218 protein-coding genes, 5 pseudogenes and 3 riboswitches (2 of these 226 running past the window's edge) are annotated in these 230,686 nt (G+C 52.8%); of the genes and pseudogenes, 159 read left to right on the forward strand and 64 right to left on the reverse strand.

What is annotated here, in order from left to right:
* The 3 genes in view from V5G20_RS06245 to V5G20_RS06255 are tightly spaced (at most 39 nt apart) and all read left to right on the forward strand, a layout consistent with a single transcriptional unit that may run on beyond the window.
* Positions 1-2,192 carry the 3' portion of a hypothetical protein gene (locus V5G20_RS06245; protein WP_338463275.1) on the forward strand. It extends 52 nt beyond the left edge of the window, so the window shows 2,192 of its 2,244 coding nt (coding positions 53-2,244); its start codon lies beyond the left edge, outside the window; the stop codon is at positions 2,190-2,192.
* A 39-nt stretch (positions 2,193-2,231) separates the two neighbouring features.
* A complete protein-coding gene (locus V5G20_RS06250; RefSeq protein ID WP_031933663.1) occupies positions 2,232-2,720 on the forward strand; it encodes a hypothetical protein in 489 nt (162 codons plus the stop codon).
* Between the two features lies 1 nt (position 2,721).
* On the forward strand, positions 2,722-2,937 hold the full coding sequence (locus tag V5G20_RS06255; protein WP_031933662.1) for a hypothetical protein: 216 nt from the start codon (positions 2,722-2,724) through the stop codon (positions 2,935-2,937).
* 91 nt (positions 2,938-3,028) lie between these two features.
* Here V5G20_RS06255 and V5G20_RS06260 read toward each other — a convergent pair whose 3' ends face one another.
* Positions 3,029-4,249 carry an IS256 family transposase gene (locus V5G20_RS06260; protein WP_025845625.1) on the reverse strand — a complete coding sequence of 407 codons (1,221 nt, stop codon included), beginning with the start codon at positions 4,247-4,249 and terminating at the stop codon, positions 3,029-3,031.
* Positions 4,250-4,913: 664 nt separating this feature from the next.
* Between V5G20_RS06260 and V5G20_RS06265 the strand changes: the two genes are divergently transcribed.
* From V5G20_RS06265 to V5G20_RS06285, 5 genes are all read left to right on the forward strand, one after another.
* Complete coding sequence (locus V5G20_RS06265; RefSeq protein WP_031933660.1) at positions 4,914-5,210, forward strand: hypothetical protein; 297 nt, start codon at positions 4,914-4,916, stop codon at positions 5,208-5,210.
* 115 nt (positions 5,211-5,325) lie between these two features.
* Positions 5,326-5,637: a hypothetical protein gene (locus V5G20_RS06270; protein WP_338463276.1), complete on the forward strand. Its 312-nt coding sequence runs from the start codon at positions 5,326-5,328 to the stop codon at positions 5,635-5,637.
* A 105-nt stretch (positions 5,638-5,742) separates the two neighbouring features.
* Complete coding sequence (gene istA / locus V5G20_RS06275; RefSeq protein WP_338462884.1) at positions 5,743-6,960, forward strand: IS21 family transposase; 1,218 nt, start codon at positions 5,743-5,745, stop codon at positions 6,958-6,960.
* The gene (istB, locus tag V5G20_RS06280; protein ID WP_338462886.1) at positions 6,957-7,736 is read left to right on the forward strand and encodes an IS21-like element helper ATPase IstB; all 780 of its coding nucleotides are present in this window, start codon (positions 6,957-6,959) and stop codon (positions 7,734-7,736) included. The genes istA and istB overlap by 4 nt, the downstream gene beginning before the upstream one ends.
* 76 nt (positions 7,737-7,812) lie before the next feature.
* Positions 7,813-8,244, forward strand: a complete 432-nt coding sequence (locus V5G20_RS06285) for a hypothetical protein (RefSeq protein WP_338463277.1) — start codon at positions 7,813-7,815, stop codon at positions 8,242-8,244.
* A 291-nt stretch (positions 8,245-8,535) separates the two neighbouring features.
* Here V5G20_RS06285 and V5G20_RS06290 read toward each other — a convergent pair whose 3' ends face one another.
* Positions 8,536-9,750, reverse strand: a complete 1,215-nt coding sequence (locus V5G20_RS06290; RefSeq protein ID WP_338463180.1) for an IS256 family transposase — start codon at positions 9,748-9,750, stop codon at positions 8,536-8,538.
* 229 nt (positions 9,751-9,979) lie between these two features.
* Positions 9,980-12,031, reverse strand: a complete 2,052-nt coding sequence (locus tag V5G20_RS06295; RefSeq protein WP_003392420.1) for a methyl-accepting chemotaxis protein — start codon at positions 12,029-12,031, stop codon at positions 9,980-9,982.
* A gap of 396 nt (positions 12,032-12,427) precedes the next feature.
* On the opposite strand from V5G20_RS06295, the gene V5G20_RS06300 reads away from it, so the two are divergent.
* The 12 genes from V5G20_RS06300 to V5G20_RS06355 all read left to right on the forward strand — a co-directional run bounded on the left by V5G20_RS06300 (position 12,428) and on the right by V5G20_RS06355 (position 24,409).
* Complete coding sequence (locus V5G20_RS06300) at positions 12,428-12,862, forward strand: hypothetical protein (protein ID WP_003392418.1); 435 nt, start codon at positions 12,428-12,430, stop codon at positions 12,860-12,862.
* Positions 12,863-12,889: 27 nt separating this feature from the next.
* Positions 12,890-13,282, forward strand: coding sequence for a VOC family protein (locus V5G20_RS06305; protein ID WP_003392416.1), 393 nt, complete (start codon positions 12,890-12,892; stop codon positions 13,280-13,282).
* A gap of 229 nt (positions 13,283-13,511) precedes the next feature.
* Positions 13,512-13,853: a hypothetical protein gene (locus tag V5G20_RS06310; protein ID WP_003392414.1), complete on the forward strand. Its 342-nt coding sequence runs from the start codon at positions 13,512-13,514 to the stop codon at positions 13,851-13,853.
* A 60-nt stretch (positions 13,854-13,913) separates the two neighbouring features.
* Complete coding sequence (locus tag V5G20_RS06315; protein WP_024983053.1) at positions 13,914-14,921, forward strand: aldo/keto reductase; 1,008 nt, start codon at positions 13,914-13,916, stop codon at positions 14,919-14,921.
* A gap of 39 nt (positions 14,922-14,960) precedes the next feature.
* A complete protein-coding gene (locus V5G20_RS06320; RefSeq protein ID WP_003392409.1) occupies positions 14,961-15,701 on the forward strand; it encodes a metallophosphoesterase family protein in 741 nt (246 codons plus the stop codon).
* A gap of 272 nt (positions 15,702-15,973) precedes the next feature.
* A complete protein-coding gene (gene pckA / locus V5G20_RS06325) occupies positions 15,974-17,554 on the forward strand; it encodes a phosphoenolpyruvate carboxykinase (ATP) (RefSeq protein WP_003392406.1) in 1,581 nt (526 codons plus the stop codon).
* A gap of 698 nt (positions 17,555-18,252) precedes the next feature.
* Positions 18,253-19,041 (forward strand): Fe-S cluster assembly ATPase SufC, encoded by a 789-nt coding sequence (sufC, locus tag V5G20_RS06330; protein ID WP_003392404.1) that lies wholly within the window; start codon positions 18,253-18,255, stop codon positions 19,039-19,041.
* A 20-nt stretch (positions 19,042-19,061) separates the two neighbouring features.
* Positions 19,062-20,360, forward strand: a complete 1,299-nt coding sequence (sufD, locus tag V5G20_RS06335) for a Fe-S cluster assembly protein SufD (RefSeq protein ID WP_003392402.1) — start codon at positions 19,062-19,064, stop codon at positions 20,358-20,360.
* Complete coding sequence (locus V5G20_RS06340; RefSeq protein WP_338463278.1) at positions 20,361-21,587, forward strand: cysteine desulfurase; 1,227 nt, start codon at positions 20,361-20,363, stop codon at positions 21,585-21,587. It abuts the gene before it with no gap.
* Entirely contained in the window at positions 21,574-22,011 is a 438-nt protein-coding gene (gene sufU / locus V5G20_RS06345) for a Fe-S cluster assembly sulfur transfer protein SufU (RefSeq protein WP_003392398.1), read from the forward strand. The genes V5G20_RS06340 and sufU overlap by 14 nt, the downstream gene beginning before the upstream one ends.
* A gap of 20 nt (positions 22,012-22,031) precedes the next feature.
* Positions 22,032-23,429 (forward strand): Fe-S cluster assembly protein SufB, encoded by a 1,398-nt coding sequence (sufB, locus tag V5G20_RS06350; RefSeq protein WP_003392396.1) that lies wholly within the window; start codon positions 22,032-22,034, stop codon positions 23,427-23,429.
* Between the two features lie 323 nt (positions 23,430-23,752).
* Entirely contained in the window at positions 23,753-24,409 is a 657-nt protein-coding gene (locus tag V5G20_RS06355) for an SMI1/KNR4 family protein (RefSeq protein ID WP_003392394.1), read from the forward strand.
* A 101-nt stretch (positions 24,410-24,510) separates the two neighbouring features.
* On the opposite strand, the gene V5G20_RS06360 is transcribed toward V5G20_RS06355, so the two are convergent.
* A complete protein-coding gene (locus tag V5G20_RS06360) occupies positions 24,511-25,317 on the reverse strand; it encodes a putative protein N(5)-glutamine methyltransferase (protein ID WP_051567328.1) in 807 nt (268 codons plus the stop codon).
* 656 nt (positions 25,318-25,973) lie between these two features.
* Between V5G20_RS06360 and V5G20_RS06365 the strand changes: the two genes are divergently transcribed.
* The 4 genes from V5G20_RS06365 to V5G20_RS06380 all read left to right on the forward strand — a co-directional run bounded on the left by V5G20_RS06365 (position 25,974) and on the right by V5G20_RS06380 (position 29,384).
* Positions 25,974-26,510 (forward strand): suppressor of fused domain protein, encoded by a 537-nt coding sequence (locus tag V5G20_RS06365; RefSeq protein ID WP_031932738.1) that lies wholly within the window; start codon positions 25,974-25,976, stop codon positions 26,508-26,510.
* A gap of 15 nt (positions 26,511-26,525) precedes the next feature.
* Positions 26,526-26,981, forward strand: a complete 456-nt coding sequence (locus V5G20_RS06370; protein WP_003392387.1) for an NUDIX hydrolase — start codon at positions 26,526-26,528, stop codon at positions 26,979-26,981.
* Between the two features lie 271 nt (positions 26,982-27,252).
* Positions 27,253-27,789, forward strand: coding sequence for an NfeD family protein (locus tag V5G20_RS06375; protein ID WP_024983060.1), 537 nt, complete (start codon positions 27,253-27,255; stop codon positions 27,787-27,789).
* Positions 27,789-29,384 carry a flotillin family protein gene (locus V5G20_RS06380; protein ID WP_003392382.1) on the forward strand — a complete coding sequence of 532 codons (1,596 nt, stop codon included), beginning with the start codon at positions 27,789-27,791 and terminating at the stop codon, positions 29,382-29,384. Before V5G20_RS06375 ends, V5G20_RS06380 begins: the two co-directional genes overlap by 1 nt.
* Positions 29,385-29,526: 142 nt before the next feature.
* Here V5G20_RS06380 and V5G20_RS06385 read toward each other — a convergent pair whose 3' ends face one another.
* Positions 29,527-29,982 carry a Mov34/MPN/PAD-1 family protein gene (locus V5G20_RS06385; RefSeq protein WP_003392381.1) on the reverse strand — a complete coding sequence of 152 codons (456 nt, stop codon included), beginning with the start codon at positions 29,980-29,982 and terminating at the stop codon, positions 29,527-29,529.
* Between the two features lie 29 nt (positions 29,983-30,011).
* Here V5G20_RS06385 and V5G20_RS06390 point away from each other — a divergent pair, with 29 nt between their 5' ends.
* The 6 genes from V5G20_RS06390 to V5G20_RS06415 all read left to right on the forward strand — a co-directional run bounded on the left by V5G20_RS06390 (position 30,012) and on the right by V5G20_RS06415 (position 35,161).
* Positions 30,012-30,863, forward strand: a complete 852-nt coding sequence (locus tag V5G20_RS06390; protein ID WP_122958451.1) for a DUF72 domain-containing protein — start codon at positions 30,012-30,014, stop codon at positions 30,861-30,863.
* 54 nt (positions 30,864-30,917) lie between these two features.
* Entirely contained in the window at positions 30,918-31,742 is an 825-nt protein-coding gene (locus V5G20_RS06395; RefSeq protein ID WP_024983062.1) for a sulfite exporter TauE/SafE family protein, read from the forward strand.
* Positions 31,743-31,817: 75 nt separating this feature from the next.
* Entirely contained in the window at positions 31,818-33,257 is a 1,440-nt protein-coding gene (locus V5G20_RS06400) for a bifunctional metallophosphatase/5'-nucleotidase (RefSeq protein ID WP_003392378.1), read from the forward strand.
* Positions 33,258-33,312: 55 nt separating this feature from the next.
* Entirely contained in the window at positions 33,313-33,552 is a 240-nt protein-coding gene (locus V5G20_RS06405) for a DUF6154 family protein (protein WP_003392377.1), read from the forward strand.
* A 78-nt stretch (positions 33,553-33,630) separates the two neighbouring features.
* Positions 33,631-33,933, forward strand: coding sequence for a YunC family protein (locus tag V5G20_RS06410; RefSeq protein ID WP_003392376.1), 303 nt, complete (start codon positions 33,631-33,633; stop codon positions 33,931-33,933).
* A gap of 133 nt (positions 33,934-34,066) precedes the next feature.
* Positions 34,067-35,161, forward strand: coding sequence for an HD-GYP domain-containing protein (locus tag V5G20_RS06415; protein WP_031932735.1), 1,095 nt, complete (start codon positions 34,067-34,069; stop codon positions 35,159-35,161).
* Positions 35,162-35,182: 21 nt separating this feature from the next.
* On the opposite strand, the gene corA is transcribed toward V5G20_RS06415, so the two are convergent.
* Both corA and V5G20_RS06425 read right to left on the reverse strand, forming a co-directional pair.
* Positions 35,183-36,118 carry a magnesium/cobalt transporter CorA gene (gene corA / locus V5G20_RS06420; protein WP_024983064.1) on the reverse strand — a complete coding sequence of 312 codons (936 nt, stop codon included), beginning with the start codon at positions 36,116-36,118 and terminating at the stop codon, positions 35,183-35,185.
* Complete coding sequence (locus tag V5G20_RS06425; RefSeq protein WP_141334135.1) at positions 36,075-36,293, reverse strand: hypothetical protein; 219 nt, start codon at positions 36,291-36,293, stop codon at positions 36,075-36,077. The genes corA and V5G20_RS06425 overlap by 44 nt, the downstream gene beginning before the upstream one ends.
* 436 nt (positions 36,294-36,729) lie before the next feature.
* Between V5G20_RS06425 and V5G20_RS06430 the strand changes: the two genes are divergently transcribed.
* Positions 36,730-38,046, forward strand: coding sequence for a globin-coupled sensor protein (locus V5G20_RS06430; RefSeq protein WP_122958452.1), 1,317 nt, complete (start codon positions 36,730-36,732; stop codon positions 38,044-38,046).
* 27 nt (positions 38,047-38,073) lie between these two features.
* Here V5G20_RS06430 and V5G20_RS06435 read toward each other — a convergent pair whose 3' ends face one another.
* Positions 38,074-38,571 carry a Crp/Fnr family transcriptional regulator gene (locus V5G20_RS06435; RefSeq protein WP_003392371.1) on the reverse strand — a complete coding sequence of 166 codons (498 nt, stop codon included), beginning with the start codon at positions 38,569-38,571 and terminating at the stop codon, positions 38,074-38,076.
* 86 nt (positions 38,572-38,657) lie between these two features.
* Positions 38,658-39,188 carry a cysteine dioxygenase gene (locus V5G20_RS06440; protein ID WP_051925515.1) on the reverse strand — a complete coding sequence of 177 codons (531 nt, stop codon included), beginning with the start codon at positions 39,186-39,188 and terminating at the stop codon, positions 38,658-38,660.
* A 344-nt stretch (positions 39,189-39,532) separates the two neighbouring features.
* Here V5G20_RS06440 and V5G20_RS06445 point away from each other — a divergent pair, with 344 nt between their 5' ends.
* From V5G20_RS06445 to V5G20_RS06525, 17 genes and pseudogenes are all read left to right on the forward strand, one after another.
* Positions 39,533-40,702 (forward strand): MFS transporter, encoded by a 1,170-nt coding sequence (locus tag V5G20_RS06445; protein WP_338463279.1) that lies wholly within the window; start codon positions 39,533-39,535, stop codon positions 40,700-40,702.
* 191 nt (positions 40,703-40,893) lie between these two features.
* Entirely contained in the window at positions 40,894-41,568 is a 675-nt protein-coding gene (locus V5G20_RS06450) for a GntR family transcriptional regulator (protein WP_003392368.1), read from the forward strand.
* Positions 41,569-41,578: 10 nt separating this feature from the next.
* Positions 41,579-42,781, forward strand: coding sequence for a CaiB/BaiF CoA transferase family protein (locus V5G20_RS06455; protein WP_003392364.1), 1,203 nt, complete (start codon positions 41,579-41,581; stop codon positions 42,779-42,781).
* On the forward strand, positions 42,778-43,689 hold the full coding sequence (locus V5G20_RS06460) for a hydroxymethylglutaryl-CoA lyase (protein ID WP_024983068.1): 912 nt from the start codon (positions 42,778-42,780) through the stop codon (positions 43,687-43,689). The genes V5G20_RS06455 and V5G20_RS06460 overlap by 4 nt, the downstream gene beginning before the upstream one ends.
* Before the next feature lie 22 nt (positions 43,690-43,711).
* Positions 43,712-44,797, forward strand: a complete 1,086-nt coding sequence (locus V5G20_RS06465) for a DctP family TRAP transporter solute-binding subunit (RefSeq protein ID WP_024983069.1) — start codon at positions 43,712-43,714, stop codon at positions 44,795-44,797.
* A 34-nt stretch (positions 44,798-44,831) separates the two neighbouring features.
* On the forward strand, positions 44,832-45,338 hold the full coding sequence (locus V5G20_RS06470; RefSeq protein ID WP_003392359.1) for a TRAP transporter small permease: 507 nt from the start codon (positions 44,832-44,834) through the stop codon (positions 45,336-45,338).
* Positions 45,338-46,612, forward strand: a complete 1,275-nt coding sequence (locus V5G20_RS06475) for a TRAP transporter large permease (protein WP_003392358.1) — start codon at positions 45,338-45,340, stop codon at positions 46,610-46,612. The genes V5G20_RS06470 and V5G20_RS06475 overlap by 1 nt, the downstream gene beginning before the upstream one ends.
* A gap of 157 nt (positions 46,613-46,769) precedes the next feature.
* Positions 46,770-47,631: pseudogene (locus V5G20_RS06480) on the forward strand (pyridoxal-phosphate-dependent aminotransferase family protein).
* Between the two features lie 58 nt (positions 47,632-47,689).
* Positions 47,690-48,409 carry a sporulation protein YunB gene (gene yunB, locus V5G20_RS06485; protein ID WP_031932729.1) on the forward strand — a complete coding sequence of 240 codons (720 nt, stop codon included), beginning with the start codon at positions 47,690-47,692 and terminating at the stop codon, positions 48,407-48,409.
* 178 nt (positions 48,410-48,587) lie between these two features.
* Entirely contained in the window at positions 48,588-49,676 is a 1,089-nt protein-coding gene (locus tag V5G20_RS06490) for an NAD(P)/FAD-dependent oxidoreductase (protein ID WP_031932728.1), read from the forward strand.
* A gap of 85 nt (positions 49,677-49,761) precedes the next feature.
* A riboswitch (FMN riboswitch) is annotated at positions 49,762-49,912 on the forward strand.
* A gap of 185 nt (positions 49,913-50,097) precedes the next feature.
* A riboswitch (FMN riboswitch) is annotated at positions 50,098-50,248 on the forward strand.
* 104 nt (positions 50,249-50,352) lie between these two features.
* The gene (ribD, locus tag V5G20_RS06495; RefSeq protein ID WP_003392347.1) at positions 50,353-51,498 is read left to right on the forward strand and encodes a bifunctional diaminohydroxyphosphoribosylaminopyrimidine deaminase/5-amino-6-(5-phosphoribosylamino)uracil reductase RibD; all 1,146 of its coding nucleotides are present in this window, start codon (positions 50,353-50,355) and stop codon (positions 51,496-51,498) included.
* A 14-nt stretch (positions 51,499-51,512) separates the two neighbouring features.
* Positions 51,513-52,172 (forward strand): riboflavin synthase, encoded by a 660-nt coding sequence (locus V5G20_RS06500; protein ID WP_003392343.1) that lies wholly within the window; start codon positions 51,513-51,515, stop codon positions 52,170-52,172.
* A gap of 13 nt (positions 52,173-52,185) precedes the next feature.
* A complete protein-coding gene (locus V5G20_RS06505; protein ID WP_338463280.1) occupies positions 52,186-53,388 on the forward strand; it encodes a bifunctional 3,4-dihydroxy-2-butanone-4-phosphate synthase/GTP cyclohydrolase II in 1,203 nt (400 codons plus the stop codon).
* A gap of 6 nt (positions 53,389-53,394) precedes the next feature.
* Positions 53,395-53,859, forward strand: coding sequence for a 6,7-dimethyl-8-ribityllumazine synthase (gene ribE / locus V5G20_RS06510; RefSeq protein WP_003392339.1), 465 nt, complete (start codon positions 53,395-53,397; stop codon positions 53,857-53,859).
* A 135-nt stretch (positions 53,860-53,994) separates the two neighbouring features.
* Entirely contained in the window at positions 53,995-55,506 is a 1,512-nt protein-coding gene (locus tag V5G20_RS06515; RefSeq protein ID WP_171506378.1) for a spore germination protein, read from the forward strand.
* Between the two features lie 3 nt (positions 55,507-55,509).
* On the forward strand, positions 55,510-56,598 hold the full coding sequence (locus V5G20_RS06520) for a GerAB/ArcD/ProY family transporter (RefSeq protein WP_003392335.1): 1,089 nt from the start codon (positions 55,510-55,512) through the stop codon (positions 56,596-56,598).
* Positions 56,595-57,725: a Ger(x)C family spore germination protein gene (locus V5G20_RS06525; protein ID WP_003392332.1), complete on the forward strand. Its 1,131-nt coding sequence runs from the start codon at positions 56,595-56,597 to the stop codon at positions 57,723-57,725. The genes V5G20_RS06520 and V5G20_RS06525 overlap by 4 nt, the downstream gene beginning before the upstream one ends.
* Before the next feature lie 15 nt (positions 57,726-57,740).
* On the opposite strand, the gene V5G20_RS06530 is transcribed toward V5G20_RS06525, so the two are convergent.
* From V5G20_RS06530 to V5G20_RS06540, 3 genes are all read right to left on the reverse strand, one after another.
* Positions 57,741-59,270: an aldehyde dehydrogenase family protein gene (locus V5G20_RS06530; protein WP_003392330.1), complete on the reverse strand. Its 1,530-nt coding sequence runs from the start codon at positions 59,268-59,270 to the stop codon at positions 57,741-57,743.
* Positions 59,271-59,275: 5 nt separating this feature from the next.
* Positions 59,276-59,902, reverse strand: a complete 627-nt coding sequence (locus V5G20_RS06535; RefSeq protein ID WP_024983074.1) for a TetR/AcrR family transcriptional regulator — start codon at positions 59,900-59,902, stop codon at positions 59,276-59,278.
* A gap of 185 nt (positions 59,903-60,087) precedes the next feature.
* A complete protein-coding gene (locus V5G20_RS06540; RefSeq protein ID WP_003392327.1) occupies positions 60,088-61,122 on the reverse strand; it encodes a M23 family metallopeptidase in 1,035 nt (344 codons plus the stop codon).
* A gap of 151 nt (positions 61,123-61,273) precedes the next feature.
* Between V5G20_RS06540 and larC the strand changes: the two genes are divergently transcribed.
* Positions 61,274-62,407, forward strand: a complete 1,134-nt coding sequence (gene larC, locus V5G20_RS06545; protein ID WP_338463281.1) for a nickel insertion protein — start codon at positions 61,274-61,276, stop codon at positions 62,405-62,407.
* Between the two features lie 92 nt (positions 62,408-62,499).
* Positions 62,500-63,057, forward strand: a complete 558-nt coding sequence (locus V5G20_RS06550) for a DJ-1/PfpI family protein (protein ID WP_003392322.1) — start codon at positions 62,500-62,502, stop codon at positions 63,055-63,057.
* A 123-nt stretch (positions 63,058-63,180) separates the two neighbouring features.
* Here V5G20_RS06550 and V5G20_RS06555 read toward each other — a convergent pair whose 3' ends face one another.
* On the reverse strand, positions 63,181-64,110 hold the full coding sequence (locus V5G20_RS06555; protein ID WP_024983076.1) for a LarC family nickel insertion protein: 930 nt from the start codon (positions 64,108-64,110) through the stop codon (positions 63,181-63,183).
* A gap of 137 nt (positions 64,111-64,247) precedes the next feature.
* Here V5G20_RS06555 and V5G20_RS06560 point away from each other — a divergent pair, with 137 nt between their 5' ends.
* Complete coding sequence (locus V5G20_RS06560) at positions 64,248-65,381, forward strand: metallophosphoesterase family protein (protein ID WP_243013790.1); 1,134 nt, start codon at positions 64,248-64,250, stop codon at positions 65,379-65,381.
* Positions 65,378-67,597, forward strand: coding sequence for an ATP-binding protein (locus V5G20_RS06565; RefSeq protein WP_227277507.1), 2,220 nt, complete (start codon positions 65,378-65,380; stop codon positions 67,595-67,597). Before V5G20_RS06560 ends, V5G20_RS06565 begins: the two co-directional genes overlap by 4 nt.
* 73 nt (positions 67,598-67,670) lie before the next feature.
* Here the strand turns inward: V5G20_RS06565 and V5G20_RS06570 are convergent, their stop codons facing one another.
* Entirely contained in the window at positions 67,671-68,873 is a 1,203-nt protein-coding gene (locus V5G20_RS06570; RefSeq protein ID WP_003392315.1) for a TIGR00300 family protein, read from the reverse strand.
* A gap of 169 nt (positions 68,874-69,042) precedes the next feature.
* Between V5G20_RS06570 and lipA the strand changes: the two genes are divergently transcribed.
* Positions 69,043-69,930 carry a lipoyl synthase gene (gene lipA / locus V5G20_RS06575; protein WP_024983080.1) on the forward strand — a complete coding sequence of 296 codons (888 nt, stop codon included), beginning with the start codon at positions 69,043-69,045 and terminating at the stop codon, positions 69,928-69,930.
* A gap of 38 nt (positions 69,931-69,968) precedes the next feature.
* Here the strand turns inward: lipA and V5G20_RS06580 are convergent, their stop codons facing one another.
* On the reverse strand, positions 69,969-71,006 hold the full coding sequence (locus V5G20_RS06580) for a YhcN/YlaJ family sporulation lipoprotein (RefSeq protein WP_327985976.1): 1,038 nt from the start codon (positions 71,004-71,006) through the stop codon (positions 69,969-69,971).
* Positions 71,007-71,120: 114 nt separating this feature from the next.
* Here V5G20_RS06580 and V5G20_RS06585 point away from each other — a divergent pair, with 114 nt between their 5' ends.
* Positions 71,121-71,717, forward strand: a complete 597-nt coding sequence (locus tag V5G20_RS06585) for a YutD family protein (RefSeq protein ID WP_003392309.1) — start codon at positions 71,121-71,123, stop codon at positions 71,715-71,717.
* A 98-nt stretch (positions 71,718-71,815) separates the two neighbouring features.
* Here V5G20_RS06585 and V5G20_RS06590 read toward each other — a convergent pair whose 3' ends face one another.
* Entirely contained in the window at positions 71,816-72,127 is a 312-nt protein-coding gene (locus tag V5G20_RS06590; protein WP_122958458.1) for a hypothetical protein, read from the reverse strand.
* Between the two features lie 579 nt (positions 72,128-72,706).
* Between V5G20_RS06590 and V5G20_RS06595 the strand changes: the two are divergent.
* Positions 72,707-73,340 (forward strand): annotated as a pseudogene (locus V5G20_RS06595) (nitroreductase family protein).
* Between the two features lie 128 nt (positions 73,341-73,468).
* On the opposite strand, the gene V5G20_RS06600 reads toward V5G20_RS06595, so the two are convergent.
* The 3 genes from V5G20_RS06600 to glpX form a co-directional block, all read right to left on the reverse strand.
* Entirely contained in the window at positions 73,469-74,635 is a 1,167-nt protein-coding gene (locus V5G20_RS06600) for a dicarboxylate/amino acid:cation symporter (RefSeq protein WP_003389731.1), read from the reverse strand.
* Between the two features lie 216 nt (positions 74,636-74,851).
* A complete protein-coding gene (locus V5G20_RS06605) occupies positions 74,852-75,148 on the reverse strand; it encodes a DUF3055 domain-containing protein (RefSeq protein WP_003389730.1) in 297 nt (98 codons plus the stop codon).
* Between the two features lie 10 nt (positions 75,149-75,158).
* Entirely contained in the window at positions 75,159-76,133 is a 975-nt protein-coding gene (gene glpX, locus V5G20_RS06610; protein ID WP_003389729.1) for a class II fructose-bisphosphatase, read from the reverse strand.
* A gap of 333 nt (positions 76,134-76,466) precedes the next feature.
* Between glpX and hepT the strand changes: the two genes are divergently transcribed.
* From hepT to V5G20_RS06625, 3 genes are all read left to right on the forward strand, one after another.
* Positions 76,467-76,901 (forward strand): type VII toxin-antitoxin system HepT family RNase toxin, encoded by a 435-nt coding sequence (hepT, locus tag V5G20_RS06615; RefSeq protein WP_243013796.1) that lies wholly within the window; start codon positions 76,467-76,469, stop codon positions 76,899-76,901.
* Between the two features lie 89 nt (positions 76,902-76,990).
* Entirely contained in the window at positions 76,991-77,626 is a 636-nt protein-coding gene (locus V5G20_RS06620; RefSeq protein ID WP_003389726.1) for a helix-turn-helix transcriptional regulator, read from the forward strand.
* Between the two features lie 71 nt (positions 77,627-77,697).
* Complete coding sequence (locus tag V5G20_RS06625) at positions 77,698-78,477, forward strand: TIGR01457 family HAD-type hydrolase (RefSeq protein ID WP_171506374.1); 780 nt, start codon at positions 77,698-77,700, stop codon at positions 78,475-78,477.
* A gap of 21 nt (positions 78,478-78,498) precedes the next feature.
* On the opposite strand, the gene V5G20_RS06630 is transcribed toward V5G20_RS06625, so the two are convergent.
* Positions 78,499-79,014: a phosphatidylglycerophosphatase A family protein gene (locus V5G20_RS06630; RefSeq protein ID WP_003389724.1), complete on the reverse strand. Its 516-nt coding sequence runs from the start codon at positions 79,012-79,014 to the stop codon at positions 78,499-78,501.
* A gap of 123 nt (positions 79,015-79,137) precedes the next feature.
* Between V5G20_RS06630 and V5G20_RS06635 the strand changes: the two genes are divergently transcribed.
* From V5G20_RS06635 to V5G20_RS06645, 3 genes are read left to right on the forward strand one after another with little or no spacing between them, the layout of a single operon-like run.
* Positions 79,138-80,223, forward strand: a complete 1,086-nt coding sequence (locus V5G20_RS06635) for a hypothetical protein (RefSeq protein WP_003389723.1) — start codon at positions 79,138-79,140, stop codon at positions 80,221-80,223.
* Positions 80,180-81,139, forward strand: coding sequence for a 2-hydroxyacid dehydrogenase (locus V5G20_RS06640; protein ID WP_031932715.1), 960 nt, complete (start codon positions 80,180-80,182; stop codon positions 81,137-81,139). The genes V5G20_RS06635 and V5G20_RS06640 overlap by 44 nt, the downstream gene beginning before the upstream one ends.
* Positions 81,136-82,098 (forward strand): alpha/beta hydrolase, encoded by a 963-nt coding sequence (locus V5G20_RS06645; protein WP_031932714.1) that lies wholly within the window; start codon positions 81,136-81,138, stop codon positions 82,096-82,098. The genes V5G20_RS06640 and V5G20_RS06645 overlap by 4 nt, the downstream gene beginning before the upstream one ends.
* A 20-nt stretch (positions 82,099-82,118) precedes the next feature.
* Here V5G20_RS06645 and V5G20_RS06650 read toward each other — a convergent pair whose 3' ends face one another.
* On the reverse strand, positions 82,119-82,340 hold the full coding sequence (locus tag V5G20_RS06650; RefSeq protein ID WP_003389720.1) for a NifU family protein: 222 nt from the start codon (positions 82,338-82,340) through the stop codon (positions 82,119-82,121).
* 195 nt (positions 82,341-82,535) lie between these two features.
* On the opposite strand from V5G20_RS06650, the gene cysK reads away from it, so the two are divergent.
* The 8 genes from cysK to V5G20_RS06690 all read left to right on the forward strand — a co-directional run bounded on the left by cysK (position 82,536) and on the right by V5G20_RS06690 (position 89,855).
* On the forward strand, positions 82,536-83,459 hold the full coding sequence (cysK, locus tag V5G20_RS06655; RefSeq protein ID WP_003389719.1) for a cysteine synthase A: 924 nt from the start codon (positions 82,536-82,538) through the stop codon (positions 83,457-83,459).
* Position 83,460: 1 nt separating this feature from the next.
* Positions 83,461-84,597 carry a bifunctional cystathionine gamma-lyase/homocysteine desulfhydrase gene (locus tag V5G20_RS06660; RefSeq protein WP_024983091.1) on the forward strand — a complete coding sequence of 379 codons (1,137 nt, stop codon included), beginning with the start codon at positions 83,461-83,463 and terminating at the stop codon, positions 84,595-84,597.
* Positions 84,598-84,630: 33 nt separating this feature from the next.
* Entirely contained in the window at positions 84,631-84,969 is a 339-nt protein-coding gene (locus V5G20_RS06665; RefSeq protein WP_003389717.1) for a YuzD family protein, read from the forward strand.
* A 587-nt stretch (positions 84,970-85,556) separates the two neighbouring features.
* Complete coding sequence (gene ltrA, locus V5G20_RS06670; RefSeq protein ID WP_024985477.1) at positions 85,557-86,855, forward strand: group II intron reverse transcriptase/maturase; 1,299 nt, start codon at positions 85,557-85,559, stop codon at positions 86,853-86,855.
* 245 nt (positions 86,856-87,100) lie between these two features.
* Complete coding sequence (locus V5G20_RS06675) at positions 87,101-87,604, forward strand: hypothetical protein (protein WP_338463282.1); 504 nt, start codon at positions 87,101-87,103, stop codon at positions 87,602-87,604.
* Between the two features lie 105 nt (positions 87,605-87,709).
* Positions 87,710-88,609 carry a hypothetical protein gene (locus V5G20_RS06680; protein WP_338463283.1) on the forward strand — a complete coding sequence of 300 codons (900 nt, stop codon included), beginning with the start codon at positions 87,710-87,712 and terminating at the stop codon, positions 88,607-88,609.
* Positions 88,610-88,864: 255 nt separating this feature from the next.
* The gene (locus V5G20_RS06685; RefSeq protein WP_003389713.1) at positions 88,865-89,206 is read left to right on the forward strand and encodes a hypothetical protein; all 342 of its coding nucleotides are present in this window, start codon (positions 88,865-88,867) and stop codon (positions 89,204-89,206) included.
* A 178-nt stretch (positions 89,207-89,384) separates the two neighbouring features.
* Positions 89,385-89,855, forward strand: coding sequence for a DinB family protein (locus V5G20_RS06690; protein ID WP_003389712.1), 471 nt, complete (start codon positions 89,385-89,387; stop codon positions 89,853-89,855).
* Between the two features lie 216 nt (positions 89,856-90,071).
* On the opposite strand, the gene V5G20_RS06695 is transcribed toward V5G20_RS06690, so the two are convergent.
* Together V5G20_RS06695 and V5G20_RS06700 are read right to left on the reverse strand one after the other, a co-directional pair.
* Positions 90,072-90,407 carry a hypothetical protein gene (locus V5G20_RS06695; RefSeq protein ID WP_003389710.1) on the reverse strand — a complete coding sequence of 112 codons (336 nt, stop codon included), beginning with the start codon at positions 90,405-90,407 and terminating at the stop codon, positions 90,072-90,074.
* 97 nt (positions 90,408-90,504) lie between these two features.
* Entirely contained in the window at positions 90,505-91,071 is a 567-nt protein-coding gene (locus V5G20_RS06700) for a hypothetical protein (protein ID WP_035989960.1), read from the reverse strand.
* A 383-nt stretch (positions 91,072-91,454) separates the two neighbouring features.
* Between V5G20_RS06700 and V5G20_RS06705 the strand changes: the two genes are divergently transcribed.
* Together V5G20_RS06705 and V5G20_RS06710 are read left to right on the forward strand one after the other, a co-directional pair.
* Entirely contained in the window at positions 91,455-92,156 is a 702-nt protein-coding gene (locus V5G20_RS06705) for a YqeB family protein (protein ID WP_003389706.1), read from the forward strand.
* 15 nt (positions 92,157-92,171) lie between these two features.
* Entirely contained in the window at positions 92,172-92,792 is a 621-nt protein-coding gene (locus V5G20_RS06710; RefSeq protein ID WP_172921020.1) for a TetR/AcrR family transcriptional regulator, read from the forward strand.
* A gap of 20 nt (positions 92,793-92,812) precedes the next feature.
* On the opposite strand, the gene V5G20_RS06715 is transcribed toward V5G20_RS06710, so the two are convergent.
* On the reverse strand, positions 92,813-93,223 hold the full coding sequence (locus V5G20_RS06715; protein WP_003389704.1) for a hypothetical protein: 411 nt from the start codon (positions 93,221-93,223) through the stop codon (positions 92,813-92,815).
* Between the two features lie 250 nt (positions 93,224-93,473).
* Positions 93,474-94,541 (reverse strand): NAD(P)/FAD-dependent oxidoreductase, encoded by a 1,068-nt coding sequence (locus V5G20_RS06720; protein WP_003389703.1) that lies wholly within the window; start codon positions 94,539-94,541, stop codon positions 93,474-93,476.
* A gap of 187 nt (positions 94,542-94,728) precedes the next feature.
* Between V5G20_RS06720 and V5G20_RS06725 the strand changes: the two genes are divergently transcribed.
* Positions 94,729-94,989 (forward strand): DUF1450 domain-containing protein, encoded by a 261-nt coding sequence (locus tag V5G20_RS06725; protein ID WP_003389702.1) that lies wholly within the window; start codon positions 94,729-94,731, stop codon positions 94,987-94,989.
* Between the two features lie 127 nt (positions 94,990-95,116).
* On the opposite strand, the gene V5G20_RS06730 is transcribed toward V5G20_RS06725, so the two are convergent.
* Together V5G20_RS06730 and mqnE are read right to left on the reverse strand one after the other, a co-directional pair.
* Positions 95,117-96,352 carry an MFS transporter gene (locus V5G20_RS06730; protein ID WP_338463284.1) on the reverse strand — a complete coding sequence of 412 codons (1,236 nt, stop codon included), beginning with the start codon at positions 96,350-96,352 and terminating at the stop codon, positions 95,117-95,119.
* A gap of 191 nt (positions 96,353-96,543) precedes the next feature.
* Entirely contained in the window at positions 96,544-97,647 is a 1,104-nt protein-coding gene (mqnE, locus tag V5G20_RS06735; protein WP_003389698.1) for an aminofutalosine synthase MqnE, read from the reverse strand.
* A gap of 431 nt (positions 97,648-98,078) precedes the next feature.
* Between mqnE and V5G20_RS06740 the strand changes: the two genes are divergently transcribed.
* From V5G20_RS06740 to V5G20_RS27105, 3 genes are all read left to right on the forward strand, one after another.
* On the forward strand, positions 98,079-98,300 hold the full coding sequence (locus tag V5G20_RS06740; protein WP_003389697.1) for an aspartyl-phosphate phosphatase Spo0E family protein: 222 nt from the start codon (positions 98,079-98,081) through the stop codon (positions 98,298-98,300).
* Positions 98,301-98,439: 139 nt separating this feature from the next.
* Positions 98,440-98,799, forward strand: coding sequence for an iron-sulfur cluster insertion protein ErpA (gene erpA / locus V5G20_RS06745; RefSeq protein ID WP_031931953.1), 360 nt, complete (start codon positions 98,440-98,442; stop codon positions 98,797-98,799).
* 408 nt (positions 98,800-99,207) lie between these two features.
* Positions 99,208-99,384, forward strand: coding sequence for a GNAT family N-acetyltransferase (locus V5G20_RS27105; RefSeq protein ID WP_422387991.1), 177 nt, complete (start codon positions 99,208-99,210; stop codon positions 99,382-99,384).
* Between the two features lie 112 nt (positions 99,385-99,496).
* Here the strand turns inward: V5G20_RS27105 and V5G20_RS06750 are convergent, their stop codons facing one another.
* Positions 99,497-100,621, reverse strand: coding sequence for a hypothetical protein (locus V5G20_RS06750; RefSeq protein WP_338463285.1), 1,125 nt, complete (start codon positions 100,619-100,621; stop codon positions 99,497-99,499).
* Positions 100,597-101,148: a sigma-70 family RNA polymerase sigma factor gene (locus V5G20_RS06755; RefSeq protein ID WP_251237607.1), complete on the reverse strand. Its 552-nt coding sequence runs from the start codon at positions 101,146-101,148 to the stop codon at positions 100,597-100,599. Before V5G20_RS06755 ends, V5G20_RS06750 begins: the two co-directional genes overlap by 25 nt.
* Positions 101,149-101,267: 119 nt before the next feature.
* On the opposite strand from V5G20_RS06755, the gene V5G20_RS06760 reads away from it, so the two are divergent.
* The 8 genes from V5G20_RS06760 to V5G20_RS06795 all read left to right on the forward strand — a co-directional run bounded on the left by V5G20_RS06760 (position 101,268) and on the right by V5G20_RS06795 (position 108,554).
* On the forward strand, positions 101,268-101,636 hold the full coding sequence (locus V5G20_RS06760; RefSeq protein ID WP_227277499.1) for a YolD-like family protein: 369 nt from the start codon (positions 101,268-101,270) through the stop codon (positions 101,634-101,636).
* Between the two features lie 193 nt (positions 101,637-101,829).
* Complete coding sequence (locus tag V5G20_RS06765; RefSeq protein WP_172921023.1) at positions 101,830-102,726, forward strand: metallophosphoesterase; 897 nt, start codon at positions 101,830-101,832, stop codon at positions 102,724-102,726.
* A 132-nt stretch (positions 102,727-102,858) separates the two neighbouring features.
* Positions 102,859-103,239: a cupredoxin domain-containing protein gene (locus V5G20_RS06770; protein ID WP_003389687.1), complete on the forward strand. Its 381-nt coding sequence runs from the start codon at positions 102,859-102,861 to the stop codon at positions 103,237-103,239.
* A 336-nt stretch (positions 103,240-103,575) separates the two neighbouring features.
* The gene (locus tag V5G20_RS06775; RefSeq protein ID WP_024983106.1) at positions 103,576-104,298 is read left to right on the forward strand and encodes an amino acid ABC transporter ATP-binding protein; all 723 of its coding nucleotides are present in this window, start codon (positions 103,576-103,578) and stop codon (positions 104,296-104,298) included.
* Between the two features lie 41 nt (positions 104,299-104,339).
* A complete protein-coding gene (locus V5G20_RS06780; RefSeq protein ID WP_024983107.1) occupies positions 104,340-105,149 on the forward strand; it encodes an ABC transporter substrate-binding protein in 810 nt (269 codons plus the stop codon).
* Positions 105,150-105,214: 65 nt separating this feature from the next.
* Positions 105,215-105,904 carry an amino acid ABC transporter permease gene (locus V5G20_RS06785; RefSeq protein WP_003389683.1) on the forward strand — a complete coding sequence of 230 codons (690 nt, stop codon included), beginning with the start codon at positions 105,215-105,217 and terminating at the stop codon, positions 105,902-105,904.
* A 42-nt stretch (positions 105,905-105,946) separates the two neighbouring features.
* Entirely contained in the window at positions 105,947-106,681 is a 735-nt protein-coding gene (locus V5G20_RS06790) for an IclR family transcriptional regulator (RefSeq protein ID WP_003389681.1), read from the forward strand.
* A 220-nt stretch (positions 106,682-106,901) separates the two neighbouring features.
* Positions 106,902-108,554 (forward strand): M20/M25/M40 family metallo-hydrolase, encoded by a 1,653-nt coding sequence (locus V5G20_RS06795; RefSeq protein ID WP_003389680.1) that lies wholly within the window; start codon positions 106,902-106,904, stop codon positions 108,552-108,554.
* Between the two features lie 300 nt (positions 108,555-108,854).
* Here the strand turns inward: V5G20_RS06795 and V5G20_RS06800 are convergent, their stop codons facing one another.
* From V5G20_RS06800 to V5G20_RS06815, 4 genes and pseudogenes are all read right to left on the reverse strand, one after another.
* Complete coding sequence (locus tag V5G20_RS06800) at positions 108,855-110,447, reverse strand: YcdB/YcdC domain-containing protein (protein ID WP_338463286.1); 1,593 nt, start codon at positions 110,445-110,447, stop codon at positions 108,855-108,857.
* Positions 110,431-110,978, reverse strand: a pseudogene (locus V5G20_RS06805) (RNA polymerase sigma factor). Before V5G20_RS06805 ends, V5G20_RS06800 begins: the two are co-directional and overlap by 17 nt.
* A gap of 72 nt (positions 110,979-111,050) precedes the next feature.
* On the reverse strand, positions 111,051-112,568 hold the full coding sequence (locus tag V5G20_RS06810; RefSeq protein ID WP_338463287.1) for a PepSY domain-containing protein: 1,518 nt from the start codon (positions 112,566-112,568) through the stop codon (positions 111,051-111,053).
* Positions 112,569-112,657: 89 nt separating this feature from the next.
* On the reverse strand, positions 112,658-113,521 hold the full coding sequence (locus V5G20_RS06815; RefSeq protein WP_003389676.1) for a helix-turn-helix transcriptional regulator: 864 nt from the start codon (positions 113,519-113,521) through the stop codon (positions 112,658-112,660).
* Between the two features lie 129 nt (positions 113,522-113,650).
* Here V5G20_RS06815 and fabF point away from each other — a divergent pair, with 129 nt between their 5' ends.
* From fabF to V5G20_RS06840, 5 genes are all read left to right on the forward strand, one after another.
* Positions 113,651-114,889, forward strand: a complete 1,239-nt coding sequence (fabF, locus tag V5G20_RS06820) for a beta-ketoacyl-ACP synthase II (RefSeq protein ID WP_327925676.1) — start codon at positions 113,651-113,653, stop codon at positions 114,887-114,889.
* A gap of 73 nt (positions 114,890-114,962) precedes the next feature.
* On the forward strand, positions 114,963-115,385 hold the full coding sequence (locus V5G20_RS06825; RefSeq protein WP_003389674.1) for a hypothetical protein: 423 nt from the start codon (positions 114,963-114,965) through the stop codon (positions 115,383-115,385).
* 40 nt (positions 115,386-115,425) lie between these two features.
* Positions 115,426-115,953 carry a hypothetical protein gene (locus V5G20_RS06830; RefSeq protein ID WP_003389673.1) on the forward strand — a complete coding sequence of 176 codons (528 nt, stop codon included), beginning with the start codon at positions 115,426-115,428 and terminating at the stop codon, positions 115,951-115,953.
* 192 nt (positions 115,954-116,145) lie between these two features.
* Complete coding sequence (locus V5G20_RS06835) at positions 116,146-116,847, forward strand: response regulator transcription factor (protein WP_024983113.1); 702 nt, start codon at positions 116,146-116,148, stop codon at positions 116,845-116,847.
* Positions 116,844-118,196 (forward strand): sensor histidine kinase, encoded by a 1,353-nt coding sequence (locus tag V5G20_RS06840; RefSeq protein ID WP_171506648.1) that lies wholly within the window; start codon positions 116,844-116,846, stop codon positions 118,194-118,196. The genes V5G20_RS06835 and V5G20_RS06840 overlap by 4 nt, the downstream gene beginning before the upstream one ends.
* Positions 118,197-118,220: 24 nt before the next feature.
* Here the strand turns inward: V5G20_RS06840 and V5G20_RS06845 are convergent, their stop codons facing one another.
* Both V5G20_RS06845 and V5G20_RS06850 read right to left on the reverse strand, forming a co-directional pair.
* Positions 118,221-118,508: a hypothetical protein gene (locus tag V5G20_RS06845; RefSeq protein ID WP_003389669.1), complete on the reverse strand. Its 288-nt coding sequence runs from the start codon at positions 118,506-118,508 to the stop codon at positions 118,221-118,223.
* A gap of 159 nt (positions 118,509-118,667) precedes the next feature.
* Entirely contained in the window at positions 118,668-119,678 is a 1,011-nt protein-coding gene (locus V5G20_RS06850) for an NAD(P)/FAD-dependent oxidoreductase (protein WP_003389668.1), read from the reverse strand.
* Positions 119,679-120,010: 332 nt separating this feature from the next.
* Here V5G20_RS06850 and V5G20_RS06855 point away from each other — a divergent pair, with 332 nt between their 5' ends.
* The 5 genes from V5G20_RS06855 (at position 120,011) to V5G20_RS06875 (ending at position 122,936) form a co-directional block, all read left to right on the forward strand.
* Positions 120,011-121,201, forward strand: coding sequence for an NAD(P)/FAD-dependent oxidoreductase (locus V5G20_RS06855; RefSeq protein WP_003389667.1), 1,191 nt, complete (start codon positions 120,011-120,013; stop codon positions 121,199-121,201).
* Positions 121,202-121,213: 12 nt separating this feature from the next.
* Positions 121,214-121,465, forward strand: coding sequence for a hypothetical protein (locus V5G20_RS06860; protein WP_003389666.1), 252 nt, complete (start codon positions 121,214-121,216; stop codon positions 121,463-121,465).
* A 227-nt stretch (positions 121,466-121,692) separates the two neighbouring features.
* Positions 121,693-122,175 carry an NUDIX domain-containing protein gene (locus V5G20_RS06865; RefSeq protein ID WP_039070672.1) on the forward strand — a complete coding sequence of 161 codons (483 nt, stop codon included), beginning with the start codon at positions 121,693-121,695 and terminating at the stop codon, positions 122,173-122,175.
* A 179-nt stretch (positions 122,176-122,354) separates the two neighbouring features.
* On the forward strand, positions 122,355-122,498 hold the full coding sequence (locus tag V5G20_RS06870) for a YuiA family protein (protein ID WP_003389663.1): 144 nt from the start codon (positions 122,355-122,357) through the stop codon (positions 122,496-122,498).
* Between the two features lie 177 nt (positions 122,499-122,675).
* Positions 122,676-122,936, forward strand: coding sequence for a YuiB family protein (locus tag V5G20_RS06875; RefSeq protein WP_003389662.1), 261 nt, complete (start codon positions 122,676-122,678; stop codon positions 122,934-122,936).
* Positions 122,937-123,131: 195 nt separating this feature from the next.
* Here the strand turns inward: V5G20_RS06875 and V5G20_RS06880 are convergent, their stop codons facing one another.
* Complete coding sequence (locus tag V5G20_RS06880; protein ID WP_161785199.1) at positions 123,132-123,275, reverse strand: hypothetical protein; 144 nt, start codon at positions 123,273-123,275, stop codon at positions 123,132-123,134.
* 130 nt (positions 123,276-123,405) lie between these two features.
* Here V5G20_RS06880 and V5G20_RS06885 point away from each other — a divergent pair, with 130 nt between their 5' ends.
* The gene (locus tag V5G20_RS06885; RefSeq protein WP_003389661.1) at positions 123,406-124,023 is read left to right on the forward strand and encodes a 3D domain-containing protein; all 618 of its coding nucleotides are present in this window, start codon (positions 123,406-123,408) and stop codon (positions 124,021-124,023) included.
* A gap of 117 nt (positions 124,024-124,140) precedes the next feature.
* On the opposite strand, the gene V5G20_RS06890 is transcribed toward V5G20_RS06885, so the two are convergent.
* Together V5G20_RS06890 and V5G20_RS06895 are read right to left on the reverse strand one after the other, a co-directional pair.
* Positions 124,141-124,941, reverse strand: a complete 801-nt coding sequence (locus tag V5G20_RS06890; RefSeq protein WP_003389660.1) for a cobalamin-binding protein — start codon at positions 124,939-124,941, stop codon at positions 124,141-124,143.
* A 74-nt stretch (positions 124,942-125,015) separates the two neighbouring features.
* Positions 125,016-125,498 (reverse strand): divergent PAP2 family protein, encoded by a 483-nt coding sequence (locus V5G20_RS06895; RefSeq protein WP_003389659.1) that lies wholly within the window; start codon positions 125,496-125,498, stop codon positions 125,016-125,018.
* Between the two features lie 150 nt (positions 125,499-125,648).
* Here V5G20_RS06895 and V5G20_RS06900 point away from each other — a divergent pair, with 150 nt between their 5' ends.
* From V5G20_RS06900 to V5G20_RS06915, 4 genes are read left to right on the forward strand one after another with little or no spacing between them, the layout of a single operon-like run.
* Positions 125,649-126,020, forward strand: a complete 372-nt coding sequence (locus tag V5G20_RS06900) for a DUF309 domain-containing protein (RefSeq protein WP_338463289.1) — start codon at positions 125,649-125,651, stop codon at positions 126,018-126,020.
* 60 nt (positions 126,021-126,080) lie between these two features.
* The gene (locus V5G20_RS06905) at positions 126,081-127,583 is read left to right on the forward strand and encodes a leucyl aminopeptidase (protein WP_338463291.1); all 1,503 of its coding nucleotides are present in this window, start codon (positions 126,081-126,083) and stop codon (positions 127,581-127,583) included.
* Positions 127,584-127,638: 55 nt separating this feature from the next.
* On the forward strand, positions 127,639-128,073 hold the full coding sequence (locus V5G20_RS06910; RefSeq protein WP_338463292.1) for a CoA-binding protein: 435 nt from the start codon (positions 127,639-127,641) through the stop codon (positions 128,071-128,073).
* Positions 128,074-128,124: 51 nt separating this feature from the next.
* On the forward strand, positions 128,125-128,721 hold the full coding sequence (locus V5G20_RS06915; RefSeq protein ID WP_003389653.1) for a sulfite oxidase-like oxidoreductase: 597 nt from the start codon (positions 128,125-128,127) through the stop codon (positions 128,719-128,721).
* A 58-nt stretch (positions 128,722-128,779) separates the two neighbouring features.
* Here V5G20_RS06915 and V5G20_RS06920 read toward each other — a convergent pair.
* Positions 128,780-129,420: pseudogene (locus V5G20_RS06920) on the reverse strand (DUF2935 domain-containing protein).
* Positions 129,421-129,490: 70 nt separating this feature from the next.
* Here V5G20_RS06920 and V5G20_RS06925 point away from each other — a divergent pair.
* Together V5G20_RS06925 and V5G20_RS06930 are read left to right on the forward strand one after the other, a co-directional pair.
* Positions 129,491-129,754 (forward strand): annotated as a pseudogene (locus tag V5G20_RS06925) (helix-turn-helix domain-containing protein); the annotation flags it as partial.
* A gap of 78 nt (positions 129,755-129,832) precedes the next feature.
* Complete coding sequence (locus tag V5G20_RS06930) at positions 129,833-130,303, forward strand: DMT family transporter (protein WP_024983121.1); 471 nt, start codon at positions 129,833-129,835, stop codon at positions 130,301-130,303.
* Between the two features lie 139 nt (positions 130,304-130,442).
* On the opposite strand, the gene V5G20_RS06935 is transcribed toward V5G20_RS06930, so the two are convergent.
* Positions 130,443-130,685 (reverse strand): hypothetical protein, encoded by a 243-nt coding sequence (locus V5G20_RS06935; RefSeq protein ID WP_122958471.1) that lies wholly within the window; start codon positions 130,683-130,685, stop codon positions 130,443-130,445.
* A 157-nt stretch (positions 130,686-130,842) separates the two neighbouring features.
* Here V5G20_RS06935 and V5G20_RS06940 point away from each other — a divergent pair, with 157 nt between their 5' ends.
* A complete protein-coding gene (locus V5G20_RS06940; protein ID WP_122958525.1) occupies positions 130,843-132,426 on the forward strand; it encodes an alkaline phosphatase family protein in 1,584 nt (527 codons plus the stop codon).
* Positions 132,427-132,502: 76 nt separating this feature from the next.
* On the opposite strand, the gene V5G20_RS06945 is transcribed toward V5G20_RS06940, so the two are convergent.
* Together V5G20_RS06945 and V5G20_RS06950 are read right to left on the reverse strand one after the other, a co-directional pair.
* Positions 132,503-132,700, reverse strand: a complete 198-nt coding sequence (locus tag V5G20_RS06945) for a hypothetical protein (RefSeq protein ID WP_081607785.1) — start codon at positions 132,698-132,700, stop codon at positions 132,503-132,505.
* Between the two features lie 204 nt (positions 132,701-132,904).
* Positions 132,905-133,879: a globin-coupled sensor protein gene (locus V5G20_RS06950; protein WP_003389646.1), complete on the reverse strand. Its 975-nt coding sequence runs from the start codon at positions 133,877-133,879 to the stop codon at positions 132,905-132,907.
* A gap of 387 nt (positions 133,880-134,266) precedes the next feature.
* Here V5G20_RS06950 and katA point away from each other — a divergent pair, with 387 nt between their 5' ends.
* Entirely contained in the window at positions 134,267-135,730 is a 1,464-nt protein-coding gene (gene katA, locus V5G20_RS06955; RefSeq protein ID WP_024983459.1) for a catalase KatA, read from the forward strand.
* 231 nt (positions 135,731-135,961) lie between these two features.
* Here katA and V5G20_RS06960 read toward each other — a convergent pair whose 3' ends face one another.
* Together V5G20_RS06960 and V5G20_RS06965 are read right to left on the reverse strand one after the other, a co-directional pair.
* Positions 135,962-136,195 carry a sulfurtransferase TusA family protein gene (locus V5G20_RS06960; RefSeq protein ID WP_024983458.1) on the reverse strand — a complete coding sequence of 78 codons (234 nt, stop codon included), beginning with the start codon at positions 136,193-136,195 and terminating at the stop codon, positions 135,962-135,964.
* Positions 136,196-136,363: 168 nt separating this feature from the next.
* Complete coding sequence (locus tag V5G20_RS06965; protein ID WP_031931936.1) at positions 136,364-137,434, reverse strand: YeeE/YedE family protein; 1,071 nt, start codon at positions 137,432-137,434, stop codon at positions 136,364-136,366.
* Positions 137,435-137,645: 211 nt separating this feature from the next.
* On the opposite strand from V5G20_RS06965, the gene V5G20_RS06970 reads away from it, so the two are divergent.
* Positions 137,646-138,539: an AEC family transporter gene (locus V5G20_RS06970; protein WP_024983456.1), complete on the forward strand. Its 894-nt coding sequence runs from the start codon at positions 137,646-137,648 to the stop codon at positions 138,537-138,539.
* Positions 138,540-138,779: 240 nt separating this feature from the next.
* On the opposite strand, the gene V5G20_RS06975 is transcribed toward V5G20_RS06970, so the two are convergent.
* The 3 genes from V5G20_RS06975 to V5G20_RS06985 all read right to left on the reverse strand — a co-directional run bounded on the left by V5G20_RS06975 (position 138,780) and on the right by V5G20_RS06985 (position 140,117).
* Positions 138,780-138,980, reverse strand: a complete 201-nt coding sequence (locus V5G20_RS06975; protein WP_003389641.1) for a hypothetical protein — start codon at positions 138,978-138,980, stop codon at positions 138,780-138,782.
* Between the two features lie 59 nt (positions 138,981-139,039).
* Positions 139,040-139,402: a cupin domain-containing protein gene (locus V5G20_RS06980; RefSeq protein ID WP_171506684.1), complete on the reverse strand. Its 363-nt coding sequence runs from the start codon at positions 139,400-139,402 to the stop codon at positions 139,040-139,042.
* 175 nt (positions 139,403-139,577) lie between these two features.
* The gene (locus V5G20_RS06985; protein ID WP_003389637.1) at positions 139,578-140,117 is read right to left on the reverse strand and encodes a superoxide dismutase family protein; all 540 of its coding nucleotides are present in this window, start codon (positions 140,115-140,117) and stop codon (positions 139,578-139,580) included.
* A 393-nt stretch (positions 140,118-140,510) separates the two neighbouring features.
* Here V5G20_RS06985 and V5G20_RS06990 point away from each other — a divergent pair, with 393 nt between their 5' ends.
* A complete protein-coding gene (locus V5G20_RS06990) occupies positions 140,511-142,655 on the forward strand; it encodes a M28 family metallopeptidase (protein WP_338463293.1) in 2,145 nt (714 codons plus the stop codon).
* Between the two features lie 176 nt (positions 142,656-142,831).
* Here the strand turns inward: V5G20_RS06990 and V5G20_RS06995 are convergent, their stop codons facing one another.
* Positions 142,832-143,236: a hypothetical protein gene (locus V5G20_RS06995; RefSeq protein ID WP_003389633.1), complete on the reverse strand. Its 405-nt coding sequence runs from the start codon at positions 143,234-143,236 to the stop codon at positions 142,832-142,834.
* 167 nt (positions 143,237-143,403) lie between these two features.
* On the opposite strand from V5G20_RS06995, the gene V5G20_RS07000 reads away from it, so the two are divergent.
* Positions 143,404-143,622 (forward strand): hypothetical protein, encoded by a 219-nt coding sequence (locus V5G20_RS07000; RefSeq protein ID WP_003389632.1) that lies wholly within the window; start codon positions 143,404-143,406, stop codon positions 143,620-143,622.
* A gap of 337 nt (positions 143,623-143,959) precedes the next feature.
* Here V5G20_RS07000 and V5G20_RS07005 read toward each other — a convergent pair whose 3' ends face one another.
* Positions 143,960-145,042 (reverse strand): suppressor of fused domain protein, encoded by a 1,083-nt coding sequence (locus V5G20_RS07005; RefSeq protein WP_311068097.1) that lies wholly within the window; start codon positions 145,040-145,042, stop codon positions 143,960-143,962.
* Between the two features lie 151 nt (positions 145,043-145,193).
* On the opposite strand from V5G20_RS07005, the gene V5G20_RS07010 reads away from it, so the two are divergent.
* On the forward strand, positions 145,194-146,372 hold the full coding sequence (locus V5G20_RS07010; protein ID WP_122958476.1) for a DUF4272 domain-containing protein: 1,179 nt from the start codon (positions 145,194-145,196) through the stop codon (positions 146,370-146,372).
* A gap of 194 nt (positions 146,373-146,566) precedes the next feature.
* Entirely contained in the window at positions 146,567-146,959 is a 393-nt protein-coding gene (locus V5G20_RS07015) for a nuclear transport factor 2 family protein (protein WP_122958477.1), read from the forward strand.
* Positions 146,960-147,168: 209 nt separating this feature from the next.
* On the opposite strand, the gene V5G20_RS07020 is transcribed toward V5G20_RS07015, so the two are convergent.
* From V5G20_RS07020 to V5G20_RS07030, 3 genes are all read right to left on the reverse strand, one after another.
* The gene (locus V5G20_RS07020) at positions 147,169-147,783 is read right to left on the reverse strand and encodes a flavin reductase family protein (protein ID WP_122958478.1); all 615 of its coding nucleotides are present in this window, start codon (positions 147,781-147,783) and stop codon (positions 147,169-147,171) included.
* 77 nt (positions 147,784-147,860) lie between these two features.
* On the reverse strand, positions 147,861-148,244 hold the full coding sequence (locus V5G20_RS07025) for a hypothetical protein (protein WP_003389626.1): 384 nt from the start codon (positions 148,242-148,244) through the stop codon (positions 147,861-147,863).
* Between the two features lie 296 nt (positions 148,245-148,540).
* Entirely contained in the window at positions 148,541-149,332 is a 792-nt protein-coding gene (locus V5G20_RS07030; RefSeq protein WP_024983447.1) for a tyrosine-protein phosphatase, read from the reverse strand.
* 231 nt (positions 149,333-149,563) lie between these two features.
* Here V5G20_RS07030 and V5G20_RS07035 point away from each other — a divergent pair, with 231 nt between their 5' ends.
* Entirely contained in the window at positions 149,564-150,175 is a 612-nt protein-coding gene (locus tag V5G20_RS07035) for a TetR/AcrR family transcriptional regulator (protein ID WP_031931930.1), read from the forward strand.
* A gap of 52 nt (positions 150,176-150,227) precedes the next feature.
* The gene (locus tag V5G20_RS07040; protein WP_122958479.1) at positions 150,228-150,860 is read left to right on the forward strand and encodes a TetR/AcrR family transcriptional regulator; all 633 of its coding nucleotides are present in this window, start codon (positions 150,228-150,230) and stop codon (positions 150,858-150,860) included.
* A 219-nt stretch (positions 150,861-151,079) separates the two neighbouring features.
* Here V5G20_RS07040 and V5G20_RS07045 read toward each other — a convergent pair whose 3' ends face one another.
* Positions 151,080-152,045, reverse strand: a complete 966-nt coding sequence (locus V5G20_RS07045; protein ID WP_338463294.1) for a YafY family protein — start codon at positions 152,043-152,045, stop codon at positions 151,080-151,082.
* Between the two features lie 294 nt (positions 152,046-152,339).
* Here V5G20_RS07045 and V5G20_RS07050 point away from each other — a divergent pair, with 294 nt between their 5' ends.
* The 5 genes from V5G20_RS07050 (at position 152,340) to V5G20_RS07070 (ending at position 157,568) form a co-directional block, all read left to right on the forward strand.
* Positions 152,340-153,560 carry a cysteine desulfurase-like protein gene (locus V5G20_RS07050; RefSeq protein WP_024983443.1) on the forward strand — a complete coding sequence of 407 codons (1,221 nt, stop codon included), beginning with the start codon at positions 152,340-152,342 and terminating at the stop codon, positions 153,558-153,560.
* 606 nt (positions 153,561-154,166) lie between these two features.
* Positions 154,167-155,432: a group II intron reverse transcriptase/maturase gene (gene ltrA / locus V5G20_RS07055; protein ID WP_024985202.1), complete on the forward strand. Its 1,266-nt coding sequence runs from the start codon at positions 154,167-154,169 to the stop codon at positions 155,430-155,432.
* 224 nt (positions 155,433-155,656) lie between these two features.
* Positions 155,657-156,274, forward strand: coding sequence for a sporulation-specific diadenylate cyclase CdaS (gene cdaS, locus V5G20_RS07060; protein ID WP_081924263.1), 618 nt, complete (start codon positions 155,657-155,659; stop codon positions 156,272-156,274).
* A gap of 180 nt (positions 156,275-156,454) precedes the next feature.
* On the forward strand, positions 156,455-156,733 hold the full coding sequence (locus V5G20_RS07065) for a hypothetical protein (RefSeq protein WP_338463295.1): 279 nt from the start codon (positions 156,455-156,457) through the stop codon (positions 156,731-156,733).
* 700 nt (positions 156,734-157,433) lie between these two features.
* Complete coding sequence (locus V5G20_RS07070; protein ID WP_269320790.1) at positions 157,434-157,568, forward strand: hypothetical protein; 135 nt, start codon at positions 157,434-157,436, stop codon at positions 157,566-157,568.
* Positions 157,569-157,639: 71 nt separating this feature from the next.
* Here the strand turns inward: V5G20_RS07070 and V5G20_RS07075 are convergent, their stop codons facing one another.
* On the reverse strand, positions 157,640-160,246 hold the full coding sequence (locus V5G20_RS07075) for a LuxR C-terminal-related transcriptional regulator (protein WP_338463296.1): 2,607 nt from the start codon (positions 160,244-160,246) through the stop codon (positions 157,640-157,642).
* A 262-nt stretch (positions 160,247-160,508) separates the two neighbouring features.
* Between V5G20_RS07075 and V5G20_RS07080 the strand changes: the two genes are divergently transcribed.
* The 10 genes from V5G20_RS07080 to V5G20_RS07125 all read left to right on the forward strand — a co-directional run bounded on the left by V5G20_RS07080 (position 160,509) and on the right by V5G20_RS07125 (position 173,900).
* Positions 160,509-160,976: a tripartite tricarboxylate transporter TctB family protein gene (locus V5G20_RS07080; protein ID WP_024983438.1), complete on the forward strand. Its 468-nt coding sequence runs from the start codon at positions 160,509-160,511 to the stop codon at positions 160,974-160,976.
* Between the two features lie 13 nt (positions 160,977-160,989).
* Positions 160,990-162,507 (forward strand): tripartite tricarboxylate transporter permease, encoded by a 1,518-nt coding sequence (locus tag V5G20_RS07085; RefSeq protein ID WP_024983437.1) that lies wholly within the window; start codon positions 160,990-160,992, stop codon positions 162,505-162,507.
* 26 nt (positions 162,508-162,533) lie between these two features.
* Positions 162,534-163,592 carry a tripartite tricarboxylate transporter substrate binding protein gene (locus V5G20_RS07090; protein WP_003389614.1) on the forward strand — a complete coding sequence of 353 codons (1,059 nt, stop codon included), beginning with the start codon at positions 162,534-162,536 and terminating at the stop codon, positions 163,590-163,592.
* A gap of 396 nt (positions 163,593-163,988) precedes the next feature.
* Positions 163,989-165,077, forward strand: coding sequence for a hypothetical protein (locus V5G20_RS07095; protein WP_039070654.1), 1,089 nt, complete (start codon positions 163,989-163,991; stop codon positions 165,075-165,077).
* Between the two features lie 183 nt (positions 165,078-165,260).
* A complete protein-coding gene (locus V5G20_RS07100; protein ID WP_024983435.1) occupies positions 165,261-166,652 on the forward strand; it encodes an efflux RND transporter periplasmic adaptor subunit in 1,392 nt (463 codons plus the stop codon).
* Positions 166,653-166,661: 9 nt separating this feature from the next.
* Positions 166,662-169,793 carry an efflux RND transporter permease subunit gene (locus V5G20_RS07105; RefSeq protein WP_338463297.1) on the forward strand — a complete coding sequence of 1,044 codons (3,132 nt, stop codon included), beginning with the start codon at positions 166,662-166,664 and terminating at the stop codon, positions 169,791-169,793.
* Between the two features lie 80 nt (positions 169,794-169,873).
* Positions 169,874-170,560, forward strand: coding sequence for a response regulator transcription factor (locus tag V5G20_RS07110; RefSeq protein ID WP_003389609.1), 687 nt, complete (start codon positions 169,874-169,876; stop codon positions 170,558-170,560).
* Complete coding sequence (locus V5G20_RS07115) at positions 170,553-171,815, forward strand: sensor histidine kinase (RefSeq protein ID WP_003389608.1); 1,263 nt, start codon at positions 170,553-170,555, stop codon at positions 171,813-171,815. The genes V5G20_RS07110 and V5G20_RS07115 overlap by 8 nt, the downstream gene beginning before the upstream one ends.
* 230 nt (positions 171,816-172,045) lie before the next feature.
* On the forward strand, positions 172,046-172,471 hold the full coding sequence (locus V5G20_RS07120; protein ID WP_031931922.1) for a MarR family winged helix-turn-helix transcriptional regulator: 426 nt from the start codon (positions 172,046-172,048) through the stop codon (positions 172,469-172,471).
* A gap of 139 nt (positions 172,472-172,610) precedes the next feature.
* Entirely contained in the window at positions 172,611-173,900 is a 1,290-nt protein-coding gene (locus V5G20_RS07125) for an MFS transporter (protein ID WP_003389606.1), read from the forward strand.
* Between the two features lie 195 nt (positions 173,901-174,095).
* Here V5G20_RS07125 and aspA read toward each other — a convergent pair whose 3' ends face one another.
* Positions 174,096-175,523, reverse strand: a complete 1,428-nt coding sequence (gene aspA / locus V5G20_RS07130) for an aspartate ammonia-lyase (protein WP_003389605.1) — start codon at positions 175,521-175,523, stop codon at positions 174,096-174,098.
* Positions 175,524-175,709: 186 nt separating this feature from the next.
* Between aspA and V5G20_RS07135 the strand changes: the two genes are divergently transcribed.
* The 6 genes from V5G20_RS07135 (at position 175,710) to V5G20_RS07160 (ending at position 183,124) form a co-directional block, all read left to right on the forward strand.
* Positions 175,710-177,230 (forward strand): sigma-54 interaction domain-containing protein, encoded by a 1,521-nt coding sequence (locus V5G20_RS07135; RefSeq protein ID WP_039070660.1) that lies wholly within the window; start codon positions 175,710-175,712, stop codon positions 177,228-177,230.
* 247 nt (positions 177,231-177,477) lie between these two features.
* The gene (locus tag V5G20_RS07140) at positions 177,478-178,587 is read left to right on the forward strand and encodes an alanine dehydrogenase (protein WP_172920572.1); all 1,110 of its coding nucleotides are present in this window, start codon (positions 177,478-177,480) and stop codon (positions 178,585-178,587) included.
* A 39-nt stretch (positions 178,588-178,626) separates the two neighbouring features.
* The gene (locus tag V5G20_RS07145) at positions 178,627-180,042 is read left to right on the forward strand and encodes a Na+/H+ antiporter NhaC family protein (RefSeq protein WP_003389601.1); all 1,416 of its coding nucleotides are present in this window, start codon (positions 178,627-178,629) and stop codon (positions 180,040-180,042) included.
* Between the two features lie 216 nt (positions 180,043-180,258).
* Positions 180,259-181,589 (forward strand): IS1182 family transposase gene (locus tag V5G20_RS07150; RefSeq protein ID WP_122958896.1). Its coding sequence is split into 2 segments (ribosomal slippage): positions 180,259-180,799 and positions 180,799-181,589, totalling 1,332 coding nucleotides; the frame shifts between segments, so codons are not numbered across the junction.
* A 335-nt stretch (positions 181,590-181,924) separates the two neighbouring features.
* A complete protein-coding gene (locus tag V5G20_RS07155) occupies positions 181,925-182,362 on the forward strand; it encodes a MarR family transcriptional regulator (protein ID WP_338463298.1) in 438 nt (145 codons plus the stop codon).
* A gap of 6 nt (positions 182,363-182,368) precedes the next feature.
* A complete protein-coding gene (locus V5G20_RS07160) occupies positions 182,369-183,124 on the forward strand; it encodes an SDR family NAD(P)-dependent oxidoreductase (RefSeq protein WP_003389599.1) in 756 nt (251 codons plus the stop codon).
* A 142-nt stretch (positions 183,125-183,266) separates the two neighbouring features.
* On the opposite strand, the gene V5G20_RS07165 is transcribed toward V5G20_RS07160, so the two are convergent.
* Complete coding sequence (locus V5G20_RS07165) at positions 183,267-184,277, reverse strand: LCP family protein (RefSeq protein WP_311068450.1); 1,011 nt, start codon at positions 184,275-184,277, stop codon at positions 183,267-183,269.
* A gap of 257 nt (positions 184,278-184,534) precedes the next feature.
* Here V5G20_RS07165 and V5G20_RS07170 point away from each other — a divergent pair, with 257 nt between their 5' ends.
* The 16 genes from V5G20_RS07170 to V5G20_RS07245 all read left to right on the forward strand — a co-directional run bounded on the left by V5G20_RS07170 (position 184,535) and on the right by V5G20_RS07245 (position 203,597).
* On the forward strand, positions 184,535-186,109 hold the full coding sequence (locus V5G20_RS07170; RefSeq protein ID WP_338463299.1) for a long-chain fatty acid--CoA ligase: 1,575 nt from the start codon (positions 184,535-184,537) through the stop codon (positions 186,107-186,109).
* Positions 186,110-186,360: 251 nt separating this feature from the next.
* On the forward strand, positions 186,361-187,440 hold the full coding sequence (locus V5G20_RS07175) for a CapA family protein (RefSeq protein WP_122958491.1): 1,080 nt from the start codon (positions 186,361-186,363) through the stop codon (positions 187,438-187,440).
* 70 nt (positions 187,441-187,510) lie between these two features.
* Positions 187,511-189,076: a sensor domain-containing diguanylate cyclase gene (locus V5G20_RS07180; RefSeq protein WP_338463300.1), complete on the forward strand. Its 1,566-nt coding sequence runs from the start codon at positions 187,511-187,513 to the stop codon at positions 189,074-189,076.
* 175 nt (positions 189,077-189,251) lie between these two features.
* Complete coding sequence (locus V5G20_RS07185) at positions 189,252-191,096, forward strand: M14 family metallopeptidase (protein WP_003389593.1); 1,845 nt, start codon at positions 189,252-189,254, stop codon at positions 191,094-191,096.
* Between the two features lie 285 nt (positions 191,097-191,381).
* Positions 191,382-192,386 carry a hypothetical protein gene (locus V5G20_RS07190; protein ID WP_338463301.1) on the forward strand — a complete coding sequence of 335 codons (1,005 nt, stop codon included), beginning with the start codon at positions 191,382-191,384 and terminating at the stop codon, positions 192,384-192,386.
* 168 nt (positions 192,387-192,554) lie between these two features.
* Positions 192,555-193,559, forward strand: a complete 1,005-nt coding sequence (locus V5G20_RS07195) for a D-cysteine desulfhydrase (RefSeq protein ID WP_172920580.1) — start codon at positions 192,555-192,557, stop codon at positions 193,557-193,559.
* Between the two features lie 338 nt (positions 193,560-193,897).
* The gene (locus V5G20_RS07200) at positions 193,898-195,133 is read left to right on the forward strand and encodes a branched-chain amino acid ABC transporter substrate-binding protein (protein WP_422387992.1); all 1,236 of its coding nucleotides are present in this window, start codon (positions 193,898-193,900) and stop codon (positions 195,131-195,133) included.
* Between the two features lie 144 nt (positions 195,134-195,277).
* The gene (locus tag V5G20_RS07205) at positions 195,278-195,538 is read left to right on the forward strand and encodes a metal-sensitive transcriptional regulator (protein WP_003389588.1); all 261 of its coding nucleotides are present in this window, start codon (positions 195,278-195,280) and stop codon (positions 195,536-195,538) included.
* Between the two features lie 136 nt (positions 195,539-195,674).
* A complete protein-coding gene (locus V5G20_RS07210) occupies positions 195,675-196,154 on the forward strand; it encodes a DsrE/DsrF/DrsH-like family protein (protein ID WP_003389587.1) in 480 nt (159 codons plus the stop codon).
* Between the two features lie 326 nt (positions 196,155-196,480).
* The gene (locus V5G20_RS07215; protein ID WP_227277485.1) at positions 196,481-197,605 is read left to right on the forward strand and encodes an MBL fold metallo-hydrolase; all 1,125 of its coding nucleotides are present in this window, start codon (positions 196,481-196,483) and stop codon (positions 197,603-197,605) included.
* A 49-nt stretch (positions 197,606-197,654) separates the two neighbouring features.
* Positions 197,655-197,885, forward strand: a complete 231-nt coding sequence (locus V5G20_RS07220) for a sulfurtransferase TusA family protein (RefSeq protein WP_003389585.1) — start codon at positions 197,655-197,657, stop codon at positions 197,883-197,885.
* Positions 197,886-198,174: 289 nt separating this feature from the next.
* Positions 198,175-199,029: a MurR/RpiR family transcriptional regulator gene (locus V5G20_RS07225; protein WP_031931911.1), complete on the forward strand. Its 855-nt coding sequence runs from the start codon at positions 198,175-198,177 to the stop codon at positions 199,027-199,029.
* Between the two features lie 199 nt (positions 199,030-199,228).
* Positions 199,229-200,584, forward strand: coding sequence for an ABC transporter substrate-binding protein (locus V5G20_RS07230; protein ID WP_003389583.1), 1,356 nt, complete (start codon positions 199,229-199,231; stop codon positions 200,582-200,584).
* 26 nt (positions 200,585-200,610) lie between these two features.
* Positions 200,611-201,576: a carbohydrate ABC transporter permease gene (locus V5G20_RS07235; protein ID WP_003389582.1), complete on the forward strand. Its 966-nt coding sequence runs from the start codon at positions 200,611-200,613 to the stop codon at positions 201,574-201,576.
* A gap of 19 nt (positions 201,577-201,595) precedes the next feature.
* Entirely contained in the window at positions 201,596-202,414 is an 819-nt protein-coding gene (locus V5G20_RS07240) for a carbohydrate ABC transporter permease (protein ID WP_003389580.1), read from the forward strand.
* A 31-nt stretch (positions 202,415-202,445) separates the two neighbouring features.
* Positions 202,446-203,597, forward strand: a complete 1,152-nt coding sequence (locus tag V5G20_RS07245) for a GNAT family N-acetyltransferase (protein WP_338463302.1) — start codon at positions 202,446-202,448, stop codon at positions 203,595-203,597.
* Between the two features lie 107 nt (positions 203,598-203,704).
* On the opposite strand, the gene V5G20_RS07250 is transcribed toward V5G20_RS07245, so the two are convergent.
* The 8 genes from V5G20_RS07250 to V5G20_RS07285 all read right to left on the reverse strand — a co-directional run bounded on the left by V5G20_RS07250 (position 203,705) and on the right by V5G20_RS07285 (position 212,467).
* Positions 203,705-204,439, reverse strand: a complete 735-nt coding sequence (locus V5G20_RS07250) for an ABC transporter permease (protein ID WP_122958494.1) — start codon at positions 204,437-204,439, stop codon at positions 203,705-203,707.
* A gap of 3 nt (positions 204,440-204,442) precedes the next feature.
* Entirely contained in the window at positions 204,443-205,156 is a 714-nt protein-coding gene (locus V5G20_RS07255; RefSeq protein ID WP_003389576.1) for an ABC transporter permease, read from the reverse strand.
* Positions 205,153-206,076: an ABC transporter ATP-binding protein gene (locus tag V5G20_RS07260; protein ID WP_024983416.1), complete on the reverse strand. Its 924-nt coding sequence runs from the start codon at positions 206,074-206,076 to the stop codon at positions 205,153-205,155. The genes V5G20_RS07255 and V5G20_RS07260 overlap by 4 nt, the downstream gene beginning before the upstream one ends.
* Positions 206,077-206,140: 64 nt before the next feature.
* Positions 206,141-207,505, reverse strand: coding sequence for a HAMP domain-containing sensor histidine kinase (locus V5G20_RS07265; RefSeq protein WP_003389574.1), 1,365 nt, complete (start codon positions 207,503-207,505; stop codon positions 206,141-206,143).
* Complete coding sequence (locus V5G20_RS07270) at positions 207,502-208,179, reverse strand: response regulator transcription factor (RefSeq protein ID WP_003389573.1); 678 nt, start codon at positions 208,177-208,179, stop codon at positions 207,502-207,504. Before V5G20_RS07270 ends, V5G20_RS07265 begins: the two co-directional genes overlap by 4 nt.
* A gap of 533 nt (positions 208,180-208,712) precedes the next feature.
* On the reverse strand, positions 208,713-209,837 hold the full coding sequence (locus V5G20_RS07275; RefSeq protein WP_338463303.1) for a M20 family metallopeptidase: 1,125 nt from the start codon (positions 209,835-209,837) through the stop codon (positions 208,713-208,715).
* 24 nt (positions 209,838-209,861) lie between these two features.
* Positions 209,862-211,169 (reverse strand): hypothetical protein, encoded by a 1,308-nt coding sequence (locus V5G20_RS07280; protein ID WP_311315121.1) that lies wholly within the window; start codon positions 211,167-211,169, stop codon positions 209,862-209,864.
* Positions 211,166-212,467: an amidohydrolase gene (locus V5G20_RS07285; protein WP_172920565.1), complete on the reverse strand. Its 1,302-nt coding sequence runs from the start codon at positions 212,465-212,467 to the stop codon at positions 211,166-211,168. Before V5G20_RS07285 ends, V5G20_RS07280 begins: the two co-directional genes overlap by 4 nt.
* A gap of 218 nt (positions 212,468-212,685) precedes the next feature.
* On the opposite strand from V5G20_RS07285, the gene V5G20_RS07290 reads away from it, so the two are divergent.
* The 13 genes from V5G20_RS07290 to V5G20_RS07350 all read left to right on the forward strand — a co-directional run.
* Complete coding sequence (locus V5G20_RS07290) at positions 212,686-214,035, forward strand: M20 family metallopeptidase (RefSeq protein ID WP_003389568.1); 1,350 nt, start codon at positions 212,686-212,688, stop codon at positions 214,033-214,035.
* Positions 214,036-214,241: 206 nt separating this feature from the next.
* Positions 214,242-215,444: an amidohydrolase gene (locus V5G20_RS07295; RefSeq protein WP_327985913.1), complete on the forward strand. Its 1,203-nt coding sequence runs from the start codon at positions 214,242-214,244 to the stop codon at positions 215,442-215,444.
* A 41-nt stretch (positions 215,445-215,485) separates the two neighbouring features.
* A complete protein-coding gene (locus tag V5G20_RS07300; RefSeq protein ID WP_251237583.1) occupies positions 215,486-217,063 on the forward strand; it encodes an ABC transporter substrate-binding protein in 1,578 nt (525 codons plus the stop codon).
* 110 nt (positions 217,064-217,173) lie between these two features.
* Positions 217,174-218,091, forward strand: coding sequence for an ABC transporter permease (locus V5G20_RS07305; protein ID WP_003389564.1), 918 nt, complete (start codon positions 217,174-217,176; stop codon positions 218,089-218,091).
* A gap of 15 nt (positions 218,092-218,106) precedes the next feature.
* On the forward strand, positions 218,107-219,036 hold the full coding sequence (locus tag V5G20_RS07310; RefSeq protein ID WP_003389563.1) for an ABC transporter permease: 930 nt from the start codon (positions 218,107-218,109) through the stop codon (positions 219,034-219,036).
* 16 nt (positions 219,037-219,052) lie between these two features.
* Positions 219,053-220,015 (forward strand): ABC transporter ATP-binding protein, encoded by a 963-nt coding sequence (locus V5G20_RS07315; protein ID WP_243013867.1) that lies wholly within the window; start codon positions 219,053-219,055, stop codon positions 220,013-220,015.
* 15 nt (positions 220,016-220,030) lie between these two features.
* Complete coding sequence (locus tag V5G20_RS07320) at positions 220,031-221,035, forward strand: ABC transporter ATP-binding protein (protein WP_024983408.1); 1,005 nt, start codon at positions 220,031-220,033, stop codon at positions 221,033-221,035.
* A gap of 127 nt (positions 221,036-221,162) precedes the next feature.
* Positions 221,163-221,307: riboswitch (cyclic di-AMP (ydaO/yuaA leader) on the forward strand.
* A 154-nt stretch (positions 221,308-221,461) separates the two neighbouring features.
* Positions 221,462-222,604 carry an ABC transporter ATP-binding protein gene (locus V5G20_RS07325; protein WP_039070521.1) on the forward strand — a complete coding sequence of 381 codons (1,143 nt, stop codon included), beginning with the start codon at positions 221,462-221,464 and terminating at the stop codon, positions 222,602-222,604.
* Positions 222,601-223,251, forward strand: coding sequence for an ABC transporter permease (locus V5G20_RS07330; protein ID WP_003389558.1), 651 nt, complete (start codon positions 222,601-222,603; stop codon positions 223,249-223,251). The genes V5G20_RS07325 and V5G20_RS07330 overlap by 4 nt, the downstream gene beginning before the upstream one ends.
* A gap of 97 nt (positions 223,252-223,348) precedes the next feature.
* Positions 223,349-224,260, forward strand: a complete 912-nt coding sequence (locus tag V5G20_RS07335; RefSeq protein WP_197029772.1) for a glycine betaine ABC transporter substrate-binding protein — start codon at positions 223,349-223,351, stop codon at positions 224,258-224,260.
* Between the two features lie 1,305 nt (positions 224,261-225,565).
* The gene (asnB, locus tag V5G20_RS07340) at positions 225,566-227,494 is read left to right on the forward strand and encodes an asparagine synthase (glutamine-hydrolyzing) (RefSeq protein WP_338463304.1); all 1,929 of its coding nucleotides are present in this window, start codon (positions 225,566-225,568) and stop codon (positions 227,492-227,494) included.
* Between the two features lie 106 nt (positions 227,495-227,600).
* The gene (locus V5G20_RS07345; RefSeq protein WP_003389554.1) at positions 227,601-228,731 is read left to right on the forward strand and encodes an MFS transporter; all 1,131 of its coding nucleotides are present in this window, start codon (positions 227,601-227,603) and stop codon (positions 228,729-228,731) included.
* Positions 228,732-228,785: 54 nt separating this feature from the next.
* A protein-coding gene (locus V5G20_RS07350) for a penicillin acylase family protein (RefSeq protein WP_338463305.1) crosses the window boundary here: on the forward strand, positions 228,786-230,686 show its 5' portion. 478 nt of this gene lie beyond the right edge of the window; 1,901 of the gene's 2,379 nt are visible here — the first part of the coding sequence; its start codon is at positions 228,786-228,788; its stop codon lies beyond the right edge, outside the window.

Below are 230,686 nucleotides of genomic sequence, written 5' to 3' on the forward strand. Positions count from 1 at the left end.
CGCTGGCCACGTATGCGGCAGACAAGCCAAAGCCAAACATGCTGCGTGCAGATGAGCGAAATGATGCGATTTCGGGCGGAACCAGAAGAGCTGGGGCACCTCCCGACGAACTGATGAGATTCAGGATCATGTACGCGACATATGCGGAAAGTATGTGGGACGGGCGGATACCGGGCCATTTGCACGGGGATGGGGACGACTTGGGCAGAGGCGGAAACAACCTAGGCAAGGGTGGAGACGACCTGGGCAAGGGTGGAGACGATCTAGGCCGAGGCGGAGACGACCTAGGCAAAGGCGGAGACGACCTAGGTGGAGACGGAGACAACCTGGGGAAAGGGGGAGACCCAGAGCACGGTACTCCGACCCATGAAAACACCCGCACTCCTTTTGACCCCACAGCCAGCGATCATGACCCAAAAAGCGGCGACTCCGATGGGAAAGGCAATGAGTTGAAAGCAAAAGAGGGTAAGCCAGGCTTTTGGGACTGGCTGATCGGCGGAGCCTCCGAAGCGCTCGACAAAGGCTTGGAGCTTTGGGAGTCCACCGTGGACAGCGTAAAGGAAACAGTGAGGGACGCCATTGACACCGTTGTAGATACTGTGAAGGACGTCGTAACTACCGTCGTAGACGCGGTCGTCGATGCAGGAAAATGGGTCGAGGACCACTGGGAGGTCGTGTTGGTCACGACAGCAGGTGTCGCCCTCACCGTGGGCGGCGTGTTCTTTCCACCGCTGCTGCCGTTTGGCGTCTCGATCCTGGTCGGCGAAGGGATATCCGGTGTGATCGGGTACGCCTTTGGCATGCGCGGCGATGAACTGCTGCGGGAAATGGCGCTGGGCGGCGTACTGTCGGCAGCGGGCTTTGGGGCCGGCGCTTTAATTGGAAAGGCGGCTACGGCAGTCGCTCGCCTCAAACCGGTGGCAAATGCCCTTGGCAAAGCATCCGCTTTGACGAGCCGGGCTACCAGCGCTGTCCGGACCGCCGTTGGCAAAGGAGCGCAAGCGGCAGGGGCGGCAGCCAGATGGGTGCGGCAAACCTCGGTTGGCCGTGCCGCAGCCCGCTTGGGAACACAAGCAGCAAATGCGGTACGGTCGGCAACGAGCGCGGCAGGCAAGGCGGGGAATGCTCTTCGCAGCGCTCTGGCAAGCACAGCGAAGCAAGCAGGCGGCGCTCTGAGAGCTGTTGCAGCACGCATCGGGCAAACGCGCCTGGCCCAGAGCGCAGCGTCTGTAGCGAAGAATGTAAGAAGTGCCGCCAGCAGCGCAGGAAATGCTGTGAAAAACAGCAGTGTGTACCGGGCAGTGGCCAGCCTCGGACGAAATACGGGGAAAGGCATCGGGAAGCTGGCAAGCAACGTGGGAAGCGGCTTGCGTACCGTGGCGAAGACGACGGGCAGCAAAATGCAGTCCATCGTCCAGACCGTGAAAAAGACGGCACCTGTCCGGGCTGTCGCAGGGTTCACTCGAAAAGCGGGCACGCAAATCAGCCAGAGCTTCCGGCAAATCGGCAGTGCGATCTCCCGCAGTTTGGCAACGACGGTCCTGCGGAGCAAAACGGCGGGGGCTGGCGAAGGCTTTGCGGTCAGTGTGATGGATGACCGGGCGCGTGGGGAAAAGGTGGATTACCGCAAGGCGGTAATTGCTGCGGCCATCGGGGCGCTGCTGGTGACCGGCGGGTCGATTGGACTAAACAAAGCGTATTCTACCGGGCAGGAAACGGCGCAGGCTGTGGTGAAGAGCAGTACTGAGCAGAGTGGATCAAAATTCTTGTTACCGATGGATTTACAGTATTTTTCTTCTAAGGGGACGGGTGAAACTGTTTCTTACTACAGAGTTCAAGGTGGCGAAATGCCAAATGCAAGCCAAGTTAGAATACAGGTTGATGAAAATGGAAAAATGGTAATCCCAAACAAAGAAGCGAATTTGAATGTTAGTGCAGGAACTAGGGAACATGCCGAGTATTTCTTGCAAAAAAGGGGTAACGGTGCAGAAATTGTTGAAGTTGAAGTACCGAAATGGTTTGATGATTTTGTTAAAGAAAATGCAATTCCACAGTACAAATATAATTCAAATCCTCTTAATCAAGGGGGGACAGCACCAAAAGTGGTCGACCCGAGTACGCCGGGAACATCATATGAATTCCCTGCCCCTTGGATTCAGTGGCTTGAAGAGTATGGTAAAATAAAAAAATAGGATTATCGAGAGGTACTTGAATACTGAGGAGGAGGAACAGTGCACAACAAGCCAAAGTATGCTGAGACTATAATAGTTTTAGTCAAATATAAGAAATCTTTCAGATGGTTTGTAGCAGATAAGGAGATATGGTTTTTGGATTTGAAAAAATTAATTTCTTCATATCTTGAGAAAGGATTTGAAATTCCTAATCCTGATGACTTCTCAGACAGATTTAATATCGCAGTAGTAAACGAGGACACGGCGGAAGACTTCCTCCAAAAGCTTAGTGACTTTGAGGTTGGAACAGAAGAATTAAGGAAAATGTTAGAGCAGGGAACGTATAGTTATATTTCAGAAATGTTACCTTCCCTATACGTGGATTTTGATGATAAGGAATTGACTTCCTACTATCCTGAACCTGCATCTTATGAACTATATGTACCGAATGGGTGGCTTGGGAAGTATGAGCAATTTATTGAGGTCATTCCTGAAGACTATCGTTACTGGATAGTCGATGGTAACAATCTATTTTTACAAGGAGGGTAAAATGAAAAGCGAAGACACCTTTACGATAATGAAGGACATGTTCGGTAAAAAGGGAAGTGAAGAACAGGTAGAAGGGCTTACACTAATAATTGATGGCAAGTTGAAAGATGTTTTTGATACAATAATAGCCAAGTCAGATGATTATAAAAATTACACTGATGTACTTAGTAGTGTGATTGTGCACGGAGTAAATGAGATAATTGAAAAACTAAAATAATCTATGTGTTATTGGCGGGGCGACCCAGTGCCGAATGAGGGAATTTGAGGGTCTGTCCAGTATTTTGTGTAAACCCTTTTGGAATAAAAAACTAGCGTAAGTATTGGCCGATCCGATCCGGGAAGAAAACGGAGAGCTGGAGGAGCATTTGCCCCCAGTTCTGCACTCGTCCAGTCCACTTCCTGGTGACGTCCATGGTAGCCAAATAGAGCATTTTGAGCAGGGCTTCATCGGTGGGGAAAATGCTCTTGCCCTTCGTCACCTTTCGGAGTTGCCGATGGTAACTCTCAATCATATTGGTCGTATAGATCAATTTACGAATCTCTGGTGGATACTTGAAAAAAGTAGCTAGCTCGTCCCAGTTGGTACGCCAAGAGCGAACGATGAGGGGATATTTGTTACCCCATGTTTCCTCAAAACGATCCAATTCCAGTAAGGCAGCCTCTTCTGTTGCCGCTTTGTAGATTGGCTTTAAATCCGCCGTCACTTTCTTAAGATCCTTGTAAGAAACATAACGGGTCGAGTTGCGGATTTGATGAATGATGCACTTTTGGATCTCCGTATTCGGATAGCAGGCAGAGATGGCCTGAGAGAAGCCCGTTAGGTTATCCACGCAGGTGATGAGAATGTCCTGAACCCCACGGTTCCGTAAGTCGTTCAGTACGCTCAGCCAGAACTTTGAGGATTCATTCTCTCCAATCCACATGCCTAATACGTCCTTGTTGCCGTCCAAATCAATGCCAATGACCATATAAGCCGCTTTGTTCACAATAGCACCGTCTTGCTTGACTTTGTAGTGAATGGCGTCCATAAATACAACCGCATAGATGCTTTGTAGCGGTCGGTTCTGCCATTCTTTGATGAGTGGCACGATCTTATTCGTCACATTGGAGATCATGGTAGGAGAAACGTCAATTCCATACAGATGGTTCAGATGGTCCTGAATATCCCGTGTGCTGACACCTTTGGCATACATGGCGATAATTTGGTCCTCAATGCCGGTAACGGTAGACTGATGCTTTTTCACGATAACGGGCTCAAATTCGCCATTACGGTCACGTGGCACCGCGATCTCCACCTCGCCGTATTCGCTTGTCACCGTCTTCTTTGTCTTCCCGTTACGGCTGTTTGTTGTTTTCTTTCGCTTCACATCGTGCTTTTCATAGCCGAGTTCCGTGTCAAGCTCCGCCTCTAGCATCGACTGCAGCGTTTCTGCAAACAGTTCCTTCAGTGCCGACTGCACATCGTCCATCGTCTTGAGGTTGTTTTCCTTCACAAACGCCTTCACTTGTTCCTTACTAAATCTCGCCATAGGTGTCATCCTCTCAAACCAACCTTTCTCTTATTGTAATAGGTTTTGAGAGTTTACACAGAATATTTTACAGTCCCGAATTTGAAAATAGTCTCCCGCCCGTATATGCATCATACACCGCCAATTTAGCGGGTGGGAGATAACGAAGCCAAGCCAATTCGACACTATATGGTTACTGGTTGAATTAAACTTGGTTGATTAGTGTGACAGGATGCGGTTGCGTACTGTAAATTCATTCGGGCTCTACCGTTACGGGTGAGCCTGTTACCTAACGAGCGGATTTACTCCGATGTGACAAATTCAAGATTCAAAAAGCACCCCATGCTTCTGTATGTCTGGTGTGATTCCTACCTATAGAGTGTCTAACCTAATAGGGGAAGACAACTTGAAAGGAGAAATCAATCATGATGCATCCCGTAAAAGAATGCATTCAGAAGCTAGGGCTAACCCATCGGGCGTTTGTTGTTTTGCATGATAATCCTTGGGAAAGATTTCGTAGTTGCTTGTATGGCTACACCGATTCCATCCCCCGCGCCATCCTGAATGTCATGATACAGCATGGCTACGATGAACAGGACGTACAGCGTCAATATCTCTTATGACGGAAATGGAGAGTCGAACAAGAGATACACGCCCCCGCCGCCGCAGAAGGGAGGGCTAACGCATGAAAAGACTGCCGTTAGATACAGTCCTAACCCTAATGCGGCGGGAGAACGTGCTCGGTTATGGCTCTGATATGGACGAACTTGCCTGCATTTTTGCCAAGCATGTTACAGACACTCTCTCGCAGGAGCAAGCCGAACTAAGCCTAGCTCACTACCTCGCCAAATCAACACATAAGGATGTCATTCATCGGAATCAAGTATTAGCGAAAGTTACTCGATTCCTTAATCAGTATGGATGGAATCTATCCGACTATCATAAAGACTACTATCGTAAATATTTTCCGTTGTTTGGCTAATCCATTCCCCGCCGTTGTGCGGGGTTTTTCCTTTTCTACAGGTCTTAACTGTCGTTTATGAAGCTCGTATAAGGAAAGTAGGAACAATATCATTTACAGAAAAGGGATGGTTAGAATGGGTGCATTTAATTGGCTAAATGATGCAATTGATCGATTTAATTATGTCGGTAATGATGGAGCTGTGGAAGGGATTCTCATACCCGAGGGGGAGGAAGGTAATTATGTCCGTTGCTGGGAAGCCAATCTCGGCCATTATCTCCGAACCCCTAACGTATTGCGGCGATGCTTTTTTCTCTCTCCGAATGAATTGTCTGTTCTATGGGAACTAGTGTGGCGGCTTGACGAAAATGGTTATGGAAGCGTTTCGCAAAAAACGATTGAACTCTATACAGGACTATCAAACAAGACTGTTGGGAAAATGATGTGAACGGCACTGTTAAAATCCTCAATAACGGCACTTGAAAATTCCCCACTTTCGGCAGAAAATCTCTCCCTGGAGGAGAGAAATATGCTAAAGAATGGGGAGTTTTACTTGATTAAAGACATGAAACAAAGAGGAATGAGTACCACGCAAATTGCGAACGAATTAGGGAGGGATCGAAAAACAATCCGTAAGTGGTTGAAGAGGGATGAACCTTCGAAATACCAGCGAACCGTCAAAAAAGCAAGCATCCTCGATCCATTTAAACCCTATATCAAAGCGAGAATGGAAGAAGGCTGCTTAAATGCTGTTGTCTTGTTTGATGAAATTAGAGCCCAGGGATACTCAGGACAAATTAGACTCCTTCGTTCCTTCATGGAACCATTGCGCCCCGTCGTTACCTCCAAGGCAACGATCCGTTATGAAACCACACCTGGTAAGCAAGCGCAAGTAGACTGGGGACATTTCAAAGTTGAATGGAATGGTGGATATAAACGACTATACGCCTTTGTCATGGTTTTGGGATACTCGAGAATGTTGTATGTGGAATTTACGGAGAACGAACGGCTGGATACCCTCATCGGCTGTCACTTACGTGCCATGCAATACTTTGGCGGCAGACCGGATACATGCTTGTACGACAATATGAAAACCGTCATTGCAGGTTACGACGACCAAGGCCATGTATTGTGGAATGAACGTTTTTCTCAGTTTGCAAGTCATCACGGCTTTACCCTCCGGCGTTGTGCCCCCTACCGTGCACGAACAAAAGGGAAAGTAGAAAATGGTGTTGGCTATGTGCGAAAGAATTTTTGGCCTCGCGTACAGTCGTTTACCAGCCTGAGTGACTTGAATCAACAAGTACGCCATTGGTTGGATACGGTAGCCAATGTACGGATTCACGGCACCACACATGAAAAGCCGGTAGATCGATGGAAACATGAACAGTTGAAGCCGCTTAACCCGGTTCCGTTCGAAGAAGTAGAACGGCATACTCGAAGAGTATCCAACGATTTGCTCGTTTCTTACGGAGGAAGCAGGTATTCTGTACCCTATACCTATATTGGTCATACGGTACAGGTACAAGATCTCCAGAATGGTCTTATCCGGATCTATCAGGGCAACACGATTATCGCTGAACATCAAAAAGCAGTTCGTTCCAAACAAGTCGTAACCAATAAAAAACACTTCGAGGGGATTCAAACCCAAAGTCGCGTGAAGGCTCCCCAACCTATGCCGCGTCTGGTTTCAAATCCAAGCCCCGAAGTGGTGGAACGTGATTTATCAGTCTACGAGCAGTTTGCTGACGAGGAGGTGATCGTACAATGATGCTCCAGTCCCGTTTAGAAGAAGCCTTTTCGCAAATGGGATGGGTACGAATCCCGGAAATTATTCACCACCACGCAGAAGAAGCTGCTGCTCAGAATATATCGTATTTGGAGTTCTTGGACAAGCTTTTGCAAGAGGAAATCAAGGCCAAGAGGGAGCGATTTATTCGAATGAAGACACGATTGGCTCATTTACCCTACCATAAAACATTAGAGCAATTCGATTTCAGTTTCCAGCCTTCCGTAGATGAAAGACGGATTCGTGATTTGGCAACCCTCCGGTTTGTGCACCAACAGGAGAATCTCATTTTGCTGGGTCCGCCAGGAGTCGGAAAGACCCACTTGTCTGTTGCATTGGCTTTGGAAGCCATTAAGCAAGGTTTGACAGTTTACTTTACAACTGCTCACGATTTGGTACAGACCCTTCAGATTGCCCATCAAAACAATAGTATCAAACAAAAAATGCGGGCTTTTATTAAGCCAAATGTACTGATCATTGATGAAATCGGCTATCGCAAGATGGATGAAACGGCAGCTCATTTTTTCTTTCAAATAGTTTCGGAGCGTTATGAATCTGGTTCGATTATTCTTACCTCGAACAAGTCTTATGGTTCGTGGGGAGAGATATTTGGAGATACGGTACTTGCCACCGCCATCCTTGATCGATTATTGCATCACTCCCACACCATCAACATTAAAGGAGAAAGTTATCGCATAAAGGAGAAGAAAAAAGCTGGTTTCTTTCGACCAGAGACAATTGTAGATAAAACCGAATGAACGGAATTTTCCCGCCGCCAGCCCCCTCGGGGGCATTATTCAAACAAACCTATTGCCTAATATGGGGAAAATTCAAGTGCAGATAATGGGGAATTTTCATTTGCAGTTGACAATGATGAATCAACTGATGAAAAAGGGATTCATACAGAAAAAACGAACAACAGCTACTGATATCATTCGCACATGCAATTTATCGAAGAACCCATATATTCTCGTTAGTGAGGGGGTGCATTATTGGATATCTTTTGTCATAGGAATTTTCTTACCTGACCAAAAAGGAAAAAAACTTGAGAGCCAATTCGATAGTAACGTGTCGGCTTCCTTAGATTTGGTTAGAAAAGTAGTAAAGCAGTTTGTTGGTCAGCCTCGTCAGTATCAGCCTTTTATTGAAAGACTTCAAGCAAATGGGGACTTCAAGGATTTGTATGTGGAAACAATGAGGGACTTACAAGATTATCTAACGGATGCTTATAACGCCAAGGCGTTTCAAATTAACGGCTTAGAATAAAATTTGAACCATACACTTTCAAAACGAAGTTTCTTCGGTAGGTATGGTACAAACATCAAAAGCTATGGAAAGGAGTACATTGGTCTGCCGAAAGTACTTCGGATAATTACTTAAAGAGGGTCTGTCAAGATTTTTGTGTAAACTCAATCAACCGATATATGAACAGGTTTCATCCCCCTAATTGGGACATCTTTTTCGGAGCCAATAGAGTCAAGGGCGTGAGGCGAAGTGAACCCTTGACGCGTTGGTGGAGAAAAAGATAATCCCTTCGGGGATGAAGCCTTTCATTTGTTAACGGATGTACGGCTGTACCCGATCTTCAAAGAAAACGGATAGCTGTAAGAGAATCTGGCCCCAGTTCTGAACTCGTCCCGTCCACTTTCGTAGAACATCCATGGTTACGAGATATAACATCTTCAAAAGGGCATCATCTGTGGGAAACATGGCTTTTCCTTTTGTCACCTTTCGAAGCTGTCGATGATAACTCTCGATCACGTTAGTTGTATAAATCAGCTTTCGAATCTCTGGAGGATATTTAAAGAAAGTGGCAATCTCGTCCCAGTTATTCCGCCAGGAACGAACCATCAAGGGATATTTACTGCCCCAGGTTTGTTCAAACTGCTCAAGCTCTTCCAACGCGGCTTGCTCCGTTGGAGCTTTATAGATGGGTTTTAGCTCGGACGTGATCTTTTTGAGATCCTTATAGGAAACATATTTGATGGAATTTCGGATTTGATGGATGACACACTTCTGAATCTCCGTTTTCGGATAACATGCAGAGATGGCTTCTGTAAAGCCACGAAGATTATCGACGCTTGTAATGAGAATATCCTGGACTCCACGATTTTTCAGTTCGTTGAGGACATGCAGCCAGAATTTTGCCGATTCATTCTCCCCAATCCAGATCCCAAGCACATCTTTATGACCGTCAAGGTCAATACCAATGACCATATAGGCGGCTTTATTGACGATAGCTCCGTCCTGTTTTACCTTAAAGTGAATGGCGTCAAGGAAAACACCAGCATAAACCGCTTGCAAGGGGCGATTTTGCCACTCTTTGATCATCGGTACAATCTTATTCGTTACATTTGATATGAGCGTTGGTGAGACTTCGATGCCATAGAGCTGCTGCAGATGGTCTTGGATATCGCGTGTGGATACGCCTTTGGCATAGAGAGCAAGAATTTGATCTTCGATCCCTGTAACATTGGATTGATGTTTCTTTACAATGTTTGGTTCAAAATCACCCTCTCGATCCCGAGGGACTTGGATGTCGACATCCCCGTACTCAGAACGGACGGTTTTCTTGCTATACCCATTGCGGCTGTTGGTTGTCCGCTTGTTTTTCATGTCATGCTTGGCGTATCCAAGAGAAGACTCGATTTCAGCTTCCAGCATTTCTTGGATTGTGTCTGCGAATAGATCCTTTAACGCTGACTGTACGTCGTCCACTGACTTCATGTTTTTCTCTTTGATCCACTGCTTGATCTGCTCTTTTGACATCATAAAAATCTCCCAACCTTTCTACTCCTAATTGTAGTTTAGAGGTTGAGAGTTTACACAAAATATTTTACAGACTCTGGCAGATCGAGTAAGGGGATATAGTGAATATAGACCGAGGCATCAGAACGAAGATAAAACACCTCAACAAACCAAAAAGGTCATGAGAGCTTTTACGCCCTCATGACCTTCTTTACTGCCAGCCATCAGCCATCCTATCCTCTACTCACCAAGCCTACAACTTAAACGAACGAATCGAATCGTACAGCTCCGTCGCCATCCGGGCGAGCATTGCGGAAGCTGCAGAGATTTCCTGCATCGAAGCGTTTTGCTCCTCGGCAGCGGCGGCTACCGTCTGGGTATTGCCGGCGGATTGCTCCGAGATCCGGGCGATTTCCTGAATAGCCTCGATCATCGTCTCCATCTGCTTGCTGATCTCCGCCATATACGATGAGACTTCATCGGTCTGGCCAAACAGCACGCGGGTCGACTGTGAAATCTGTTCAAAGGCTTGTCCCGTGGTCTGCACATACGTCATTCCTTCCTGCAAGACGTGAGATCCGTTTTGCATGGCGGCGATGACAGCGGTCGTGTCGCTTTGAATGTCTGTCACGATACGGTGTACCTGGTCGGCGGATGCCGCCGTCTGTTCTGCGAGCTTGCGGACCTCATCGGCAACAACGGCAAAGCCGCGTCCCTGTTCTCCGGCCCGGGCTGCTTCGATCGCGGCGTTGAGCGCGAGCAGGTTGGTCTGGGCGGCGATATCCGTGATCAAGGCGATCATCTGCCCGATCTCCTGCGAACGCTGTCCGAGAATGTTGACCACGTCGGAAGTGTGGGTCATCTGGCCCTCGATCAGATGCATTTGCTCAACGGCTTTGCTGGCCATCTGATTGCCTTCGGCTGCCTGATCCCGCACCGTGGAGGTAGATTCGGTGACGGTTTTTACCGCTTCCTCAATTTGCGAAATGTGGGAAGCGATCTGTGTGACGATTTCTGTGCCCCGTGAAGTCGCTTCCGCTTGTTTATCTGCCCCGTAGGCGATGTCCTGCACGGCTTCGGCGATCTGCTCGGTGGCCTGGCTGGTCTGCTGGGCGCTGGCGGTCAGCTGCTCGGATGTGGCCGCGACTTGCTCGGAGTGAAAGCTGACGCGCTGCAGCGTCTCGCGCAACGTAGCGGTCATCTCGTTGAATCTGTTTGCCATTTGCCCCAGTTCGTCGGCTGTGTCCAATTGAATCGTTGCAGTAAAGTCTCCCGAGGCCAGCGACTGTGAAAGCCTGTTTGTTTTGTCGAGCTGTCGGGACAGATAACGGCTGAAAAAGTGAATCACCACGACCAGCACGAGAATTCCGGCGACGCTTGTCAAAGAGAGCTTCCAGAGAAGCGAGTTGACCGGTGCCAATAGCTCCGCGTCTGGCATCACGAGAGCCAGCGTCCAGTTCGTTTGGGGAATTTTGTGAAAATAAACGGTATTGTTGCCGTTTTGATCGGTAAAAGCAGCTTGCCCCTCAGGCTCGTCCAGCAAAGTACGGCTGATGGCCGCCAGTGAAGCGTTCTCGTCAGCGGAAATATTCGCTTTCAACAGCTTGGCGGTGTCGGGGAACGAAAGATAGGTTCCCTCGCTGTCGATCAAGAACGACCAGCCGGTTTCCCCGACTTTGATGTCAGAAACCATCTTTTGAATGCTTCCCAGCTCGAGGTCATCGGTAGTCACGCCCATCAGCTTGCCGTTTTGGTCGTAAAAAGGAGCAGTGACGGTGACCATGGCAGCCTTCATTTTTTCATCGTAATACGGGCGCGAAAAGACGTAGGGCTTGTCGGTAGACGCACCGTTTTTGTACCATTCCTGCCCCGTATAGCCAAAGCTCGGGTCATTGTATTCCTCGGTCATGGTGACTGTGCTTTGTGAGCGTTGGCCATATGTCGAGAAGTACTGGATAGCGGGGTCGTATTTGTACGGCTCCATAAAGATGCCCATCCCAAATGATGTCTCATGCAAAGGTACAGTCTTTTTCAGCAGAGCGTGCAGGTCTTGCAGCTTGTAGGAGGAAGGGGCGATCTCAATGGTCTTTGCCAAAGCCTCGGTCACCTTGCCATGGGATTCCAGTTGGCTTTCAATTCGCGCGCTAACCATGCCAAGCTCTTTGCGCATCTTCTCTCCGATTTCTTCAGTTAGGAGGGAATGCGCGGTAAAGGCCGACACGCCCATCACGAGTGCCAACGTCCCCATGATCACAGGGAGCATGATAGCTAGTGTGCGGGTACGAATGCTTTTAAATCGAAACATGATACCTCTCCTCTCAAAAAGGCGTCTCTATCCTATTCCCAATCTGTGGAAGCTTAAAACCGCCGACTCTAACCATTATACAAAATTGGCAGGATAGGCCTATTGTTGGTAAAATGTTCAAATTAGTCAGAAAACATTGGTCATCCCGGTCATTTTTCGCTACAATAGAAATACGTTCCAACCTTTGCAAACTGGTATCATTTTCGACTAGAGACAACACCTTCTTATACGCTACAATGCAAGAAAGACAAAAGACCGCAAAACTTTTTTGAGAAAGTTGCATTTGCGATTTTTACAGGGAAGGAAACAGAAATGCTTTGCGGTCGGGACTTTTGTTCCTCTGATGGACGAGGGAGAATGGTCATACGTTTTGTTTGGCAAAAAGGAGGGAGAGGCATGAGTTTTTGCTGTGGTGCCGGAATGATAGGCTCGATAGGCTCGGTTCGTCATTACAAGACGCTGGTTCACAACGTGCCGATCATGTTTTGTCCGGTTTGTGATAGAATAGAGGTTCACCCTGCTATTGAGGGAGAATACGAAATTTTGGTGGAATACGCACAAGGGGATCGGGCGCCGGAAGTTGACTTTGCCGATTTCGTTAGTGTTGACAATACATCCGAGTTGTTTGAGAATTGTACCATGACGGATGAAGCGGGCAGCTTCGCCGACGTGCTGAAGCAACAGATTGATATATCGCTTGATTTGCTGGGCGTCGCAAAAGAACTGAAAGACGACGACTGGCGTGAAGCGCTGATGCTCAGGCTCAAACGACTCAGTGATCGTTTGAAGCAATACAACCGACGGAAGGAAATGTCAAAGCGCAGCGCGTGACCTGAGTTGACGTGGGAGGCAGTGTAAATGTTTCATTTGAAAGGCGTGCATCACATCGCGTTAAATTGTCAGGATGTGGTGAAGGTAGCTCGTTTTTTTAAGGATATTTTGGAAGTCCCCATCCCGGAAGAAGACATCGAAGAAGGAGCGCCTATCTACTTTCAAATTGGCACTTACACACGGATTGGTCTCCATGCCTATGAGGGCGAGGAAGGAAAAAACGGTGTCGGGCAAGTGGACCATATCGCTTTTTCCCTGACCAGCCGTGCCGAGCTGGACTATCTGGTAGACAAACTGGAAGCGGAAAATATCTGCTACCGCGGACCGATTACGCGTCCGACCAGCTTCAACCTTTACTTTGAAACGCCGGACGGGCATCATCTGGAGGTCCGGCTGGATAAAGACGAGCTGGATGAATAGATATACGAGAGGCACCTTTGGGAGATGCTGCAGCGTCTCGCAACAGGTGCCTTTTTTGCATGCTCCACAAGACAAGCACAGGCCAATGGGCGTTTCCGTGCAAGCAAAAGCTTGTCGAGAAAAAGGCAAACCGTTTGACAGAGACCGACAGCGCTTCTCACCTCTCGTCAAAGGATTCGACTCTGGCTGCCCAGAACCTTGATGGGAGAAGGCGAAGGGGGCGACGGTGATGAATGGAGAAGGTTTGGATTCCTTGCTGGAACGGGTGGCTGGTCAAATACAAGGCAAAGCTTACTTGAAGGGCATCACAGGCGGCTGGGAGAGATGTGTGGGAATCGTCGCCGAGGATGCACAATCGCGGCATTGCCTGCGCTTTTCGCCGGGGGGAATTACCAGGGCAGGGTGGCAGGAGCCGGTGCACCTGGTGGTGAGCGGACAGGAGCGCGATTTGCAGAGACTGTTTGCCGGTGACGAGCTGCTCTACATCAGTGCCAGACAGTCTGTTACCATAAGAGGGCCGCTGCGGGACCAATTGAAACTCGATGCGCTGCTTCGACTCACGTGCTCGTGAGCGAAGCGGCGCTTCTTATTTTTCAGGCATGCTATAATATCCCAGGGAGGGGTACATGGCGTGAGGACAAGCATACTGGGGAAAACAGGATTGACTGTATCGAAGCTAGGCTTTGGCGCCATGCGCCTGCGGGCCATTAGCCATACGGAAGCGGATCGCGTGATCAATCATGCGCTGGATCGCGGCATTACATATATTGATACTGCCGCGAGTTATGGAGACAGCGAGGAGAAGCTGGGGAGCGCCATCAGCCATCGCCGTTCCGAGTATGTGCTGGCCACAAAGACGATGAAGCGCAGCTACGGGGAGGCAAAACAGGAGATCGAACAGAGCCTTCGATTGCTGCGGACCGACTATGTGGACATTTTGCAAATTCACTACGTGAACTATCCGCAGGAGTACCGGGAGGTCAGAGCGGCAGACGGCGCCATACGCGCGGCGGAGGAGCTGCAGTCGAAAGGATACATCGGGCATATTGGGATTACCGGCCATCGTCCTGAGCTGCTGGCCCGTTGGCTTCGGGATTATCCGTTTGCCACCGTGCTGTTTCACCTGAGCATGGTACAGCCCTTTGCCAAACGGGAGCTGATGCCAATGGCCGAATCGCTGGATGTCGGAATGATCGCGATGAAGCCGATCTCCGGTCCCTTTCTGTCGAAGGTAACGGAGTCGCTGCGTTATTCAGCCGCATCATCAGCCCATGTCGTGCTCTCCGGAATGCAGAGCATCGCCGAGGTAGATGCCAACATCGCGGCGCTGGAGAGAAGCGAAGACGCGGAGGAACGCGCCGCTCTGGAGGAAATGGCAGCGGGGCTGGATGAGCACGGCTGCAGACGCTGCAACTATTGCTCATGTCCCTTGGGGATACGGATTCCGGATACGCTGATTCCTTCGAGGTATCGCCAGAAATACGGGCTTTTGGAAGCGGGGGAACTGATGTGGCAGCAGTCGGCTGACAAGTTTGCGCAGTGTATGACCTACGAGCCGTGCAGGGAACAGCCGCTTTGTCAGCAAGCGTGTCCGTATCATTTGCCGATCCAGGCCGAAATCCGCAGGGCGATGGGGTAGTCTGCGAGATTGAGAAAGGATAAAAGGGGATATGGACAAGTGAGGACCTTTGTCATAAGCGATATTCACGGAATGTATGATGAATTTTGTGAAATGCTTGAACAAATTTCGTTTGACGCCGATTCTGACAAGCTGATTCTTCTCGGGGATTACATTGATCGAGGCTGCAAAAGCAAGGAAGTCGTGCAACGGGTGAAAGCATTGACAGAGCAGCAGCAAGCGATTGCCATCAAAGGAAATCACGATGAGATGTTCCTCGAGTTTCTCTACAGCGGCGAGCCGCAAAAGACGGAACGGTATTTGCGCAATGGCGGCAAAGCCACGCTGGAGAGCTTTTGCGGTACCGACTGGTTTCAAAATGAAGTGACGGACCAGAAGCTCCAGAGTGCCAGGGAGCATATTTTGCAGCACTATGCGGAGGAAGTCGCATTTTTGCAGCAATTGCCCTATTATTATGAGACGAAAGAGCATATTTTTGTGCATGCAGGCATCAATCCGGCGTACGAGGACTGGAGAGAGACTCCTCCCTACGAGATGATCTGGATCAGGGATGCCTTTTATCATCAGCCGGTGAAGGAAGCGCGAACGGTTGTATTTGGCCACACGACTTGCAGTACGCTGCACGAAAAGCCGGATGTATGGTTTGGGGAGAGGAAAATCGGGATTGATGGCGCTTGCGTGTATGGATCTCAGTTGAACTGTCTGGAAATCAAGCCGGATGGGTACGCGGTTCATGTAGTCCGGACCAAAAACCCTCCAAACCTGGCAGAGAAGCAATAAAGGCTGCAGATGTGGCTAGGGAGGCAGCGACGGTCTGTTGCTCTAATCCTTTGCTATTTTCCGCAGGTTCCCTGTTTCCTTGAATGTTGTTTTTCGACAAATGTCATATAATATAGGGAGTCTTGCGTTTGTGGGACGAGCCTTCACATTTTCTTCACACCTAAAAATTAAAATCTTGTAGCTTATTTGATCAAATGTGATATACTAATTGCAAATCAACGATGATTAGAAAACATGTTAACGGATAGATACGGGAAGGAGATCGTTCACACATGGAAACCAAGACGGTTCACAAGCTTGCTGACGTACTGGCTAATACAAAGGTGTATGCAAACTTGCCAGTCGCAAGGCTCGTTGAGATGGCGGTACAGCGCGGCGAAGGCATGATGACAGATAGAGGGGCGCTCAACGCATTGACAGGTAAGTTTACGGGCCGTTCCCCAAAGGACAAATTCGTAGTGGACGAAGCATCCGTACACGATAAAGTAAACTGGGGCCCTGTGAACCAGCCGATTACCCCGGAAAAATTCCAGGTGCTATACCAGGACGTCATGGAATATCTGCAAACAAAAGAACTGTTTGTCTTCGACGGCTTTGCCGGAGCGGACGAAACCTACCGCCTGCCGATCAGGGTGGTCAATGAATACGCGTGGCACAATTTGTTTGCCCGCCAGCTGTTCATTCGCCCGAGCGCGGAAGAGCTGGCAGCCCATAAAGCGGAGTTTACCGTAGTATACGCACCTACCTTCAAGGCAAATCCGGAAGTGCACGGCACCAACTCGGAGACGTTCATCATCACCAGCTTTGAGCAAAAAACCGTTTTGATCGGCGGTACCGAATACGCCGGCGAGATGAAAAAATCGATTTTCAGCGTAATGAACCTGCTTTTGCCTGAACAAAACGTTCTCTCGATGCACTGCTCAGCAAACGTAGGCAAAGACGGAGATGTGGCTCTTTTCTTCGGTCTGTCAGGAACAGGAAAGACAACATTGTCCGCTGACCCGGACCGCTTCCTGATCGGCGACGACGAGCACGGCTGGTCTGACAACGGCGTGTTCAACATCGAGGGAGGCTGCTACGCCAAGTGCATCCGACTGTCCGAAGAAGGCGAACCACAGATCTGGAAAGCGATCCAGTTCGGTACAGTGCTGGAAAACGTGGAAGTCGATCCTGAGACTCGCGAGGCAAATTACGACAGCGACAAATACACGGAAAATACCCGGGCAGCCTATCCGGTCGAAGCCATTCCAGGGGCTGTAATCCCAGGTGTCGGCGGTCATCCGAATGTGATCATTTTCCTGACAGCTGACTCGTTCGGAGTGCTTCCGCCCATCTCCAAACTGACAAGAGAACAGGCAATGTACCATTTCCTGTCCGGATATACAAGCAAAATGGCTGGGACAGAGCGCGGCGTGACCACTCCGCAAACCGAATTCTCCACTTGCTTCGGTTCCCCGTTCCTGCCGCTTCACCCAGTCGTCTACGCGGAAATGCTCGGGAAAAAGATCGATGAGCGCGACGTGCAGGTGTACCTGGTCAATACCGGCTGGACCGGCGGACCGGTCGGCGTAGGAAAACGCATGAAGCTGTCCTACACCCGCGCAATGGTCACCGCGGCTCTGAACGGCGAGCTGGCCAAGGTCGACTATGTGGCAGACCCGACTTTCGGGGTGCAAGTGCCAACCTCTTGCCCGAACGTCCCGGCGGAAGTCCTGCTCCCGCGCAACACGTGGGCGGACAAAGACGCCTACGACAAGCAGGCCCGCGATCTGGCCAACCGCTTTATCGAAAACTTCCAGAAGAAGTTCCCGAATGCAGCCGAAATCGCTGCAGCAGGTCCAAAGGTTCAGTAAGACCGGGAGCAAGGAACAGGGAATAATGAATAGCGAACATGCGTGGCAACGCCGAGTCGGCAATGTGCAGGCAAAGGCGACCTGAAATCGCATGCGAGAAATCAAGCTATCAAGCGATACAGAGAAATATAGGATATTCCTGGGGCTGTCCCTTTGCATCGGTTCAAACTGCTGCAAGAGGGAACAGCCCTTCTTGAATTGCTGGCAATAAGTTGCGGTCGAAGAACCAAGCTGTAGAGATGAAAAAGGAGAAAACGGAAAAGGTCTTTGGGACACCTCCAAGGCGGAATGGAAAAAGCAAAACACGCTTTTAGCGTCCAACTCTGAGACCCCTCAACGTGTCTACTGCTTTTGGACGCGGTTTTGCTTTTGGAATGGAGCCGGACAGTTCAGCTCCCTCGCAGTGGCCCACCGAACCTGCAGCCGTTTTCTCCTTTTTTCATCTCCACCACCAAAGCCGGGACCGCACCAAAAAACATATCCGCAGCCACTTTGAGAGAAATCCGCATGATTTCTCCAAAATTAGCCAAAATAAGCAAATGCCCGGTCAACGAGGTGATACTTTTTAAATATAATGATTTAAAAATTACAGATATGTTTCATTCCTTGATTTATAATTATTCTTATTATAAGATGGGTATTGAGAATGGATTGAGAATAAGTCAACTCATTTTTGAGTGTCATGGAGGGAAAAGAAAATGACAGCAGTACCGCATTTGCAGATAAAAAACCTACGCGCCAAGATTGAAGACAAGGAAATCATCAAAGGTCTCAACCTCGAGATCAAAGGCGGAGAAGTGCACGCGATCATGGGACCGAACGGGACGGGGAAATCCACCCTGGCTTCCACTTTGATGGGCCACCCGAAATACGAAGTAACCGATGGGGAAGTGATCCTCAACGGCGAAGACGTTCTGGAAATGGCAGTGGACGAGCGCGCACGCGCAGGTCTGTTCCTGGCGATGCAATATCCGTCCGAAATCAGCGGAGTTACCAACACGGACTTCCTGCGCTCTGCGATCAACGCACGCCGCGGCGAAGGCAATGAAATTTCGCTGATGAAGTTCATCCGCGAGTTGGACAAGAAAATGGGCGCCCTCGAAATGGATGAAGCTTTTGCCCACCGTTATCTGAACGAAGGCTTCTCCGGCGGTGAGAAGAAGCGCAACGAGATTCTGCAAATGATGATGCTGGAGCCTGCCATTTGCATTCTCGACGAAATCGACTCCGGTCTCGACATCGACGCGCTGAAAGTGGTAGCGAACGGCGTAAATGCAATGCGTTCCGCTGATCGCGGCTTCCTGATCATTACCCACTACCAGCGCCTCTTGAACTACGTCAAGCCTGACTTCGTACACGTGATGATGCAAGGACGAATCGTGAAGTCCGGTGGTCCTGAGCTGGCTGAACGCCTGGAGGCGGAAGGCTACGACTGGATCAAGGAAGAACTCGGCATCGTCGATGAAACCGTCAACGCAAACGTGTAAGAGAAGGAGGCAGCAGTGAGATGAGTGTAGATATACAGCTCCGCTTCGATTCCGAAGCGATCACCGAGTTCTCCAAGGCTAATTCTGAACCTGCATGGTTTTTGGAAAAGCGCTTGGCCGGTCTGAAGGCAGCGGGCGAGCTGCAACTGCCCGTCTTGGAGAAAACGAAAATAGACAAGTGGAATATCGATCAGTTTGTACCGTTCCAAACCTCCGGCAAAGTGGCAACAGCCCAAGAGCTGGACGATCTGGTCAAAGGACAAATCGATGCAGATAGCGTAAAAAGTCTGATCGTGCAGAAAAACGCATCCGTCGTTTTTCAGTCCGCAGACGAAGAGCTGAAGAACCAGGGCGTTATCTTTACCGACCTGGCAACTGCGCTGAAAGAACACGGCGAGCTCGTGCAAAAATACTTGGGCACTGTCGTAAAATATGATGAGCACAAGCTGACCGCGCTGCACACAGCAGTGGTCAATGGCGGCGTTTTCCTCTACGTTCCCAAAAACGTGGAAGTAAGCGTGCCTGTGCAAGCCGTATTTGAAGTGGCAGGCGATGATGCGCTTGTTTGTCCGCACGTGCTGATCGTTGCGGAAGCGCACAGCAAGGTTACTTACGTAGACACGTATGTATCCGGCGAAGGCAAAAATATGGTAGCAAACAGCGTTGTTGAAGTATATGTAGGCGCAGGAGCAACCGTGCAAGTCGCATCCGTGCGTTCTCTTTCCACCGAAGTGCACGACTACTCCTTCCGCCGCGCCAGCGTGGACCGCGACGGCAAGATGGAGTGGATCTTGGGCGAGATGAACGACGGAAACACTGTGGCAAACAACACGACCATCCTCCAAGGGGTCGGTTCTATCGCCGAGACCAAGAGCATCTCGGTAGGTACCGGTTCCCAGCGTCAAAACCTGACATCCCAAGTACAGCATATCGGTACTCATTCCGAGTCCGACATGGTCAGCAAAGCCGTCATGACGGATGAAGCGACCAGCATTTTGAACGGAATCACCAAAATCGAAAAAGGCGCCGAAAAGGCAAATGGCGTACAGGCTGAGAACATTCTCATGCTGAGCGAAAAAGCCCGCGGGGACGCCAACCCTATCCTGCTGATCGACGAGGATGATGTAAAGGCAGGCCACGCAGCGTCCGTAGGCCGCGTCAGCGAAGAGAGCATCTACTACCTGATGTCTCGGGGGATCACCCGTCAGGATGCAGAACGCCTGATTATCCTGGGCTTCCTGGACCCTGTCGTAGCCGAGATTCCGGTTGAAGAGGTTCGCAACCGGCTTCGTCAGGCGCTCGAAAGGAAGTTGGGTTAAATGAATGCCAAGGAGCTTCGGAAATACTTTCCCATTCTTCACCAAGAGGTAAATGGCCACCCGCTGGTGTATTTGGACAATGGGGCCACCTCGCAAAAGCCGATTCAGGTTATCGAAGCAATCGATGCGTATTACAAGGAGGTCAACTCCAATGTGCATCGCGGGGTTCACACGCTTGGAAGCCGGGCCACGGACAAATTCGAGGAGGCGCGCGAAAAAGTGCGTGCCTTCGTGAATGCCCGTGAAACGGCAGAGATCGTCTTTACGCGGGGAACGACCACCGCGGTAAATACGATAGCGTACGGCTATGCCCGCGCTACTCTCAAGCCAGGCGATGAAATTGTGACCACCGTGGTTGAGCATCACAGCAACTTCATCCCTTGGCAGCAGGCGGCAAAGGCTACCGGAGCTACCTTCAAATTCATTCCGCTGGCAGAGGACGGTACGATTACGCTGGACGCTGTCAGGGAAACCATAACCGACAATACGAAAATCGTAGCCATTCACCATATTTCCAACGTGCTGGGCGATACGGCGCCGATCAAGGAAATCGCACAAATCGCCCACCAGCACGGCGCTGTCCTGTTTGTCGACGGGGCGCAAGGAGCGCCGCACACGAAGGTCGACGTGCAAAATCTCGATTGCGACTTTTACACGTTTTCCGCTCACAAGATGTGCGGGCCGACCGGGATCGGCGTGCTCTACGGCAAGCGCGAGCTTCTGGAGAAAACCGAGCCGATGGAATTTGGCGGCGAAATGATCGACTTCGTAGAGTTGTATGACTCTACCTGGAAGGAGCTGCCGTGGAAGTTTGAAGGCGGCACGCCGATCATCGCCGGCGCGATCGGACTCGGCGCGGCGATCGACTTTTTGCAGGAGATCGGCATGGAAGAAATCGAGCGCCACGAGAAAAAGCTGGTGGCGTACGCGATGGAGCAAATGCTCGAAATGGACGGAGTTTCCGTTTACGGCCCCAAAAAGGACCGCAGCAGTTTAATCACTTTCAACCTGTCAGAGGTTCATCCGCATGATCTGGCCACAGTGCTCGACAGCCACGGGATTGCCATCCGGGCGGGTCACCACTGCGCCCAGCCGCTGATGCGCTGGCTGAATGTCACCGCTAGTGCGCGTGCCAGCTTCTATCTGTACAACACCGAAGAAGAAGTGGATGTTTTCCTGTCGGGCTTGAAAAAGGCGAAGGAGTTTTTCGGCAATGTCTTCTCTTGATGATCTGTACCGCCGCGTGATTATGGACCACTACCAGAAACCGCGCAACCGCGGCAAGCTGGAGGAATCGGAAGGACTCATCGTCAATTTGAACAATCCGACTTGTGGCGACAGCATTTCGCTCTCTTTGAAAGTGGAGGACGGAATTGTCTCGGATGCCAAGTTCCTCGGAGAAGGCTGCTCCATCAGCATGTCATCCGCTTCGATGATGACGGACGCAGTCAAGGGAAAGCCTGTAGAGGAAGCGCTCAAGCTGGCTCAGCTCTTTTCCGATTTGATGCAGGGAAAAGAAGTCGACGATTCTGTCGATCTGGGGGACATCGAGGCGCTCTCCGGCGTTACGAAATTCCCGGCGCGGATCAAATGCGCTACCCTGGCCTGGAAGGCGCTCGAGCAGGGAATCAAGCAGGCTGGACATGAATAAATCGTAAGGAGTGAAATCACATGGCGAAAAAAGCCCCGGAAATACAGGAATACCAGTACGGCTTTCACGACAAGGACGTCTCCATTTTCCGTACCAAGAAGGGTCTGACTCGCGAGATCGTGGAGGAAATCTCCCGCATCAAGGAAGAACCGGAATGGATGCTGGAATTCCGCCTGAAATCACTGGAAATTTTTGAAAAGCTGCCCATGCCGAAATGGGGCGGCGATCTGGACGACCTCAACTTTGACGAAATCACCTACTACGTGAAGCCGTCTGAAAAAGCGGGCCGCAGTTGGGATGAAGTACCGGAAGAAATCAAAGCTACCTTCGACAAGCTGGGTATTCCGGAAGCCGAGCAGAAGTTCCTGGCCGGCGTATCCGCCCAGTACGAATCCGAAGTTGTGTACCACAACATGCAGGAAGACCTGGAAAAACTGGGTGTTCTCTTCTGCGACATGGATTCTGCCGTGAAGCTGTACCCTGACATCGTGAAGGAGTACTTCGCGACAGTCATCCCGCCGGCGGACAACAAGTTCGCGGCGCTGAACTCTGCTGTATGGTCCGGCGGTTCCTTCATCTACGTGCCAAAAGGCGTCAAGGTAGAAACGCCGCTGCAAGCGTACTTCCGCATCAACTCGGAGAACATGGGTCAGTTCGAGCGCACGCTGATCATTGTCGATGAGGATGCGTTCGTGCACTACGTAGAGGGGTGTACCGCACCGATCTACAGCACAGACTCCCTGCACTCCGCAGTCGTGGAAATCATCGTCAAGGAACGCGCTCGCTGCCGTTACACGACCATCCAAAACTGGTCCAACAACGTGTACAACCTCGTGACCAAACGTGCGGTTGCATACGCTGACGCCAACATGGAGTGGATCGACGGCAACATCGGTTCCAAGCTGACGATGAAATACCCTGCGGTGATCATGAAAGGACCGCGTGCCAAAGGTACCGTTCTTTCTATCGCCGTAGCAGGCAAAGGACAGCATCAGGACGCAGGTGCGAAAATGATCCACCTGGCTCCGGACTGCACATCCACGATTATTTCCAAGTCCATCTCTCGCGATGGCGGAAAAGTAACGTATCGCGGACTGGCTCAGTTCGGCCGCAAGTCGGAAGGCTCCAAGTCGAACATCAAATGCGATACGCTGATTCTGGATAAACTGTCCACCTCGGACACGATTCCATACAACGAAATCATGAACGACAACATCACGCTTGAGCACGAGGCGACGGTTTCCAAGGTATCGGAAGACCAGCTCTTCTACCTGATGAGCCGCGGCCTGTCCGAAGCCGAAGCGACTGAAATGATCGTCATGGGCTTCATCGAGCCGTTTACAAAAGAACTGCCGATGGAATACGCTGTCGAGATGAACCGACTGATCAAGTTCGAGATGGAAGGTTCTATCGGTTAACGCTTGCACCACAAGGGTTTCCGGCTTCCGAAACGGGCTTTGCCCCCATTTAGCCCATATTTGGTTTTGGACGCATTGCTCATATAGTGCGAGTGAATCGTCTTCAATCTTCTTTGTAACAAACAGATACGTGTCCATTGCGACCTCACGCTTGCGTGCCTGGTTGCGTGGGCACGTATTTTTGTTTGCACCATCCTCACGTTCCAGATGAAGAGCGATAAAAAATGAACCATTAGTTTTTTAGGGATTTACTTTTTTAAACAATTGGATGATACAATAGATGGAAGCGAGTCTCAGTACAGACGGAGGGACAGTATGTAAAGATGAACTACGATGTTCTCATGAGTCGAATTTATACATTTGGAGACCGAATTAAATCCTTGAATGGCGAGGTTTACGAGATCATTAAAAAACAACCCGCTTCGGATAAACAGATCAAGGATATTGAAGAGCAATTACATGTTTGCTTGCCGGGAAGTTTCAAAAAAGTTCTTTTGGAATTTTCAGCCCGATTCCGTTTCAGATGGTTTCTCCCTGATGAAATTGCATTACCGGAAAAGTTTAGAGGAATATTTTCCGGAGATATGCATTGGGATCTGTCTAAATTAGTTGAGTTAGAACAGGACAGACTAGAGTGGATAAGAGTGGTATTTCCTGACCCACATGATCCTTATGATGCTGTATGGCATGACAAGCTGTCTTTTTATGATGTAGGGAATGGTGATTTTCTTGCCTTTGACCTAAGCCAGGGGGAAGATCCTCCAATTGTTTATCTAAGCCATGATGGATGCACGAGTCATGGCTGCATACTTGCAAATAACTTCATTGACTTGCTTGATAGATGGTCACAACTTGGCTTTGTCGGAGGGGAAGATTGGCAGTGGATGCCATTTACTTCAGATGCAAAGAGCGGGATACTTCCAAACAGTACACAAGGGATTGAGTTTAGAAAGTTTTTGAACTTGAAACAACAAAATTGAACCTTCTTGGAACTTCCTTACCTTCAAACCCTGTCCAGAATAATAGGAATGTACAAGCAGCCCTCCAGCGGTTCTATCGACGGAGGGCTGCTTCTGTGTATTCAAATCGTTAGGACAGGCCTGGTTCCGATGACCACAGTGGCATCCAGCTCCTCGGAGCTAGCTACCTGCGGTATCAGTCCGCTTTGAGAGAAGATCTCGACAGTCAACGGAGCCTGGCGCTGACTGGTTTCGACCAGCAGATGGCCGCCCGGTGCCAGCCAGAGGGGCGCTGCGCCCGCTACACGCCGCTGGATGTCAAGCCCGTCTGTACCTCCGTCGAGGGCCAGCAATGCCTCGTGCATACGGGCCTCTGGGGGTAGCCGTCTGATCGCCTCGGTGGGGACGTAAGGCGCGTTGGCGACCAGGACGTCGATACGTCCCCGGAGGTTGCCTGGGAGAGGTTCGAAGAGGTCTCCTTCGTATACATGGCCGCCAGCGGCGGTGACGTTGCGGAGTGCGCACCGGACCGCGACGGGGTCGATGTCTGAAGCGTACAGCTCGATTCGTTCCGAGGCTGCGGCCAAAGCGGCTGCCACCGCACCGGAGCCGCAGCACAGGTCAACGACGACAGCTTCCGGACGGACGAGCGCAGCGGCCTGATGAACGAGAAACTCGGTGCGGCGGCGGGGTACGAAGACTCCCGGGTCTACGGCGATCCGCAGGCCGCAGAACTCTGCCCAGCCGATGACATGTTCGAGGGGCAAGCCGGCCGCCCGCCGATCTACCATGGCGGCGAGCGACGCCGGCGTTTGCGCTGCAGAGAGGAGCATCCGGGCTTCCTCTTCAGCAAATACACACCCCGCGGCCCGAAGCTTCGTAACGGCCATGGCATACATGGAACTGTCGGGGAAGAGAGCACTGTTCATCCATGGACCCGAGTCTGGCAGCAGTCTTGCTTCGTCTACATTTTGTAAAGACTCACTCTTCCCGCTTGTTTTTCTTTTCTTGCCCGATGACGCTTTTTTTGAGTCCAAATAGGTACCCCATTCCTGACTTGTTATTGTTATATAATGGTTTGTTCCAAAGTCTAACAGTTTCGTTTCAACGATAAAACAATATTTTTTATATTCGCTACTCTTTTAGCCTTTATGAAGCTTACCAACGTAAGAATTTGTTTAAGCCGATACAGCAAACCAGGGAATTCTCAAAATGGTTTCATGCGGGTTTCTGGTTGTCACGGTTTCACTCAATGAATGTCCGATGCATATCATAGATGTGGGATCATCCGGGCATCATATTGGAAGGCTGTTAAACACGCAAGCAATTGCGTTTGGAAGAGGCTATGGGCCTCGAAGCTATGTTATAATGTAAAAGGGCCTGCAAGTAAAAGTCTGGCTATATCAAGAAATTCTACAAGCAAACAGACATGCTTTTGGTACAAACAGTCACGTCTTGCCAAGAGGTCCCGCCTGGTGCAGCATTTGCTGACCGGGTGGGTTCTTTCCATTGGAAAGAAAGCCTGGGCTTGTCTTGTAACAGATGAAGTCATCATTTTACGACTAAAAAGAACGGGGACGCACATATGTTGGTGGCAAGGCAACTGTACGACCACTGCTCCCGCTTGTTTGGCAGTGACGGAGAGCTCTATTATACGGAAAAGGCGGATACTTTGCTTGCCGTGTTTCCGCCTACGCGCGAGCGCGGCTGGTGGACATACACTACGCTGGAGCTGCACAGGAGTGGAGGAGTCGAGTGCATGCTCTACTCGTACCATTTTGATGGCGCTTTCATTTCGCACTTGGGTCGGGTCGCCGCCGAGGTCGCACGCCGCTGGGAAGAAACAGGCAGAGGACTTGCAAACGGGGATGTTTTCGCACTCGGCAAGCCGATCCAAAAGGGCTCGAGTCTGCAGTTTGTCCTCGCTACCCCCGCTGATTTTGAAGTAGAGGGGTTTGATCTCTTTACCAATGGCAGCGATGTAGTCTGGTTCAAAATGCTGCACGCGATATCCGGGTCGGAGGCAGAGTTTTTGAGCCGCGAAGGCTTGGCAGCTTTGGAGAGACAGTTTGCGGATGCTGAGGTCAACTCTCTGGATGTCATGCGTCCCCCTGTCATGTAAAGGGAGCGAGCAAAAATGAACGAAATTCGTATGCGGGTCACCGTCGTGGTGGAGCATCAGGGTGAGATTTTGGTGATCAAGGAAAAATGCTCAGGCCATCCCTGCTACAATTTGCCTGGAGGGGTCGTCGATTATCTCGAAACAATCCCGGATGCCACTCGCCGGGAAGTGTGGGAGGAAACCGGTTTGCTAGTCGAGTTTGACCGGATGCTATGGGTGGACGAGAGAATTGATGGCACCGGCAACGGGAAGCACACCATTGGCATTGGGGTGCTGGCCAGGCTGATCGGGGAGGACCAGACGCCAATCCCGGGAGGACTAGAGGATGAAGAGATTGAATGGGCGGGCTGGGTTCCGCTGGAGGAGTTCCGCTCCCTGCCGCTGTTCCATCCAGGCCGCCGCGAACAGGTGATACAGGCTTTGACAGAAACCGGCTATATGCCTCGCTATCTTGGCAATATGCTTTCATAGAAACAGCGGTCCTGTTTTGCAGCAGGGCCGCTGTTTCATGACAAGACAAGAATCCGAATGCCATTTGGTCCGTCTTTCTTACTAGAGGGAGTAGAGCGGAACGATGCATATACATACGTGGATTTTCCTTCCAGCGAGTGCGCCGTAAATGCCCCAGGCGACAGTGATCCTTCGGAATCGGCACCGCCCGACAAAAACATTCACCATTTTGAAACATTTTCCGTCCTGGTTCGTATGAAAAATAGAGACATAAATGGAAAGGGGGGACAGGATGGATACGTGGGACATCATTTATCTTGTCTGCATGGGTACGGGACTTCTGTATACGTTGATAACGCTCTTTTTCGGGGATACCGTTTCGGACTTGCTAGGTCAAATCGATCTCCCGGTGCTGCAGCCGATTCTTTTGGTCAGCGCCTTGACAGCATTTGGAGCCAGCGGCTTTTTATTGACCCGGTTTACTGCCTTTTCACAATGGTTCGTCTTTGCGATAGCTGTAGCGATTGGGCTAATGCTGGCTGCTGCCGCTTACTTTGTCTGGGTCAAACCGATGGAAAATGCGGAGAGCTCGATCGGCTATTCGATGAAACAACTGGAAGGCATGGTAGGCGAGGTGTTGACGAGCATACCGGCTGAAGGGCTGGGTGAAGTATTGATTACCATGGTCGGCGGCACGACCAATCACATGGCGGCCAGCATCGACCGTGAAGCCATTCGCGAGGGAACGCGCGTCGTGGTCATAGATGTCCGGGATCACGTTCTGTATGTCACTCCCTTTCAAAATCCAATGGAAAAGGAGAGCGTGTGATGAGTATGATGGATTCGACCTTTTTCGTACCAGTCGTCGCTGTCGTCGCCGTCTTTGTCGTCTTGGGAATCGCATTCTGGGCCCGCTACAAGACAGTCGGCGCAGATGAGGCGATGATCGTGACGGGAAGCTTTTTGGGCAGCAAAAACGTCATGAGCGATGAAACCGGACGCAAAATGAAAATCGTCCGCGGCGGCGGCGCCTTTATTTTGCCAATATTCCAGCAAGCCAATTTCCTCAGCCTGCTGTCGCACAAGCTGGATGTATCCACGCCCGAGGTGTACACGGAGCAGGGCGTTCCGGTCATGGCCGACGGTGTGGCTATTATCAAGGTAGGCGGCTCGATTGAGGATATCGCTACGGCGGCCGAGCAGTTCATGGGCAAAACGGATGACGCCCTCAAGTCAGAGGCGCAGGAAGTCCTGGAAGGCTATTTGCGGGCCATCCTGGGCAGTATGACGGTAGAAGAAATCTACAAGAACAGGGAGCGCTTCGCCCAAGAGGTGCAAGCCGTTGCCGCGAAAGACCTGAAAAAAATGGGCCTCTCCGTGGTCAGCTTTACGATCAAGGATGTCCGCGATAAAAACGGTTACCTGGCAGCGCTGGGGATTCCCCAGATTGCCGCTGTGAAGCGGGACGCGACGATCTCGCAGGCGGAGGCGGACAAGGAAGCGCGGATTCGTCAGGCACAGGCCGAGCAGGAGGCGCGCAAGGCAGAGCTGTTGAAAGAGACGCACATCGCCGAGTCGGAAAAAGAAAAGGAACTGAAAATCGCTGCGTTCAAGCAAGAGCAGGACAAGGCGAAAGCTTCCGCTGACCAAGCCTACAAGCTCCAGGAGGCAGTCGCCAAGCAGCAGGTAACGGAAGAGGAAATGAAGATCGAGATCGTCCGAAAGCAAAAAGAGATCGAGCTGGAAGAGAAGGAAATTCTGCGCCGCGAGCGTCAGTACGATGCCGAGGTCAAGAAAAAGGCGGATGCCGACCGCTATGCTGTAGAGCAGGCGGCAGAAGCGGAAAAAGCGAAGAAAATCCGCGAGGCGGACGCGCTCAAGTACCGCATCGAGGCAGAGGCAAAGGCACAGGCCGAGCAGAAGCGTCTGGAAGGGCTTGCGATTGCCGAAGCCGAGAAGGCGCGAGGAAGTGCGGAAGCGGAAGTAACCCGCCTGAAGCTGGAAGCAGAGGCAGAAGGGAAACAGAAGCTGGCGGAAGCATTCGAGAAATTCGGCCACGCCGCTGTCCTCGACATTATCGCCAAGATGCTGCCAGAGCTGGCAGGCAAGATTGCCGAGCCGATGAAAGCGATCGACAAGGTAACGATCGTCGATGCCGGCGGAGGCCAGGGAGACGGCGTCAACCGCCTGAGCGGAAACGTCACCAAGCTGATGGCCCAACTGCCGGAAATGCTCAAGGACGTCTCCGGTGTAGATATGAATAAGATCATCTCCAGCTTCATGAAAGCAGATCAGACCGGCGGATACGCTCCGCCCGTGCAGACTGCGAAAAAAGTTCCTGTAGGCGAGGATACGAGCTCGATTGCGACAATCGCTCCACCCGATGCTGTCAGCCAAGCACAAAGTCCGGGACAAGAGAAATAGCCTGATTTCTACATAAGCAGGATGGAGTATGGTTTTGAGCTGACCAGGCTGGACCAGACCGGACTAAACCAGAACAGACCAGACCGGACAAAACCAGACACAAAACCAGACACAAAACCAGACACAAAACCAGACCGGAAGCTTAAAGTAGAGGCGAATCATAAAGCTGGAAAGTACGCTCCAAAAAGGACCCGCCCTCCCACTGGTAGAGCCTCAGTTCGGGGTCATCACCCGCCAATCCCAGTATCCAATAGCCCAATTGGGGGTAATGCCAGCCGCGGTGATCGGCCGCGGAGGGTACAGGCGGGGCAGTCGGGTGACTGTGCAGGACTCCGAGCCATTGCAGCTCTCGCTGTCTGATGATCTGCAGCGCCTGGAAAAAAGCGGAGCCGTCCCATCTGAAGGCATCGGTGGTGTGATGGGCGGAGGGCATCGGGATATGGCCGGTAATACTGGCTTTATGGCCCACCAACAGAGCAGAATACTCCAGAGGGAACGTCTCCTTGGCTTCGGCCAGGAGGCGTTTCGCTACTTTTCGGTCCAGACATGTTTTGGTATGCTTAAACCCAAAGGGTTCGCCTAGCAGGTCGGGAAACATAGAATATACCTCCTGGAGGTTGTCTATCCATGAATACGATTCATGTGGGAGTGTGCGGCTGGGGAGACCATTACGATCTGTATACCCAGGGAGTGCGCAATCAGGACAAGCTCTCCGTCTACGCAGGTCATTTTCCTATCGTGGAATTGGACAGCTCCTTTTACGCCATTTTACCACAGACTCACTATCAAACATGGGTGCGCGAGACACCCAAGTCATTTGGTTTTATCGTCAAGCCTTATCAAGCGATGACCGGTCATCAGCGAGGCGAAGCTCCGGCAGACCGGCGGGAGCTGTTTCGCCAGTTTGAGGAAAGCATTCAGCCATTGGTAGAAGCGGGCAAACTAAAGACGCTTCTGTTTCAGTTTCCGCCTTGGTTTGACTGCACACGTGAGCATGTTCAATACCTCCGGGCTTGCCGTCAGACGATGGCCGCTTATCCGGTTGCTGTCGAGTTTCGTCACCAGAGCTGGTTTGAACCCCGTTTTCGGGAAAAGACACTGGAGCTGCTGAGGAATCTCGATGCGACACACGTCTTGTGCGACGAGCCGCAAGCGGGGAAAGGCTCTGTTCCTATCGTAGAGGCGGTGACCAATCCGTCCCTGGCTCTGGTGCGCTTCCATGGGCGGAACGTCTCGGGATGGGGTGATCCGGGCGAGGGACAGAAATGGCGAGATGTCCGCTACCTCTACAAGTACTCGGAGGAAGAGCTTGCCGAGTGGGTCCCGCGCATTCGCAGAGTAGCAGAGGAAGCGCAGGAAGTATGCATCCTGTTTAACAACAACTCCGGCGGAGACGCAGTGGGGAACGCCAAGCAGTTTATGAAAATGCTGGGTGTCGACCCTGTCGGTCTTAATCCCCGCCAATTGGAGCTCTTCTGACCCGTTCCGGGAAGGACGGGGAGGCGGAGTCTAGATCAGAGAGAAGGGTAGCACATGATTTATGCTTTGGCAGGCATGTTTCTCATTATCGGCCTGTTCGCTGGAGTCGTCGGCAGCATCGCCGGTTTGGGCGGAGGCATGTTTTTCGTCCCGGCGTTGCTTTATCTCGGCAACGTATATGCACCAGGTTCTGTCAGCCCGCAGATGGCGGCAGGTACGTCATTGATCGTGATTGGAGTGACGGCCCTGTCCTCCTCCGTTTCTTATATCAAACAGAAAAGAGCGGATATCCAAACCGCGCTGCTCTTTTTTTTGGGCAGTGCTCCCGGTGCTATTGTCGGTGTCTATCTTAATACATTACTACCAATAAAGGCATTTTCACTGTTGTTTGGCTTGTTTCAGCTCAGCATGTTTGCCTTGATGATGGTAAAGGACAAACTGAAGCCGCGCAGCGTGAACTGGGATGTCCGGCGGCGATTTGTCGATGCGGAAGGCGTGGAGTACGAATACGGCTACAATCGCTGGCTTGCCGTTTTTGTCGCTTTTTTGGTCGGGATCGTCTCCTCGCTGTTTGGCGTAGGCGGAGGGATTTTGATGGTGCCGGCGATGATGATCCTGTTTCGATTTCCGCCCCATATTGCCGCTGCCACGTCCATGCTGGTTATCTTTTTCTCCGCAATGGTCGGGTCGGCGACAAATATCCTGCATGACCATGTGAACTGGTTGTACGCGGCGATGCTGGCTCCGGGTGCATGGGCAGGAGGCAAGCTGGGGGTACTGGCGGCTAACCGGATGAAAGGGCAGACGATCGTGCTGGTGCTCCGCATCTTGATTTTGGGCATGGCGATTCAGATGATCGGGGAAGCGGTGACGAAGTAAATCGGGCTTGCAGGAAACCCAACGCAATAGACGTCATAGCGGAAAAGATACCAGAGAGAAAAGGGAGGGAAAGTCGTGGCGGACACCTGTACCTTGCATATTTTGCACACCAATGACGTGCACAGCCATTTTTCCAGCATGTCCCGCATTGCCACTTGTCTGCGGCAAAACAGACAGAGGTGGGAAGCGCTGGGAGAGCATGTATTGACAGTAGACATCGGCGATCACGCTGACCGGATGGATGTGAAGACAGAAGCCACATGGGGACGGGCCAATGTAGAAGTGCTGAACCACAGCGGCTATGAGTATGTGACGATAGGAAACAACGAGGGAATCACCTTTCCGAAAGAAAGACTGGATGCTCTCTATGAGCAGGCGACCTTTACAGTTGTACTGGGAAACCTGATCGATCCGGCAACCGGCAGGATACCGCCTTGGGCGGCCTCGCATGCCGTTCATGAGTGGGACGATCTCCGTGTCGGCATTTTGGGTGTCACGGCGTCCTTTCCCCCGTTTTACAAGCTGCTCGGCTGGGAATCCAAAGAGCCTCTCGAGCATTTGCGGGAGCAAGTGGCAGCCTTGCGTCCGAATGTAGACGTTATCGTTCTGCTGTCTCATCTGGGCTATCCCGACGACTGCAGGCTGGCCCGAGAGCTTCAGGGAGTGGACGTCATTTTGGGAGCCCACACTCATCATCAGTTGGAGCGGGGCGAACACATCAACGGCACACTGGTGGCGCAAACAGGCGTGTTTGGCCGCCACGTCGGACATGTGCGGCTGGTGTGGGACAGAGTGGCGAAACGAGTGCGAGAGGCATCTGCAGAGCTGCTTGTTTCCAGCGAGTATCCGTCTGAACCGGTATTAGACGCCCTCTTAGCCAAAAAACAGGAGGCGGCAGAAAAACGGCTCGATCAGACGGCGGTTGAGCTTTCGGTCAACCTGAATATCTCCTGGACGGAAGAAACGGCGTTCGGCTCGATTCTGGCCGCATCACTGCGAAAATGGACACAAGCAGAGGTGGGCCTGGCCAACAACGGCCTTTTGCTCGCTCCTTTGAAAAATGGAAGGGTGAGCTATCGGGATTTGCTTCACTGCGTACCCCACCCGATCAACCCGTGCGCTGTTTCGATAACCGGCGAGCAGCTTTACAAAGTGCTGCAGCAGTCGATCCAGCCGCAGACCGTGAATCGGGAGCTGCGGGGATTCGGCTTCCGCGGCAAGGTGACGGGATGGATGGGAATAGACGGTCTCCACGTATGGTATGAAACGGGGGACAGCCCGCGAATTTCAAGGGTCGAGGTCAACGGAGAAGCGCTGGATGCCGGACGCACCTATCGCGTAGGTACCATCGATATGTTCATGTTTAATCGAATGTTTCCCGAACTGGCGGAAGGGGCCGATGTCCGTTTTTACCTCCCGGAAATGCTTCGGGAAATCCTGGCCCAAACATTGGCTGATACGGAGCTGATTGCCGCGGCTCTCCAGCCTCGCTGGCTCCCCCTGGCGCCTTCCTGACGAAAAGCAGGCCGTGGAATAGGGCATGCTAACAGGGAAAAGGAGGGGGCAGCCCATGCGGTTTATCGATGAAGTATACGAGATGTACAAAGGGCACTTCAACGGCGACGAGGAAGACATCGTTGCGATTATCGTAGGTATTCTGGACGAACAATCCCATCAGGATCTCATCAAGCTTGTGACGGAGATGGACGAAGAAGAGCTGTTTCATATGCTGGCCACCTACATGATTGAAGTCATGAAGCGAAAGGTAGCGATGGATGACGAGCGTCCGCCCGTCTCTCTGATCCACTGATGACTGACACCTTCCGGCCAGCAATATCATAGGATGGTAGCGCGCCTACGTGAAGCTGAAAAGAAGGAGGAACTCACGATGATTGAGGTACAGCCTGTTCATTTTGCCGAAGGAACTGCCATCGCTGTTACGGTTCGCCTGCCGAAGACCACTCTGCTGGCGGTTACGACGGATAAAGGATATATCATGTGCGGAGCCCTGGATGTGGGTCTGTTGAATGAAAAGCTGGCTAGCAGGGAAATTATTGCGGGCCGAGCGGTCGGTGTCAAAACGATCGAAGAATTGCTGGACGCTCCGCTGGAGTCAGTCACTCTCACTGCCGAGAAGCTTGGCATTGCCGCCGGAACGATTGGGCGGGATGCGGTACGAAAAATGTTTTAAGAAGAAAAACGCCTTTGTCCTGGGGACGAGGCGTTTTTTCGACAAAATACAACAAAATCAGGAAAAAGAAATGTAGAAGAATCTTGAATCGCGGTATAATAGGGGTACTTTGAAAGAAAGGCGAAGAATGGAAATGAGATTACTCTCTATTCATAAATGTCAGCCTGGTGTCACGCTGGCTCGCTCTGTCTACGCGGAGAACGGAACCATCCTGGTAGGCGCAGGAGTAAGCCTGACACAGCGCATGATCAATCGGCTGATCAATATGAACATCACCAATGTATACATACAGGACAAACGGACAGAGGATATTGTAGTAGAGGCGCCCGTTTCGGAAGAGACACGGCGGGAAGCAATGGGGCTAATCAACGAGACATTCCGCGCTTCCCACCAAAGTCCCCAGAAATGGCAGCAAATGTTTTCAGACAGGCAGTTTGGCAGGCAAATCAGGCAGGTACTTGCGACAGTCGCAGATGAACTGAAGGGCAAGGACTCCGCCATGAACCTGCTGGCTGATGCCTGCGCGTTCGACCATTACATTTTCGCGCATTCATTTAATGTGATGCTCTATTCTACAGCCTTGGCCCTGAAATCCGATTTTGGGGAGAGAGAAGTGCTGGATATCGGCGTGGGAGGCATACTCCACGATATCGGAAAAATGTCGATTCCCGATGAAATTCTGAAGAAACCGGGACGCCTGACCGATGATGAATTTCAAACAATGAAAAAGCACACAGAAATAGGCTTTGAAATGCTGCGGCGCCAGGATGACATTCCGCTGTTGGCGGCACATTGCGCTTTTCAGCATCACGAAAGAATAAATGGGACAGGCTATCCACGCGGGCTGAAGGGAGACGAGATCCATCCCTACGCGCAACTGATGGCGGTCTGCGACGTTTTTGACGCGCTGACGACCCATCGCGTCTATAGACCGCCCATGCTGCCCCACGAGGCGATGGAGCTTTTGTACACAGGTGTCGAGACACTGTACGCCAAAGAATATGTCGAAAGACTTCGCGATACGATTGCGCTTTACCCGCTGGGATTGACGGTCGTGTTAAATACAGGTGAGTCTGGCGTTGTCGTGGACTACAACAAGGGGACACCGAGCAGACCGATCGTTCGCATCTTGTACGATGAGAGCGGAAGTCCCGTAGCAAATCCGTATGAATACGATTTATCCAAACGGCTCCACCTGATGATCGTCTCCTGCGACGGGCTGTTTTAGCGTCCGTGCCCGCCCGTACCGTTAGAGCCATTCCTTCTTTTTGAAGATCAGGTACATGACGATTCCCAGAGAAGCCATAAAGGCCAAAACGATATAATAGCCATGCGGAGATTTCAGCTCGGGCATATACTCGAAATTCATGCCGTATATTCCGGTCACAATCGTGAGCGGCATGAAAATTGTGGTCAATGCTGTAAAAATCCGCATGATATCATTGGCACGGCCAGCTACCGAAGAATGATAGGCTTCACGAAGGTTGCCGATCAGCTCCCGGAACGTTTCGAAGCTCTCCACGATTTTTACTGCGTTTTCCAGGATGTCTCCAAAATACTTCCGCAGTTTGCGGTCGATCAACGGCAGATCTTTTTTGTGCAGAGCATCGATCAGATCCCGCTGCGGCAAGAGCATTTTACGTGCATACAACACTTCACTCCGCAGTCCGATAATCTGGTGGAGCTGCGCCTTTTTTGCATTCACCAGGATTTCTTCCTCCAGCTTTTCGATCAAGTCCTCGATTTTCTCCACGACCTCAAAAAAACTCTCTACAATTTGATCCACCAGATGATAAAGAAAGGCATCCGGCCGGTTGACCTCTTCTTCTCTGATAATTTGCAGCACCCGCGGGTAAAGGCCGGTGTCGTGCTTTGCAACGGTGATGATATAGTGACCGCCGAGAAACAGATTGACCTCGCGCAAAAAAATATCCTGGTTCCCAAATTCCACACTGTTGATCACGATGAAGTAATGGTCCTCGTACACTTCCAGCTTCGGGCGCTGCTCCTCCTCGTCGATGCAGTCCTCGATCGCCAAGTCGTGCAGGCCAAAGAGGTGCTGCAGCACATCGAGGTCAAACAGCGAGGCATCGATCCAATAAAAGCCGTTTCTCGGCGGGAACTGGGTCTGTTCAATATCGTCAATCAGGGTGATCATTCCGTTTTGGACGAGACGAATCTTCATACGCCATACTCCTGCCAGGAATTGATGTATCGCTGCTTGCGCCAGACCGGACTTTTTGTCCTGCCTGTCTGTTCACACGCGGAAATACGTGGTGGATCAGAAAATCACAGGCCGAGCGCAGAGCCGACTCGCTCGGGGAGCGACGGTTTGGGTGCTCCGGGGTAGATCGTTTCATGGCGACGCCCTCCTCATCCAAAGGTTGTTTAGACCAAAGTATGAGGCTGCGTTTGTCCGTTAGCCCTGTTTCCAACAAGAAGGGGAGCAGATGAGTTTTCAGTGAAGCCGCTGAGAGAGCGTCTGTCCGGGCCGCTACATGGAATAGTGTGCCTCAGTTACCGGCTTTTGTTGCACGATGGGTTTTAAGTCTTCCTGAGTAGAGATTTTCGCTCTATTTTTTGAAAGCGTTAACATTGTGGACTGGTTTGGGATACAATGGTAGGGGTACGGCCGCACAAGAGAGGGAAGGAAGTCCTTGTTCGCTTGCGGAAAACGGTAAAATTTCTCGTCGTGCTGGGCATTTTTATCTAGGGAGGGCATACCAAACTGGAAAAAATTATAGTATAGTTACTGTAAATACAGTGAAAACGAAAGATTCCAAAGGAGACCATACAATGAGCAAGTGCCCGTTTTCCAGCTGGTTTGGCTTAAAAAAAAGCAAGCAGACGGAATCCTTTTTCCACGGCAAGATGGAAACAGGAGAAGTGATAATTGAATCAAAGTCTGAGCTGTTAAAGCAATTATCCTTGATTGATCTGACTGAGGATGATCTGGCCGCGGTAAAAATGCTGCAACCGCTCGTTGTTCAAAATATTGGCGATATTGTAAATTGTTTCTACGAAAACCTGGAAAAAGAGCCGTCTTTGATGGCTATCATTGATAAGAACAGTACGATTGAAAGATTGAAGGGAACGCTGACCCGGCATATCACGGAGATGTTCAGCGGAAAGATTGATCACAGCTATATTGAACAGCGCAGCCGAATCGCGGTCATGCATTTGAAGATCGGTCTGGAGCCGAAATGGTATATGTGCGCCTTTCAAAACCTGCTTGTATCCTTAATCAATCTTTTGGAGCGGGAAATCGCGGACAAGCGTGAATGTATCCGTGCGATTACCGTTGTCACGAAGATTTTAAACATTGAGCAGCAAATCGTGTTGGAGGAGTACGAAAACAAGCATGAACAAATAAGGCAGGAGGCCCAACGCAAGAAGGACGAGCTGCGGGTCGTCCTCTCCAACTCCGCCCATGAGCTGGCGGCAGTTTCCGAGGAGACGAGCGCATCCGTGCATCAATTGACCGAGCAGTCGCGGGAGGTGCTGCGTTATGCGGAGAACGGAACCGGTTTCTCCAACAAGGCTCAGCACCTCTCTGATGAGGGCAAGCAGAAGCTGGAAAATCAGCAGCAGCAAATGAAGCTGATCCAGCAAAGCGCTGAGCAGATCGCGTCGGAAATGCGGACACTGGAGGAGATCTCGGAGAAAATTCGCGGGATTGTAGATGTGGTCACGGCGATTGCCGAGCAGACAAACCTGCTGGCCTTGAATGCTGCGATTGAAGCAGCCCGTGCCGGAGAGCAGGGCCGCGGCTTTGCCGTCGTCGCCGGGGAAGTGAGAAAGCTGGCTGAACAGACGAAGCAGTCGGTGTCGGGCGTGACCGAGCTGATCGAAAAAACGAATGCGCAGACGGCCAGCCTGTCTGCTGTCGTGGCCGAAGTACGAGAGCTGGTTGCGTCTAGTACGACGATGACCAGCGAGACCAACCGGTTTTTCGATGAAATTCGCAGTGCTGTCACAGACAGCAAAGAGCAGAGCAGCCGGATCCAGCGAGAGCTTGAGAACTTTTTCCACGTGATGGAAGAGATGAACCATGCCGTTTCACAGGTAGCGATTTCCGCTGATCAGTTGTCGGAAATCACGGAAAATCTGTAGGAAACAAGCACACCTTTGCGGGTGTGCTTATGTTTGTTTCCGCAGTAACCGGTTGACGGTCTCCCTGCGCAAACCGAGGAATTGACCGATTTCTTCCTGGGTCAGCAGATCGGTAATCGGGTAATTTCCAATATATTTGCCAAACCACTCTGTCATCAGAGCCAGCTTCTCCTTTGGAGAAGAGGCAGTGAGCTGGTCCATGCGCTGTTGGGTAAACCGCAGCTTCGATTGGAGCTGGAGGGCAATCTCCCTGTATTTGTATGGGTCTTCCTCCAGGGACCGGTACCATTCAGCCGGAGTAATCACATCGACTTCACAGCTCATCAGGGCAACGGCAGTGCCATGGTACTCTTTTGCCGTCAACAAGGAATGGTGAGGTATAGTTTCTCCGGGCAAGATCAGGTTAAAAAGAAAGGGCGATCCGTCCTCTTGCAGGCGAACCACTTTCAAAAGGCCGGTCCGGAGATGAAACAGCGGCCCCGTCTCTCCCTGCCGAAAAAGAACGTCACCTTTGTTTAGTTTCACGCAAATCACTCCCTCCCCCCACCATACCACTTCGAAGCGGATCTAGTAAAATGTTTGCTTGATGAAAAGAAAAAGCTGCCCCACAGTCAGGGGGCAGCGCCTTTTCCGGTGCTCTCCGTTTCAGGCAGAAGACAGTCAGGCGAGATGCGATACTCTTTGCAGCCAGACAGTGGCGGCGAATAGACGTTCAAAGAGATGACCGGAGTCTGTCCGCCGTTGCGGATGGCGTGTATCTGTCCTTTTTCAATAAAGTACACTTGTCCAGATGCAACAGACATTGTTTCCTGTACGCTGACGTAAGCGGGGGCGCGGGAAGAGCCGGGGATGACGGAATGATTGATATTCATCAATTCACCCTGGAGCACGTATTCCCACCCAAACGACGAACCGTGGTCGTGAGGGGCGGACTCGTGGCCGGGCGGAAGGTAAATGAGAACGATTTCAACATCGTTCGTGCGAAAGAGGACTTCTCTGCCGTAAGGAAGTCCGTCGGAGGACGGCATGCAGGAAGCGAATGCGTCCGCACTGAGCGGGAGGCGGGACAAAACCTCCTTTATTTCACTGGGGGTTGGCTCAGTCAGTATAGCAAAGGCGTTACGAATTTCCTCTACAATCATTTGCATCCTCCAAAGCGTAGTTTTTCTCGCTTATCTGTATGTGTAAAATCGGGAAGGTGTGAAGGGAGACGACAAAATGTTTTTGCTGTTTTTACGTTTTGGCGTTGGAGAAGAGAGCAAACAGGTATATCATGAAAGAGAGACACAAATCGTGTCCATGCAGACGTTTGGGGAGGACGCCCCTGTCAAACAGTGATTTCTCTTTTCCAGCAAAGCAATGATGGATCAAGACCCGTGTATAAGGCAAAGGAGGCTTGCGCATGTCAACTGCCATAATCAGTGTACAAACGCCCTGAACAGGGGCGTAGGAGCTGAACCGTCTGACCGATCAGGGGGTTTAGCAGATGAAAACAAGAAAGTGGTACGTGTATGTAAATGCCTTGTCCGACCTTGGGTCGCGTATGGATTTAATCGCGTTTTCCGCGTTGATTTTTACTTTTGAAAATAGTGCGATGTGGCTGACCGCTTTTTTTCTTGCCAGACAAGTGGGAGGCCTTCTGTTCAGTCTGGCGGCGGGGGTAGTGGCCGACCGCTTTGACCGGCGAAAGGCAATGATTGCAAGTGATCTCGGCTCGGGCCTGGCGATCGCGGCTGTCGTCCTCTTTCCGCATCCGTATACGGTGGTGGCTGCCGCGTTTCTAAAAGGCATCCTGTTCAGCGTATTCCAGATCAGCTTTCGGGCATCGATGCCGAAGCTGTTTCCGGGAGAAGGGCTGGCTGCTGTGAACGGATTGATTGTACGGCTGGAGGCAGTGGCAGGAATGATCGGATTTGTCCTCGGCGGGGTGGCCAGCGACTTGTTCGGGCATATATGGGTCATCGGGTTTGACGCCGCCACGTTTTTTGCTTCTGCGCTTGTCTTGGTGCGGCTGCGGTGGGACAGTTATCCGGCAGCGGCCAGACACAAGCGGCAGCGTGTTTCCTGGATAAAGGACCTGCAGGAAAGCTGGTCATATCTGCGGCAAAACGATGTCTTGCTTGCGGTGATAATCCTGTCTTTCTTCTGGACCGTCAGCGTGGCGGCGTACAACTATGGCCTTCCGCTGCTCGCTGAAATGTCGGTCCGATCCCACGCTTCTTTTCACGGATTGATGTGGTCGCTCTTGAGTGTCGGCACACTCGTCGGGGCGTGGCTGGCGCCGCGTCTTGGCTGGAAGGAGTTTTCGGCACTGAACATCTCGTTGCTCGCGATGGCCATAGTCATCTCGCTCGCCTTTGCCGGGTGGCATCAGCTGATCATCCTGCTGCTGCTAACCGTGACCGGTGTGCTGGAGGGATGGCGGGAGGTGTTTCAGAGGACGATCGTGCAACAGGCGGACAATACGGTTCGCGGGCGTGCCTTGGGGATGCAGACACTGCTGACGCGTGGAGGGTTTTTTCTCGGCTTTTTGCTGTCCCCGATGATTTTTCAGGCTTATGGCCTGGTTGCCATGGTTGCCGTTTCGCAGGCGGTGCTGCTGCTCGCGGTATCGGGTACGTACTTGTTTGCTCGAAAAAAGACAGGCCAGGGGTAAGGCTGGTCGCATGATAAAAAACGCTCGCGGGCTGTTGATTCGCCTGTGAGCGTTTTTCTGCTGGGAAAGAGTAACATTCCGTTTCATATGCTGAACAAACATAATTGACACTCTTTTTGCAATTGTATTACTATTTTAAAAACATCTTTGTATACAGAATACAGTTTTCATGTTTGGGGTGGGTTGAGCTTATGGCCAAAATGATCAAGCGGAGTGAGACACTCCAGTCCCAGGTGTACGAGTATTTGCGGGAACAGATACTGTTTGGCGGCCTAGCCCCGGGTCAGCGACTGATTGAAGAGAGGATTTGCGAAGAAACTGGCGTGAGCCGGAGCCCGATTCGAGAAGCAATCCGCCGTCTGGAAAAGGACGGCTTAGTTATCGTTCAGGCGCAGGGAGGCGTAACCGTCTACCAGCCCACTCCGGACGACTTTACTCATCTGTATGAGTGCCGTCTGAGTCTGGAGCCGACCGCAGCCATGTTTGCTGCCGAACGCAGGACTGAGGCGGAGGTAAGAGAGCTTCGGGACCTTTTGGAACGGATGAAGGAACTGAACTACCCCAGTGACTCTCGGCGCACGCACGAGTTGAACTTCACGTTTCACCAGCGCATTTCGGAAGCGAGCAAGAATCCGTACCTGACAAAAATCATGAATGAACTGAAAGTGTTGATCTCGTTTTACCGCAATGCCATCCTGGAGGTTCACCCTCGCCGGCCGGAAACGGTCATCTCCGAGCATCAGGCCATCGTAGAGGCGATTGCCCGGCAGGATGGAGAAGAAGCCAAAGCGAGAATGACAGAGCACATCACACGCGATTTTGAGCTGTGCATGGAAGCCGATCGAAAACAAGCAGATGATCAATGAGGAGGGGCCAATGACTACGACGAAGCCGCTGCAAGGCGTGCGTGTCCTGGAGCTGGGAACGCTTGTGGCCGCACCGTTTGCCGGTAAAATTTTCGCTGAATTCGGCGCGGAAGTAATCAAGGTGGAAACCCCGGAAAAGGGCGATCCCTTGCGCAACTGGCGGACGATGCACAAAGACACGTCTGTCTGGTGGTATGTGCAGGCACGCAACAAAAAATCAATCACAGTAGACATGCGCATGGAGGAAGGGCAGGAGATTATTCGCTCCCTGGCCCGGGAAGTGGACATCATCATTGAGAACTTCAGACCCGGAACGCTGGAGAAGTGGGGGATCGGGTACGATGTCCTCAGCGAACTGAATCCCGGCTTGATCATGGTGCGGATTTCAGGCTATGGCCAAACGGGTCCCTACCGCAACAAACCCGGATTTGGAAGCGTGGCTGAAGCCATCGGCGGCCTGCGCTATCTGACCGGCTACCCCGAACTGCCGCCAGTGCGAGTCGGTGTCGCCATCGGCGATTTGACCGCGGGGCTGTACGCCGTGATTGGCGGGATGATGGCCTTGCACGCGCGAGACAGGTCACCTGAGAAAAAGGGACAGATGGTTGATGTGGCGTTGTATGAAGCCGTTTTCAGCCTGCTCGAGGGCGTCCTGCCGGAATACGACTTGAAAGGGCTCGTCCGCGAAAGAACAGGGAGCACGCTCCCGGGAATCGCGCCGTCCAACACGTATTTGTGCGCTGACGGGAAATACATCGTGATCGGAGCAAACGGCGACAGCATTTTCAAACGGCTGATGCATGCGATCGGACGAAGCGATGTGGCGGAAAATCCGCGCTATGCGAACAATCAGGGACGGGCGGAAGACGTCGCCTACATCGATCAGGTGATCGAGGAGTGGACAAAGCAGCATACGCTCAAGGAAGCACAGCGGTTGCTGGACGAGGCTGCTGTTCCCGTCGGACCGATCTACAGCATCGAGGAGATCGTCCAGGACGAGCATTATCGGGAGCGCGGGATGGTCGAAGAAATTGATTTGCCCGACGGTGAAAAGGTGCTCTTTCCCGGCGTAGTGCCGAAGCTTTCCGAAACACCCGGTACCCATGAGTGGGTAGGGCCTTCTCTGGGAGAGCACAACGAGGAGATTTTCGAAAAGCTGCTCCAGCTGGACCCGGCCGTATTGGCCATGCTGAAGGAGAAGAGAGCGATATGACGAGAGATGTAACCATTCTGGAGGTAGGGCCGCGAGACGGATTGCAGAATGAGGCGGGGTTTATTCCTACGGAGAAAAAGCAGCAGTTGATTCGCATGCTGGCCGACGCTGGTCTGACAAGGATTGAAGCCACTTCGTTTGTCCATCCCAAGCGGGTACCGCAGATGGCGGATGCCGAAGAGGTCGCGAGGTCGCTGGCTGACATTCCGCATGTTTCGTTCAGCGCTCTCGTTCCCAACCGGAAAGGGTACGAACGGGCAGCCGGCTACGCACTGGGCGAGATCAACTGGGTGACTTCGGCAAGTCCGGCCTTTAACAAAGCGAATATCAACCAGACGATTGAGGAGAACCTGGAGGCGTTCCGCGAGCTGGTCCCGTTGGCTGGTGAATCGGGACGCTTGCTCAGGTTTTCCATTGCGACCAGCTTCGGCTGTCCGTTTGCTGGCAGAGTGGACCCGGATGTCGTGGTGCGGCTCGCCGAGCTGGCGCTTGATGCGGGCGCAGGAGAGATCAGCATCGCTGACACCATCGGCATCGCCGTCCCGGATGAAGTATTCTCGCTCTGTGATCGCCTGGTCAAAGCGGTGGGCTCTGAGCGATTGTCCCTGCATCTTCACGACACCCGCGGCCTGGCCTTGACCAATACGTATGCGGCATATACCGCAGGCATCCGGACGTTTGAGACGGCTGCAGGGGGCTTGGGAGGCTGTCCGTTTGCGCCCGGAGCTGCGGGCAATGTAGCGACGGAAGACGTCGTGTATATGTTTGAGAGGATGAAGGTAAAGACAGGTATTGAATTTTCAAAACTTTTAGACGCTTCGGAGTACGCCGTCAGCCTCTCGATGAGAATGCCGCTCGGGCGCATCCGTCTCGTAGAAAAGAAAGAGCAATCGACGATTGGCTTTTAAATAAAAGAGGAGGGTTTCGACCATGAAAAAGAAATGGATAGGAGTACTGACGGCAATCAGTTTGCTGGGAGGACTGCTGGCAGGCTGTGGAGGAGCCCCTGCGCAAAGCGGGGCCGGAGGCAGCGGAAGCGCTCCTGCAGCGAACAGCTCGCAAGGCGGCACGGCGGCGGCTACAGACGAATACCAGGAAGCGACGATTCGTCTGGCTTACAACCTGCCGCAGGATCACCATATTTCCAAGGGAATCGAGGAGTTTGCCAAAAAAGTAACCGAGCGCTCCGGCGGCAAGGTAAAAGTGCAGGTGTATCCTGCCGGCCAATTGCTCTCTGACAAAGAAATGAACCAGGCCATTTTGACAGGCGGCGTGGAAATGGGCGTCAACTCCACGACGCTGTGGGCATCTGTGGTTCCGGCAATGGGACTGTTCGACGTTCCGTTTGCGCTTCCGACCTCGTACGAATTGGCGGGGAAAGCGCTGTCCGGATCGGTCGGCGAGAAGCTGAACGCGGAAATGGAGAAGAAGGGTGCCAAGGTATTGCTGTTTGCGGACTATGGGTACGCGCAATTTGCAAACAGTGCACGTCCGTTGACCAAGCCGGAAGACTTCCAGGGTCTGAAGATTCGCAGTATCGGCCATATTCCGTCCGTGATGATCCAGGCGTATGGCGCGGCACCGGTCTTTATGGGAGCAGGCGAGGTTTACATGGCTCTGCAGCGCAAGACAATCGACGGTGCGACCTCTGGTACGACAGCGATGGTTCAGCGGAAATACGATGAGGTATCCAAATATTTAACCGTCGTCAACTACGCTTATCTGGAGTTCGTACTTGCCGTCAACAAGAAGTACTGGGATGCTTTGCCGCCAAAAACTCAGGAGCTGCTAACCACTACAGCCAAAGAGACGGAAGACTGGATTCGCCAGCAGGCTGAAGCAGAAGACAAGAAAACCGCCGACGAGTTAAAGCAAAAAGGAATGGAAGTCTACGTTGTGCCAGAGGCGGAACTTCCTGCGTGGAAGGAAGCGGCCAAGCCAGCCTGGGACGAGTACCTGAAAACTGCCGGCGACTTGGGCAAAGAACTGCTGGGAGATCTGCAAAACATCAAGTAAAGCCTGAGGCGAGGAGCAAAGAGGGGACGTTTTCATGAAATTTTTTCAAGTGTTGTATGGCTGGATCGACAGTTTGATCAAGTTCGGCGGAGTGATCGCCGGTATCTTTATCGTATTGGCAACGGGGATGACCTTTTACGAGATCGTCTCCCGCTCTCTTTTTAACGCGCCGACGATTTGGGCAACCGAGCTTACCATTTATGCAATCATGGGAAGCTGCTTCATCGGAGCGGCTTACGCGGTTCGGGTGGACGCCCATATCAAGGTGGACCTGCTGCTGCACAACGTATCTGCGTCCGTGCGCCGCTGGATGCTGATCGCATCGGCCCTGATCGGTCTTTTGTTCAGCCTGGTGTTTTGCTATTTGAGCTGGGAGCATGTCCAACAGTCGATGGAGCTGGGATTCACCTCCGCTTCCCTGCTTCAAATCCCGATGTACATTCCGGAAATGCTGCTGCCCATCGGCGGCGTGCTGCTCGGTCTCGCCTTCCTCTTGCAACTGGTTGACTACATTCGCGGACAGGAAGGAGGCGAGGCGTAATGGGATTGTTTTTTGCGGGAGGAATGGCCTCGCTGATGCTGGTAGGGGTGCCGGTCGCCTTCACTCTCGCGGTACTGGCGGCAATCGGCATGTACTGGTTCAACGGAGGGGCTCTCGGGCTTTCTCAAGTCCCTATCATTGCCTACAAGGCATTGGATGATTTTACGATGAGCGCCTTGCCGATGTACGTGCTGATGAGTCAAATTCTTTTGTTCAGCGGAGTCGGCAAGGAGCTGTATGAGATGGCAAGCCGCTGGCTGCGTCATTTGCCCGGGGGCTTGGCCCTGGCGACGCTGGTGTGCTGCGGAATTTTTGCTGCGATCTCCGGCTCCAGCGTAGCGACTGCGGTCACGATCGGGATGGTGGCGATCCCCGAGATGACGGCGCGCGGGTATGACAAAAAGGCGGTGCTTGGCCTGCTCGCTGCGGGAGGAACCTTGGGTATCCTGATTCCGCCGAGCGTGCCGATGATCATTTACGGCTCAGTCACTGGCGAATCTGTCGGAAAGCTGTTCATCGCCGGTGTCCTTCCGGGGATCTTGCTGCTGCTGATCTTCATGGGATACGCCTCCTGGAAAATGCGGCACATCAAGGAGGCGCCAGCGACCTGGGCAGAGCGCTGGCAAGGGACACGCAAAGCGATATGGGGGCTGATGATGCCGGTACTGATCATCGGCGGCATCTACTCCGGTATCTTTACCCCGACAGAAGCCGCTGCTGCCGGTGTCGTCTTCAGCGCACTCGTAGCCGGACTCGTGTATCGCAGCCTGTCCTGGGACAACATCAAGAAAATATTGCTCTCGACGGTGGCAACCAATGCGATGATTTTGTTTATCATCGTGGGGGCGATGCTGTTCGGCTTTATCCTGACATCGCTGCAAATCCCGCAGGCCATGACCGAAATGGCGACAAGCCTGCCTGTTTCCAAATGGGTCGTCTTCATTCTCATCAATATCCTGCTGCTCGTTCTGGGCTGCTTTTTGGAGACGGTATCCATTCTCGTCATTACGCTGCCGATCCTGTATCCGATCATCACAGCGCTGGGATTCGACCCGATCTGGTTTGCCATCATCATGGTCGTCAACATGGAGCTGGCGTTGATTACGCCGCCGGTCGGACTCAACCTGTTCGTGCTCAAAGGCGTAGACCCGTCGTCGCCGATATCCACAATCGTTCGGGGCGCCGCGCCGTATGCGGTTATCATGGTTTTGTTCATTGTGCTGCTCGCTGTCTTCCCGTGGCTGTCGCTCGGGTTTATCGACGGCGTGAAATAGAACGAGCAGAAATCCTCTGTACCTTATTGGTTCAGAGGGTTTTTGCTATGCAGGGGAAACAGACGGCAAAACGAAAAACAATAGGAACAATAGAAAAGCCGAGGAGGGTAAACAAGTGAGCAGATGGAAGGAAGTAAACCCGTCGCTTCGCACGATCATGACTCCGGGTCCGGTTGAGGTAGACCCGCGGGTATTGAGGGTTATGGCAACTCCTGTACTGGGGCAGTTTGATCCCGAATTTACCGATATGATGAATCGCGTGATGGAAATGCTGCGAGAATTGTTCTGCACTCGCAATCAGTGGGCGTATCCGATCGACGGGACTTCCCGCTCGGGGCTTGAGGCCGTGCTGTGCAGCCTGATCGAACCGGGCGACAAAGTGCTCGTTCCCATCTACGGTCGATTTGGCCATCTTCTGACGGAGATTGCCCAGCGTTCAGGTGCGGAGGTGCACACCATGGAAGCGCCGTGGGGCGAAGTGTTTGATGAAGAGAAGATCATCAGGGAAATGGACCGCGTCCGCCCGAAAATTGTAGCGATCGTGCACGGCGAAACCTCGACCGGCTGCATGCAGCCGCTAGCCCGGGTCGGACATGCGTGCCGAGAGCGGGAGGCGCTGCTCGTGGTAGACGCTGTGGCTACGCTCGGGGGATCGCCTGTCGATACGGACGGGTGGATGCTCGATGCGGTCGTCGGCGGAACGCAAAAGTGCTTGTCCGTTCCCGCTGGAATGGCTCCGATCACCTACAATGAGCGGGCTGAGCGAATTATCCAGGAAAGAAAAAGCGTGGAGCGCGGGCTGGCGGGGAATCTCTCTGAGCCGTCAGAGCGGAGGATTCGCAGCAACTACTTTGACCTGGGCATGCTGGCGCATCGGCACGATGGGCTTCAGTTGCCGGAAAAAGAATGTCCTGCACGTGTTGGCAGGTCTTGAGGCGGTGCTGATCCGCATGGGAGCGAAGGTTCATCGCGGAGAAGCTCTGCAAGCCGCGCTGGATGTATACGAAATTCCGTCATAACTCCTTTTTGGTTACGTATTTTTTGCGCCTCCCAGCCATAGGATGTACCAACTGGGAGGTGACGGGCGTGGCCGTGTTTCGACCCCGTCGGCGGTGGAGGAACCCGCTTTCTCGTTCGAAAGCGTTTTTTATCGCACTGGTCATTTTTTTGGCGATGAGCATTCAATTTTTGTTTTTTATCGAAAAACGCCTGGAACCGACGCTGAAGATTCTCGCAACCCAAAAAGCCGAGCAGTTGGCCAAACAAGCGATTACAGATGCGGTCACCAAGCGGATTGCCCAGCAAGGGGTAGATTTCAACCAGATCGTCAAAATTGAAAAAGACAATCAGGGGAGAATCCAGGCGTACCAGTTCAACTTCAAGGAGTATGCCCGGATCGTAGGGGAGACCACCTCCCGCGTACAGAACCGGCTGAGGGAGTTTGAAGAGGAAAAGGTAGACCGCTATATCCCTTTGGGGCTGGCGACAGGCAGCAGTTTTTTGGCGCAAATGGGTCCGGATCTGCCGGTGACGTTTGTGCCGATCGGATCTGTCAAGACGAAGCTGGAGACGGAATTGACCGAGGCCGGCATCAATATGGTCCTGGCAACCGTCTACATTTTTGTTGAAGTGGACTTGCGCATCGTGATTCCTTTTGCCACCGACCAGAAGACGATCACGACGAAGATTCCCATTACCCATTCGCTGATCATTGGCGATGTGCCTCAGTACTTGTACAACAATCCGGAAGGAAAGCCGGATGTGCCCAGACCGGAAGACGTATCCAGGCAGCCGTAAAAGAGCCAAACAGGCGGCTGCTACAAAAACGAGCACGTTCCCGTTGCTTCGGGGAGTGCTCGTTTGGGCATTTCCAAAACATGGAGGAGGAAGATTCCAGGGAGGAAACTGATAGAGGGAATAAAAGGTGTCGGTTCGTCAAGAATGTTAGGAAAACAGACGAACGGATGATGAAAGCGTGAAGGTTGCGATTATGGGCGCCGGTCTGTCAGGCTTGGCCTGCGCGATCACACTTGAAAAACACGGAATATCGCCCGCCGTTTTCGAAGTGAGGGAGCGGTTAGGCGACCGCTTTGTGAACGCTGAATCCATGCTCTCCATTTTGCAAAAGCCGATTACGGATCCGGTTGCCTTTTTCGCGGAGAAAAACGGCATTTACCTCAAGCCGACTGCGAGCATCCAAAGGCTGCTGGTGTTCTCGCAGAGCCAAAAGGCGGAAATCGAAGGAAGTCTGGGATTTATCAATTACCGCGGCAGACATGAGCACGCTTTTGAAAGGCAGCTCGGCCGGCAGGTAAAAAGTGCCATCCAGTACCGGTCCAAAGCGACATACGAGGAATTGCTGATGGAGTACACGCACGTAGTAGTCGCCACAGGAGACGGGGAGTACACAAGGAAAATGCATAACTTCCGGACAGACCTGACCGTGTCGCTAAAAGGTGCAATGGTAACCGGAGACTTTGACAGGTACACGCCTTGTGCATGGCTGGATTACAGCTATATGGAAAAGGGATACGGCTATTTGCTCCCGCTTTCGGACACGGAAGCGAACCTGGTCATGGCCTACCCCGACTATCCAGAGAATGACCGGCTTGATGTCGACGAGCGCTGGGGTTTATTTTACGAGCGGGTTTGCCGGGACCTGCGTCAGCCGCTCAGGATTACCAGTCACTTTCATGTGACCGGATACCCGATCGGCATCTGCCGCAGGGCGAGGATTGGCAATACGTTTTTTGTCGGAAACTGCTTTGGCGCACTGATGCCCTTCTTGGGATTTGGCCAATTCACGGCGCTGTTGACAGGCATATATGCAGCGTATGATATATGCGGCAAGGGCGCTTATGAAGAATTGACGCAGCCTTTACGGCGCAGTTACGAGAATTCACTGGTTTTACGCAGGGCAGTGGAGAGGCTGGACAATGAGGATTTGGACAGAATCGTCCCTGTCTTGGGAAGCAGGTGGGGAGAGAGCATTTTGCAGGGCAAATCTTTCAATGCTTTGCGCTGGCTTGCTTTTGCCTTGCGACCATGGATGACAAAGCGGTAGTTGCCGACAGGAGGGAAACTGCCGACTTCCAATAAAAAAGTGTAGTGCTTGTAAAAAAACGTGTTATAATGCAAGCAACTGAATATCCAACCTTCAGGGTAGGGTGAAATTCCCGACCGGCGGTGATGACGAACGCACGTCCGAGCCCGCGACTCGCCCATGAAAGATATTTCGTGAGCGACTGACTTGGTGAAAATCCAAGGCCGACGGTAAAGTCCGGATGGGAGAAGGTGGCTATAGTCTTTGGCTTTGTTTAAAAAACCGAGCACCAAAGGCTTCTTCTTCTATGCCCTGAAACTTGTTCAAGGGCATTTTTTATTGGGAAAGGGTGATGGCGACTCGCGCGACAGGAAGTAGGAGACATGCCTTGGTAGTCTCCTGGCTCGTGATTGCGGGCTGGCGGCTCGGCAGCAAATGAATAGATGACCTTCAGGGCAGGGTGAAATTCCTGACCGGCGGTAATGACGAAAGCAGCGTCTGAGCCCGCGACTCGCCCATGGCTGAAGCCATGAGCGACTGACTTGGTGAAAATCCAAGGCCGACGGTTACAGTCCGGATGGGAGAAGGTGCATGTGGCCTTCGTTTCTCTGTGAAAAAACAGAAAAACGAGAGGCTTCTTTCCCAATGCCCTGAAGCGTGCTTCGAGGGCATTTTTCATTGGGGAGGAGAGGAACTCATGTCAGGAAATGACTTGTCGTATATGGCGTTGGCACTGGACTTGGCGAGGGCGACAAGAGGACAAACCAGTCCCAATCCGGTAGTGGGAGCCGTTGTCGTCCGGGACGGAGCAGTCGTGGGGATGGGCGCTCACGTAAAAGCGGGTGAACCACATGCCGAGGTGCATGCACTGCGGATGGCTGGTGAGCATGCGAAAGATGCCGTGCTTTACGTCACATTGGAACCTTGCAGTCATCATGGGAGAACCCCTCCTTGTGTGAATGCGATCATTGAAGCCGGCATCAAGCGAGTAGTGGTTGCAGTGGCGGACCCGAATCCGCTTGTCGCCGGTACAGGAATCGCTCGCCTCAGACAGGCGGGTGTGGAAGTAACAGTGGGAGTGGGAGAAGCACAGGCGAAGAAGGCAAACGAAGTCTTTTTCCATTTCATCACGACGAAAACACCGTTTGTGACCGTCAAAACGGCAGCTTCGCTGGATGGGAAAATCGCTACGCATACGGGGCACAGCCGCTGGATTACGGGTGAAGAGGCCCGCCAGCGGGTCCATCAGCTACGGCGAGAGCACGATGCTATTTTGGTTGGGGTTCAGACAGTGCTCGCGGACGACCCTGAGCTCACGGCCCGCCAACAGGGAATAGCCAGGGGAAAGCAGCCGCTTCGTGTCATTCTCGACAACCAGCTGCGGACCCCTTCGGAAGCCCGCGTGATACGGGACGGCAAGGCGCCGACGCTCGTTTTCACAGCGGATGACGCACCCATCGGCAGGCAAAAAGAGCTCGAGAGCCACGGGGCCGAGATTGTGAGACTGGAAGGGCGCGTAACAGTCGAGCAGGTGCTTGCGGTGCTGGGGGAAAGAGGGATCACTTCTCTGTTTGTCGAAGGCGGAGCGGCGGTCAACGGCTCTTTTTTGCAGGCACGGGCCATTCAAAAGGTCGTGCATTTTCTCTCCTACAAGCTGATCGGCGGACAGGGGGCGCCTGCTCCCTACGGGGGACTGGGCGCAGCTCATATGGGGGAAGCCATCTCTCTGGCGGACGTGGATGTCGAGCCGATCGGAGGAAGCGATCTTTGCATTACCGGCTATCCGGTATGGCCGGATGGAGCCAGCAATAGCGAAACGCGCAGGAATGCGGGCTGCAAATGATAGGAGGGGAAGCCGTGTTTACCGGATTGATTGAAGAAGTAGGTACAGTAGATTCCATTGCGGTCACCGAGCGGTCCAGCAAGCTGACGATACGGGCCGCGGCCGTTTTGGAGGATGTTCGCCTGGGTGACAGCATCGCTGTCAACGGCGTTTGTCTGACGGTCACCTCGTTTTCCGCGAGCCGCTTTCAGGCAGATGTCATGCCGGAAACGTGGCGGGTGACGGCCCTGTCCAGCCTGAAGCCGGGGATGCGTGTCAACCTGGAGCGGGCGCTGCAGCTCGGAGATCGTCTCGGCGGCCATCTGGTCTTGGGCCACGTAGACGGCACAGGAAAAATCCTCTCCAAAAAAACGGACAGCAATGCGGTGAGACTTGCGATCCAGGCGAAACCGCACCTGCTTCGCTACGTAGTGCCGCGCGGCTCGATCACTGTAGACGGCATCAGTTTGACCGTAGTGGCCGTTGACGAGGAGAGCCTGTCCGTTTCGATCATTCCGCATACGCTCAAGCAGACCAATCTGCTGGAAAAACAGGTCGGCGATCCGGTCAATCTGGAGACGGATGTGATCGCCAAATACGTGGAGAGGCTGCTTGGCGGCAGGACTCCGGGCGAACAACAGAAAGCACCAGCAGGCCTGAACCTGGCTTTTTTGCAGGAACACGGCTTCGCTTAAGGAGGGAACAACGATGTTTCATACCATTGAAGAGGCGATTGAGGCTTTGCGAAGCGGCCGTCCTGTCATCGTCGTGGATGACGAGGATCGGGAGAATGAAGGCGATTTCGTTTGCCTGGCCGAAGCGGCAACGCCGGAGATGATCAATTTTATGGCAATGCACGGACGCGGTTTGATCTGCGTCCCTGTCACACAAGAGCATGCGGAACGCTTGAAGCTGGCTCCCATGGTGGAAGCAAATACGGATCGCCAAGGCACTGCCTTCACGGTCTCTATCGATGAAACTGGGACGCATACAGGCATTTCTGCGCATGAGCGCTCCCATACGGTGCAATCCATGCTGGACGAGAGCAAAGGCGCAGACGATTTTCGCCGTCCGGGACATATTTTCCCCTTAATCGCCAAAGCAGGAGGCGTGCTGAGGCGCGCAGGACATACCGAGGCAGCAGTCGACCTGGCCAGGCTGGCCGGAGCGAAGCCGGCTGGCGTCATCTGCGAAATCATGAACGAGGACGGGACAATGGCTCGCCTTCCGCAGTTGATCGAGATCGCCAAGCGGTTTGAGCTGAAGCTGATCACGATTGCCGACCTGATCGAGTACCGCATGCAGCATGAAAGATTGGTAAAGCGCGAAGCAGAGGCCAAGCTGCCTTCCGCCTTCGGGGATTTTCGCATTGTCGCCTACACCAATGAACTGGACGGCAAGGAGCATGTGGCGATTGTAAAAGGAGAGATTGACAGCAGCAAGCCCGTCCTGGTAAGGGTCCATTCGGAGTGCCTGACCGGGGACATATTCGGTTCGCATCGCTGCGATTGCGGCCCGCAATTGCATGCTGCCCTGCGCATGATCGAGGCCGAGGGCCGAGGCATCGTTCTCTACATGCGCCAGGAGGGCAGGGGCATCGGACTGATCAACAAGCTGAAGGCTTACCGGCTGCAAGAGCAGGGCTATGATACAGTGGAAGCCAACAAAAAGCTCGGTTTTCCCGCTGATCTTCGCGATTACGGGATCGGGGCGCAAATTCTGCTCAATCTGGGCGTAAAGCAGATGCGGCTGATGACGAACAATCCGCGCAAAATTCGCGGCCTTTCCGGCTATGGAATGCAGGTCGCCGAAAGGGTTCCGCTGCAAATGCCGGAGCATCCCGAAAATGAAAAGTATTTGCACACAAAACAGGACAAACTGGGCCATCTGCTCCAGTTTGCAGGGGAGTGAAGGATCATGAAACATTGGGAAGGAAATTTGATCGGAACTGGCTTGCGTGTCGGGATTGTCGCAGGGAGATTTAACGAGCTGATTGTCAGCAAGCTCGTCGGTGGCGCTCTCGATGCATTGAAGCGGCACGGTGTCGAGGAAGACGCGGTAGAGGTTGCCTGGGTGCCGGGGGCATTTGAAATCCCGCTGATCGCCAAAAAGATGGCGGAGTCCGGAAAGTACGATGCAGTCGTGACCCTGGGAGCGGTCATCCGCGGTTCCACTCCGCACTTTGATTACGTGTGCAGCGAATGCGCCAAAGGGGTAGCATCGGTCTCGCTGAATACGGGGATTCCCGTTATCTTTGGCGTACTCACAACCGACTCGATCGAGCAGGCGATCGAACGAGCGGGGACCAAGGCAGGCAACAAAGGTTGGGAAGCGGCTTCGGCAGCCATCGAAATGGCAAATCTGAGCCGGCAATTTGCTTGACATAGGGGTATCCTATACGGCAAAGCAAAAGCGGGGGCAGGCGCGAGGGCGCATCGTCCCCGCTTTCCTTTTGGATAATTTGACCAGGGATGGGCAAAGTAAGAAGGATTTTCCTGTGCACAGGGGGCGGGATCCATGGATGTAAAAGCGTGGTGGAGAAAGAACGCTGACAAGGTACTGACACGTCCCGGTTCTGGCCATTCTGCGAAAAGGCGCCCAAAACAGGCTGCACACAAGGTCCGAGCCTTGCTGCAAGCGCGAATGCAAAACGTGGATGATTTTACAGTTCTCCATCTGTCGATGAACGATGAACCTGTAGAGGTTTACTTTCTGAATACCTTGGTAGATGAGTCCAATATTTACGAGAGCATCCTTCTTCCTCTTCAGCGAGAAGACGGGCGCCGCCCTGTGCGAGCCCTTCCCTTGGGCCAGTTGGTCAATCCCGATGAGGAAATGAAGATAACGGACAACCTGCTGCGTGGACATACGATTCTCATCTTTCCCGAGCGGGACGAGGTGCTGCAGGTAAATACATTCAAAGCGCCGCACCGTACGATCAGCCCGCCGGAGACGGAATCGACGGTGCTTGGTCCGCAGGATTCATTTGTGGAAATGCTTGAGGTGAATCTCTCGCTGATTCGCCGCCGGATCGCAAACCCTGACCTGAAAATCGAGGTACATAGCATCGGGACTCAATCCAGAAACAAAGTAGCCATCCTGTACCTAGAAGGCATCGCCAACCCGGAAAATATCACTCGCGTTCAGGAACGAATTAAAAATACGGAATATCACGGCTTTGTCGGGATGCCGATTTTGAAGCAGATGCTGGAGGACAAGCCTTATTCGCCATTTCCCCAGTTTGGACTCACCACACGGCCGGACAATGCGGCGGCGGCTTTGCTGGATGGGCGCATTTTGCTCATTTTGAGCGGAAGTCCGGAAGCGGTCATTTGTCCCGCTGCTTTTTTGGAGTTATTCAGCAGCCCGGAGGATTTTTACAACCGCTGGTCGACAGCCAGCCTGCTGCGGATGATCCGTTTCCTGGGACTTTTCCTGACCGTTTTGCTCACTTCCAGCTATGTTTCGGTATTAACCTATCACCCGGAAATGCTGCCCCCGCCACTGCTGACGATTTTATCCGAATCGCGCAACAGAGTGCCGTTTCCGCCTGTAATCGAGGTGCTGATCATCGAGCTTGTCATCGAAATTCTCCGTGAGGCCGGAATACGCATGCCGACCAAAATCGGCCAGACGATCGGTATTGTCGGGGGTATCGTGATCGGGACCGCCTCCGTACAGGCGGGCCTTGCCAGCAATATCTTGATCGTTCTCGTGTCCGTCTCTGCTCTTCTGTCCTTTGTCCCGCCCAACTTCCTCATGAGCAATGCCATTCGGCTGGTTCGCTACGGATTTATTCTGTCGGCCGGGTTCTTGGGGATGTACGGACAAATGTTGATGCTTGCTCTGATGTTTGCCCACTTGCTCAATCTGACCTCGCTCGGTACGCCTTATATGAGCACAGGTATTCCACGCGTCTGGAGCGATGTCTTTAACAGTTTGCTGCGTACTCCATTTAAATTCATCGCATTTCGGAGCGGAATGGCGAACGCCAAGAAAAAGCAGATTTTTCCCATAGACGAGGAGTAGCCGATGGATAAAGGGAAGCTTGAAAAATTGAATCCGTTCCATGTCACGTTTTTGATCATCAACGTGATTGTGGGCATGAATCTGCTGACCTTGCCGCACAGCCTGAGCATGCTTGGATACGATCAATGGTGGATGCCGGTAGTGATGTGCCTCCTAGCGCACTTGACGCTTTTTCCCATGGTGGCTCTTTGCAGGCGTTACCCTGGCGACACTTTGTTTGTCATCAATGAAAAGCTTCTTGGAAAATGGCTTGGCTACGCAGTGAACGGTGTCCTGATTGTTTACGGCTTGCTCATGGTGGCGTCCATCTCTGCTGGCTATATCAGACTGGTGCAAACATCCATGCTGAATACGTCGACAATCACGTATCCGCTCTTGGGTTTGCTTTCGGTCATGATCTATATTTCTCTCGGGGGGATCAAAGCGATCGCCCGTTTTTGCATCTTGACCTTCTTTTTTACTTTTTGGATGCTGTATTACCTGCAGTGGGGGTTTCAAAAAGGGAACATCATGCATATTTTCCCGCTGTTTCAGGTAAATGTCATGGAGATCGTTGCAGGAGTCCATAATGGGTTCTTCAGTTTCCTCGGTTACGAGCTCATCCTTTTTTATTACCCCTACGTGCAAAAGAAGGAACAAGTCTTCAGGCACGCATCGATTGGGCTGTGGGTTGTCTGCGCTATCTATGTGTTCGTCCTCATTGCCAGTGTCAGCTATTTTTCGGTATGGCAGGTTACGCAAGTCGTTTATCCCATTCTGAATCTGTTCAAGGCCGTGGAGCTGTCCTTCATAGAGCGAGTGGAGAATCTCGGGATTGGCCTCTGGGTGTTTTTAGTTCTTTCAACAGGCGCTGGCTATCTGTGGATGGCGAAAAAAGGCATAGACCGGTGGAGGAGAAAAAACAGTGTCCTGCACTTGTACATCGCGACCATAATCGTATATTTCAGCGTCCGCGGTCCGCTTCCGATCCCCATGGAAATTTTATTGTATGGAAATGGAAGCATCTACTTTGCTTACGGGGTCATCCTCTGGCCGTTGGTGCTTCTGCTATTGCATGCCATTCGGGAAAAGCGGGGAGGAGACACGCTGTGAAAAGCGCGCGATGGAGAAGGCTGATGTTCGGGCCGCTGCTGGCCGTTTGTGCGCTGTCTGGCAGCGGATGCGCTCCCGAGATCGAGAAGCCGACGCTCGAAGATATGGCCCTGATCGGTGTCATGGGTATCGACTATGTCGACAAGAAGCATATGAAGGTATCCGTTTCTGTACCAGTACCCTCGGAGAAAGAAAAGGAAAGTACACAGTTGTATGCAGCGGTCAGCAAAATCCCGAGCGAAGCGACGATTATGCTGTCTAGCAAGGCGGATCGAACCATATCGCTTTCCCAATTAAGGGTGATCCTGTTTGGCGAAAAATTCGTCCGCGAATGGGGGCTTCGCGAGACGATCCTCGATTTCTACCGGAATCCGGCCGTCGGAGAGAATGTGGTCGTGGCTGTTGTGGGTGGCAAGGCGGAGGATGTCATCAAAGGCAAGTACGAAAACAAGCCGGAGATCAATACGTATCTGAACAATCTTTTGCGTCCCAGAGAGGAGACGGCGTTCACGTCCTTTGCCACGCTTCACGACCTTGTTTTCATGCTGACCAATCAGGTGAGCGATCCCGAGCTTCCGTATTTGAAAAAGGAAGATGGGGAAATCGTCATTTCAGGGGTTGCGGCTTTTCGGGGAGAGCATATGGTTGGTACCCTTTCGCAAAGGGAAGGGCGATTCATACAGATGGTAAAGGGACGCAGGCATCTTCCCTCCATCAGTTTCATAATCGAAGATGAATACGCTGCCGGAAAAAGGTCACAGCTAGTCTTTGATATTATCCGCTCCCATTCAAAGGTGCGCAGCAACGGGGCTCTCAACAAGCCAGTCGTGGATGTTGCGGTCGAGGTTCGCGGCATCCTGTTCGGGTATACGGGTGCGCGAAATCTGGAGGACCCTTCGGAGCGCAGTGAAATCACCAGAAAGTTAGGAGCGGAAATAGAAAAAGAGATCACATTGCTGCTCAAAAAGCTTCAAAAGAAAAAGTGGGACCCCGCAAGTATCGAAGAGAGCTTCCGGCAAAAATACCGCGGGGAGTGGGGCCGATCAATCGGTCTTGAGCTGTATCAGAAGGCTGAGTTTCGGGTAAAAGCGAAGGTGGAGATTATCGGAACAGGTACGATGAATTAGCGGTTTTGCGGCAAGCTAAAACAGACGTTTCCACTCTCGCCAGGCAGCAAGCAGATTTCGGCTGTTCCAGGTTTGTCCCTTGCCAAACAACGTCTTGGTCAAGCCGACAAACAGCGTCTGCTGCTCCTCCGTATACGGGTACCAGTTGATCTCGCGTTTCTTCTTCCCGGGGTCGTGGATGATCGAGACAGCATGGGTAAAGGCTTGCAAGCCTTCAGGGCCGCGATAGCGCCCGATGCCGCTCTGTTTGACACCGCCGAACGGAAGGTTGGGATTGGCGAAGCTGATAATGACGTCGTTGATGCAGACATTGCCGCTCTCGAGCTGGAGTGCGACTCTTTTTGCCTTTGCTTTGTTCTGTGACCAGACGGAGGCGTTCAAGCCGTAGGGCGTATCATTGGCGAGACGAATCGCCTCTTCCTCTGTGGAAAAGGTCATGATGGGCAGGATCGGGCCAAATGTCTCCTCCCGCATGATTTTCATCTCATGGGTTACGCCGGTCAGTATTGTAGGTGGCAAAAACATGCCGTCCTCGGAAAAGCTCCCGCCGAGCTCTGCAATCGCCCCTTTGGCCAGCGCCTCTTCGACATGCTGCCGAACGATGCCAATCTGCTGCGGCGAGGTCATCGAGCCGACTTCGGCCTGATCGGGAAAACCGTGACGCAGGGCTGCTGTTTTTTCTTTGACCAGGCGAAGGAATTCCGGGTAGACGCGTTCATGCACGTAGACGCGCTCAACAGACATGCAAACCTGCCCGGAGTTGGTAAAGGCACCCCAAACAGCGCCGTTTGCCGCCCGTTCGAGATGGGCGTCCTCCAGCACGATCATCGGGTCTTTGCCGCCGAGCTCCAATTCTACCGGGATCAAATGCTCCGCAGCCTGTGCCATGATCTTTTTCCCTGTGGCTACCGAACCAGTGAAAAAGATTTTGTCCGGCCGCGCCGCCACCAGCGCTTGCCCGACTTGTCTGCCTCCGTGCAGCACCTGGACGATGTGCTGCGGGGCAGGGACAGCCTGAAACAGCTCCTCGATCAGCACACCGACCCCGGGAGTTATCTCGGAAGGCTTCAAAATGACGGTATTCCCCGCAATCAGTGCCGAGAGAACCGGAACGACAGACAGTTGAAACGGATAGTTCCAGGGAGAGATGACGGCGACAACGCCCATCGGCTGGTAGTGAATAGACGACTTCTTCGGAGAGAGGGCGATCGGCGTCGGCACTTTGCGGGGGGCCAGCATGCGCTCCGCGTTTTTTTCATAGAAGCGGATGGTGTCTGCGGTCACGAAAATCTCGGTCATGTACGCTTCCAATGCCACTTTGCCGGTCGCCTCACTGATTTTTTTCGCCAGTTCTTCGCCATGCTCCACCAAATAATGGCGGAGGTTGCGAAGGTAGTGAACCCGCGCGGAAACAGGCGTGCTGCCCCAATGACCAAATGCCAGTCTGGCCCGTTCCATGGCCTTGTGAACCTCTTCAGGGGAGTTTTCCTGCAGTGTCCCCATCACTTCTCCGGTAGCCGGATTGCGCAGTGTGAGAGTGCCCATTTGCTTCACCTCGTCTTATGGGAGTCGAAAAGCATAGCCAGCAGCCGGGACAAGTCGCTGTCCAGTTTGGCGATCATTCGGTCTGCTTGCTCTGGTTCCATCAGCAGGGCCTGGAAGAACATGCCGTCCAGCGCAGTGTAGAGGAGATGTACCCATTCCTGGGATGGCGGCGGGGTGTTCTGCCCTTTTTCAGAAAGCAGTTTTTCCAGCATCCGCGAGATCAGGGTGTAAAGCCGTTCGCGAATCTCTCGGACAGGCTGGCGGAAGGCGTCGACGTACATGGCCTGCACCTGTAAGTCGTACCAGAGACGGTGGAGGTTGCGGTCTTCTGTCATAACCTTGCGCAAAAGCGAAGACAGGCGCGTCTGCCACCCGGTGACAGGACCCAAGATGAGATCTTCCTCCAGCTCTTGTAAAAAACGTTCCTTGTAACCGGAAATAACGGAGAGCAGCAGGTCTTCCTTGCTGGCAAAGTAATAGTGCAATATCCCGAGAGAGACTCCCGATTCTCGGGCGATATCCCGAAGCGAGACAGAGGCGTAGCCTTTTTCGGCGAGACATCGAGTCGCCTGTTCGATCAGATGGGCCCGCTTTGCTTCTGCTTTGGCCTGTGCACGGGGAGAACGAGTCATCAGATATGCACCAACTTTTTTGGACGAACGTCCAGTTTTTCTATCTTGATTGTATGTAGGGGAAATGTCCGTGTCAATGGTAAAAGGAAAGTTTGGAAAACGGAGGAACCAACCAATCGAACAAGCTGTGTCTGCATACTGGCAAGCAGCCAAAAGACGCGGGAGAGCAATTCCCGCGCTCATCTTCACCGCTTTTTCTTTTTGCTGTACATCTGCCGCTCCCATCGCTTCAAGTAAGGATACGGATCGAACGCCCACTCATTGCTCCCCGTGTCACTGTACATGCCGTAGTGCAGGTGGGGCGGAAACTTGCCGGAGGTGCCAGGTTTTCCATAGCCGGAGCTGCCGACGTACCCGATCACTTCTCCCGGCTCCACGATATCGCCCGGTTTCAAACCCTTTTTAAACGAAGAAAGGTGGGCGAAATAGTGATAGACGTTGCCGATGTCTCGCATGCCGATCCGCCATCCGCCGTAGCGGTTCCAACCGACGACTTCAATTACTCCATAGCCTGTGCTTAGCACCGGCGTGCCGTATCCGGCGAAGATGTCCGTTCCCTCGTGGATACGTCTGCCTCCCCAGCCGCGGGGATCGCCCCATGTACTGCGATAGCTGTATGTGTAGCGTTTCGGGATGGGAAAATGGTGGTCATCCAGATCAAGCCGCTGAAATTTCTCGAAGACAGAAGCAAACTGGTCGATCGTTTTAACGGCCCTGTCGCGTTTGTAATACGACCAGAGCCCGATCTTCCAATCCTCGCGGGTAAAGCCGTATCGAGACAGAAACAGGGTCATCGTAGTCAGCACGTCGACATCATTTTCCCTGTCTGCTCTGCCGTCCCCATCTCCATCCACACCCAGTCCGCCGAAAAATTGGATGGAAGCGGGAGTGGCATCCCGGTCGTCCGGGTTCAATGGTCCGCCCCACAAGGCAGGAGGAATCTCAATGGCTGTCAAGCGCTGGGGAGCTTGCTGCCGGTTGTCTTTTTGCCTTGAGCGTTTGTTGATGGAACGCTCGTACTGATCCACCGCCGCCAGATATGACCAGGGAATGCCGTATACGGATTCAAAGCGCTGAAACAGCGCCAGTCGTTCCTGATAGATGGGATCTCCTGAAGTAGCCGCCGGGACGGACAAAGCTGCCTGTGAAACAGGAGGCCATGAACACAAGGTTAAGAGTACGCACAAACTGATTTGCATCATCAGGCGAAACGTAGTCATGCCCGTCTCCCTCCAGCAGTATTCTCCTTTGTAGGTTCTGCCAGCACACTGTGATTATCCGAGATAGTTTTTGCCAGTCCCGGGAGCCAGAATGGGCCAACCCCGGGTTTTGGTGTATGATCGTATCAGAAGACAGAACGGAGGAAACTGGATGCAGACGATGATGATAAGAGGCGATCAGCCGCTGTTTTTCCACAAATTGCGTGGTCCGCTGCTGCGGTTGTGGGAGAAGGCCGGGATTGATTCTCTGGAGCAGGTGGAAGGTGCAGCGTGCAGCGGACTTGCAGGACGGGTTCGGGCGGAAGCAGAAAATCAGGAGGCCCGGCTGGGAGTTGCAAACCAGAAGGTCCGTCCGGGAGCTGCAAATCAAAATCAGGCGGTCCAGCCGCATAAGACGCATTTCGAGGCTTTTTTGCAGCGTGCCGAGAACTTTCGCACCACATGCCCACCCGACGTATGGCAAAAGGAAACGGAGGCGTTGCGACAGCTATGGACCGTGATAGAGCCGGAAGCGTGCAGAAAAAATGTGCAAATCCTCGTTCAGCCTTTGGTGATTCCGGCCAGATTGCCGGTAGCCGCTCTGCCCTTGCTGGATGGATGGAACGTACATGAGGACCCGCACATTCCGCCAGAACAGTTTTCTCCGCTTGTGCTGCTGTGGCTGCAGGAGACCGGGGCAAAACCGATCGGGACGATCAGCGGCAAGATAAAGCGCGTGGAGGCCGGAGATGGAGTGGCTGTCTTCTTTGCCGATATGAACGACCCTGCCGGCTGTGCAGAATCACGGACGGGCATTCCCGTGGTCCGTGAATACCGCGATCACGGCGTTGAACATATTGACGAAGGGATGTTCCTCCTGCAGGCCAATCTGGACGACAGCAGTCCGGAATGGATGGCCCACGCCATGGAGCGTTTGCTTGAGGCGGGAGCCAACGATGTCCACTTTCTTCCGGTTACGATGAAAAAAAGCAGGCCGGGCGTATTGGTGCAGGTCTTGTGCTACCAGAGCAGACTGGAAGAACTTAAATCTGTCTTGTTTCAGGAGACAACCACCTTCGGTATCAGGTATTTCCCCGTGGCCTGCCATCGGCTGGCAAGACAGTTCGCAACCGTGAAAACACAATGGGGCGAGGTTCCCGTAAAAATCGGGCTGCACCGCGGAAAACAGGTACAGTGTTCACCGGAGTATGCCATTTGTGCCACATTGGCGAAAGAAGCCGGCATCCCGGTGAAGCAGGTTTATCAAGAGGCGCTTTCGCTTGCCCTTGCGATGAAAGTACGCTGACGCGTGATGCTGCCAGCAGGAGTTCATCGGTCCGTGAAGAAATGGGTAGAGAGAGGTTTTTTTCCTCAAAAAACCAGCGGGGAGGCTGTACTATGAGCAAAAAGGTGCTGATTGTAACCGGTGACGCGGTGGAGGCTTTAGAGATCTTTTACCCCTATTATCGCTGCCTGGAGGAGGGGCTGGAGGCCGTCATCGCTTCGCCTGCCAAAAAGACGCTGCACACGGTCTGCCACGATTTCGAAGCCCACAGTGAAACCTATACGGAAAAGCCTGCTTATCAACTGGCCTCGCATGTGGCTTTTGCGGATGTAAATCCGGAGGAATACGACGGCCTGATCATTCCGGGGGGCCGTGCCCCTGAATATATCCGGCTGAACGAGCATTTGAAACCGATCCTGACTCACTTTTTTGAGGCAAACAAGCCTGTGGCCGCCATTTGTCACGGTTCGCAGGTGCTGGCGCTCGTAGGCGAGCACGTTCGCGACCGCGAGATGACTGCCTACCAGGCATGCCGCCCAGATGTAGAAGCGTGCGGAGCCATTTATCGCACGGAACCTCTGCACGTTCACAATAACCTCGTGTCAGCCCACGCATGGCCTGACCTTCCGGGATTCATGCGTGAATTCCTGCGCCTGCTCCGCGAGGCTTGATCGGAAGCTTGTGCATCCGTGGGCCTGCCTCATGCAGAGCAGTGGCAGCAGACATGAAAAAGCCTTGTCCTGATTTTGCGGACAAGGCTTTTTTGCTTCCGGATGTCTCGGACTTAAATGAGATCACATAGTGCCGACCAGCACCCGCAGTACGTTAGGCTGATCGGGAAGATCGCGGGTCCCTGCCCCGTAGCCGATGGCGTCCACGGTCATCGCCGGAAGCGGCCCGAACTGCTTGACCAAGGCGGCCGCAACCCCTGCTCCGGTCGGAGTAGTCAGCTCTTTTTGTATGTCTGTTTGGCGAAGCGGAATTCCTTTCAGCATTTCCATCGTCGCGGGTGCAGGGACCGGGTACAGGCCATGGTCACAGCGGACGTAGCCGTTTCCGGTCGGAACAGGGCCGCTGTACAACTGATCAATGTCCAGGTCTTCCAAAGCCAGGGCGATGCCGACGACGTCGACGATTGAATCCAGCGCCCCTACTTCATGAAAATGAACCGTATCTACCGGCACATTGTGAATTTTGGCTTCGGCAATGGCGATTTTCTCGAAGATCGCTTGCGCTCGGGCGGTCACACGCGGTGAGAAGTCAGCCTCGTCGATCATCGCAGAAATTTCTTTGTACCTGCGGTGATGATGATGATGTCCGTGATCATGGCTGTGATCGTGCTCGTGGTGGTGATGTCCGTGATCATGGCTGTGATCGTGCTCGTGGTGGTGATGTCCGTGATCATGACTGTGGTCGTGCCCGTGATGGTGGTGATGGTCGTGGTCATGGTCGTGGTCATGACAGTGATCGTGATGATGTCCGACGTTTAGCACCGGCAATGTTTTCAGCGCTTTGAGCTTCTCCAGCTCTTCATCGATCACATCCAGCTTTAGCGAGCTGACCCCTTTTTTCACCACCGTCTTCCACTCCATGCGGAAATTCCCCAGCGGCAGCTTGCGCAGTTCACGTTCAATCGTTTCGCGGTTCGCACCCGCATCGACCAGTGCAGCGAGCAGCATGTCGCCGCTAATTCCCGAAAAACAGTCCAAATAGGCAATACGCACAGCAATCGCTCCTTTTATCCGGTACTCTTTTCCTGTATCATAAAAGGGAAAATATGTTCGTGTATGAGACAGGGGAATCTGCTGACCAAAGTGTACCATTTCCTCCAGCAGTCTGTCATGCCAAGGAGTGAGTTTTCATGTTGTCGTTTATTCATACAGCTGACGTCCACCTGGACGCGCCGATCCGTGCCATGTCCGTTTCTTATGAGCTGAGGCAGGACGACTTTCGGCGGACGATGCGGACGGTTCGGGATCTCGTGTTGGAAAAGCGGGCAGATGTTTGGCTGATCGCCGGTGACCTCATGGAGCTGCATGGCGGGAGAAGAACCACGGCGATTTTTTTGCGTGATCTGTTTGCCAGCGTGGCTCCTACACCGGTCTGTATCGCTCCGGGGAATCACGACCCGTGGCGGGCCGATTCCTTTTACCAGTCGTTGGAGTGGCCGGGAAACGTGTACTGGTTTACGCCGGAGTGGGGGGCTTTCGAATTTCCCGAAAAGTCTTGCGTCGTCTACGGATGGGGCTTTCCCCAGCCGCATGTGTACGAGTCGCCGTTGGCGGAATTCCCCGGAAAGCTGCCTGGCTACCGGCACCATCTGATGGTTTTGCACGCCAGTGTGGTCAACGGGGGAGGCGAGGAGCATCATCCGTACGCACCGGTAACCATAGAGCAGCTCGCAGAAACGGGAATGGATTACATTGCGCTCGGACATATCCACAAGCCTGCGCGCTTCGCTCATCCGGTACATAGACGGACGTTTGCCGCATACCCGGGTTCTCCCGAAGGCTTGTCTGTCAAAGAAAACGGGCCCCGTCACGTCCTGTACGGTGAACTGAATGAAGCGGGCGAGCTATTGCTTGAGGAGCTCCCGGTCCAAACGCGAATGATCGTGAGGCGGGAGATCGATATACAAGGGGCGGAAACGGTCGATCAAGTCGCCGACATACTGGAAAGCGGGCTGGCCGATGTGCAGGACGGGCAAATTTTGGACATCACCTTGACAGGGAACAGGCCCGTACATTTTACGCCAGCTACAGATGTGCTCGAAAAGCGCTTTTCCCGCTTTTTTGCCATCCGCATCGCAGACCGGACGAGACCGGACCTGGATGCGGGCAAGCTGATCGCCGAGGGCGGCATCTGGGGACGCTGGCTGCAGCGTCTCGCCGAAGAGGAAGCGGCTGCGGCCGCGTCTTCCGATGAACAGCGCCAGGCAGTGGCTCGCATGGCCATGAAAATAGCGCTGGAGCGGATCGGAGGAATGATCGGATGAAGATTCACGAGCTATCGATCAAAGGCTTTGGCAAATGGCGCGGAGCCGATTTTCGCTTCGCCCCGGGACTGAATGTATTTGCCGCTCCCAACGAAGCGGGAAAATCTACGCTGCTTCAGGCGATATTTGCTTCGCTGTACGGGCTGAAGCGGGATTATGTTCGTTCCGCCCGGTATTTGCCCGAGTACGACAAATACTTCCCGTGGCATTCGGGCAGCTACGAGCTTAGCGTTCTCTACGAGGTAGACGGCAGGCGCTATCGGCTTCACCGCCGTCTGGAAAAGGAAAGGGAACAGGCTCAGGTTTTTCTCGACCCCGACTGGACAGAGGTAACGCACCTGTACCAGGAAGACCGGCGCAAAGAACGAAACTTTCTTGAGCTCCATCTCGGCTTGACACGCAGCTTGTTTACTGACCTGACCTGGATCAGGAGAAGTCCGCTGGAAGCTTCGGAATACCTCCTGCCTTCGCTGTTTGGCACGAGCGAAGCTGATCCGGCGGTAAACAGAATGCTGGCAGCCCTGGACAAGGAATTGACGCTGATCGGAAAAAAGGAACGGGCGGAAAATACGCTGCTTGGCAAGGCAGGAGCGCTGGTCGCGCAAAGAGAACAGGAGCTGGCCGAAGCGGAAGCCGGCTGGGCAGCCGTTCAAACATTGACGCAGCAGATCGCCCACTGGGAGAAGGCAAAGCAGGAAATGGAGCGGACCCGGGAGCGGATGCGGCAGCGGCTTCTCGTCCTGCAAAAGGAGGAGCAGGCTTGGCAAAGGAGATGGCAGGACAGCTACAGGGAGCCTGATGAGGAAGGCTGGCCGCAGTGGGAAGCGACAGCCCGCACAGAAGAAGAGCGTGCGCTGCATCGCCAGGTTCAGTCAGTTTTGGCTGCCCAGGGGGATTGGGGTGAAGCTGAACAAGACAAAGGAAATGCGGACGTACCTGAAAGCGATGCTTTGGAAAAGCTGGAAGCGGCTTACCGGCAGGCATTGGAATTGCGGAAGGAGCGAGACGAGTACAAGGAGCAAGCCGACCGGTTGGCTGAAGCGGCGCTTAGGACCGCTCCGAGCCGTGTGGGCCGGGGGAAAGAGAAGCGGACCGGAAAAGTCCGTCTGTGGTGGACAAGCTGTCTGGCGAGCCTGGTCGTCGCCGCATTATTTCTGCTTGCGGGCAACGCTCCGGTCGGCTGGATCGCTGCAGGAATCTCAGCTGCATGTGCCCTTGCGGCTGCAGCCGCGAATCGGGGACAGACAAGGCAGAGAGAAAATCGTTCCGCCGGCAACGAGCACGAATGGCAAGCCTGGCAGGACAAGGCTGCCCGCTGCGACCAGGAGCTGCAGCAGCTTTTGCAAAAGTGGAATGCCGCTGACTGGGATGCCTTCCTGATCATGAGGGAGGAGCGGAAAAACCGCGTGCAAGACAGACAAGCGAGTCTGGCAGCGCAAGAGTGGAAACGCCAGGAGGAGAGAGCCCGCCTGATAAAAGAGTGGGGAGAAGCTTTGCGGGCACTGCTGGAACAAGAAAAGGCAGTACGCGAGCAGGAACGGACAACCCTTGAGCGCGAGGCCAAAGAGCTGGATCGGGAGCTCCTCGCAATTCGGGAGCGCATCGCCAGGGCATCGGGAGAGCTGGGCCAGCAGGATGAAGTCTCACTGGCAAAAGTACGCGGGGATTACGAGGAGGCGGTCGAGGGGCTGCGCCAACTGCAATTGAACCGGGAAGCGCTCACTCTCGCCAGGGATACGCTGCAGCAGACTTTACACGAATGGAACAAAGAGCTGTCACCCGCGGTCAATCGGATTGCCTCCGACATCATGGCCCAAATGACCGGAGGCAAATATGAGGAAGTCAGGCTGGACCCCCAGGAGAAATTTGGCATAAAGGTCTGGGACAAGCCGCACCAGCGAATTGTCGAGCATGATTGCTGCTCTTCGGGAACGCAGGACCAGCTTTACTTTGCCCAGCGACTGGCGCTTCACAGGCATGTCAGCCAACAGACGGAGCCGCTGCCCCTGTTTTTGGACGACCATTTTGTCCATTACGATCCGGAAAGGCTGGAGCGAGCCCTCCATACGGTCATGCGGCTGGCTGAGGAATATCAGATTTTTTTGTTTACCTGCACAGATCGGGAGAGCAAGCTGTTGCAGCCGCTTCTGCAGGGATCAGACCGCCACTGCCTGCATTCCTTGAGGGAAACGGCCAGCAGCGAGACGCAAATATAGGAAAGATACAAAAAGCCTCCAGACAGGAAAAGGTCCTTTCTGGAGGCTTTTACATGTATTACATTTTTTTACTTCAGTTTAATTCCTTGTCCAGCATCGTCAGGAACAAGCCGACATCGGTTACGACGCCGACGGTTTGGGCGGAACCGCGGTCCATCAGCTTGGTGACAACGGCAGGGTTGATATCCACACAGACGGTTTTGATCCAGCTCGGCATCATATTGCCTGTTCCGATCGCATGCAGCATCGTAGACAGCATGACGACCATTTCCGCGTCGGCGACCTGATCCGCGTATCGGGCCTGCGCTTCGATCAGGTCCATCAAGGTGTCCGGAAGCGGACCGTCATCGCGGATGGAACCGGCCAGCACGAAGGGCACCTGGTGTTTGACACACTCGTACATGATTCCGCTTTTCAAGGTTTGATCCGCTACCGCTTCCGCGATGGAGCCGGAACGATTGATCGCATTGATCGCCCGCATGTGGTTTTTGTGCCCGCCGCGGACCACTGATCCGGTGTCCAGGTTGACGCCGAGGGACGTCCCGAACAGCGCTCTTTCAATATCGTGCACGGCGAGTGCATTCCCCGAGAGCAGTGCATTTACATAGCCTTTGCGAATCATGTTCTGAAAAGCTTCCTGCCCGCCAGTGTGAATGACGACGGGACCGGCGACGAACACAATGCGACCGTTGCGTTTGCGAATGTCCCGCATTTCTTCTGCCAACTGCTTGACGATGACTTCGACACGGCGCTCCGAGCTTACTTCATTGTTCATGAAAGAAAATTCGGAGGAGCGTTCCTCTGTCGGTTGCAGGACGAGACGAACTCCGTTGCTGCCGCAAATGACATGATCGTCCTTTTTAATATCGCGCAGCTTGACGCACTGAACCTCTTCGCCCTTGACCACAAGACAGGCATCCATCCGCTGATGCTTGGCCCGGACCCATTTGCCGTTCAGAAACACTTCGGTGGCATGATTGGTGGTAGAGTAAAAATCGTCAGGCACCACCTTGTCCTTTTCCGCCAGTTTGATCGTTGGAGCCTCTTCCCCGGTAGGAATCGTACAGCCGAGGTTGATCAGCTCGTTTAAAATCAGCTCGAGCTTGTCTTCCGGCAGGTTAAGAGCGATCTTAGCGACTGATTCGTCGTCTACCTGATCGCCTACGGATAATTCCAAAACGCGGTAACGCCCGTTGTACTGTACGACAGAAGCGTCGATTTGCTTGAGAATGTTATCGCGGATAATGTGTCCGCGCACCTCGATGACACGTTCCATGGTTGCTCCCTCCCCATTGTTGTCAGTATTGGTTCTTCTTAGTATATCGGTTGGAGGGACCGGCTAAAAGAGGATGCTGATAAACGGATAATTATACAGGTGTTGCCCCATTCCAGAGCAAACTCTATAATGAATGGAGAGACCCAAGTCCAATGAGGAGTGAGCCCTAATGTCGCAACGCAAGCCGGAGTGGCTCAAGATCAACCTTGTATCAGGAAAAGAACTGGCCAACTTCAGAGAATTAAAGCAAACGATGCGCAGTCAGACGCTACATACAGTATGTGAAGAGGCGAAATGCCCCAACATCCACGAGTGCTGGGCCAATCGAACCGCCACTTTTATGATTTTGGGCGATATATGTACGCGTGCTTGTCGATTCTGTGCGGTAAAAACGGGGCTGCCCACTGAGCTTGATCTGGCAGAACCGGAACGCGTTGCGGAGGCCTCGGAGCAAATGGGCTTGAAGCATGTCGTCGTAACTTCTGTTGCCCGTGACGACCTGGCAGACGGAGGAGCAACTGTTTTTGCAGAAACGATTCGCGCTATTCGCCGGCGCTTGCCACTTGCTACCGTAGAAGTGCTGATCCCTGATTTTATGGGGAACTGGGATGCGCTCAAGGTAGTGATGGATGCCCGTCCGGACGTCCTGAACCACAACATTGAGGCAGTTCGCCGCATGTCCGACCGAGTCAGAGCCCGGGCGAAGTACGACCGTACGCTGGAGCTTTTGAAAAAGGCAAAGGAATTTCAGCCTGACATTCCGACCAAGTCCAGCCTGATGATCGGTGTAGGCGAAACGTTCGAAGAAATCATAGAGACGATGGATGACCTGCGCAGCGTCGATGTCAACATCATGACGATCGGTCAATACCTGCAGCCGACCAAAAAGCACCTTTCTGTTGAAAAGTACTACCACCCTGACGAGTTCGTCCGCTTGAAAGAGGAGGGCATGCGTCGCGGATTTTCCCATGTGGAAGCAGGGCCGCTGGTACGCAGCTCCTACCATGCTCATGAACAGGCGAATGCAGCCAAAGCGACAATTGCACAAGCGCAATGATAAAAGAACCCCTATGCGAGCATAGGGGTTTTACGCATTTATCGGGAGGAGGTTCCCATACCTTGTTTTGCTTTGTTGGTACGATTGTTTTCGGTCGTCATCGTTGACCCTTTTGTGCGCATTTCTTCGCCGTCCACTGTTCCGCCCATCCGCTTGATCAAGGCGTCGATTTGACGAGTGTCTTCAGCCCTCGTAACCGGGCCGTTGGAAGTGCGGCTCGCAATTCGGGAAATCTCGTCAATGTCTTGTTGGTTGTCCGTTACGTACACTTTGTAGTAACGAGGAGAAACCGACATCGCGTTCATTCTCGCCTGATCCTTTGCTGTCCGTCCATCCGGGCCTTGCGTATTGAGACCGACGAATACTTCTTCGTCTGTCACCAGGACGGTGGAACGATCTACCCCAGGGCAGCTGACAGTCACATTGCCCACTGCACGGGCCAGTGCATCGCGATCCACGAAGACGTTATTGGCACCACCGCCAAAGCCTGTGCCATTCGCACCGCCAACACCGGCAGCTTGCATGTCAGCGCGATGTGCCTGGGCATAACCCATGTGCGGCATCGTGTTGGTCGCCATTGTACCAGCACCTTGATTGGTACGGTAAATCGACTGGTTGTTGGTACCGGCGCGATTCAGAGGGCGCATGCCATTGTCCGTAAAGGCGTTGTAGCTGTTGATGCCGCCGTTGTAGCCAGTATCCCCAAAGACAGTGCCTCGGGTTGTCCCGGCGGTCCCGTTCATGGTACCGAATCCAGTTCCGGTTCCGGCAGCCCCGAACCCGGTTCCGGCAGTACCGTTTCCGGTTCCGGCCGTGCCGAACCCGGTCCCGGCAATACCAGCAGAACGGTTGGCGTTAGTATACGGAAAGTTTGTTCTAGCATTGTCCGGCAACCCGGGTGCATTGTTGTAGACACCCGCTTTGTCAGCATTGAAAAGACGCGGAGCGGCTTGATTGACCGTAGTGCCGTTAGGACGATTGGCGTCAGGCGCAGCGTTGTTCGCACATGCGGAAGTCAACAGAGCAATACCTGCAACTGCTTGAAGCAACCAAGTTTTTTTATTCAATGGTTCCACCCCCTACAGCTAGGGTGTCCTCGGAGCTGGTCTCGTTTTCGTGGGAATTTTATCTCTCTCTGCAAAAAATGTGGTAAGATGGACGTAGTATGCATTGGTAAGGAGGAAGCGGCCTTGATTCGCACCCAAGCAGGCACTTATGAGGTCATGGAAGACAATCGCGACGGTTGGAATTCGGAAGCGTTTAAAGAGCGCTACAGCGACATTCTTGACAAGTACGATTATATTGTGGGCGATTGGGGTTACGGCCAGCTCCGCTTACGTGGTTTTTACGAAAGCACCAACCGGAAAGTGCCGTTTGAGCAGCGAATTTCCGCTCTGGACGAGTATTTGCATGAGTTTTGTAATTTCGGCTGTCCCTATTTTGTCCTGAAAAAGGTGAAAGCTACTCCATATACATCTGATCAGCAAGCAGATGATCGCGATGACCTCAGCGGGGATACCGCGAGGGAAAGTCAAGTGGACGATGAGATCTTTGTAGAGCGCAAAGAGCGCAAGCGCGTTCATCCCAGGCAGCACCGCGCAGAGCGAAATGACCGCAATCAGGGGCAGGGAGCGGGAGAGCGCAAAGAACGGGGAGACAAGCCTAAATACAGATCGGATAAGAACGCACGAGACGGTGGAAAGGATCGCCAAAAGCAAAGTCAAGGCCGCCCAAATCGGGAGCGGGACAAAGTCCCAACCGGGCAGGGCCAGCCTAAAAAAGAATAATGCGTGAAAAAGAAGAAAAAGGCACTGCCTCCTGAAAAGGGCAGATGCCTTTTTTACGTTTTCCATCAGTTATTTCAGACCGCTTTTTTGTTTCTATGTCATTGAGATTCTTCCACTCCGGAAACCGGCCAGTAGCCATACGGATAATAGTACGGGTAGGGGGAAGGAAACGGAGGATAGTATGGATAGAAGGGCTGGCGGAATCCAAAATGAAACGGAAAGACAAACGGAAAAACAAAGTCTATTCGAGGTCTCCTGCGTCTTCTCCATTGAACAGGATAAGCATACTCCTCCAGATACGCTTGATAATTGTGGGAGGGATAACCGGCAGAGGGATAGCCGGCAGAGGGATAACCGGCAGAAGGATAACCGGTCGAAGGATCAATTGGCTGCTGGTAATACGGTTGCATGGTGCGAATGACACTCCTCTCAAGGTTTCTATCTGTTTTCCAGTAGCAGTATACGGGGTATTCGCCCTGTCGGAGCATTGTCCGACAGAAATGGGCGGAAAAAACCCCAGTGCCGAAAGGACTGGGGATCAATAAGTATCGAATGTTAAGGGAATCTATCGTGGATGTGATTTCGCTGCTCGTCTAAAAACTGTTCCTTGTAAACGATATTTGCGGGTCCCTCATGTTTTACGCTCTCCGACAGACGTTCGCTTCTCCGCTTCTTGTTTATTGTCAGATCATAAACAATCCCGAAAACCATGAATCCTGCAAAAAGATACAGCAAAAAGGCCCACATTGGCAAGAGAGATTCCTCCTTTACCGGTCTGTATAGAATAAGACGAAAAAGTCGGAAAAATGTTTCCATCTTCGTAAATAAAAGGGAGTAGATACGGAAACTGCTTTACTTATCTACCATAATTATATATACTTACTTTTAGTAACTTAAAAACGCATTCAAAATCCCAGGGACATAGTCAGTAGTGCTGATTACATTTCGTACATAGTTCGTCTTCGGGGAAAAGCAGAGGAGAGAGAACGATGAAGTACCTGGTTTCGGTTATAAAGGAACGACGCTCTGCCAGCAAATTTATAAAAGGGCAGGAGATTTCAAAAAGGAGAACTGGATGACATTTTTGCTCTTGTAAAGTATGCTCCTTCCGCATTCAACCTGCAGCATGCCCATTACATTGTGGTAACGGACCCGCATTTGAAGGAAAAGGTCTATGAGGCCGCTTACCGGCAGTACAAGGTTCAAACCGCATCAGCGGCAATTGTCGTTCTGGGAGATACGCTGGCTTATGAGCAGGCGGGGCGGATTTATGAAGGACTTCTGCATCTCGGCGTATACAACCAACAGGAGTATGATCAAATGGTCAGGGAAACTGTTCAGTTTTATCTGGATCGCGGAGAGGTATTCGCGAGAGAAGAGGCCATCCGCAATGCCAGCTTGTCTGCCATGCAATTGATGCTGGTCGCCAAGGAAAAAGGCTGGGATACCTGCCCGATGATCGGTTTTGACCCCGAGGCGCTCCGAGAGGCCCTCGACATTCCCGAACGCTACGTGCCGGTCATGCTGATTGCACTCGGAAAAGAGGATACTTCCAGCCAGAGACCGAGGGGCTATCGCAAGCCGGTAGGAGAGTTTGTCACCTACGACGAAAGCCCGAAGTAAAATGCAGCCACAGAAAACGTTCATTCATAGAAAAACTGCACCCCATATGTTCGCAATCGCTGACAAATGGGTGCAGTTTCTTTTTTTGCGTTTTTTCAATCGTTCTGAAATAGCTCATCCAGCCAGCTTTACGCTGCTTTGGACTTGCTCAATCCGTCTGTAATGACTGCAATTGCGCCGTCTCCTGTCACGTTGCAGGCTGTACCGAAGCTGTCCTGAGCGATGTACAGGGCTATCATCAAGGACGTGAGCGTGGTGCTGAAGCCGAGCATCGATTCCAGGAGACCGAGCGCTGCCATGACCGCACCGCCGGGAACGCCCGGGGCGGCAACCATCGTGATACCGAGCATGAGAATAAACGGAAACATGACTGAGAAAGATGTGGACATGCCGTTCAGCATCATGACTGCCATAGAACAGGAAACCAGGGTAATGGTGCTGCCCGACAGGTGAATGGTCGCACACAGCGGGATTACGAAGTCGGCAATTTTATCCGTGACTTTGTTTTCCTTTGTTTGACGCAGGGTTACCGGGATGGTGGCTGCAGAAGACTGTGTCCCGATCGCGGTAAAGTAAGCCGGCATCATGTTCTTCAAAAGAACAAACGGATTTTTCCGTCCGAACTGTCCGGCTACAATGTACTGGATGACCAGGTAAAGCAAATGCATCGCGATAATAATCACAAACACCTTGGCGAATACAGACAGGATCATACTGACCTGCCCGCCATAAGTGAGGTTCGCAAAAACGGACAAGATGTGGTAAGGCAGCAGCGGAATGATCACCGAAGAGATCATTTTCTCCACGATCTCCCTCAAGTCAACCATGACCCGCTGGAGCGAGTCTCCCTTGATCACGGAAGCGCCCAAGCCAAGGGTAAATGCCAGCAAAAGTGCGGTCATAACGCCCATGATCGGAGGCATATCCACGGAAAAGTAAGGCTGGACAAGCGCTTCTTCCGGATTGGCAAACGTTTTGGTCAATCCTCCAACCTCCAGAATGTTGGGGAACAGCCCGGAACTTACAAGATAGGCGATTGTGCCGGCAATAATGGTGGAACCGTACGCGACAGCGGTCGTCAATCCGAGGAGCTTCCCGGCTCCTTTGCCGAGCTCGCCAATACCCGGCGCGATGAAACCAATGATGATCAACGGGATGGCAAAACCAAGAAAATTGCCAAAAAGCCCGCTGTATGTAGCCAATGCCTTAATGACTGCCTCCGGTGAAATGGAGCCGATCAGAATCCCCAAAATAATTGCGATAATAACCTTGGGCAACAGGCCCAACCTTTTCATGGCGTAAACCCCCTGTAGAACTGTTTGTTTAAGGTGAACACATATCCGCGTGGAATGGATTAAAGCAAAAGTAACATAAACAGATGTTGATGTCAGTATAAACAGGAAAAATAATAATATTTAAAATATTTAGTGCAAATAAAAAGAACATGCTTTTTTTTGCATGCTCTTTTGGATCATTGACCGTTTTCTTGTGTTTCTTTTCGCAAAGGGTCTTTAGTCGCTGTCGCCCGCCCCTGCTGTGTAGATGATCTGTTCCAGAAACGCCTTCAATTCTGCTGCCTCTGTTTCATTCAAATTAAAGGCGAACTCCAAGTAGCCCTCTTCCTCCAGGTCATCGCTGCCGATGATGGCGGAGCGGCCGTTTTGTATGTTTATGACCAGCTTTTTTCCGTAAAAGCGATTCGTCGTCATGATGGCCAGATCGAAGCGGGTCGACTCAGCCATAAAGCTGACGAACCGGGTCTTCGTTTCCTCTGACTCGTCGTATAGATAAAACAAATCGTTGGACATGTTCTTCCCTCTACCTCCCGATAAGATATTGTTTTTGGGTGAGATTGTGCAATGCCCGAACGAACCGGATGGTTTTCGTTTTGGCACGCATTACGATCGAATCGGTTTCTACCAGGTCATCACCCAGGTAGCGGACGCCCTTCAAGAGCTCGCCGTCCGAAACGCCCGTCGCAGCGAAGATCGCGTCGTCCCCCTTGACGAGATCGCTCAGGGTAAGCAGCTGCTCGGGGTCCTTGAGCCCCATTTTGATGCATCGCTGGCGTTCGGCCTCGTTTTGAGGCCGCAGCTGTGCTTGCATATCCCCATCCAGGCATTTGATCGCAGCCGCGCTGATAACGCCCTCCGGAGCACCGCCGATCCCGAGGAAGAGATCGATACCCGTTTGCGGCATGCAGGCTGCGATAGCCGCACCGACATCGCCGTCGCCAAACAGCTTGACGCGAGCCCCTTTTTCCCTTACAGCGTTGATGATTTCCTGATGCCGCTCCCGCTCCTGGATGATGACGGTAACATCCTGGATTCGTTTGCCGTTTGCCTGAGCGACGACTTCGATCATCTTTTCTACAGGGTCGTTGAGATGAATTTTGCCTGCGGCTCTTTTGCCTACGGCCATTTTCATCATGTACATGTCCGGCGCGTGCAGAAGCGTGCCTCTGTCTCCGATCGCAACGACCGACATCGCGTTGTTGTGGCCTTTGGCGACGATGGTCGTACCCTCCAGCGGGTCTACCGCCACGTCTACCTCTGGGCCCGTTGATTCGGCATGGCCCAGCTTTTCGCCGATGTACAGCATCGGGGCCTCATCCAGCTCGCCTTCGCCGATGACGACCGTTCCCCGCATATTGATGGTGTCAAACATCGTCCGCATGGCGTTGGTAGCGGCTCCGTCCGCTTCGTTTTTCTTGCCGCGTCCCAACCAATGGGAAGATGCCAGGGCTGCCATTTCCGTTACACGTACGACTTCCAATGCCAGTTCGCGTTCCACTGTTTCAAGCTCCTCCTTGTGCCGCAAAAAACTCAAAACTCATTGTAACACAAAAAACCACAGGTTTTCGTGACAGCACGTACAATTTTGGTATACTGTTGGATGAAAAGAGGTGAGTCGAATGAGCAATTCCTACTTGCAGGAAGGGGAATTGGTTCTGGTTGTTTTACTCCTTACTTTTGTCATTACGATATGGTACGCAAAGCGCAAAAAACGGAACAAATAACCATTCGCAGAAAATGATGCCTCTTCCTCACTAGTTATTCCCAGTTTACCCGGGTTGGCTTTGCGCAAATATCGGAAGAGAGGCAGTATCGCATGAGGGGGATTGTCATGTACGACGTAAATACAAAGCGGATCGATGAGGTATTGGGGTATATGTCGCAAATGCTCGCGCTCCTGGAAACATTGGCATCTCGCAGGCAAGATGCTTTGCTTGAAGACAGGGTGGCGGTTGCAGCGATGGAAAGAGCCCTGCATCTGTCCATTGAAGCGATCCTGGACGTCGGCAATGCGCTGATTGACGGATTTATTATGCGCGATCCGGGGAGCTATGCGGATATTGTAGAGATTCTGCGGGACGAGCAGGTCATCAGTGACGAGCAGGCGCGCGTTTTGACTGAGATAGTCGAATTCCGCAAGTTTTTGGTCAATGAATACGCAAAGATTCCACACGAAGCGATGATTCCACTGGCCGCAAATGGTTTGCCTGTGCTGCGGCAATTTGAGCCGGCAGTCCGGGCCTATTTGGAAAAAGAGCTGTTTTAAGGGCGCTCGTGGATTTTATATACAAAACGATTTCTTTTGTTTACTAAAGTGGCTAAGTTCGGTACAATGGAGGAAAGGGCGGTGATACAATGAGTACCGAAAACACATCTACCCGCGACCAGATTTTGAGTATGCTAAAGGTGAAGGGGTCGCTTTCTGTCAGTGACATGGCCGTAGATCTGGGGATTACGGAGATGGCCGTACGGCGCCACCTGAACACCCTAGAGCGGGATAACCTGATCAAGTCGACGTTGGTTCGGCAGGCTATGGGACGCCCGACGAATGTGTATTCCCTGTCGCAAGAGGCTGATGAGCTGTTTCCGCGCAATTATTCCCATCTTACCTTGGATTTCTTGCGCGATTTGCAGGATATAGATGGAAATGGAAAAGTAGAAATGCTGTTCCGCCGTCGTGAAAACCGACTGGAGGAGGCGTATCGCAACCACGTCCAGGGGAGCCTGGAAGAGAGAGTGGCCAAGCTGGCTGAGCTGCAAAACGAAAAAGGATACATGGTAGAATGGGAAAAGGCGGATGAGGAAGGGCATTATCGCATCCGCGAGTTCAACTGCCCCATTTCACAGGTAGCCCGTGAATTCAACCAGGCTTGCAGCTGTGAGCTCTCTTTGTTCCGCCGGGTTTTGAAGGCAGATGTCGAACAGACCACCTGCATGGCCAAAGGCGGGGAGAAATGCGTGTTTGAGATTCGCGAAGCGAACAAAGCATAATCTCGGAAAACAACAACGACAATCATCCACTCGGTTTCGGGTGGATTTTCTTGCATAGAGGAGGATATTTTGTGAAGACATACCGAGGCTACTTGCTTGATCTTGACGGAACCATTTACCGGGGCAAGGAAGTCATACCCGGTGCAGCAGAATTCATTTTGCATCTGCGTAAGGCGAAAGTGCCGTACCTTTTTCTGACCAACAACTCGGCTGCCACATCGGAGCATGTAGCTTCGCGTCTGCAGGCCATGGGAATTGCCGCAGCGGCAGATGATGTGTATACCTCTGCCATGGCAACGGCTCATTTTCTGGCAGAACATGCCTCACCGGGCACGCCGGTCTGCGTCATCGGCGAGGAAGGCTTGCGAACGGAGTTGACGCGTCAGGGCTTCGTCTTGACAGAGGAAAAGCCGCATTACGTCATCGTCGGAATTGACCGGGCCTTTACCTATGAAAAACTGACAGTCGCCGCACGTGCTATCCGCGACGGGGCTACGTTTATTGCAACGAATAGAGATGCGGCCCTGCCTTCGGAAAATGGACTGTTTCCCGGGAACGGTTCACTGGTAGCCGCTGTTTCCGTCGCTTCCGGAAAGGAGCCGATTGTGATTGGGAAACCGGAGCCGATCATTGTCCGCCTTGCCCTGGATATGCTGGGAACAGCAGCGGAGGAGACCCTGATCGTCGGTGACAACCTCTTTACCGACATCGATGCAGGGGCCGGAAGCGGGATCGATACGCTTCACGTCCTGACCGGTTTTTCCAGTGCAGAGGATGCGCAGAACCATCCCAATCGTCCCACGCATTCGGCAGCCGATTTGTCGGAGTGGCTTCGCCGCATCTCCTCGTAGATCATTCGCAGAGTCGCAGCCTCATAGACAGGACTCTTCCTCCTGTTTTTGCCGATGGGCAATGCGGCTGGAGGCTGCCGCTGCGACTGCGCCTACCAGATCGTCTAAAAAGGTATGGACACCAAAGCTTTTGTCGTTTAACTGCTTCAGTTTCCCGTACTTCAGTTTGTCTACATAGCCGTAGTTGGTAAATCCGATGCTGCCGTACAGATTGACGATGGCCAGCGCCATCACCTCGTCGATGCCGTAAAGGGATTCATCAGTTTCGATAATTTCTTGAAGCGGGGAAAGAAGCTGCTTTTTTTCCGCAAGCATGTCCAATTGAATCCCGGTCATCAGCGCATTTTGCACCTCGCGTTTTCTCAGGACGGCGGCTACGCTTTCTCTGCAAGCTTCCAAGGTCAGATGAGGGAAGTAGTCCTTTTGCAGGAACAACACGATTTCTGCGATATCATCCACCTGTACTCCTCGCTGCTTCAACAGCTCCAGCGTGACTTCATAGCAGGTCATGCTGTTGAGCGGACTGTATTCTTTCATCAACCGGACCTCCTCGCACGCTTATTCGTGGCACGAAGGTAGTATTTACAAGGAAGTAGGCACCTATCCCGGTGTTCTGACATACCTTGCTTCATGAGAAGGTGTGCAGGGAGGGTTGTTCTGATGGAGTATCATACGATTTTGCAGGAGGCATACGGACTGTCTCTCGTCAACTACAGTCGAAGCGGAAACGCTGCGCGGTTGAAGACAGACCAGGGATTGTTCTATCTATATGAAGCTCCAGCTGTTTACAAATACAAAAACAAGTTCATTGAAAAGGTAAGAAAACATCTCAGCGGGCAAAAAGTGCTGAAGCCTCTTGCGCTGATCAAGACGGTCAAAGGCCAGCAGCACGTCGTCCACGACGACCAGATTTTGTATGTGTACCGGGGACTTAGGGAAACGGTTCCGGAAAATCAAGCATTCCAGTGCGGGCAGGCACTCGCCCACTTCCATCAGGGGACGGGATCGCTCAAAGGGGATAAGCTGTTTTTGCCCTACAGCTCGCTTGGTACCTGGCCTGCGATGTGGCGGAAAAAGCTGCGCCAGTACGAAGGATATCGCGATGATATGGACGAAGTTGATGTGGAGATCACTGCTTTTGACGAGTACCTCTTGACCAGCTACACCTATGTTCATCAGCTCGGAGAGACAGCGGTCCAATATTTGTACCACGCCGATTACGACAAAGTGGTCAAGGAAACATCTGCCTGCGGGAAAGTGGCGTACCAGAATTTTGAACAGGACTTCATTCTCTGGGACGAGGAAAGAGGCGCCCATCTGACAGGAGAGTGGAACTGGGTCTTGGACATGCGCTCGCGCGACATCGGGCAGTGGATCAAGGCCGAGGTCAAGCGCAGCGGATGGGAAGAAGAGCGGATCGCGAGCTTTCTCGACGGGTACAACAGCGTGACGCCCCTTTTGGAAAGCGAGTACGCCGTCATTTACGGTTTGATGCTGTATCCGGGGAGATTTCTCAAAGTGGTGGAAGCCTACCGGGAGCTGTCCCCCGAAGAGAAGCAGGAAGTCGACGGCAGCGGATGGCAGGAGCAGCTGGATGAGGAACTGATAAAAATGGAAGAGGCGCTGCTAGCATACCCGGTGTTCATTCACCGGCGGTACGGCGTTTCGATTCCGCAAATTGATTGGTTGTGGAGGCCAGAAGATGAAGAAACCGATCGTGTTCGTGACGAGGCAAGTAGCGAATGAAGCAATCGCGTATGTAAAAGAGATAGCTACGGTCGACGTATGGGAGGAGGACCGTCCCTGCCCGCGGGAGATTTTGCTCGAAAAAGCGGAGCGGGCTGACGGACTTCTTGCCATGCTGACTGACCGGGTCGATGAGGAACTGCTGTCCCGGGCCAAACGGTTAAAGGTTGTGGCCAATATGGCGGTAGGATACGACAATATCGATGTTACGGCAGCGAAAAAGCGCGGCATCCAGGTAACCAACACGCCTGATGTGCTGACCGAGGCAACCGCCGATTTGACCTTTGCCCTGTTGATGGCGGCAGCCAGACGAATCACGGAAGCAAACCGCTTTTTGTTGGCGGGTCAGTGGACGTCGTGGAGCCCGACATTGCTGGCGGGGCAAAATGTATTTAATGCGACGCTGGGGATTGTCGGCATGGGGCGGATCGGGGAGGCTGTAGCCAGACGAGCCAAGGGCTTTGGCATGAGTATTTTGTACTGCAACCGCCACCGGAAGCCGGAAGCAGAGCAAGCGGTCGGTGCCCAGTATCGCGAGCTGGATGATCTCTTGAAACAGGCGGACTACGTCGTCATGCTGACGCCGCTGACTCCGGATACGGCGAAAATGATCGGGGAGCGGGAGTTTTCCCTGATGAAGCCGACGTCGGTATTCGTCAACGTGTCCAGGGGCGGTACAGTTGACGAAGAGGCGCTTTACAAGGCACTGGCAGAGAAAAAAATCTGGGCCGCCGGATTGGATGTATTCCAGAAGGAGCCGGTTCCGTTGGATCATCCGCTGCTCACACTGCCCAATGTGGTCGCCCTGCCCCATATTGGCAGTGCTACATATCAGACACGCATGGAGATGGCAAAGCTGGCCGCGGTCAATATCCGGGCAGTTTTGGAGGGAAAGGAGCCTGTTACACCAGTATGAACATCATGATGATCGCAGTCGTGATCGCAGTGGCAGCAATCGCGGCTGCAGCAGCGGTAGCCCTGCGTGTTACCTGGAAGCTGACTCATCCCCGCCGAAAGCCGGTGGAAAGCAGACCGGAGGAGTATTCGCTGCAGGCCTATGAGTCCGTCTCCTTTCCGAGCAGAGAGAGCGGGATAACGATTCGCGGCTGGTATATTCCGGCAGAAGGAAACGGGTTTGAGAAAAGCGACAGGACGCTGATTTTTTCTCATGGCTATGGACAAAATCGCCTGGAGCCTCATCTTCCCGCCTTGTCGCTTGCCGCCGACCTGGTCTCGAAAGGCTACAATGTACTCCTGTTTGACTTTCGCAACAGCGGGGAATCCTCGCCGGCATTGACGACGATCGGTCTTAGGGAACAGCAGGATTTGCTGGGTGCAATTGACTTTGTCAAAGAGACGCGGCCCGAACAAAAAATCGGCCTGGTCGGCTTTTCCATGGGGGCAGCCACCTCCCTGATGGTGGGAGGACTGGACGAGCGGGTAGAGACGATCATTGCTGATTCGCCTTTCTACTCCCTGCAGGAGTATCTTGAGGAAAATTTGCCGCAGTGGACAGGCCTGCCCCGCTTCCCGTTCAACTGGCTGATTTTGACGCTAAGCCCGCTCATGCTTCGGGCCAACCCCAGGCACGTCAGGCCGTATGAAGCTGTGAGACAGGCGGATAAGCCGATTTTGTTCATCCACGGAACGAAAGATGCGACTGTGCCGTGCTCCAACAGCGAGCAATTGTATCGGCTTGTGACTCACGAAGCTTCCCGTCTCTGGCTCGTACCGGGAACGGGGCATGTGCGGAGCTATCCGCATGATCCGGAAGCGTATATAGACCATGTGATCGATTTTTTGCGGCACGCCTGGAATAGCGAGGCGGAGACGAAAAGCTTCGCACATGCAAAAAAGCCCTCGCCGATCGACTGACCGGAAAGGGCTTTTTCAGCTTAGAATACTTGTTGTACTTCCTTCACGCCTGGAATCTCTTCCAACAGTGCGCGCTCAATCCCTGCTTTCAGGGTGATGGTCGAAGAAGGGCAGCTGCCGCAAGCTCCCATCAGACGAAGCTTGACAATGCCATCTTCCACATCGACGAGCTGTACGTCGCCGCCGTCGCGTTGAAGATAAGGACGCAATTTATCGAGGACTTCTTCTACTTGGTCGAACATGTTATCCATGGGTACTCACTCCTTTCATTCCTACCTCTATTATAATCCTCGTGTCAAAAGAAATCCATGACCGGTTCCCCGGCCGCTGCACTTTGTATAAATTGGGCGGCTTGCGCTCCGCGCGTGGACTTTTTGTTATGGCCTCATGTTATAATAAAACGGAAACGAAACAAATACGATGAGGGGTCTGGTGCCGTGAACGTATATGGAAATATTAAAGAACTGATCGGAAATACGCCGATTGTCGAATTGACGAAGTTTTCGCTCCCGCAGGGCGTCCGCTTGTTTGCCAAGCTGGAGTATTTCAACCCTGGCGGAAGCGTCAAGGACAGGCTGGGTGTCGAGCTGATTCGTGCTGCTGAGGAAAGCGGCCAGCTTCAGCCGGGCGGCACGATTATCGAACCGACTGCGGGAAATACGGGGATTGGCCTGGCTCTGGCGGCCGTCGGGACTGAATACCGCGTGATCTTTTGCGTTCCGGAAAAATTTTCCGAGGAAAAGCAAGAGCTGATGCGCGCACTTGGCGCAGAGGTCGTCAATACGCCGACCGAGCTGGGCATCAAGGGTGCCATCGCGAAAGCGCAAGAGCTGGCCGCAAGCATCCCGGGCTCGTTCGTCCCGCAACAATTCGCCAATCCGGCCAATCCGGACGCACACTACAAAACAACGGGACCGGAAATTTGGGAACAAATGGAAGGGAATGTGGATGTGTTTGTAGCGGGAGCAGGCTCCGGCGGTACGTTTATGGGGGCAGCCCGGTACTTGAAAGAGAAGAATCCGCAGGTCAAAACCGTGATTGTCGAGCCGGAAGGGTCCATCCTGAACGGCGGCGAGCCCGGTCCGCACAAGACGGAAGGCATCGGCATGGAGTTTTTGCCGCCGTTTATGGATACCGGCTATTTCGACGCGATCCATACCATCCTGGATGTGGAGGCCTTCAAACTGGTGAAGGAGCTCGCTGCGAAAGAAGGGATTCTGGTCGGCAGCTCTGCAGGTGCGGCCATGGCAGCGGCACTGCGGGAAGCGCAAATCGCCAAGCCGGGGACGAATATCGTTACCTTGTTCGCGGATGGAAGCGAACGCTATCTGAGTAAAAAAATCTATCAAGGGGGCATATAAGATGCGCATCAAAACGCGCCTGATTCACGGAGGAATCGAGGGAGATCCACACACAGGAGCAGTTTCCGTCCCGATTTATCAAGTGAGCACATACAAGCAGGAAGCGATCGGCCAGCACAAAGGCTTTGAATATTCCCGGACGGGGAACCCGACCCGGCATGCCCTGGAAACGTATATCGCCGAGCTGGAGGGCGGTGCGCGTGGACTGGCGTTTGGCTCCGGCATGGCGGCGCTTTCCACGATACTCTCCATGTTCAACAAAGGCGATCACGTGGTAGTCGGGGACGATGTGTACGGGGGAACATACCGCGTCATTACCCGCGTGTTCTCGCGTTTGGGCCTGGAAGCCACCTATGCGGATACGAGTGACGGAGCTGCTGTAGAAGCAGCCATTCGCCCGGAAACAAAGGCGATCATCATGGAGACGCCGACCAACCCGCTCCTGAAGGTAAGCGATATTGAGTCGCTGTCGAAGGTTGCGAAGAAGCATGGCATTCTGTTGATCGTCGACAATACGTTCATGACGCCGTATTGGCAAAATCCGCTCGACCTTGGAGCAGACATCGTCTATCACAGCGCAACCAAATACCTTGGCGGCCACAGTGATGTCGTCGCCGGTCTGGTCGTAACCAAGGATGCGAAACTCGGGGAAGAGCTTCATTTTCTGCAAAATGCGATTGGGGGCATTCTCGGTCCTCAGGACTCCTGGATTCTGCTGCGCGGCATGAAAACGCTCGGCATCCGGATGGAAGAGCACGAGCAAAATGCTCGTACACTGGCCGAATGGCTGGAAAAACGAAGCGATATTTCTCGGGTGATTTATCCTGGATTGGCCAGCCATCCGCAGCATGAGCTGGCGAAACGCCAAGGTCGCGGCTTTGGCGGCATGATCTCCTTTGACGTGGGAAGTGCGGCTCGTGCAGATGAAGTGCTGTCCCGAGTGAAATATTTTACGCTCGCCGAGTCTCTGGGTGCTGTCGAAAGCTTGATCAGTGTTCCGGCACGGATGACGCACGCCTCGATCCCGGCAGAACGCCGCGCCGAGCTCGGAATTACCGATGGCCTGGTCCGCATCTCTGTCGGAATCGAGGATGTACAGGATTTGATGGAGGATCTGGAACAAGCGCTCTCCAAGTGATAAGATGGAGAAAATGTGGAGGGGGCGGAAAGCGTGAGTGTGGAGATAAAGGTGTACGGTACAGAGCAGTTGTGTGCAAGCTGCGTCAATTTGCCTTCAGCCAAGGAAACGGCTGAATGGCTGCAGGCAGCGGTTGGCCGCAAGTACGGGAACGACAATGTCCGCATCACGTATAGCGACTTTCAACAGCCGGAGACAGAAGAAGACAAAAGCTGGGCGAAGCGCATACTGGAGGAAGATTTGTGGTATCCGCTTGTCGTAATTTCCGGGGAAATTGTCGGCGAGGGAAATCCCAAGTTGAAAAGTGTTTATGAAAAGCTGGAGAGCATGGGCTTGCAGCCTTTGGCTGCTCCTGTTGACAGCGATGAATAGATCAATGGTTTAAATAGCAGTAGGAAGCGGTCAGACGAGATTTACGGTCTGGCCGTTTTTTTGTTTATGGAGCGTGCCCAGCAAGCCGTTAATTGCTAGTTGGTGAAAGTCCAACCGAGGCAGGAGCCAAGTCACCTCGTAGCTGACAGGCAACTGGTGGAGAAATCCTAAGGTTGAAGCCCTGTGACAAAGTAACTCGAAAGAGTGCGAGCAAATCAGCAGGCCGTAACATAAAGTGAATCCTGCAGCCTCGTTAAGAAAGACCACCGAGAGGTGGACAAAGGGAAGCCGAGCTTGTTTCATATGGGCGAAGGCCAAGGACGGTGTGGAGAACTTGGAATACAGCACCTATGAATCCCTCGGGGTATGGGGAGCGGTATGTTGAGAAAGTAGTTAACGGAACTGGGGAGACCCTACTCTGCACGCCCCGTCAGGAGCGTAAAACGGAAACCTATAACCGTAAGGGAAGTGGTGGATGGCAGAGAGGGAGTCGGAGGGGTTCATAGTACCGATGAACATAAGGACAACACAACCTTATGGAGGGAAGGAGCCCTGCTTTGTTCACGGGTCGAAGGAGGTAAGAGTGAGTGAATGCAAGTAAACTTGCTAACTACACCGATGTAAAAGCTCGACAACTTTGGACAACCCTATATCTTTGTGCCAAGGCAAACTCAAAACGGCGATTTCATGCCTTGTATGACAAAATCTACCGCCCGGATATTCTAGCGACAGCTTGGAGGAGAGTAAAAGCAAATAAAGGGAGCGGAGGAATCGACGGACAATCCATCGCACAGATTGTGGAGGAGTATGGGGAGAGCCGTTTTCTTAACGAGATCTATCTAGATTTAAAAGAAAAGCGGTATCGTCCACATCCGGTTCGTCGAACTTACATCCCTAAACCGGATGGCAAGAAACGTCCACTCGGCATCCCGACGATCAAGGATCGGGTGGTCCAAATGGCTACTAAGCTAGTCATTGAACCGATCTTTGAAGCTGATTTTCGGGACTGTTCTTATGGCTTTCGGCCAGGAAGAAATGCTCACCAGGCAATTGCACAGATACGCAAAGCAAGCAAGAGGTGTTATTGGGTCGTAGATGTTGACATTAAAGGGTATTTCGACAACATCAACCATGAGAAGTTGATGAAACTGGTCGAAATGAGAATCAGCGACAGACGTGTTCTGAAACTTATCCGACAATGGCTGCAGGCTGGGGTCATGGAAAATGATCAATTCCATGAAACAGAACTGGGAACTCCGCAAGGAGGGGTAATCTCGCCTCTTCTTTCAAACATCTATCTAAACTACATGGACACCATTTGGGAAAATCAATTCTCCCATCTTGGCACACTTATCCGCTATGCGGATGACTTCGTTATCATGTGCAGAACCAAACAAGAAGCATTGGAAAGCATTCAAGTGCTGATGGCTATTCTAAACAAGCTGGAGCTTAGTCTCAGTAAAGAGAAATCTAGACTCGTTAATATTTGGGACAATTCCACTGGGTTTGACTTTCTTGGGCTGCACCATCGCAAATTCCCCGTGTTCAACAAAGGGGGGAGCAAGGTATTTGCTATGTCTCATGTACCAGCTAAGAAAGCAATGAAGGAAATGAGACGTAAAATTAAGGAATACACTGCACCAAGGAACAAACTGTTTCTGTCTCTAGAAGAGCTAGTGAAAGGGCTAAATCGCAAGCTAAGGGGGTTCAAGAACTACTACTTCATCTCGCCCATCGCCAAACGATGGGCAAGACGGATAGACTGGTATGTGATTGAACGCCTTACAATCTTCTGCAACAAGAAAAGAAGCAAGCGGAATAAACATGCCGGAAAGCTGAAGGTCATACAAAACACGCAGGGTAGTTTATTGAAATTAGCCGGATAAAGTAAGCCGAATGCCAAAGAAAGAAGAACATCGGAAAGCCGTATGAGGGAAAACCTCACGTACGGTTTGATGAGGGGGAGCTGAAATGAGCAAGGCGACCATACGGTCGCCCGAAAGTTTCAGTTCTCTACTCTACAACGGAAACCGATCGTGCTGTTGAAATGTGAGAAGACGTTCGACAAATGGAAGGGATGCAGGAAATAAGGTAAAAGTAGAGGCAGAGATAGATGGAGATTGAGTTTTTCTTGCTTGCATCAATAGGTCCGGATGATTACATAGAGGAATACGCCTACGAAAGATTATTTGATTTCATCACGTTTGTTTTGCTAGGAAGGAAAACGGCCAATGGCTGGGAATACTACCGCCTCCAGCTCAAGCCGGAAATGGTTCCGATGCAATACCGGGATGTATTGTTCATCAACGGAAGAGCGTATCAGGAAGGCTCAGACCCGTGGCCATTCGATGATAGAACCTATACCATACGAAAAAAAGTAACGGAATTTGCTGTTCCGCGCTTTGACCAAATGCTTGCGCAGGCAAGAGCGGACGCGCTGAAGCCGCGGGCCTGGGACTGGAGCCGCGACCTGATCCACCATCCGAAGTTTACCAAGCAGGTAGCTGCCTATCGGAAAAACAAGACAAGCAAAAATTTGAATGCCGTCTATCAAGCGGTGCGCAAGCATTATAATCTGAACCGCAAGCAAGATTCGGTCGAAGTGATCAAAAGCGTGCTGAATCATGTGAAATAGCAGATTTTTACCTCTTTGTTTTTGTTTCGTCATCCGTTTGTAACGAAAGATAAGGGGTTTCGTCCTATAGTTATGAATGTAACCATCACCAAGGAGGAAATCACAATGAATAACAAATGGATGAAGCCCGTTACATTCCTGCTGCTTGCCGGCGTAATCGGAGGTACTGGTCTGACGGTGGCCCATACAAAAGTAGCTCATGCGGACGCAGAGAAAGGAAAGCCGTTTGCAGCAGCAGCAGAACTGAAGCTGGACAAGAACACCTATGTCATCGACCAAAAATCTGCTGATGTCAACGGCGATAAAGTAGCGGACACGGTATACCTGGTAGGAGTAAAGGAAAAGGCGGACGATATATACGCCGCCGATATGAACATCGTGGTTCAGGACGGAAAGACAAAAGCCTACAGCAAAACCGAGATGAAGGACCTTGGCGGCTATGAGGGCGAGCTGACTCTGCTCGACTTTACGGGAGATCACGTCGCCGATGCCTTTGTCAAAACGGCGACAGGCGGCAGCGGAGGCATCTACAACCATGTCATTGCGACATTTGCGGACAACAAGGGGAAAGTAATCTTTGGCGAAGAAGAAAACGAAGGAATCCGCTACGAGGGCAAATTCGCAAACGGTTTTAAGGTGGAAGGAAAGGGGACCCATCTGCAGCAGCCGTTGATTCTCGATGTACAGGCAAACAAAGAGCTTTATCAGATGGCCAAGCTGTACGACAGGGACGGCAAGCTGCTGAAAAAAGATGACGACTTGTCCGTCTATTCCTATCCGTTCGGCTCGCTGCAGCCGATTGATATCGACAACAACGGAACGTTTGAACTGATGGGCGAGCAGCGGATCGTCGGGTTGAACAATACGGATACCGTTTCCACACTCAAGTCGATCTGGGGCTTTGGCAGCGAAGGCAAATGGGCACCATATGAAGTGGAATACTCCACCTTCCTCTTGAAGCATCCGAATGAAGCGATCAATGTCACGCCTGATGCAAACGAATAATACAAGCTGCGACCTGCTCAAAAATCTGTAGCAGGCAAGAAAAAGACGCGGTGGCTGCCGCGTCTTTATGCTGTTATCAAGTTGTTTTCTGAAACCAAGTTTTTTCTGTTACCAAGAATTTTTCCTGTCGCCAAATTGAATGAAGCCCGCTAAACCCATCTCTGTCTAACCCGAAATAAGCTGCCAGTCGCTGTTCTACCCCTCCTGTTTTGTTCATATATATCGACCGACATGGACAAAGGGGGAGACGATGGAATGGAAGCGCGGTTGGCACGCTATTATCAGCTAAAAGAAGAGCAGAAAAAAATCGAGGAAGAATTGCAGGGGATCAGACAGGAAATCCTTGAAGAATACCCTGACGCGGGGTCCGTAATCCTTGGTGATTACAGGTTGGCGATCAGCTTTCAGGAAAGGCGCGAATATTACGACGACAGACTGTACAACGCCCTGCCTGAGGCTTCTTTGTGGAGGCTGGTGTCGAGAGCGGATGCAGGAAAAATATCCAGCTTGCTAAAGCTGAACGTCATCCATGAAGGAATATTGGAAGGGACGTATGAACTGAAACGAGTCCCGGTCGTAAAGGTTCAAAAAAACTGAATAAATGAGGCTAACCACGGAACCACTGGTGGATTAAACATTTAGGCAACTTCCAAAGAAATCATTGTAGGGTGACGGATTATTGGTAAAACCAAGAAGGTATTTGTTCTATAACGAATAATAATATTTGTTATCGAAAGCTTCCTGTGACACAAATAATAATGAAGGAGAAGATCGGATGGAAAAATTGATCGAGGATTATAGCCAAGACTATGCGCTGCTGCGAGAAGCCGTCGAAGGATTGTCTGAGGAGGAACTGCGTTTCCAACCTGGACCGGACAAATGGAGCATCCATCAGATTGTGATCCATGTGACGGATGACGAAATCCTGTCGACACATCGGCTAAGAAAAGTCTTGGCTGAGGAAGAACCGCTTCTGCTATCATTTGATCAGGAAGCCTGGACGGATAACCTGGGATATGGACGGTTGGACCGAGAGCAGCATCTGCTCCTGTTCCAAAATCTGCGGGCCAGCATGTTGCCACTTCTGGAAAATCTGACTCCCAAGCAGCTTGAGCGGGTCGGGAAATATCCCGATGGAATGCGGTACACGTTCAAAGAGCTGCTTGAATTACGCGTCCAGCATGTCCGTGACCACCTCGCTCAGATCGAGCGAGTAAAGCAGGCATTCCGGAAAGATAGGGGATAACACGATACTAACAAAGAGCTCTCGTTTAACAACAAAAGCCGATCATTCTTCTTTATAAAGAATACCGGCTTTTACTTTTTATCCATCCTTATGCCATTCATTTTTTGAAAATAGGTTTTTCTCGTCAGTCTGACCGGAGCGATGCTCCGGTTTTTGTGTCTTGCATGTCTGAAGCCAGTTTAAGAGAAAATGATGGCTGCAGGCAGTTGCAACTCTTTACTTCGCAGCGTATTTATTCGGTTTGTCCTTTCCCTTGCTGAAGAAAAGCATCCACCAAACCAGCAAATACAAGTAACCCGCGCTGACATACACAGACCAGACAGCACCTTCTTGCAGTTGACTGATCAAATGATTCAATTCATGGGTGCCCTCTGCTCTTCCGATGCTGTTGACCAAACTGACAAGAGGGACGGTGATTGCGAAGATGATAGCGACAATCGACGCGCTTTTCATTTTCTTTCGAGCAAGGCTCCACAGGCCCAAGGCTAATGTAGCAAACAAAAAAAGGTAATAAATCGCCCAAAACCAGGCAGGGAGGGTTACCATACTCATTTTTTTGCACCTCTTTCCATTCGACTCTCTTTACGATCGATGTCCGATACAAACAGGGAGCTATCCTGCACTGCAATTTCCTTGCATAGAGGATGGATCATTGCCCTTTCCTTTTCACATAGATGAGATAAGCAACCAAAACAGCCGCAATGGAAACCAGCAGTCCGATTATCCACACGTTTTCCTGCTTTTCCCAAAAACCGCTTGGTTGGCTATTTTCTGGCGGGTCCGCGGTTACAGGTGTTCCCGGGCCGATGGCAAGCAAATCAACTGAGGCATCGGAGAGAAGCGTCGTTCTAGTGCAGATATTGGTCGCCAGCCCGCCTGATTCACTGTAGTACGTATCCGGGTGGGCATACACAAGATAATCATTGCCTGCTTGGAAGGCGATGCCGCAGTCGCCGTCTCCGCTGCCCGTTGCAACGAGAACCTGGGATTGATTCACTCCTTTCCACGTAGTGTTGACCTGAAATTGCACCTCATGTCCATACTCTGCGGAATTGACTGCTGTAACCGTACCTGCAAAGACGGCTTCGGCCTGTTCAAGCGCTTTTTTCGGAGTCGGAGGCTGGGCGCAGGAACAGGCATAGACACTCGACGGAGTGAAGACAAACGAAAAGAGAAGCAGGAGAAGCACCAATCCGAATGCAAACCACCTTGCCATACAATCACCTCGACGTAAAGACGCAGCAGCTGCAATGCACGTTACATAAACGAGGAAAAAATGTCATGAGTCAATCCCTTAAAGTCAGTAATCAGGGGAGTTTTCCTTGCAGCTCGGAAGGAGAGAACACGAAGAGACAACTGAAGAACAGAGACGTGAACTACATGTTGAGAATAATAATCTCGATTTGCCTATTTACAGAAGTCGAATAAAAAGTCATAATTTGATTATGCGATCAATAATTTGGTTAATCGATCAAATCATTTCATCCACTTGTCTCGCTCCTCAGACCTGAGAGTTAGGGAGATGTAATATTGGGTGTCTGTTGCACTCCCATTCTCTAGATTCAAAGACGTTTCTTATGAAAAGGGGTAAGGTAGTTTATGTTCAAATCTCAACAGAGCAACAAGCATATGACAGTTATTGGACTTGCGCCAGTCGAGCGCGTTCTTGTGATGCTTACTCCACCTGTTTTGGGAATGATTCTAGGGTATTTCTTGCCGTCAATTGCTGATTGGGTTGCCGGATTGCCTTGGTTCCCACTTCAAGGTCCTTTGCAGTTGGTCGCTTCCTTTGATGAGAAGTGGGTGGCGATTGTAACGACTTTTTTAGGTTTGATTGCAGGTGTATGGCTCTCTGCTGTGGCGATAAAAGAAAGCCTTGTAATCGCTGTTTCCGATGATGAAGTAACAATGAAAATCAATGATGGTACTCAACGGTATTCCAAATCCGAAATTGCGTCGGTGTTTATTGACGGCAAGGAGCTTGTCCTGCTTGGAAATACCGGGCAAGAGTTAGCGCGCGAAGCTTATGAATCAACGCCTGCCACTATCGCTGATGCGTTTGTCAAGCACCGTTATCCATGGTCGGTAGAGGGGGACCCCTATGAGGCAGAATATCGCCTTTGGGTGGATCAAACGCCAGATTTGTCCCCAGCCTTAAACGCTCTTTTGAAGGGCCGCGAGCAAGCATTGCAAGAGAAAGACGTGGAATCGGCCAAAGAGATGCAACGCGAAGCTTGTAAATTTGGCATAATGGTAAAAGACAGAGGGAAGTTTCAGTACTGGAGAAACCTAAGCAAATAAACGAGGTCGATCAGGATGAGAACGAAAAAAACGGATGAAAAAAAATCTTTTATTTCCGAGGCCAGGCGCGCGCAAATCGTCGATGCGGCGATTAAGACCCTGGATGAGATCGGGTACATCCACGCCAGCATGGCCCAAATAGCAAAAAAGGCTGAAATTAGCACGGCATTGATCTCATACCATTTTAAGGACAAAAATGATTTGATGGACTATACATTAACGCAGCTTTTATCTGACATGTCCTCTTATGTTTTGGAACGTACGCAAGCAGCAACCACTCCCCACGACAAGCTCCGCGCCTACATCGAAGCCAGTATTGCCTATCATGCCAATAAGCCTGAATACAATATTGCTCTGATTGAGATCGTCTTTCATGCGCGGACGGCTAATAATGTCCCCTATTATAAGCTGGACGACGATGAAGAGAATCCTCTGGAGAGCGAGCTGCAGCAAATTCTGGTTGCGGGACAGGAGAAAAAGGAATTCGGCGAGTTCAATGTTTTGGCTATGGCAAGCGCAATTCGAGGAGCGATTGACGAATATATATTCAACAGGAAGCTGAACGGCAGTATCGATCCGCAGTCGTATAGTACCGAACTTGTGAATCTTTTCTACCGTGCGGTTTTAAGAGAATGAAGGAAAATTTCTTTGAACACTTACTGCACGAACCAGCGGCATCGGTTTTTATATTCGTCCTCGGAAAGATTCCGCTGCTTTTCAATTCCGGTCAGGCTTACGAGGTCCGGACGATCCCGTACGGTTAGGGAGACGAGACCATACGGGGGCTGTCCAAATGCCTCGCCGAATGTAACGACTTCGATGACTACCTCGAAGGCCGGGAGCCTGGGGTCGCCCAAACGCTTGATGCCGGCGATTTTTCCGCAGCCAAAAGGCCTTTGAAGAGTGCTGCCGATCAACTCCAGGTAGCGGTTTAGCAGGGCGCCTTCGAGAAGCTGCTCGCGGCCAGGTGCGGGAGATGCAAATGAAAGCCGTACTTTCTCCGACGCGGCGGCGGCAGCTTGTAGCTGTTCTTGCCCAAATGCCGCGGCGGTAGTGTGAAGTGGCACTCGCTCAGATTCCGAAGCAGAAGTGTAATGCGGCACTCGCCCGGCTATTGAAGCGTCAATGTATCTGTAAGTAAATGTTACAGGGACCAACAAAAGGAAAAGGAGTGCATGTTTCATTGACTCACCTATACGGGGGAAGACTTTGCGTACGAATATGCCGTTAGTATGAGGAGACCATCAACAAACCATGCAGCAGAGCAAACAAAAAAGCCCTCGGCTTACGAGAACCGATAGGCTTTCTATTGCCGGGCTAGCCCAGATGTTTCTTGTACATCCAGAGAATGCCGCTTTTTATGACACGAGGCATCTGGCCGACCAGGGATACTTTTCCGAGGACGCCGAAGCCTTCTTTTTTACCCAGAGAGCCGAACATTCCCTTGTGCTTGATAACAGGCAGCGAGGCAGGGTACTCTTCGCCTTTCATATCCTTTTTCAGCATGAGTGCAATTTGCTCTCCCTGCAGTTCCGCTGTTTGTGCGCTCGGCGCATAAGGAAGGCTCGCACAGTCGCCCACTACGTATACATTGGGGTAGTTGGGAACCTGGTGGTAGGCGTTCAGCTTGGCTCGTCCAATGTTATCCGTTTCGATCGGCAGCCCGCGGACGATCCGGTTTGCTTGAATACCTGCGGTCCAGACGATGACATCGCTCTCAACCGGTTCGTTATGGTTGTACACCACACCCGGTTCGACGCGATTCACATTCGCCATCGAGACCAGTTGGACATCGTGCTCAATAAACCATTGGGAAGCGTATTCTTGCAGCTTTTTCGAGAACGGGCTGAGAATGCTCTCGCCGCGGTCCACGATGCGAATGTTCAGATCGGCACGGCTTTCCCGCAGTTCGGAGGCAAGCTCAACGCCGCTAAGTCCTCCACCGACGATGGTAACCATACTATATGGATTGAGGTTATTGATTGCCGCATACGTATTTCTTGTTGCGGCCATGGTCTGGATCGAATTGGTGAACTCTTCGGCTCCGGGAATATCGTGATAACGGTCTTCACAACCCAGTGCCAACACCAGCCAGTCATAGGAAAGCGTATCGCCGTTGTCAAAGTTGACGATTTGTTCGTCCAGGTTCACTCCTGCTACTTCTCCGTACTTGATTGTTAAACGAGGATCGCTGGGAAAAGCGACGCGTACGGCCATTTCCGGCTCCGTACCTGCAGCCAGAGCGTAATACTCCGTCTTCAATCCGTGAAACGGCATCCGGTCCACAAGCGTGACAAAGACGTCATCTGGTAAATCAGGGGACAGGATGCGCTCAATAATTCGCAGACCCCCGTATCCTCCGCCAAGGATAACAAGTCGTTTCATAGAAGGTCTATCCTTTCTTCTGTCCGTTATTTTACAGCACCCACTCTATTGTTGTTCTCTTTCGCTTAAATTGCAAGCAGAATCTTTTTCCCAGATAACGGTGCACTTGTGTACTGAATTTTTCCTTGAGAAGCGGTACAATAAAGAACGAAATACGAAGCCGATAACTATGGCAGGTGAGAAATAGATGAAGCCCTTAGTAGAATTTTGCGCGAGTAACGTTTCTTCCTATACAAAGCCAGTAATGGAAGCGCTCGAAAATGACCCGGAGCTGGATGTCGACGTGCTGGAATACGGCTGCCTCGGATACTGCGGCGAATGCTACATGCAGCCCTTTGCCTTGGTAAACGGGGACCTGGTGCAAGCGGAAACGGCCGATGAGCTGTTGGAAAAAATCAAAGCGAAGCTCAAGGCAGATGAAGAAGAGCAGGAGGACTTTCCCTTTTGAGCAATCGGGAAGGGAAATGAGCAGCTTCGTTTGACCTGTTGCGATAGTGAAGGGCTGTCCCCTCGTAAGTCTTTACGAGCGGGACAGCCCTTTTTCATTGCATGCGAGTGCTTTTTATAGGAAACGGCTACTCGCTGCCTGCGCTTGCTTCGGCTGCCCTGTCGCGAAAGAACAGCCTGGCGAACGGCAGATGGGTGACCAGCATAAATCCGAGGCACACCAGCAGTACAGAGAATATCGGCAGTGTACTGAGGAGCGCACCCGATAACATGATGCCAGCCGCATAGCATGTATCCAGTACCGGCAAGGTCATGCTATTGAACAAACCTTGCTGCTCATACGGAATCCGCGTCTGTATCACTGAAAAGTAAATGATCGTCGCCACGATTTCAAACACAGCAGCCAGGACGAGGACGAAAAGGGTCCAGGTAAGCCCGAGCGGAAAGGCAAGGCCGGTCAAAAGGACAGCTTCCCCCAGTCCAAACAGGAAATAGACCCAGGTCAGGGAGTACGTCCGTGTCAGCCGGTTTACAACCCTGTCGCAGACAAGTGCTCCTGCGAGCGACCCCAACCCCTGTGCTGCCAGAAGCAGCCCCCAGTATTGCTGGGGATCTCCGTACAAGCCGGCAAGTGACAGCAGAAAGATCTTCAGCATTCCCAACAAAAGGGAATACCCGATGGCTGTCACGACAAAAGCAGCGATCATCCGGTCACGAGAAAGCAATCCGAAAAAGGCAGGGAGCGCCGAGAAAATCGCTTTTGTAAAGCCATTTTCGTTCTCTGCCTGCTTTTGGCTTTCCGCTGCCGGAAGCATGTAAAACAGGGCAAATGCAGCAAGTCCGGCAAAGGAGCAGAGCAGAAGCATCGTTCCGATGCCAAAAACGAGGATGGCCATGCTTGCGGCCAAGGGCCCGATGATTTTGCAGAGGCGCTCGATACCCATGATTGCTGCGTTTCCCTGAATCTCCAGCCCTTTTGGGATGACCCTGGCCCGCAAGGTGAGCGAAGCGGGAGACCCTGCTGTTTTCGCGATGCCGATGCCGAGCAGAATGAGCTGCACCTGCCACAGCGAGGATGACAGGGGCAAGAGCGTGACCAGGATGCTGTAAGCCGCGATATCCAGGGTCGTCACTCTTTTTGCGCCCCAGCGGTCAATCCAGGAGCCGATGATTGGACCGAGCAGGATGCCGGGCAGCAGTTCAATGACAATACTGAAGACAAATTCTTTCCCCAGTCCGTAGCGTTGGTGCAGAAACAGCGGGATAGCGGTAACCAGCATCCACTGCGTCCACTCCCACAGAAACAAGGCAGCGAGATAGCGTCGGAACATCTTTTCATTTTTTGCTATTTTCCAGAAAATCAATTGAGATCCCCCCAAGTTATGAATTGCCTAACCGGGGGGCTGCAACAATTAAGAGCGGCACGGTTCACACCTCCTGAACATTTGAAAATGTCTTACAATCAGTAACGTAACAAAAATGGCTGATAAAAACAAATAAAAAGACAGGACACCGGTTAAGGCGTCCCGTCTGCAGACTTCAACAGCGTATTCGTTTAGTGTTCTTTGACAACATTGTAGAAGGTGTCGCGTTCCAGCGCGCGTTTGCCGGCGCCCTTGATCAGCCAGACCAGCTCATCGACAGTGAGCGCTTGCTGTGTAAGCGCCCCGGCGGAGTGGCTGATGCGCTCCTCGATCAGCGTTCCGTGCACATCGGACATCCCCATGGTCAGGGACAACTGGGTCAGCTGGGTGCCGATGTTGATGAAGTAAGCCTTGATGTGCGGGAAGTTGTCCAGCATCAAGCGGCTGATCGCCATTGTTTTCAGGTCGTCGATAGCAGAGTTGCGGCGTTTGATGCCGGCTGTCGCTTTGATCGGCTGGACCGCCAGCGGGATGAATACCAAAAATCCGTTGGTTTCATCCTGCAATTCACGCAGGCGGAGCATGTGGATCACGCGTTCTTCCAATGTTTCGATCGATCCGTACAGCATGGTGGAGTGAGTTTTCATACCCATTTGATGGGCAGTACGGTGCACTTCCAGATACATATCTGTCGATGCCTTTTCCGGACTCATTTTCATGCGGTACCGCTCGGTCAGGATTTCCGCGCCGCCTCCCGTCAAGCTTTCCACTCCGGCCTTGCGCAGCTCCTCGAGCACTTCACGGATGGACAGGCCAGAGATGCGGGAAAAGAACTCGATCTCGGCACCGGTGTACGCCTTCATCGTGACATGCGGATACGCTTTTTTCAGCGTGCGGATGTTGTCGAGATAGTAATCAAACGGCACATGCTGGTTGTGGCCGCCGACGATGTGAAACTCGCGGATGCCTTCGTGGTAGCGGGTCTCTACATAGTGAAGCAGCTCTTCGGTGTTCATCGTATAAGCGCCGTCTTCGCCCAAGTCGCGGCGGAACCCGCAGAATTTGCAATGAGCCTCGCAGACGTTGGTCGGATTAATGTAGAGGTTTTGAATAAAGTAAACATTGTCTCCGTTTTTCCGTTGGTTGACCAGATTGGCAAGCTGGCCGATCGTCAGCAAATCATTAGAATTAAAAAGGGTGAGACCGTCCTCCAATGTAAGTCGTTCACCGGCAATTACCTTGTTGGCCACTGTGGACAAATTTTTGTCCTGAAGAACAAGGGTGTCGAGTGCCATCATAAACACTTCCCTTCAGCTAGAATTACTCGCAATCCTGTGATGTTGTTCGAAAGGGTATCAGTCTCTGCCGGGCACTAAAAGCCAAGGAACACTCCTCCAGATGAAGCCTTCCGTTCAGCGAGAGCGTCCACAATCAGCGCCCCGTAAGCAACGACAATAGTTCTACTCTTCACATGAGCAGTCTGGTGATCTGTAATCAATGATTACCCTTTTCCTCACGATAACAAAAGCACCTATATTATAAACCTCTTCAGGAAGGGGAACAATATGAGAAGTTTTGAGAAGTATTGTTTGTAAAAATATAACAAATGTCACCAAATTTCCAGATCTTTCATGGTTATAAAAGGAAAATTTGTTTGCCTAATGTCTTATCATCTTGTAAAATAAAGGTACGAAAGCCTTAATGATCTTTAGGAGGAGCTTCAGCAATGCGGGACGTTTTGCTTGAAAAAATTGAACTCCTTCGACAGCGTATGGTTAGTATGGGGTTAGAGTTTGGGTTGGATCATCCAGAAGTACTGGAATACAGCAAGAAGATTGATCAACTTCACAACGAGCTGAACCAAATGGATCATAATCTGTCCAAGGTAGGTAAAAAGAAGCAGTCCTACTGCTTTTATATTTTGGATAAAAAGGCCTATTTTGCATAAGAGGGGGCAACCCTCTTTTTTTGCTGCCTTTTTGGGCCCGCCAAAGTGCAGCGCAGTCTTGAGAGCACAGGTGCTTCTTCGGTATACTGTAAGGAGAACGCCGCATCATAGTAACAACGGCTGACAAGGAGGGAAACGAATGATTACCATGTCCGAGCAAGCCGCCCTGAAGGTAAAAGAAATGCTGGCGGCAGAGAACAACCCTAACCTGTTTTTGCGCGTAGGTGTCCGCCCGGGTGGGTGCAGTGGCTTTACCTACGGGATGGGTTGGGATCAGGAAATCAAAGAAGGCGACCAAACCTTTGAACAAAATGGAGTCAAGATTGTTGTCGACAAAGACAGCTACCTATATATCAAAGGCACGGAAATCGACTACAAGGAATCGATGATGGGCGGAGGGTTTTCCATCCAAAACCCGAACGCGGTCGCTTCCTGCGGCTGCGGTTCTTCTTTCAAGACCGCGCTGGCTGAGGGGAAAGCGGAGAAGTGCGACGACTAAGGAAAGACAAAAGCTGAAACGAGAGACCTCCTTGGGCATATGCAGAAGCTGGATGCATTGCCCAGGGAGTTTTTTTTGTACCAATCATGCAGATCTATCTCTACGACATGTCCGGTTGGCAAAAGGAAAAGATCGGTCTTGCAGGGGAGGGGAATCTGAATCTTATGATCTACATGATCACAATGCTGGGTGTGGCGATTGTTTTTGTTATCTGGAGCTATGTGCTTTCGCATAAGTACAAATGGAACAGAATCACCTTGGTTCCAACCATCGTTACACTTGTTTTGCTATTTTACTTGCTGGGAAATTTTTTAAGAATGTAAAGGTTTCACGCGAGTCCGTTTTTTGTAGAATATCGTTTTGCTCCTGCAGTCTTATAACCTCTAAACGAAGACCTTACGGGACCCCTTGACTCTCATTGAATGTAGTGTTTGCGTCCTCCCGCAATACCAAGGAAAAGGCTACGGCCATGATATGCTTGCGCGTGTAGGGAAACTCCTGGCAGAGCGCTGCAAACAGGTTCGTCTGGGAGTGGTCACTCATCACAGGCGTGCTTTGAACCTCTATCAGTCGAATAGGTTTTGAAGCTGTTGCCGAGTTTCACTATTACGTCATCGATCTCAAAGACATATAGAGAAATGGTAGGGCGCGAATACCCGCCTTTTCCTGTTTCAGCAAGCCACCCCACGAGCTGCGATCAGCCTTTCGGCGGGGGCGCAGCAGCATGTAGATACTCCATCACCTCTCGATCTGCAACATAGCTGTCCACCAGCTTCACCTGTTTCTCTGTTACCTCGTAGGTCCAGTAGCTAGGGATCGTCATTTGGCGATTGTCGCCACCCTGAATCGTCCACATCCGTTCAAATGTAACGAGATAGCTGTCTCTCGTCTGCAGCTTTACCTTCGTTCGCAGGCTGGTGGTTGCCAGTGTCTCGGGTATTCCTTCGACACGGACTTGCCTGGTTTCACCTGTGCGGGCAGGAAACTCCGGCTGCTCCGACAGCGCCCGCTCAATCGCTTCCTGGACGGTAAACTCTCGATCCCGGTATAGCTCCTCCAATGCCTCTTCACCTCCTTGCAGCCCCCAGATGAGGATGTAGCGGCCGTCCCAGTTTTTCGTCAGACCGAGCCCAAAGAAGGGGCTCCATGCCGAACTCGTTCCCGATTCAAGCGCTTCTTCTTTTGGCGAGCCAAAATCGCTTGCATAGAACGTCTCCAGCTCGGCTTTTTTCTGCATGATCCTCTGTTCGTCTTTGCTTTCGATCTGGTATCGGGCAGCATAGAGGAAGCCGTGTTCAAAGGAAAGCGTCAGCTGTACCTGCTCTTCTCCCAAGGCGACGGGCATGAAGGCTTCTTGCAAGCCGTCTTCGCCCAAGCTTTCAAATCCCCCAAGCGGCAGGAGTTCTCCCAATTCGGGGAAAAGCGCCTTTGCTTCGTCATAGGTCATGCCGAGCGAAAATACGCGGTAAAGAGCCAGTTTATCGGCTTCTGTCTGCCAGGCGACAGTCTGTTTGGGTGCTTCGGGCAGTGCAGGGGCTGGCGTCTGCTGGTGATTGGGCGTCGTCACAGGAGGAGAAACCAGCTGGCTTGGAGTTTCTTCCGGGAGCTGAGCGAGAGGGCTTACCCAAAGAAGGATGGCGGCGGCTGCCGCGGCGCCGGCTACTGCACCGGTACGGACAAGGTATCGTTTTTTTCGGCTTTGAGACGTTGACTGGGAGGCCAGTGTTCTTTGCTCCAGTCGTGACACTTCCTCTTGCGTCAGTCTGAGGGAGCGGTGCACCAGTTCTTTTCGTTGTTTTAGCTGTCGGTCAAGGATGTCCAATCCTGATCTCCTCCTTTCAGCAATTGCCTCAGCTTTTCCAAACCTCGCGATAGCCTGACCCGCACTGTTGATTCCTTCAGTGCCAAAATCTCGGCAATTTCGGGCGTTCGCATCTCTTCAAAGTAGTAGAGCACAATCACTTCCCTGTATTTGGTGGGGAGCCCCATGACGTTTTGGACCAGCTCGTCATTTTGAAACTGCTGCATCACCTGCTGCTCAATCGTTTGAGAGGAGCTCTTTTCATAAAAAACGGAGGTAAAAAGAAGATGCCGATGATTCCATGATCGCAAATAATCCTTGGCGGTATTAATGGCAATCCGGTAAAGCCAGGTCTTCGGGTTGGCGTCTTCGCGAAAGGAATCGAATTTTTGAAAGGCTTTCACGAACACCTCCTGGGTCAAGTCCTCGGCGATTGCTCTATTTTTTACATAGTAATAGACTGTTCGAAAGACCAGGGCATGGTACGCGGCCACCCACTCCTTGATGACCTGCTCTCTTCTCTTGGCTAGCGGTTCGAAGGGAATCACCTCCTTGCTCATTGCTTATTTGACGAAGCTGGAGGCAAGAGCGCTACAAAATCCTCCATTTGCATATTCGCAAAAAAGGAGTAGAATAAGAACAAATGTTCCTGTTGGAGGGTACCGGAATGGCTAAGAACATCGAAGACTTTTCAGAAAGTATGGAGATGGCAGTTTTGAAACACGCGTTGTCGCTGACGAAAGGCGGCGAGGAAAGCCCGGCGCTGCCTCTTGTTGGACGCCCGGTCGTGGACGAAGACGATTTTGGCGAAATGTGCTTCCGCGTCTACGATTCGACGCAGTACGACTACGCGATCACCGTTTCCTGGTTTCGCGAAACAGCCGGGGGACTGGGAGTGGTCGAGACAGCCTGGGGGGTCGTGCGGAATATCGATGTGGGACAAAAGAAATTCAAGCTGGTCAACGACTGGGAGGCGCAGTGGATCGGGGTTGAAGATCTGGTGCGCGTCGTTAAAACAAAAAGGGCGAGCTTTTAGGATGTACAGCTCAGTGCACGGTTTACCATAATAAGGAAGGGACTCGTTGAAGTTGTGTCGAACTTCATTTACGATCATATTTTGAGGCTCACTCTCTTTTATTCGGTTCAGGGAAAAAGGCAAAGATCGGCAGAAGACAGAGGCTTTGCAAACGGGAAATGGGCCTCAAGAAATCGTGCTGGGGGAAAACGCTATGGCTTTATGGGGAACGTTGGCTGTCTTTTTTATTTTGATCTTCCTGGGAATGTTGAGCTTTCACACGTGGGTTGTCAAAACGACAGTCTGCCGGCTTCCAAAGCCTCACTCACCTGCTTGCACGATAGTCCACATTTCTGATTTGCATGGCCGCACCCGGTTTTGGAATGGAAGGATCAGCAGGCTGATCAACCGATGGCAGCCGGATCTGGTGTGCGTGACGGGAGATTTGACTAGCAGAAGAGAGCAGCTGACACATGTGCTAAACGAGCTGGGACGCATTGAATCTCGTTTCGGCTTGTTTTTTGTGCCCGGGAATTACGAAAGGGAGGAACGCCGCTTCTTGAGGAAGCGCAAGTTTGCAACGGCTGAATATGAACAGCTGCGGGAAGCGTGGCTGTCCCGAATGACTGTACTTGAAAATGCGGCCGCTTTTGTACAGATTGATGGAAGGCCAGTCATGCTGTACGGTTTCGACAACTCCATTTACGGAAACGAGCGGAACAACGTGCCAGACCAGAGCGCGTTTATGGACCACTCAAATGGTACGGCTGAAAGCGCCAATCCGGCGCCGTTGACTGTTTTTCTGGCCCACTCGCCTCGCATTAAGAGGTTTATTCGCCAGGAAGGGCTGGCCTATGACCTTCTGCTTTGCGGCCACACCCACGGCGGGCAGATCCGGTTGTTTGGGAAGACCTGGGGAGCATACCGGGATGTGCATACAGGTGCAAAAACAGATTCGGACAGCAGTGTTTTTTATGTCAGCCGCGGATTGGGAACAGTGAAGCTGCCCTTTCGCTGGAAGTGCTTTCCCGAAATTACCGTCTTCTATATCTCTCCTGTCGCGGATAAATCGGGAGTAGAGAAACATAGTGAAATGCAAGAGTTTTCCTAGTTTTTGCCAAAGTTCACCAATCGTTCTCAGGTTCGTCAAGATTCATTCACAGACTGCCAGATTTTGGACGGCCTTCTTTCGTTATAATGAAATTGTAGAACTTGCAGAAATTGCATGAAAGAAGGGTGCCTTATGAAAAAAACGTGGGGTTTACTGATTTCGGCAGTGGCCATTTCCGCTATGCTTGCGGGCTGCGGAGGAGACAAAAAAGAAGCAGCGGCAGGAGGCGAACAAGCGCCTGCAGCAGCCACTGAAAACGCAATCAACATCGAAGCTAGCAACTGGAAGTTTAACCAGGAATCTTTCGAGGTGAAAGCAGGAGAGCCGTTCACGATCAACTTCAAATCGACTGAGGGCTTCCATGGGATCGGCATCGAAGGCCTGGATGTAGATATCCAAAACGAGGGCAGCAAAACGATGACCATCGACAAAGCAGGAGAGTACAAGATCTTCTGTAACGTGATTTGCGGACCTGACCACGGCAAAATGATCGCCAAGCTTGTCGTGAAGTAACAACTGGCCAAAGCGCCGGCAACGATTTGAATAACAAAACCCAAACACTCCGGCCGCTTTCGGTCGGGGTGTTTTTTGTTGATACAGCGCATTTGGCCTGGACGGTTGCTCGCAAAATAGTTTCAAAGATGCATAGAGAATACAGTCCCAACTGGAAAGGCTTATTTGTCCCGAAAAGACGAGCCTTTCTTTTTTTGCGAAAAAAAGGGTGACAGAATGCTATTGAGTAAATATAATCAAAACAGAAACTATTTTCACAATTCGGAAAAGTATATGTATGCATTTTCATGATTTGATTATTCACCACGAATTACCGGAAGGGGGGCAAGCACAAAAATGATTGAAGTGAAAAATTTGTACAAGTCGTTTGGCTCGCTTACCGTCTTGAAAGGCGTAGATCTGCAGGTGGGCGAGAGAGAAGTGGTAGTTTTGCTGGGGGCCAGCGGCTCGGGAAAAAGTACCTTGCTGCGATGTCTGAACTTTTTGGAAATGCATGATCAGGGGGAGATTCACGTCAACGGCCAGAGGATCGACCCGAAGACGACGGATTTGAACAAATTCCGGACAGAAGTCGGGATGGTTTTTCAGCACTTCAACCTGTTTCCGCACAAGACGGTCCTGGAAAACGTGATCGAAGCGCCTGTCCACGTAAAAAAGACTCCCCCCGACAGGGCGCGGGAAGAAGCGTACGCCCTGCTGGAAAAAGTGGGAATGAGGGACAAGGCCGACGTTTATCCGGACATGCTCTCCGGCGGACAAAAGCAGCGTGTCGCCATCGCGCGGGCACTGGCGATGAAGCCGAAAATCATGTTGTTTGACGAGCCGACCTCGGCGCTCGATCCCGAACTCGTCGGGGAGGTACTGCAGGTGATGAAGCAGCTGGCGAAGGAAGGCATGACGATGGTCGTGGTCACGCACGAGATGGGCTTCGCCCGCGAAGTGGCCGACCGGGCTGTTTTCATGGACAACGGGCAGATCCTGGAGCAAGGGGAGCCGGAGCATTTCTTTACCAACCCGCAGCAGGAAAGAACCCGACAGTTTTTAAACAGCATTTTGTAAAGCAAGGAAAGACAACGATAAAAGGGGGCATCACGATGAAAATGAAAAAGAAATGGACGATGGGGGTACTCTCCACCTTGCTTTTTGGCTCGCTCGTATTGTCGGCCTGTGGAACGTCCCAGAGCACGGGGGGAACAGCCGGGGAACAGGGGGCCAAAGACCCGAACAAGAAAGACTTTACGTACGCGATGAGCGGTGTGTACAAGCCGTTTAACTTTAAAGAAAACGGGGAGCTGATGGGCTTCGACGTGGAGATCGGGCAGGCGCTGGCAGAAAAAATGGGGATGAACCCCGTGCCGATCACCAACCCGTTTGAAACGATCATCCAGGGGCTGCAAGCGAAGAAATACGATACGGTCATCGGCAGCTTGACGATTACGCCTGAGCGGGAAAAAGCCGTTGCGTTCTCCAACGTATACTATCGCTCCGGCGCTCAAATTTTCGTCGCGGCCGGCAACGACTCGATCAAGTCAGCCGACGATTTGAAAGGCAAGCGAATCGGTGTCCAAAAGTCATCCAGCTATGAACAGCAGGCGCTGAAATTGACAGACAAAAGCAACATCACGACGTATGACAGCGATGTCACGGCATTGATGGATCTGCCGACAGGCCGCCTGGACGCGGTGATCACGGATCAGATGGTCGGCTTCCGCTACATGAAGGAAGTGCCGGACAAGATCAAGGATGTCGGGGAGCCGCTCAGCCATGACAATCAGGGGATTGCGCTGCGCAAGGACGATAAAGAGCTGCTGGAGAAGGTGAACAAGGCTCTGGACGAGATCATCAAGGACGGCACCTATCAGAAGATCAGCGAGAAATGGTTTGGACGCAACATTTTGGGAAGTGAATAACCCTTTCCGCGGTCAGTGGGCGTCTGTTACGGGCGCCCCTATTTTTAAAAATGGGGTGAACCAATATGTTTGACATCCTTTTGTCCAGCTATCCCATGTTTTTGGAGGCGACATTCTTAACACTCCGGTTAACGGCGATCTCCCTGATCATGGGGTGTGGCGTCGGTCTGCTGATTGCCTTTTTCCGCATCTCTCATTCCAAGGCGCTGCAAACGATTGCCCACGTGTATATAACGGTCATCCGCGGAACGCCCCTGATCGTACAAATCATGGTGCTCTACTTCGGGATAACCGAGATCGTCACGCTCTCTTCCTTTTGGGCCGGCGCTTTTGCGCTCGCCATTCACAACGGGGCCTACATTGCCGAGATTTTTCGCGGCTCTATCCAGTCCATCGACCGCGGACAGATGGAGGCAGCCAAATCGCTGGGGATGTCCTATCCGCTGGCGATGCGCCGGATCATCCTGCCGCAGGCATTCAAACGGGCCATCCCTCCGCTCGGCAACCAGTTTATCATCGGGTTGAAGGATTCGTCGCTTGTCGCTTACGTCGGGATGCAGGAGCTTTGGGGTACCGGGCTGGGCGAAGCGGCATCAAACTACCGGCAGCTCGATACGTATTTGGTAGTCGGTCTCTACTACCTTGTGCTGGTCCTCATTTTCACCTACGTGGTAAATCGACTGGAAAACCGCTTGAACACGGGGGCGGCAAAGAAAAAGAGCAAAGGCTATGATTCGGCATCTCAATCCGTGTGAGGAATGTCGGTACAATCGGGGTAAGGATGGGGAGTTTAGCCAATGGTACAGTCAATTGACAGGGCAATGGAACTTATCAATGTGCTTGTCTCCGATGAAACGAAGTCGGATTGGTCCATCTCGGAGCTAGCACACGCCACCTCTCTGCCGCTCAGTACGATTCATCGCATCCTCGGGACGCTGAGCTCACACGGATTGATCAGTCAGGACCCGGTGACCAAGCACTACCGGATCGGTTACACCTGGATGACCATCGGCATGCGCATGCTGGACAAGATCGATATTCGCGTCGTCGCAAAGCCGGTGATGGAGCGCCTCGCCCGGGAAGTGGAGGAGAGCATCTGCCTGAACATTCCGAGCGGCCTGGATGCCATTTTGATCGAAAAGGTGGAGAGTCCGCTCAAGCTGCGTGTGGCGGAGGATTTGGGCGACCGGATTCCGCTCACGATCGGTGCTCCCAACAAGACGATGCTGGCTCATATGCCGCAGGCGGACATGGAGCGGATCGTCAGCCAGCTGCTTCCTCGCCATCAGCAAAGCGAGTTTATCGAACAGTTGGCAAAGATCCGGGAAAACGGCTATGCCATCAGCTCTGGAGAACGGACGGAGGGAACGACGGCGATCGGCGCTGTGATCATGGGACGGAACCAGAAGGTAGCCGGCGCCCTCTCGATTAATGCCGTTGCTTTTCGCATCACCGACGAAAGGCTTCCCATGCTGATCGGGAAAGTCAAAGAGGCGGCGGAGGAAATCTCGCTGCTGAGCGGGAATAGATGACCCGAGCGGCAATATTGTGACTCGAACGGGGACTGCATGGCGGAACGGACTTCAAGACCGGAACAAGTCTACACGACCGGGGCGGGACTGTATGGCGGAACAGGTCTGCAAGATCGGAGCAGCACAATATGACCGAAGCCAGTGGCCATATTTGGCCGCCTATTTTTTCACCATCATTCAGAAAATGATTCCATGATACGGAAAGTAGAGGGGTTCCATTATGGGAAATGCATGGAAATGGCAAACAAAAGAACAACTGATCGAGCTTTTGGGCAAGCTGGTAAGCTATCCGTCCGTCACGGGCTCTAAAGCTGAAATCGAGCTGGCCCGATTTGTCGCCGGAGAAATTGCAGCGCTTCCCTATTTCCAGGCCAATCCGGGCCATGTGCAGCTTCATCCGACAGGCGACGGCCGGTTTTTCGTCACGGCGCTGGCGAAAAAAGCGGAAGGGGTTCAGCCTACCGTTGTCCTGGTCAGCCACTTCGACGTGGTAGATGTACAGGACTTTGGCGAGTGGAAGCCGCTTGCTTTTGATCTCACCGCATTGACCGATGAGTATTTGCGGCACCGGGATGAGCTACCGCAGCATGTCCAGCAGGACCTGGCTAAAGGTCAATGGCTGTTTGGACGCGGCTCGATGGATATGAAAGCAGGACTGGCCCTGCAGATGTCGATGCTGGAGCGGGCTTGTGCCGGCGAGTTTGACGGGAACGTGCTGCTTTTGACAGTACCGGATGAAGAGGTGAACTCACTCGGCATGCGTGCGGCTGTGCCGGTATTGCTGCAGCTTGCCGAGCAGCACGATCTCGACTATCGCGCCTGCCTCAACTCCGAGCCCGTCTTCTCCACGTATCCGGGGGATGAGAACACGTACATCTACAGCGGATCGCTGGGAAAAGTGCTGCCCGGCTTCTACTGCTACGGCAAGGAAACCCATGTGGGCGAGCCGTTCTCGGGATTGAATGCCAACGCGATGGTATCCCGGCTTACATGCGAACTGGAGCTCAACACCGATTTTTGCGAGGTGGTGGAAGGAGAGGTCACGCCGCCGCCAACGAGTCTGCTGCAAAAGGATTTGAAGAAAGAGTACTCGGTGCAAATCCCCGACCGTGCCGTCGCCTTGTACAACATGTTCGTGATGGAAAAACCGATCGACGAGGTGACAAAACAGCTCCGTCAGCTTGCGGAGAGGACCGCAGACAAAATCGAGCGGGAGTACGCAGAGCGGGCGGCAATTTTCGCCAGTCTGAACCAGTCGCAGCCAATCTCGATGAAAGTAAAGGTATTGCAATACGAGGAGCTGCTTGCCTATCTCATCGGGAAAGTCGGACGGGAGCAGGTGGAGAGCATCCAGGAGCAGGTCATGGCAGGCCGAGGCGAGCTGGACGACCGCGAAGTGACGATCCGCCTGATCGACGAGCTCGGTCTGTTGTGCAAAGAGCTGGCGCCGATGATTGTGCTGTTTTATGCGCCTCCGTACTATCCGCCGGTCAGTTCGCGGAACGATCCGCTCATCCAGCACGTGATCGGGGAGGTCAGCGCCCGAGCCGCTGCAAGCCACCAGTTGGAGCTGAAGCACCAGCACTACTTTCCGGGTCTCTCCGATCTGAGCTACACCGGTCTCCCGGAAGCTGCTCAGGCCATCCAGCCATTGGTGGACAACATGCCGCTCTGGGAAAAAGGGTACGCGCTGCCGATCAAGGAGCTGGTCGCCCTGAATATGCCTGTGATGAATCTCGGACCGTTTGGCAAGGATGCCCACAAATGGACAGAGCGGCTGGATGTTCACAGTGCGTTTGAGGTGCTGACCGACCTGCTGCCGTTTGCGATCGAGCAGCTTTTGCAAAAAGGAAGCGACGTAAAAACAGGCTGACGCTTACAACTATGCTGCCGTCAAGAACAACGCTTCAAGCATCATACATGCTGGCAAAGAGGCAGGCTCCCGCAGACACCTCAGCGGAGAGTGATGTCCATCCCGCTACCTGCAAAAGGAAGAATGGGAAGGATCGCGGAGAAAAGCAAGTGCTCCAGGTTCGTTGAACAGGCGGGGAGCTCCGAGCCCTCCAAAAGGCAAAGAGCAAAAAGGGAGAAAAATGCGAGGGCCGGAAGAAGCCCATGCGTTTTTCTCCCCTTTTCGATGGAAGGAAGTCTGTTGGTCAGATTACTTTTAAAATTATTGCCCGGTCGGCAATATACGAGGGTTCAATGGCAAGTAAACAAGCGAGGGAGCAGGAGTTCCTTTGGGCCAAACGTAAACAAGTGAAGCCGGATGCTTGCTCACAAATTCCCGCGCGGCTTCCCCGGCCGACTGCAGGCTTGCATCAGCCCTACGCTCACGGTTTTTTCGGGAAAAGTCTCCTTTAAACCCGGTTACCTTTCCGGATGAAGGATCGACATCTACCGAGTAGGTGTCATCCCATATAGGAAGCTCCCGGTAAATCCCGGTGAACGTAATCCGGGTAAATGACGGTTCTTTTTCCACCTTGGCTATCTGCAGCATTTTCGTATCGGAATCAAGGTATGTTTCAAGAAAGGAGGCGGCAATTTCGGCAGCTTTTTCTGCGGTCGTTTTGGCATCTCCGACAGGGTGATGATTCACGTATTCGATTTCAACAATTTCTCCCGATGATTCCTTTGTCACGACTGTGACTGCGCTGTCATTCCCTACGGCCCAGCGATACTCTTTTACATGATTGATCCCATCGTTTAAGCGCTGCGGCTTGCCCCCAACCGCAATGCCAAAATCCGTTTCCAGCACGGCAGCAGCCTCCTCTGCTGTACGGGCAATCAAGGGCTTTTCGGCAGGCACGATTTCCATCCGCTTTCCGAGCAGCCGGGAATGTTCCTGTCCGGACCCGGCTGGTTGGCCGTCCAGTGCATGTACATAGCCCATCAGGCCGGGATCGTAAACCATGGCCGAAGCGCCCGCCGGCGATTGTTCTCCGGTTTGACCGGCGTAGAAGAGCTTGAGTTTGTCAGCGATAAGCTGCTCGGCTTTTTCCCTGGGAATCGCCTTGGTCGGATCGGGAAACACGCGCTCGTCCGTCCATTTGCGGTTGCTGCTCGACTGCAGCTTTTGACCCTGATTGGAATTATCCAGGGTTACGACAAAGCAATCATCAAGAAACGGAACGCCATTCACCATTCGGGTGAAGACATATTGCCGCTTTGCCGGATCGGATAATGCCTCGATGAGCCGGTAATGCCGGCTCTCCCGGCCGATCATTTGCTGGAGGTACGCTGCCGCCGGATGATTGTCAGTCACTGCGCTGTCGGTACTGTCTCCGGGAGAATCTGGCAGGCTTGGTGCTGTTGCCGGAGGTGCGTTCACGGATGAATTGCCCAAAGGAGCGATGGATGGTCTGCGGCTTTGGGGTGGCTGCGGATTCGCTGTTTTCCGTGAGGCGTCATCCGGCTCTTTTGTCTCAGTCTGCGAATGCTTCTGATCAGCCTGCTGCTTCTTGGGAGCCGCAACGGAGAATTCGGGCCCCTGCTTGTCATGTACTGAGGAGTGAGGAGTGGCCATCGGTATTTGTTCCGCAGAGGGAATGGCGAGTACAGCCCCCAATGCGGCAACGAATAGAAAGCTGGCTGCTTTCAAGGCGAAGACAACATACGCTTCGCTGCCTTTTGCCTGATCCATCCTTCTGGCTTTTTCGGCCAGCATCGTCTGCAGCTGCTCTTTGGACTCTATTCTGGGGGCTGGAACGCGGCTGTTCAGTTCCCGTAATTGCTGGTGCAAGCTGTCGTTATTTTCCCAGTGCATTTACGACCCTCCCTCCGTGGCATTCCGGGCCGAGCTTCTTTTGAATGAGCTTGATGGCTCGGTGAAAATCGACCTTTACTTTCGCTTCGGAGATACCCAGTATTTCAGCCGTTTCCTTTATGCTGCACCCCTTGATGGAGCGGATGATAATGACCAGCCGGTACTTGGCCGGCAGCGCGAGGATCGCCTCTCGCAGTTCCCGCTCCTGTTCCTTTTCGGCAAACTCTTTTTCCGGCAGTCCGGTTTTGGCTGGCAGCCCGTGAAACCAGCTGTCGACGAATATTTGCTGAAATCGTTTCCGGCGATACTGATCGATGGCAACGTGCTTGGCGATGGAGAATATCCACGTTTTGAGCGCCACGCGCCCGTCATAGCGAGGGAGCGCCTGCAGCACACGGGCGAATACCTCCTGTCCTGCGTAATATCCTCCGCATCGCTTCGATTTCCCACAAAGTGATATAAAAAATAATAGATTTCCTGGTAATAAGCCTCGCAAATTTCGCGGATGCGCTGTTCGCAGCTTCCAGACATCCCGTTCCTCCTTTCAGAGACGGTGCTTGCCTCCAGGTAATGGAGAAGCAAGCACCGGCGCGGTTGCCTTTCTTAACGCGGAACGATCTTTCCTGTGACCGCATCCACAAATTCGAGCACGTCGGGATTGATCTGGGCTTTGTACACGAGAACGGGCTGATCTGCTTGCTTGGATTGGTTGATCGGATAAAAATACGTCAGCTCGAGCGGATGGTATTTGAGATATTCTTGCATGGCCTGTTCCGCGCTGATCGCGTTTTTGGGGTCGGGAAGAGTGAATTTGTCGCGAACGGAAGGGCCGATCAAACGAATGGGCTTGCCTGTATCGCTGTTGATGGTTACCTGAAACGCTTTCTCCACGAAAGGTATTCCGTTTGTCGCAGGATAAACCGCGAAGTTGAAATGCCCCTGTGGTTCAATGTACAAGCGAGTCTCCAACACAACGGCTTTGCTGTCTGGATCAAGGAATGGCTGAATCAACTGAACAGCAGCCTTTTTCGCGTCTTCCAGAGAAATTTTGCTGCTGGCTGGCGGCTGTACAGAATCTTCGCCGGTATCGAGTCCTGCGGAGAAGACCAGTCCGCTGGTTGGATCGACGGTTACGAAACGGTTCTCATTGTTTTTCGTCCACCTGTACTCTTTATAGCTTTTCCCCGCCGCAGAACCGTTTTGTTCCGAAAAGGAAGCGCCAGCGAGTTCAAAGCCGAAAACGTTTTGCAAAATGGACGCAGCTTCTTCTTTGCTGCGGGCAGCCAGTGGCTGGCCAGGCGGAGCAACAGGTATATCATAAAAGAACTCTCCGGTGAAGCTCTTGAATTTTGCATGCTCAGTGTCCACCCAGGAGCCTGTCTTGGCATCCATGTACCCGGAGCCGACAACCTGATAGACCAGGCTGGGTGTTTTGTCAGGGCCGGTCAGACGGTAAAACGGCTTCATCATGTTGGTCATAGCTTGCTTGGCTTGTTCCGGGGACATGGCCTCAGACGGGCTCGGAAGCTTGGACGGATCAGGTGAGCCGTTCAGTGAGGCTTCGTTGGAAAACTCCACAACATTTCCTGCTCCATCCAAGGACACAAACACTTTTTTCTGTTCGACGGGGATGCGGTTGATCGATTTGGCGAACACGGCTCCATTCAGGCTCTTTGACGACGCTTCGTTGTATTGCAATTCCGCCAGGCTGCAGTCAACCAATCCCTTTTGATGAGCGGCAGTCAAAAACGCCTCCGCCTTTTTCTTTTGTTCGCCGAGTGAAAGCTCCTGGTCCATTTCATTAGCGCCGCTATCCAGCGAAAAGCTTTTGATCTCTCCGGTTTTCTGCATAAAGATGGTCATTTCCGGCAATTTTGCTTTTTCGGCTTTGCGGGTAATCACGACCGTGCTGCTGTCCGCAGCCATTTCCACTGTTTGAACGGGGAGCTCTTTCATGTAGGGCAGCAGCGTAGATAATTGCTCCAGGTTTTTTTGGATGACGTCATTCAAAGGGGCTGGGCTGCTGGCATAGACTGCCGATGTCCCGGCAGCCCAAAGAGGGCTTGCGCTTAAAAGGCTTGCTGCCGCGATTGTCAGCATTGCTTGATTCAGCTTTTTCATGCTACGAACCTCCTAGGTTTTCTTTTCTCACCTGCGTTATTCGCATGAAACAGCAAAAGGTTACAAAATTTTTCCGGATTTGTTTGTTTTTATTCCAATTTTGCTGTTCGGGCAGACTGGCGCTCCATGAGCTGCTTCAGCTTTTCCTCCGTCGAGGAATCCGGAGCGGGGGTGTAGATGCTGCAGCGCAGATCGGCATCGCCCTGTACCTGCAGAGACGTCAGATGGAACAGCATTTTGCCTGCTTTGGCGTGCCTGAATTCAATCAAGACCTCCGGGGCAGAGCTCACCCGGCTTTGCTCCCACAGCGGATGGAAGTCGGGATGGGTCCTTTTCATCTCGTCGAGGAACTGCTCGTACCATTCGTCCTCTACGTACTGGCCGTAATACGCGCGGAAAATGGACAAAAAGCCGCTGACGAAGTGCTCCCAGTTCACCGCCAATCGGCGAAGCTCTCTTCTGGCAAACAGTAGACTGATGAGATTCCGTTCCTTGGCGGGAATTTGTTCAAAATCGAGGAAGACATGGGAGGCCGCCTGATTCCAGCCGACGATCTGGCAGCGCCTGTCCGAGATAATCGTCGGGCAATAGCGCAGCTCCTGCAAAATCCTTTGCAGCGACGGACTGATTTTGGGCTGCTCCTCCTGTGAAAGAATGGGTCCTGTTCCGCTCTCGAACGCTAGGGCATACAAGTATTTGCGCTCATCGACGGTCAATTGCAGGGCGTTGGCGATCGCATCGAGCACGGATGCCGATACGCGAATGTCCCGCCCTTGTTCCAGCCATGTATACCAGGTAAGGCTGACTCCGGCCAGTTGTGCGACTTCTTCCCTGCGCAGTCCTGGCGTTCTTCTGCGCTTCCCGGCGGTCAACCCGACGGACTGGGGCTGCACCTTGGCTCTCTGCGTTTTTAAAAAAGCGGATAATGCCTGCAATCTGGTCTGGTGGTTCATCATCGATCCCTGCCTTGTTTTAGTCGGTAAGGTGGTAGTTGTTATACTAGTATAAACGACAACTTGTAATAGGATAACGGGTGTGACAAGATTACTTCCAGAAAGACATTTTCAGGGAGGAATCAAACGATGGAACGAGTTGTGATCACAGGTATGGGTGTCATCTCGCCGCTAGGCAATGACGTCCAGTCTTTTTGGAGCAAGCTGATCCGGGGAGAGTCGGGGATCACGCGGATCGATACGTTTGACACGGATGGACATAAAGCAAAAATAGCGGGCCTGGTCCGGGATTTTGATGCCGAAGCGCGATTCGGGCGCAAGGAAGCGCGGCGGATGGACCGTTTTTGCCAGTTCGCCCTGGCGGCGGCAGAGCAGGCCTTTGGGGATGCCGCACTTGATCCGGAAAAGGTGGATCGGGAGCGGATGGGCGTATACGTCGGCTCTGGCATCGGGGGGATTCAGACGCTGCTGGAGCAAGAAGCGCTGCTCCAAGAGCGGGGACCTGGACGGGTCAGCCCGACGCTCGTGCCGATGATGATCGCCAATATGGCGGCCGCGATGATCAGCATCCGGTTTGGCGCCCACGGTCCGACAATGGCTCCGGTGACGGCGTGCTCCATCGGAAACACGGCGATTGGCGAGGCATTCCGGCTGATCCGGGCCGGAGGGAGCGACGTCGTCCTGGCCGGGGGGACGGAAGCGGCGATTACCGATATTTCGCTCGCCAGCTTTGGCAATGCCACAGCGATTTCCACCCGCAATGACGAGCCTGCCAAAGCGAGCCGGCCGTTTGATCTGGAGCGTGACGGCTTTGTCATGGCCGAGGGAGCGGGCATAGTGGTGCTGGAGTCTCTCACGCACGCGCTCAAGCGAAATGCGAGGATTTATGCAGAGGTCATCGGCTATGGAGCCAGCTCGGACGCCTATCATATGGTAGCCACGCATCCGGAAGGCATCGGGGCGTATCTGGCCATGAAAGCGGCGCTGAAGGAAGCGGGAATAGAGCCGCAAGAGGTCGATTTGATCAGCGCCCACGCGACGAGCACGGAGATCGGCGACAAGACGGAGACAGCGGCGATCAAAAGACTGTTCGGGGAGGCCGCCTACAAAATCCCGGTAACGGCCAACAAATCGATGATCGGCCATATGCTCGGGGCGGCAGGCGGAGTGGAAGCGATCGCTCTGGTCAAGAGCCTCGGGGAGGGCGTCATTCCGCCGACAATCAACCTGGAGAACCCCGATCCCGCATGCGACCTCGACTACGTGCCCAATCGGGCGAGAAGGGCCGACCTTTCCATTGGCATTTCCAACTCCTTTGGCTTCGGCGGCCACAATGCGGTGATTGCGCTGAAAAACTTTGCCGAATAAATACATGTTTTTCCTCCGAAACGAGCATGGTAAAAAGGAGAAAAGCTGGAGGCAAAAGGAGGGATGTGCGTCCGTGGAAAAAAAACGGTACTACATCACGCTGCAGTCCGGCACGACAGTGGCCGAGATTCGGGATGTGAAAGGGGAATCCACCTACGATTTTGAAATCGAGGCATCCCCGATGGAAGCAGGAATGATGCGCGATTTGTTCGAACACTGCGCACATGGCGACTTTATGATGTGGATGCATGGCCACACGTTGTGGACCGACATGCCTGACAGGGACAATGACGAGTACGACGACAACCTCCGGGAGATTTATCGCATGATGTATCGTCTGGGGACGCCGAAGACGAAGCAGGATCTCGAACAGATGGGTCTGGTGAAGGCACTGGGGCTGAATCAGGACGAAATGCCGCAAGAGCTGAAAAATCCGGCTGCTGGCCAGGTGGAAGACCCGCCGCAAGGACCTTTGGAAGGCATTTTGGAGCGCTAGGACAAGACTTTACTGACAGCATGAAAAGGAGTGGTCCTCGATGAAATGTTGGAAAAGCAAGCTTTTGGCAGCAACACTTGTGATCGGGCTGGCGGTGCCGAGTGCAGCTCTGGCGATGGAAAGCCGCTCGGATGGATTGTCGCCCCAAACCAAACAGCAGCAGGAGCATGGTGAACACGGCGGGGGACATGGCGAGCATTATAAAATGAAGCGTCTGCATCATTCCCACATGGGGGTTCATCGCCAGATGTACTTGACGCTGCTCGCGGAAAAGTACACCCCGGAGAGCGCCGAAGAGTGGAAGGCTGCCCTGGCAGAACGCAAGCGGCTAAAAGAGGCCTACAGGGCGCAAAAAGCGAAGCAGCAAAACGATGCAGGGCAGCATCAGGAGCACAAAGAAGCGATGCACGCGTTAAAAGAGAAGTACAGGGACACTCATAAAGAGTTTCACGCGGCGATCGAATCAGGGGATGCCGCGAAGATCAAGAGCGTCCTGCCCAAGCTTTTGGCTGAGGTAAAAGAGGGAAACAAGCTGCTTGCAAAAAAACTGGAAGAAAAGAAAAACTAGCAGAGCCCGAACTCGCTTCGTACAATAAAATAGCGTATGGCAAAAAGGACGTGTCCCGTGCGCGTCCTTTTGCTTTTACCAGGAATTGCTTTTTACGAAGAAGATTGCCCTTGCAGAAGGCTGCGACATAGCTGAAAAAAGCCTTGCTAGCAAGCATAATACGTTCACATGGTCAGGCAAGGGGAGAGGAACATGAGCTACTTGATTTATCTGGTGGAGGATGAGGAGAATCTAAACCAGGTTCTGGCCTCCTACCTGGAAAAGGAAGGCTGGCAGGTGCGCTGCTTTTCCGACGGGAATGCAGCAAGGGCTGCGATCATGGAGGCGCCGCACCTCTGGATTTTGGACATTATGCTTCCTCATGTGGATGGATACCAATTGATTCGCGAGATTAAAGCCCGCCAGCCACATACTCCCGTAATCTTTATTTCTGCACGCGATGCGGAGCTGGACCGTGTCATCGGTCTGGAAATGGGCAGCGACGATTATTTGCCCAAGCCTTTTTTGCCGAGGGAGCTGGTGATTCGGGCCGGAAAGCTGCTGCAGCGGATCTATGCGGCAACGAGCCCGCCAGCGGCCAATCAGACAGCAGCGGCTCTTGGCCGGTCTGTGCGGATGCTGCCGCCTTACGAAATCGACGAAGGCTCCCGAATGGCCCGAATCGACGGGCAAAAGATTGAGCTGACCACCAAGGAGTTTGATTTGCTCTTGCTGCTGTCCGCTCATCCGGGACAAGCGCTGTCGCGGGAACAGATTCTGCTGCGGATTTGGGGAGAAGAATATGATGGCAGTGACCGCGTCGTCGACGATTTGATGCGCCGGCTGCGCAAAAAGCTGCCCAAGCTGCGTGTGGAGAGCATTTACGGGTATGGATACAGGCTGGTGGAGCGATGAAAAACTATCCGTTGGCTGTTCAAATTTGGCTCATTTTTGCCAGTATTACGCTGGGGGTGACCTTGCTGCTCGCGCTGCTGTTTCCATGGGCGCTGCGCGGCTTCTTTACCAAAGAAATTTATGCGCAGATCGAAGCCTCCCAAGACGTATTCCTTGCATATGCGACCTCCTCCGTGGACGGCTGGGAGGACAAGGGGCTCTTGAAGCGGGAGCTGGAACGCCAGAATGTTCGGGCCGTCACACATGTCATTTTTCGCGAAAATGGAAAGGTGATCGGCGGGAAGGCACTGCCCGAATCGCTTGTAAAGATGCTGAACGAGGATATCGGAGAACAACTGGCCGATGTCCAGCAATACGTTCGGCCTGTGGAGGACGAGTCGATCTACTACGTAATCCGGCGAGAGACGCTGGCCGGAAAGACAATCTATCTGGTCTCTTATGTTTGGAACTCGTATTTGAACGGATTGGTAAGTACCTTGTTGTGGCGGCTTATTCTCATCATGGCGGCGGTGCTGCTCATAAGCTGGCTTCCGTGCTTGTGGCTGGCCCGTTACTTGACCAGACCGCTGGTGGAGATGGAACAGCGGGTCAAGCGAATCGCCGACCGGGATTGGAGCGAGCCGTTCGTGCTGGAGCGTGCTGACGAGATCGGCCGTTTGGCGGGCTCCATCGAGCGGATGCGCGAACGGCTCGTATCGCAGAACGAGAAGCAGCAATCCTTTTTGCAGCAGGTTTCGCACGAGTTGAAAACGCCGGTTATGGTCATCCGCAGCTATGCCCAGTCCATCCTGGACGGCATCTTCCCAAAAGGAGATATACCGGGGAGCGTACGGGTGATCGACGAAGAGGCGGAAAGGCTGGAGGAGCGAATTCGGGGACTGCTGTACATAACGAAGCTGGAATATTTGGAGCAGCAGTCCTCCCGCAAGCTATTTCGCCTTGATGAACTGGTCGTAGAGGTGTGGGACCGGCTCAAGTGGAAGCGGACCGATGTCGACTGGAGCTGCTCTGCGGAAGCCGTGACCATATCAGGGGACCCGGAGCAGTGGAAGGTAGCAGTGGAGAACCTTCTGGACAACCAAATGAGGTATGCGCAGAAAAAAATCACGCTTGCTTTGGGACAAAAGAACGGAAATGCCGAGCTTCGCATCGGCAATGACGGACCGCCGATCCCCGAGGAAAAAACGGAACACCTGTTTAACCGTTTCAGCAAAGGGGAAAAAGGGGAGTTTGGCCTGGGACTTGCCATCGTCAAGCAGATCGTCCAGCTCCATCATGCGCGCATTCAAGTGGAAAACGGAGCCGGTGAAGTGTTTTTTGTCATTTCCATTCCCCTCATGAAGCGGTAGCGGCCGGGCTGGTAGTTCCGATGCCTAGTCGCTCGCAGCCTGCATATAGCGAAACAGGGTGTTTTCGTCCCATTCCTCTACGGCCAGGATGTGTTCCTCCGAACAGTTGGGGCACCAGCCGAGATGCAGGCAGCGATGTTGCAGGGCATCGGGCACGCCATTGCTCAGCTTTGAATCTTCGATCTCCCTGTACGGGCTGTAGTCCCCGTAGTAATCATAAAGCCGGCCGCTGTCATCCAGAGGATGGGAGCATAGCGGACATGCCTCGCGCAGATCGAGGAGACCGTTGCATACGGGACAGAGATGATCCATCAGGCGCATAACTCCTTTTACGTGTCTGGTTCTCTCCCTACTTTGCACAGGGGAAGCGGTGTCTATACAAAAATGCGAAAGGTCTGCTGCTTGCCGGGGAACCGGCAGCATAAAAAAGCTCTGCGGCCCTTCAACAGGGTGGCAGAGCTTTGATCTTGTCTACGCCTTGAAATTGTCCATGCTGGAGGAGTGGCCGGGCTGCAGCTTCGCATCCGGATTGATGTAGCCCACGGCGTTGTTCACCGCTGTCGGCGCTTCGCCGAATCCGACGGCGATCAGCTTTACTTTGCCCGGATAGGTCGAGACATCGCCTGCCGCGTAAATGCCGGGAATGTTGCTCTCCATCTTGGAATTTACGACGATCGCGCCCTTTTCCAGCTCGAGACCCCAGTTTTTGATCGGGCCAAGCGATGAGATGAAGCCGAAGTTGACGATGACGGCGTCTACTTCCAGTTCCTTTTCTTCTTTTGTGGTGCTGTTTACGAGTGTGAGGCGTTCGATTTTCTCGTCTCCGTGGATGGCTGAGATTTCGTATGGTGTTGTTACGTTTACTTTGGAGGACATGAGCAGCTCGACGCTGTGCTCGTGTGCACGGAATTTATCCCGGCGGTGGATGAGTGTGACTTCCTTGGCGATCGGCTCGAGCATCAAGGACCAGTCAACAGCAGAATCCCCGCCTCCGATGACGGCAACGCGCTGCCCTTTGAAGGAGTTTAAGTCGGTAACGAAGTAATGCAGATTGGTTTTTTCGTATTTGACGGCGTCTGGATGCTCTAACTTTCGAGGTTCAAATGCGCCGACTCCGGCGGTAATAATGACGGCACGCGAATAGTGTATGCCTTTGTCTGTCGTAAGCTCGAAGATGTTGTCTGCTTTCTTTTCGACATTTTCCACCTTTTCCTCAAGGCAGATCGTCGGATTGAATCGGGACAATTGCTCTTTTAGATTGTTAATCAAATCTTGCGCAAGCACTTTCGGAAACCCGGCCACATCGTATATGTATTTCTCCGGGTAAAGAGCGGAAAGCTGTCCGCCCAGTTGGGGCATACTTTCAATAATTTTTACGCTTACCTGACGCATTCCGCCGTAAAATGCAGTGAACAGGCCAGCAGGGCCTCCACCGATAATCGTAATGTCGTATACCTGCTCGTCCTTTTGCAGAAGATTCAACCTAAGCACCTCCGAAATATTCTGAAAGCATCCTTTCCTATTATACCCATACTTGAAAATGAAAAAAAGCAAAGAAAAGAACAGCGTAGGCAAATATGGCTTGCAAAACTTGTCGATTCCCCTTAATATGATCTTGAATGTAAAGAAATTGACACATTTTTTTATCCCAGCGTTTGTGCCATTTTTCACAGATTGCCGCATAGGATGAGACATGGCAATAATTCCGTTTATTCATTGGCGATCAAAAAGGGAACCTTAAAGCGTAGCCAATCACGTGAAATTTCGCACAAACCTTCAGGGATTACTATCATTCATGAATGGAAGGGATATCCATGAGTACACCCAAAATCCTCATCCTCGGCGCCGGGTACGGGGGCCTGTTGACCACTCTGCACCTGCAAAAAAAGCTCAACTACAATGAAGCAGAAATCACGCTGGTCAACAAGCACAACTATCACTACATCACGACCTGGCTGCATGAGCCGGCTGCGGGAACAGCACCTGCGGATCATGCCCGCGTGCCTCTCGATCAAATTATTGACATGAACAAAATCAATTTTGTCAAAGATACCGTCCAATCGATCCAGCCGGAAGAGCGTACGGTTACACTGGATAGCGGAAACGTTTTGAGCTACGACTACCTCGTGATCGGCCTCGGAAGCGATCCGGAAACCTTCGGCATCGAGGGCCTGAAAGAGTATGCGTTCAGCATCCGCAGCATCAACGCTGTTCGTCAAATCCGCGAGCATATCGAGTACATGTTTGCGAAATATAAAAATGAACCGCATCGCACGGATTACCTGACATTCGTCGTGGGCGGAGCCGGATTTACGGGCATTGAGTTCAGCGGCGAGCTGGCTGACCGCATTCCTGAGCTGTGCCAGGAATTCGACGTTGACCCGAGTTTGGTAAAGATTTACAACATTGAAGCGGCTCCAACCGCACTGCCAGGATTCGATCCGGAACTGGTTTCCTACGCGGTCGATATTCTGCAGAAAAAAGGCGTCGAGTTCATGATCGGAACGGCGATCAAGCAATGCACGCCTGAGGGCGTAGTGCTCGCCAATGGAGAAGAAATCAAGGCTGCTACAGTTGTCTGGGCCGCAGGTGTTCGCGGCAACAGCATCGTGGAAAAATCCGGATTTGAAGTCATGCGCGGACGTGTCAAAGTAGACGAGTTCCTGCGTGCTCCAGGGTACGACAACGTATTCGTCGTCGGCGACTGCGCCCTGATTTTCAACGATGAAGGCCGTCCTTATCCGCCGACTGCTCAGATTGCCGTACAAGAAGGGGAAGCGCTCGGTGACAATCTGGCGGCTCTCATTCGCGGCGAAGTGATGATGCCGTTCAAGCCAGCTCTCCAAGGATCTCTTGCTTCGCTCGGAAAAGGCGAAGGAATCGGTATGGTCGGCACGAAAAAACTGTTCGGCACCTCGGCCGCACTGATGAAAAAAGCGAGCGATCTGCGCTACCTGTACAAAATCGGCGGCGTTGGTCTCGCTCTGAAAAAAGTGCGCCTGTAAAAGGAGAAACCTATGCGCCACGCCAGTATCCAGGTCAGAGGATTGATGACCCGCGAAGAGATGGAGCGCTACAACGCGCTGATGGACGTAGGCGCCTACCTGGAAGACCAGGGGCGCCACGATCTCGCCCATCATATTCAGCGGGAAGTGGACATACTCATCCTGCCAGCGATTGATCGTTTGAAGGAAAAGGGCCGCGAACGCGACCGAGAAAACCTTCGCTACATGATTGACAACGGACTTCTGGATGAGGACGACGATTGACCAAGCTAGCGAATAGATGACTCGAAGATGCCCTCGGCGAACCAGAAGCCGGGGGTTTTTCATTGGAGGAACGAGCCAAATGGGCCGGCTGTTACTTGAAATGCCTCACACGGAGCTTCCTTGTTTTGAAGACATCCGGGCTTGCGTTTCGGTGCCAAATCGTATGTTCCGAGCTGGCGCTGTACAACCGGTTTCGCTATACTGACGAAAGAAAGGTGGGAGACCGTGTGCGAAAGACGAATGTATGGCTGGGCGCCTGCGGAATTGTGATTCGCGGCGAAGAGGCGCTGGTCGTGAAGAAAACGTACGGGGGTCTCAAAGGACAGTGGTCCTTTCCGGCCGGATTTGTGGAGCCGGGGGAGACCGTAGATGAAGCCGCCGTGAGAGAAGTTTGGGAGGAGACTGGAATACGCGCGGAAATACGGCGGTTGGCAGCCGTCCGCTCCGGAGTCATCCGCGATACGATCAGCGACAATATGGTGGTCTTCTGGATGGATTATGTCAGCGGTGAACCGCGTCCGCAGGAAGGGGAAATCGAGGTGGCAGCCTTTGTACCGATCCGGCAGCTTCTGGAAGATCCGCTTTCCTCGACCTATTTGAAAATCATCCTGCCCACGTACCAGAAGCGAGAACAGAGCTTGGGCGGAGACGAATACCCGATCGACCCCGTTTTTCAATACACACGCTATAAAATCTTCTCGCAATCGTGAGTATACGCTAGATAACAGCCATTGTTGCCGCTTACATAGCGGTTTTTTTCTGTTTTTCCTCGCTTTTTTCAGTTGAAGAATGCTGTCTTTTTCTGATATAGTTAGACACATCCAAAAAATCAGAATTTTAAAAAATGTCGGTTATGCGAACCCGGCGCCATGGGAAAGGAGCGATCATCATGAGAAAAGAACAGGAACAATGCCCATACTGCAATGGACAAGGCTATTTTCAATTGCTGCTGGGTGGGACAGAAAACTGTCCGGGATGCGAGGGCTCAGGTGCCCACTCGGAGGAGATGTCCGCAGCTGCCGGCAATCGATGAGGGAAGTCTTTGAGAAGCCGATGAAAGTCGGCTTTTTTTGTGCGCCGCCAAAAGCGAGGCAAGCCCCAGTTTCCCAATTGACCTTATGCTTTGATTTCGATAGACTAGAAGCGATAACGGGCCGTCGGCTGCCGCGGTCCCATTTCTGTCGGAAGAGAGCAGGAGGTCTAAAAGCTCATGAGCTTGCTGCAATTTGTGGTGTCTGTTGTCTTGTTTGCTGTGCTTGGATTCGGGATCGGCTTTATTATAAACATGATATTGCGTACCACCTGGATGCCCGTCATCCTCGTCTTCGGAGTGGTCGTGGGCGCATTGATCTACAAAAACATCGTTCCCGGCCTTTGGGACTCCATCATTCTCGGCGTCGGCCTGATCGGAGCGGTGGCCAGCGGCTGGACGATCCAGACACTTCGGAAAAAAGGATATCGGATGTTTTAACTGACTTAGAAAGCGGACCTTACTCGGGTTCGTTTTTTCTTTTTTTAAAAGCGCTTGGAAAGCGGCTGCGGGGGAGAGAAGCATATTTCCAGTCCTGCGCTCCGGTCTTCGTCCTGCGAGGAAGCGCAGACTGTCCGCTACACAACGATTCGCGGGGGAGCGTAAAAGTGGCAGCCGCTTCGTAGCGGAATCAGGTTACTCCTGATTCCCGCGAATCGTTGTTCCGCTTTTGCTCGAAAACTGGACAGTATGCGCATCCGAGAAGTGTCCCACCGAACCTGCAGCGGTTTTCTCCTTTTTCATCTCCTCCACTACAGCCCGAACCAGGTGTCTTTCCACCCGTAAAAATCCTCCGGAAAGAAGCTCAAACCGCCCAAACTATCCCGAATATTTCAGCTTCTGGTTGAATTTGTGTATAGTTTCCTCCTCTCCGGGACAAGATTAGTAGCGAGAGGAGGTTTTTTACAGAATGAATGTGAAGCGATTGGTTAGTGTCATCGTTTTGGCTGTAACCGTCCTGACAGGCTTTGCGAGCGATGGATTGGGCTACAACGCGATCGGCGATCGATCTGTCCAGACCGCTTATGGAATCAGGGAAACCAGGGAAGGGCAGCAGGTCGTGAAAAAACGGGCTGTCTCCACCAGTTCATTTAGCCAGGTCATCGACAAAGCAGATGCGATGCTGGAGCAATATCCGAAAATCCGCGTTGTCGCTACCGGATACTACGCCGGATATGAATCAACGGGGAAACATCCGAGTCATCCATCCTACGGGATTACATATTCAGGCGTGAAGGTCCGTCGTGGCGAATACTCCACCATTGCTGCTGATCTGCGCGTGTTTCCACTGGGGACAGTGTTGTACATCCCCGGCTATGGTTACGGAGTTGTCGCTGACAAAGGAGGGGCTATACGCGGCAACAAAATCGACCTGTATTTTGAAACCAAGCAGGATGTATTCAAGCAGTGGGGGAAGAAGTCCGTAGACGTATACCTGGTCCGCCGGGGCGACGGGAAAGTAACAGAGGCGATGATGCAAGGGTTGAATGAAAAAGGGATTGCGGCGATGGCCGAACCTATTGACTAGTGTGATCGAAAGCAAACGAATGTGACTTTTAAAAAAGGATTTGCTTTAGCTATTTCAGCTGGCAAATCCTTTTTCGCATGAGCTCTGATCAAAATCTTGCAGCGTTCCATGCAAAGCTTAGTTTCGAGAAGCGGGCAGCTTTTCGGCGAGCTCGGGGTGGATCAGGGAGACAAGACGCTCCAATCCGTCCAGGATACGCGGAGAGGGCCTGCAGTAGAGGCCTTCTTCCAAAAGGTGCACCTGCTTTTTCCGAATAGCCGCCATCTCTTGCCATTCAAGGCGATCAGTGATCATAGCCGGTTTAATCCTTCGAAGCTCAATGCCGCACCAGACTACGCAAATATGGTCGGGATTGCGTTCCAGGACCATCTCGCGGGTCGCTTTTACATTGGGGACGGAAAAATCGGCAAACACATTCATGGCGCCGGCGATCTCGCTTACATCCGTCAGCCAGTTGTCCCGGCCCGGGGTGTAGATCGGATTGGGCCACCACTCCCAGTAGAGCTTTGGCGTAGTTTCAGCAGCCAACGCTGTTTGCCTGATGGTTTCAGATCTTTCGACAAAGTGATTGGCAAGCCGCTCTGCTTCCAGGTGTCTGCCGGTCGCTTCCCCGACGAGCCGGATATCCCGCGGGATGTCGGTGAAACGCTGCGGGTTGAGGACGATATGGGGAATCCGGCGGGCAATCAATGCTTCCACATTCTTTTCCATGCCAGGGACACTGAGCGAAGCTACGACCAGATCCGGTTTGAGGGCTTCCACCTTTTCCATGTCGATGGTCAGGTCAGGTCCGACGCGAGGCAAGTGCTGCCACTCGCCTGGCCAGTCGGAGTGATCATCCAGCCCTACCACTTCCTCTTTCAACCCCAGATAATAGAGGATCTCCGTATTGCTCGGACAGATGGAAACGATCCGCATAACCCTTTCCCCTCCGGTTGTGTAAAGATCAGACCAGGACGGTTTTTTCGTCTCCTGGTCTTTCTGTCGACTGCTTATGCATAGAAGAGACGATCGACGATAATGGCGATCACGATTCCCAGCCATCCGCCGATAAGCACCTCGATCGGCTGATGACCGAGCAGTTCCTTCAACTTCTGGGCCTTTTCCTGATTGGGACGGACCTTGAAGGTTTTCATGCCTTCCAGAAGGTGATTGAATTCATCTACCAGCTTGTTCAGAACGACAGCCTGCATTCCAGCATGGCGGCGAACGCCAGCCGCATCAAACATGACGATGATGCCGATAATGGCAGAGATGGCAAACATGCTGCTGGTGAAGCCTTCGCGAATGCCGACTGCTGTGGACAGTGCGGTAACAGCTGAGGAATGAGAACTGGGCATACCGCCTGTGCTGAACAAAAGCGACCACTGCCACGTCTTGGTGGCAAAGTAAGTAAGGGGAATCTTGACAAACTGGGCAATTCCTATGGCAATCAAAGCTGCCCATAAGGGAAAGTTGTCAAATATCGCTGCCATAGTGAAAATCCATTCCTTTCTGCTGTGCACTTCTTGAGTTTATTGTAACAGAACGGCGTTATGCTCATCCGTGAAGTTTTCGTTGGGATTTCGAGACAAGCCAATCTGTGTTACCATAAAGATGGAAGGTTTGAAACGGAGGCAACGCTTATGAGTTACCCCGAGCAGTATCTCCAGTTTATTGATTTGTTCAATAAAAAAGAATACTACGAGTGTCACGATCTGCTGGAAGAAATCTGGATGGAGGATAAATCCAACAAGTTCCTTCAGGGACTCCTGCAGATGGCAGTCGGGCTGTACCATTTCTCCGGCGGCAACATCAAGGGAGCGCGCTGGATGTTCGAAAACAGCCGCAAGTACCTGACGCCCTATGCGCCCAGGCACTGGGATCTGGACGTATCTGCCGTGCTTGCTTTTCTGAATGAATGCATAGCAGCACTTCCCGAGGAGAATGCCATCCCGTACACAGAGGCAAAGGCGATGCCGTTTCCTGCCTTGCACCTGACGCTGGGCACGCGCTGAAAATCGGAAAACAAATGTGCCCATAATTGTATCCTATCACAGAGAAAGAAGGAAGAGTATATGAACGTCACTGTAGAAAAACGTATGGATGGGTGGAACGTCGCCTGCGACGAGCTGATCATTCCTCTCTGGAAAGGAGAGGAGATTGCGGAGGCGTATCCGGAGTTGGACCAACGCTTTGACGGCGGCCTTGCCGCGATGCAAGCGGATAAGGAGTTCAGCGGCGAAGCGAAGACAGTGGCTATTGTTCACACGATGGGGAAACTGGCGGCAAAAAAATTAATCATTGCCGGCATGGGCAGTCCCGAGTCGTTTGACTTCGTTTCGGCACGGGCTGCATGGGGACGCGCAGCCAAGGTTTCCACGACGAAGGGGAAGGAAAAGCTCGTTGCGATCGATGTGCGGACGACGGGAAGTCTGGAGCTTGACCGTCTGGCTCAGGCGATGACAGAAGCGTTTGGGCTCGCTTCGTATCACTACGAGGGCTACCGTCAAAAGCCGAAGCGCGAAGCGGAACCGCTCAGCACCGTTCAGCTTCTGGTCGGCAGCGATGAGGAAGCGGCGACCGCCATGGTCGGTGTGATGCGCGGCGAAGCGCTGGCGCAGGGAACCAATCTGGCCCGTACGCTTGTCAATGAGCCCGCCAATTACTTGACGCCAACCGCTTTGAAGGACGCTGTTGTAGCTGTCGCGGAGCGTTACGGTATGGAGTATGAAGTGCTGGCAAAAGATAAACTGAAGGAATTGGGGATGGGCGGCGTTCTGTCCGTTGCAAAGGGAAGCGCGGAAGAGCCGTTCGTCGTCGCCGTCAAATACCAGGGCAAGGAAAACTGGGAAGACGTCATCGGTCTGATCGGAAAAGGCGTAACCTTTGATACGGGCGGTATTTCCATTAAGCCGGTAGCCGGCATGGAAGACATGAAATCGGATATGGGCGGGGCAGCGGCCATGATCGGGGCTCTGGAAGCGATCGGGCAGCTGAAGCCGAAAGCAAACATCCTGACCGTGATCGGCTGTGTCGAAAACATGCCATCGTCAACTGCCTACAAGCCTGGAGACGTCATCACTACGATGAGCGGGAAAACAGTTGAAATCATCACCACCGATGCGGAAGGTCGACTCGTTCTGGCAGACTGCATTACATATGCCAAACAGAAAGGCGTTTCCTGCCTGATCGACGCGGCCACCCTGACTGGCGGCATCGTCGTCGCACTGGGCCACTTCTGCTCCGGTGTCATGACCAACAACGACGCTTTGGTGGGAGAGGTACTGGATGCTGCCGGCCAAGCGGGTGAACGGCTCTGGCAGCTGCCGACCTTTGACGAATACCGCGAGCTGAACAAAAGCCGCTTTGCCGATCTGAAAAACTCGGGCGGACGTTACGGTCACGGCATCATCGGCGGAGTCTTTTTGCAGGAGTTTGCCGAAGAGACGCCGTGGGCGCATCTGGACATCGCGGGCACAGCGTATTCTGCCAGCGCGAATGATATGAACCCGGCAGGCGGTACAGGCGTCATGGTGCGAACCATCGCCCAGTTTGTGATGAACCGCAGCCAGGCATAAGTACAGATACAGGATCAAACAGCCAATCATAGCGGAATGAAGGAGGAAGTTATCCATGTTTCAAAATCCAAGCGATGAAAAACGCCGCCAGCTCCTGCAGGAGGCAAACACAATCGCAGTCGTAGGTCTTTCCGACAAGCCGGACCGGACCAGTCACATGGTAGCGGCAGCCATGCAGAGCGCAGGCTACAAGATCATCCCGGTCAATCCGGTGATCGCGGGGGAAACGGTGCTGGGTGAAAAAGTCGTCGCCTCGCTTACCGACATCGACGAGCCTGTCGACATTGTAAACGTCTTCCGCCGCAGCGAGGATATTCCTCCCGTGGCCGAAGAAACGCTGAAGATGAAGCATAAGCCGAAGGCATTTTGGCTGCAGCAGGGCATCTCCAACGAGCAGGCGGCAGAGCAGGTGTCCAAGGAAGGCATCGACGTCATTATGGATCTGTGCATAAAGGTGGACCACGCTCTTTTACGCATTGGCAAGAAGTAATGGCTGCACAAAAACAACCGTGGAATGGTTTCGGCGAAGGAGTGAAGTCAGATGTTTTACAACAAGACAGCAGAGGCAAAAAATGACCGTGTCCCACCGAATCAAAAGGTGACGACCGGCTTCCCTGTATTGCATTACGGCGAAGTGCCGGAGTACACCGATCTTGCTGCGCAGTGGAGCTTCCGCATCTTCGGGCTCGTGGAAGAGGAAGTGACATTGTCGTACGAGCAGATGATGGCTCTTCCAAAAGGAACGACCACGAACGACATTCACTGCGTTACAGGCTGGAGCAAGCTGGACAACGTCTGGGAAGGCATCCCCGTAGAAGAGATCGTCAAGCTCGTCAAGGTCAAGCCGGAGGCCAAATACGTCATGCTTCACGCGGAGCACGGCTGGACAGCCAACATGCCGCTCAGCGACTTTTTGACGCCGGGCAATCTATTTGCCAACAAGCATAACGGCGAGGAACTGACGCCGGACCACGGCTGGCCGCTCCGTTTTGTCATTCCTCACCTGTATTTCTGGAAGAGTGCAAAGTGGGTGCGCGGCATCGAGTTTTTGGAGCGTGACAAGCAGGGCTTCTGGGAGAAAAACGGGTATCATATGTATGGCGATCCCTGGAAGGAGCAGCGTTTTGCGTGGGATTAAATAGACGTAGAAAGGAGGCGGAGAAACCGCCTCTTTTTTTTGAACCATAGCGGGACTTCTACTGTTCAATCCTCGGCCTCGTAGGATAACAGTCCGGCATTTTCACATCCGATACCTCAGACAGCTTCATCAAGTAATAACACTCCTCCCGCGACATGTGGTCGGCCATCAGCGGAGACAGCACGCCCAATACTTCATCCCGCAAGCGCATTTCCGTCAATTCATGCAAGAAGGATTGGAAAAGCTGAATCTCCATTTCTGCCTGGTGATGGAAACGGCTTAGCGCAGGAAAGCTTTGCAAATGGGTACGGAGATATCCGGCCAATTCAACGGCTTTTAGATAAAAATGTTCAAACTGCTTCGTAAAATGATGGCTTTTTTGCTTATAGTCATGTTCCACCATGTCCAGAAGCGAACTGATCGTAGCAGCGTGCCCGGCAGCGTCAGACAGCCACAGCAGATGATAATGAACGGCATGAAAAGTGGGAGTTTCGCTTCCGGAAAGGACATCGTTCAAGATTCGTTCGTATTCCTCCAATTCGTTTACCATGTGGTTTAAAAAAGTGGGAGCAGGCTGATCTCACGGGTCTCTTTTGGCGCCAGTGACTGATGAATAAACCGGGCATGATCGCCGAGTATTTGCAGCCAAAATCTATGTTCAAACATAATGTCACTTTGTACATCGACTTTGTTTTTCATGTCATTCCCTCCCTTTGCACACTTCAGGGTATGTGCAGGAGCCCAAATGTGTGTAAAGGGTGAACAGGGGAATCGGATGCACCCCGTGGAAGTGAGATTGGCCAGTTATCTGTTGTCTGTCTGCTTTGATGCAGCCGATTCCCGGTTTCAAGGGCAATTGAGCACGGCCAGTCTGAGGGATGCCGCGAACTCAATCGGAACCAGCTACCGACATCTGAACAGGGTCATCCGGCAGTTTTGCACGGAGGGTCTGATCGAACGCAGCAAAGAGTACATCCTGGTTGCGGACAAGGAAGGGGTAAGAGCGCTGGCAGGCGATAATATTTACGAATAGACACATGGCAATAGGCTTCAGAAGAGCAGGGCGGCGATCAATCATCATCCAGGGTGCAATCACGGGAGAGGAAAGCGTATGATATCGGGACGGATACTTGCAGTTCTCGCAGGTTCGCTGGTCAGTCTGCAAAATATTTTCAACAGCAAGGTAAATGAACGAGCGGGATCCTGGGCAACCACGGCGCTCGTATTAGGCATGGGATTTTTGGCTTCGCTTGTGATCGGTCTGCTATTTGAAGGCGCAGAGCTGTCTGTCTTGGAAAAGATGCAGCCCTGGTACTGGTTTAGCGGTTTGATCGGAGTTGGAGTAGTCATTTGTCTGGTGCAGGGGATCAGGCTGCTCGGCCCAACGTACGCCAGCTCGGTCGTTTTGTCAGCGCAGCTCGGATTTGCGTTATTGTGGGTCTCTCTAGGCTGGTTCGGTTTGGAGCAAGTCCCGTTTACTTTCAAACAGGTGGTCGGCGTGCTGGTCCTCGTCGGCAGTATCATCGTTTTTAAATTTGGCGGTAAACATGAGGCGCAGGAGTCGTCCAAGCAGCCAGCGTAGATGATCCGTTGAGCTTTCTCGCAGGCGATGACCTGTGTGCACATTCCGTTTTCGTTATCGGAAATAGCTGCCATCCGTTTGCCTCTTCTCCCTGGCGGTTGCGCTCAGGGATTTTTTATTGGGCAGGCGGGTACTGCCACTACAGCTTGACAGCGAACAGCCAGAGAATCACCCCAGCCACGGCAGCACCTAGCAGGAGCAGCACCGCCCATATTGTGCTATTTCCCTGCTGCTTTGCTTGTACTTGTTCCTGACCCTGGTTCTTTTCTTGTTCCTTTGGTTGTTTCTTTCTGAACAGCAGCGGCAATTGAGAAGCGGCTATCGCGGCAATGCCCGAAAAAATCCAGAACCGCATCGTTTTCTTCGTTTCGTTGTCTTCCATGCTCTGCACCCTCCTAATAGCTTCAGTATGCGTCAAATGCCGGGAAATGTTGTAGGAGGAACGGGTTTGTCCAACCGAGTCTAAATTGACTGTATGGGCAGCATCGCTGCATAGAAATATTGCGTTGGGAAATTTTATGGTTAAAAAGGGTGGGCTCATGAAGATCAAGGATAGGGTTTCTTTATTGCTCGCCGTCAGCCTGTGCCTGTTGACCATCGGTTGCCGGACAGACCCCGGCCAGCAGCTAAACCAGCAAAGCGTCAAATCCCCGGCGTCTGCCAATCAAACGGCAAAACCCGTCATACTGATTGTCATTGATTCGTTGATGGACAAGCCATTGCGGGAAGCGATTCGGCAAGGCCGCGCCCCCGCTTTGAAGCATTTGCTAGCGAACGGGCACTACTTTCCGAAGGTCGTCAGCTCGTTTCCGACGATGTCCGTCACCATCGACAGCACTTTATTGACCGGGACATACGCAGATCGGCATCATGTTCCGGGCCTTGTCTGGTACAGCGGCAAAGAAAAGCGGATGATTTTCTATGGAAACGGCCCAAAGGAGGCCATGAAAATCGATCAGCCGCAAGTATTGATAGACTCCGTGCAGCAGTTAAACCAGGTTCAATTGAACAAGGAAACGAAAACGATTCATGAGGAGCTGGCGGAAAAGGGAAAAAAATCGGCGTCGATCAATGCGATTGTATTTCGGGGAAAAACGGAACACAGCTTGAAAGTCCCCGGCTGGATCTCAGCCGCCACTCATATGCCAGACGCATTGAACGTAACGGGACCTGAATGGCTTTCCTATGCGGCGTTTGCACAACTGGACCCGAACAACCGCCACGACCGTCTGTGGAAAAAGTACGGGATGAACAATGATTTTTCCGGTCATGACGTGGCCTATTTGATCACGAAAAAACAGCTTCCGCCTTTTACAATCGCATACTTCCCGGAGAATGACATGACCGTCCACAGAGGGGGCGTCGCCAACCTGGATGGGATAGCAAAAGCGGATCAGGCGCTGCAGGTCGCGCTTAACGCTTACGGCTCGTGGGATCGGGCGGTGAAGAACGCCGTTTGGATCGTTATGGGGGACAGTGCACAGAGCGCCGTGTACGACGACCGGGACAAAGCGACGGTCGACCTAAGACCGCTATTGGCTCCGTATCGGATCGCGAAAATCGGCCAACCGGTAAGGCCCGAGGATCAGGTTGTGATTTCCACCAACGAGCGCATGGCTTACATCTATGCGATTGATAAGAAGGTCCGGTTAGCCGACATCGTGAAGCGGCTGCAGGCCGAGGACAAGCTCGATATCATTGCCGTGAAAGACGGCAAAAACGTGCGGGTTACTGCAGGCAATACCAGCGATCAGTTTTCTTATCGTCCCGGCGGAAGATACACGGATGAGTACGGGCAAACATGGACGATATCGGGAGAACCGAAGCTGGCGGATATTGCGATTGCCAATAAGCGGATCAAATACGGGAAGTATCCGGATGTTTTGGCGAGACTGTACGGTGCGGTGCATTCTCACGAAGGAAGGTATGTTGTCGTCACGATCAAACCCGGATACGAACTGGTCACGGAAAGCTCCCCCACTCATCTCGGCGGAGGAGCTCACGGTTCGCTTCATGAAAAAGATTCGCTTGTCCCGATGATTGTAGCCGGAACAGACACCCGGCCAAAAACGCTGCGCCTCATCGATATGAAAGACTGGATTTTGCAATTGGCAAATCGGTAGAGAACAAACTCCCTCGCTGCCTGGACAGCACAGGGAGTTTGTTTGAAGCATTACAGGCTGCTCGCCCCGCGACTGATTATGCCTTTGACGGATCACCCATAAACCAGGATATATACGTGCACCGCTTGCAAATCAGGATGGCTGCCTCTTTGTTTGCCCAATCCAGCCCGAAAAAGGTAGCTCCCCGCGAGTTTAACTGTCTATAGTCCTTGTCAAACGTGTCGTTTTGACAGCACGGACAAGTGAGAATCGTCCCGCCGATTTTATATTTCAAACCCATTCACTCCCTGTCATTTGATACATAAAAATACGAAATTACCCAAAAAAAGGTTTCAAAAGGAGGCGGTCTGTGTGTCGTGGCAGTGTCCTCAAAAGGAGCGGCTTCCTCCCAAAACAAGTGATTTGGGGACTGAAGCGGAGCTTTTTGCAAAAAAGCAAGCGGCCATAGGAAATCAATGAGTCCATGGCCGCATGCCGTTTATTGGTGCTTGTTATGTAATCGGTTCGAAATCTCATCCAGCGTGTGGATGATCGAAAAGAGCTGGTCGGAGGTAGCAGCCATCTGTTCAGCAGAAACAGTGGAAAAGGCTATCTGTTGGTCAATTTTTTGCAATTGGTTGGTAATCTTCAGCAGAGATTGATGGATATGTTTGGAGGAGGCATTCGATTTATCCGCCAATTTTCGCACCTCATCCGCAACGACGGTAAAGCCGCGGCCGTGCTCGCCAGCTCTGGCAGCTTCTATGGCGGCATTGAGTCCAAGCAAGTTGGTCTGCGAAGAGACTTCCGAAACGAAGTCGCTGAGCTTTTCGATTTCTTCGTTGTGCGTTTTCAGAACATCCATGGAAAGGGCAATCTCTTCATTGCATTCGGCAAGCTTTGAAGCCGACTCGGCAAATACGGAAGAGATCCGAACGGCTTCCTGTGTCGTGGTCGTAAGCTCTGTTGCCATTTGCTCCATCCGCTGGCGATATGCCAAATTTTCTTCCATGGTATCCCCGATGTACTGCTCGAGAATGATGGCAGAATCAAAGAAAACTCGTTTGCTAAGCGCGCGATAAAAGGCATGCCCATCAGGCAAGGCTTGGATTCTTTCAGCAAACAGGCGCAAATAGAGAGAGTATCCGCCCAGAAACCAGGAAGCGGACAACCCGATCTTGGCATGGATAGCGCCTATTTTTTGCCGAGTGTGTATATAGTCAGCATCAATGACGGTAGAAGAGAGAGATTCCAGGTACCGCAGTTGTGTTTTCTTTAGTCTGTCTACAGTACTGTTGGTACGAATGAGTTGGTCGAGAATCGAGTGTCTCTCCAACTCCTGATAGAAACAGTCTACGATCTCTTCCGAGTAAGTCTGAAAAAAGTCGCGATGTGAATGCAAAAGATTCAGATCGTCTTTTGTCAGGTCATAAAACGCGAGGAGTTGGCTCCATTTGTTCTCTAGCGTAACCATGATGTGTGCCCCTTTTAGAAAAATAGAAAAATATATTCTCAAATTTTACCAGAGTTGAAAGTAGGATGAAACCCAAATTTTTCATGCACGGGGTTGTCATTCCTTCTTCTCGAACTATTCCCGAATGTTTCTGATGCGAAACCTGATGGGTTTGGCACTGTGATTCAGCACAGTTTGGAGAATAAAATCGCAAGATCCGGGCATAATAAAAAATACGCTGTTAACAACCTTTTTCATCCCCCCGCTTTGGCGGGGGCTTTTTTTTGCTTTTTTACAGCAATCATTGTAACAATTACTTATTTAAATTTATTATAAAAAAGTATTGATTTTATTTTGAGAAGTGTTATCATTTGTTTTGTAAGAACAAACTGGTGAGGTGAATAGGTGATGAGTGCAAACAAGAACAACAACCTGACGACTAGCTGGGGTACTCCGGTCGGGGACAACCAAAATTCGATGACAGCCGGTTCCCGCGGTCCCACATTGATTCAGGATGTGCATCTGCTTGAGAAATTGGCGCATTTCAACCGGGAGCGCGTGCCAGAACGGGTCGTGCATGCCAAAGGCGCCGGTGCGCATGGCTATTTTGAAGTCACAAATGACCTGACAGCGTACACCAAAGCTGCTTTCTTGTCAGAAGTAGGCAAACGTACACCTCTCTTTGTTCGCTTCTCGACGGTTGCAGGCGAGCTGGGCTCGGCCGATACAGTCCGCGACCCTCGGGGTTTTGCCGTCAAATTTTACACAGAAGAAGGCAACTATGATTTGGTAGGGAACAACACGCCTGTTTTCTTTATTCGGGACGCGATCAAGTTCCCGGATTTCATCCATACACAAAAAAGGGATCCGAAAACGCATTTGAAAAATCCGACAGCGGTATGGGACTTCTGGTCTCTTTCCCCAGAATCCTTGCATCAGGTGACGATCTTGATGTCTGACCGCGGCATCCCTGCTACTTACAGACATATGCACGGCTTTGGCAGCCATACCTTTAAATGGGTCAATGCAAAGGGAGAGTCCGTCTGGGTCAAATACCACTTCAAAACGGAACAAGGGATCAAGAATCTAACGCCCGAAACAGCGGCTCAAATTGCCGGTGAAAACCCTGACTATCATACAGAGGATCTGTTCAATGCGATTGAAAAAGGCGACTATCCTGCGTGGAGGCTATACGTGCAGATCATGCCGCTGGAGGATGCCAATACGTACCGCTTTGACCCATTTGATGTGACGAAGGTATGGTCGCAAAAAGACTATCCGCTGATCGAAGTGGGGCGCATGGTGTTGAATCGCAACCCGGAAAACTACTTTGCCGAGGTTGAGCAAGCGACATTTTCACCCGGCACGCTTGTTCCCGGCATTGAAGTGTCTCCTGACAAAATGCTGCAAGGACGCCTGTTTGCCTACCATGACGCACACCGTTACCGCGTAGGGACGAATCACCAGATGCTGCCGATCAACCGGCCGCGCAACGAGGTGAACAACTATCAACGCGACGGACAGATGCGTTTTGATCAGAACGGTGGCGGCTCGGTGTATTATGAGCCCAACAGCTTCGGCGGTCCGACGGAGGCGCCCGAGCACAAGCAAACGGCTTATCCGGTGTCAGGCTTGGCCGACAGCGTCGCCTATGATCGGGATGACCACTACACGCAGGCCGGAGATTTGTACCGGCTGATGAGCGAGGATGAGCGCGCGCGTCTGGTTCAAAATATTGTGAATGCGATGAAACCGGTGGCAAAAGAAGAAATCAAGCTTCGCCAAATCGGACACTTTTACAAAGCGGACCCCGAATACGGAACACGTGTTGCCGAGGGACTTGGCCTGTCTGTACCGGAAGAAGTGAAATAAGACGGTCGGGACTGTCTGCTTCAGCCGTTTGGCAAAGCGGGAAATAACGAAGAGGTGAAAGACGATGAACCTTCAAAAGGTGCTATGTCCGGTCTGCCAATCGGAAATCAGGTATTTGAAGCACAGCATTATTTGTGATTGCGGCATGCGGCTGAAGCCAAAACGGAAACGGGCGTAGGCAAGATAGGCGCCTTTTGAGGGTGGATACGAGAGCAAAAAGACGCGGCAGCTTCAGCCTGCCGCGCCTTTGCGTATCGTGATTTGCCACTGGGCATCATCGGTTTGTTCGAAGGAGACGACCTGATGTCCGTTTTTGACGGCCCATCGGGGCAAGCTTTCTGTCGCTTGCGTGCAGTCAAAATCGATGATCAGCTCCTGTCCCGGCGCCAGCTCCCTAATGGCGCTTTCCGCTTCGACCAGCGGGAAGGGGCAAACCATGCCGATGACCTGCAAATGTTTTTTCATGCGGATTCTTCCTTTCTTAGAAGAGTATGAGGCAGTAAAAGCGTTGTGCCTGGCCGCAGCAAAACCAGTCGGCAGCAAAGCCGGTCGCAGCAATGCTAACTGCCAAAGCCCACGGCAGTCACAGTTTCGCGAGGGTAAAGCTTACGATCGTCAATCTGCTACCGATCGTCAAACCGCTACCGACTGGCTCGGGGCTGCTCCGCTGTTGGCTTTGCGTTTTCCGCGAATGATCACAAAATAGGTGGCAACCCAGGTGCCCAAAATGATGAACAAGGTGGCGACCCAGCCCTGCCAGGTGAACAGCGACGTGTTGACCAGCCCGTTTCCGATCGTGCAGCCGCCGGCGATACTGGCGCCGAAGCCCATGAACAGGCCGCCAAAGAAGTTGTTCCGGATCGTTTTGATGTCAGGCAGCCGCCAGCGGAACTCGCCGCTGCCCTTGGCAGCGACGTAGGAGCCAAGCGCGATGCCGATGACCAGAAATACAGCCCAGTCGAGAAATTTGATGTCGCCGGTCGTGATGTAACGCAAAAGGTTGCCGCTCGGAGTGGTAATGCCCAGTCCAAACATGCGGCCGGTAGCTTCGCTCATCGGCCATGCCGCAATGGCGATTACGCCGACGATCAGTGCGGTCACAAACGGATGCCAGCGTTTTTCAAACAGCAGATGGGCAAGCCCTGTTTTTCGCCGTTTCAACGTCGGTACGGCGAAGGACGGCTGGCGCAAATGCCTCCAGACGATCAGCCCGACGAGAACAGCAAACAAGGCGACGAGCACCCAAGGGGAAATCCCCAGAGTCGTATAGATAAACACATCCTCGCTCTTTTGTCCGGTCAAGGCATCGGAAGCCGGTTTCAAAACGCCCCATTTTGTCGCCACGGTCCCCAGCATGTAGGCGAACAGCGCGATCCAGCTGCCTAGTAGCCCTTCGCCCGCACGGTACCAGGTGCCGGTTGCGCACCCTCCGGCAAGGACGATCCCCAGGCCGAAGATAAATCCGCCTAGTGTCGCTCCGAGCCACGTGAACGGCACTTCCGAAAGCTGGATCAGGCCGAGGCCGGCCAGAGCGTAGACGCCGATGCTCTGAACGGCGATGGCAATCAAGACGGCGATGAACATGCGATTGTCCTTGACCAGAATGACATCGCGATAGGCGCCGACCACGCAAAACCGTCCCCGCTGCAAGACAAATCCGAGAGCGAGCCCGCAAAGAAGTCCCAATACAATTTTCGCTGCCATGTTCATCCTCCCCAAGCGTGGTGTTTTGATTGTAAATTATAAATACAGCAATTCCGATATGTCAAATATGAATTGTGTGGAAACTTGTTTTTGTTTCTTGCTTTGAACAACGCGTTGGAAAGGAAAACGGGCATAAGAAGAATCAGCGGTTTGCAACTTCGTCTGGTATACTATTCTCAATCAACAATCGACTCGGAAGTAGGTTGCTATCATGATCTTTTTTGAAGTCATTTTGCCCGTTCTGCTTATTTTTTTGAGCGGCTACGTCTTGCAGCGCATTTTCAAGCTGGATCTAAAACCGATCTCCACGCTTGCCATTTACGTTTTGACGACCGCCCTGGTGTTCCGCACGTTTTACAAAACCCCGCTGGATCTGCAGTTGTTTTACATTGTGATCATTTCGCTGCTGCTTCTGGCCGGATTGATCGTCATTACGCAGCTGACCGCAAGATTTTTCAAGTACGACAAGCAGCAGGAAAGCGCGTTGATGCTGTCGACGGCTTTCATGAACAGCGGAAACTACGGAGCGCCGATCATTCTTTTCGCGTTTGGGGAAACGGGCTTTCACTACGCCGTGCAAATCATGGTGTTTCATTCCATCATCATGGGCGTGTTCGGCGTCTATTTTGCTTCTCGCGGGGAAAATGGGGCGAGAACAGCGGTCAAGGCGGTATTGAAGCAGCCGTCCAATTATGCGGTCATCGTGGCGGTTGCGATGCAGCAGTTCCAGGTGGCCATTCCGGAGAGCTACTACCAGGCGATCGATCTCGTAGCGCAGGCGGCGATCCCTACCGTTATGCTAATCCTCGGGATGCAGCTGGCGAATGTATCGTCGAGCACCTTTGAATGGCAAAGCTTGAGTGTGGCCACCGTGATTCGACTGGTGGCCTCGCCGCTCCTGGCATATCTCATCTGTCTGTGCTTTCCGATTGATCCGCTATTGCAAAAGGTTCTGGTCATTCTGGCTGCTATGCCATCGGCTGCCACGACAGCGATGTATGCGATCCAGTTCAACATGCGCCCCCAATTCGTCTCCAGCAGTGTTTTGGTCACAACGTTGATAAGCGTGGGGACGCTGACGTTTTTGCTCAATATCATGCAGTAGGAAAAAAATGCCTGACATCCTGTCTGCGGCTATCGGCGGCGGGTTTGCTTCAAGCGTAAAGGTTGACATTTTACGTTTAACGTCTAAACTCGAAAAGTCTATCGTTGTTCACTTATAAAAATTGTTTGGGATTGTGGCATGCCTGTCCCGTGCTTCCCTCGCTCCGGCGGGGGATTTTTTTCGGACAAAAAATAAACTCCGCCCAAAAACTGCGGAGGTAGTAGGCATATGGCTTGCAGGCTAGCTGCTGAAAAAACCGCTGCTGGAGCGTTTCTTCTTTTTGTAATAGGAGCTGCCGTAGTAGGCATGCCCGTTTCCGTGAGGATGGCTGTGGCCTTTTCTGTGATGGTAATCGCTGCTGCTGTACTTGCGGTATTTGTGTGAATGAGTCGTTCCATGTTTGCCGAGCAGGTTGTTTAACAGTTTTTTAAACACGTTCATCACTCCCGCAGGTAATGGTTGCTCTATCCTTTACGATTGTGACGGCTGCAGGTTTCAGTCTAAATGGTATCCAGCTTGGCGACGGTCCTCTCGTTGTTCACATTTCCTGTGTTCAATGTGCTTTTCGGCTCGATCAGAATGACGTGGCATTCGCCTTCCGGTACGGACGGTTTGTGCTCCACGCCCTTGGGAACGATGATAAACTCGCCTTCCTCGACCCATTCATCCCGGTCGCGGAAATGCATCAGCAGTCTTCCTTTGACGACCAGAAAAAGCTCATCCTCATCTTCATGATGATGCCAGACGAACTCTCCCTGAAACTTGGCAAGTTTGATGTAGGAATCATTGAGGTCGCCGACAATCTTTGGACTCCAGTATTCCTGGAACAGCGCAAACTTTTGCGAAATATTGACCTTTTCCATCCCTGCACCTCTTTGGTTTATATTTGTCCACGTGCAAGTATGATTACGTTAGCCTTTTGATTATAGCACGCTGCTGATGTACCAAACGGGAGGGATTGCACTTTGACGAACAAAAACAGGCTGCCACAAAGGGCGCCTGTTCAGTTGTTTTTCGTGTATGCAGGTATCGGTATCGTTACGCTTCCCACGGCTGGATGATCCCGCAGGCCAAGCGCTTGCCGGAATTGCCTGCCGGCTGGGTGCGATAGTCGTCCGGGTTTTGATGGATGATGATCGTTTTCCCGATGATGTCTCTCACCTGGAACCGATTCGTGAAAAAGCTCATGCGGGCGTATCCATCGTTGGAGAACAGCACGGGAAAATCGCTCGCGTGATTGCCGTGGGGCTGATTCGTCGGATTCCAATGTTCTCCCGCCCGCTTGAATGGGTCCTGCGGATCGCCGATTTCGCAAGTGGTTCCATCATGTATATGGAAGCCATGGGGCCCGATTGGCTGCCGGCCCGCTGATCCCGGTCGGTAGGGAGGAAGGCCGGTTACTTCGACAAGAACGTCAGTGCCATAAGGAACTTCGGTAAATGTCACATAGCCTTGGAGATTGGGCGCCAAGGGACCCCCTTGTATCCAGGCAATCGCCCGGGCCGGTTGAGCGTGCACTTGCTCGGAATCCGCGACTGGATAGGGATAGGGAAAGCCCTGTTCTGAATAACTGTACATAACACTCCTCCACTTTCTGTTTTTGAGACTGCCTACTGTATCTTACGGTGAGCATAGGCATTGTGTTCTGGCTTTTGAAAGGTTGCCGATGATGACTGCCCGATTGTTTGCGATTCCGGTTTTGTCATGCTTCATCAGGAATCGAATGGAATACTTCTCACCGATAGATGAACAACTGCCATATGTCTGTCGATCAGAGAAAAAGGGTGTAGGCCCTGCGTTCTTCCTCAACCTAGGGCTACATGGAAATTGCCTGCTTCTCAAGCTTTTCAACGAGTCAATAGGACAGAAGCAACTGCTGGGAATTACACCCAACAACCTATGTTTTATTGCAGGTAATTTACTTACTATTATGATTAATCAGAAATTTAATGGCGGTAAGGGGGAGTCTGCTTGAGCAAGCGGAAATCTGCATCTTTATGCGCAAGGAAAGTTTCTTCGCTGTTATTGGGTCTCACTGTTGCTTCGACACTGGTCTTCACGTCAGCCGTTCCGTCGCTGACATACGCTGCATCGGCAACAGCACTTTCAAAAACCGCAACAGGCTTTTCAGCGGAAAAAGCGGATTGGCAGCTGGAGTATGAACAGACTTTTGCCCAACTGGTCAAAAAAGAATCGCTGGCCCGCTATTCCAAAGATTTGAGTGAACGCTCCTCGCTGGTGGGATCGCCCGGCAATGAGGCCAATGTAGAGTATGCCGTGCGGGAGCTGAAAAAGGCGGGGCTTCAGCCGGAAGTGAAGACCTATCATGTCTACATGTCCGTTCCCAAAAAGATTTCGGTCACGCAAACCTATCCGCAAAAACGCGAGCTGCAGGTCATCGAGAAGCTGCCCAAAGGGACGAAGCACGCAAACGAGATTGTGCCGGGATACAACGCATATTCACCCGCTGGCGAGGTGGAGGCGGAGCTTGTATACGCCAACTACGGCAGGCCCGAGGATTTCGAAGAGCTGGAAAAACGGGGCATTTCGGTAAAAGACAAGATCGTCATCACCCGCTACGGTGCCAACTTCCGCGGCGTCAAGCCGGAACAAGCGGCGAAAAGGGGAGCCGTCGGCATGCTGATGTACAGCGATCCGGCCGATGACGGGTACATAAAGGGACTCGTCTATCCGGATGGTCCATGGAGACCTGCAGACGCCATCCAGCGCGGAAGCATCCTGTACATTTTCCGATATCCGGGCGATCCGCTGACCCCGGGAGAGCCGTCAACGCCCGATGCCAAACGGATCGATCCGGCTGATGCGGATTCTCTGCCGACGATCCCGACGACTCCGATCTCTTACGGGGAGGCACGTTCCTTGCTGGAAGCGATGGAAGGAGAAGAAGCGCCGGAGTCCTGGCAGGGAGGTCTGCCGTTTACGTACAAGATCGGACCGGGGCAGACGAGAGTAAAGATTTCCCTCGACATCGATTACAAGCAGCAGCCAGTCAATGACGTGATCGTCCGCATTCCCGGGGCAAAATATCCGGAGCAAATGGTGGTGATCGGGGCTCACCGTGACACTTGGGTAAAAGGGACAAGCGACGATCTGTCGGGCTGGACGGCCACGATGGAGATTGCCCGCGTCCTCGGGGAAATGGCGAAAAAAGGCTGGCAGCCGGATCGCACGATTGTCCTGGCCGGATGGGACGGGGAGGAATACGGCTTGCTTGGCTCGGTCGAATGGGCCGAGGATGAGCGCGAGGAATTGACGAAAAACGCCGTCGCCTATATCAACATGGACGGATTGGGCGGTCAGTTCTTCGGCGCATCTGCGGTGCCTTCACTGAAGCAGCTCGTATACGAGATCACGAAAGAAGTAACAGAGCCAAGAAGCGGCATGTCGATCTACGATGATTGGTATTTGAGATCGGGACGCAAAGAGCCGGCGATTGGAAAATTGGGCAGCGGGTCGGACTACACTCCGTTTATCCAGCACCTCGGCGTGCCGTCGCTCGATATGGGGTTCGGTGTTGCTGGCGGGCTGTATCACAGTGCCTATGACAACCTGGAGGCGATGGAGAGGTTCACCGATCCGGGCTATGAGCATCATGCAGCCGGTGCCCGATTGGTCGGAATGACAGCGCTTCGCTTGGCAAATGCGGAAGTAATACCGTTCAAATACTCCGATTATGCGGCCGACGTTCGGGCAATGCTGGAGGAGCTGGCCGATAAAGGAACGCTCGGTGTCGATCTGTCTCCGGTGATCGCTCAGGCTCAGGAGTGGCAGGCTGCGGCCGCTGCACTTGAGGAGAAGGCGGCGAATATCATCGAAGACGGCGTAACCGAAGAGGAGTACGGCGATTTGGCAAAGCTGAATGCGGCACTGCTCCAGCAGGAGCGCGACCTGCTCAAGCCAGAGGGGCTGTCCGGCCGTCCGTGGTATAAGCATCAGGTATGGGCGCCGGGGCTTACGACCGGTTATGCGGCGCAGCCTCTGCCAGCCATCGCTGAGGCCCTGCAAGCCAATGATCCCGCGGCATTGCAAAAGGCGGCGGAGAAGCTGAAGGAAGTGTTGGCAAAGGCGGCAGAAACGGCTCGTTCGGTGAAATAAGAATAGGCAAGCACTCGGGGGTGTACAGCCAAGAGGTCCGCGTGAATGCGGACCTTTTTCGTGTACCGAACCAATGTCGGGTGCGGAACCAATATCGAGTGCAAACCACTATCGAGTACCGAACCAATTTCACGGATACGCAACTAATCAAGACGGTTTTGCAAACAGGGCCAGGTTCACTCGTTTGACAGAGAGAGCGGATGGTCCGTCACGGGTGCTTTGAACAAGACAAAATCGCCGGACCACATTCTTGAAGTGATCACGATCTTTTCCGTCCCTTGCTGAAAAAAATAACCCGAGCCTTCTTGCTGTAAAAAAGTCCAGCCCGCTTTGCCCATTTCTTCGATCAGCTTGTCTTTTTCTGCTCCTCTTTGGGCAGCAATGCCGTACCAGACATAGCTTCGTTCGGTTGCCAGTTTTCTGAACCGGCCGTTTGCTTCTCGCAATTGGGATACAACCGTCTGTTTCGAAACGGATGGAAAGGGCAGTTCGGGATAAAGAAAGGCAGGGCGGTCGGCAAAAAGGAGCATGCCGCCCAATAGACAAATCAGCAAAAAGAGAAAAACTGTTTTTCTCGCCATATGTTCGCAGCTCCATTCAATCGTGGTCGGGTCATGCGATAGAAATCTTTTTACCAGCGAACCATTTGAGAACATGAGTTCGTTTGTGTACAATGTAATTTATGATGCTTGGTTCACACGATCTCTAACTTTTATATACAACATGCTCGTCAACGGAGGGATGACAATTGATCGAAACCATCATGGTTCCATTGGACAGTAAAATGCAGCGGGTGCCCGTGCTGACTTCCAAACATCTGAAGGTGTACGGCTTGCTGATCAAGGGTACGGACATAAACGAGCTTGTAGCTGACAGAAAGACGAGACATATTATAAATGAGCTGTGTCGTCTCGGGTGGGTAAAGCCTCGTGCCGAGAGGAAATATTCTTCGCAGAGATATATCTGATTTTTCAAAACTGAATTGTTTTACAAAGATTCATGAAATTTTAACACATTGCAAGAAAAACGATCACATTTATCGGATATAATGGGGGTGAAGTACACAGGAAGCATCGAAAGGGGTAAATACTCTTGAATCTGGTGTTAACGGAAGTGCAATGCAAGGAATGCAAGGCTCGGCTCACGGAGTATGAGATCGAAAACAACAACTCTGTTTGCATGGATTGCTATAAGGAGACTCAAGAAGATAATTAATCTGTTTGGATAGAAGGACCCGTCTTTGCGATTGCAGCAGAGACGGGTTTTCTTTTGCCGAGTCCATTCAAAAAGAGATTCGCCTGCATTTAAAATTTGCATTCACCATTGAAAACCAACAAATCTTTTCCGGCAGACCTCTGGATCAGCGCTTCCGACCCGTGGTTTTCGGCGAATTGTCTTTCCTCATCGGTTATCGGAATCATCCAGAGCAGGTTGACCGGGTCTTCTCCCATGTCCGGAAAAGAAATAGCAGGAGCATTCGCCGGTTGGGCGAGCAGGACAGATGTGAACCTCTCGTGAATCTGGCCGATTTCGCGGCAAGGAATAGTATGGCCGCGGGCGAAAAAGGTGAGGGATGACCAGGGCAGCGAGGTTTGCCCACTGATGTATTGCAGCATCTGCTTTTCGTTTTTGGCGAGCCACTCTGTTTCGCAGGCAAAGGCGAGCTCAAAGCGCCGTAGCCGCTCCGGTGTTTCCGTATACTGCTCGACCTTGGGCTGCGGCAGGATGGAGACGCCGAGTGTGACGACATAGGTGATCTCTTCCTTGACAATCTTGACCATCGCTTTAGGCGGCCAATGGCCGCCGTCGATCGCGTAGTAGTTGTCGATCGGGCCCAGCTCTCGGGTGATGGCGTCAAGGTATTGCTGCTGCAGGTGCGTCCATGGATTCGCGTCCCAGCTTTGCCAAAACTGCTTGGCAGACTCTACGCGCTCATACAGTGCATTCGTCTCGGACGTTCCCAGCGGAAAGCACAGGTCCGACTCGCCGATGCAATCCCGGGCATAGGAAGGGTAGAAGGAACGTCCGTCGTCCGAAGGGCCGGCCCATCCGGGGATGACGCTGAGAATCTCCTCTTTGTAAAGAAGGGCGGCAGCATCGCATTCCTCAAACCAGACGATAGACAGGTGATCGGGGTCCAATCTTTCGGCACCTTCGGGATGGGCGCACAAGGCTCGCGGCAGCATCGGACCTTTGCCGCTTTCCATCGCCTCCAGATCGAGCGATTCCGGCGCTTTTTTGTAGTTTCGGACCCAGCAGGAGCGGATGCGGGCATACTCCTCGCCGGGGTAATCCCATAGGTAAAAGTAGACGCAATCGTCGTATTCTTCTACAAAGGCCTGGATAGGACAAAAGGGGGATAATTCCTCCAAAAGAATGTTTTTCATCTATTCACCTCAATAATCATGTTCTCCCAACCGATACATATATGGATTGATATACAACTTCAGGGTGGATATGGAAAAAGGATAGCACAGTTGTTGCGAAGGAAACAAATTTAGAAATAGTAAATCAATTTTCCGGAAGAGAGGGTTTGCCATGCAGCAGTGTACATTGTACGTTTCCATTCAGGATCGTGAAAGCGTAACGGATGCCATTCGGAAGGCGTTTTCCGAAAAAACGGTTGAAGTCTCAACAGATGGCCGGGCTGTGACCGTCAGCAGCAAAAAATGGTTCAGCAAAAGCACGATTACCTTCAATACGCTGAGAGAGGACCTCGATCCGGAAGCGTTTGACCAGATGAAAAGAGGGATGTACGGTTATTTTTCGCAGATTGAAACGCCTCATCTGCGTGTTCAACAGAAGCTGCTCATGCAAATCACGGCTCTCAATGTCGCAGTAGGAATCGTGTCGAGTGACGGGATCGACAAGGAAACGTTTCAAAAAATACTGGAGATTGCCCGAAGCGTGCATGGGATCGTTTTCCTCCCTACAGGCGAGATGCTCGACAAAGAGGGCAAACTCATTCTCGACACGGCAGGCGAATCAGAGCTGGAGGATTTTATCTTGACTGTCAGTGTTGATCTGATTGATGGACATATACACCCCACGCCATCGGGAGAGGCGCGCAAACAGAGAAGCATGCAGCTTCTCAGGGAGCAGGGAATCCCGGTGATTGATCACCTTCCTGTAATCGTCGGGGACGAAGATGCGGTGATCCGGACAAAGGATGAGATCGTCCAGCGAGCAATCGCACTGTGTCTGATCGCGGTTTATTCCGGCGGCATTGCCGAGAATGGCAATGTCGAGGAAGAGCGAGAGTTTATCGAGGGAATCATCGAGCAATACGGCGCGGAAGGATTCTTTACGGAAAAAGAGCGGGCCTTCCTGTACAACGATGCTCCCGACCGGACGGACACGATCCAGATGGTATGGATGTACGAATGCTACTGGGTGCTTCTATGGGCGCTCGGTTACGTGGAGACGCTTGATTTCCCATCAGACATTTGCGATGTGCAATCTGCCATTGACTGTCTGCGTCTCGCCGAAAACTACGATGCCTTCTACCAAAATGCGACGGTACGCAGCAAAACAGAAATCCTGGACCAGGCAGATTTGATATACCGTTACGACTGGGCATGTGTAGACGCGAGAATCAACAATCGTCCCGTCGCAGGCGGTTTAAACGACGAGGTGGTGCTGGAGAGGCACAGAGCGCTGAACTGGCTGGTGCGTTATATGGATGCCGACTGGGATGACGTTCAGATGGATACGTAAGGCAAGCCGTTTTTCGACATTTTGCTTCTATTTATAGAACATTTCTTGTCTATTTGCACAGACGGGCCGCTGCTGTTGTTTACTAGACGAATCGGCTGCTGCTGTCGGTTGAGCATGTTCTCTCATCGGGGTAAGATATGATCAACATCGTGTCAATAAAGTGATGGACGAACCAAAAAGGGAGCGTGCGACAGATGAACAACAGCCCGACGATGAAACAAGCATTGCTTGCGTATGTAGACGCATTCAACGCCGGTGACGCGGAACGTCTTCTCGCGTTGTTCGCTGAGGAAGCGACGGTGGAAGACCCGGTCGGTCTGGAGCCGAAGAGGGGACGAGCAGAGTTTGAGCAATTTTTCCGCTATGCCATCTCAGGCGGGGCCAAGCTCGAGCTGGTTGCGCCGCCGCGCGCTTCTTTCAGCAACCATGCAGCGGTCACCTTCATCGTGCACACCGAAATGGAAGGCCGTGCCGTCGGGATTCACGTCACCGATGTGATGACTTTCGACGAGAACGGAAAGATTGTCCACATGCGGGCTTTTTGGGGACAGGATGACGTGCGTCCGGCGGATTCCCCCAACGCGTAAACGCCTCCAACACGTAGTCGAAGACATTGTCCGAGCGGATCGCAAATAGATTTGCAAAAATGATCGTCGGTTTTGAAGAATAGCATTTGGCAGGCAGCCAGGCTTGGATGTAATTCCGCCCGGCTGCCTTTTTTTGGCCGGCCCGATCAGCTTCATGAGCAGGAGCATCGCGTAGAGAAGCCTGTTTTTCCGATGCATCGCAAGAGTTTTCAGGTCTCGGAGCGATACGATTTTCCCATTTGTGCGCCCAGGCCGAAGTAATGGCGGAAATTGTAAATGAGCGGAGACCAGGAGGCAGGATCGATGTAATTTTCTCCGAGGACGATATCCTCTGAGGCGTGCACCTTGACTGCCTTTACTTCCACAATGGCAAAATCCGGGCTGTGCTCGGGCGTGCGGATGTTTACGACCTTGGCCTCTATCTGGAGCGGGCATTCGAGAATCCGCTTCGGCTCTACGGTAGCGGAAGGCATCGGCGTGAAGCCGGCAGCCGCAAATTTGTCCTTTTCATAGCGGAAGCCCATCTGCTCTTTATAGGAAGGAACGGGGTCCTTGCCGGTGAGCGGCGCCAGCAATTCTACCTGTTTCCACAGGGAAGGGTCGGGAAGATTGAGCACGCATTCGGGATGCTGACGCAGGTTCTCTACTGCTTTTCCGCCGTATCCGATGCCCATGACGATGCAGTCGCCGAGCGCCCAGGAAGAAGAGATCGGGCTGATATTGGTCGAGCCGTCTTCGTTTTTGGTTGTCAGCAATACGACAGGTGTGCCGTAATACAAAATGTTGGGCTGAATGCTTTTGTGAGCGAGTGCGTTTGTTTTCATAACCTACCTCCATCGTTTCATCATAAGACGAAACGATTATAGCAAGCAGATATTTCGGCAGGGATCGAAGTATGGAATTATTTCGGGAAAGCTTTTGGCTGAAGCAGGCTCTTGTAATGATCGCGATACGCCCAGAGCAGGAAGCATTGCAGAACAAAGACGATGATTCCCAAAGGAAGCAGCGAAGGATCGGCGAACAGGTGAAACGTCAAAATATTGACGGCAACCGGGGCCAGAATGACCAGTGATAAAGGCACGAAAAAATTCAGAAGCAAGCCCAGTCCGCAGACGATCTCCACCGTTTTGACCAAGACCAATAAATACCCTTGCAAAAACTCCATCGCTGGCGGACTCGTCGGAAAGATCGGCGGCTGTCCGAAAATAACGAGGTAGCCGTTGAAGCCTGCGCCTAAAAAGATAAGTCCGAGTAACAGGCGGCACAGCAAAATGGTGGTTCGCATGATCATGACATCCTTTCTGGAAGGAGATAGGATATGCCACCGGGTGTGTGACCGGGTGGTCAATAAGGAAAGTATAGTCCGTTTTGACCGGGTGGTCAATACAGGGTGTGAACACTCAATTTTGCGGGGCCAAGCAACGCTCTGGAACGAAGGGTTGCCATTCCAAGCAGCAATGTCATTGTCATCGGTACGGGGGGCCGTGTCTTTGAGGAGGCAGCACTTGTGCAAATTGCCGGGCAACAAAAAAGCCTCGAAAAACCGATGGTTCCGAGACTCCAAGTATTGATGATGTATGCTTATTCAAGCAGATGCTGCTTGAGTCTTAACAAGCGCTCGGGCTGGATGCTGCAGGCCTGACACAAATAGGTTTCCATGTCTCCGTACTCATTCAGAATGCCCTGACAAACCTCCTCCAAATAGTCCCGGCGCACCTCCAGCATCGGCTTTACCTGATCCGGCGAAACTCGAAACAGACTCATCCACCTGATAAAGGTCTCGATTTTTTTCATGCGCGGCCCGATGGCATCGTTTGAAAACAGGTAGTCTTCCAACACATTTTGATAAGGGACCCCGACGAGAAGCTGAATGACGGCGGAGACAAAGCCAGTCCGGTCCTTTCCTCCTGTACAGTGAATCAGCGCCGGCAAATTCCTTTGTTCGGAGAGATGCGTGATGATTTCGTTCAACTGAGCATGACTGTTAAAAGCCATGTTGTGATACATGTCCTTCATGATGTGCTCAAAATTGATCGTATTTGCTTGACTGACCAAAAACTTGAAAAACGCCAGGCGTGTAAATTCCTGGCTGCTGTCATAAAGAGATACGCGAATGACTTGGATCCCGTGCTGGGAAGTAATCCGGCTGGTCTTTGAACTTCGCTCGCGCGGCGTTCTTAAATCACAGATGGAGGCGATTCTCAGTTGCTTGAATTTTTCTATGTCTTTTTGCGACAACCGGGACAAGTCTGCAGAGCGAAACAGCACACCTTTCTTCATTACACCGCCGTCTGTGGTTTGAAAGCCGCCTGCATCGCGAAAATTATATACTCCGTCGAATGGAAGGACCGAACGTGGCTCCAAGGTTTTCATGAACATTTCCCCCATGCAAGCAGATGAAAAACGGGTACCTCCTGGAACGTTCTCAAAAAAATGTGCACATGTGATTGAAATGGTTTTTATGGTCACATAAAAGCCGGAAGAAAAGACTGCGACTCATACAGTCCCCGGTTTACTTCTAGGTACTGAGCGATTATGATAAGTATAATGACCATGTGACGAAAAGTCCATAAAAAGTCACACGATTGTAAAAGGGAGTTTGTCATGCCGAAATTCACCGAGCAAGAAAAAGAACAAGTTCGCCAATCTCTCTTGATAAAAGGCAGGGAATTATTTATTCAATACGGGCTGGCCAAGACCAGCATTGATGATGTCATCCTCGCGTGCGGAATTGGCAAGGGCACCTTTTATAAATTTTTTGCTTCCAAGGAAGAGCTTTACTTTGAAATTTTGAAGAATGAGGAGGAAGTCAGGGAGACGGTGCTAAGGGAGCTATTTCGAGAAAATTTGCCTCCAAAGGAATTGCTGGCTTCTTTTTTCCGCACCTCATTTGAACTGGTCGAGAAGAACCCCTTTCTTCAACGCGTTTTTCAAAATGATGAACATGAGCGGCTTGCCCGCAAGCTTCCTGAGCAAATGAGACAATTTTCACAGGAGAACACAGAGCGAGGCATCCGTGCAGTCGAGCTCTTGATCGAGCGCGGGGCGCTCCCGAAGGATGATCCGCAAGTCATCGTCGGCATTATGCAGGCTGTCATGATGATGCGGCTGCACAAGCAAGACATTGGCCACGAGATCTTTGCCGATGTGATGGATAAAATCATCGAGTTTGTAGCGGAAGGATTGACCCGAGAGAAGCAGCATGCGGAAAAATGATTGCTGTTTCCCGTGAAAGGGTCCAGCTACGCAAAAAGAAGAAGGTGACGAGGTGCAAACCATTCATTTATGGAGCCAGGACGAAGAACCGAACAAAGTCAAGCTGCTGAATGCGGCTCTGCTTGAGTTTGCCGAAAAAGGCTACACACTTGGCTCTACGAACCAGATCGCGCAAAATGCCGGCATCTCCAAAGGGATGCTGTTTCACTTTTTTTCCAATAAAAAAACGTTGTACCTGTATATCGTGGATGCTTGCCTTGATTACTTCCAGACTTACCTGAAGGGGCACATGCAGATGCGTTCAAGCGACCTGCTGGACCGTGTGGCGGAGCTTGGCATGGCGCGAATGAAGCTGTTTTTCGAGGAACCTTTGATCTACCGGCTGGCGGTCGAGACCTTTGTCCGGTACCCGGCGGAGATCAGGGAGGAGATTGCGGGGCGGGAGCAGCAGGTGTATGAGAGCTATTTGACGATGCTGCTTGAGGGATTGGACAGCTCCGTCCTCCGCGAAGGCATTTCTCCGGCGAGAGCGGCCGACTTCCTGATTACGGCTGTCGAGGCTTTGATTCAGAAGCACGTCCGGGCACATGTAAATCAGGAGGACAAGGGGCTGGACGCTCTGCAGCAATTTTTCGGCGAGCTGTCCACCTATATGGATATGGTGCGCTATGGACTGTACCGTTAGACGGTGAATGAAGAAACGGCTGTCTGGCTAAGGTCTGTTGATCGATCTTTGCAGGACAGCCGTTTTTTCGCGGGTACGACAAATACCTTTTGCAGTATATGAGCAATGGAGTCGGGGGTAACGAAAGGCGGTTGAAGTGTAAGAAGGTTATTGCTGTGCAGGGGGGTGGCAGAATGTGACGATGTTCCCTGTTTAAAAGGCTGGACCGAACAGGAGGCGTCATGCCTCTTTCTCTGACTGGCGATACAGGGCGGTGATGGCCTTTGCCTCTGCGATGACCTTCTCGCGCAGCTCGAGCGGCTCAATGACTTCTATGCGCGACCCGAGTCCGAGGACAATTTCACAAGCAGAGTCCAAAGTCTGAAATTCGACTTCGGCTTCGATCCACCCGTCGGCAGCGGGAGCGGTATGAATGACTTTGGCATAACGCTCCTGGCGAAAGCGGGACAAACTCGTTTCCACAAGCTTCACGCGCCCGGGATAGGTCGGCAGATTCGCCTTGAACTGCTCGGTAGACTGCTCCCAGTAACGGGCGAGGTCAAAATTGGCCGGCCGCTCAAAGGCTTCGTCAAGCATCCGGGCAGAAAGCAGGCGGGAAATCCGATAGGTGCGAACTTCGCCGTCCACCTGCGCGACCATGTACCAGACGCTTCGTTTTGCCACCAGTCCTAACGGCCAAACAATTCGTTCCACAGCGGTTTCCTCTCTTTGGTAGGAGATGAACAGCTTTCGGCTCGCCCATACAGCCTCTTGTACAGCAGGGAGAAAAGGAAACGACTCGTCGGACTGGTGCCAGCCAGCTCCGTCGATGTGGATGAGCTGGCGAACAGCTTCGGCGTCACGGCGTGCTTTTGCCGAGGACGCTGCCAGCAGTTTTTGGAAGGCAGCCTCGAACCGATTTTTGAGGCCGAGATCGCTCAGCAGGCTGGAAGGATGCACAAGCAGCAGCGATTGAAGCTCCTCCGTCGTCATCCCTGTCAAATTGGTCCGGTATCCCTCCGACAGCGACCATCCGCCCTGTGAACCGCGTTCGGCAAAAACGGGGATTCCCGCCGCGCTTAGAGCCTCCATGTCGCGGTGAATCGTCCTTTCGGAAACCTCGAGCATTTCCGCAAGCATCCGGGACGTCAGCCGACCGTGGTTTTGCAGCAGCAATAAGATGGAAAGCAATCGATCTGCCCGCAAGGAAAGTCCTCCTTTGATCCGAAACGGTGTTCCGGTTTTCATACCGGTTGCTTTTTTGATCATACCATTTTTATATGACAGGAGCTGTCATATATCATGTTCAGTAAGAACTTCAGTACCTGGGAATGTCAGATGAGTACGGTCTCACCGCGCGGGACGTCAGCCGGCCGCACTGGGGCAAGTGCGTGGCAGAACGGGCTTTTGAATACTGGCCTTCTTTTTTTAGGAAAAGAAGTGTACAATCCATCATATAGTTAGAATATTCTGCATAAAAAGGCGGAGGAGGAGCAGATCATGGACTTTGACGTACATCGTTACCGGAACCACTTTCCTTCCTTGCAGCGGAAGGTTGGGGACAACTGCGCAGCCTATCTGGATGGCCCGGGAGGAACCCAGGTGCCAGCGCAGGTCATCGCCGCCATCGCACAATACTATGAGACGAGCAATGCCAATGCCCACGGTCCGTTTGTGACAAGCGAGGAAACGGATGTGATCGTGGAGAGAACGAGGGAGGGGATGGCCGCTTTTTTAGGGGCTGCTTCTCCCGGCAGCATTTCGTTTGGGGCCAATATGACCACGCTCGCCTTTTCTCTCAGCAGAGCGCTGTCGCGCCTCATTTCTGCCGGAGACGAGGTCATCATCACCGATCTCGACCACGAAGCCAATCGCGGACCATGGCAAACGCTGGCTGAAAAAGGAGCAGTCATCCACTCGGTCAGGATGACATCGGGCGGGCAGCTCGATATGGACCATTTGCAGTCGCTTCTATCCCCCAAGACGAAGATCGTCGCGGTCGGGTACTCATCGAACTCGCTCGGTACCGTCAATGACCTGACTGTAATAAGGGAATGGACACGGGCTGTCGGTGCCTGGATGATCGTGGATGCCGTCCACTACGCCCCGCATTTCCCGATGGATGTGGCGGCGCTTGATCCCGACTTTTTGCTATGCTCCGCCTACAAGTTTTACGGTCCCCACGTCGGTGTGCTGTACAGCCGTCCCGGATTGCTGGACCACATTCCGACCGACAGACTCCGGCCGCAGCTGGCGGAGGCTCCCTACCGGATCGAAACGGGCACGTTGAACTTTGCTGCATTGGCGGGGGTGAGAGCAGCCGTCGATTATATCGCTTCGTTTGGGAACGGTGAAAGCCTTCGCGAGCAGCTCACGAGCGGCATGGCGCTGATCCATGACCATGAAGAGCATGTCGCCCGTTACTTGTACGACAGGCTTTCAGCCTTGCCGCAGGCAAGTGTATATGGCCAGCCGTTTGGAGAAGGGCTGCGGGCGCCCACTGTTTCCTTCACTGTACAGGACGTACATACGGCAGACGTGGCGAAGGCTTTGGGCGAACAGGGCCTGTTCGTCTGGGGCGGCCATTTTTACGCCATGCGCGTAGTCGAGACTCTGGGACTGGAAGATATGGGCGGGCTGGTCCGCGCAGGCATCTCCTTGTACAATACGGTGGAGGAAATCGATCGATTGATTGACTGTGTCGAGGCGTTGAAAAAGTAAAAAATACAGGATGCAGGCAGGCTTTTCTTCGGTTAAAGCCTGCTTTTTTTGGTGCGCCCAGCATGGGCGATAGCTATAGGGTGAAAGTCCCGAACGGGGGTTGGCTGTACCAACCGTTAGCTCAAGGCAAGGGTGTCGACCGCGAGGTCGAATCTGAAGGAAGCCGGCGGCAAAATCCCGACCTGAGGTACACGAACCCAATTTGAGGCTGTTGTATCCGGGCGAGTCTGCCAAACAAGACAAAGCCCCATACAGCCAAGGGATACAGTAGTAAACTTGGGCAGGTACATGGGATGAAAGTTATCGTTCTTACCTGGGGAGGTCTGCATGAAACGCCTTCAACTGTTGGTAACCGTCTCCGTAAGGAGACGCTGAACATGCAGAAGTCAGCAGAGGCCATAGTACCCGAGTAGAGGACGCTTGAATGGGGAAGGGCCGAACATCAAGTCAGCATGCGATCCATGTCTTTTGATACGGTACGTCGAAGCAGAATTCTGTCAAGGAACTACTTTTGAAGAGCAGGGGTGAAGCCCCGAGGGTACAAAAGAGGGCTGAGTATCGTACAGCAAGCACGGAGTCCGCATGTGCGAAGGAAGGAACATCATTATGGATTTGCTGGAAAAAGTCTTATCACGGGAAAACTTACGGATGGCACTCCAACGAGTGGAGGAAAACAAAGGTGTCGGTGGAGTCGATGGTGTTTCAACCGAACAACTACGCGATTATCTACGTGAACACTGGCAAGCCATCCGCGAGAAGATGGAAAGGGGAACCTATAGACCTTCACCTGTTCGCAGAGTCGAAATCCCGAAACCTGACGGTGGTGTAAGGTTATTAGGCATTCCCACCGTGGTAGACCGCTTTATTCAGCAGGCCATCCTCCAAGTGTTAACGCCGATCTTCGACCCCACCTTCTCGGAATCTAGCTATGGGTTCCGTCCAAAACGTAGCGCTCACATGGCAGTAAGGAAAGCGCAAGCGTATATCTCCGAAGGATATCGTTTCGTGGTGGACATCGATCTAGAGAAATTCTTTGATCGCGTAAATCATGATATTCTAATGAGCCGTGTGGCTCGAAAAGTTCAGGACAAGAGAATTTTAAGACTGATTCGTTCCTACTTGAATGCGGGGATCATGATAAATGGCGTCTGTACAACATCAAGTGAAGGAACACCGCAAGGTGGGCCGTTAAGCCCACTTTTGGCAAATATCCTACTTGATGATTTGGACAAGGAACTCGAAAAGAGAGGCCACCGTTTCTGCCGCTACGCAGACGATTGTAATATCTACGTGAAAACAAAACGGGCAGGGGAACGAGTAAAGAAGAGTATTCAAAACCACTTGGAGAAGGTACTAAGGCTAAAAGTAAATGAGGAGAAAAGCGCGATAGACCGACCATGGAAACGAAAATTCTTGGGCTTTAGTTTTACCTTTGCAAAACAGACAAGGATTCGCATCCACCCCAAATCCCTCCTCAAGCTAAAAGAGAAAATCCGCACGATCACGAATCCGGTGTGGAGCATCTCGATGGAGAAGCGGATTGAAAGAATAAATCAGTACCTCATGGGCTGGATTGGATATTTCGCCCTTGCAGACGCGAAGGGCATTCTACAATCCATTGAGGAATGGACAAGGCGCAGGCTCCGTCTTTGTTTGTGGATGCAGTGGAAACGCGTGAGAACCAGATATCGAGAACTTCGTTCTCTTGGCATATCTCACGTAAAAGCCATTGAAATTGCAAATACCCGCAAGGGTGCATGGCGTACCACAAAATCTCCGCATATACACAAAGCCCTCGGCATTGCCTACTGGCAACAACAAGGGCTGAAAAGCTTAGTGCAACGATATTCTCAAATTCGTCAAGCTTGGTGAACCGCCGTATACCGAACGGTACGTACGGTGGTGTGAGAGGACGGGGGTTAGTCGCCCCCTCCTACTCGATTGTGCTTTTTTGTGTGCCGTTTTTTAGTCGAGCAGAAGAATAGCCGGACCGAGCAAAACAGGGAGTATCGTATATTCCTGCGAGAAAATGGAATGCTGTACGTAGTGGCATTGGGCAAATCCGGTTTGCATGAAGGGAGGTACAGTGCAAAGTGATGGCGATGGAGCCGAGAGATTGCGATATGTCTCCGATGAAACTGCAGGTAGAGAGTGATTTGCAACAGCTAATCCTCGACATCCAGCACAGTTTGGTCTCGATGAGAGATGAAAATCACTGCGTTCTGGGAAACCTGGACCAGATCAAGCGGAGATTCTTCCAGATTGAATCGACAGCCGCTTCCTTTTATCTCTATTGTTACTTGGCGCCCTTTACCGATAAATACCCGGATTTATCCCTGACCATCCAACATCTGTCCAGCCGCAGACACGGCGCCTTGATCGTCATTGAGCGAAATGAGCCGCTCGACCAATGGATATACAAGGGGACACCGGTTGGGGCGACGGTAAGCAGCTCGCTATTGGAGTCCATTTTTTATCCCGGAAGTCCGCTGCACGATGGCGCTGTGCTGATCCAAGGAAACTCGATTGTCTCAGCGGGGAATGTGCTGCCTCTCTCCGACAACAATCTGGGTGATCCCAGCCTCGGTACAAGGCACCGCGCTGCCTTGGGATTGACAGAACGGAGCGACGCGCTCGTGCTCGTGGTTTCCGAAGAGACGGGAAGAGCTCGCTTTGCCTATCAGGGAAAACTGTACCCGCTGCCGACTGTGTAAGAACAATGCGTGCAGCGGGTTTTCGTTATGCCATCCGCCCGGCAGCCACCCCTTTTTGCAAAGAGGGGCGACAACGTATCACATTAATTCCGACTTGACATATATGTATTATATGATTTATCTTTACACATAATCCTTTTCGTCAACATGGCACGTATAGCGCGATTGGGAGGAATCGATATGGAATTTTATTGTCCCGCATGCGAGCAGGCATTCTCGAAAAAAGAGGAGATATGCTGTCATTTGACGTCCTTTTTTCAATCCTTGCACGGCAAAAAAGTGTGGCGAATCCGCTTTCTTCATCATCATCCGTATCACATTTACAGCGATGAGCAAATTCACGAAATGCTGCAGAAGCAGCTGTTGACGGTCACTCATGCCATGTGTTTGACAGATTTTGATTCCGACTTGTGTACGGGCACTGACTCCCTTGGCAAAACCGTTTCGATTTTTGACTAGAAGCTGAGATTTTCAGTGCTGGGAGAACCGACAGGTTTTTAGAAAGCCTGAACAGATTTCTGTTTCAGTCCAGGACGAAGACTGGCACGGAGAGTGGGCGCAGGCTTTTCTTCACCACAGCTTTTCTTTTTTAGCGGTTGGACGGGCTTTGGTGAAGGAGATGAAAAAGGAGAAAACCGCTCAAGGTTCGGTGGGACACTGCGGGGAGCTGTACTGGCCGGCTCCATTCCAAAAGCAAAACCGCGTCCAAAAGCAGCCTGCTCGGGGGAGTGTCCCAGAGTTGGACGCTTAAAAGCGTGTTTTGCTTTTTCCATTTCGCCCGGGAAGTGTCCCAAAGACCTTCGCGGTTTTCTCCTTTTTCATCTCTACAGATGCTGGATTCTATCCAAAAAACCGTTCGGACATAAGCCCGAACGGTTTTGAGCGAGGCTGGCTTGAAAGAGGCTTGCTTGAAAGGAGGTTCGAATCAAAGAACCGCCGTCAACTTACCGGGATCAGGTTTGCCGCGAGCCATAGACAATCAGAAGTGAGCCTGCTGAAAAACCTTGACTTGATTCTTTTGGCGCCATGAAATATCCCGCAAGCATTTTAAAGCTGGAAGAAGCCATTCTGCTCGCCAGAGAAGCCTGTTTCCAGTCGGAGCGACTAGCGAAGTCCCACCCAGCGGAGCAGTGATCCCGAGGAAACAGAATCGCAACCTATGAATCCGCTGCGAAGCTGCGCGCCGTTTTGCGATTCCCTCGGGATCATTGCGGAGCGGACAGTCTCCGCTACTCTGCAGGACGAAGACCGGAGCGCAGAATGGAAACAGGCTTCTCTGCACCGCAGCCGCTAAAAAAGCATCCTAGCTTTGCAAACATTCTCTTACAAACGCAACTCGTTTGCTAGTCAAAAAGGGGCAAACCGCTAAGGAGCAATCAACCCCAAATCCTGCGCCTTCAGCAAAGCTTGCGTCCGGGAGGAAACCCCCAGCTTCCCGTAAATGCGGTTCAAATACACCTTTACTGTCCCCACGGTTAAATCAAGCTCTGCCGCGATCTGTTGGTTGGTTGCGCCTTGTCCCAATAGCCCGAGAATGACGCTCTCACGCTGGGTAAGCGGCTCCGGAAAACCGTCGGCAGGAAGGGCAGGAGGACTACCGGCTCGCGGCTTCCCTGCGGCAAACCGATCCAGCAGATTATTTACATAGTCCCAGGAAACTCCTTCCCACTCCTGGCGTTTCGCAACGATTCTCCGCTGTTTCCCGTAATCCCGCAGCAAGCGGGCCATCCTTTCTCCCTCGTCCAGGAAGCTGCGAATATAGCCGTTTTGCTCTCCGAGGGCGAGGGCTTCATGCAGGTAGCGGAATGCTTGCAGGCGGTGCCCCAGCTTATGATGGATCAGTGCCTGGAGAACCGGGATTTCCACCATGCTCAAAAGACAGCCATCGCGTTTGCCCAAAGGCTTGAGGGTTTCCAATATGCGCAGTGCATCGGTGGTGTTCCCTTTTGCCTCCAAAAGACGGACAAAAGTCAGATACTCCAGCTCCTTGTCCAGCGTCGGTTTATCCTGTGCGGACAGGTGAAGCAAGTCCATGACGCGCTCTGCCTCCGATGGATTGTCTTCCAAAAGATCGATCCGCGCCCGAAAGGCGTACAGAGAAGGCAGCCAGTGATATTCCGTCCATTCTTTCACAGTGACAATTGTTTCGTCGATCGCTTCTTTTGCAGAATCGTACTCGCCTTTTACCAGGCGCAAGCGGGCAAGCGTAATCCGATTGGGGACGAGCAATCCGGCCACCTGCTTTTGGAGGGCGATCCATTCCACCTGCTTCAGAAGCGTCCCGCTGTCTTCCTGCCTGTCCCATTCATAGTACCCTTCGGCGAGGGCCTGGACTACATACAGGTTGATCAAAGAATCCTGCCAACCGTGGGATTGGAGAATGGCAATGAATCGTTTGCCCACTTCTTCTGTTTGTGCAGAGAGCAGTCCCTTGAGTCCAAATGCAGTCCGCCTGATGAGCGGTTCACTCGTATTGAAATTCAGATTGTAAAAAAGCGGATTTTCCGGCAAGACGTCATAGATGAGATCGGCATGGGCGAACCATTCCTCAAAGCGACGCGTAGAGAACACGAGATTGGCTTTGACAAAAAAGATGCCGCTCCGGATTTCCTGACGCTGCTCTTCAGTGACATCCGCTATGCTCCGTTCCAAATCGTCCAGCAGCGGATCGACGCGGTCGAATTTCCCGACGACATTCAAGGTAAAGGCGTAGAGCAGCAGCAGCACGGGGGAAAGAGTCCTGACGGGTTCGGGAAACGCTTCGAACCAGCGGAGCAGGGTGGAAAATTCGCCTCGATTCAGCACTGTGACGATATGCTGCTCCAGCCACTTGACCGCCAGCGCATAGTCTTTGGCGAGCAGGGCATGCTCGATGGCCTCATCCATCATCTGGCGTTCGGCAAAACACGCGCTTGCCCTCCGGTGAAGCTCGCTCCATGCCTGAGGATGCTTGATGAGCAGTTCCTTTTGCAGAAATTCCGAAAACAAATGGTGGTACCGATACCAGGTGCGTTCTTCATTTAGCGGGAGAATAAACAGGTTCAGAGTAATAATGCGCTGCAGCATGGCATGGCTGTCCGTCCTTTGCAGCACAGCATCGCAGCTTTGAAAGTCCAGTCGCTGAAGCACGGAGGTTTGCAGCAAAAAGTCGTGAATATCCTCCGGCAGTCCGGAAATGACTTCGTGCAACAAGTAATCGGCGACATTTCGGTCATACCCGGACATTCGCTGCAACAGCCGGTCGTAGTTCGAGCTGGCCAGCAGGGAGATGGCAAATAGCTGCAGTCCCGCCACCCAGCCTTCGGTAAATCCGAGCAATATTTCAAGCTCGCTCGAAGAAAGGGACAATTGCGCTACATCCTTGTAAAAATGGGCAGCTTCCTCCCGCGTGAACAGGAGTGAAGGAGCGTCAATCTCGTTATATTCGCCGCGTACTTTCCACTTTGCTGCAGAGAAAGGCAGGGCGGCGCGGCTGGAAAGGTACAGATGGATGTTTCCAGGAAGATATTCAATCAGGTAGGAAAGACTTTGATGGATCTGCTGATTCGCAATCACATGCAAATCGTCCAGAATCAAGCTGGCGTGATCCGGCAGCAAATCCAGCTCGTTGATCATGGCGTCAATCATCGTATAAACAGAGCTGCCGGAGAGCGAATCGAGCAAGGGAGTCATGCGCTCAGTCAACTGCGGGCAACAAGCGGAGGCGAGTGAGTAGGCCACGTATCGCCAGAACCTGCTGAGGTCATTGTCTTTTTCGTCCAACGATACCCAAGCCGCGCGGACGTTTGTGTGGAAAATCCATTGCCCTAAAAGCGTTGTTTTGCCAAAACCGGCAGGAGCGCAGATAGATGTCAGGCGGCAGTGCTGGCCGGTGCTGAGCATCTCCAGCAAATGTCCTCGGTTCACGGCTTTATCCTTGAATACAGGCAGGTTGATCTTCGTTTTTAACAGCACATCGGCAGGATTAAGCATGCTCCCTCCATGAAGGTGTTTTTCCAAGCGTCAACATGGATGAAAACCCTGAGTATTTCGGTTATTCCCATTATAGCCCATCTTCCCTGAGCAAAAAGAAAAACATTCGGGTCCGAGTAAGGCAAAAGATGATGCCAGCAAAACGAGAAAAGTCCCAAGGGATTCAATAGCTCGCCAAACGGTGGCGAGTTTTTGTTTTCACGTAACACTATAGGCCTCTGTGCCATAGGCTGTTGTATGGTTCAGATGCTGAGGTGATGATGTGAGACTTCCGTATAACCTGCCTGACTTTTTTGGTGCCTTGCTATCCATTGCGATCGGAATCGTCGTCAGCCTGGAGGCTTTTCGCCTGCACGCATATTCTCCCTCACAGTATGTCGGGGACCACACCCTGCCCGCCACCTTGGGGCTTCTGCTCATCACGCTAGGCACGGGATTGCTTTTTCATTCCTTTCGGGACAAAAAAGAAGAGAGGAAGACTGATGCAGAGAGTGGCTTCCGGCCAAAGAGCGTACTCCCTTGTCTTCTTGTGCTGCTTCTCTACGCGCTGGTGATTGACATTGTGGGATATGTGCTGGCTACCTTTCTGGCTTCCATTGCCTTGTTTCGCGTCATCGGCTCGTACAAATGGAGCCGTTCCATCGCGATGGCGATTGTCCTGACGGGGTGCTTGTACGCGGTTTTCGTGGTTTGGCTGAAGATTGCGTTTCCGACCGGATTCTTCTTTTGAAAGGTTGCTGCTTATGGATACCTTGCATCTTCTGCTGTCCGGCTTTGCGGAGGCCCTGACGCTGGAAAATGTGTTGATGGCTGCTCTAGGCGCTCTGGTCGGGACCTTTGTAGGCGTACTGCCCGGACTGGGGCCTACATCAGCTATTGCCATCCTGCTTCCGGTTACGGCTGTTCTCGAACCTACGCAAGGCATCATCATGCTGGCCGGCATTTACTACGGGGCCATGTACGGAGGCTCCACGACAGCGATTTTGCTGAACATTCCGGGAGAGCTGTCCTCGGTGCCGACCTGTCTGGATGGATACCCTCTGGCGAAGCAGGGGAAAGGCGGACCGGCTTTGGGCATCTCGGCTATCGGCTCGTTTGTGGCTGGAATCATGGGCGTGATCGGGCTTGTCTTTTTTGCTCCCGTCCTGGCGGATCAAGCACTCAAATTTGGCCCGCCCGAATACCTGGCCTTGATGGTGCTGGCCTTGACCTTGATGGTCAGCCTCTCCGGGGGTTCTTTTCTCAAGGCGTTCATCATGGGGGCATTCGGGTACGCCCTGTCACTTGTCGGACTGGGTCCTTCCACGGGGGTCCCCCGGTTTGATTACGGCAGCGCAAAGCTGGTCGGCGGCCTCGATATGATCAGCATTATCATCGGGTTGTTTGCCATCACGGAAGTATTGAAGGGAATCGAGGAAAAACGGGTGACGACGGTGATCGGCAATCCGGGGAGCGTTTACCCGTCCAAGGCTGATCTGCAAAAAAGCGTAAAGCCGATGGTGCGGGGAGGACTCGTAGGTTTTTTCCTCGGACTTCTGCCGGGCTGCTCGGCCGCTATTACGTCGTTTCTCGCCTATGATCTGGAGAAAAAGGTATCGAAACACCCGGAACGGTTTGGCCATGGGGCGATGGAGGGGGTAGCTGCGCCGGAAGCGGCAAACAACGCGACGAGCAGCGCCGGTTTTATTCCCCTGTTCTCGTTGGGAATCCCTTCTTCACCGCCGCTCGCCATTCTGTTGGCGGGATTGATGATTTACGGTCTTACGCCGGGACCCGTGCTTTTTGAGCAAAATACCACATTCGTCTGGGCGGTAATCGCCTCCATGTTCGTGGGAAATGCCATGCTCCTGGTGCTCAATCTGCCGATGGTCTGGCTGTGGGTCAAATTGACGAGAGTGCCGTATGGAATAATGGCCCCGATCATTTTGATCTTTTGCACCATCGGGGCCTATTCGGTAAGAAACAGCATGTTCGACGTCTTCGTCGCCTTTCTTTTTGGCGGGCTCGGGTACCTGTTCTCCACGTATAAATGGCCCGTGGTACCGCTGGTGCTCTGCTTCATCCTCGGACCGCTCCTCGAGGAGTCGCTCATCCAGACGGCGGCCATGTCAGCGGAGGGACTGGCGATTGTCCTGCAGCGCCCGATCTCATCGGTGATCCTTGTTGCGGCCGCAGCGCTGCTGATCATTTCTCTTGTGTTGAACAGGCGGACGCAAAAGAGGGTGCAGGAAGAGCGGGAGCGGGGAATAGACGTCAGCTAGATACACAAGTACGGGAGGAATTTTGGTTGAAAGCAGCCCATGTTTGGTTTCGCATCGCTTTTTCTCTCTTGATCGCAGTTGCCACGACGGCTTGCGGTGCCGGGCAGGCCCAGCCGCCTGCATCCCCGGCGGTTCCACAGCAGCCGGCCACAGATCAATCGGCTGGACAGTCGGAGCCCGCCTACCCGACGAGACAGATTGAATACATCGTCCCTTATTCGGCAGGAGGCGGGGTAGACCTGGTAGCCCGGGCTGCCGCCGACTATGTAAGCAAAGAGTGGGGCCAGCCCATCGTCGTGGTCAACAAGCCGGGAGGCGGCGGTACAGTAGGCGCGGAATACGCGCTGAAGCAGGCAAAGCCCGACGGATATACCGTATTGGCCGTCAATGTATCCAACACGACGATGCTGACTGCGGGGATGAAGGACTCCCTGATCACCAGTAACGACCAGATCTACACCGCCCGCATCGGGAAAGGAACGATGGCCTTTGCTGTGAAGGAAGACGCTCCGTGGAACGATTTTCACGCTTTCTCCCAATGGGCGAAGGAGAACCCCGATCAGTTGACCTGGACATCGGTAGGTCCAGCAGGCTTTTCAGCATTTGGCGTAGCTCAATGGTTTGACATGATTGACGCGGACTTTGCCAAGACGCGGATGATCGTGACAAAAGGGGCGTCCGACTCCGTTCCGAAGGTAGCGGGAGGCCACGCGGTAGTGGCTATCCATACGATCGGGGAAATCAACCCCATGCTTCAGGCGAAAAAAGTGAAGATATTGGCCGTCGGCGGGACAGAAAGAAGTCCGTTTCTCCCCGATGTACCGACTGCAAAGGAGCAGGGCATTGACGGACTGACCGTTTTCTGGTGGACGGGTGTGTCGTTCCCGAAAGGCACACCGGAAGCGGTCATCAAGAAGTGGGAGGCTGTCGTTGCCAAAATGACCAGTGACCCCGACTTTGTGAAAAAGCTGCACGAACTTCAAGTGGAGCCTGCTTACGCGGATTCGGCACAGTTTACGGCTGATGTTGAGAAGGAGACCCAGTATTATACCGATCTGGCTACGAAGAGCAATATACGGAAATGAATCTACGCTGCTGGTGGGGGACTTCCCTCCACCGCAGCCTCTTTTTTGGGGTGGTCGGACAGGCTTTGGTGGGGGAGATGAAAAACGAGAAAACAGCAGCAGGTTCGGTGGGACACTGCGGGGGGACTGGACTGTCCGTCTCCATTCCAAAAGCAAAACCGCGTCCAAAAGCAGCCTGCTCGGGGGAGCGTTTCAGTGTCTCCAGATCGTCAGAGAAGCCTGTTTCCATTCAAAGCGACTGGCACAGTGTCCTTATGCATTCCACCTGTTCTCCGCAAACCTCCACAGTTTTTCCCCCACTTTTCCACAGTTCTCAAAAACAAATCAAAATTTCCCCGACTAGACTAAAGCTGTGCCTAGGTACAAGACGAAAAATCGAGAAAGGTGGATGATAATATGTTTAGCAAAGCAAAAGTGGGAATCGCGCTGGGGGCGCTGGCTGCGGTGCTGAGTGCAGGAACGATCAACGGTGTATACGCTGCAACCAACGATCAGGCAACGTCTGTGCAAGCTGCAAACAAAGCCGACCAACATAAAATTGTGATCAAAGGCTTCAAGGGAGGCGAAGGAAAAGGCTTCTTCCTCAAAGGAAAAGGGCTGGATCAAAACGAAGACCTGCTGAAGCTCTTGAACCTCTCCGCAGACGAGTTGAAGGAGGCACTGAAGGCAGACAAGTCTCTCGCGGACGTGGCCAAAGAACAAGGCGTGTCTGTAGAGGATGTCGTCAAACTGATCGCAGAGCAGGAGGAAGCGCAGCTAACAGAGGCTGTGAAGGCCGGAAAGCTGACCCAGGAGCAAGCGGATAAAATGAAGGAAAACGCCGCTGAGCGCATCCAAAAAATGGTTGAAAGCACGCGCCAGGACAGAGGCTTCGGCCCACACGGCGGTTTCGTTTTCTTCAAGAGCGAAGAACTGCTGAAGCTGCTCGATCTTACCGCCGAAGAGCTGGATACAAAGCTGAAGGCTGGCAAATCTCTCGCAGACGTCGCCAAAACACAGGGCGTATCCGTCGAAGATGTCGTGAGCCTGATCGCCAAGCACCAGGAGGAGCAGTTGGCAGCGGCCGTGAAAGCAGGCAAGCTGACCCAGGAGCAAGCCGATAAAATGAGCGAAAACGCGTCTGAGCGCATTCAAAAAATGGTCGAAAGCACCCATCAGGATAAAGGCTTCGGCCCGCGCGGCTTCGGATTTTTCAAAAGCGAAGAGCTGCTGAAGCTGCTCAATCTCACCGCTGAAGAGCTGGAGACAGAGCTGAAGGCCGGCAAATCGCTGGCAGAAGTCGCCGAAGCACAAGGAGTGGATACGGATGAAGTGGTCGCCCTTTTGGCAAAACAGCGCGCAGACCAGCTTTCCGAGGCAGTCAAGGCGGGCAAAATCACACAGGAGCAGGCAGACAAGCTTCAGGCTAACCTGACAGAGTCCATCCAAAAACAGCTTGAGCACAAACGGGGAGAAAAGCCGGAGAAGGTCGTCGTAGAAAACTAAGCGCCTCCGCTTCCACACAACGAGAGCAGTTTCGGGCAGGTGAATCGATCACCTGCCTTTTTCAAATCTTTTTCAAAAAAAGACGTGCTTTAATTGGACCCAAAGAACTAATTGGAAGAGACAGGGATTTTTCATGCGGGTTGATTTGTCACAGTTTGGTAGAGAAAGAAGGAGGAAGCCAGTTTGAGGTCCAGCAAAATAAAAACGACCGCCGCCATCCTCGCGATTTTTGGCCTGTTGGCCGGATGCTCGCCGCAGCAGGGCGGCATGGGACAACGGGCAGGAGCCGCACAGAGGGCCATCCCGGTGGAAGTGAAAAAAGCAGACAAGGAGCTGTTTGGGCAAAAGCTGTCTCTCAGCGGCAGGTTGGAGGCGAAAAGCCAGGTGGCGCTGACATCAAAAGCGAGCGGCCGGATTACCCAGGTTCATGTAAACGTAGGCGACCAGGTCAAGGCGGGGCAGCCCATCGTGACGCTGGATGGCGAAGAAGCGAAAATCCAGTTGCAGCGGTCCCAGGCGTCTCTTCTCTCTGCGCAAGCGAGATACGAGGAAGCCAAGGAGGGGACTCCTGAAGAAACGGTAGCCCAGACGCAAAATCAGCTTGCCGATTCGCAAAACAAGTACGACGCGGCCAAAAAGGAGCTGGAGCGCACAGAAGCTTTGTACAAGCAGGGAGCCATCTCGGCGGCAGAATACGAAAAAGCGAAGGCAGCGCTCGACAGTGCCGCGATCAGTCTGGAAAACCAGAAGCAGAAGCTGAAGCTGGATCAAAAGGGACCGACCGCCGCTTCGCTCGCATCGGCGCAAGCGTCATTGAAGCAGGCCCAGGCCGATCTGGCACTGGCTCAGCTCAACGCGTCCAACCTGGTCGTAAAAGCGCCGATTGACGGCGTGATCGGTTCCCTTCCTGTTTCTGTCGGCGCGAATGTCGGTAGCAATACAGAGATCGCGCAAATCATCAATATGACGACGATGAAGGTGAAAACGCAGGCTACGGAAAGCCAGGTCGGTCTGTTCCAGAACGGCCAGGAGGTCGAGATCAACGTTCCTGCCGTTCAGCTCACGACGAAAGGAAAGGTGGCTTCTGTCAGTCCGCTGGCAGACTCGACCAAGTCGTACCCGATCGAAATCGAGATCGCCAATCCGAGTCTGAAGCTCAAGGCAGGCATGATCGCTTCCATCGAGATGACAGGCAAGCCGCATGATGCGTTGATCGTTCCCCGCGAAGCGATTATCTCCCGGGAAAATGAGGACTATGTCTACATCGTCCAAGAGCAGAAAGCAAAGCTCGTCCCGGTCAAGCGCGGAGAATCGGACGGGGAGCGGGTCGAAATCCTCGAAGGACTTTCCGGCGGTGAAGAGGTCGTGGTCAAGGGGCAGAACACGCTTGCAGACGGATCGTCTGTTGTCGTCATTGATCCAAACCAGTCCGCCGCTTCGCAGGATGCAGGCAAGCAGGAAAATAGCGGCAAGCGCCAGCGGGGCCCGCAGAATCAACAAAACCCGGAAAACCCGCAAAACGCACCGACAAACGGATCGGAAAATCAAGAGCGTCCGGCAAGACCAAAAGGATAGGTGAACCCCATGCATATCTCTGATCATTCGATTCGTCGTCCGGTGACCGTGATGATGGGCATTCTCATGGTCGTAATTTTGGGAATCCTCTCCTTGACGCGAATCCCGATCGATCTTTATCCGCCGATTGAAATACCGACTGTGGCCGTATCGACGAGCTACTCGGGGGTCGGCCCGAAAGAGATGGAAAATCTGGTGACCAAGCCGATCGAGCAGGCTGTGGCGACGGTTGCAGGCATCAAGTCGGTCACGTCCATCTCCCGCGAAGGCACGTCACAGGTCATCGTCGAGTTTGGCTACGGAACGGATATTGACGGGACCGTCGCCGAGATTCAGCAGAAGGTGGAACGGGCCAGAAGGTCGCTGCCGGATGATGCCGATTCCCCGACAGTGATGCGCTTTGACCCAAACAGCTCACCGGTATTGACTCTGGCTCTCTCCTCCGAGATGAGCGCTGACCAGCTGCGCTCTTTTGTGGACGAGCAAATCGTGCCCTATCTGGAACGGGTAGACGGCGTCGCGTCTGTGACCGTGTCCGGCGGACTGGAGCGGGAAATCACGGTCCGGGTCGATCCCGGCAAGCTGGAGCAATACGGTATTACGCTGGCCGACATCAGCCAGCAGCTCCGCAACCAGAATATCGATTCGCCGGGCGGCACCATCACAGAGGGCGGGACTACTTATACGGTTCGCTCTGTCGGCAAGCTCGCCTCTATCGATGACATCAAGAAGGTATCCATACCGCTTCGCGGCGAAGGCCAGGTATTTCTGGAGGATGTCGCACTCATCACGGATGGCTATAAAGCCGTAACGATCGAGAGCAAAATGGACGGGCAGCCGACGGTTACCCTTTCCATCATGAAGCAGTCCGGCACCAACACAGTTGCCGTCGTCGATCAAATCAACCAGGAGCTGGAGAAGCTGCAAGGCTCTCTGTCCGCCAATCTGAAGGTGTTCAGCATTTCCGATCAATCTGCCTTTATTCGCGCATCGATCAATACGCTTGTCCACGATACGCTGATCGGGGGCATTTTGGCCATCTTTATCATCAGGTTTTTCCTGAAGAGCACAAGCAACACGCTGATCATCGGAACGGCGATTCCGATCTCCGTCATCGCCACGTTTGCCCTGATGTTTTTTACCGATATGTCGATCAACACGATGAGTCTGGGCGGGCTTACCCTTGGCATCGGGATGATCGTGGACGATGCCATCGTCGTGCTGGAAAACATTCACCGCCACCGGGAAAAAGGACTGTCCATCAAGGAAGCGGCTGTCTCGGGCACGAAGGAAGTGGCGATGCCCGTGATCGCGGCTACATTGACCACGGTTGCCGTGTTTTTCCCGATCGTCTTTGTCGAAGGCGTGACGGCACAGTTGTTTAAGGATATGGGCGTAACCGTTTCGTTTGCCCTGCTGGCTTCGCTGGTGGTGTCGCTGACCGTCACGCCGATGCTCGCGGCCAAATGGACGGCTTCGCAAGCGAAAAAGCTCAATCATGAGGAAGCAGACGCGAAAAGCAGGCTGGTCCAATTTTACAAGCGAGTCCTGGCCTGGTCTCTCGGCCACCGGAAGAGCGTCATCGCGATAGGCCTCGCCTCGCTGGTCGCCGGCGCGGGGCTCGTACCTTTTATCGGCATGGAAGTGATGCCCACATCGGATCAGGGACAGGTCAACATCTCCATCTCCTTGCCGAACGGGACGGAGCTGGAAAAAACGAGAGAAGTCCTGACGAAAGCAAATGAGATCGTGTCACAGGTCCCCGAAGCGAAGACGATCTTCTCCACGCTGGGCAGCGCCAACGCAACCCGCGGCGGCAACGAGAACAGCTCGGCGGCTTCCTTTTTGCTGATCCTGTCCGATTCGTCAGAGCGCAGCCGGACGACAGCAGAGGTCGTAGACGATCTGCGGAACAAACTGAACCGCTTCCCGGGAGCGCGCGTACGGATCAGCGAGACTGGCGGCATGATGCTTCCCGGTATGGGCGGACAAGGCTTTTCCGGCGGATCTTCGCCGATTTCCTACGCGCTGCGGGGAAATGATGAGGCGACCTTGAAGGATCTCGCCGAAAGGTTGACTGCCGCTATCAGCGAGGTGGACGGCATCCGCGAGACGGACAATACGCTGGAGGAGTCCCGGCCGGAGATCCAGATCAAGCTTGACCGCATCAAGGCGGCTGGTCTCGGCATTACCCAGTCGTCTCTGACCAGCACGATCCAGACCGCCTTGCGCGATCAGGTGGCGACCCGGATGGAGGCGGGGGGAAGCGAGATCGACATCACCTTGAAGCTCGACAAGGAAGGGCAGGACAGCATGCAGGATATCGAAAACCTGCTGATCACCACTCCGAAGGGAGAGGTTGTCCAGGTGAAGGATGTGGCGACCGTCGCCATTGCCGGGGGACCGCAAGCCATCCAGCGCTACAATCAGGCCCGGGTGGTCAATGTGACGGGGATGCTTGCTCCGGGAAGAGATTTGGGCAGCGTCGCCGAGGAAGTCAATCGAGTCGTAGCAAACTTCCCTGTGCCGCCCGGCTACGTCATCGAGCAGCAAGGGCAAAACCAGCAGCTGGATGAAACGACCCAGGGAATGATTCTCGCCTTTGGCCTCGCCGTGGTGCTTGTGTACATCATCCTGGCGGCACAGTTCGAGTCGCTCGTCTATCCGCTGTCGATCATGCTGTCCGTGCCGCTGTCTTTCTTCGGCGCGAGCTTCAGCTTGTGGATGACCGGACGGACACTGAGCATTCCCGCCTTTATCGGGATCATCCTTTTGACCGGGATCGTCGTCCGAAATGCGATCGTTCTGATCGACTTTATCAACATTCTCCGCAGGCAGGGGATGGAGCGGAGCGAGGCGATCCTGACCGCTTCGCCGATCCGGCTGCGGCCGATTTTGATGACGACGCTGTGTACGGTGCTGGGCCTCTTCCCGCTCGCCCTGGGGATCGGCGAAGGAGGAGAAAGCCAATCGCCGATGGCCACTGTCGTGATCGGCGGGTTGCTATTCTCGACAATGCTGACCTTGATCGTCATTCCCGTCGTCTACACGATTCTTGACGACTTCTCCGGCAGGCTGAAAAAGCTCTCCCACATCTTCCGGCCTTCGCGGAAGCTGAAAACGGCGAGCATCGAAAAATAGAATAGTATAATGAATAGATAACATGGACAGGGGTGGCATTCTTCGGGTGCCACCTTTCTGAAGCATCAGGAGGTGTGACGATGCGGATTTTGGCAGTAGAAGATGAACGCGCATTGTTGGAAGCGGTTTGCGGCGTTTTGCAAGAGGAGGGCTATCAGGTGGACAAGGCCGAGCGGGGCGATGAAGGGCTGCTGCTCGCCGAGCGCGGCATCTACGACTTGCTCATCCTGGACATCATGATGCCCGGTCTGGATGGCGTCTCACTCGTGAAAAAGCTGCGGGCAAAAGGACAGCTTACGCCGGTTCTGCTCCTCACCGCCAAAGACAGCGTAGAGTCGCGGGTCGAAGGTCTGGACGCCGGGGCTGATGATTACCTCGTCAAGCCTTTTGCCGTGGAGGAATTGCTGGCCCGCACGAGAGCGCTGCTGAGAAGAAACGGCAAGTATTCGGCCGACGGAGAAGTATCCTACGGGCCGATTTCGCTGAAGACAAATGAACACGACGGCTTCGTGGGCGAGCATCCGTTGAAGCTGACCGGAAAGGAATACGATCTGCTGCAGTATTTTCTTCACAACCGGGAGCAAATATTGACGCGAGATCAAATCTTCGACCGAATCTGGGGGATCGATTCGGAGGCGAACTACGGGATCGTCGACTTGTACGTGCATTATTTGCGCAAAAAACTGGCTGAGTACGGATGCGACAACTACATCCGGACGATTCGCAATGTCGGCTACATTTTGAAGGGACAAAAGGAGAATGTTTAAAAAGACGAGGATTCGCCTGGTTATTTTGAATACGATCGTGTTTGTGCTGCTCTTGAACGCGCTCGGAAGCGCGCTCTACTTCTCCATTCAGTACCGCTTGTTTTCACAGGTGGACAGAGAGCTGGTCCGGTCGGGCAAATGGTTCGTGCAGGTGCCCCCTCCTTTCCTGAAGCCGGAGCGCAAGCGGCTGCCCGATGTCGACAGGCGCATCGTCTTTTTGCTGTGGGACGACCGGGGCGGGCTGATCAGCAAGGATTACGGCGAATCGCTTGAAAATGGCGACTTGAACCTGTTCCACCCCGTAGATCGGAGCAAGGAAATCGAAAATGTGACGGTCGGCGGGCAGGTGTACCGAGTCTATACGATGACCACGGACAAGCGCGTCATCGACCGCGGATTCATCCGAAATGTCAGCCACATTCAGCTGATTTACAATCTGGAGCCGGAGATGAAGATGCTCGATACGCTCCTCTATGTGCTCGGAATCGGCGGTCTTGCCAGTATTTTGATCGCGCTGTTTGCGGGGCTGTTTTTGGCCAAGCGGGCGCTTGTTCCGATCCAGCTTTCCTGGGAAAAGCAGCAGCAGTTTATCGCGGACGCTTCCCATGAGCTGCGAACGCCGCTCTCCGTGATTCTGGTCAATCTGGAGAGGCTGTTTCGCTCTCCGGAGCGGACGATTGAGGAGGAGAGCGAGCACATTATGGTCAGCATTCAGGAGACCAGGCGGCTGAACAAGCTGGTCGGCGATCTACTGACCCTGGCCCGCTCCGACTCCAATGAGCTGCAAATCCTCAAGCAAAAGGTGGCCATGGATGAGCTGGTCCAAAAAAGCGTCCACACGTTCCGGCAGCTGGCTGTTGTCCGAGGCATCGAAATCGAGACGGACATCCAGCAGCCGCTGGAGCTGAACGGGGACCAGGAGCGGATTCAGCAGCTGCTCGTCATTTTGCTCGACAATGCGCTCAAATACTCGAATGAGCAAGGAAAAATTGCGGTGAGCTGCAAGCGGGAGGGGCAGGGCATTACCCTCGTTGTAAAAGACAACGGGATCGGGATCGCCAAGGAAGACATTCCGTACGTGTTCGACCGCTTTTTCCGCGCGGACAAGATGCGCTCCCGCCAAACAGACGGGACGGGGCTGGGACTGTCCATCGCCAAGTGGATCGTCGACGCCCACGGAGGGAGAATCCGCGTCGAGAGCGAGGAAGGGGCAGGGGCCACCTTTACCGTCTGGCTGCCGGCCAAACACGGATGAGGAAAAATGGCTCTATGCCATTTTGCAAAGCCGAGCCCGGCGGCAAATAAGGTTATCGACTGGATATGAGAGCATAGACAAGCCGAGTCTCTGCCATGTCAGCTTGTTCCCATGAGGAGCAAGCTTTTTATTTGCACATAAATAATTTGCATACAAACTTTTTGTGTACAAATCGTGTGAGCCTATGTTATTCTTTTCAAAAAGTTTTGGGAATGAACGGGAGGGTCATCATGGAGCGAATCGAGGACTGCTTTGGTTTTTTGTTGGGAAAGGCGTACCAGAAGGTTTTCCAGCTGGAAAAAGCGCGATTGAGCGAGTACGGAGTCACTCCGGTGCAATTTGTCTTGCTCCACGTTCTCTGGGAAAAGGATGGGCAAAAAGGGGTGGAATTGGGCAGCCGGCTCCGTCTGGATGGAGCGACGATTACAGGCCTCTTGGATCGGCTGGAGCAGATGGGCTTGATCGAGCGCAGGCCGTCTCCGACCGACCGCCGGACGAATTTGATTTACCTGACTCCGCGGGGGAGAGAATTGGAAAAGCCGCTCAACGAGATCAGCGACGAGGTAAACCGGGAGGCCATGTCCATTTTTCGGGAAGAAGAGCTTGCGATGTTGAAAAGCATGCTGACCAGGCTCGGATTGGAGAAAGAAGCGTAATCCATCGTCCGGATGCCCGGATGGCCTTTACGGCGAATGGACTGACTTTCGGTCTGCCGTAGGGACGGATAGATGGGCAACTCCGAGGATCGGACGCCTGAACGGCAAAGAAGCATCTTTTACAAGTGGGGAGAAGCAGATGGAGAAAAAGATTCACTATGCTTGGATTGTATTGTTTGTCACGTTTTTGGCTTTGCTGGCCGTCCAGGGCGTTCGCCTTTCCTTCGGCGCCTTTATCGAGCCGTGGGAGACCGAATTCTCGATGGACAGAGGCACGATCTCACTCATTTCTACGCTGAGCTTCATCGTATACGGCATATCCCAGCCGGTGGTGGGCAAGCTGGTCGACCGCTTCGGCGCTCGGATGATTTTGTCAGTCAGTGCACTGCTGGTCGGGATAAGCATCGCCCTGACGTATTTTGTGACCTCGCCGTGGCAGCTTTTTCTTCTGTACGGCGTGATCGCTTCGCTCGGAGTGGGCGGGGCGTCGAACGTGGCAGCCACCGTTGTGGTGACAAACTGGTTTCAGGAAAGGCGGGGCCTCGCTTTCGGGTTGATGGAAGCCGGCTTCAGCGTCGGGCAAATGATCGTTGTGCCAGCCTCGCTGTTTTTGATTCACTGGTATGACTGGCAGATGGCCGTCGCAGTATTGGGCGCGTTTCTGATTTTGATCGTCTTTCCCGTCCTGCTGCTTTTGCTGCGCAATCATCCTTCCGAAAAAGGTATCCAGCCGATCGGAGGCGACAGAGCTGCGGAAGGCACTGAAAACGGGACAGACGAGAGCCCAGGCGGCCAATTGGCGGAAAACGTGTTTCGCACGAGAAGATTCTGGTTTCTGATCCTGCCGTTTTTTATCTGCGGTTTTACGACGACCGGTTTGATGGATACCCACCTCATCCCGTTCGCCCAGTTGTGCGGCTTTTCCGCGGTCGTAACCGGGTCGGCGGTCAGCCTGCTCGCGGCCTTCAATACGCTGGGAACGCTGCTGTCGGGAGTGGTCGCAGACCGCTGGAGCAATAAAAAATTTCTGGCCCTCCTGTATGCGGCAAGGGCTGCAACTATCGTACTGCTGCTCGTGTTCGTCAGCGATCCCGAGCTGCTGCTGGTATTTGCCGCACATCCGTCTCTGTTGTTTTTGTTCTCCATTTCCTTCGGCCTTGTCGACTTTGCGACGGTCGCTCCCACGCAAATGCTGGCGACGCAGTACTTCAACAAGCAGTCACTCGGCTTCATTGTCGGCTGGCTGTTTCTCAGCCACCAGCTAGGCTCCGCGCTTGGCGCTTACCTGCCTGGATTATTGTTTAGTCAGACTGAAAATTACAATATGTCATTCTACATTGCGGTGGTTTTGCTGGTCGGAGCTTCCGTGTTGAATCTTCTCCTTCCTGAACCCGCCCGATTCAAAAGGAATGTCGCCTCGGAGAGCTAGAGGCTTGGAAGCCGGATATGCTCTACAGCCACAAAGAGTTGCAGAGCCCCTTTCTCAAAAAGGCGGCCTGCTCCGACAGTCTGCAAAAACAACACAAAAAGCCGGCTCCCCCCTCGATACGGGGCGGAGCCGGTCTTCCTATTTGAAAGCATATGGTTTACGAACGAGCTTTTCCGTTTTTGTACGGCGATCTCTTTAGTCTTTAAACAACAGCGAAGCGCCGGCGATTCCCGGATGGGTCATCTCGTACGGATCGAGAATCAGATCGAGCTCTTCCTCGGTCAGAACATTGTGCTCAAGGCACAGCTCCCGCACCGATTTGCCCGTCAAAATCGCCTCGCGGGCGATGCGTGCCGCCACTTCGTATCCGAGGTGAGGGTTGACGGCGGTAATGACGCCCACGCTCTTCTCGACGTAAGCCTTCATCACTTCTTCGTTGGCACGGATGCCGTCCAGGCAGTATTCCTTGAATGCACGGAAGGCGTTGTTCATGATGCTGATCGATTGCAGCAGGTTAAAGACAAGCACCGGCTCCATGACGTTCAGCTCCAGTTGTCCCGCTTCGGAAGCGAGGCAGATGGTGTGGTCGTTTCCGATTACCTGGAACGCCACCTGATTGACCACCTCGGCCATGACCGGATTGACTTTCCCTGGCATGATGGAGGAGCCTGGCTGACGGGCAGGCAGGGAGATTTCCCCGAGTCCGGCGCGCGGTCCGGAAGCCATCAGGCGCAGGTCGTTGGCGATTTTGGACATGTTGATCATGCACACCTTGAGGGCCGCGGACACTTCTGTGTAAGCATCCGTGTTTTGCGTGGCGTCGACCAGATCGGATGCGCCTTTGATCGGCAGGCCTGTGATCGAAGCCAGATGCTTGATGACACTCTCGATATAGCGCGGCTCCGCATTCAAGCCGGTTCCCACGGCAGTCGCGCCCATGTTTACTTCGTACAGATGCTGGCGGGAGCCGGAGATTCGCAGGATGTCCCGGGACAGCACTTTGCGGTACGCTTCAAATTCTTGGCCCAGACGGATCGGAACCGCGTCCTGCAGATGGGTTCTGCCCATTTTGATAACGCTGTCAAATTCTTTCGCTTTTTGCGAGAACGACTCCTGCAGGCTATCCATCGTCGCGAGTAGCTGGTCCAGCATCATCAGTACGGAAATGTGGATCGCAGTCGGGAAAGCGTCATTCGTAGACTGGGACATGTTCACGTGCGTATTCGGGCTGACCTGGAAGTAGTCGCCTTTTTCAAAGCCGAGAAGCTCCAGCGCACGGTTGGCGATGACTTCGTTGGCGTTCATATTGATCGAGGTTCCGGCGCCGCCCTGAATCGGATCGACGATAAACTGGTCGTGCAGATTGCCATCGATAATCTCTTGTGCCGCCTGAACGATCGCTTCTCCGATGCGGCGGTTGAGCTGGCCCGTTTCCATATTGGCAAGTGCTGCCGCTTTTTTTACCATCGCCATCGCCTTGATCAGCGATTCGTGGATTCGATATCCGGTGATCGGGAAGTTTTCCAGGGCACGAAGCGTTTGTACACCGTAGTAGGCGTGTTTCGGCACTTCTTTTTCGCCGAGGAAGTCTTTTTCTACCCGTTTGGTTACTGCTGTATCCATGTGTATACAACTCCTACAGGATATTTTTGATGTTAAACAACGTTGTTTACTTTCATCAAAATCGTAACATAGTTTCAAAGAAAGAAGTAGCTTTAAATCAATTGAACGAACGAATCGAAATGATTGTAGAACCCGATCAGTGTTGATAAGATGGGATAAATCTTTGTGAACAAGGAGGCGGACCGCATGCATCGGGTTGAGCTGCTGCAGGAGATCACGTATATTGACGGAATTACGATCATCGATACGTCGGGAACGATCCTCTTTTCGGTGAAATTCAACCCCCGCTTCGCATCCGGGAGCGAGAAGACGGATGAAATCGTCGGGGAAAATCTGTTTACTTCCTTTCCTATGCTGAATGAACAAACAAGTACACTCTACCATGCGCTGAAAACGGGGCGTCCGACTTTTCGCAAGCGTCAGGAAATCATTGATTTTACCGGCAAAAAAATCGAAACGACCAATGTTACGCTGCCGATCAAGACAAACGGGCGGGTGATCGGGGCGATTGAGCTGTCCAAGGATATCAGCAAGCGGGGGGAGCCGGTAGACGAGCTGATCGAACTGGACGCCAGCCTGTTCATACCAAGCAAAGCGGAGCAAGCGAATATCCAGCCGGAAGGAGCCAGATACACGCTGGACGATATCGTGACGGGCAACGAGCAAATGCTGGAGCTGAAGAGGCAAGCAAAGAAAATGGCTCGCGGCCGCTCGCCGCTTTGCCTGTTCGGTGAGACGGGCACGGGGAAGGAGCTGTTCGCCCAGGCCCTGCATCATGCAAGCGGCCGCTCGCACAAGCCTTTTATCGCCCAGAACTGTGCGGCCATTCCCGAAAGCCTGATGGAGAGCATCCTGTTCGGGACGAAGAAAGGCAGCTTTACCGGGGCGGAGGACAATCCGGGGCTGTTCGAGCTGGCCGATGGCGGCACGATTTTTCTCGACGAATTCAACTCGATGCCCCATTCCCTGCAGGCAAAATTGCTGCGTGTGCTGGAGGATGGCCTCATCCGAAGACTGGGGGACAAGCATGTCCGCAAAGTAGACGTGCGGGTGATCGCTGCCACCAACAAGCATCCCCGTCAGTGCGTCAAGGATGGACAGCTCCGCCCAGACCTGTACTACCGGCTGTGCGTGATGGCCTTGCACCTGCCGCCGCTGCGCGAGCGGCCCGAGGATATCGAGCTGCTCCTGCCCTATTTTATCAACAAGTACAACCATCTGATGGGCAAAAGCGTCCGCCACATCGCCAAAGGCGTGTACGAGTATTTGCAGATGCACGATTGGCCGGGGAATATCCGGGAGTTTGAATACGTCGTCGAATTTGCCCTGCAGCTCAAGGAAGACGGTGACGAAACGCTTCAACGCAGCGATTTGGAGCCGATCATGAACCACCTGAGGGACGAGCAGGCACCCGAACAGACAGCCGCTTCGGAAGGAAAAGCGTGGGGAGCAACAATTGGAGAGGATTACGGGGAAGTGACGGGAGCAGGCGAGGGCCAGGAAAAACAGGAGGCACAGGAAGCACAGGAAGCACAGGAAGAACAAGATGAGCTTGTGCCTCTCAAGGAAGCGGTCGCTTCTCTGGAAACGCGGCTGATCCGGCGAGCGCTGGCGAAAACAGGGGGAAATGTCTCGAAAGCGGCACTTTTGCTGAACATTCCCCGGCAGTCGCTGCAAAACAAAATCCGCGACTATGAAATCAAATAGCAGTAAAAACGGGGCTCCAATCGATTTTCTGCCAATTTTGCTTCTGCCCAAAAACGTACAAAGAAGTGCCCGAAAATTAACACGCTGTGCGAATGAAACTGGAATTTTCCTTTCGATAGATGGTGTATCCTCCCGAAAAAGGAGAGATGCCCGTCTTTTTTTTGAGAATATTCCACAAAATGGCTGGCATGGTCCTTGCTTTGAGAAGACGGCATCATTGCATTTGCAAACAAGGAGGATGCCTTCCATGATTATCGGAACGTTTAAAGAATTGAAGCCGGGGGAGTCGCGCGTCGTGCTTACCCCGACGGAAGTGGCCGAATTGACCGGCGGCGGCCACACCGTCCTGATCGGCAAAGGGACAGGCGAAAATGCCGGGTTTCCCGATCAGTCCTATGCCGAAGCGGGCGCCGAGCTGAGAGACGGCATGGAGGAAATCTACGCCGAAGCGGAGCTGATCGTAAAGGTAAAAGAGATTTTGCCGGAGGAATACCACCTGCTGCGGGAAGGACAAATCCTGTTTACTTGCCTTCATCCCGCTGCCAACCGGGAAGAGGTGAATGTACTGCTGGACAAAAAGGTCATCGCCTTTACCGCCGAGGATACGCATCAGTACGGCTCTCCCAATGGAGAAGTGGCTGGAAAGCTGGGAGCGCTCTGGGGCGCCCATTATTTGCTTAGCGTGAATGGCGGGATGGGCAAGCTTGTCGGCGGCATCGGAGGCGTACCCGGCATCCAGGCGCTCGTCATCGGTGCGGGAATTGTCGGACGCAGCGCAGCCCATGTCCTCTCCTCGCTTGGAGCTCGGGTAACAATGATGGACGTGAATATCGGCGTCCTTCGGGAAGCGCAGTATTTGCTGCCAAAAGGGGTAGACACGATGTTTTCCAACCGGAGCAACATCCGCCAGGTGCTGCCTCACGTCGATTTGGTGATGAACTGCGTCAAATGGCCAAAGCACCGCAAGGACCATCTGATCACACGCGATATGCTGCAGCTCATGCGCAAAAAGGCGGTTATCGTCGACATTAGCGCAGACGTCGGCGGAGCAGTGGAGACATACAGACCGACGACGTACGAGGAGCCTGTCTATGAAGTCGACGGCATTATCCACTTCGGCGTCGACAACATTCCGGGCGCTGCCCCTCATACGACTTCGATTGCTTATGCGGCATCCGTATTTCCGCACATCAAGTCGATTGCCGACCACGGAGCGGACGAGGCAGCTCGTCGCAATCCGTATCTGCGCCGGGGATTGACGTCGTACAAAGGGATATTGACTCATGAGGAAACCGCTTTGATCCAGCAGCGCGAGCGTACGACAGCAGAAGAACTGCTCGGCTTGCCGGCGAAATAGCATTTACAAACAAAAGGAAAAAAGGGGGAAGTGCTGTCTATGGAGGCGACAGAAGCAGTTCATCTCGGCATCATTTCGCTGGTTCCCGCGACGGTCTCTGTCATTCTCGCGTTTTGGACCAGAAACACCGTGTTTTCGCTTGCAGTAGCCTGTTTTCTCGGCATCCTGCTGTCGGGACAAGGCCTGATGGGATTTCCCGCCTTGCTGAAAACCGCGCTCGGTACGACCAGCTTTTCCGGACTGTTGCTCCTGGAGCTGTTTATCGGCGTGATGATCGCATTTTTCCAGCGGACCGGAGCGATCCAGAATGTAACACTGATGCTGGAGCGCAGGCGGTTCACACGTGTGAAAACACAGCTTGTCGCCTGGTTTTTGGGCATGTTCGTGTTCTTCAGCGACTATTTCAGCCCGCTGTTTGTCGGCTCGACGATGCGCAATCTGGCTGACAAGGCGAGAATCTCCCGGGAAAAGCTGGCCTATATCGCCGACTCCACCTCGGCGCCGGTCAGCGTGCTGGTGCCGATTACGGGCTGGGCGGCCTACTTTACCGGCCTGCTGATCGGCGTCGGCACCATCGCCAATGAAGCAGACGCCATGTCCCTGTTCTTAAAGACCATCCCGTTCAACTTTTACGCCATCCTGTCGGTTCTCTTCGTCGGTTTGCTTGCGCTCCGCGTCATTCCGGAATTTGGCCCGATGAAAAAGGCGGAGAAACGGGCATTGGAGGAAGGGAAGGTGCTTCGCGACGGCGCAGACCCGCTGATGGGCTCGGAGCTGACCGACACGCCTCCTTACGAGGGAATCAAGACAAATGTGTTCCTGAATTTCATCCTGCCGGTGATCATCGTCATCTCTATCGCCGTCGGCACCTTTATGACCATGAAGTCGGCCAAAACGATGGAAGCCTTTTTGGCGGCAGCGGTCATACTCGGCATTATCATGCGTATTCAAGGGGTGCCGTTTGCCGACATCATGAAGACGGCGACAGCGGGGATGAAAGGCGTCATGCCGGCCATTCTCGTTCTGGCTTTTGCCTTTTCGCTCAACCAGCTCAGCAAAGACATGGGGACAGCCCACTACATCATTTCCGTCACGGAAGGCTGGCTCACTCCTCATTTGCTGCCGTTCCTGATTTTTATTACCTGCGCCGTCATTTCCTTTGCCACCGGGACCTCGTGGGGCACCTTCGCCATCGTCATGCCGCTGGCCGCTCCGCTCGCTTTCACCTTTTCCGGCGGAGAGGTTTCCATTCTGGTCGTCGCCACGATTGCAGCAGTCGCCGGGGGAGGCGTCTTCGGGGACCACTGCTCGCCGCTGTCCGACACATCGGTCCTCGCCTCCACAGGAGCGGCTTCTGACCACATCGACCACGTCAAGACGCAGCTTCCGTACGCGCTGACAGTCGCGGTCATCTCGGCTTTGCTGTATCTGGTGATCGGGTTTGTGTTTGTGTAGAGCGGGTGATTGCCGTTTGTGGGTAAGATCAAACAGTTAAATGCGCACCAAAAAAACCGGAGGGTATTCCTCCGGCCAGGCTGTCGAGAAAGTCGACAGCCATTTTTATTTCCCTGTATTTTGTGACGACACCGCGTTAATGTGTTATAATATTCTTGTAATTACATTTACTGGCGGGTGATTATTGTGCTTTCCTCTAATGAAAAAAAGCAACAAATGCAATATGAATTTGTATGCCTTGATGAGTTGGTCCCGGAGGACCATTTGCTACGAGTTATTCAAAAGCATGTAGACTTCTCTTTCATCCGAGAAAAAGTACGCCAATACTATTGTGAAGATAACGGTAGACCAGCCATTGATCCGGTGGTTTTATTTAAAATGATTTTCATTGGATACCTTTACGGTATCCGGTCAGAAAGACAACTCGAAAAGGAAATTCAGACGAATATTGCTTACCGCTGGTTTCTTGGCCTTTCACTAACAGATCGAGTTCCAGACCACACTACCATCAGTTGGAATCGTCGAACTCGTTTTAAAAACACAAATGTTTTCCAAGAGATTTTTGATGAAATCGTTCGCCTTGCTATCCAACATCGCATGGTTGGCGGACGTGTTTTGATAAGTGATTCCACTCATCTGAAAGCAAATGCGAACAAACGTAAATTTAAGAAGCATGTTATTGAAAAATCTAGTCGAGCCTACCTTAGTGATTTAGAAGCAGCCATTAATGAAGACCGTGAAGCACACGGAAAAAAGGATTGAAGCCTAGAGAGGATGTGAAGGAAGAAAAGGAAATCAAGGTGAGTACTACTGATCCGGACAGTGGTTACATGGTTCGTGACGGAAAGCCTGAAGGCTTTTTCTATCTCGATCATCGGACAGTCGATCATAAGTACAATATCATAACTGATGTACACGTGACTGCGGGTAACGTTCATGATTCTGTTCCTTATGTAGATCGGCTACAACACCAAATTGAGAAGTTTGGGTTTACAGATACCATTGAAGCCGTTGCATTGGATGCTGGCTATTTAACTACTCCAATCTGCAAGGCTCTGCACGATCTAAATATCTTTGCCGTCATTGGCCATCGAGCTTTTTCACCTGTTAAAGGCCTTATCGCCAAATGGCGGTTTAAATATGATCCCGAAAAGAATGTCTATATTTGCCCCCAAAAACATGAGCTTGCTTATTCGACAACTGACCGTAACGGATACAGAATGTATAAGTCAAATAAAGAAATATGTAAGGCATGTCCGATGCTCACTATGTGTACACGGTCAAAAAATCACCAAAAGGTGATAACCAGGCATGTATGGGAAGAGAGTAAAGAATGGGTTCGACAGAACCGCTTAAGTAAGTCAGGAAAATACCTATACAGGTTGAGATACCAAACGATAGAGCGAAGTTTTGCAGATGCCAAAGAACTGCATGGACTTCGCTATTGTAGGTTGCGCGGACGTGAAAATGTCCAAGAGCAAGCGTTGCTGACAGCAACCGTTCAAAATATAAAAAAGATAGCACTCCACCTTGCAAAGGCATGTTAGGTGTGGTGCTATCTAAGACTTCCAGCACTTCGTGCTCAATTTTATTGTTATGAAAGAAGAAACTCCAACATATTGTGGGGTTTCTCGACAGCCTGACCGGAGGGTATTCCTCCGGCTTTTCTTTTAGCAGGAAGAAAGCTGTGCATTGATAATCCAACACCCTCTCACAAATGTTCTCCTCATTTATATAGTCGAACGGAGCCAAGCTCCGGTTCATGAATTTTTTGCAAGGCACGTTGACATGAGCTGATCAAATGATTTAGACTAAAACTGAAAAAGTTAAAAGTATTAACTATTAAACGTTTTAATAAACTAGGGAGATGGTATAGCCTGCCATGGATGTAAAACAGTCACTATCCAAACAGTTTTCCATCATGATGCACAAGTTTATGGTGGCCTATGGCAAGGCCCTCGACCCGGATATTTCCGGTTCTCAGGTGTATATGCTGGAGATCTTGCAGGACGAGGGAACAAAAAAGAGCTCGGATGTGGCGGCACAACTGGAGATCAGTCTTCCAGCCGTTACGAATCTGGCCAACAAGCTGGTCAAAAAAGGGTATATCAAACGATCTGTCTCCGCAGAGGATCGCCGGGTAACGCTCCTCGAGATCACACCGACCGGGTCGGACGTTTTGAAGCGGATTCTGGACAAGTACCATCATTTGACGGAAACGCTTTGGAGCGGCTTTGCTCCCGAGGAATTGACGCAGCTTCTGCAGCACTACGAAAAAATGGTTGCCAACCTCAAGCATTACCAACCTGACAAGGAGTGAAATGACATGACAACACAACAACAAGTAGCTGTAATCACTGGTGCAGGGAGCGGCATGGGCCGCGCGACTTCGATCAAGCTGGCCGAGCTCGGCTATCGCCTGGTACTGGTCGATTTCAACGAGCAGTTCGGTGAAGAAACGCTCGCGCTCGTAAAGGAAAAAGGCGCAGAAGCGATCTTCGTAAAAGCAAACGTGGCCGAAAGCGCCGATGTGCAAAACTATGTCAATCAAGCGGTCGAGACGTTCGGCCGGATCGATGTCTTTTTCAACAACGCGGGAATCATCCAAAAACCGTACCTGTTCGCAGATATTCCGGATTCCGAGTTTGACCGCATTTTCGCCGTAAACACCAAAGGCGTGTTCCTCGGCATGAAATACGTCATCAAAGTAATGGAAAAGCAAGGCTCCGGCGTGATCATCAACACGGCATCCACGGCAGGCGTGAAGCCCGAGCACAGCCTGGGCGTTTACTCCGCTTCCAAGCACGCAGTCGTCAGCCTGACCAAGTCCGCTGCGATGGAATACGCGAAAACCGGCGTCCGCATCAATGCCATCTGCCCTGGCGGCGTAGCGACCAACCTGGTAGCCGGTTTTGAGCAAACGATCAAAGAAACCGGAAATGTTCCGGAAATCCAATTCCCGCGCATCGGCTACATGGCTGATCCGAATCAAATCGCGAGTGTGGTCGCTTTCATGGCTTCCCCGGGCGCGTCCTACATGACAGGCTCTATCGTCGTTGTTGACGGTGGTCTCACGCTGTAAGCGGCTGTTTCCGCGATCGAACACCATTTGTCAAAACCTGTTCATGCCAACTAGCCGAGAAGGCTGTCCTCCAAGCAGATGCTCTTGCTTGAGGGACAGCCTTCTTTTTTGGATGCATGGTCTTGCGGGGGGTGTACATGTATTACGAAGCTTGCGGCAGCGTACTGCTTTTTGCGAGTCCCAAATGCTCCTGCAGCGTTTTGCGGATCTCGGCCAAGTCCTGCTCGTCCAGCTTGTAGTAATAAATGTTGTTCTTGTACATGCTGCTGCCTTTCAACTGCAACTTCTCAATATTGACGCTGCTTCCCTTGGCAAAATAATAGAACGCCTCCAGGTCAGACAGCCGCAGGTTCGTCTTCACATTGTCGCCCAGCGCCTCCAGCAGCGCTCCGTACTTGGTGACAGAGCCGAACGACAGCGTTTTGTGGAAGATCGCTTCCAGCACGAGCTGCTGGCGTTTGCCGCGCTCCATGTCGCTGTCTATTTTTCGGGTCCGGACCAGCGCCAGGGCTTCTTCGCCGTTTAACGTCTGCAGCCCTTTTTTCAGCTTGATCGCACGCGGCCTGTCTTTGCTGTCCTGCTCCGTAAACGTGATCGGAACATCTACCTCGACCCCGCCGAGCGCGTCGACGATTTCCATAAACGCCGTGAAATTTACTTTTACGTAGTAATCGACCGGGACGTCGAGCAGACCTTCCACTGTTTCCACCGCAGCGTCCACGCCGCCGAAGGCATGGGCGTGATTGATCTTGTCCTTTTTCTGCTCAACCGGCACGTATACGTAAGAATCGCGCGGAATGCTGAGCAGCTTCACGGAGCGGTCTTTTTTGTTGAAGGTCGCAAGCAGAAGGGCGTCCGTGCGGATGGCTTCCCCGTACTGCTTATGTCTTTGCTCGCTGTCATCGACACCCATGAGCAGGACAGAAAAGCTGTCTGCCAAAGCATCCTTCTTTTCCACACGCTTGGGTGAGATCGTTCCCCGCTGCAGCTCCTGATGGGACTTTTCCTCCAGCATGGCTGCCTTGCGGTACAGATCGACCGCATACCCGGTTGAGACGAACAGCAGGACCAGAATGGGGATTAGCAAAAAAACGATGCGACGCTTGCTCTTTCGTTTTCTTTTTAGATTTTGAGTTTGGTTATTTTTCACAATAAACTCCACCTCGATAGGATGTACACTGAGTGTAGACGATTTTCGACAAGATTTCGTTACAGGGGGGTAACAACTGGCAGAAAGGGGGCATTTTTTGACGAGTTTTTGTTTTCTTCTGAAAACAGGCAGGAAAAATGGCGAACAAGCTGTAAAATTAGGAGAGAGGTAATAGGATAAAGTACCGCGAATATGTTGGCATCGGCAGCACATGTCTGAACGGAAGCTTTCGAATCAAAATGATGAGGGAGTGTAGGACGATGAGCACAAACGAACTTTTGCAAAGTACCTTGCCGCAAATGCTGGAACAAACTTGTAAGCGCTTTCCTTGGCGTTGCGCCGTTTATTTCAAAGGACAGCAATGGGATTACGGGACACTGGGAGTGCTGGTCAAGAAGTTCGCCGCCGGACTGCACAGCCTCGGGATCGGGCAGGGAGACCGAGTGGCGGTCATGCTGCCCAACTGTCCGCATTACGTGGCAGCCTACTACGGCATTCTGCAGCTGGGTGGAATCGTTGTACAGGTCAATCCCATGGCGGTTCCGGCCGAGCTGGAGCATTATTTGACCGACTCAGGTGCCAAAGCCTTGATCACCTTTGCTCCCTTTTTGCCGGTGGTCGAAAAGGTAAAAAGCGCTGAAGGCTTGGCGGCGAGAATCATCGTTGAACTGCCTCCTACGGATTCGGAGCTTCCAGCCGGATGGCTCCGTTTTGAAAACGTCATGGCACTTGCCGAGGATTTGCCGGAGGTGTCAGTGTCTCCAGATGACATCGCGGTACTCCAGTATACAGGCGGTACTACAGGGCGCTCCAAAGGGGCGATGCTGACCCATCAAAACCTGTATGCCAACGCCTATCAGTCACACATCATCATGGGAGGAGACGTCGACAATCCCGACCGGATCTTGACTGTGATTCCGCTCTTTCACGTCTACGGGATGACCGTTTGCATGAACATGGCCATTTTTGGAGGATCGCAGCAGGTCATGCTGCCCCGGTTCGACCTGGAGGAAGTGCTGCAGACGATCAAGGATACGAAACCGACGGTATTCCCGGGGGTGCCGACGATGTACGTGGCGGTCAATGCCCATCCGCAGGCGGAAGAGTACGGCATCTCGTCCATCCGCCTGTGCGCAAGCGGCTCCGCACCGCTTCCTGTTGAGGTCATCAAAGGCTTTGAAGCCAAGACGCAAGGCATGATTCTCGAAGGCTTCGGCCTGACCGAAGCCTCCCCGGTCACTCACTTCAACCCGAGGGATAAGCGAAAGGCCGGGTCGATCGGGACGGCTATACCGTTTACGGAGTCCAAAATCGTCAGCCTCCAGGACGGCGAGACGGAGCTGGGGCCGAATGAAGCGGGAGAGCTGGTCGTGCGCGGTCCGCAAGTGATGACCGGCTATTGGGGAATGCCGGAAGAGACGGCGGCAACGCTCAAAGACGGCTGGCTGTACACAGGGGATATCGCCTACAAGGATGAAGAGGGATATTACTATATCATCGATCGGAAAAAGGATTTGATTATCGCCGGGGGCTTCAATATTTATCCGCGTGAGGTAGAGGAGGTCCTCTATCAGCACGCGGCTGTGCAAGAGGCTGTCGTCATCGGCGTGCCTGATGCGTATCGAGGAGAGACGATAAAAGCGTTCGTGGTTCCGAAAAAGGGAGTTGTCCTGACCGAAGAGGAAATCACCGATTTTTGCCGGGAGAACATGGCCGTCTACAAGGTGCCGAGAATTATCGAGTTCCGCGACGCCCTGCCGAAAACGGCCGTAGGCAAGATTTTGCGGCGGACGCTGCGGGAGGAAGCAAAAGGAGCAGGCGCGACGCAAGAATAAGGCTCAGGCGCGACGCAAGAATGAATAAGGGGCAGACAGGACGCAAAAACGGACGGATAATCAGATTGGACGCAGGCGCTGCAACAGCCTTTTTTGTCCGCCCCAAGCTGTTCCAATACGAAACAGCGCTCCTTAAAAACAGAAAACAGAGGGCCGCCTGGGCATCCGGGCGGCTTTCGCTTTTCGTCATGTTTCACGCTCTTGCCCTCATAGAATGAGGCAAACAAGCAAAGAGGTGAAACAAGATCGACATGTGGAAAGCGGTTGTCTCCATCCTGACTGCCTGGTCGCTTGCCAATCTCAGCCTCTTTCCTGCGTTTGCGGGGGCGGAAACGAGCGGGGCAGTGCAGCAATCGGCCCAGGCGCAGCAAGACCCGCCTGCTCCGCAGACAGATGAGCCGATCACGGTCACGGTGGTGGGCGACATTTTGCTGGACAAGAACGTCGGAGCGCAAATCGAACGCTACGGAGTGGACTATCCTTTTGCCAAAACGGCCGAGCTGCTCAAGCAGGCTGATCTGACAGTGGGGAATCTCGAGACTGCCGTCAGCAGACGGGGATCCCCCGAGCACAAGGAATTTACCTTCCGGGCCAAGCCGGAAACGTTGGCAGGCCTTGCAAATGCCGGCTTCGACGTCGTCAATTTGGCCAACAACCACACGATGGACTACGGAATGGACGCCTTTCTGGATACGATGCAGCATTTGCGCGAGAACGATATCGCTTACGTAGGCGGAGGAAAGGCGGAGGAGGAGGCGTTTGCCCCCTATATCCAGACGATCAAAGGAAAGAAGGTAGCAATCATCGGGCTGAGCCGTGTACTGCCCAATCAGAAGTGGTTTGCGGGGAAGAACAAGGCGGGGCTGGCTCACGCCTATTCACGGGAGCCGATGCTCGGCTATGTTCGCAAGGCTGTGGCAGAGTCCGACATCACCATTGCGATCATGCATTGGAATTTGGAGTACAAGGACTACCCTGAGCCGTACGCCCGCCAGATGGCCCGTTTGCTGATCGACAATGGAGTGGATGCGATTGTGGGGTCCCATAGCCATTCCCTCATGGGGGTCGAATGGTACAAAGAGGCCCCGATCTTTTACAGCGTGGGCAATTTCGTCTTTACGACGCCGCGAAATCCAAAGGGCTCCGAGTCGCTGATCGTCACTTTGACGTTTGCCCAGAACAAGACAGACGGCAAGATCATCCCGGCTAAAATTGTAAATGGCCAGCCCGTTCCCCAGGCAGGAGACAATGCGAAAAAGCTCAGGGAGAAGGTTGCGAAGCTCTCGTATGGGGCAGGGGTTGACGAGGCGGGAAATATAACGAGGAAATAAAAGGCAACGAGTTTCGGTGAAAGCAAAAAAGGGTATCTCCTCTATTGTTATGTAGAGGGGAGCAAACCTGATGGATTCCTATAAACACTTTACCCTGCGCTTCTGGCTGGTCTTTTTGTTTTCCGTCTCGACGTTTTTGATCGTGCTGAGCTGCGGCGCCGGCATCTATCTGGTGGTCAAGCAGGTGATGACAGATGACATCCTCGACATCAACCGCGCCTATAGCGAGAAGATGGCCCAGACTACCGATCTTATGTTTCAGAGTATGAAAAAGAATCTGGAGACGAGCGCCGGCGAGATCGCCCCTCTTCTGAAAGATCGCCAGAGGCTGCAGCAACATTTGAAGCTGTGGCAGGAAAGCACGTTGTTCTTCAATTCCATCTTGGTCGCAAACAGCAAGGGAAAGATTCTCGCAACGGAGCCGAGGATGGAAGTCGATGGGCGATTTCTGATGTCGAGCGGTGCGAGAGAAGCGCTGGAAAAGAAAAAAACAGTAGTGTCGCAGCCATATAAAGCGATTACGGGCAGACTGATTGTTTTGGTATCCACGCCTCTGTGGGACGAGAACGGAAATTATGCCGGTTTTCTGGGCGGAACGTTCTACCTGGAGCAGGACAACACGTTGCATGAGTTCCTCGGCAAGCATTTTTACGAAGACGGCTCATACTTGTACGTTGTCGACCAGAATGGCACGCTTATCTACCACCCGGAGGAGGAAAGAATCGGTCAAATGGTAGACGGCAACAGCGTCGTCCAAAAACTGATGGACCAAAAATCGGGCGCGGAGCGAGTGGTCAATACGCAAGGCGTCCCGATGCTGACCGGGTACGCCTATGTGCCATCCGCCAATTGGGGGATCGTTTCCCAGACTCCGGAAGAGGAAGCGCTGGCTCCAACCCTGAAGGTCGTCCTCGACATGTTTGGATATATCAGTCCCTTCTTCATTTTGCTACTCTTGATCTCGTTCTCTCTGACCCAGAAAATGGTCAATCCATTGCGCCAATTGGCCAACTACGCCAAAAGCGTGCGAACGGCGGGAACAGAGGTACAGCCGTTTCCGACGATCCCGACCTGGTACTACGAGGCCGAGCAGATCAATCACGCTTTTCAGCAGTATGCGGAGACGCTGCGCCACAAAATGAACGTGATCAAACGAGAGTCATTGACCGACCCGCTGACCGGACTTGCGAATCGCAGATACATCGAAAATACGTTGCGTCAGTGGACGGAAACGAAAAAACAGTTTTCGGTTCTTCTGCTGGACGTAGACGGATTCAAAAAGGTAAATGACGAATTCGGTCACCAGACCGGAGATGAGGTATTGCGCTTTCTCTCCCAGGCGATGAAGCAGCATGTGCGGAAAGGGGACATTTGCGGCCGCTACGGCGGAGAGGAATTTATCGTGCTGCTGCCGGAGACGAGTGCAGAAACGGCGTATCTGATGGCAGAGTCTCTGCGGATGTTTATGAGCGATACCGTCAGTCCCACGGGCGAGCCTGTGACGATCTCGCTTGGAGTGGGGACGATCGCCCCGCAGATCGATACAAAGACATTGCTGGCTCTGACTGACGAGGCCATGTACAAGGCAAAACAGGAAGGACGAAATCAGACGAAGCTGATGAGAACCATTGTGTAGCCGATCCTTAAAAAGCCCGTTCTTTGACGAAATTTGGTCAAGCAGCGGGCTTCTTGCTGTCAACATCCAAGAGAGAGCCGGTGCGACTCAAATCAAGAGGAATAAACAGAGACCTGTCCCAGTAATTATGTAGTATATTTCAGAAAATTCAAAACAACATAAGGAGAGATGAATGGTGAAACGCTGGTTTCCCGGACTTCTGGCGACGATTGTGTTGTCACAGGCAGGTATTGTATCGGCTGCTGCTTCCCCAGTCGGTCAGGTACCGTTTCTGAAACGCCCGTTTATCCCTGCGCAAGCATCCTTTGAGGTAAAGCAGTACGCATATCCGGAGACCAAGCCGATACAAGCTGGCAAGTTTGACATCCAGCACTATCCCCTTTACGACGAGGTGCTGTATTGGCTGGAGACGTGGGCGAAGCAGTATCCTGATCTCGTAGAGCTTCAGTCAGCGGGGAAGTCACTGGAAGGCAGGGACATCTGGCAAATTACGATCACCAACAAAAAAACCGGTACTGCTACCAGCAAGCCGGCTATGTGGGTAGGGGCAAACCGGCATTCCGGAGAAGTGACGACAAGGGTGGCTGCGCTGCATTTTGCGCATGAACTCCTCTCCAAGTACGGGAAGGACCCTGAGATTACCCGCTTGCTGGATACCCGCACATTTTATGTGAGACCTGTTGAAAATCCCGACGGCTCCGAGCTGTACCTCAATACCATTCAAACCAATCGCTCCACCAATCGGCCCGTTGACAACGACGGAGACGGCATCATGGACGAAGATATTCTGGAGGATTTGGATGGTGACGGCTATTCCCGGCAAATGCGTCAGTATGTCGGGATGGGAAAGGGGGACTACATAAAAGACCCGTCTGACTCGTCCGGACGTTTGATGAAGCAGGTTGGAGAAGGAAAAGGAGACTATCGGGTATTGTCCGAGGGCATCGATAATGACGGCGACGGAAAATACAATGAGGATGGCATTGGCGGTTTGGACATTCACCGCAATTATCCGGAGAACTGGCGGCCCATGACGGAACAGACCGGGATGGGATGGACCCAGGGGGGAGCGGGAGAATATCCGTTATCCGAACCGGAGATGCGGTCAGTCGTCTTGTTTCTACTGGAAAATCCCCACATTTCGGTCGTAGAGACGATGGATACCACGGTGCCGATGCACCTGCGTCCCCCATCCACCAGCAAGAGTGAGGAGTCCATGTTTCCGGAAGATCTGAAGTACTATGAGCATTTGGACAAAAAGGGCCAGGAATTGACCGGCTATCCGTGGGCGGGAGACGTTTACTACACGTACCACACCCGCAGGGGCGGCTCGGAAGGGACACCGCTGTTCGGGCATTCGCCTGACTGGGGGTACTTTCAGTATGGAGCGATCTGGTACGGTGACGAGCTGTGGGGGAAACAGGAGTATGTCAAAGACTACAACAAGGACGGCAAGACCGATGAATTGGATCAGCTATGGATGAATGATCACATACCGGAATTGAAGGGCAAGCTGTTCCAAAACTGGATGGCCTACGATCACCCGCAGTTGGGGAAGGTAGAAATTGGCGGCTGGAACCCGAAATTTTGGAACCAAAACGCTCCTGCGGGAAGCTATTTGAAACAGGCGGTCGAAAAACAAAGCAAATTCAATCTGGAGTTGGCCAAATCGCTTCCATTGCTGGTCGTTACAAAGACAGAGGTGAAAAAGAATCAGGACGGTACTTCAACGGTGAGTGTGACGGTGACAAATGAAGGCTTTTTGCCAGATGCGTTAAAGCAGGCATGGCTCGTCAAAATCGTGCGCAAAGGCTCCGCGAGCATCGAACTGGGGGATGGACTGGCTTTGGCCGACGAGAATACGGATAAAATCCAGGATGCCGGATTCTTTGGAGGCGCCTTGGAAGAGGAAGAGCGGACGAAAACATTTTCCTGGACCGTCAAAGGAAAGGGGAATGCCGAGGTGACCATTCGCTCGACACGTGGCGGGACCGTGAACGTGGTGATACCTGTCAAATGAGACTCCCACGGCTAGAACCACAGGCTTTCAGTCGGCAATGTCTGTAAAGAAAGCACCAAACGAATGAGGGGCTGTCCAAAAAAGCAGTGAAGCTGCTTGACGGAAGAGCCCCTCGTCTCTTTTCGTGCGCCTACACCATCTTCACTTGGAAATGGTCAAGTCCATTTTTTTCATGCGCTCCTGTCAACAAATCGTTGCAACTTGCACAAGGCCCCAGCCCGTCTGTTTCATTAAGAAGGCAAAGAGGCAGATGCCTGAAAAAAACAGGGCGAAGGAGGCAGCCATATGAGCACGATCCCCGCTAAAAGACGATGCAAGCGAGTACACCGGTACCTTTGGCTAAGGCTGCTGCTTACCCTGACGATAACAGCTACGATGCTGTGGCTTTTTTTCGCGTCGGCCCCGAGCATAAGAGCGACATGGCTTTGGAACACGGAGCTGATCGCAGAAAAGGGTGAGGCTATCCTTTCTTTTGCCGAAGAAAACGACATCAACAGAATTTATCTGCACATCGATCAAAAGAATGTGCCGCCGGAAGCGTATCGCACATTCATCAAGGAAGCGAGCGCAAGGGATATACAGGTGGATGCCCTTGGCGGCGACCCTGCCTGGTCGCTCGTCTCCAGTCAAAAAAGCATTGCCTCCTTTATAGACTGGGTGCATGTCTACAACCGTGCTGCGGCTGAAGACGAGCGCTTCACCGGAATTCACGTCGACATCGAGCCGCATGTGCATCCGCAGTGGAAGCGTGACAAGGAAGCCTTGAAAAGCCAATGGATGGAAAACATGCAGCTTGTGGTCCAGGAGACGAAAAAAGATCCCGCTCTGCAGGTGAGCGCCGATATTCCATTCTGGATGAACGAGCTGCCTGCGAGCGAGACGCAGAGCGTCAGTGAATGGCTGATCGGGCAGCTCGATCATGTGACATTGATGGCCTACCGGGATTACGTGGAAGGCTCCAACGGGGTGCTGGACATCTCGAGCCGCATCCTGGACGAAGCAGGATATGATCGGCAAAAAGTGGTGGTCGGCCTGAATGTGCTGGAAAGCGACGAAGGGGACCGGACGACGTTTTATGAAGAAGATACCAAGATCATGCGAGAGCAGGTAAGCATACTCGAGACGCGGATGAAGAAATACTCCGCTTATGCGGGATATGCGATTCATGATTACGAGCAATGGGAAAAGAAAAGCAGGCGTGAAAAAGAACGGTCCTCAGCCAAGAAAACATCGGCGGAATCTGAAGAAAAGCCAAAGGAGGGCAAGAGTGCGGCCGAGGAAAAAACATAGTGTAGTGGAGATGCTGCCGGTAGAAACTCCCTGCAAATTAGGCTATGATGAAGGCAATCTTGAATGTGATCATGCAGCCAATCAGGCAGAACACATATGAACGTAAGCAACTCACGCAGTTTCCAAAATCGCAAGCGATTGTTGGAGACAGGAGAGGAGACGAGCAAAGTGAACCACATCCGTTATGAGCGCAGACGGTATACGAACGGACAGACACCGATCGAAGAGCTGAAACGCTTATCCGAAGCATTAGGCGGCCCTGCCATCTATATCAAGCGAGATGATCTGCTCGGGCTTGCAGCGGGAGGAAACAAGACGCGCAAGCTGGAGTACCTGGTGGCGGATGCGCTCAAGCAAGGTGCGGATACGCTGATTACCTGCGGAGCCGTACAGTCCAACCACTGTCGGCTGACTCTCGCCGCAGCAGTGCGGGAGGGGCTGCGCTGCCAGTTGGTGCTGAGCGAACCGGAAACGGGGGGCTACAATCCCCAGGCGAGCGGCAATCATCTGCTCTTTCACCTGATGGGAGCCGAGAAGCTGCAGATCATTCCTGCGGATGGGGATATGCCGGCGGAGATGGAAAAACTCGCTGCAGCCCTGGAGAAAGAAGGACGAAAAGCGTACCAGATCCCGGTCGGCGGCTCCAGCGAGGTAGGGACACTCGGGTATATGGCTTGCGCCGAAGAGATCGAGCAGCAGGCATGGGAGATGGGCATTCCGTTTGACTATGTGGTGACCGCGACGGGAAGCGCCGGGACGCAAGCCGGACTGATCGCCGGTTTTGCCGCCCGCCAATCCTCTGCTTCCGTCATTGGCATCAATGTCAGCCGGGACCGCGAAACGCAGGAGAAAAAAGTCCATGAGCTGCTGCTCTCTACGGCAGAGCTGGTTGGACTGAAGGGAGAATGGCCTGCTTCGCTGGTTCGCTGCGAGGACGAATACGTGGGCCCCGGCTATGCGATTCCGACACCTGAGATGGTGGAGGCCGTGAAGCTGCTGGCCCAAACCGAGGGGATTCTGCTCGATCCGGTCTATACAGGAAAGGCCATGGCCGGTCTGATCGGGTTGATTCGCAAGGGAGCGTTTCGCAAAGAGGATCGGGTGTTGTTCCTGCACACCGGAGGGGCACCGGCGCTGTACACTTATGCAGATGTGTTCTTAGCGGAGAGATAAGGTATGAACAAGTCCGTAATCCGTAATAAGAGGAGAAATTACGCCTGCCTTTTGTCGCACTCTCCAGAAGCCGACGCAATGATGCGTCGGTTTTTTTATCTCCTCTGCCGAAAACTGATCCATAAATGTAATGAATTACAAAAGATGGAATTTAAATAACGGTACGATACATACAGAACGAAAATAAGAAGATGAAGCACAAAAATGCGATTATGAAAATAGATAGAATGTAACATTTATGCAGGTTATTCATTGACGATATGTAAGGTTAAGAAATTTCTATTTTTTCTTATATTTACAGATAAGATAGAAATAGAAAACATACAGGGGGGATTTTCGTGAGTCCAAAAAAGTTGACTACCGTGCTGGCGTCCATGCTGCTCCTCAGCATGTCGCTTGTCGGCTGTAATTCGCAAGGTACAGCTCCTGCTCAGAACAACCAGTCGGGCGGCAATACCGCATCGTCCGGCGGCAGCAGCAGTGGGGGCGGCGGGGGCGGCGAAAAGATATTGATCGCCACGCAAAGCCCGCTTTCCGGATCACAGTCCGCCATCGGCGATGCGATCAAGACCGGAGCCGGATTTGCCATTGAAAAGCGGAAAGAGGAGTTCAAGCAGCTCGGCTTTGACTTGCAGTTGTTCCCGCAGGACGATCAGGCTGACCCGAAAATTGGCGTATCCAACGCGGAAATGCTCGTAGCCAACCCGGATGTTTTGGGTGTAGTCGGCCATTTCAATACGGGCGTAGCGATCCCCTCTTCCGTAAAGTATGAGTCGGGCAGTCTGGTCATGGTATCTCCGGCAAACAGCGGGGTTACATTGACGGAGGAGGGCAAAAAGACCGTTCACCGGATCTGTGCCCGCGATGACGCCCAAGGTCCAAAAGGAGCCAAGTATGCCAAAGAAGTGCTCGGCGTGAAATCCGTCTTCCTGATCCACGACAAGACCGCTTACGGGCAAGGGCTGGTCGATCAGGTAAAAGCGCAGTTCGAGAAGGACGGCGTTCAGGTACTGGGCTACGAAGGGGTAAACCAGGGCGAGAAGGATTACAATTTCGTCGTGAATACGGCCGTCGCCAGCAAGCCCGACATGATCTATTTCGGAGGCATCTATCCGGAAGCGGGCATCATCGTGAAGCAGGCGAGGGAAAAAGGATATACCGGCATGTTTATGGGCGGGGATGGCATCGATTCCCCTGACTTGATCAAGATCGCCGGAGCCGCAGCCGAAGGCGTCTATCTGACTGCTCTGGCTGGAGACGCGAAGCAGTCCGAGGAAGGCCGCAAATGGGCGGAAGAATATGAAAAGGTAATGGGCAAAAAGCCGGGAACCTATTCCGACTACGCATATGAGTCGGCCAATGTGATTCTCGACGGACTGGCAGCCGCCATCAAAGAGAACGGCGGGAAAAAGCCGACCCGCGAGCAGGTTCTGGAAAAGGTCCACAGCACGAAAGATTACCAGGGCAAATTCGTAAAGGTCACCTTTGACGAGAAAGGCGACAACGAGTTCGCGGATGTCTTCATGTACAAGTTTGAGAAGGAAGGCACGAAGTTCATCGGAAAAATCGAATAGGAGAGTTATGCAAGAGGGGTTCTGCAAATTTGACAGAGCCCTTCCTTCCTGTCTATTATATACCCATAGGGGTAAGGGGATTGCGCATGCAAATCCTCCTTCCCAGCAAAAAGATCGGCCGGCATAGGTCAGGAGGAAGCCAAAATGAAATACGGAGACAATGTGAAAAACCGCCTGAAACGGGTAGAGGGGCAGGTCCGGGGAGTCCTCAGCATGATGGAAACAGACAAGGATTGCAAGGAGGTCGTCAGTCAGCTCTCGGCCATTCGCTCGGCTGTGGACAAAGCGATCGCCTTGATCGTGGCGGAAAATTTGGCGGCATGCATCAAGGAGGAGCTGGCGGAAGGCAGGGATACCGATCAAGTCGTGCAGGAAGCGATTCAACTGCTGGTCAAGAGCCGATGATGCACTCGGTCTTGACAGCAAAACGCGGCTTACAATATACTAATAGGGGTAGGGGTATATAACGATTGGGAAGCCAGTCTGTTTTTTTGATCTCATAAATACCCCTGTAGGTATAATGGGAGGAAGGAGTTCAAAAATGGAAGCTCAAAAGCAGACGACCATGGTCGTATTCAGCGGTGATCTGGACAAGGCGATGGCCAGCTTCATTATCGCAACCGGAGCTGCAGCCATGGGAAACAGGGTAACGATGTTCTTCACCTTCTGGGGCTTGAACATCTTGCGAAAAGAGCAGCATGTACCGGTGCAAAAAGGATTTTTGGAGAAAATGTTTGAGCGGATGATGCCCCGTGGTCCCGGAAAACTGGGGATTTCCAAGCTGAACATGGGCGGAATGGGCCGGACGATGATGAAGCACATCATGAAGAAAAAGAACGTGGCTTCGCTGCCCGAGCTGATCCAGCTTGCCAAGGAGCTGGATGTGGAGATGATTGCCTGCACGATGTCCATGGACGTCCTGGGAATCAAGGAAGAAGAGCTGGCAGACGGCCTGAAATTTGCAGGAGTGGCAACCTATTTGGCGGAAGCCGAACAGTCCAGGGTCAATCTGTTCATTTAAGCGAAACATTTGGAGCCGTACGTGTTTGAAAGCAAAGAGTGCCGGATCATAAGGGGAAAAAACATCCAAAGCCGTTTCATAGAAGGCTGATTTCCCTGGTGGCTTCTTTCGGCATTTTATATACCTATATGGGTATATGCGTATATAAAGCATGTGATCCTGACCTGCCAAAGCGGGATGAGAAGCAGGCAAGCAGCGAGGATTTTGCTGAAAAACGGGATGAAACAGGTCAGCCATTTGCGCAACAGGCATGTCAGGATGGACAGGAGCAGTGAAAAAGTAGTTTTGCCCGCATTCAAGCTTAAAACAACCAGGAGGTGATTGATATGTCAGCAGGAGCAATAAACGCAATTCAACTGAACGAAAAGGTGGAGCAGGGTGTTTTCCTGCTCGATGTGCGCAATCCGGAAGATTTTGCGGACTGGAAGATCGAAGGGAAAGAAGTGCGATCTATCAATATCCCGTACTTTGATTTCCTTGACGACAACGAAAATATCTACGGACAGCTTCCCGCTGACGAAGAGATCGTCGTCATTTGCGCCAAGGGCGGAAGCGCCAAAATGGTGGCCGATCTGCTGGACGAGAAAGGCTTTCAGGCGAGCTATCTGGAGCAAGGCATGCAGGAGTGGAGCCAGTTTTACCGCCCGGTGACCGTCATGGAGGAAGACAACCTCAAGCTGATTCAGGTAAATCGGCTGGCAAAGGGCTGCCTGTCCTACATGTTGATCTCAGGAGGCGAAGCGCTGGTCGTCGATCCCAATCGGCATATCGAGGAATACTTGTCGCTAGCCGAGCAGGAAGACGCCGCCATCAAATACGTCCTCGATACGCATCTGCACGCCGACCACATTTCGGGTGGCCATGAGCTGGCCGAAAAAACCGGGGCTGTCTACTACATCTCCTCCAGCGAGATGCAGGGCTCCGAACTCTCTTATGAGCCGCTGGAAAAGCAGGGCATGCTGGAAGTCGGCCGTGCCGAGGCAAAAATTCTCGCTGTTCCTACGCCCGGACATACCCCGGGGAGTGTCTCCGTATTGGTAAACGATCGCTACCTGCTCTCCGGCGATACCATTTTTGTCGGCGGCCTCGGCCGACCCGATCTGGGCGGCAAGGCGGCAGAGTGGGCGCAAGCCTTGTACGACACGGTGTTTACCACAATCGCTTCCCTGCCGGACGACGTGCTGGTGCTGCCGGCTCATTATGCCGAAGCAAGCGAGATTCGGCGGGAGGGATATGTGGGAGCGCCGCTCGGAGAGATCCGCGGAAACAACGAAGTGATGCGGACGGCAAACCGTGATCGATTTGCGGAAAAAGTCGCTCATGCCGTCGGAGCGACGCCTCCCAACTACGAGGAGATCGTCGAAATCAACCGCGGAGCTGCCAGTGCATCTCCGGAAAAGGCGACAGAGCTGGAGATCGGGCCCAATCGCTGCGCCCTTCACCACGGTTAAACCATTGTAAAGAGAACAAAACCAGGAGGCTGCCAAGGAGGTCATATTCATGATAAACGTAGACGTATTTGTAGATGCAAAAGGATTGTCCTGCCCGATGCCAATCGTCAAGGCGAAGAAAGCGATGGATGCGATGGAAAGCGGGCAGGTCATGCAGGTGGAATCCACCGACAAGGGCTCCGTCAACGACTTTCAGGGCTGGGCTCGTTCCAACAGCCATGAGGTGTTGAAAACGGAAGAGGAGGGTGGAGTATATCGGATATTTGTGAGGAAAGGCTGAGGCGAATAAAACAATTCGGGGGCCGGCTTCCGCCATAGTGTCAGGGGAAGCCGGCTTTTTGCAGCCTGTTTGTTTCATCGTTGCCGATCCATATTTTCTGTTGATAGCGGAAGTCTGAAAATTATTTTTATGGAGAATAGTTTGTGTTGATTTTTTGTTTCAAAGTCGTATAATGATTGTAAAATGGCAAAAGATACCTGCGATGCTCATGATTGGATGAGCTGATTCATACTGGCTGAAATAGGCATCGCTTACAACAACATTTGTGATAAAGGGTGATGAAGCCGTGCTGAGCGGAGGATTGCTGCGAATCCGTGAATACTTGCAAGATATAAAGCCGTCCGAGCGGAGCGTGGCAGAGTACATCCTGGAGCATCCGCGGGAGGTCATCCGCATGTCGGTCAAGGAGTTGGCGGAGCGGAGCAACGCCAGTCCAGCCGCGATTATCCGCATGTGCAAAAGCATGGGCCTGGAAGGCTTCCCGGAGCTGAAAATACGCATCGCGGCCGATCTGCAGTCCCCTTCCGCCGGAGAGGACGAGTACAAGGAAATCCGTCCTACCGACGACATTCCCACCCTGATCGAATCCGTCACTGCCAATCACATTTTCTCCCTGCGCGAGACGATCAAGGTTCTGGATCCAACTGCCGTCGAACAGGCGGTTCGGGCCATGTATCGGGCACGCCGGATCGACTTTTTCGGAGTGGGCGCATCCCAGTTGGTCGCTCAGGACGCGCAGCAAAAATTTTTGCGCATCAATAAAATGTCGACGGCACACGCCGATGCCCATCTGCAGATTACTTCCGCTGTCACGCTGACGGACAAAGACGTGGCTGTCGGCATCTCCTATTCCGGGGAGACCCGCCAGGTTTTATCCGCGATCAAAAGGGCGAGGGAAGCGGGAGCAGTCACGATCGGCATTACGAAGTTCGGGCAAAATTCGATGTCGGCGCTGGCAGACATTCACCTGGCCACGGTTTCATCGGAGGCAGACATGCGCAGTGCCGCCACTTCGTCCCGCATTGCCCAACTGGCTGTCATCGACATGCTGTTCATGGGGGTAGCCGCGCAAAGCTATGACAAGGCTGTATCCTCATTGCGAAAGACCCGTCAGGCAGTGCTTGCCGAGTTTCGCACCGATTAGGCAAATCCTATTCAGAATATTGAGACTATATTACCCTGCATATCCGCCGTTCTTTGACTAGCAGATCTGCCGCATTGGCGCTTGTTCAGTCAGCCAGCATACCGTACCCGTGATCCCACTCTATTCGCACTACAGACCGCAGGCAATACCCATACCTTATTGGCAATACATTTTTAATAGATAAATGGAGGGGTCTGCATTGAAACGAAAGAGGAGCTTTTCACTTTTTTTGTCGGCACTCTTGTCTGCCGCCCTGCTGATTACGGCCTGTACCGGTCAGCAGGCAAACACTGGCGATCCGCAGAATGCGAAGAACGATTCTGAGCAGATCGTACTGAAAATGGGGTACTACTCCGATCCTCCCACGCAGAAAAAAATGGAGGAGCTGCTCGCGAAGTTCATGGAGAAGCACCCGAATATCAAGATCACGACAGAAACAGGGCCTCACGCGCAATTTTTCCAAAAGCTGAATACGCAGATAGCAGGAGGCAATGCTCCCGATCTGTGGCTGAGCGACGGGGTGAAGGTGTTTGAATTCGCCGAGCGCGGCGCTGTCAAGGACTTGCGCGAACTGATCGAAAAGGACCTCAGCAAAGAGGAGTACTACGGCATGGACGCCAACAAAGGCCCAGGCGGCGAGGTTTGGGGCGTTCCGCAGGGAATCCAGATCGGGGTGCTCTACTACAACAAAGCCCTTTTTGACAAGGCGGGCCTCAAATACCCGGATGCCAACTGGACGTGGGATCAGGTGAAGGAAGCGGCCGAACTGATGACCATTGACGCTTCCGGAAAAAATGCCAAAGATCCTTCCTTTGATCCAAACAAGGTTTCGGAGTACGGCTTCACCATCTTCAGCAGTCCGGTCGGGGTGAGCCGAGGCTGGTTCCCGCTGATGAAAACGTTCGGCGGCGGCGTGCTGGACAGCAGCCTGCAGAAGGCCGTTCTCGACACGCCTGAAAACAAACAGGCGATCGAGTGGATGGTAGACGGCATGAAGCGGGGGATTTTCCCCGATCCCGTCGACCTGCAAAGCTTCCAGGACCCGTTCAAGCCTTTCCTGAGCGGCGTGTCCGGAATGCAGATCGACATCTACGCCGCGCGGGTAAAAATGCGCGAAGCCGGACTGAACTTCGATGTGGCGCCGATTCCGGCAGGACCTGGGGGCAAACGCTTTGCACCGAGCATCGTCAACTCCTGGGTGATCAGCAAAACGGCCGACGAGAAAAAGACCCAGGCAGCCTGGGAGTGGATCAAGTACTGGGCGACGGACGACGAGGCGCAGAGGGAGTGGGCGTCGCTTGGCGAAGCCATTCCGGTCAAGAAAAAAGTGGCCGAGGAGGTCCTCACTTCCGATACTTCGCTGAACGCGAAGGTTTTCTTGGACAGCATGGAATTCGCCGGTTCCCTCGATGCCAACGCTGTATTTGGCGAATGGCGCAAAGCGTTTGACGAGTCCATGTTCCCAGCGTTTTCCGGCGAGGAGAGCGTCGAGCAAGGCTTGAAAAAGGCCAATGAGGCCGTGCAAAAGGTTCTGGATGGATTCTACAAGAAATAAAAAACGCTTACGGGGGATAGGCAGACATGAATCAAAATACACAACTCACTGGTGAATGGAAAACCGATGAGCGGCCTGTACCAAAGCCCCGAAAACGAAAGCGGCTCGACAGTGAGGGGAGATGGGGGATTTTACTCATCTCCCCGTATCTGATTCACCTGATCGTCTTTGTCGCGTTCACTTCCATCGCATCGCTGTACATCAGCTTTACGGACTATGACATGCTGAATCCTCCCGAGTGGACGGGACTGGCCAACTACAGCAAGATGATCGACGATCCGCTCTTCTGGAAGGCGCTGAAGAACACGCTCTACTTCACGATCCTGCTCGTTCCGATCAAGACAGCGCTCGCTCTGGTGCTGGCTGTCGCGCTGAATCAAAAGCTGAAAGGCTTGAAGCTGTACCGGATCGCTCACTTCATCCCGGTCATCTCGTCCTGGACGGTTATCGCCTACGTAGCTGACTCGATTTTCAATCCGCGCTTCGGCTGGGCCAACAGCCTGCTTGTCAGCCTGGGACTGGAGCCGAAAAACTGGCTGGCCGATGAGCAGCTGGTCATTCCCGTTCTCGTCGCGGTGGCGATATGGAAGGGCGTCGGCTACATGATGGTGCTGTTTCTGGCCGGTTTGCAAAACGTGCCGGGCGACCTCTACGAGGCAGCGGAGATCGATGGAGCCGGACCCTTGCAAAAGTTCTGGCGCATCACAGTGCCCCTGATCTCGGGGACGACCTTTCTCGTGCTGATCCTGAGCACGATCAGCTCGTTCCAGAGCTTTGAACAGATTTACGTCATGACGGCAGGAGCGGTCGATGGCGTGGCAGGCGGTCCCAACAATGCCAGCCTGGTGCTGATGCTGCACCTGTACCGCGAAGGCTTCACCTTCTTCCACATGGGCTACGCATCCGCGATTGCCTGGGTGCTGTTCCTGATCCTGTTTGTCTTTACATTTATGCAAATGAGACTGCAAAAACGCTGGGTCCACTACGATTGAGGAAAGGGGGCAGCCACATATGAGCATACGTAAAATACTCGCCTATGCCGCTATCGGAATCAGTTCGGCCATCATGTTCATTCCCTTCCTGACAGCACTGTTCAACTCCTTGAAAACAGTGGGCCAATTCAACAAGTATCCGCCGGAGCTGTTCCCCGATCCGATCAAGTGGAGCAACTATTCGGAAGTATGGGAACTGGCCAATTTCAGCACCTATACGTTGAACAGTCTGACGGTGTCGGTGCTCTCCATCCTGGGGGCGATCCTGTCCAGCTCGATGGTAGCGTACGCTTTTGCCCGGCTTCAGTTTCCATTCCGGGATACGCTCTTTATGATCGTGCTCGGAACGATGATGATTCCCGGCGTCGTCACGATTATCCCGCAGTTCATCATCTTCAAGCAGCTCGGCATGCTGGATACGCTGATGCCGCTCTGGGTGCTGGAATGGCTGGGACAGCCCTTTGGCATTTTCCTGATGAGGCAGGCGTTTTTGGGAATTCCCCGGGAGTACGAAGAAGCGGCCAAGATCGACGGCTGCAATCCGTTCCAGATTTACTGGCGGGTCGCCCTGCCGATGTGCAAGCCGTCGCTGGCTACGCTCGCGATTTTCACCTTCATGGCGAAATGGAACGAAATCCTCGCTCCCGTCATCTACATCACGACCCGGGAAAAATACACCCTGCCGGTCGGCATTCTGTCGTTAAAGGGGCAGTGGACAGGGGGGAACGACCAGTACCTGGTGGCTGGGGCGTTGATCAGCCTGATCCCGATCCTGATCGTATTTCTGATCGCCGAGAAGTATTTTGTGGAAGGAGCCAGAAGCTCCGGGCTGAAGTAAAAGCTGGCTTCCAAATGAACGGAGGAGCAATATGGAATATCATCCGTGGTCGTCAAAATGGCTGGACGCCGTATGTCAGCTTTGGAATGAGCAGTGCGGCGACCGTTTTCCGATGAGACCCGAGCTGCTTCGGCAGAACAGCCTGGATGATCCGCATCTGCTGCCGGAGGGCTCATGGGTTGCCGTAGAGAAGGAAAACCAGCGGCTGGTCGGCGTCGTCATCGCCAAGAAATGGAGCGAAGCAGATCCTGTCACATGGGGAAAAGGCTCGGGCTGGATACAGGCTCTCCTGGTGGACCGGGCTTGCCGCAGGCAGGGGATTGGCGCAGAGCTGCTGAAGCGGGCGGAGAGTGCGCTCTTTCAGCAGAACGTCGAGAAAATCAGCCTGGGGAGCGATTGGTGGCACTATTTCCCGGGTGTTCCCGACGAGGAACAGGAGACGATGCGCTGGGCAGAGAAACGGGGGTACATCGCCGGGAAGCAGCTGTTTGATTTGATCTCCTCGCCGGAGGAAACAGCGGGTAACCGGTCAGCATCCGGCGTCGGGCAGCCTGCGACAGGCAAGGAACAGCTCGCATTTAGCGTCGGGCAGCCTGCGACGGGCAAGGAACAGCTCGCATTTAGCGTCGGGCAGCCTGCGACAGGCAAGGAACGGCCAGCATCCGGCGTCGAGCAGTCTGTGTCCGGCAAAGAACGGCCTGCGTTCGGCACCGAGCTGCCCACCTTTGCGGAAGTCACGTTTCGGGAAGGCAAGCCCGAGGACCGCGACGCGCTGATGGCCTTTTTCAACAGATGCTTTCCCGGACGGTGGGAATACGAAGCGCTCTGCTATTTCGAAAAAGGAGGCACCGGACGGGAATTTGTCCTCGCGGAGAAAAACGGGGCGATCATCGGCTTTTGCCGGATCAATGATGCCCGCTCGCCCATTATCGCCCAAAATGTGTACTGGGCTCCGCTCTTTGCCGACGAACTGGGCGGGATCGGCCCGCTCGGAATCGATCCGCAGGAACGAAAATACGGGTACGGTCGGGGAGTTGTCGAGGCGGGGATATACTTCCTTCGGCAGCGGGGCATCGAGCGGATTTGCATCGACTGGACCGACCTGGTGGACTTTTACAGAAAGCTGGGCTTTGAGGTGTGGAAGGGGTATCGCAGCTACTCCAAAATCTTGAACGTGGGGTAAAAGAAATCAAGGGGACACTTCCACCCAAGACTCTGCAAGGAAGCCAAGCTGCAGCAAAGCTGCCTCAACAACGGTTGAGGCAGCTTCTTTTTTCTGCGGCACGGTACTCAGATCATTTTACGCTGAAAATAAACGAATCCGGACAGGAAAAACGCGATGAAGCTGCCCAAAATGACGATGAACAGCGTTTCTGGCGGCACGCCCAACACCCCAGGTTCGGCTTGTTGCGCCCCCGAGAGCATGGCAATCATTGGCTGCGCCCACGGGTACCACGGGCCGTATTTCTCGGAGTTGACCAGCAGGATGTTCGGCAGCGTGAAGATGGCGCTTACCGCCATCGGTGCAGCGAAGCTTGACCAGGCCACGGAGACGGCGAGCTGCAGCGCAGCCAGCGGCATGCAAGCCACCCACCCCCCGACGAGGCTGCTGACAAGAATATCCCAGGGAACAGCTGCCGAGTAACCCTTGACCGTTCCGACCGCCAGCAATCCTGCGAGCAGAAGGCATTGGGTCAAGAGTAGCAACCCTATCACCCAAACGAATTTCACCACATAGACGGTACCGCGGGAAACGGGCAGCGCAAGCATCTGCTTCCATCCGCCGCCGACATGCTCGTAGCGGCAGACGAACGCAGACAGTACCCCGGTCAGCAGCGGCAGAAACAACAGGCCGTGAGGGGCCGCCATCATAGTGTACGTCATTCCCCATGCCATCTCTTCCATCTCTGGAGCGATTCGCATCCCCAATCCAAAGATCGTGGACAATGCAGGACTGACGAATACCAGCAGCCAGATCGGCGATTTCCGCAATTTCAGCAGCTCAGATCGGAAAAACCTCCACATGGCCTAACTCACGTCCTTTCGGATGAAATGGATGAGACCGATAACGTAAATGACCAGCCCCAGGAGCAGGCCCGGTCCAGCCGAATAGAAGGGTTCGTTCCACTGATTTTCAAGGTAGAGCCATTTCAGCGGAACCCAATCACCCACCGCTGTCCCGAACAGGCAGAGGACAGAGAAAAGAACGCCTGTCGTCAACGGAATCGCCTGATTTTTGATCGTGATCGAAAGCCAGGTTTGCAGTGCGGCAAAGGGCATCGCCGCAAGGAATGGCAAATACGACTTGACCAGCAGCGTGACAAGCGGAATATCGGTGCCGTATCCGAGGGCGATGCCGAGAACCACTGTGCCGGCTGCCAGCAATGTGCAGGCGCACACCAGAAGCGTGCAGAGCAGGGTGAACTTGCAGGCAAAGACGCACCACTTCGATACGGGCAAGGCCAATGTCTGTTTCCAGGCGTTCGTCTGGTGCTCGATGCCCGCAATCATGGAGGCGACAATCGCAATCCCCATCAGCAGGGTCGGCACCGAAAGCTGGTGCACGTTTCCGATAACCGCCCCCCACAGATCGTCGGCATACCGCTTGGTCAAGTAATCGTACCGGAGGAAAAAATTTAGTGCCTGCAACCCCACAACGCCGAGCGGGCCGAGCGCGATCAGAAGCCAGATCCCTTTGCGGCGGATTTTGAGCCATTCGGATGCCATCACTCCCCGCATCATAAGCTGTCGCCTCCACCGGTCAGCTCGAGGAACATGTCTTCCAGAGAACGCTTCTCCTCTTCCACCCGATACACGGAAATATCGTTGTGCACAAGAAGTTTGACCAGCCGGGCCAGCTGCTCGTCGGATTCGTGAGGCAGCAGCAGCCGATTTGCATCGGTCAGCTCCCATTCCGCCTGGATTCCACTGGCAAGCAGCATCTTCCATGCGGCCTCGCCTTGATCGACGCTTATTCGGATACGGGAGCCCGAGTGCTGCCTGAGCGCTTCGATCGAATCCTGAAAAATCAGCTTGCCCTGGGCGATAATGCCGACCTGCGTGGCCATCTGCTCTACCTCGGACAATAGGTGGCTTGATACCAGAACGGTCATGCCAAGCTGCTTCGGCATGCTCTTGATCAATTCGCGCATCTCCAAAATGCCGGAGGGGTCCAGGCCATTCGTCGGCTCATCCAAAATGAGCAGCTCCGGCGAGCCAAGCAGCGCCGTCGCGATGCCGAGCCGCTGCTTCATCCCGAGGGAAAAGCCCTTGACCGGCCGCTTCGCTTCCTTCGTAAGCCGCACGACCGACAACACCTCGTCGATCCGGGATCGCGGCACATCCAGGATGCAGCGTACCGCCTCCAAATTTTCATAGGCCGTCAGGTGTCCGTAGTAGGACGGATATTCGACCAGCGATCCGACGCGCCGCAGCACCGACAGCCTGTCCTTTTGCAGATCGCGTCCAAAGATCCGCACGGTGCCGCGAGTCGGCCGGATCAGGCCGAGCAGCATCCGGATCGTCGTTGTCTTTCCCGCGCCGTTCGGCCCGAGAAAGCCGTAGATTTCACCTTGGCCGATCCGCAGGTCCAGCCGATCGACGGCCATTTTATTTCCCAGCTTCTTTGTCAATTGATTGGTTTCGATTACGGCTTCGCTCATGACAGTTCATCACCTCAATACCGGATTGTAGCGGTGCGAGGTTAAATCCACGGGAGAGCGAAGGTTAAATTTCGTTTAAGCGCAAGCCGGCAATGGCCATTCGAGTTCCACCACAGTCGCTTTTGACCTCCCACTTGAGCTGCATTTCTTTCAGCATCAGCTGCACGATCGTCAGGCCGATCCCGGCTCCCTGGTTCAGCGACTTGCCGTTCATGCCAGGCCCCCGGTCCTCAAGGCGAATGGCTGCCTGTCCGCCCTCCGGCTCGAGCCTGACGGAAAGATAGCGGCCGGTCCGTGCATGCCGGAGTACATTTTGCAGGAGATTGTCCAGAATGCGTTCGATCCACATCGGGTCGACCCGGCATACGACAGCCGATTCCGGAAGCTCCAGCTCCACGGTAAAGCCCTTTCTTTCAAAGGCGGGGTACCAATGAGCCAATATCGTCCGCAGCAGCCGGACCATGTCGGTTGGCTCCGGACGATACGGGTATTTGCCGGCTGACAGCAGCGTATAGGAGAGCAGGTTGTCGATCAGCTCAGCCAAATAACCGATCTTGTGGTCGATCAGCTCGACTGATTGCATCCCTTGCTCACTGAGGTTTTCTTGTTTGAGACTGTAGGCATGGCTTCGGATGGATGTCAGCGGCGTACGCAAATCGTGCGACAGGTTGGCGATGAGCTGTCGCCGCAGCTGCTCTTCTTCCTGCTCCCGTTTCCGGCCGAGCTCAAGCTGCCTGATCATCGCGTTGAACGCCTGCTCCAGCCTCCCGATTTCGTCCGGATTGTTCACCTCGATCGACTTCGGAATCCCGTTTTCGGTCGGAGACGTCATTGCTACCTCCAATCCGAGCAACCGTTTGCGCAGCCGATAGATAAAGATCCAGGAAATGAACAAAAACAGGCAGAGAATGACCAGAGCGACGACGATAAAGAGATGGTCCCGTTTTTCCGAGAGCTGCTCGCTGCTCGTCTGGATCACGGAACGGTCGACCTGAAAAACCATAAAGCCTTTGTCCCGACTGTTTCCGATAAAGGCCACCGTCGTGAATGGATCGGCATCGTAGTGCTCCTTCATGAACTGAATCGTATAGGACGGTGTCCACTGATCGGGGATTCCCAAGTCCTTTGGAAGCGCAAGCCGCGTCTTTCCCTGCGCATCGACCCAGAACACGGAAGCCTGCTCGTATTTTTCCTTCAGCTCGGTCAGTCTCCGGCTGATCGCTTCGTCATCGGCACCGGCAAGCTGCCTGGCTTCCTGATGCCACATCTGCTCCAGCCAGACCCCGTTTCGATACATGTTCGGCTCGTCATCGCCCAAAAGCACCGTATTTAGCGCAATTGACAGCAGCGGAAACAGTATCGGCAGAAGCAGTATCGCCAGCAAAACAATCAGCAAGTATTTAAACAGCAGCGAATTGCGGAATTTCATAGCTTCACCCGGTAGCCGATGCCTCGAATCGTCTCGATCAGGACCGGAACGCTCGGATCGAGCTCGATTTTTTCGCGGAGGTGTCGGATGTGCACGTTCAGCGTTTTGTCTCCTTCGATGTACGGTTCGCCCCAGACCGCCTCATAGATTTGCTCCTTGGTCAAAATTCGGTTTGCATGCTTCAAAAGGTACATAAAAATCTGCAATTGCTTCCCGGTCAGTGCGATCTCCTCGCCCGAACGACTGTCAATGATGAGGTTCCCGCCGATATCGACCGTGATATGACCGAGCTGCAGAGCTTGCGAAGCCGCCGAACCGTAGCGCCGCAGCAGCACCTCGACTCGTGCTGCCAACTCGTCGGGGTGAAACGGCTTCGTCAAGTAATCGTCGGCGAACTGCAGCCCTTGCAGCTTGTCGTCTACCGCCGTACGAGCCGAAAGCATCAGGATCGGGAGGTGCGGCGCTGTCTTCTTCAGTCGCTGTCCGACGGTAAAGCCGTCCAGGCCGGGCAGCATCACGTCAAGAATAACCAGATCGGCAGCTTCGGCGTATTGCGCCGCACGGTCCCCCGACGTCAACCAGTTGACCGCATATCCCCTTCTGGACAAATCTTCTTTGACCCAGGCACCGATGTCGGCATCGTCTTCGATATATAAAATGCGTTTGTTCAGCATAGTAGCTTCCCCCGTCCTTTATCCGTTTGCGGTTTCTCATTTCATTTCCTTGAGGCATGTTATCTGACGACGTTAGGATCGCTCCTTTCGTTCGTCCTAAGATGCTGTTGCATTCTTTTAAAAAGTACCAAAAAAACAGACGGACGTCATATCTCTCGTACGCATGGTTGCGCCGTATACAAACCGTCCCTGCCTACCAGTCGGCGCTTCCTTCATGTACAGGCAGCGGGAGTTTTGCGAGATTGCCCAACTTCTATCATAGCAAGTACGGTTCAGCTAGTAGAAGGGGCAGGCCTGAAACACGGCAGCGATTTGCTTTCATACCGGAAAGCGGATTGTTTGACGCAAATTTGTTTCGGAATAGGGGGTGTAGCCTGTGAAAACGTCCAGGGGAGCGGATGAAATGCCGAGAACAAGGGGAAGGGCTTTGGAAGACAAAGAAGGCAGTTGCACAGCAAAGGACGAGTAGCAAGGAGAAGGCCGACGAGGATGGGTCCCGTCAGCCGTTTCCGTTTCTATCGGCAGTGCTGCCTCTAGATTTTCGTGAGCAGCAGTGCTAGCAGGGCGCTTCTTTGCGCAAGGTGGTCAATGACGACATGCTCGTACTCGGCGTGGGGGCCGTCACCGACCGCGCCCAATCCATCCAGTGTCGGAATGCCGAGAGCCGCAGTAAAATTGCCGTCGCTGCCTCCGCCTACGGAAGCTTCTGTCAGGGTGAAGCCAAGCTCATCTGCACATTGATTGGCAAGCGCGAACAAGCGGGCCGTTTGTACCGTCCGCTCCATCGGAGGACGGTTCAGTCCGCCGTCTGTTTCCAGCTTGATTCCCGGCAGTTTTGGCTTGGCCCCGTTGATGGCTGCCTGCACCCGCTCTGCCTCTGCCATGCTGGAAATGCGGACATCGATGTCCAGCCGCGCTTTCTCGGCGACGACGTTGGACCGGCTGCCCCCTGAGGCGATCCCGACATTGACGGTTGTGCCTTTGGCGTAGTCCGTAAGGGCGTGCAGGTTCAAAATCTGATGAGCCATTTCCTCAACCGCACTGATGCCGTCCCCGTGATGGTTTCCGGCGTGGGCGGCTTTGCCTGTAATCGTCATCGTAAACTGACCGACGCCTTTTCGCGCTGTCTTCAGTGCGCCCGAGACCGCGACGGCAGGCTCGGGCACAAGTGCCGCAGCGCTTCTTGCGGCTTCTTCCTCGATCAGCGAGCGGGAGGTGTCGCTGCCGGTCTCTTCGTCGCTGGTCAGCAGAAAGACGACCTTCTTGTTCAGGGCTATGCCCAGATCCTTGCAAGCCTTCAGGGCCCAGAGAGCTTGAATGATGCCGCCCTTCATGTCAAAGATGCCGGGGCCGTACGCCTTGTTGCCCTCCAGCCGGTACCTGAGCCTGCCGATGTCCCAGACCGTATCGATATGGCCCATGATGAGGATTTGCTCGCTCCCGTCGCCGTATTGACAACGTAAATGATTGCCGGTTTTCTCCATCGGGATGACCTCGGCGGACAGCCCCAGATGCTGGCGGAACAGCTCCTGGAAAACCTCGCCGCAGCGGTCTACCGCCGCTTTGTCGTGCGTGGGCGACTCTGCCCGGACGACTCGCTCCAGATCGGATAAAATCAAGTGTTCTCGCTCTTTCAGATAGGACTGGATGGATGGCATGACATTCTCCTCCTTTAGGTTTGTTTAGCTAGGCGCGATCAGCCGGTACACTTTTCGCGGCCGTCCGCGGCTGGCCGGCGCTTCTTCTCCGGTAAGCTCGGCGAGGCCGTTTTTCTCCAGATCGCTTAAAATGCGGCGGGCATTGCGCTGCGTCATCCCCAGCCATTCCGCCGCCTCAACGGCACTGATGCAATTCTGGCCCAAATTTTTTTGTACGGAGAGGAGCTTGTTGTAGGTCGTGATCGTGACGCCGGCCTTGCGCAGCAGTTGGTTCATTTCCTTGTTCTCCGTCCGGTATTGATAAGTGATGCTGTCCGGGGTGTAGAGGGGGCCTTCCATCACTCCCTCGTCATTGACGAGGATCGCGTTGGAGACACCTGTCTGTTTGGCGTGGAGCAGCGCGAGCTGGGCATTTTTTTCCGCGGCAAGAGCAGTGGCGCCGAAGCCGACACCGATGTGCGTAGGCAGATCGGCGATGAGCCAGATTCGCTCCATCAGGGCAGACGGGGGAAATGTCCGGTTGTCCTCAAACGAGCCCCGGGTAGAGAAGACCAGATGCTTTCCGTTCCCCAGAGGCACGACGGCACCCGCCTGCGCTTCGACGTAATCGAGAATGGTTTCCTGCAGCTTCAGCTCCAGGCGATGAACCTCGTAAATTCCTTTGTTCTCGCCGATCAGCTTGTCCAGGCCGTCGACCACCACCATTTGAACGGCGATTTGCGACTTTTTGAAGTGCAGCGCTTCTCCTTCCTGGCTGGCCATGTCCAGCATCGTGCGGATCGCCACCCGGTCGTGAGTGATCCGGTACACAGGGATTTCCCTTGCCTTTAATTCATCATAGACAGAGCTGATGCAGGTAGCGCAGGCGTCGACCTTTCCTTGGGAATAAAGTCCCGTATGAAAGGCGATCAGCTCCATGGAAGGCATGAAGCCGGAATAGGAGAGCAGATGCAACTGGTCACAGGGAAGGCCGAGATCGGCGCACATTTCCCGGAACGCCTCTGCTGAAATGGTATCAAAGCTGACGCGCTCCAGACGTCGATGGTCCCGGTACACCAGCTCAAGCAAGACTCTCGTCAGACTCGAGCCCTGGAGCTGGGGAAAGAACGCCTTTTGCTTGCGGATCTGCTCTTTGGCGATCGCGTAAGGGGCCTGGCCCGAAAACAGCCAAATATCGACCGAGTCAGCCGCAGCATGGACGATTCCGCTCGCTTCTGCGGCATTTTGATAGACATAAGGAATGAACTGCATGCGGTCCTTGTACTCTTCACCGACTTCGCAGATGAGTCGGACGGAATCCCGGGGGCCGACAACCCCGACTCGGCTCATCATGACTCATGGGCGCACAGGGCGCAAAGCGCAAGCGTTTTCACGGCGATGGGCAAAACCTTCTCGTCGATGTCGAAGCGCTCGTTGTGATGGCCGGCAGCCAGCGTCGTTCCGAATGCCAGATAGGAAGCGAGACCGCCTTTTGCCTGGACTCGTTCCATCATGTAGGTGGCGTCCTCCGAACCGGATGTCTGGAACTGATCTACTACAGATACAACCTCGGCTACTTTTTCGGCCTGGCTGCGGATAAACGGAAGCAGCTCCGGACTGGGGGCACATTGGTTTGCCTTCCCTACGATCCGGACATTCGACTCGACTCCGTACATCGCGGCGGCACCCTCGATGATCTCCATCGCGCGGGCGAGCGTATATTCATTCACCTCGCTCGTCTCTCCGCGCGTTTCCAGCTTGAAGAAGGCGTGATGGGGAATGATGTTGCGGCCGCTGCCGGCATGCAGGACGCCCACGTTGACACGTGAGTTGCCGCCGCTGTGCCTCGCGATCGAGTGAAGGTTCAGGACGGCAGAGGCGGCAGCGAGCAGGGCGTTTTTCCCGTCTTCGGGATGGCCTCCGGCATGCGATGCCACTCCGGTATAGGTGACATCAACCTTCGTCGTAGCCAGGTAGCCGCTGGTTCCGCAGGCTACCTCGCCGAGCGGCACACCGATGCCGATATGGCAGGCAAAAAAGCGGTCGACATCGTCGACAACGCCTGCATCCACCATCGATTTGGCTCCCCGGACGCCTTCTTCCGCCGGCTGGAAGATCAGCTTGATTTTGCCTCGAAGCTCATCCTTTAGCTGACTGAGAACATAGGCCAGCCCCAGCCCGATGGTCGTGTGGGCATCATGACCGCAGGCGTGCATCATGACAGGGTTGACCGAAGCGAAGCCTTCTGCCGCAGGAATGTGATCGGGCGCATCCGATTCCTGCAGGTCCAGCGCGTCCATATCGACGCGAAAAGCGACCGTGGGCCCGGGGCGGCCTGTGTCGAGAATGCCGACGACTCCGGTGAACCCCCCGGAAAAATGCGGAAGCCATTTGGCGATGGCTCCTTGCTCTCGGGCACGCTGCTCCTGCTGAGCCAGAAATGACTCGTCAGGCACGCCCATTCTTCCCTCTGGATGGATGACCTCCGGGCCGGCTTTTACTTCATAGCCCCAACCGGACAAGCGGTCGGCAACAATGCTGGCCGTGCGGAACTCCACCCAGCCCGATTCAGCGTACTTGTGAAAGTCGCGGCGCCAGCTCAAGAGTGTGGGAAATAACTCTTCTACCAGTCTGTTTACACCTTCAACCATATGCGTCTCCTTTTTGCGGCGTGCTATTTTAGGAATAATTTAGGAATTACTCCTTAATTCAAATGAATTTCTCTGCTGGAAATGAAAATCCTTCCAGTAAATTTTATTTTATTAGAACAATTTAGAATATTTTTAGTTGACACAAAGCTGAACCGACCCTATAGTTTTTAATTAAGGAATCTTAAAGGAATATTTCCAAAAAGAAGGAGGAGAGATAGGTGCAGGACGTCTTTTCCTACATCGAACAAAACCGGGAGACTTACATTGGCTGGCTGCAAGACATCTGCAAGCAACCGAGCGTGGCGGCGCAAAACCGCGGCATGAAGGAAACCGCTGATATGGTGGAACGTTTCGTCCGCGAGATCGGCGGAGAGGCGGAGCAATTGGAAACGTCCGGCTATCCGGTCGTCTTTGGACAATTCAAGGGCGAGAGCGAACGGATTTTGTCCTTTTACAACCATTACGATGTCCAGCCGGAAGATCCGCTCGATTTATGGCATTCACCGCCTTTTGGCGCGGAAATCCGGGATGGGTACATGTATGCGCGGGGAGTGGCGGACAACAAGGGCAATCTGATGGCCCGCCTGGCTGCCGTCCACGCTTGCCTCCAGGTACGGGGCAAGCTGCCTGTAGGAGTCAAGTTCATCGTCGAGGGCGAGGAAGAGATCGGCAGCGTGCATCTGGAGGAATTCGTGGAAAAGTACGCGGACCGGATCGGAGCCGACGGTTGCGTCTGGGAGTTTGGCTATAAAAACGCTGACGGACGGCCGCAGATCAGCCTCGGGGTAAAAGGGATGTGCTATGTGGAGCTGATTTGCCGGGGAGCCAACACCGACCTGCACTCCGCCAATGCGGCGATAATCGAAAACCCCGCCTGGCGCCTGCTCTGGGCCTTGAACACGCTGAAGGGACCGGATGAGCGTATCCGCATCGAAGGCTTTTATGACAAGGTTGCGAGTCTGAGCGATGACGACCAGCTCATGCTGGAGCAAATGATTTACAACGAGGAAGACACGCTGGAAAAGCTGGGGCTGAAGTCCTTCCTGCTGGACCTGAAAGGAATTCCGCTCAAGGAAAAGCTGATCTTCCAGCCTACTTGTACCGTTTGCGGCATCGTCTCCGGCTATATCGGCCAAGGCTCCAAGACGGTCCTGCCGGCAGAGGCGAGGGTAAAGCTCGATTTCCGGCTCGTACCCGATCAGGACCCGCACGAAATACTCGCACTTTTGCGCAAGCATTTGGATGAGCACGGATTTTCGGACATCGAGATCCAGTCGTTCACGCTGGAGCATCCGGCCCGTACGCCGCTGAACAATCCGCTGACCCGCGCTGTCGTGAATACCTCCAAGCAGATTTACGGAATGGAACCGACCATCATGCCGATGTCGCCGGGAACAGGCCCGATGTACATTCTCTGCCAGCATCTCGGCATTCCCGCCGTATCAGTCGGCGTCGGCCACTTCGCCTCCAACAACCACGCTCCAAACGAAAATATCAGCATCGATGACTACATACAGGGGATCAAGCATATCGCCGCGATTCTAGAAGAGTTTGCGAAGGAAGTGTAGCAAGGAACAAGGAACAAGGAACAAGGAACAAGGAGGTAACGTGAAAGTAAATCGAAGTGCCGTATGTATCGGAAAAATCGTAAGTACCGGAAATACCGGAAATACCGGAAATACCAGAAATACCGGAAATACCACATATCCACAAGAGCAACAAGCGCAGCAGGAGCCGAAAACAACGCAGTAACGAAAAAGGAGGCGTTCGTCATATGGGCCAAACACCCGCTTTGTACCAAATCTCCGAGATTCTTGCCAAAGCAAGCGTCTTGAGAGAGCAAATCGTGGCGTGGCGGCGGGACTTTCATCAAAATCCCGAGCTCAGCTTTGAAGAGAAGCGCACCTCGGATATTGTCGCAAGCCACCTGGAGAAGCTGGGGCTGGAAGTAAAGCGAGGCCTTGGCAGGACAGGCGTTGTCGGAATTTTGCGAGGAAAGCAGCCGGGAGCGACGATTGGCCTGCGGGCTGATATGGACGCCTTGCCGATACACGATCAGAAAGACGTCGCGTACCGCTCCACGGTAGACGGCAAAATGCACGCCTGCGGCCATGACGCCCACACCAGCATGTTGATGGGAGCAGCGCAGTTCCTCAGTCAAGTGGAGCGGCCGGAAAAGGGAAATGTCGTCTTCGTGTTTCAGCCGGCCGAGGAGGGAGGCGGCGGCGCCCAGGTCATGATCGAGGACGGGTTGCTTCGGGAGACAGGCATTCAGGCGATGGCCGGACTGCACGTCTTTCCGGGGGTGCCTGTGGGCCGAGTGACTGCTGTCAGAGGCGTAGGCTGTGCTGCTGCAGACACGATCCACATCCGGGTCATCGGCCGCGGCGGACACGCGGCGCATCCGCATCTGGCAGTCGACTCCGTCGCTGTGACTGCAGAGGTCATCTCGGCGCTGCAGCAGATCGCCAGCCGCCATGTGGACCCGCTCGATCCGATCGTCATTACAATCGGCAAGATTCAGGGAGGGACGGCGAGCAATGTGATCGCCCCGGAGGTAGAGCTTTTCGGAACAGTCCGCACGCTGAATCCGGCTCTTCGGGAACAAATGCCGGAGCGGATTGAGAAAGTGATCGCCGGCGTTACCCAAGCCTTCGGAGCGACCTATGCGTTTGATTACGAGTTCGGGTACCCGTCGATTTTAAATGACGACGGCATGGTGGATCTCTTGCTCAAAACGTCCGATGACGTTCTGGGACAGGGCAAGTACCAGCTCGTGAAGCCGTCCATGGGGGGAGAGGACTTTTCCTACTACACCCATCAAGTGCCGGGCGTATTCTTCCGCCTGGGTGTGGGCAACGAAGACAAGCGCACTCAATATCCACTGCATCACCCGCTGTTCGACATCGATGAAGACGCGCTTCCGATCGGCGTCGCCATGCTGTCGGCGTTTGCCTTGAATTACTTGAGGCAATAGGCGGGAGCCACTTCAGTGTATCCATAAGGGGGAAACCAGACATGAAAAAACGGATTGCAGGCTTTGGCCTCGCAGCGATCCTTGCTCTGTCAGCGGCCCTGGTCGGCTGCAGCAGCCAATCTGGCGCGCCGGCTCAACCGTCCGGGAACAAGGAAACGGCACAGCCCGCTGGACAGAACGGAGAAAAAGTGCTGACGATTGCCAGCGGCAGCGACATCGTCACTTTTGATATCCACGATCACAACAACACGTCGACGGAAGCTGTGCACGTCAATATGTTCGATTATTTGGTGCGAAAGGATGCCCAGCAAAAGGTGCAGCCCGACCTTGCAACCGAGTGGGAGACGGTAAACGACACGACCTGGCGCTTCAAGCTGCGTCAGGGCGTAAAATTCCACAACGGCGACGAGTTCACCGCCGAGGACGTCAAGTTCACGCTGGAGCGTGTAGCCACGGACAACAAGCTGCTGGAATACGGAAACTACAAGCAAATCAAAGAAGTGAAAGTAATCGACCCGCATACGGTTGAAATCATCACCCACGCGCCGGAACCGGTCCTGCTGAACCGTCTGTCAAGGCTCGGCTCCGGCATCCTCCCATCCAAGTACATCAAGGAAAAGGGCTGGGACGAATTCCTGAAAAACCCGGTGGGAACAGGCCCGTACAAGCTGGAAAAATGGGTGCGTGACGATCGCCTGACGCTGGTGAAAAACGATGAGTACTTCGGCGAAAAGCCGAAATGGGACAAGGTCGTTTTCCGTTCCATCCCGGAAGATGCGACCCGTGTCGCGGAACTGCTGACAGGCGGCGTCGATATTGCCGTAAACATCCCGCCGAGCGATCTGCAGCGCATCAAGGACAACGACGGCACCGACACGAAGCAAGGACCGACCCAGCGCGTCATGCAGCTCACCCTGCGGCTGACGCCGGGAACGGTCACCGAGAATCCGAAGGTGCGTGAAGCTATTGATTTGGCTATCGACAAGCAGGCGATCGTCGACAACATCCTCGCCGGCGGAGGCGTGCCGACCCGCACCCGCGTGACTCCGGGCAACTTTGGCACCAATCTCGACCTGTACAACAAGACGCTCTACGATCCGGAAAAGGCGAAGCAGCTTTTGGCGGAAGCCGGCTATCCAAACGGTCTGGAGCTGACGCTGAATGCGACGAGCGGCCGTTACCTGAAAGACAAGGAAACGGCAGAGTTGATCCAGGCGATGCTGGCCGAGGTGGGAATCAACGCCAAGCTGGAGCTGCTGGAGTGGAGCAAGTTCAACGAAAAGTACAAAGCGAAAAAATTTGATGAAGTGTTCATGATCGCCTACGGAAACTCCATGTTTGACGCGTCTTTGGCGTTTGACCGTTTGACTACGGAGCGGTCCAAGGGCGAGTCGGATTACAGCAACCCGGAGCTGGACAAGCTTCTGGCGGACGCCGAAAAGAACATGAACATGGAAGAGCGTGAAAAGCAGTATAAACAAGCGCAGGAAATCATCGCGGAAGAACGCCCGCACATTTATTTGTACCAAATGAATGCCAACTACGGTGTGAGCGACCGCATCAACTTTGAACCGCGTTTGGACGAAATGCTGTTCGTCGATGAAATTACACTGAAATAAGAAAAAGGTGCAGCGAATGGGGTCTCCACTGGCGAGGCCCCTTCCTGTTCCATGACCGACAGCTTGATGAACCTGTTTAGCAACTCGCAAATGTTTCGGGAGGTGACACCGTGAGACAGTATTTGTTGAAGTCGATTCTGCAGATTGTTCCCGTGCTTTTTCTGATCTCGATCATCGTCTTCGTGCTGGTGTACGTTACCGGAGACCCGGTGTCTCTGATGCTGTCCGATACGGCGACGGACGAGGATCGGGAAATCCTGATCGCTGCGCTGGGGTTGGATCAGCCGATGCACATCCAGTATTTCCGCTTTCTCGGCAACATGCTGCAGGGGGACTTCGGCACATCTTTCCGCTATGACATGCCCGCCCTGCCGATTGTTTTGGAGCGTCTGCCGGCAACCTTTGAACTGGCAATTGCAGCCATGATCGTCGCCACGGTGATCTCGATTCCGCTGGGCATTCTGTCCGCGACCAAGCGAAATTCCTTTTTGGACATTTTCGTTTCAGGCGCTTCCGTATTGGGCAAGGCAATGCCGCATTTTTGGCTGGGAATCATGCTGATCCTGTTGTTCGCCGTCGAGTGGAAGACCTTGCCGGTATCGGGAAGGGGTTCATGGGACCATTTGATCCTGCCTGCCTTTACACTCGGGACGGGAATTGCTGCGGAGATGACCCGCCTGATTCGTTCCAGCATGCTGGAAATTTTGGGGCAGGACTACATTCGCACAGCGAGAAGCAAGGGGCTGATCGAAACCATTGTCGTGTACAAGCACGCCCTGCGAAATTCGCTTATCCCCGTAGTGACCATCATGGCTTTGCAAACCTCTACCCTGATCGGCGGCACGCTGATTACGGAGACGATCTTTTCCTGGCCGGGAATGGGACAGCTAATCATTCAGGCAGTGAATACCCGCGATATGGCCATCGTCCAGGCCGCTGTTTTTGTCGTCGCCTTTTTGGTCATCGTCAGCAACATCCTGGCAGACATTTTATACCGCGTGTTGGACCCGCGCATCAAGTACAACTAAACGGAGGTGAGCCGTATGTCTCTTCCCCTGGAATCGCAAACAGCACAAGCAGGCAGCGTCGGCCAGGCGGTCAAAAAGCCGGGGCAGCTCCGCCGTTTGGCCCGCATGCTGTTGAAAAGCAAAACAGGAACAATCGGACTTTTGATCGTCATCGTCGTCGTATTTATGGCCGTCTTCGCCAGTGCGATCGCTCCTCATGATCCGGCCAAAACCCAGGCAGCGCAGCGCCTCAAGCCTCCCATGTGGATGGAGGGAGGCTCGCCGGCAAATCCGCTCGGAACCGACAATCTGGGGCGCGATGTGCTCAGCCGCATCATTTACGGCTCGCAGGTTTCCCTGATGGTCGGGGTTTGTGCCGTCGCCGTAGCGGGCGCGATCGGGGTCGTACTGGGACTCGTCTCCGGCTACTTCGGCGGGATCGTGGATAATCTCATCATGCGGACGGTCGATTCGTTTCTCGCCATTCCGAATATTTTGTTCATGCTGGTGATTTTGACCGTCCTCGGGCCCAGTCTGACGACCCTGATCCTCGTCCTCGGCTTTACCAACTGGGTCAAGTACGCCCGCATCATCCGCGGTGAAGTGCTCAGCGTCAAGGAACGCGACTTCGTCAGGGCCGCCCGCACTGTCGGCGCAAGCGACGGGCGAATCATTTTTACACACATTTTGCCCAACGTTATTTCCTCCTTTATCGTCGTCTCTACGTTGAGCGTAGCCACGACGATCATCGCGGAGGCCTCGCTCAGCTTTCTCGGCTTGGGGATTCAGCCGCCGACTGTCTCCTGGGGCGGCATGCTGAGCGACGGCAGGCAGTACCTCGCTACGAGCTGGTGGGTGGCGACCTTCCCCGGTGTAGCGATTACGATCACGGTTTTGGGCATTATGTTTCTCGGAGACTGGCTGCGCGACATTCTGGACCCTCGCATGAAGGCTAGAGCGAAGTAAGGAGGGGAGACTCGATATGGAAGCAAACTTGCTGGAAGTGAAACATTTGCGGACGCATTTCAAAACTGAGGACGGCGTCGTTCCCTCCGTAAACGGCGTCTCGTTTTCCGTAGCCAAGGGCGAGACACTTGCCATCGTCGGCGAATCGGGCTGCGGCAAAAGCGTTACCTCCCTCTCGATCATGGGATTGGTCGCCCCGCCTGGCGAAGTGGTGGGCGGAGAAATCTGGCTGGAGGGCCAAAACCTGCTCGCTTTAAGCAAAAAAGAGCTTCGCAAGCTGCGCGGCAACAAGCTGTCGATGATCTTCCAGGAGCCGATGACCTCGCTCAATCCCGTGTTTACGATCGGGAACCAGCTCGGAGAGGTATTTCGCCAGCACAGACAGATGGACAAAAAGGAAGCCCGGGCACACAGCGTCGAAATGCTGGATCACGTCGGCATCCCCAATGCGGAAAAGATCGTCGATTCCTTTCCCCATCAGCTTTCAGGGGGTATGCGGCAGCGCGTCATGATCGCCATGGCGCTGGCCTGCAATCCGGCCCTGTTGATCGCGGACGAGCCGACGACCGCCTTGGACGTGACGATCCAGGCACAAATTCTCGAGCTGCTGAAAAAGCTGAACAAGGAGTTTCAAACCGGAGTCATTCTGATTACGCACGATCTCGGTGTCGTAGCCGAGATGGCGGATCGAGTCGTGGTGATGTACGCGGGAGAAGTGGTGGAGCAGGCTGACGTCTTTTCCCTTTTTGCGGAGCCGAAGCATCCGTATACAAAAGGGCTGCTCGGTTCGCTGCCGAAGCTGGACGAAAATCGGGAGGAGCTGGACTCGATCCCCGGCTCGGTACCGAATCCGCTCGACATGCCGGGCGGCTGTGCGTTTCACCCGCGCTGCCCTGCCGCCACAGAAGAGTGCAAGCAAAACAAGCCGCAGCTTCAAGAGGTGGCCCTGAACCATCTGGCACGCTGCTTCTACGCGTAAAGGAGGCACATAGCAATGGACCAGACGAAAGAACCGCTGTTGGTGGTTAAAGGGTTAAAAAAGCATTTTCCCTTCAAGAAAGGCATGTTTTCCAAAGAGACAGGCTACGTACGGGCCGTAGATGGCGTCGACTTTACCGTGTACCGCGGAGAAACGCTGGGAATCGTCGGAGAATCCGGCTGCGGCAAGTCGACCACCGGCCAGATGATTTTGCAGCTGCTGGAGCCGACCGAAGGGGAGATTTGGTTTGAGGGAAAAAATCTGTCCACTCTCGGCAAAGCCGAGGTCCGCACTTTGCGGCAGCACCTGCAAATGATTTTTCAGGACCCGTATTCCTCGCTCAATCCGCGGATGCGGGTGGAAGAAATCGTGGCCGAGCCGCTGCGCGTACACGGCACCCACAAAGGAAGCGAGCTGAAGGAAAAGGTTGTGGAGCTGCTGCGCCTTGTCGGGCTGGATGCCCACCATATGAGCCGCCACCCGCATGAATTCAGCGGCGGGCAGAGACAGCGGATCGGCATCGCGCGCGCCCTCGCCTTGAATCCGAGCCTGATCGTCTGCGACGAGCCGGTATCGGCGCTCGACGTGTCGATCCAGTCGCAGGTGCTGAACCTGCTCAAGAAGCTGCAAAAGGAGCTAAAGCTGACCTACATTTTCATCGCCCACGGCTTGCCTGCCGTCAAGCATATCAGCGACCGGATCGCGGTCATGTACCTGGGCAAAATCGTGGAGCTGGCAGAGCGCGACGAGCTGTTTGCAAACCCGCGCCACCCCTACACGGAAGCGCTTCTGTCGGCTGTCCCGATTCCTGATCCGACGCAGCGAAAGGAACGGATTGTCCTGCAGGGCGATCTGCCGAATCCGGCCAATCCTCCGTCCGGCTGCCATTTTCACACCAGATGTCCGTATGTGCAGGATGTGTGCAGACAGACTGCGCCGACACTGACAGAAGGTGCTGCAGGGCATTTTGTCTCCTGCCATTTCCCGCTTGCTCAAAGCCAGGAAGGCGTTATGGGATAAAACTGGCATTTGTTTCACGAAAAAAGGAGGTGCCCCGATGTCTTTGGCAGACAGAAGGGGCCTTTTTTCATCAAGTAGAGACTGAGTGGTCATCCGGAGATTTGACTTGATGATCGAGTTCATGCATAATAGCCATAAGCTTAATTTCCGATTTGCATAATCGGAAAGCGGGGGAACCACTTTTTCCGGGGCGAATCGGCAGCATATCTGCCGTAGGGAACCATCTTTCCCGAGTCCGTCAGCTAACCTCGTCAGCCTCAAGATGGGTCAAAACAAGCATTCCGTGTCAGATCATTCCGACGTGGAAAACAATTCGGTTTTTTGACCCTATGCTTTTGCAGGGTCTTTTTGTATTTTTACAGGTACAGACCCTGCATTGGCGGGGTCTTTTTATTTTCAAAAATACAGCGAAAAGAGGGGATGCGAATGGCAAATGCGGTTGTCTTTGAACGCGTGCGCAAATCGTACGGCTCGACGACTGTGATCCCGAATCTCAATCTGGAGATTCCCGAGGGGAGCATCACAGTGCTGGTCGGGCCATCCGGCTGCGGCAAGACCACGACGATGAAGATGATCAACCGGTTGATTTCGCCAACATCGGGGACGATTACCGTCGGCGGAAGGAATTCGGCGGAGGTCGATCCGGTCGCGCTGAGGCGGAGCATCGGCTATGTGATTCAGCAGGTCGGCCTGTTTCCCCACCTGACAATCGCGGAAAATATTTCGCTGGTGCCACGGCTTCAGGGGGGAAAAGGGTCGATTGATCACAAAAAGGTCGATCGCCTGCTCCATATGGTCGGCCTGGCCCCCGACCGGTACCGGGACAGATACCCGTCCGAGCTCTCCGGAGGCCAGCAGCAGCGGGTAGGGGTAGCCCGGGCGCTGATGAGCGATCCGCCGATCATTCTGATGGATGAGCCTTTTTCGGCGCTCGATCCGGTTACCCGGGAGCAGCTGCAGGATGAGCTGATCCGGCTGAACCAGGAGCTGAACAAAACAGTCGTTTTTGTCACCCACGACATGGATGAAGCGTTGAAAATCGCCGACCAGATCGTGGTCATGCAAAACGGGAATGTGATCCAGCAGGGGACGCCCGATCACATTTTGCGCCATCCGGCCAATGATTTTGTCCGGGAGTTCATCGGGGAAAAACGGCTGCAGTCCCACCTCGGGCAGCTTGTCCAGGATGTCATGGTCACGCAGCCGGTTACCGTCTCCCCGGGCCGAGGGCTGGCGGAGGCTGTACAGATCATGCACCGCAAGCGGGTAACCGGGCTGATCGTTGTCGACAAGCATGGGAAGTACTTGGGCATGGCGGATACGGCGGATATTCACAAGCGGTACCCGGATGAATCGCTGGCCATCCGCGATGTGATGCGGACAGACACCATGACGCTTTCACCCGACACTCCGCTCGCGGATGCCATCGGCTTCGTGCAGGAAGCTCCGTACGGGTACGTGCCGGTCGTCCGCCAAGACGGGACGTTGGCAGGCTTGTTGACAAGGGCCAGTCTGGTCGATGTGCTTGCACGGCCATACTTGGATCAGGAGAGGAGCGTGGCGCAATGAGTGAAGTGATTTCCGTAATGGCAGACCGCTGGCCGGATATTGTGCAGGCGAGCTGGGAGCATATCGTTCTGTCTGTCGTCGCGTTGTTCTGGGCGATTGTAGTTGCGGTGCCGACAGGCATTCTGCTGACCCGGTACCGGAAGCTTGCCGGTCCGGTGCTGGCCGTGATCTCGGTCTTCCAGACGATTCCCAGTCTGGCGCTGCTCGGATTTATGATTCCGCTGTTTGGCATCGGACCGATCCCGGCTGTCATCGCGATGGTCATTTACGCGCTGCTGCCTATCGTCCGCAATACGTACACCGGCATTTTGGACGTCGATTCCTCGCTGCTGGAAGCAGGGCGCGGCATGGGGATGACCAAAGGCCAGATGCTGCGGATCGTAGAGCTTCCACTGGCCCGCCCCGTCATATTTGCCGGGATTCGCACGGCTACGGTCATGACGATCGGAGTGGCGACGCTCGCGGCGTTTATCGGGGCAGGCGGCTTGGGCGACCTGATCCTTCGCGGGATTGCCATGGTGGACACGGGCATCATCCTGGCAGGTGCGGTGCCGGCTGCGCTGCTGGCGGTCTTGTTTGACCTGATTCTGGCCTGGGTAGATTGGCGAGTGACGCCAAAAGGATTGCGCATTCGCCACTCGCGTTAGGCCGCTTTATCCAAATAGCTGATTTTTGAAGACTTGAACACATCAGGCTTTTTGGGGTTTTTCAAATAAACGGTTAATGATGAAAGGGGAGGATCTTGTGAGAGCAGGATGGCTGAGGAAAGTTGGAATGGGCGTGTTGGCATTGTCGATGATGGCTGTGACGGGCTGCTCGGTTCTGACCGGTACAAAAGCGTCTGATCAGGTGACTGTGGTGGGGAAAAATTTCACGGAACAAGATATATTGACGAATCTCGTAGGTATCATGCTGGAGAAAAATACGGACTTAAAAGTCGAGACAAAGCCGTTTTTAGGCGGGACCGATGTAGCTTTTAACGCCGTCAAAGGCGGCAGTGCAGACCTGTATGTAGAGTATACGGGAACGGGTCTGGTCAACATCATGGGACAGGAAGCGATGAAGGACCCTCAAGAGGTGTACGACAAGGTAAAGGCAGATTTTGCAGAGAAATACAAAATGGAATGGCTGGAGCCGATCGGGTTTAACAACACCTATGCCCTGGCGGTGACAAAAGAGACGGCCGATAAATATAAGCTGAAGACAATCTCTGATCTGATCCCGCATGCGCAACAGCTCACGTTCGGAACCGAACAGGAGTTTCTCGAGCGCTCGGACGGCTTGAAAGGCCTGGAAAAATCATACGGCCTGAAATTCAAAGGTACGAAATCAATGGACGCCGGTCTTAAATATAAAGCAATCAGCGAAGGGAACGTCGATATCATCGATGCCTTCTCGACAGACGGTCAGCTCGTGAAGCACGATTTGGTCATTTTGGAGGACGACAAGCATTTCTTCCCGCCGTACTTTGCCGCGCCGCTCGTCCGTCAGGAAACGCTGCAGAAGCATCCGCAGATCAAGGAAGTGCTGAGCAAGCTCGCCGGGAAGATTGACGACAAGCAAATGGCGGTGCTCAACGCGCAGGTGGATGTAGACAAGAAGAAGTCGCGGGATGTTGCGGAAGCTTGGCTGAAGGAGCAGGGGCTGATTCCTTAAAATGAGGAAGTCGGCATTGGCTAGATATGTATAGCTAGGAGCTGTTCTCCTGGAAGAATAGAATGAAGTGGACCCGGAGCAAATGGGGGTCTGGCTGCTCTAAAGCGGCTGTGGCGAGGAGAAGCCTGTTTCCATGCTCCGCTCCGGTTCCACGTTCTGCATGGGAGGGTACTGCGCCGGAAGTCGCCAGTCGCTCCACCAGGAAAACGCAAATGCAAAACGCTAAGAGGTTGTGATTAAGCCGGTTTTCACCACGTTACGTGTGAAACCGGCCATTTTTTTTTGCATTAGGTCAAAAAACCTTCACCTGCCCAAAAAGTTGGCCGCTCCACACTTTTGCAACGAACGATTTTACCCGTTGTATGGATGCAGCCTTCATTTTTTCACTGGTGAAAGGTCATACAGACTAGGAAATTCTTCGTTGGTGGTAAAAGAGCGCATCATTCGTAACCGTTTCAAAGGCGTGTTCAATAAACTGTAGACCATTATCGGTTCGAATGACAGGGTATTCCCCAAGTAGTGGGATAAATAGCATTTTTTGTTCATGCTGTGGTATAATCAGAACGGGAACATACATTCTGAAGGAAGGAGGAATCGACTTGTTGACATCTGCTGAATCGATCACTGTGATTCGAACAGCAAAGGTGCCATTTCTCGGCCATCCTCACTCGAGCAAAAGTAGCCGTCATTGGAAAAGTAGCTGTCATAGGAAAAAGCAGATGGCATTAGGCGACATACTTCCAAGCGCAACGCAAGAGGAAGCTCATCTCTCGCTGGAGGGAGTGTTCATAGCTCTCCCGTAAATCGATTTTTTCGTTAGTCCGTGAATCCATATCGGGTAACTTTCAAGAAATCACAACGCTTGCTTCTGTTCAACTCCAGAACATGTCAATATTAATCCCCAACAAAAACCTCTCTCGATTTTTGCATATGTATAGTTGTTCGTCTTCCCTGTTTCCTGATCTATTGTATGAACCTCTCATTTTAAAAATAGTAGGGTACCAGCTTCACGGTATCAAAAGGAAAATATATCGCTACCGGGTTGCCCATATGCATAGGGTATGTATGTCTATTGTCGAAAGCCATTAGGCGTTTGGGTGCCAAAATACCTTGTTGAAATTTGGCGAATTGAAAAAAGTTATATTTTTGGTTAAATATGGTATACTGAAATGGTCTGATATGCTGATCTGCAATACACATTCTATCAATATTACTGTTTTTATTCTTCCAAAGAGTGATCTTCGTACGGCAGCACTATCAAAATTATGTAGGGAAAGGTTGGTTTATATGTGTGGAATTGTCGCAATGTTTTCGAAACAGGCTCCCATCACTGCGATTGCTGTCGAACGTGCTACTCGTCAACTCTCCCATCGCGGACCTGACCGGCAAAGTATCTGGCTGTCCGAAAGCAAGCGAGTCGGATTGGGTCACGCTCGCCTCAGCATTATTGACCTAGAGACTGGAGACCAGCCTATTGCGAATGAAGATGAACGGCTTCACGTTGTCGTAAACGGTGAATTCTACGATTACGAGCGAATTCAGAGAGAGTTAGTCAAACGGGGGCACCGGTTGCGAACACGCTCTGACAGTGAGATCGCGTTGCATCTGTACGAAGAGAATGGACTCGGATTTCTTGAATACCTGCGCGGTGAATTTGCCCTGGTGCTTTGGGATGAAACCGAGCAACGCCTGTTGGCTGTGCGAGACCGTTTTGGGATCAAGCCGCTTTTTTACACAGTACAAGATGGGGTTCTATACGTCGCGTCGGAGATGAAGGCGCTGTTTGCAGCAGGAGTACCCGCGAAGTGGGATCATGAATCCTACTACCAGCACTTGTTGTTTTACAAGCATCTGGACCGTACGTTATTCGAAGGTGTTAACCAGGTTCCACCCGGCCACTACCTGCTTGCTACGGCTGATGGAATACAAATCAAACAGTATTGGGATCATCACTATCCGCTGGCAGACGCGAATTCTCTGCCACGCAGCGAAGAAGAGTACATCAGTGAAGTAAGGCATGCACTGGACGAGAGCATCAAGACACGGATGCGGGCCGACGTACCCGTTGGATTTCATCTCAGCGGAGGCGTTGATTCTTCAACGGTACTTGGGATGGCTGCCAGGCATCGGACGGACCCGCTGCAAGCATTTACCGTTTCGTTTTCGGATCATGCCTATGATGAAAGTGAAGTAGCGCGTGAGACGGCGGCCCATGTAGGGGCGGATTTTCATCTGATTCCGCTTGATCATACCGATTTTGCCGATCACGTAATAAAGGCCGTTTGGCATGCGGAAACGATTGGGATCAACATGAACGGCGTTGCCCGCTATTTGAAAAGCAAGGTACTCCACGAGCGGGGGATTCGCGTCGTGTTGTCGGGGGACGGCGCTGATGAATTGTTTGCCGGATACATATTTTCCCGATTGGATTTGCTGCTCGCCGGACTGGAAGGCCTGAGCGAAGAGGAGAAGCTTCGCAAACTGGACGAATTTTTGCAACATAATCCCTCTTTTAACCACGTTTCGATTCGCAGCTATCTCAACCAGTCATTGGATTGTTTCAACCAGACACTTGGATACACACCCGCCTGGATCCAGGCTGTGCATGCAAGCCGCATGCCGTTAAAACAGCTGCTCTCGCCCGATTTCGGAGCGCGCTTTGCCGAGTACGATCCGTATCGTGAATTTGTGAAAAAGCTGGATGTAGAAGGACAGTTGGCAGGGCGAGATCGCGTCACTCAAGTTCTTTATACGTGGAACAAGTCGATTCTGCCTAACCAGATCCTGTTTGCCGACCGTCTGGATATGTCTCATGGAGTAGAAGTGCGAATGCCCCTGCTTGATCACAAATTGTTTGAAGTGGTACGAAACCTTCCTGTATCGATGCTGATAAATCGGTTCAAAGAAAAGTATGCTCTTCGTGAAGCGGCGAAGCCCTACCTCACCCAGACCGTCTACTCCCGCCCCAAACAGCCGTTTAATGCTCCTCCTTCCACATTGGAAACGGACAACAAGTTGTTTCAGTTGACTCAGGATATGTTGAGAAGCGAGGTCATGGACGATGTTCCTTTCTTTGAGAAAAAACTGATGATCAAGCTGCTCGACCAACTCCCGCACATGGATAAAAGCCAACGCGTAAATGCAGATACCGTTCTGCTTCTGGTGCTCACCACATGCATTCTCCAAGACCAATACGTAAATAGCAGCAGTGAATCTTTGTCAAGAAAATCATAGAAACAAGGAGACGCGAATGGGGAAACTACGAGAGTTTTACAAGTCTTTTCATCCAATTGTCCACACGTTGTTACTAGGGATCATCCTGGTATCTGTAGCAAGAGGCATGAGTATCCCCTTCCTAGCTATCTATCTCGCCAAAACGACTGATCTGGATCCGGCACAGATTGGATTGATCATAGGGGTCGGTGCGATCGCCGGTACCTTTGGCGGCTTTATCGGAGGCACACTTTCCGATTTTATCGGCCGTAAAAAAGTGTTAATCGGCACGCTCTATGTCTTTGCTCTGGTTTTCTTCGGGTTTGTTTTAACCACGAATGTCCTGTTGATTTTTGTTTTGAACATTTTGCTGAATCTATGCATTTCGTTTTTCGATCCTGTGTCCAAGGCATTGATGGGCGATGTCACTCCACCGGAAAAACGGCTGCGACTATTCTCGTTCCGTTATACTTCGGTGAACATCGGTTTTGCCATTGGTCCGCTTCTCGGTACCGCTTTGTCCACCATCGATGACCGGGTGCCGTTTTTTGTGGGGGCGATTCTTTACCTGCTATACGTCCTCATTCTGCAATTCAGCTTCAAATACTTTGCCTATGAAGATATTCAAACAAAAGCGGAAGAGAAGATAACCATTCGGAGTGCTGTTCATGTCATCCGCCACGATAAGGTGCTGGGATTTTTCATCCTGGGCAGCATCCTGACGATGGCGGTAATGGGCGAGATGTCTGTTACGCTCTCTCAATATTTGAAAAATAGCTTTATCGACGGGGTCCGGTTATTTGCGATCTTGATGAGTATCAATTCAGTAGTCGTTATTTTGTTCCAATATTCGCTGACAAAATGGGCGGAACGGTTTACGCCGTTGATCAACATCGTGATGGGAAGCATTCTTCTGGCCATATCCGAGGCAGGCTTTGCGTATTCCGGCAGCTGGACGTTTTTTATCATATCCATGATCGTTTTCACGCTTGGAGAAATATTGATCGTCCCGTCTGAATACATTATCGTCGACCGCATTACGCCCGAAGGAATGCGTGGCACGTATTACGGAGCGCATACCTTTAACGGATTTGGCAACTTTATCGGCCCGTGGTTTGGCGGAATTCTGCTGGCAGAATACGGCGGCATTGCGATGTTCAACACGTTTGGACTGATTGCATTATTGAGTATTTTCTTCTTTTGGCGTGGACAAAAAATGTATGAAGTCAGAAGGGGCAATTCCGTCACTTCGATGTAAGGCCTGTTGAAAAGAAGCGCATTTCAAACGTCTTCAATAGGAGGTTGTTCCGCCATGCACGATCAAAATGTGGATGTGTCAGTCCACCTGCAATCGGTTGTCCGCCATGGTATTCCGAAAACATCCGGGGAGCTGAAAGTAGCAGCTTTGCACAAACCTGTTGACGTGTATCGGGACCACAGAGGCGTGCCTCATATTGAGGCCCGGACAGCAGCCGATCTGTATCTGGCACAAGGGTTTGTGACTGCTCAAGAACGCATGTGGCAGATGGATATGTCGCGCAGGCTAACAAGCGGGCGGTTGTCGGAAGTAATGGGCTCCTCGACGGTAAACTCGGATAAACTGTATCGCAAGCTTCAACTAAAAAGAGCCGCCGAGGATTCCCTGACCCAGTGTTCGCCAGCGACCAGAAAGATCCTGGACCGTTTTTCCCAGGGCGTGAACGCCTACCTGCGTCAAGCTGTTGAAGAAAACACGCTTCCGCTCGAATGCAATCTGCTGGGGTATCAGCCGGAGTTCTGGACGCCGATTGATACGCTGTTGATCGGCAAGCTGCTGGCAGCGAGCCTGAGCGAAAATATGAAAGCGGAAGTGTATCGCCATCTTTTGCGAAATCAAGTAGGCGATGAGTTGGCCAAACAACTTTGGCCTGTCTATCCAGCTGACGGCTTTATCACGATTTCCAGTCAACACACCGGGGGGAGCACTGTTTCCGAAAAGGAAGCTGATTTGCCCATAAACATTCAGATGGAATTGAGGAGTTTATTGCAATTTTTCACGGGATCAGGCGCCGTTGCCGGTTCGAACGGGTGGGTCGTTTCCGGAAAGCTGACGAAGAGCGGAAAGCCGCTCTTGGCGAACGATCCGCATCTCGGTATGGATACGCCGTCCATCTGGTTTCAAACTCATTTGCATCTGCACACTGAAGAAAAAACGTTGAATGTGATCGGGGTGACACTGCCCGGGGTACCCGGTGTCGTGTTGGGGCACAACGACTCCATCGCCTGGGGGGTAACGAATGCAATCGCGGATACACAGGATTTATACATAGAAAAGTTTAACAGCGACAATCCGCATCAAGTGTACCAGGAGGGCAAGTGGGAGGACGTTACCGTTGTTCGCGAAGTGATAGAGGTAAAAGGTGAGGCAAGCATACCCATGGAAGTGCGAATTACCCGTCACGGCCCTGTTTTGACAGACCACACTCCAGAAGTCTCAAAACGGGAAGAATACGGATTGTCTTTGCGATGGACGGCGTACTCTCCGGGCAGAGAGATCGAGGCGTTTTTGGAGATGAACAGAGCGGAGAACTGGGAGCAATTCAAACAAGGTCTGCAAAAAATCGTCTCTCCGGCACTAAATGTGTTGTTTGCCTCCAATGACGGCACGATCGCATTCAAAACCGTTGGAGCAATACCGATTCGTGCCAAAGGGGACGGACTGGTTCCCGTGCCCGGTTGGACGAATGAATTTGAGTGGAACGGGTTTATCCCTTTTGAGAAGTGTCCCGAAGTGGTAAATCCCGAGGAAGGATTTATCGTCGCGGCTAACAACAAAATCGTCAATGACTCCTATCCGTATCTGATCGCCCATTCATGGGATGCACCGTATCGGGCCAACCGGATTGCCAAGGTCCTTCGCGGCAGCAAAGAGTTTTCATCAGAAGATATGCGTCGTCTTCAAGCGGACCTTTTCAACGAACAAGCGACAACCTTGCTGCCTGCCTTGCTTGCATTGTTCAATCAGGTGCAGCTCACAGACGTGGAGCAGAAAGCGTTGCAATTATTGCAAGAATGGAATTATCAAGACGAGGCCGAGCAGGCAGCCCCCCTTATGTATCACTTGTGGTTCGATCTGTTGCGAAAACGATTGTACGAACCGAAATTGGGTCCTGCGCTGTATCAACTCATGGCAGATGGCACCAATGTGACAGACGCCATGCTGCTCGAAGCGGC

Origin of the sequence: Brevibacillus borstelensis (assembly GCF_036700025.1) — a bacterium.
GTDB lineage: Bacteria > Bacillota > Bacilli > Brevibacillales > Brevibacillaceae > Brevibacillus > Brevibacillus borstelensis.

Excerpts from the sequence above, each read along its gene's own strand:
- V5G20_RS06310 (WP_003392414.1), top strand. The coding sequence starts at position 13,512 with ATGAATGGAGAAGGTTTGGATTCCTTGCTGGAACGGGTGGCTGGTCAA.
- V5G20_RS06520 (WP_003392335.1), top strand. The coding sequence starts at position 55,510 with ATGGATAAAGGGAAGCTTGAAAAATTGAATCCGTTCCATGTCACGTTT.
- V5G20_RS06780 (WP_024983107.1), top strand. The coding sequence starts at position 104,340 with ATGAAAAAGAAATGGACGATGGGGGTACTCTCCACCTTGCTTTTTGGC.
- V5G20_RS06535 (WP_024983074.1), bottom strand. The coding sequence starts at position 59,902 with ATGACTCGTTCTCCCCGTGCACAGGCCAAAGCAGAAGCAAAGCGGGCC.
- V5G20_RS06390 (WP_122958451.1), top strand. The coding sequence starts at position 30,012 with ATGAATACGATTCATGTGGGAGTGTGCGGCTGGGGAGACCATTACGAT.
- V5G20_RS06565 (WP_227277507.1), top strand. The coding sequence starts at position 65,378 with ATGAAGATTCACGAGCTATCGATCAAAGGCTTTGGCAAATGGCGCGGA.
- V5G20_RS06505 (WP_338463280.1), top strand. The coding sequence starts at position 52,186 with ATGTTTCATACCATTGAAGAGGCGATTGAGGCTTTGCGAAGCGGCCGT.
- asnB (WP_338463304.1), top strand. The coding sequence starts at position 225,566 with ATGTTTTCGAAACAGGCTCCCATCACTGCGATTGCTGTCGAACGTGCT.
- V5G20_RS07015 (WP_122958477.1), top strand. The coding sequence starts at position 146,567 with ATGAACAACAGCCCGACGATGAAACAAGCATTGCTTGCGTATGTAGAC.
- V5G20_RS07190 (WP_338463301.1), top strand. The coding sequence starts at position 191,382 with ATGAGCACGATCCCCGCTAAAAGACGATGCAAGCGAGTACACCGGTAC.
- V5G20_RS06950 (WP_003389646.1), bottom strand. The coding sequence starts at position 133,879 with ATGGTTACGCTAGAGAACAAATGGAGCCAACTCCTCGCGTTTTATGAC.
- V5G20_RS06300 (WP_003392418.1), top strand. The coding sequence starts at position 12,428 with ATGAGTTTTTGCTGTGGTGCCGGAATGATAGGCTCGATAGGCTCGGTT.
- V5G20_RS07210 (WP_003389587.1), top strand. The coding sequence starts at position 195,675 with ATGGAAGCTCAAAAGCAGACGACCATGGTCGTATTCAGCGGTGATCTG.
- V5G20_RS06645 (WP_031932714.1), top strand. The coding sequence starts at position 81,136 with ATGAACATCATGATGATCGCAGTCGTGATCGCAGTGGCAGCAATCGCG.
- V5G20_RS06415 (WP_031932735.1), top strand. The coding sequence starts at position 34,067 with ATGAGATTACTCTCTATTCATAAATGTCAGCCTGGTGTCACGCTGGCT.
- erpA (WP_031931953.1), top strand. The coding sequence starts at position 98,440 with ATGATTACCATGTCCGAGCAAGCCGCCCTGAAGGTAAAAGAAATGCTG.
- V5G20_RS07330 (WP_003389558.1), top strand. The coding sequence starts at position 222,601 with ATGAGTGAAGTGATTTCCGTAATGGCAGACCGCTGGCCGGATATTGTG.
- V5G20_RS06620 (WP_003389726.1), top strand. The coding sequence starts at position 76,991 with ATGAGTACCGAAAACACATCTACCCGCGACCAGATTTTGAGTATGCTA.
- V5G20_RS06440 (WP_051925515.1), bottom strand. The coding sequence starts at position 39,188 with ATGATTGTAGAGGAAATTCGTAACGCCTTTGCTATACTGACTGAGCCA.
- V5G20_RS06940 (WP_122958525.1), top strand. The coding sequence starts at position 130,843 with ATGAAGATCAAGGATAGGGTTTCTTTATTGCTCGCCGTCAGCCTGTGC.
- V5G20_RS06900 (WP_338463289.1), top strand. The coding sequence starts at position 125,649 with ATGAGTTACCCCGAGCAGTATCTCCAGTTTATTGATTTGTTCAATAAA.
- V5G20_RS06570 (WP_003392315.1), bottom strand. The coding sequence starts at position 68,873 with ATGGAACGTGTCATCGAGGTGCGCGGACACATTATCCGCGATAACATT.
- V5G20_RS06630 (WP_003389724.1), bottom strand. The coding sequence starts at position 79,014 with ATGAAAGAATACAGTCCGCTCAACAGCATGACCTGCTATGAAGTCACG.
- V5G20_RS06425 (WP_141334135.1), bottom strand. The coding sequence starts at position 36,293 with ATGAAACGATCTACCCCGGAGCACCCAAACCGTCGCTCCCCGAGCGAG.
- V5G20_RS07275 (WP_338463303.1), bottom strand. The coding sequence starts at position 209,837 with ATGCCATCCATCCAGTCCTATCTGAAAGAGCGAGAACACTTGATTTTA.
- istB (WP_338462886.1), top strand. The coding sequence starts at position 6,957 with ATGATGCTCCAGTCCCGTTTAGAAGAAGCCTTTTCGCAAATGGGATGG.
- V5G20_RS06355 (WP_003392394.1), top strand. The coding sequence starts at position 23,753 with ATGAACTACGATGTTCTCATGAGTCGAATTTATACATTTGGAGACCGA.
- ltrA (WP_024985202.1), top strand. The coding sequence starts at position 154,167 with ATGGATTTGCTGGAAAAAGTCTTATCACGGGAAAACTTACGGATGGCA.
- V5G20_RS07285 (WP_172920565.1), bottom strand. The coding sequence starts at position 212,467 with ATGGTTGAAGGTGTAAACAGACTGGTAGAAGAGTTATTTCCCACACTC.
- V5G20_RS06830 (WP_003389673.1), top strand. The coding sequence starts at position 115,426 with ATGAAATGTTGGAAAAGCAAGCTTTTGGCAGCAACACTTGTGATCGGG.
- V5G20_RS06895 (WP_003389659.1), bottom strand. The coding sequence starts at position 125,498 with ATGGCAGCGATATTTGACAACTTTCCCTTATGGGCAGCTTTGATTGCC.
- V5G20_RS06375 (WP_024983060.1), top strand. The coding sequence starts at position 27,253 with ATGGATACGTGGGACATCATTTATCTTGTCTGCATGGGTACGGGACTT.
- V5G20_RS07215 (WP_227277485.1), top strand. The coding sequence starts at position 196,481 with ATGTCAGCAGGAGCAATAAACGCAATTCAACTGAACGAAAAGGTGGAG.
- pckA (WP_003392406.1), top strand. The coding sequence starts at position 15,974 with ATGGAAACCAAGACGGTTCACAAGCTTGCTGACGTACTGGCTAATACA.
- V5G20_RS06410 (WP_003392376.1), top strand. The coding sequence starts at position 33,631 with ATGATTGAGGTACAGCCTGTTCATTTTGCCGAAGGAACTGCCATCGCT.
- V5G20_RS06640 (WP_031932715.1), top strand. The coding sequence starts at position 80,180 with ATGAAGAAACCGATCGTGTTCGTGACGAGGCAAGTAGCGAATGAAGCA.
- V5G20_RS06690 (WP_003389712.1), top strand. The coding sequence starts at position 89,385 with ATGGAAAAATTGATCGAGGATTATAGCCAAGACTATGCGCTGCTGCGA.
- V5G20_RS07235 (WP_003389582.1), top strand. The coding sequence starts at position 200,611 with ATGAATCAAAATACACAACTCACTGGTGAATGGAAAACCGATGAGCGG.
- sufC (WP_003392404.1), top strand. The coding sequence starts at position 18,253 with ATGACAGCAGTACCGCATTTGCAGATAAAAAACCTACGCGCCAAGATT.
- V5G20_RS06785 (WP_003389683.1), top strand. The coding sequence starts at position 105,215 with ATGTTTGACATCCTTTTGTCCAGCTATCCCATGTTTTTGGAGGCGACA.
- V5G20_RS07170 (WP_338463299.1), top strand. The coding sequence starts at position 184,535 with ATGAGCACAAACGAACTTTTGCAAAGTACCTTGCCGCAAATGCTGGAA.
- V5G20_RS06560 (WP_243013790.1), top strand. The coding sequence starts at position 64,248 with ATGTTGTCGTTTATTCATACAGCTGACGTCCACCTGGACGCGCCGATC.
- V5G20_RS06680 (WP_338463283.1), top strand. The coding sequence starts at position 87,710 with ATGAATAACAAATGGATGAAGCCCGTTACATTCCTGCTGCTTGCCGGC.
- V5G20_RS07035 (WP_031931930.1), top strand. The coding sequence starts at position 149,564 with ATGCCGAAATTCACCGAGCAAGAAAAAGAACAAGTTCGCCAATCTCTC.
- V5G20_RS06845 (WP_003389669.1), bottom strand. The coding sequence starts at position 118,508 with ATGGATCATCTCTGTCCCGTATGCAACGGTCTCCTCGATCTGCGCGAG.
- V5G20_RS07155 (WP_338463298.1), top strand. The coding sequence starts at position 181,925 with ATGGATGTAAAACAGTCACTATCCAAACAGTTTTCCATCATGATGCAC.
- V5G20_RS06515 (WP_171506378.1), top strand. The coding sequence starts at position 53,995 with ATGGATGTAAAAGCGTGGTGGAGAAAGAACGCTGACAAGGTACTGACA.
- mqnE (WP_003389698.1), bottom strand. The coding sequence starts at position 97,647 with ATGGCACTCGACACCCTTGTTCTTCAGGACAAAAATTTGTCCACAGTG.
- V5G20_RS07120 (WP_031931922.1), top strand. The coding sequence starts at position 172,046 with ATGGAGCGAATCGAGGACTGCTTTGGTTTTTTGTTGGGAAAGGCGTAC.
- katA (WP_024983459.1), top strand. The coding sequence starts at position 134,267 with ATGAGTGCAAACAAGAACAACAACCTGACGACTAGCTGGGGTACTCCG.
- V5G20_RS07025 (WP_003389626.1), bottom strand. The coding sequence starts at position 148,244 with ATGCGAACCACCATTTTGCTGTGCCGCCTGTTACTCGGACTTATCTTT.
- V5G20_RS06265 (WP_031933660.1), top strand. The coding sequence starts at position 4,914 with ATGAAAAGACTGCCGTTAGATACAGTCCTAACCCTAATGCGGCGGGAG.
- larC (WP_338463281.1), top strand. The coding sequence starts at position 61,274 with ATGCAGACGATGATGATAAGAGGCGATCAGCCGCTGTTTTTCCACAAA.
- V5G20_RS07255 (WP_003389576.1), bottom strand. The coding sequence starts at position 205,156 with ATGATGCGGGGAGTGATGGCATCCGAATGGCTCAAAATCCGCCGCAAA.
- fabF (WP_327925676.1), top strand. The coding sequence starts at position 113,651 with ATGGAACGAGTTGTGATCACAGGTATGGGTGTCATCTCGCCGCTAGGC.
- V5G20_RS07125 (WP_003389606.1), top strand. The coding sequence starts at position 172,611 with ATGGAGAAAAAGATTCACTATGCTTGGATTGTATTGTTTGTCACGTTT.
- V5G20_RS06810 (WP_338463287.1), bottom strand. The coding sequence starts at position 112,568 with ATGAAAAAGCTGAATCAAGCAATGCTGACAATCGCGGCAGCAAGCCTT.
- V5G20_RS06385 (WP_003392381.1), bottom strand. The coding sequence starts at position 29,982 with ATGTTTCCCGACCTGCTAGGCGAACCCTTTGGGTTTAAGCATACCAAA.
- V5G20_RS06430 (WP_122958452.1), top strand. The coding sequence starts at position 36,730 with ATGAGCAAGTGCCCGTTTTCCAGCTGGTTTGGCTTAAAAAAAAGCAAG.
- V5G20_RS07260 (WP_024983416.1), bottom strand. The coding sequence starts at position 206,076 with ATGAGCGAAGCCGTAATCGAAACCAATCAATTGACAAAGAAGCTGGGA.
- V5G20_RS07010 (WP_122958476.1), top strand. The coding sequence starts at position 145,194 with ATGCAGCAGTGTACATTGTACGTTTCCATTCAGGATCGTGAAAGCGTA.
- V5G20_RS06975 (WP_003389641.1), bottom strand. The coding sequence starts at position 138,980 with ATGAACGTGTTTAAAAAACTGTTAAACAACCTGCTCGGCAAACATGGA.
- V5G20_RS06370 (WP_003392387.1), top strand. The coding sequence starts at position 26,526 with ATGAACGAAATTCGTATGCGGGTCACCGTCGTGGTGGAGCATCAGGGT.
- V5G20_RS07095 (WP_039070654.1), top strand. The coding sequence starts at position 163,989 with ATGTTTAGCAAAGCAAAAGTGGGAATCGCGCTGGGGGCGCTGGCTGCG.
- V5G20_RS07240 (WP_003389580.1), top strand. The coding sequence starts at position 201,596 with ATGAGCATACGTAAAATACTCGCCTATGCCGCTATCGGAATCAGTTCG.
- V5G20_RS07020 (WP_122958478.1), bottom strand. The coding sequence starts at position 147,783 with ATGAAAACAAACGCACTCGCTCACAAAAGCATTCAGCCCAACATTTTG.
- V5G20_RS06985 (WP_003389637.1), bottom strand. The coding sequence starts at position 140,117 with ATGTACAGTTATTCAGAACAGGGCTTTCCCTATCCCTATCCAGTCGCG.
- V5G20_RS06455 (WP_003392364.1), top strand. The coding sequence starts at position 41,579 with ATGACTACGACGAAGCCGCTGCAAGGCGTGCGTGTCCTGGAGCTGGGA.
- V5G20_RS06295 (WP_003392420.1), bottom strand. The coding sequence starts at position 12,031 with ATGTTTCGATTTAAAAGCATTCGTACCCGCACACTAGCTATCATGCTC.
- V5G20_RS07075 (WP_338463296.1), bottom strand. The coding sequence starts at position 160,246 with ATGCTTAATCCTGCCGATGTGCTGTTAAAAACGAAGATCAACCTGCCT.
- V5G20_RS06450 (WP_003392368.1), top strand. The coding sequence starts at position 40,894 with ATGGCCAAAATGATCAAGCGGAGTGAGACACTCCAGTCCCAGGTGTAC.
- corA (WP_024983064.1), bottom strand. The coding sequence starts at position 36,118 with ATGAAGATTCGTCTCGTCCAAAACGGAATGATCACCCTGATTGACGAT.
- V5G20_RS06835 (WP_024983113.1), top strand. The coding sequence starts at position 116,146 with ATGAGCTACTTGATTTATCTGGTGGAGGATGAGGAGAATCTAAACCAG.
- V5G20_RS07270 (WP_003389573.1), bottom strand. The coding sequence starts at position 208,179 with ATGCTGAACAAACGCATTTTATATATCGAAGACGATGCCGACATCGGT.
- V5G20_RS07140 (WP_172920572.1), top strand. The coding sequence starts at position 177,478 with ATGATTATCGGAACGTTTAAAGAATTGAAGCCGGGGGAGTCGCGCGTC.
- V5G20_RS07065 (WP_338463295.1), top strand. The coding sequence starts at position 156,455 with ATGGAATTTTATTGTCCCGCATGCGAGCAGGCATTCTCGAAAAAAGAG.
- V5G20_RS06470 (WP_003392359.1), top strand. The coding sequence starts at position 44,832 with ATGAAATTTTTTCAAGTGTTGTATGGCTGGATCGACAGTTTGATCAAG.
- V5G20_RS07070 (WP_269320790.1), top strand. The coding sequence starts at position 157,434 with ATGAATCCGCTGCGAAGCTGCGCGCCGTTTTGCGATTCCCTCGGGATC.
- V5G20_RS06635 (WP_003389723.1), top strand. The coding sequence starts at position 79,138 with ATGGAGTATCATACGATTTTGCAGGAGGCATACGGACTGTCTCTCGTC.
- V5G20_RS07105 (WP_338463297.1), top strand. The coding sequence starts at position 166,662 with ATGCATATCTCTGATCATTCGATTCGTCGTCCGGTGACCGTGATGATG.
- V5G20_RS06475 (WP_003392358.1), top strand. The coding sequence starts at position 45,338 with ATGGGATTGTTTTTTGCGGGAGGAATGGCCTCGCTGATGCTGGTAGGG.
- V5G20_RS06445 (WP_338463279.1), top strand. The coding sequence starts at position 39,533 with ATGAAAACAAGAAAGTGGTACGTGTATGTAAATGCCTTGTCCGACCTT.
- V5G20_RS07110 (WP_003389609.1), top strand. The coding sequence starts at position 169,874 with ATGCGGATTTTGGCAGTAGAAGATGAACGCGCATTGTTGGAAGCGGTT.
- V5G20_RS06260 (WP_025845625.1), bottom strand. The coding sequence starts at position 4,249 with ATGGCGAGATTTAGTAAGGAACAAGTGAAGGCGTTTGTGAAGGAAAAC.
- V5G20_RS06930 (WP_024983121.1), top strand. The coding sequence starts at position 129,833 with ATGATATCGGGACGGATACTTGCAGTTCTCGCAGGTTCGCTGGTCAGT.
- V5G20_RS06885 (WP_003389661.1), top strand. The coding sequence starts at position 123,406 with ATGAATGTGAAGCGATTGGTTAGTGTCATCGTTTTGGCTGTAACCGTC.
- V5G20_RS06965 (WP_031931936.1), bottom strand. The coding sequence starts at position 137,434 with ATGGCAGCGAAAATTGTATTGGGACTTCTTTGCGGGCTCGCTCTCGGA.
- V5G20_RS06910 (WP_338463292.1), top strand. The coding sequence starts at position 127,639 with ATGTTTCAAAATCCAAGCGATGAAAAACGCCGCCAGCTCCTGCAGGAG.
- V5G20_RS07295 (WP_327985913.1), top strand. The coding sequence starts at position 214,242 with ATGGGCCAAACACCCGCTTTGTACCAAATCTCCGAGATTCTTGCCAAA.
- V5G20_RS07145 (WP_003389601.1), top strand. The coding sequence starts at position 178,627 with ATGGAGGCGACAGAAGCAGTTCATCTCGGCATCATTTCGCTGGTTCCC.
- V5G20_RS07030 (WP_024983447.1), bottom strand. The coding sequence starts at position 149,332 with ATGAAAACCTTGGAGCCACGTTCGGTCCTTCCATTCGACGGAGTATAT.
- V5G20_RS07085 (WP_024983437.1), top strand. The coding sequence starts at position 160,990 with ATGGATACCTTGCATCTTCTGCTGTCCGGCTTTGCGGAGGCCCTGACG.
- V5G20_RS06970 (WP_024983456.1), top strand. The coding sequence starts at position 137,646 with ATGATCTTTTTTGAAGTCATTTTGCCCGTTCTGCTTATTTTTTTGAGC.
- V5G20_RS06795 (WP_003389680.1), top strand. The coding sequence starts at position 106,902 with ATGGGAAATGCATGGAAATGGCAAACAAAAGAACAACTGATCGAGCTT.
- V5G20_RS06765 (WP_172921023.1), top strand. The coding sequence starts at position 101,830 with ATGGCTTTATGGGGAACGTTGGCTGTCTTTTTTATTTTGATCTTCCTG.
- V5G20_RS06775 (WP_024983106.1), top strand. The coding sequence starts at position 103,576 with ATGATTGAAGTGAAAAATTTGTACAAGTCGTTTGGCTCGCTTACCGTC.
- V5G20_RS06870 (WP_003389663.1), top strand. The coding sequence starts at position 122,355 with ATGAGAAAAGAACAGGAACAATGCCCATACTGCAATGGACAAGGCTAT.
- ribD (WP_003392347.1), top strand. The coding sequence starts at position 50,353 with ATGTCAGGAAATGACTTGTCGTATATGGCGTTGGCACTGGACTTGGCG.
- V5G20_RS06255 (WP_031933662.1), top strand. The coding sequence starts at position 2,722 with ATGAAAAGCGAAGACACCTTTACGATAATGAAGGACATGTTCGGTAAA.
- V5G20_RS06705 (WP_003389706.1), top strand. The coding sequence starts at position 91,455 with ATGTTCAAATCTCAACAGAGCAACAAGCATATGACAGTTATTGGACTT.
- V5G20_RS06790 (WP_003389681.1), top strand. The coding sequence starts at position 105,947 with ATGGTACAGTCAATTGACAGGGCAATGGAACTTATCAATGTGCTTGTC.
- V5G20_RS07135 (WP_039070660.1), top strand. The coding sequence starts at position 175,710 with ATGCATCGGGTTGAGCTGCTGCAGGAGATCACGTATATTGACGGAATT.
- V5G20_RS07175 (WP_122958491.1), top strand. The coding sequence starts at position 186,361 with ATGTGGAAAGCGGTTGTCTCCATCCTGACTGCCTGGTCGCTTGCCAAT.
- V5G20_RS06550 (WP_003392322.1), top strand. The coding sequence starts at position 62,500 with ATGAGCAAAAAGGTGCTGATTGTAACCGGTGACGCGGTGGAGGCTTTA.
- V5G20_RS06380 (WP_003392382.1), top strand. The coding sequence starts at position 27,789 with ATGAGTATGATGGATTCGACCTTTTTCGTACCAGTCGTCGCTGTCGTC.
- V5G20_RS06360 (WP_051567328.1), bottom strand. The coding sequence starts at position 25,317 with ATGAACAGTGCTCTCTTCCCCGACAGTTCCATGTATGCCATGGCCGTT.
- V5G20_RS06395 (WP_024983062.1), top strand. The coding sequence starts at position 30,918 with ATGATTTATGCTTTGGCAGGCATGTTTCTCATTATCGGCCTGTTCGCT.
- V5G20_RS06605 (WP_003389730.1), bottom strand. The coding sequence starts at position 75,148 with ATGTCCAACGATTTGTTTTATCTATACGACGAGTCAGAGGAAACGAAG.
- V5G20_RS06600 (WP_003389731.1), bottom strand. The coding sequence starts at position 74,635 with ATGAAAAGGTTGGGCCTGTTGCCCAAGGTTATTATCGCAATTATTTTG.
- V5G20_RS06405 (WP_003392377.1), top strand. The coding sequence starts at position 33,313 with ATGCGGTTTATCGATGAAGTATACGAGATGTACAAAGGGCACTTCAAC.
- V5G20_RS06725 (WP_003389702.1), top strand. The coding sequence starts at position 94,729 with ATGAAGCCCTTAGTAGAATTTTGCGCGAGTAACGTTTCTTCCTATACA.
- lipA (WP_024983080.1), top strand. The coding sequence starts at position 69,043 with ATGTCGCAACGCAAGCCGGAGTGGCTCAAGATCAACCTTGTATCAGGA.
- V5G20_RS06660 (WP_024983091.1), top strand. The coding sequence starts at position 83,461 with ATGCGCATCAAAACGCGCCTGATTCACGGAGGAATCGAGGGAGATCCA.
- V5G20_RS07115 (WP_003389608.1), top strand. The coding sequence starts at position 170,553 with ATGTTTAAAAAGACGAGGATTCGCCTGGTTATTTTGAATACGATCGTG.
- V5G20_RS06995 (WP_003389633.1), bottom strand. The coding sequence starts at position 143,236 with ATGGCGAGAAAAACAGTTTTTCTCTTTTTGCTGATTTGTCTATTGGGC.
- V5G20_RS07250 (WP_122958494.1), bottom strand. The coding sequence starts at position 204,439 with ATGTGGAGGTTTTTCCGATCTGAGCTGCTGAAATTGCGGAAATCGCCG.
- V5G20_RS06305 (WP_003392416.1), top strand. The coding sequence starts at position 12,890 with ATGTTTCATTTGAAAGGCGTGCATCACATCGCGTTAAATTGTCAGGAT.
- V5G20_RS06695 (WP_003389710.1), bottom strand. The coding sequence starts at position 90,407 with ATGAGTATGGTAACCCTCCCTGCCTGGTTTTGGGCGATTTATTACCTT.
- V5G20_RS06860 (WP_003389666.1), top strand. The coding sequence starts at position 121,214 with ATGCGCCACGCCAGTATCCAGGTCAGAGGATTGATGACCCGCGAAGAG.
- V5G20_RS06465 (WP_024983069.1), top strand. The coding sequence starts at position 43,712 with ATGAAAAAGAAATGGATAGGAGTACTGACGGCAATCAGTTTGCTGGGA.
- V5G20_RS06530 (WP_003392330.1), bottom strand. The coding sequence starts at position 59,270 with ATGGGCACTCTCACACTGCGCAATCCGGCTACCGGAGAAGTGATGGGG.
- V5G20_RS07345 (WP_003389554.1), top strand. The coding sequence starts at position 227,601 with ATGAGTATCCCCTTCCTAGCTATCTATCTCGCCAAAACGACTGATCTG.
- aspA (WP_003389605.1), bottom strand. The coding sequence starts at position 175,523 with ATGGATACAGCAGTAACCAAACGGGTAGAAAAAGACTTCCTCGGCGAA.
- V5G20_RS07320 (WP_024983408.1), top strand. The coding sequence starts at position 220,031 with ATGGACCAGACGAAAGAACCGCTGTTGGTGGTTAAAGGGTTAAAAAAG.
- V5G20_RS07310 (WP_003389563.1), top strand. The coding sequence starts at position 218,107 with ATGTCTCTTCCCCTGGAATCGCAAACAGCACAAGCAGGCAGCGTCGGC.
- cdaS (WP_081924263.1), top strand. The coding sequence starts at position 155,657 with ATGGCGATGGAGCCGAGAGATTGCGATATGTCTCCGATGAAACTGCAG.
- V5G20_RS07315 (WP_243013867.1), top strand. The coding sequence starts at position 219,053 with ATGGAAGCAAACTTGCTGGAAGTGAAACATTTGCGGACGCATTTCAAA.
- V5G20_RS07180 (WP_338463300.1), top strand. The coding sequence starts at position 187,511 with ATGGATTCCTATAAACACTTTACCCTGCGCTTCTGGCTGGTCTTTTTG.
- V5G20_RS06770 (WP_003389687.1), top strand. The coding sequence starts at position 102,859 with ATGAAAAAAACGTGGGGTTTACTGATTTCGGCAGTGGCCATTTCCGCT.
- V5G20_RS06935 (WP_122958471.1), bottom strand. The coding sequence starts at position 130,685 with ATGGAAGACAACGAAACGAAGAAAACGATGCGGTTCTGGATTTTTTCG.
- V5G20_RS06460 (WP_024983068.1), top strand. The coding sequence starts at position 42,778 with ATGACGAGAGATGTAACCATTCTGGAGGTAGGGCCGCGAGACGGATTG.
- V5G20_RS07005 (WP_311068097.1), bottom strand. The coding sequence starts at position 145,042 with ATGAAAAACATTCTTTTGGAGGAATTATCCCCCTTTTGTCCTATCCAG.
- V5G20_RS06980 (WP_171506684.1), bottom strand. The coding sequence starts at position 139,402 with ATGGAAAAGGTCAATATTTCGCAAAAGTTTGCGCTGTTCCAGGAATAC.
- V5G20_RS06720 (WP_003389703.1), bottom strand. The coding sequence starts at position 94,541 with ATGAAACGACTTGTTATCCTTGGCGGAGGATACGGGGGTCTGCGAATT.
- V5G20_RS06890 (WP_003389660.1), bottom strand. The coding sequence starts at position 124,941 with ATGCGGATCGTTTCCATCTGTCCGAGCAATACGGAGATCCTCTATTAT.
- V5G20_RS06340 (WP_338463278.1), top strand. The coding sequence starts at position 20,361 with ATGAATGCCAAGGAGCTTCGGAAATACTTTCCCATTCTTCACCAAGAG.
- V5G20_RS06685 (WP_003389713.1), top strand. The coding sequence starts at position 88,865 with ATGGAAGCGCGGTTGGCACGCTATTATCAGCTAAAAGAAGAGCAGAAA.
- V5G20_RS06365 (WP_031932738.1), top strand. The coding sequence starts at position 25,974 with ATGTTGGTGGCAAGGCAACTGTACGACCACTGCTCCCGCTTGTTTGGC.
- V5G20_RS07265 (WP_003389574.1), bottom strand. The coding sequence starts at position 207,505 with ATGAAATTCCGCAATTCGCTGCTGTTTAAATACTTGCTGATTGTTTTG.
- V5G20_RS07280 (WP_311315121.1), bottom strand. The coding sequence starts at position 211,169 with ATGATGAGCCGAGTCGGGGTTGTCGGCCCCCGGGATTCCGTCCGACTC.
- V5G20_RS06855 (WP_003389667.1), top strand. The coding sequence starts at position 120,011 with ATGAGTACACCCAAAATCCTCATCCTCGGCGCCGGGTACGGGGGCCTG.
- V5G20_RS06290 (WP_338463180.1), bottom strand. The coding sequence starts at position 9,750 with ATGATGTCAAAAGAGCAGATCAAGCAGTGGATCAAAGAGAAAAACATG.
- V5G20_RS06815 (WP_003389676.1), bottom strand. The coding sequence starts at position 113,521 with ATGAACCACCAGACCAGATTGCAGGCATTATCCGCTTTTTTAAAAACG.
- V5G20_RS07325 (WP_039070521.1), top strand. The coding sequence starts at position 221,462 with ATGGCAAATGCGGTTGTCTTTGAACGCGTGCGCAAATCGTACGGCTCG.
- V5G20_RS07160 (WP_003389599.1), top strand. The coding sequence starts at position 182,369 with ATGACAACACAACAACAAGTAGCTGTAATCACTGGTGCAGGGAGCGGC.
- V5G20_RS06960 (WP_024983458.1), bottom strand. The coding sequence starts at position 136,195 with ATGAAAAAACATTTGCAGGTCATCGGCATGGTTTGCCCCTTCCCGCTG.
- V5G20_RS06700 (WP_035989960.1), bottom strand. The coding sequence starts at position 91,071 with ATGGCAAGGTGGTTTGCATTCGGATTGGTGCTTCTCCTGCTTCTCTTT.
- ribE (WP_003392339.1), top strand. The coding sequence starts at position 53,395 with ATGAAACATTGGGAAGGAAATTTGATCGGAACTGGCTTGCGTGTCGGG.
- sufD (WP_003392402.1), top strand. The coding sequence starts at position 19,062 with ATGAGTGTAGATATACAGCTCCGCTTCGATTCCGAAGCGATCACCGAG.
- sufU (WP_003392398.1), top strand. The coding sequence starts at position 21,574 with ATGTCTTCTCTTGATGATCTGTACCGCCGCGTGATTATGGACCACTAC.
- V5G20_RS07205 (WP_003389588.1), top strand. The coding sequence starts at position 195,278 with ATGAAATACGGAGACAATGTGAAAAACCGCCTGAAACGGGTAGAGGGG.
- V5G20_RS06540 (WP_003392327.1), bottom strand. The coding sequence starts at position 61,122 with ATGACTACGTTTCGCCTGATGATGCAAATCAGTTTGTGCGTACTCTTA.
- V5G20_RS06740 (WP_003389697.1), top strand. The coding sequence starts at position 98,079 with ATGCGGGACGTTTTGCTTGAAAAAATTGAACTCCTTCGACAGCGTATG.
- V5G20_RS06875 (WP_003389662.1), top strand. The coding sequence starts at position 122,676 with ATGAGCTTGCTGCAATTTGTGGTGTCTGTTGTCTTGTTTGCTGTGCTT.
- V5G20_RS07245 (WP_338463302.1), top strand. The coding sequence starts at position 202,446 with ATGGAATATCATCCGTGGTCGTCAAAATGGCTGGACGCCGTATGTCAG.
- V5G20_RS06760 (WP_227277499.1), top strand. The coding sequence starts at position 101,268 with ATGGCTAAGAACATCGAAGACTTTTCAGAAAGTATGGAGATGGCAGTT.
- V5G20_RS06650 (WP_003389720.1), bottom strand. The coding sequence starts at position 82,340 with ATGTTCGACCAAGTAGAAGAAGTCCTCGATAAATTGCGTCCTTATCTT.
- hepT (WP_243013796.1), top strand. The coding sequence starts at position 76,467 with ATGTACGACGTAAATACAAAGCGGATCGATGAGGTATTGGGGTATATG.
- V5G20_RS06800 (WP_338463286.1), bottom strand. The coding sequence starts at position 110,447 with ATGCACTGGGAAAATAACGACAGCTTGCACCAGCAATTACGGGAACTG.
- V5G20_RS06590 (WP_122958458.1), bottom strand. The coding sequence starts at position 72,127 with ATGCAACCGTATTACCAGCAGCCAATTGATCCTTCGACCGGTTATCCT.
- V5G20_RS06915 (WP_003389653.1), top strand. The coding sequence starts at position 128,125 with ATGTTTTACAACAAGACAGCAGAGGCAAAAAATGACCGTGTCCCACCG.
- V5G20_RS07050 (WP_024983443.1), top strand. The coding sequence starts at position 152,340 with ATGGACTTTGACGTACATCGTTACCGGAACCACTTTCCTTCCTTGCAG.
- V5G20_RS07220 (WP_003389585.1), top strand. The coding sequence starts at position 197,655 with ATGATAAACGTAGACGTATTTGTAGATGCAAAAGGATTGTCCTGCCCG.
- sufB (WP_003392396.1), top strand. The coding sequence starts at position 22,032 with ATGGCGAAAAAAGCCCCGGAAATACAGGAATACCAGTACGGCTTTCAC.
- V5G20_RS06840 (WP_171506648.1), top strand. The coding sequence starts at position 116,844 with ATGAAAAACTATCCGTTGGCTGTTCAAATTTGGCTCATTTTTGCCAGT.
- V5G20_RS06905 (WP_338463291.1), top strand. The coding sequence starts at position 126,081 with ATGAACGTCACTGTAGAAAAACGTATGGATGGGTGGAACGTCGCCTGC.
- V5G20_RS06270 (WP_338463276.1), top strand. The coding sequence starts at position 5,326 with ATGGGTGCATTTAATTGGCTAAATGATGCAATTGATCGATTTAATTAT.
- V5G20_RS07300 (WP_251237583.1), top strand. The coding sequence starts at position 215,486 with ATGAAAAAACGGATTGCAGGCTTTGGCCTCGCAGCGATCCTTGCTCTG.
- V5G20_RS06710 (WP_172921020.1), top strand. The coding sequence starts at position 92,172 with ATGAGAACGAAAAAAACGGATGAAAAAAAATCTTTTATTTCCGAGGCC.